Origin of the sequence: uncultured Maricaulis sp. (assembly GCF_963975345.1) — a bacterium.
GTDB lineage: Bacteria > Pseudomonadota > Alphaproteobacteria > Caulobacterales > Maricaulaceae > Maricaulis.
In genome coordinates this window covers 1-224,437 of sequence record NZ_CAXBGE010000003.1, presented here as the reverse complement: position 1 = coordinate 224,437, position 224,437 = coordinate 1, and the positions used below count along the sequence as shown (strand labels likewise).

213 protein-coding genes, 3 tRNA genes and 1 riboswitch (1 of these 217 cut by a window edge) are annotated in these 224,437 nt (G+C 61.3%); of the genes, 103 read left to right on the top strand and 113 right to left on the bottom strand.

The window, feature by feature from the left end; genetic code table 11:
• Nucleotides 1-124, top strand: partial view of a hypothetical protein gene (locus AAC029_RS04340; protein ID WP_339744340.1) — the end only. It extends 356 nt beyond the left edge of the window; 124 of the gene's 480 nt are visible here — the last part of the coding sequence; its start codon lies off the left edge, out of view; the stop codon is at nucleotides 122-124.
• A 655-nt stretch (nucleotides 125-779) separates the two neighbouring features.
• Here AAC029_RS04340 and AAC029_RS04335 read toward each other — a convergent pair.
• Both AAC029_RS04335 and AAC029_RS04330 read right to left on the bottom strand, forming a co-directional pair.
• A complete protein-coding gene (locus AAC029_RS04335; protein ID WP_339744338.1) occupies nucleotides 780-1,916 on the bottom strand; it encodes a kelch repeat-containing protein in 1,137 nt (378 codons plus the stop codon).
• Between the two features lie 74 nt (nucleotides 1,917-1,990).
• Nucleotides 1,991-2,749, bottom strand: coding sequence for a creatininase family protein (locus AAC029_RS04330; RefSeq protein WP_339744336.1), 759 nt, complete (start codon nucleotides 2,747-2,749; stop codon nucleotides 1,991-1,993).
• A 140-nt stretch (nucleotides 2,750-2,889) separates the two neighbouring features.
• Here AAC029_RS04330 and AAC029_RS04325 point away from each other — a divergent pair, with 140 nt between their 5' ends.
• Nucleotides 2,890-3,102 carry a hypothetical protein gene (locus tag AAC029_RS04325; protein WP_339744334.1) on the top strand — a complete coding sequence of 71 codons (213 nt, stop codon included), beginning with the start codon at nucleotides 2,890-2,892 and terminating at the stop codon, nucleotides 3,100-3,102.
• Between the two features lie 23 nt (nucleotides 3,103-3,125).
• Nucleotides 3,126-3,935, top strand: coding sequence for a hypothetical protein (locus AAC029_RS04320; protein WP_339744332.1), 810 nt, complete (start codon nucleotides 3,126-3,128; stop codon nucleotides 3,933-3,935).
• Here the strand turns inward: AAC029_RS04320 and AAC029_RS04315 are convergent.
• The 5 genes from AAC029_RS04315 to AAC029_RS04295 form a co-directional block, all read right to left on the bottom strand.
• The gene (locus tag AAC029_RS04315; RefSeq protein WP_339744330.1) at nucleotides 3,911-4,783 is read right to left on the bottom strand and encodes a GNAT family N-acetyltransferase; all 873 of its coding nucleotides are present in this window, start codon (nucleotides 4,781-4,783) and stop codon (nucleotides 3,911-3,913) included. The two genes, AAC029_RS04320 and AAC029_RS04315, sit on opposite strands and share 25 nt — an antisense overlap.
• On the bottom strand, nucleotides 4,780-5,967 hold the full coding sequence (gene rlmN / locus AAC029_RS04310; protein WP_339744328.1) for a 23S rRNA (adenine(2503)-C(2))-methyltransferase RlmN: 1,188 nt from the start codon (nucleotides 5,965-5,967) through the stop codon (nucleotides 4,780-4,782). Before rlmN ends, AAC029_RS04315 begins: the two co-directional genes overlap by 4 nt.
• A gap of 90 nt (nucleotides 5,968-6,057) precedes the next feature.
• Nucleotides 6,058-6,567: a hypothetical protein gene (locus AAC029_RS04305; protein ID WP_339744326.1), complete on the bottom strand. Its 510-nt coding sequence runs from the start codon at nucleotides 6,565-6,567 to the stop codon at nucleotides 6,058-6,060.
• Between the two features lie 162 nt (nucleotides 6,568-6,729).
• Nucleotides 6,730-7,356: a hypothetical protein gene (locus tag AAC029_RS04300; protein ID WP_339744324.1), complete on the bottom strand. Its 627-nt coding sequence runs from the start codon at nucleotides 7,354-7,356 to the stop codon at nucleotides 6,730-6,732.
• A 49-nt stretch (nucleotides 7,357-7,405) separates the two neighbouring features.
• The gene (locus AAC029_RS04295; protein WP_339744322.1) at nucleotides 7,406-8,269 is read right to left on the bottom strand and encodes an isoaspartyl peptidase/L-asparaginase; all 864 of its coding nucleotides are present in this window, start codon (nucleotides 8,267-8,269) and stop codon (nucleotides 7,406-7,408) included.
• A gap of 176 nt (nucleotides 8,270-8,445) precedes the next feature.
• On the opposite strand from AAC029_RS04295, the gene AAC029_RS04290 reads away from it, so the two are divergent.
• From AAC029_RS04290 to AAC029_RS04280, 3 genes are all read left to right on the top strand, one after another.
• Entirely contained in the window at nucleotides 8,446-9,228 is a 783-nt protein-coding gene (locus AAC029_RS04290) for an SDR family NAD(P)-dependent oxidoreductase (RefSeq protein WP_339744320.1), read from the top strand.
• 167 nt (nucleotides 9,229-9,395) lie between these two features.
• Complete coding sequence (locus tag AAC029_RS04285) at nucleotides 9,396-11,642, top strand: TonB-dependent receptor (RefSeq protein WP_339744318.1); 2,247 nt, start codon at nucleotides 9,396-9,398, stop codon at nucleotides 11,640-11,642.
• 152 nt (nucleotides 11,643-11,794) lie between these two features.
• Nucleotides 11,795-12,169 (top strand): hypothetical protein, encoded by a 375-nt coding sequence (locus AAC029_RS04280; protein ID WP_339744317.1) that lies wholly within the window; start codon nucleotides 11,795-11,797, stop codon nucleotides 12,167-12,169.
• A gap of 1,049 nt (nucleotides 12,170-13,218) precedes the next feature.
• Here the strand turns inward: AAC029_RS04280 and AAC029_RS04275 are convergent.
• The 5 genes from AAC029_RS04275 to AAC029_RS04255 all read right to left on the bottom strand — a co-directional run bounded on the left by AAC029_RS04275 (nucleotide 13,219) and on the right by AAC029_RS04255 (nucleotide 21,214).
• Nucleotides 13,219-15,909: a glycosyltransferase gene (locus AAC029_RS04275; RefSeq protein WP_339744315.1), complete on the bottom strand. Its 2,691-nt coding sequence runs from the start codon at nucleotides 15,907-15,909 to the stop codon at nucleotides 13,219-13,221.
• Nucleotides 15,906-16,772 (bottom strand): hypothetical protein, encoded by an 867-nt coding sequence (locus AAC029_RS04270; protein WP_339744313.1) that lies wholly within the window; start codon nucleotides 16,770-16,772, stop codon nucleotides 15,906-15,908. Before AAC029_RS04270 ends, AAC029_RS04275 begins: the two co-directional genes overlap by 4 nt.
• Nucleotides 16,773-16,889: 117 nt before the next feature.
• On the bottom strand, nucleotides 16,890-17,918 hold the full coding sequence (locus AAC029_RS04265) for a glycosyltransferase family 2 protein (RefSeq protein WP_339744584.1): 1,029 nt from the start codon (nucleotides 17,916-17,918) through the stop codon (nucleotides 16,890-16,892).
• A 5-nt stretch (nucleotides 17,919-17,923) separates the two neighbouring features.
• Nucleotides 17,924-19,666 carry a hypothetical protein gene (locus AAC029_RS04260; RefSeq protein WP_339744311.1) on the bottom strand — a complete coding sequence of 581 codons (1,743 nt, stop codon included), beginning with the start codon at nucleotides 19,664-19,666 and terminating at the stop codon, nucleotides 17,924-17,926.
• A gap of 9 nt (nucleotides 19,667-19,675) precedes the next feature.
• A complete protein-coding gene (locus tag AAC029_RS04255; RefSeq protein ID WP_339744309.1) occupies nucleotides 19,676-21,214 on the bottom strand; it encodes a hypothetical protein in 1,539 nt (512 codons plus the stop codon).
• 173 nt (nucleotides 21,215-21,387) lie between these two features.
• Here AAC029_RS04255 and AAC029_RS04250 point away from each other — a divergent pair, with 173 nt between their 5' ends.
• The 8 genes from AAC029_RS04250 (at nucleotide 21,388) to AAC029_RS04215 (ending at nucleotide 28,922) form a co-directional block, all read left to right on the top strand.
• Nucleotides 21,388-22,320, top strand: a complete 933-nt coding sequence (locus tag AAC029_RS04250) for an NAD-dependent epimerase/dehydratase family protein (RefSeq protein ID WP_339744307.1) — start codon at nucleotides 21,388-21,390, stop codon at nucleotides 22,318-22,320.
• 13 nt (nucleotides 22,321-22,333) lie between these two features.
• Nucleotides 22,334-23,659 (top strand): NAD(P)/FAD-dependent oxidoreductase, encoded by a 1,326-nt coding sequence (locus AAC029_RS04245; protein WP_339744305.1) that lies wholly within the window; start codon nucleotides 22,334-22,336, stop codon nucleotides 23,657-23,659.
• Nucleotides 23,656-24,081: a GtrA family protein gene (locus AAC029_RS04240; RefSeq protein ID WP_339744303.1), complete on the top strand. Its 426-nt coding sequence runs from the start codon at nucleotides 23,656-23,658 to the stop codon at nucleotides 24,079-24,081. The genes AAC029_RS04245 and AAC029_RS04240 overlap by 4 nt, the downstream gene beginning before the upstream one ends.
• On the top strand, nucleotides 24,081-25,508 hold the full coding sequence (locus AAC029_RS04235; RefSeq protein ID WP_339744301.1) for a UbiA family prenyltransferase: 1,428 nt from the start codon (nucleotides 24,081-24,083) through the stop codon (nucleotides 25,506-25,508). The genes AAC029_RS04240 and AAC029_RS04235 overlap by 1 nt, the downstream gene beginning before the upstream one ends.
• A gap of 13 nt (nucleotides 25,509-25,521) precedes the next feature.
• Nucleotides 25,522-26,847 (top strand): FAD-binding oxidoreductase, encoded by a 1,326-nt coding sequence (locus tag AAC029_RS04230; protein ID WP_339744299.1) that lies wholly within the window; start codon nucleotides 25,522-25,524, stop codon nucleotides 26,845-26,847.
• The gene (locus tag AAC029_RS04225) at nucleotides 26,844-27,614 is read left to right on the top strand and encodes an SDR family NAD(P)-dependent oxidoreductase (protein ID WP_339744297.1); all 771 of its coding nucleotides are present in this window, start codon (nucleotides 26,844-26,846) and stop codon (nucleotides 27,612-27,614) included. Before AAC029_RS04230 ends, AAC029_RS04225 begins: the two co-directional genes overlap by 4 nt.
• A 28-nt stretch (nucleotides 27,615-27,642) precedes the next feature.
• The gene (locus tag AAC029_RS04220; RefSeq protein ID WP_339744295.1) at nucleotides 27,643-28,353 is read left to right on the top strand and encodes a VTT domain-containing protein; all 711 of its coding nucleotides are present in this window, start codon (nucleotides 27,643-27,645) and stop codon (nucleotides 28,351-28,353) included.
• Nucleotides 28,354-28,526: 173 nt separating this feature from the next.
• Nucleotides 28,527-28,922, top strand: coding sequence for a DDE-type integrase/transposase/recombinase (locus tag AAC029_RS04215; protein ID WP_339744293.1), 396 nt, complete (start codon nucleotides 28,527-28,529; stop codon nucleotides 28,920-28,922).
• Between the two features lie 146 nt (nucleotides 28,923-29,068).
• Here AAC029_RS04215 and AAC029_RS04210 read toward each other — a convergent pair whose 3' ends face one another.
• From AAC029_RS04210 to dapF, 4 genes are all read right to left on the bottom strand, one after another.
• The gene (locus AAC029_RS04210; RefSeq protein ID WP_339744291.1) at nucleotides 29,069-29,596 is read right to left on the bottom strand and encodes a hypothetical protein; all 528 of its coding nucleotides are present in this window, start codon (nucleotides 29,594-29,596) and stop codon (nucleotides 29,069-29,071) included.
• Nucleotides 29,597-29,728: 132 nt separating this feature from the next.
• A complete protein-coding gene (locus AAC029_RS04205; protein WP_339744289.1) occupies nucleotides 29,729-30,004 on the bottom strand; it encodes a Usg family protein in 276 nt (91 codons plus the stop codon).
• A 98-nt stretch (nucleotides 30,005-30,102) separates the two neighbouring features.
• Nucleotides 30,103-31,425: a tetratricopeptide repeat protein gene (locus tag AAC029_RS04200; RefSeq protein ID WP_339744287.1), complete on the bottom strand. Its 1,323-nt coding sequence runs from the start codon at nucleotides 31,423-31,425 to the stop codon at nucleotides 30,103-30,105.
• 100 nt (nucleotides 31,426-31,525) lie between these two features.
• Nucleotides 31,526-32,329 (bottom strand): diaminopimelate epimerase, encoded by an 804-nt coding sequence (dapF, locus tag AAC029_RS04195; RefSeq protein WP_339744285.1) that lies wholly within the window; start codon nucleotides 32,327-32,329, stop codon nucleotides 31,526-31,528.
• Between the two features lie 101 nt (nucleotides 32,330-32,430).
• On the opposite strand from dapF, the gene AAC029_RS04190 reads away from it, so the two are divergent.
• Nucleotides 32,431-34,644 (top strand): prolyl oligopeptidase family serine peptidase, encoded by a 2,214-nt coding sequence (locus AAC029_RS04190; RefSeq protein ID WP_339744283.1) that lies wholly within the window; start codon nucleotides 32,431-32,433, stop codon nucleotides 34,642-34,644.
• A 72-nt stretch (nucleotides 34,645-34,716) separates the two neighbouring features.
• Here AAC029_RS04190 and AAC029_RS04185 read toward each other — a convergent pair whose 3' ends face one another.
• The 3 genes from AAC029_RS04185 to AAC029_RS04175 form a co-directional block, all read right to left on the bottom strand.
• Nucleotides 34,717-35,247, bottom strand: a complete 531-nt coding sequence (locus AAC029_RS04185) for a DUF1254 domain-containing protein (protein ID WP_339744281.1) — start codon at nucleotides 35,245-35,247, stop codon at nucleotides 34,717-34,719.
• A complete protein-coding gene (locus tag AAC029_RS04180; RefSeq protein WP_339744279.1) occupies nucleotides 35,244-35,831 on the bottom strand; it encodes a DUF1214 domain-containing protein in 588 nt (195 codons plus the stop codon). Before AAC029_RS04180 ends, AAC029_RS04185 begins: the two co-directional genes overlap by 4 nt.
• Before the next feature lie 68 nt (nucleotides 35,832-35,899).
• The gene (locus AAC029_RS04175) at nucleotides 35,900-37,597 is read right to left on the bottom strand and encodes a hypothetical protein (RefSeq protein WP_339744277.1); all 1,698 of its coding nucleotides are present in this window, start codon (nucleotides 37,595-37,597) and stop codon (nucleotides 35,900-35,902) included.
• 166 nt (nucleotides 37,598-37,763) lie between these two features.
• Here AAC029_RS04175 and AAC029_RS04170 point away from each other — a divergent pair, with 166 nt between their 5' ends.
• The 4 genes from AAC029_RS04170 to AAC029_RS04155 all read left to right on the top strand — a co-directional run bounded on the left by AAC029_RS04170 (nucleotide 37,764) and on the right by AAC029_RS04155 (nucleotide 40,854).
• Entirely contained in the window at nucleotides 37,764-38,474 is a 711-nt protein-coding gene (locus AAC029_RS04170) for a response regulator transcription factor (protein ID WP_339744275.1), read from the top strand.
• A gap of 10 nt (nucleotides 38,475-38,484) precedes the next feature.
• Nucleotides 38,485-40,107 (top strand): stimulus-sensing domain-containing protein, encoded by a 1,623-nt coding sequence (locus AAC029_RS04165; RefSeq protein WP_339744273.1) that lies wholly within the window; start codon nucleotides 38,485-38,487, stop codon nucleotides 40,105-40,107.
• A gap of 67 nt (nucleotides 40,108-40,174) precedes the next feature.
• On the top strand, nucleotides 40,175-40,582 hold the full coding sequence (locus tag AAC029_RS04160; RefSeq protein ID WP_339744271.1) for a PTS sugar transporter subunit IIA: 408 nt from the start codon (nucleotides 40,175-40,177) through the stop codon (nucleotides 40,580-40,582).
• Nucleotides 40,579-40,854, top strand: coding sequence for an HPr family phosphocarrier protein (locus AAC029_RS04155; protein WP_339744269.1), 276 nt, complete (start codon nucleotides 40,579-40,581; stop codon nucleotides 40,852-40,854). The genes AAC029_RS04160 and AAC029_RS04155 overlap by 4 nt, the downstream gene beginning before the upstream one ends.
• 34 nt (nucleotides 40,855-40,888) lie before the next feature.
• Here AAC029_RS04155 and AAC029_RS04150 read toward each other — a convergent pair whose 3' ends face one another.
• A complete protein-coding gene (locus AAC029_RS04150; RefSeq protein ID WP_339744267.1) occupies nucleotides 40,889-42,613 on the bottom strand; it encodes a hypothetical protein in 1,725 nt (574 codons plus the stop codon).
• A gap of 225 nt (nucleotides 42,614-42,838) precedes the next feature.
• Between AAC029_RS04150 and AAC029_RS04145 the strand changes: the two genes are divergently transcribed.
• Both AAC029_RS04145 and AAC029_RS04140 read left to right on the top strand, forming a co-directional pair.
• Nucleotides 42,839-43,288 (top strand): energy transducer TonB, encoded by a 450-nt coding sequence (locus AAC029_RS04145; protein ID WP_339744265.1) that lies wholly within the window; start codon nucleotides 42,839-42,841, stop codon nucleotides 43,286-43,288.
• 201 nt (nucleotides 43,289-43,489) lie between these two features.
• Nucleotides 43,490-45,988: an ATP-binding protein gene (locus AAC029_RS04140; protein WP_339744263.1), complete on the top strand. Its 2,499-nt coding sequence runs from the start codon at nucleotides 43,490-43,492 to the stop codon at nucleotides 45,986-45,988.
• A gap of 15 nt (nucleotides 45,989-46,003) precedes the next feature.
• On the opposite strand, the gene AAC029_RS04135 is transcribed toward AAC029_RS04140, so the two are convergent.
• Complete coding sequence (locus AAC029_RS04135; RefSeq protein ID WP_339744261.1) at nucleotides 46,004-46,324, bottom strand: 2Fe-2S iron-sulfur cluster-binding protein; 321 nt, start codon at nucleotides 46,322-46,324, stop codon at nucleotides 46,004-46,006.
• A 103-nt stretch (nucleotides 46,325-46,427) separates the two neighbouring features.
• Here AAC029_RS04135 and tsaE point away from each other — a divergent pair, with 103 nt between their 5' ends.
• The 6 genes from tsaE to trxA all read left to right on the top strand — a co-directional run bounded on the left by tsaE (nucleotide 46,428) and on the right by trxA (nucleotide 55,722).
• Complete coding sequence (tsaE, locus tag AAC029_RS04130) at nucleotides 46,428-46,895, top strand: tRNA (adenosine(37)-N6)-threonylcarbamoyltransferase complex ATPase subunit type 1 TsaE (protein ID WP_339744259.1); 468 nt, start codon at nucleotides 46,428-46,430, stop codon at nucleotides 46,893-46,895.
• Nucleotides 46,885-47,982 carry a phosphotransferase gene (locus AAC029_RS04125; protein WP_339744257.1) on the top strand — a complete coding sequence of 366 codons (1,098 nt, stop codon included), beginning with the start codon at nucleotides 46,885-46,887 and terminating at the stop codon, nucleotides 47,980-47,982. The genes tsaE and AAC029_RS04125 overlap by 11 nt, the downstream gene beginning before the upstream one ends.
• Nucleotides 47,979-48,692: a nucleotidyltransferase family protein gene (locus AAC029_RS04120; protein ID WP_339744255.1), complete on the top strand. Its 714-nt coding sequence runs from the start codon at nucleotides 47,979-47,981 to the stop codon at nucleotides 48,690-48,692. The genes AAC029_RS04125 and AAC029_RS04120 overlap by 4 nt, the downstream gene beginning before the upstream one ends.
• Nucleotides 48,689-51,763, top strand: coding sequence for a double-strand break repair protein AddB (addB, locus tag AAC029_RS04115; RefSeq protein WP_339744253.1), 3,075 nt, complete (start codon nucleotides 48,689-48,691; stop codon nucleotides 51,761-51,763). The genes AAC029_RS04120 and addB overlap by 4 nt, the downstream gene beginning before the upstream one ends.
• Entirely contained in the window at nucleotides 51,760-55,314 is a 3,555-nt protein-coding gene (gene addA / locus AAC029_RS04110) for a double-strand break repair helicase AddA (protein WP_339744251.1), read from the top strand. The genes addB and addA overlap by 4 nt, the downstream gene beginning before the upstream one ends.
• Nucleotides 55,315-55,395: 81 nt before the next feature.
• A complete protein-coding gene (trxA, locus tag AAC029_RS04105) occupies nucleotides 55,396-55,722 on the top strand; it encodes a thioredoxin TrxA (RefSeq protein WP_339744249.1) in 327 nt (108 codons plus the stop codon).
• A gap of 82 nt (nucleotides 55,723-55,804) precedes the next feature.
• On the opposite strand, the gene AAC029_RS04100 is transcribed toward trxA, so the two are convergent.
• The 9 genes from AAC029_RS04100 to AAC029_RS04060 all read right to left on the bottom strand — a co-directional run bounded on the left by AAC029_RS04100 (nucleotide 55,805) and on the right by AAC029_RS04060 (nucleotide 63,504).
• Entirely contained in the window at nucleotides 55,805-56,818 is a 1,014-nt protein-coding gene (locus tag AAC029_RS04100) for a S41 family peptidase (protein ID WP_339744247.1), read from the bottom strand.
• Nucleotides 56,819-56,913: 95 nt separating this feature from the next.
• Entirely contained in the window at nucleotides 56,914-58,236 is a 1,323-nt protein-coding gene (locus AAC029_RS04095; RefSeq protein WP_339744245.1) for a folylpolyglutamate synthase/dihydrofolate synthase family protein, read from the bottom strand.
• On the bottom strand, nucleotides 58,211-59,146 hold the full coding sequence (gene accD / locus AAC029_RS04090) for an acetyl-CoA carboxylase, carboxyltransferase subunit beta (RefSeq protein ID WP_339744243.1): 936 nt from the start codon (nucleotides 59,144-59,146) through the stop codon (nucleotides 58,211-58,213). Before accD ends, AAC029_RS04095 begins: the two co-directional genes overlap by 26 nt.
• 31 nt (nucleotides 59,147-59,177) lie before the next feature.
• A complete protein-coding gene (gene trpA / locus AAC029_RS04085; protein WP_339744241.1) occupies nucleotides 59,178-59,966 on the bottom strand; it encodes a tryptophan synthase subunit alpha in 789 nt (262 codons plus the stop codon).
• 54 nt (nucleotides 59,967-60,020) lie between these two features.
• A complete protein-coding gene (locus tag AAC029_RS04080) occupies nucleotides 60,021-60,320 on the bottom strand; it encodes a BrnA antitoxin family protein (RefSeq protein WP_339744239.1) in 300 nt (99 codons plus the stop codon).
• Nucleotides 60,295-60,576 carry a BrnT family toxin gene (locus tag AAC029_RS04075; protein WP_339744237.1) on the bottom strand — a complete coding sequence of 94 codons (282 nt, stop codon included), beginning with the start codon at nucleotides 60,574-60,576 and terminating at the stop codon, nucleotides 60,295-60,297. The genes AAC029_RS04080 and AAC029_RS04075 overlap by 26 nt, the downstream gene beginning before the upstream one ends.
• 84 nt (nucleotides 60,577-60,660) lie before the next feature.
• Complete coding sequence (gene trpB / locus AAC029_RS04070; protein ID WP_339744235.1) at nucleotides 60,661-61,893, bottom strand: tryptophan synthase subunit beta; 1,233 nt, start codon at nucleotides 61,891-61,893, stop codon at nucleotides 60,661-60,663.
• Nucleotides 61,894-61,909: 16 nt separating this feature from the next.
• Nucleotides 61,910-62,554, bottom strand: a complete 645-nt coding sequence (locus AAC029_RS04065; RefSeq protein WP_339744233.1) for a phosphoribosylanthranilate isomerase — start codon at nucleotides 62,552-62,554, stop codon at nucleotides 61,910-61,912.
• Nucleotides 62,551-63,504: a LysR substrate-binding domain-containing protein gene (locus AAC029_RS04060; RefSeq protein WP_339744231.1), complete on the bottom strand. Its 954-nt coding sequence runs from the start codon at nucleotides 63,502-63,504 to the stop codon at nucleotides 62,551-62,553. The genes AAC029_RS04065 and AAC029_RS04060 overlap by 4 nt, the downstream gene beginning before the upstream one ends.
• A gap of 40 nt (nucleotides 63,505-63,544) precedes the next feature.
• On the opposite strand from AAC029_RS04060, the gene AAC029_RS04055 reads away from it, so the two are divergent.
• Nucleotides 63,545-63,748, top strand: a complete 204-nt coding sequence (locus AAC029_RS04055) for a hypothetical protein (protein ID WP_339744229.1) — start codon at nucleotides 63,545-63,547, stop codon at nucleotides 63,746-63,748.
• Between the two features lie 219 nt (nucleotides 63,749-63,967).
• Here the strand turns inward: AAC029_RS04055 and AAC029_RS04050 are convergent, their stop codons facing one another.
• The 5 genes from AAC029_RS04050 to aroA all read right to left on the bottom strand — a co-directional run bounded on the left by AAC029_RS04050 (nucleotide 63,968) and on the right by aroA (nucleotide 70,194).
• Nucleotides 63,968-65,329: a hypothetical protein gene (locus tag AAC029_RS04050; protein WP_339744227.1), complete on the bottom strand. Its 1,362-nt coding sequence runs from the start codon at nucleotides 65,327-65,329 to the stop codon at nucleotides 63,968-63,970.
• A 585-nt stretch (nucleotides 65,330-65,914) separates the two neighbouring features.
• The gene (locus AAC029_RS04045) at nucleotides 65,915-66,202 is read right to left on the bottom strand and encodes an integration host factor subunit beta (RefSeq protein WP_339744225.1); all 288 of its coding nucleotides are present in this window, start codon (nucleotides 66,200-66,202) and stop codon (nucleotides 65,915-65,917) included.
• A 135-nt stretch (nucleotides 66,203-66,337) separates the two neighbouring features.
• Nucleotides 66,338-68,041: a 30S ribosomal protein S1 gene (rpsA, locus tag AAC029_RS04040; RefSeq protein ID WP_339744223.1), complete on the bottom strand. Its 1,704-nt coding sequence runs from the start codon at nucleotides 68,039-68,041 to the stop codon at nucleotides 66,338-66,340.
• 184 nt (nucleotides 68,042-68,225) lie between these two features.
• Entirely contained in the window at nucleotides 68,226-68,852 is a 627-nt protein-coding gene (gene cmk / locus AAC029_RS04035) for a (d)CMP kinase (protein WP_339744221.1), read from the bottom strand.
• A gap of 1 nt (nucleotide 68,853) precedes the next feature.
• Nucleotides 68,854-70,194, bottom strand: a complete 1,341-nt coding sequence (gene aroA / locus AAC029_RS04030; protein ID WP_339744219.1) for a 3-phosphoshikimate 1-carboxyvinyltransferase — start codon at nucleotides 70,192-70,194, stop codon at nucleotides 68,854-68,856.
• A 111-nt stretch (nucleotides 70,195-70,305) separates the two neighbouring features.
• Here aroA and AAC029_RS04025 point away from each other — a divergent pair, with 111 nt between their 5' ends.
• A complete protein-coding gene (locus AAC029_RS04025; protein WP_339744217.1) occupies nucleotides 70,306-70,746 on the top strand; it encodes a TIGR02300 family protein in 441 nt (146 codons plus the stop codon).
• A gap of 110 nt (nucleotides 70,747-70,856) precedes the next feature.
• A tRNA-Ala gene (locus AAC029_RS04020) sits at nucleotides 70,857-70,932 on the top strand.
• A 166-nt stretch (nucleotides 70,933-71,098) separates the two neighbouring features.
• Here AAC029_RS04020 and AAC029_RS04015 read toward each other — a convergent pair.
• The 13 genes from AAC029_RS04015 to AAC029_RS03955 all read right to left on the bottom strand — a co-directional run bounded on the left by AAC029_RS04015 (nucleotide 71,099) and on the right by AAC029_RS03955 (nucleotide 85,388).
• Nucleotides 71,099-71,719 carry a hypothetical protein gene (locus AAC029_RS04015; protein WP_339744214.1) on the bottom strand — a complete coding sequence of 207 codons (621 nt, stop codon included), beginning with the start codon at nucleotides 71,717-71,719 and terminating at the stop codon, nucleotides 71,099-71,101.
• Between the two features lie 104 nt (nucleotides 71,720-71,823).
• Nucleotides 71,824-72,288 carry a PTS IIA-like nitrogen regulatory protein PtsN gene (gene ptsN / locus AAC029_RS04010; RefSeq protein WP_339744212.1) on the bottom strand — a complete coding sequence of 155 codons (465 nt, stop codon included), beginning with the start codon at nucleotides 72,286-72,288 and terminating at the stop codon, nucleotides 71,824-71,826.
• A 39-nt stretch (nucleotides 72,289-72,327) separates the two neighbouring features.
• Nucleotides 72,328-72,936 carry a ribosome-associated translation inhibitor RaiA gene (gene raiA / locus AAC029_RS04005; protein WP_339744210.1) on the bottom strand — a complete coding sequence of 203 codons (609 nt, stop codon included), beginning with the start codon at nucleotides 72,934-72,936 and terminating at the stop codon, nucleotides 72,328-72,330.
• 181 nt (nucleotides 72,937-73,117) lie between these two features.
• Nucleotides 73,118-74,635 (bottom strand): RNA polymerase factor sigma-54, encoded by a 1,518-nt coding sequence (gene rpoN, locus AAC029_RS04000; protein WP_339744208.1) that lies wholly within the window; start codon nucleotides 74,633-74,635, stop codon nucleotides 73,118-73,120.
• 36 nt (nucleotides 74,636-74,671) lie between these two features.
• Nucleotides 74,672-75,433, bottom strand: a complete 762-nt coding sequence (lptB, locus tag AAC029_RS03995) for an LPS export ABC transporter ATP-binding protein (protein ID WP_339744206.1) — start codon at nucleotides 75,431-75,433, stop codon at nucleotides 74,672-74,674.
• 25 nt (nucleotides 75,434-75,458) lie between these two features.
• Nucleotides 75,459-75,998 (bottom strand): LptA/OstA family protein, encoded by a 540-nt coding sequence (locus AAC029_RS03990; RefSeq protein WP_339744204.1) that lies wholly within the window; start codon nucleotides 75,996-75,998, stop codon nucleotides 75,459-75,461.
• Entirely contained in the window at nucleotides 75,995-76,690 is a 696-nt protein-coding gene (gene lptC, locus AAC029_RS03985; protein ID WP_339744202.1) for an LPS export ABC transporter periplasmic protein LptC, read from the bottom strand. Before lptC ends, AAC029_RS03990 begins: the two co-directional genes overlap by 4 nt.
• An 87-nt stretch (nucleotides 76,691-76,777) precedes the next feature.
• A complete protein-coding gene (locus tag AAC029_RS03980) occupies nucleotides 76,778-77,392 on the bottom strand; it encodes a ribonuclease D (RefSeq protein WP_339744200.1) in 615 nt (204 codons plus the stop codon).
• 54 nt (nucleotides 77,393-77,446) lie between these two features.
• A complete protein-coding gene (locus AAC029_RS03975; protein ID WP_339744198.1) occupies nucleotides 77,447-78,706 on the bottom strand; it encodes a hypothetical protein in 1,260 nt (419 codons plus the stop codon).
• Nucleotides 78,707-78,791: 85 nt separating this feature from the next.
• A complete protein-coding gene (locus AAC029_RS03970) occupies nucleotides 78,792-79,346 on the bottom strand; it encodes a GNAT family N-acetyltransferase (protein ID WP_339744196.1) in 555 nt (184 codons plus the stop codon).
• Between the two features lie 471 nt (nucleotides 79,347-79,817).
• Nucleotides 79,818-82,958: a CusA/CzcA family heavy metal efflux RND transporter gene (locus tag AAC029_RS03965; protein WP_339744194.1), complete on the bottom strand. Its 3,141-nt coding sequence runs from the start codon at nucleotides 82,956-82,958 to the stop codon at nucleotides 79,818-79,820.
• Nucleotides 82,942-84,195, bottom strand: coding sequence for an efflux RND transporter periplasmic adaptor subunit (locus tag AAC029_RS03960; RefSeq protein WP_339744192.1), 1,254 nt, complete (start codon nucleotides 84,193-84,195; stop codon nucleotides 82,942-82,944). Before AAC029_RS03960 ends, AAC029_RS03965 begins: the two co-directional genes overlap by 17 nt.
• Nucleotides 84,192-85,388, bottom strand: coding sequence for a TolC family protein (locus AAC029_RS03955; protein ID WP_339744190.1), 1,197 nt, complete (start codon nucleotides 85,386-85,388; stop codon nucleotides 84,192-84,194). The genes AAC029_RS03960 and AAC029_RS03955 overlap by 4 nt, the downstream gene beginning before the upstream one ends.
• 233 nt (nucleotides 85,389-85,621) lie before the next feature.
• Between AAC029_RS03955 and AAC029_RS03950 the strand changes: the two genes are divergently transcribed.
• Nucleotides 85,622-85,948, top strand: a complete 327-nt coding sequence (locus AAC029_RS03950; RefSeq protein WP_339744188.1) for a hypothetical protein — start codon at nucleotides 85,622-85,624, stop codon at nucleotides 85,946-85,948.
• On the opposite strand, the gene AAC029_RS03945 is transcribed toward AAC029_RS03950, so the two are convergent.
• The 11 genes from AAC029_RS03945 to AAC029_RS03895 form a co-directional block, all read right to left on the bottom strand.
• Nucleotides 85,931-87,037 carry a tyrosine-type recombinase/integrase gene (locus tag AAC029_RS03945; protein WP_339744186.1) on the bottom strand — a complete coding sequence of 369 codons (1,107 nt, stop codon included), beginning with the start codon at nucleotides 87,035-87,037 and terminating at the stop codon, nucleotides 85,931-85,933. The two genes, AAC029_RS03950 and AAC029_RS03945, sit on opposite strands and share 18 nt — an antisense overlap.
• Nucleotides 87,038-87,517: 480 nt before the next feature.
• Nucleotides 87,518-87,724 (bottom strand): AlpA family phage regulatory protein, encoded by a 207-nt coding sequence (locus AAC029_RS03940; RefSeq protein WP_091769941.1) that lies wholly within the window; start codon nucleotides 87,722-87,724, stop codon nucleotides 87,518-87,520.
• A 101-nt stretch (nucleotides 87,725-87,825) separates the two neighbouring features.
• Nucleotides 87,826-88,734, bottom strand: coding sequence for a hypothetical protein (locus AAC029_RS03935; protein ID WP_339744182.1), 909 nt, complete (start codon nucleotides 88,732-88,734; stop codon nucleotides 87,826-87,828).
• Nucleotides 88,735-88,739: 5 nt separating this feature from the next.
• Nucleotides 88,740-89,954, bottom strand: a complete 1,215-nt coding sequence (locus tag AAC029_RS03930) for an integrase arm-type DNA-binding domain-containing protein (protein ID WP_339744180.1) — start codon at nucleotides 89,952-89,954, stop codon at nucleotides 88,740-88,742.
• A gap of 317 nt (nucleotides 89,955-90,271) precedes the next feature.
• Nucleotides 90,272-93,277 carry a type I restriction endonuclease gene (locus tag AAC029_RS03925; protein WP_339744178.1) on the bottom strand — a complete coding sequence of 1,002 codons (3,006 nt, stop codon included), beginning with the start codon at nucleotides 93,275-93,277 and terminating at the stop codon, nucleotides 90,272-90,274.
• A complete protein-coding gene (locus tag AAC029_RS03920; RefSeq protein WP_339744176.1) occupies nucleotides 93,267-93,677 on the bottom strand; it encodes a DUF4160 domain-containing protein in 411 nt (136 codons plus the stop codon). The genes AAC029_RS03925 and AAC029_RS03920 overlap by 11 nt, the downstream gene beginning before the upstream one ends.
• Nucleotides 93,677-94,717, bottom strand: a complete 1,041-nt coding sequence (locus AAC029_RS03915; RefSeq protein WP_339744174.1) for a restriction endonuclease — start codon at nucleotides 94,715-94,717, stop codon at nucleotides 93,677-93,679. Before AAC029_RS03915 ends, AAC029_RS03920 begins: the two co-directional genes overlap by 1 nt.
• The gene (locus AAC029_RS03910) at nucleotides 94,714-95,247 is read right to left on the bottom strand and encodes a hypothetical protein (RefSeq protein WP_339744172.1); all 534 of its coding nucleotides are present in this window, start codon (nucleotides 95,245-95,247) and stop codon (nucleotides 94,714-94,716) included. Before AAC029_RS03910 ends, AAC029_RS03915 begins: the two co-directional genes overlap by 4 nt.
• Nucleotides 95,244-96,590, bottom strand: a complete 1,347-nt coding sequence (locus AAC029_RS03905; RefSeq protein WP_339744170.1) for a hypothetical protein — start codon at nucleotides 96,588-96,590, stop codon at nucleotides 95,244-95,246. Before AAC029_RS03905 ends, AAC029_RS03910 begins: the two co-directional genes overlap by 4 nt.
• Nucleotides 96,587-98,602, bottom strand: a complete 2,016-nt coding sequence (locus AAC029_RS03900; RefSeq protein ID WP_339744169.1) for a class I SAM-dependent DNA methyltransferase — start codon at nucleotides 98,600-98,602, stop codon at nucleotides 96,587-96,589. Before AAC029_RS03900 ends, AAC029_RS03905 begins: the two co-directional genes overlap by 4 nt.
• Nucleotides 98,603-98,905: 303 nt before the next feature.
• Nucleotides 98,906-99,148 (bottom strand): hypothetical protein, encoded by a 243-nt coding sequence (locus AAC029_RS03895; protein WP_339744167.1) that lies wholly within the window; start codon nucleotides 99,146-99,148, stop codon nucleotides 98,906-98,908.
• 209 nt (nucleotides 99,149-99,357) lie between these two features.
• On the opposite strand from AAC029_RS03895, the gene AAC029_RS03890 reads away from it, so the two are divergent.
• Complete coding sequence (locus AAC029_RS03890; RefSeq protein WP_339744165.1) at nucleotides 99,358-99,912, top strand: recombinase family protein; 555 nt, start codon at nucleotides 99,358-99,360, stop codon at nucleotides 99,910-99,912.
• 140 nt (nucleotides 99,913-100,052) lie between these two features.
• On the opposite strand, the gene AAC029_RS03885 is transcribed toward AAC029_RS03890, so the two are convergent.
• The 3 genes from AAC029_RS03885 to AAC029_RS03875 form a co-directional block, all read right to left on the bottom strand.
• Entirely contained in the window at nucleotides 100,053-101,354 is a 1,302-nt protein-coding gene (locus tag AAC029_RS03885) for a hypothetical protein (RefSeq protein WP_339744163.1), read from the bottom strand.
• A gap of 667 nt (nucleotides 101,355-102,021) precedes the next feature.
• Nucleotides 102,022-103,440 carry a DUF6538 domain-containing protein gene (locus AAC029_RS03880; protein WP_339744161.1) on the bottom strand — a complete coding sequence of 473 codons (1,419 nt, stop codon included), beginning with the start codon at nucleotides 103,438-103,440 and terminating at the stop codon, nucleotides 102,022-102,024.
• Between the two features lie 88 nt (nucleotides 103,441-103,528).
• Nucleotides 103,529-103,615 (bottom strand) — tRNA-Leu (locus tag AAC029_RS03875).
• A gap of 177 nt (nucleotides 103,616-103,792) precedes the next feature.
• On the opposite strand from AAC029_RS03875, the gene AAC029_RS03870 reads away from it, so the two are divergent.
• On the top strand, nucleotides 103,793-104,758 hold the full coding sequence (locus AAC029_RS03870) for a complex I NDUFA9 subunit family protein (RefSeq protein WP_339744159.1): 966 nt from the start codon (nucleotides 103,793-103,795) through the stop codon (nucleotides 104,756-104,758).
• 407 nt (nucleotides 104,759-105,165) lie between these two features.
• Nucleotides 105,166-109,821 carry a hypothetical protein gene (locus AAC029_RS03865; protein ID WP_339744157.1) on the top strand — a complete coding sequence of 1,552 codons (4,656 nt, stop codon included), beginning with the start codon at nucleotides 105,166-105,168 and terminating at the stop codon, nucleotides 109,819-109,821.
• Between the two features lie 224 nt (nucleotides 109,822-110,045).
• Here AAC029_RS03865 and AAC029_RS03860 read toward each other — a convergent pair whose 3' ends face one another.
• Nucleotides 110,046-110,936, bottom strand: a complete 891-nt coding sequence (locus AAC029_RS03860; protein ID WP_339744155.1) for an undecaprenyl-diphosphate phosphatase — start codon at nucleotides 110,934-110,936, stop codon at nucleotides 110,046-110,048.
• Between the two features lie 84 nt (nucleotides 110,937-111,020).
• Between AAC029_RS03860 and AAC029_RS03855 the strand changes: the two genes are divergently transcribed.
• The 4 genes from AAC029_RS03855 to AAC029_RS03840 all read left to right on the top strand — a co-directional run bounded on the left by AAC029_RS03855 (nucleotide 111,021) and on the right by AAC029_RS03840 (nucleotide 114,926).
• The gene (locus AAC029_RS03855; protein WP_339744153.1) at nucleotides 111,021-111,998 is read left to right on the top strand and encodes a cation diffusion facilitator family transporter; all 978 of its coding nucleotides are present in this window, start codon (nucleotides 111,021-111,023) and stop codon (nucleotides 111,996-111,998) included.
• A 31-nt stretch (nucleotides 111,999-112,029) separates the two neighbouring features.
• Nucleotides 112,030-112,707: a glutathione S-transferase family protein gene (locus tag AAC029_RS03850; protein ID WP_339744151.1), complete on the top strand. Its 678-nt coding sequence runs from the start codon at nucleotides 112,030-112,032 to the stop codon at nucleotides 112,705-112,707.
• An 11-nt stretch (nucleotides 112,708-112,718) separates the two neighbouring features.
• Entirely contained in the window at nucleotides 112,719-113,843 is a 1,125-nt protein-coding gene (gene queG / locus AAC029_RS03845; RefSeq protein ID WP_339744149.1) for a tRNA epoxyqueuosine(34) reductase QueG, read from the top strand.
• 111 nt (nucleotides 113,844-113,954) lie between these two features.
• The gene (locus AAC029_RS03840) at nucleotides 113,955-114,926 is read left to right on the top strand and encodes a diguanylate cyclase (RefSeq protein ID WP_339744146.1); all 972 of its coding nucleotides are present in this window, start codon (nucleotides 113,955-113,957) and stop codon (nucleotides 114,924-114,926) included.
• Here the strand turns inward: AAC029_RS03840 and AAC029_RS03835 are convergent.
• Both AAC029_RS03835 and AAC029_RS03830 read right to left on the bottom strand, forming a co-directional pair.
• Complete coding sequence (locus AAC029_RS03835; protein ID WP_339744144.1) at nucleotides 114,923-115,588, bottom strand: tetratricopeptide repeat protein; 666 nt, start codon at nucleotides 115,586-115,588, stop codon at nucleotides 114,923-114,925. The genes AAC029_RS03840 and AAC029_RS03835 overlap by 4 nt on opposite strands.
• A gap of 36 nt (nucleotides 115,589-115,624) precedes the next feature.
• Nucleotides 115,625-116,119 carry a GNAT family N-acetyltransferase gene (locus AAC029_RS03830; protein WP_339744142.1) on the bottom strand — a complete coding sequence of 165 codons (495 nt, stop codon included), beginning with the start codon at nucleotides 116,117-116,119 and terminating at the stop codon, nucleotides 115,625-115,627.
• Between the two features lie 198 nt (nucleotides 116,120-116,317).
• Between AAC029_RS03830 and AAC029_RS03825 the strand changes: the two genes are divergently transcribed.
• From AAC029_RS03825 to AAC029_RS03770, 12 genes are all read left to right on the top strand, one after another.
• The gene (locus AAC029_RS03825; protein WP_339744140.1) at nucleotides 116,318-117,463 is read left to right on the top strand and encodes a glycosyltransferase family 4 protein; all 1,146 of its coding nucleotides are present in this window, start codon (nucleotides 116,318-116,320) and stop codon (nucleotides 117,461-117,463) included.
• On the top strand, nucleotides 117,460-118,443 hold the full coding sequence (locus AAC029_RS03820; RefSeq protein ID WP_339744138.1) for a glycosyltransferase family 9 protein: 984 nt from the start codon (nucleotides 117,460-117,462) through the stop codon (nucleotides 118,441-118,443). The genes AAC029_RS03825 and AAC029_RS03820 overlap by 4 nt, the downstream gene beginning before the upstream one ends.
• Before the next feature lie 206 nt (nucleotides 118,444-118,649).
• Nucleotides 118,650-119,138 carry a translation initiation factor IF-3 gene (infC, locus tag AAC029_RS03815; protein ID WP_339744136.1) on the top strand — a complete coding sequence of 163 codons (489 nt, stop codon included), beginning with the start codon at nucleotides 118,650-118,652 and terminating at the stop codon, nucleotides 119,136-119,138.
• Between the two features lie 173 nt (nucleotides 119,139-119,311).
• Nucleotides 119,312-119,776 carry a peptidase S1 gene (locus AAC029_RS03810; protein WP_339744134.1) on the top strand — a complete coding sequence of 155 codons (465 nt, stop codon included), beginning with the start codon at nucleotides 119,312-119,314 and terminating at the stop codon, nucleotides 119,774-119,776.
• 22 nt (nucleotides 119,777-119,798) lie between these two features.
• Nucleotides 119,799-121,550, top strand: a complete 1,752-nt coding sequence (locus AAC029_RS03805) for a hypothetical protein (RefSeq protein ID WP_339744132.1) — start codon at nucleotides 119,799-119,801, stop codon at nucleotides 121,548-121,550.
• 153 nt (nucleotides 121,551-121,703) lie between these two features.
• Nucleotides 121,704-122,159, top strand: a complete 456-nt coding sequence (locus AAC029_RS03800) for a MerC domain-containing protein (protein WP_339744130.1) — start codon at nucleotides 121,704-121,706, stop codon at nucleotides 122,157-122,159.
• Between the two features lie 145 nt (nucleotides 122,160-122,304).
• Nucleotides 122,305-122,505 carry a 50S ribosomal protein L35 gene (rpmI, locus tag AAC029_RS03795; protein WP_091769909.1) on the top strand — a complete coding sequence of 67 codons (201 nt, stop codon included), beginning with the start codon at nucleotides 122,305-122,307 and terminating at the stop codon, nucleotides 122,503-122,505.
• A gap of 27 nt (nucleotides 122,506-122,532) precedes the next feature.
• Complete coding sequence (rplT, locus tag AAC029_RS03790) at nucleotides 122,533-122,889, top strand: 50S ribosomal protein L20 (protein WP_339744128.1); 357 nt, start codon at nucleotides 122,533-122,535, stop codon at nucleotides 122,887-122,889.
• A 144-nt stretch (nucleotides 122,890-123,033) separates the two neighbouring features.
• The gene (pheS, locus tag AAC029_RS03785) at nucleotides 123,034-124,116 is read left to right on the top strand and encodes a phenylalanine--tRNA ligase subunit alpha (RefSeq protein WP_339744126.1); all 1,083 of its coding nucleotides are present in this window, start codon (nucleotides 123,034-123,036) and stop codon (nucleotides 124,114-124,116) included.
• The gene (locus AAC029_RS03780; RefSeq protein ID WP_339744124.1) at nucleotides 124,116-124,745 is read left to right on the top strand and encodes a hypothetical protein; all 630 of its coding nucleotides are present in this window, start codon (nucleotides 124,116-124,118) and stop codon (nucleotides 124,743-124,745) included. Before pheS ends, AAC029_RS03780 begins: the two co-directional genes overlap by 1 nt.
• Nucleotides 124,742-127,141 (top strand): phenylalanine--tRNA ligase subunit beta, encoded by a 2,400-nt coding sequence (pheT, locus tag AAC029_RS03775; protein WP_339744121.1) that lies wholly within the window; start codon nucleotides 124,742-124,744, stop codon nucleotides 127,139-127,141. The genes AAC029_RS03780 and pheT overlap by 4 nt, the downstream gene beginning before the upstream one ends.
• Nucleotides 127,141-127,755 carry a nucleotidyltransferase family protein gene (locus AAC029_RS03770; RefSeq protein WP_339744119.1) on the top strand — a complete coding sequence of 205 codons (615 nt, stop codon included), beginning with the start codon at nucleotides 127,141-127,143 and terminating at the stop codon, nucleotides 127,753-127,755. Before pheT ends, AAC029_RS03770 begins: the two co-directional genes overlap by 1 nt.
• On the opposite strand, the gene AAC029_RS03765 is transcribed toward AAC029_RS03770, so the two are convergent.
• Entirely contained in the window at nucleotides 127,752-128,384 is a 633-nt protein-coding gene (locus AAC029_RS03765; protein ID WP_339744116.1) for a cation transporter, read from the bottom strand. The genes AAC029_RS03770 and AAC029_RS03765 overlap by 4 nt on opposite strands.
• 69 nt (nucleotides 128,385-128,453) lie before the next feature.
• On the opposite strand from AAC029_RS03765, the gene AAC029_RS03760 reads away from it, so the two are divergent.
• Complete coding sequence (locus AAC029_RS03760) at nucleotides 128,454-128,885, top strand: helix-turn-helix domain-containing protein (RefSeq protein ID WP_339744114.1); 432 nt, start codon at nucleotides 128,454-128,456, stop codon at nucleotides 128,883-128,885.
• Between the two features lie 100 nt (nucleotides 128,886-128,985).
• On the opposite strand, the gene AAC029_RS03755 is transcribed toward AAC029_RS03760, so the two are convergent.
• Nucleotides 128,986-130,317 carry a hypothetical protein gene (locus AAC029_RS03755; protein WP_339744112.1) on the bottom strand — a complete coding sequence of 444 codons (1,332 nt, stop codon included), beginning with the start codon at nucleotides 130,315-130,317 and terminating at the stop codon, nucleotides 128,986-128,988.
• Nucleotides 130,318-130,478: 161 nt separating this feature from the next.
• On the opposite strand from AAC029_RS03755, the gene AAC029_RS03750 reads away from it, so the two are divergent.
• Nucleotides 130,479-130,988 (top strand): nuclear transport factor 2 family protein, encoded by a 510-nt coding sequence (locus AAC029_RS03750; protein ID WP_339744109.1) that lies wholly within the window; start codon nucleotides 130,479-130,481, stop codon nucleotides 130,986-130,988.
• Nucleotides 130,989-130,991: 3 nt separating this feature from the next.
• Here the strand turns inward: AAC029_RS03750 and AAC029_RS03745 are convergent, their stop codons facing one another.
• Nucleotides 130,992-131,510, bottom strand: a complete 519-nt coding sequence (locus AAC029_RS03745) for an N-acetyltransferase (RefSeq protein ID WP_339744106.1) — start codon at nucleotides 131,508-131,510, stop codon at nucleotides 130,992-130,994.
• Nucleotides 131,510-132,100, bottom strand: a complete 591-nt coding sequence (locus tag AAC029_RS03740; RefSeq protein WP_339744103.1) for a DUF1134 domain-containing protein — start codon at nucleotides 132,098-132,100, stop codon at nucleotides 131,510-131,512. Before AAC029_RS03740 ends, AAC029_RS03745 begins: the two co-directional genes overlap by 1 nt.
• Nucleotides 132,101-132,501: 401 nt before the next feature.
• On the opposite strand from AAC029_RS03740, the gene AAC029_RS03735 reads away from it, so the two are divergent.
• The 7 genes from AAC029_RS03735 to AAC029_RS03705 all read left to right on the top strand — a co-directional run bounded on the left by AAC029_RS03735 (nucleotide 132,502) and on the right by AAC029_RS03705 (nucleotide 140,233).
• Complete coding sequence (locus tag AAC029_RS03735; protein WP_339744101.1) at nucleotides 132,502-134,670, top strand: M3 family metallopeptidase; 2,169 nt, start codon at nucleotides 132,502-132,504, stop codon at nucleotides 134,668-134,670.
• A 133-nt stretch (nucleotides 134,671-134,803) separates the two neighbouring features.
• On the top strand, nucleotides 134,804-135,424 hold the full coding sequence (gene thiE / locus AAC029_RS03730) for a thiamine phosphate synthase (RefSeq protein WP_339744098.1): 621 nt from the start codon (nucleotides 134,804-134,806) through the stop codon (nucleotides 135,422-135,424).
• A gap of 82 nt (nucleotides 135,425-135,506) precedes the next feature.
• A complete protein-coding gene (locus tag AAC029_RS03725; RefSeq protein ID WP_339744096.1) occupies nucleotides 135,507-136,670 on the top strand; it encodes a tetratricopeptide repeat protein in 1,164 nt (387 codons plus the stop codon).
• A gap of 102 nt (nucleotides 136,671-136,772) precedes the next feature.
• Nucleotides 136,773-137,339 carry an elongation factor P gene (gene efp / locus AAC029_RS03720; RefSeq protein ID WP_339744093.1) on the top strand — a complete coding sequence of 189 codons (567 nt, stop codon included), beginning with the start codon at nucleotides 136,773-136,775 and terminating at the stop codon, nucleotides 137,337-137,339.
• A gap of 4 nt (nucleotides 137,340-137,343) precedes the next feature.
• Nucleotides 137,344-138,138: an inositol monophosphatase family protein gene (locus AAC029_RS03715; protein WP_339744091.1), complete on the top strand. Its 795-nt coding sequence runs from the start codon at nucleotides 137,344-137,346 to the stop codon at nucleotides 138,136-138,138.
• 97 nt (nucleotides 138,139-138,235) lie between these two features.
• Nucleotides 138,236-139,240 (top strand): hypothetical protein, encoded by a 1,005-nt coding sequence (locus tag AAC029_RS03710; RefSeq protein WP_339744089.1) that lies wholly within the window; start codon nucleotides 138,236-138,238, stop codon nucleotides 139,238-139,240.
• 3 nt (nucleotides 139,241-139,243) lie between these two features.
• On the top strand, nucleotides 139,244-140,233 hold the full coding sequence (locus AAC029_RS03705) for a peptidoglycan-binding protein (protein WP_339744087.1): 990 nt from the start codon (nucleotides 139,244-139,246) through the stop codon (nucleotides 140,231-140,233).
• A gap of 44 nt (nucleotides 140,234-140,277) precedes the next feature.
• On the opposite strand, the gene AAC029_RS03700 is transcribed toward AAC029_RS03705, so the two are convergent.
• Nucleotides 140,278-140,481: a type II toxin-antitoxin system CcdA family antitoxin gene (locus tag AAC029_RS03700; protein ID WP_339744085.1), complete on the bottom strand. Its 204-nt coding sequence runs from the start codon at nucleotides 140,479-140,481 to the stop codon at nucleotides 140,278-140,280.
• A 213-nt stretch (nucleotides 140,482-140,694) separates the two neighbouring features.
• Between AAC029_RS03700 and rpmE the strand changes: the two genes are divergently transcribed.
• Complete coding sequence (rpmE, locus tag AAC029_RS03695; RefSeq protein ID WP_339744082.1) at nucleotides 140,695-140,913, top strand: 50S ribosomal protein L31; 219 nt, start codon at nucleotides 140,695-140,697, stop codon at nucleotides 140,911-140,913.
• A 135-nt stretch (nucleotides 140,914-141,048) separates the two neighbouring features.
• On the opposite strand, the gene AAC029_RS03690 is transcribed toward rpmE, so the two are convergent.
• Nucleotides 141,049-141,576 (bottom strand): DUF1465 family protein, encoded by a 528-nt coding sequence (locus tag AAC029_RS03690; RefSeq protein WP_339744079.1) that lies wholly within the window; start codon nucleotides 141,574-141,576, stop codon nucleotides 141,049-141,051.
• Between the two features lie 79 nt (nucleotides 141,577-141,655).
• Nucleotides 141,656-141,853: a DUF1192 domain-containing protein gene (locus AAC029_RS03685; protein ID WP_339744077.1), complete on the bottom strand. Its 198-nt coding sequence runs from the start codon at nucleotides 141,851-141,853 to the stop codon at nucleotides 141,656-141,658.
• Nucleotides 141,854-141,933: 80 nt separating this feature from the next.
• Between AAC029_RS03685 and AAC029_RS03680 the strand changes: the two genes are divergently transcribed.
• The 3 genes from AAC029_RS03680 to AAC029_RS03670 all read left to right on the top strand — a co-directional run bounded on the left by AAC029_RS03680 (nucleotide 141,934) and on the right by AAC029_RS03670 (nucleotide 145,316).
• Nucleotides 141,934-142,920: an NAD(P)H-quinone oxidoreductase gene (locus tag AAC029_RS03680; protein WP_339744075.1), complete on the top strand. Its 987-nt coding sequence runs from the start codon at nucleotides 141,934-141,936 to the stop codon at nucleotides 142,918-142,920.
• Nucleotides 142,921-143,071: 151 nt separating this feature from the next.
• Nucleotides 143,072-143,758 (top strand): cell cycle transcriptional regulator TrcR, encoded by a 687-nt coding sequence (locus AAC029_RS03675; protein ID WP_339744071.1) that lies wholly within the window; start codon nucleotides 143,072-143,074, stop codon nucleotides 143,756-143,758.
• A gap of 124 nt (nucleotides 143,759-143,882) precedes the next feature.
• Nucleotides 143,883-145,316, top strand: coding sequence for a hypothetical protein (locus AAC029_RS03670; RefSeq protein ID WP_339744069.1), 1,434 nt, complete (start codon nucleotides 143,883-143,885; stop codon nucleotides 145,314-145,316).
• A 76-nt stretch (nucleotides 145,317-145,392) separates the two neighbouring features.
• On the opposite strand, the gene AAC029_RS03665 is transcribed toward AAC029_RS03670, so the two are convergent.
• The 3 genes from AAC029_RS03665 to AAC029_RS03655 form a co-directional block, all read right to left on the bottom strand.
• Complete coding sequence (locus AAC029_RS03665) at nucleotides 145,393-146,199, bottom strand: SDR family NAD(P)-dependent oxidoreductase (RefSeq protein ID WP_339744067.1); 807 nt, start codon at nucleotides 146,197-146,199, stop codon at nucleotides 145,393-145,395.
• A gap of 109 nt (nucleotides 146,200-146,308) precedes the next feature.
• Complete coding sequence (locus AAC029_RS03660) at nucleotides 146,309-147,163, bottom strand: tetratricopeptide repeat protein (RefSeq protein WP_339744065.1); 855 nt, start codon at nucleotides 147,161-147,163, stop codon at nucleotides 146,309-146,311.
• An 86-nt stretch (nucleotides 147,164-147,249) separates the two neighbouring features.
• Complete coding sequence (locus AAC029_RS03655; RefSeq protein WP_339744062.1) at nucleotides 147,250-147,438, bottom strand: DUF465 domain-containing protein; 189 nt, start codon at nucleotides 147,436-147,438, stop codon at nucleotides 147,250-147,252.
• An 87-nt stretch (nucleotides 147,439-147,525) separates the two neighbouring features.
• Between AAC029_RS03655 and AAC029_RS03650 the strand changes: the two genes are divergently transcribed.
• Both AAC029_RS03650 and AAC029_RS03645 read left to right on the top strand, forming a co-directional pair.
• The gene (locus AAC029_RS03650; RefSeq protein WP_339744060.1) at nucleotides 147,526-148,113 is read left to right on the top strand and encodes a UbiX family flavin prenyltransferase; all 588 of its coding nucleotides are present in this window, start codon (nucleotides 147,526-147,528) and stop codon (nucleotides 148,111-148,113) included.
• Nucleotides 148,114-148,322: 209 nt separating this feature from the next.
• Nucleotides 148,323-148,484 (top strand): DUF465 domain-containing protein, encoded by a 162-nt coding sequence (locus AAC029_RS03645; RefSeq protein WP_339744057.1) that lies wholly within the window; start codon nucleotides 148,323-148,325, stop codon nucleotides 148,482-148,484.
• 36 nt (nucleotides 148,485-148,520) lie between these two features.
• Here AAC029_RS03645 and AAC029_RS03640 read toward each other — a convergent pair whose 3' ends face one another.
• A complete protein-coding gene (locus tag AAC029_RS03640) occupies nucleotides 148,521-149,267 on the bottom strand; it encodes a GGDEF domain-containing protein (RefSeq protein ID WP_339744054.1) in 747 nt (248 codons plus the stop codon).
• A 230-nt stretch (nucleotides 149,268-149,497) separates the two neighbouring features.
• Here AAC029_RS03640 and purE point away from each other — a divergent pair, with 230 nt between their 5' ends.
• From purE to AAC029_RS03625, 3 genes are read left to right on the top strand one after another with little or no spacing between them, the layout of a single operon-like run.
• Nucleotides 149,498-149,956: a 5-(carboxyamino)imidazole ribonucleotide mutase gene (gene purE / locus AAC029_RS03635; protein ID WP_339744581.1), complete on the top strand. Its 459-nt coding sequence runs from the start codon at nucleotides 149,498-149,500 to the stop codon at nucleotides 149,954-149,956.
• Between the two features lie 7 nt (nucleotides 149,957-149,963).
• Nucleotides 149,964-151,049 carry a 5-(carboxyamino)imidazole ribonucleotide synthase gene (locus tag AAC029_RS03630; RefSeq protein ID WP_339744051.1) on the top strand — a complete coding sequence of 362 codons (1,086 nt, stop codon included), beginning with the start codon at nucleotides 149,964-149,966 and terminating at the stop codon, nucleotides 151,047-151,049.
• Between the two features lie 56 nt (nucleotides 151,050-151,105).
• The gene (locus AAC029_RS03625; RefSeq protein ID WP_339744049.1) at nucleotides 151,106-151,894 is read left to right on the top strand and encodes a metallophosphoesterase; all 789 of its coding nucleotides are present in this window, start codon (nucleotides 151,106-151,108) and stop codon (nucleotides 151,892-151,894) included.
• Nucleotides 151,895-151,908: 14 nt separating this feature from the next.
• Here AAC029_RS03625 and AAC029_RS03620 read toward each other — a convergent pair whose 3' ends face one another.
• Complete coding sequence (locus tag AAC029_RS03620; protein ID WP_339744047.1) at nucleotides 151,909-152,586, bottom strand: COQ9 family protein; 678 nt, start codon at nucleotides 152,584-152,586, stop codon at nucleotides 151,909-151,911.
• Between the two features lie 152 nt (nucleotides 152,587-152,738).
• Between AAC029_RS03620 and rpsU the strand changes: the two genes are divergently transcribed.
• On the top strand, nucleotides 152,739-152,975 hold the full coding sequence (gene rpsU / locus AAC029_RS03615) for a 30S ribosomal protein S21 (protein WP_091768260.1): 237 nt from the start codon (nucleotides 152,739-152,741) through the stop codon (nucleotides 152,973-152,975).
• A 90-nt stretch (nucleotides 152,976-153,065) separates the two neighbouring features.
• Here rpsU and AAC029_RS03610 read toward each other — a convergent pair whose 3' ends face one another.
• Nucleotides 153,066-154,394, bottom strand: coding sequence for an ABC transporter permease (locus AAC029_RS03610; RefSeq protein ID WP_339744044.1), 1,329 nt, complete (start codon nucleotides 154,392-154,394; stop codon nucleotides 153,066-153,068).
• The gene (locus tag AAC029_RS03605; RefSeq protein ID WP_339744042.1) at nucleotides 154,394-155,353 is read right to left on the bottom strand and encodes an ATP-binding cassette domain-containing protein; all 960 of its coding nucleotides are present in this window, start codon (nucleotides 155,351-155,353) and stop codon (nucleotides 154,394-154,396) included. Before AAC029_RS03605 ends, AAC029_RS03610 begins: the two co-directional genes overlap by 1 nt.
• Nucleotides 155,354-155,540: 187 nt before the next feature.
• Between AAC029_RS03605 and AAC029_RS03600 the strand changes: the two genes are divergently transcribed.
• Complete coding sequence (locus tag AAC029_RS03600; RefSeq protein ID WP_339744040.1) at nucleotides 155,541-155,861, top strand: TraR/DksA family transcriptional regulator; 321 nt, start codon at nucleotides 155,541-155,543, stop codon at nucleotides 155,859-155,861.
• 112 nt (nucleotides 155,862-155,973) lie between these two features.
• Nucleotides 155,974-156,708 (top strand): 2OG-Fe(II) oxygenase family protein, encoded by a 735-nt coding sequence (locus AAC029_RS03595; RefSeq protein ID WP_339744038.1) that lies wholly within the window; start codon nucleotides 155,974-155,976, stop codon nucleotides 156,706-156,708.
• A gap of 6 nt (nucleotides 156,709-156,714) precedes the next feature.
• Here AAC029_RS03595 and AAC029_RS03590 read toward each other — a convergent pair whose 3' ends face one another.
• The 7 genes from AAC029_RS03590 to AAC029_RS03560 all read right to left on the bottom strand — a co-directional run bounded on the left by AAC029_RS03590 (nucleotide 156,715) and on the right by AAC029_RS03560 (nucleotide 161,431).
• Nucleotides 156,715-157,335 (bottom strand): class I SAM-dependent methyltransferase, encoded by a 621-nt coding sequence (locus AAC029_RS03590; protein ID WP_339744035.1) that lies wholly within the window; start codon nucleotides 157,333-157,335, stop codon nucleotides 156,715-156,717.
• Between the two features lie 9 nt (nucleotides 157,336-157,344).
• On the bottom strand, nucleotides 157,345-157,632 hold the full coding sequence (locus AAC029_RS03585; RefSeq protein WP_339744033.1) for a hypothetical protein: 288 nt from the start codon (nucleotides 157,630-157,632) through the stop codon (nucleotides 157,345-157,347).
• Between the two features lie 41 nt (nucleotides 157,633-157,673).
• Nucleotides 157,674-158,111 (bottom strand): DUF3995 domain-containing protein, encoded by a 438-nt coding sequence (locus tag AAC029_RS03580; RefSeq protein ID WP_339744031.1) that lies wholly within the window; start codon nucleotides 158,109-158,111, stop codon nucleotides 157,674-157,676.
• A gap of 37 nt (nucleotides 158,112-158,148) precedes the next feature.
• Entirely contained in the window at nucleotides 158,149-159,555 is a 1,407-nt protein-coding gene (locus AAC029_RS03575; protein WP_339744029.1) for an NAD(P)(+) transhydrogenase (Re/Si-specific) subunit beta, read from the bottom strand.
• Nucleotides 159,556-159,559: 4 nt separating this feature from the next.
• Nucleotides 159,560-159,877 (bottom strand): NAD(P) transhydrogenase subunit alpha, encoded by a 318-nt coding sequence (locus AAC029_RS03570; RefSeq protein ID WP_339744027.1) that lies wholly within the window; start codon nucleotides 159,875-159,877, stop codon nucleotides 159,560-159,562.
• Between the two features lie 4 nt (nucleotides 159,878-159,881).
• Nucleotides 159,882-161,015, bottom strand: a complete 1,134-nt coding sequence (locus tag AAC029_RS03565; protein WP_339744025.1) for a Re/Si-specific NAD(P)(+) transhydrogenase subunit alpha — start codon at nucleotides 161,013-161,015, stop codon at nucleotides 159,882-159,884.
• A gap of 110 nt (nucleotides 161,016-161,125) precedes the next feature.
• Nucleotides 161,126-161,431, bottom strand: coding sequence for an aa3-type cytochrome c oxidase subunit IV (locus AAC029_RS03560; RefSeq protein ID WP_339744022.1), 306 nt, complete (start codon nucleotides 161,429-161,431; stop codon nucleotides 161,126-161,128).
• Nucleotides 161,432-161,675: 244 nt separating this feature from the next.
• Between AAC029_RS03560 and AAC029_RS03555 the strand changes: the two genes are divergently transcribed.
• Complete coding sequence (locus tag AAC029_RS03555; protein WP_339744020.1) at nucleotides 161,676-161,924, top strand: hypothetical protein; 249 nt, start codon at nucleotides 161,676-161,678, stop codon at nucleotides 161,922-161,924.
• Nucleotides 161,925-161,981: 57 nt separating this feature from the next.
• Here AAC029_RS03555 and AAC029_RS03550 read toward each other — a convergent pair whose 3' ends face one another.
• Nucleotides 161,982-162,929, bottom strand: a complete 948-nt coding sequence (locus AAC029_RS03550; protein WP_339744018.1) for an alpha/beta hydrolase — start codon at nucleotides 162,927-162,929, stop codon at nucleotides 161,982-161,984.
• Nucleotides 162,930-162,966: 37 nt separating this feature from the next.
• Complete coding sequence (locus AAC029_RS03545) at nucleotides 162,967-163,800, bottom strand: type II CAAX endopeptidase family protein (RefSeq protein ID WP_339744017.1); 834 nt, start codon at nucleotides 163,798-163,800, stop codon at nucleotides 162,967-162,969.
• A gap of 183 nt (nucleotides 163,801-163,983) precedes the next feature.
• On the opposite strand from AAC029_RS03545, the gene AAC029_RS03540 reads away from it, so the two are divergent.
• A complete protein-coding gene (locus AAC029_RS03540) occupies nucleotides 163,984-165,438 on the top strand; it encodes a sigma-54 dependent transcriptional regulator (RefSeq protein WP_339744014.1) in 1,455 nt (484 codons plus the stop codon).
• Between the two features lie 94 nt (nucleotides 165,439-165,532).
• Here the strand turns inward: AAC029_RS03540 and AAC029_RS03535 are convergent, their stop codons facing one another.
• The 8 genes from AAC029_RS03535 to AAC029_RS03500 form a co-directional block, all read right to left on the bottom strand.
• Nucleotides 165,533-165,991, bottom strand: a complete 459-nt coding sequence (locus tag AAC029_RS03535) for an ASCH domain-containing protein (protein WP_339744012.1) — start codon at nucleotides 165,989-165,991, stop codon at nucleotides 165,533-165,535.
• A 167-nt stretch (nucleotides 165,992-166,158) separates the two neighbouring features.
• Entirely contained in the window at nucleotides 166,159-166,632 is a 474-nt protein-coding gene (locus AAC029_RS03530) for a hypothetical protein (protein WP_339744010.1), read from the bottom strand.
• A 99-nt stretch (nucleotides 166,633-166,731) separates the two neighbouring features.
• A complete protein-coding gene (locus AAC029_RS03525; RefSeq protein ID WP_339744008.1) occupies nucleotides 166,732-167,196 on the bottom strand; it encodes a hypothetical protein in 465 nt (154 codons plus the stop codon).
• 29 nt (nucleotides 167,197-167,225) lie between these two features.
• A complete protein-coding gene (locus AAC029_RS03520) occupies nucleotides 167,226-167,510 on the bottom strand; it encodes a DUF2312 domain-containing protein (RefSeq protein WP_339744005.1) in 285 nt (94 codons plus the stop codon).
• A 93-nt stretch (nucleotides 167,511-167,603) separates the two neighbouring features.
• Complete coding sequence (locus AAC029_RS03515; RefSeq protein ID WP_339744004.1) at nucleotides 167,604-168,548, bottom strand: alpha/beta hydrolase; 945 nt, start codon at nucleotides 168,546-168,548, stop codon at nucleotides 167,604-167,606.
• A gap of 2 nt (nucleotides 168,549-168,550) precedes the next feature.
• A complete protein-coding gene (locus tag AAC029_RS03510) occupies nucleotides 168,551-169,135 on the bottom strand; it encodes a hypothetical protein (protein WP_339744002.1) in 585 nt (194 codons plus the stop codon).
• Nucleotides 169,136-169,226: 91 nt separating this feature from the next.
• Complete coding sequence (locus tag AAC029_RS03505; RefSeq protein ID WP_339743999.1) at nucleotides 169,227-169,625, bottom strand: MAPEG family protein; 399 nt, start codon at nucleotides 169,623-169,625, stop codon at nucleotides 169,227-169,229.
• A gap of 106 nt (nucleotides 169,626-169,731) precedes the next feature.
• Nucleotides 169,732-170,682 carry an aldo/keto reductase gene (locus AAC029_RS03500; RefSeq protein WP_339743996.1) on the bottom strand — a complete coding sequence of 317 codons (951 nt, stop codon included), beginning with the start codon at nucleotides 170,680-170,682 and terminating at the stop codon, nucleotides 169,732-169,734.
• A 210-nt stretch (nucleotides 170,683-170,892) separates the two neighbouring features.
• Between AAC029_RS03500 and AAC029_RS03495 the strand changes: the two genes are divergently transcribed.
• A complete protein-coding gene (locus tag AAC029_RS03495; protein WP_339743994.1) occupies nucleotides 170,893-171,996 on the top strand; it encodes a Fic family protein in 1,104 nt (367 codons plus the stop codon).
• Nucleotides 171,997-172,031: 35 nt separating this feature from the next.
• Here AAC029_RS03495 and AAC029_RS03490 read toward each other — a convergent pair whose 3' ends face one another.
• The 4 genes from AAC029_RS03490 to ykgO form a co-directional block, all read right to left on the bottom strand.
• Nucleotides 172,032-173,111 (bottom strand): acyl-CoA dehydrogenase, encoded by a 1,080-nt coding sequence (locus AAC029_RS03490; protein ID WP_339743992.1) that lies wholly within the window; start codon nucleotides 173,109-173,111, stop codon nucleotides 172,032-172,034.
• A 3-nt stretch (nucleotides 173,112-173,114) separates the two neighbouring features.
• Nucleotides 173,115-174,302, bottom strand: a complete 1,188-nt coding sequence (locus AAC029_RS03485; protein WP_339743989.1) for an acyl-CoA dehydrogenase family protein — start codon at nucleotides 174,300-174,302, stop codon at nucleotides 173,115-173,117.
• 155 nt (nucleotides 174,303-174,457) lie between these two features.
• Nucleotides 174,458-175,063, bottom strand: coding sequence for an HAD family phosphatase (locus AAC029_RS03480; protein ID WP_339743987.1), 606 nt, complete (start codon nucleotides 175,061-175,063; stop codon nucleotides 174,458-174,460).
• 13 nt (nucleotides 175,064-175,076) lie between these two features.
• Nucleotides 175,077-175,202: a type B 50S ribosomal protein L36 gene (gene ykgO, locus AAC029_RS03475; protein WP_091768343.1), complete on the bottom strand. Its 126-nt coding sequence runs from the start codon at nucleotides 175,200-175,202 to the stop codon at nucleotides 175,077-175,079.
• A 226-nt stretch (nucleotides 175,203-175,428) separates the two neighbouring features.
• Between ykgO and AAC029_RS03470 the strand changes: the two genes are divergently transcribed.
• The 6 genes from AAC029_RS03470 (at nucleotide 175,429) to AAC029_RS03445 (ending at nucleotide 179,862) form a co-directional block, all read left to right on the top strand.
• A complete protein-coding gene (locus tag AAC029_RS03470) occupies nucleotides 175,429-175,677 on the top strand; it encodes a hypothetical protein (protein ID WP_339743985.1) in 249 nt (82 codons plus the stop codon).
• A 279-nt stretch (nucleotides 175,678-175,956) separates the two neighbouring features.
• The gene (locus tag AAC029_RS03465; protein WP_339743983.1) at nucleotides 175,957-176,652 is read left to right on the top strand and encodes a DUF1194 domain-containing protein; all 696 of its coding nucleotides are present in this window, start codon (nucleotides 175,957-175,959) and stop codon (nucleotides 176,650-176,652) included.
• Nucleotides 176,649-177,422: a DUF1194 domain-containing protein gene (locus tag AAC029_RS03460; RefSeq protein WP_339743981.1), complete on the top strand. Its 774-nt coding sequence runs from the start codon at nucleotides 176,649-176,651 to the stop codon at nucleotides 177,420-177,422. Before AAC029_RS03465 ends, AAC029_RS03460 begins: the two co-directional genes overlap by 4 nt.
• Before the next feature lie 23 nt (nucleotides 177,423-177,445).
• The gene (locus tag AAC029_RS03455) at nucleotides 177,446-178,639 is read left to right on the top strand and encodes a lytic murein transglycosylase (protein ID WP_339743979.1); all 1,194 of its coding nucleotides are present in this window, start codon (nucleotides 177,446-177,448) and stop codon (nucleotides 178,637-178,639) included.
• 353 nt (nucleotides 178,640-178,992) lie between these two features.
• On the top strand, nucleotides 178,993-179,220 hold the full coding sequence (locus AAC029_RS03450; RefSeq protein WP_339743977.1) for a hypothetical protein: 228 nt from the start codon (nucleotides 178,993-178,995) through the stop codon (nucleotides 179,218-179,220).
• Between the two features lie 39 nt (nucleotides 179,221-179,259).
• Nucleotides 179,260-179,862 carry a hypothetical protein gene (locus AAC029_RS03445; RefSeq protein ID WP_339743975.1) on the top strand — a complete coding sequence of 201 codons (603 nt, stop codon included), beginning with the start codon at nucleotides 179,260-179,262 and terminating at the stop codon, nucleotides 179,860-179,862.
• A gap of 144 nt (nucleotides 179,863-180,006) precedes the next feature.
• Here the strand turns inward: AAC029_RS03445 and AAC029_RS03440 are convergent, their stop codons facing one another.
• Nucleotides 180,007-181,281, bottom strand: a complete 1,275-nt coding sequence (locus AAC029_RS03440) for an MFS transporter (protein WP_339743973.1) — start codon at nucleotides 181,279-181,281, stop codon at nucleotides 180,007-180,009.
• 188 nt (nucleotides 181,282-181,469) lie between these two features.
• On the opposite strand from AAC029_RS03440, the gene motA reads away from it, so the two are divergent.
• Nucleotides 181,470-182,342: a flagellar motor stator protein MotA gene (gene motA, locus AAC029_RS03435; protein WP_339743971.1), complete on the top strand. Its 873-nt coding sequence runs from the start codon at nucleotides 181,470-181,472 to the stop codon at nucleotides 182,340-182,342.
• Between the two features lie 681 nt (nucleotides 182,343-183,023).
• On the opposite strand, the gene AAC029_RS03430 is transcribed toward motA, so the two are convergent.
• Nucleotides 183,024-184,199 (bottom strand): ATP-binding protein, encoded by a 1,176-nt coding sequence (locus tag AAC029_RS03430; protein ID WP_339743969.1) that lies wholly within the window; start codon nucleotides 184,197-184,199, stop codon nucleotides 183,024-183,026.
• Between the two features lie 171 nt (nucleotides 184,200-184,370).
• Between AAC029_RS03430 and AAC029_RS03425 the strand changes: the two genes are divergently transcribed.
• Both AAC029_RS03425 and mnmD read left to right on the top strand, forming a co-directional pair.
• Nucleotides 184,371-184,940 (top strand): alpha/beta hydrolase, encoded by a 570-nt coding sequence (locus tag AAC029_RS03425; RefSeq protein ID WP_339743967.1) that lies wholly within the window; start codon nucleotides 184,371-184,373, stop codon nucleotides 184,938-184,940.
• A complete protein-coding gene (gene mnmD, locus AAC029_RS03420; RefSeq protein ID WP_339743965.1) occupies nucleotides 184,937-186,787 on the top strand; it encodes a tRNA (5-methylaminomethyl-2-thiouridine)(34)-methyltransferase MnmD in 1,851 nt (616 codons plus the stop codon). The genes AAC029_RS03425 and mnmD overlap by 4 nt, the downstream gene beginning before the upstream one ends.
• Here the strand turns inward: mnmD and AAC029_RS03415 are convergent.
• Complete coding sequence (locus AAC029_RS03415; protein WP_339743963.1) at nucleotides 186,784-187,023, bottom strand: hypothetical protein; 240 nt, start codon at nucleotides 187,021-187,023, stop codon at nucleotides 186,784-186,786. The two genes, mnmD and AAC029_RS03415, sit on opposite strands and share 4 nt — an antisense overlap.
• Nucleotides 187,024-187,163: 140 nt before the next feature.
• Here AAC029_RS03415 and AAC029_RS03410 point away from each other — a divergent pair, with 140 nt between their 5' ends.
• From AAC029_RS03410 to AAC029_RS03390, 5 genes are all read left to right on the top strand, one after another.
• On the top strand, nucleotides 187,164-188,057 hold the full coding sequence (locus AAC029_RS03410) for a WecB/TagA/CpsF family glycosyltransferase (protein WP_339743961.1): 894 nt from the start codon (nucleotides 187,164-187,166) through the stop codon (nucleotides 188,055-188,057).
• A 36-nt stretch (nucleotides 188,058-188,093) separates the two neighbouring features.
• Nucleotides 188,094-188,289, top strand: a riboswitch (cobalamin riboswitch).
• A 106-nt stretch (nucleotides 188,290-188,395) separates the two neighbouring features.
• Complete coding sequence (locus AAC029_RS03405; RefSeq protein WP_339743959.1) at nucleotides 188,396-190,291, top strand: TonB-dependent receptor; 1,896 nt, start codon at nucleotides 188,396-188,398, stop codon at nucleotides 190,289-190,291.
• Complete coding sequence (locus tag AAC029_RS03400; RefSeq protein ID WP_339743957.1) at nucleotides 190,227-191,102, top strand: ABC transporter substrate-binding protein; 876 nt, start codon at nucleotides 190,227-190,229, stop codon at nucleotides 191,100-191,102. The genes AAC029_RS03405 and AAC029_RS03400 overlap by 65 nt, the downstream gene beginning before the upstream one ends.
• A complete protein-coding gene (locus AAC029_RS03395) occupies nucleotides 191,099-192,088 on the top strand; it encodes an iron ABC transporter permease (RefSeq protein ID WP_339743955.1) in 990 nt (329 codons plus the stop codon). The genes AAC029_RS03400 and AAC029_RS03395 overlap by 4 nt, the downstream gene beginning before the upstream one ends.
• A complete protein-coding gene (locus AAC029_RS03390; RefSeq protein WP_339743953.1) occupies nucleotides 192,088-192,846 on the top strand; it encodes an ABC transporter ATP-binding protein in 759 nt (252 codons plus the stop codon). Before AAC029_RS03395 ends, AAC029_RS03390 begins: the two co-directional genes overlap by 1 nt.
• Here the strand turns inward: AAC029_RS03390 and AAC029_RS03385 are convergent.
• The 3 genes from AAC029_RS03385 to AAC029_RS03375 form a co-directional block, all read right to left on the bottom strand.
• Nucleotides 192,843-193,925 (bottom strand): Mrp/NBP35 family ATP-binding protein, encoded by a 1,083-nt coding sequence (locus AAC029_RS03385; protein ID WP_339743951.1) that lies wholly within the window; start codon nucleotides 193,923-193,925, stop codon nucleotides 192,843-192,845. The two genes, AAC029_RS03390 and AAC029_RS03385, sit on opposite strands and share 4 nt — an antisense overlap.
• 77 nt (nucleotides 193,926-194,002) lie before the next feature.
• The gene (locus tag AAC029_RS03380) at nucleotides 194,003-194,836 is read right to left on the bottom strand and encodes a Stf0 family sulfotransferase (protein ID WP_339743949.1); all 834 of its coding nucleotides are present in this window, start codon (nucleotides 194,834-194,836) and stop codon (nucleotides 194,003-194,005) included.
• Between the two features lie 115 nt (nucleotides 194,837-194,951).
• Nucleotides 194,952-195,026: transfer RNA gene (locus tag AAC029_RS03375), tRNA-Val, on the bottom strand.
• A gap of 296 nt (nucleotides 195,027-195,322) precedes the next feature.
• Between AAC029_RS03375 and AAC029_RS03370 the strand changes: the two genes are divergently transcribed.
• Entirely contained in the window at nucleotides 195,323-198,442 is a 3,120-nt protein-coding gene (locus AAC029_RS03370; RefSeq protein WP_339743947.1) for a TonB-dependent receptor, read from the top strand.
• A 135-nt stretch (nucleotides 198,443-198,577) separates the two neighbouring features.
• Here the strand turns inward: AAC029_RS03370 and AAC029_RS03365 are convergent, their stop codons facing one another.
• Nucleotides 198,578-198,943, bottom strand: a complete 366-nt coding sequence (locus AAC029_RS03365) for a response regulator (RefSeq protein WP_143024064.1) — start codon at nucleotides 198,941-198,943, stop codon at nucleotides 198,578-198,580.
• A gap of 118 nt (nucleotides 198,944-199,061) precedes the next feature.
• Here AAC029_RS03365 and AAC029_RS03360 point away from each other — a divergent pair, with 118 nt between their 5' ends.
• The 3 genes from AAC029_RS03360 to hisN all read left to right on the top strand — a co-directional run bounded on the left by AAC029_RS03360 (nucleotide 199,062) and on the right by hisN (nucleotide 201,327).
• Nucleotides 199,062-199,958, top strand: a complete 897-nt coding sequence (locus AAC029_RS03360; protein WP_339743944.1) for an N-formylglutamate amidohydrolase — start codon at nucleotides 199,062-199,064, stop codon at nucleotides 199,956-199,958.
• A 120-nt stretch (nucleotides 199,959-200,078) separates the two neighbouring features.
• Entirely contained in the window at nucleotides 200,079-200,468 is a 390-nt protein-coding gene (locus AAC029_RS03355; RefSeq protein WP_339743942.1) for a helix-turn-helix transcriptional regulator, read from the top strand.
• Nucleotides 200,469-200,529: 61 nt separating this feature from the next.
• Nucleotides 200,530-201,327 carry a histidinol-phosphatase gene (gene hisN, locus AAC029_RS03350; protein ID WP_339743940.1) on the top strand — a complete coding sequence of 266 codons (798 nt, stop codon included), beginning with the start codon at nucleotides 200,530-200,532 and terminating at the stop codon, nucleotides 201,325-201,327.
• A 57-nt stretch (nucleotides 201,328-201,384) separates the two neighbouring features.
• Here the strand turns inward: hisN and AAC029_RS03345 are convergent, their stop codons facing one another.
• Both AAC029_RS03345 and AAC029_RS03340 read right to left on the bottom strand, forming a co-directional pair.
• Nucleotides 201,385-202,056 (bottom strand): hypothetical protein, encoded by a 672-nt coding sequence (locus AAC029_RS03345; protein WP_339743938.1) that lies wholly within the window; start codon nucleotides 202,054-202,056, stop codon nucleotides 201,385-201,387.
• Nucleotides 202,053-202,892 (bottom strand): methyltransferase, encoded by an 840-nt coding sequence (locus tag AAC029_RS03340; RefSeq protein ID WP_339743936.1) that lies wholly within the window; start codon nucleotides 202,890-202,892, stop codon nucleotides 202,053-202,055. The genes AAC029_RS03345 and AAC029_RS03340 overlap by 4 nt, the downstream gene beginning before the upstream one ends.
• A 341-nt stretch (nucleotides 202,893-203,233) precedes the next feature.
• On the opposite strand from AAC029_RS03340, the gene AAC029_RS03335 reads away from it, so the two are divergent.
• Complete coding sequence (locus tag AAC029_RS03335; protein WP_339743934.1) at nucleotides 203,234-203,710, top strand: Hsp20 family protein; 477 nt, start codon at nucleotides 203,234-203,236, stop codon at nucleotides 203,708-203,710.
• Between the two features lie 75 nt (nucleotides 203,711-203,785).
• On the opposite strand, the gene AAC029_RS03330 is transcribed toward AAC029_RS03335, so the two are convergent.
• From AAC029_RS03330 to gpmA, 3 genes are read right to left on the bottom strand one after another with little or no spacing between them, the layout of a single operon-like run.
• Entirely contained in the window at nucleotides 203,786-205,087 is a 1,302-nt protein-coding gene (locus AAC029_RS03330) for a pentapeptide repeat-containing protein (RefSeq protein WP_339743932.1), read from the bottom strand.
• Between the two features lie 55 nt (nucleotides 205,088-205,142).
• Nucleotides 205,143-205,796 carry a bifunctional diaminohydroxyphosphoribosylaminopyrimidine deaminase/5-amino-6-(5-phosphoribosylamino)uracil reductase RibD gene (gene ribD, locus AAC029_RS03325; RefSeq protein ID WP_339743930.1) on the bottom strand — a complete coding sequence of 218 codons (654 nt, stop codon included), beginning with the start codon at nucleotides 205,794-205,796 and terminating at the stop codon, nucleotides 205,143-205,145.
• A gap of 3 nt (nucleotides 205,797-205,799) precedes the next feature.
• Entirely contained in the window at nucleotides 205,800-206,525 is a 726-nt protein-coding gene (gene gpmA / locus AAC029_RS03320; protein ID WP_339743928.1) for a 2,3-diphosphoglycerate-dependent phosphoglycerate mutase, read from the bottom strand.
• A gap of 343 nt (nucleotides 206,526-206,868) precedes the next feature.
• Between gpmA and AAC029_RS03315 the strand changes: the two genes are divergently transcribed.
• The 6 genes from AAC029_RS03315 (at nucleotide 206,869) to AAC029_RS03290 (ending at nucleotide 217,806) form a co-directional block, all read left to right on the top strand.
• Nucleotides 206,869-207,837, top strand: a complete 969-nt coding sequence (locus AAC029_RS03315; protein WP_339743926.1) for a KpsF/GutQ family sugar-phosphate isomerase — start codon at nucleotides 206,869-206,871, stop codon at nucleotides 207,835-207,837.
• Nucleotides 207,838-207,999: 162 nt separating this feature from the next.
• The gene (locus tag AAC029_RS03310; RefSeq protein WP_339743925.1) at nucleotides 208,000-209,694 is read left to right on the top strand and encodes an ATP-binding cassette domain-containing protein; all 1,695 of its coding nucleotides are present in this window, start codon (nucleotides 208,000-208,002) and stop codon (nucleotides 209,692-209,694) included.
• A complete protein-coding gene (locus AAC029_RS03305) occupies nucleotides 209,691-211,001 on the top strand; it encodes an HlyD family type I secretion periplasmic adaptor subunit (protein WP_339743923.1) in 1,311 nt (436 codons plus the stop codon). Before AAC029_RS03310 ends, AAC029_RS03305 begins: the two co-directional genes overlap by 4 nt.
• A 4-nt stretch (nucleotides 211,002-211,005) precedes the next feature.
• Nucleotides 211,006-212,346 carry a TolC family protein gene (locus AAC029_RS03300; protein ID WP_339743921.1) on the top strand — a complete coding sequence of 447 codons (1,341 nt, stop codon included), beginning with the start codon at nucleotides 211,006-211,008 and terminating at the stop codon, nucleotides 212,344-212,346.
• A 254-nt stretch (nucleotides 212,347-212,600) separates the two neighbouring features.
• Nucleotides 212,601-216,233 carry a M10 family metallopeptidase C-terminal domain-containing protein gene (locus AAC029_RS03295; protein ID WP_339743919.1) on the top strand — a complete coding sequence of 1,211 codons (3,633 nt, stop codon included), beginning with the start codon at nucleotides 212,601-212,603 and terminating at the stop codon, nucleotides 216,231-216,233.
• A gap of 598 nt (nucleotides 216,234-216,831) precedes the next feature.
• Complete coding sequence (locus AAC029_RS03290; protein ID WP_339743917.1) at nucleotides 216,832-217,806, top strand: NAD-dependent epimerase/dehydratase family protein; 975 nt, start codon at nucleotides 216,832-216,834, stop codon at nucleotides 217,804-217,806.
• Here AAC029_RS03290 and galU read toward each other — a convergent pair.
• Nucleotides 217,803-218,690: a UTP--glucose-1-phosphate uridylyltransferase GalU gene (galU, locus tag AAC029_RS03285; RefSeq protein WP_339743915.1), complete on the bottom strand. Its 888-nt coding sequence runs from the start codon at nucleotides 218,688-218,690 to the stop codon at nucleotides 217,803-217,805. The genes AAC029_RS03290 and galU overlap by 4 nt on opposite strands.
• Before the next feature lie 135 nt (nucleotides 218,691-218,825).
• On the opposite strand from galU, the gene glmM reads away from it, so the two are divergent.
• The 4 genes from glmM to AAC029_RS03265 all read left to right on the top strand — a co-directional run bounded on the left by glmM (nucleotide 218,826) and on the right by AAC029_RS03265 (nucleotide 224,381).
• A complete protein-coding gene (glmM, locus tag AAC029_RS03280) occupies nucleotides 218,826-220,172 on the top strand; it encodes a phosphoglucosamine mutase (protein ID WP_339743913.1) in 1,347 nt (448 codons plus the stop codon).
• The gene (locus tag AAC029_RS03275) at nucleotides 220,172-221,245 is read left to right on the top strand and encodes an acyltransferase (protein WP_339743911.1); all 1,074 of its coding nucleotides are present in this window, start codon (nucleotides 220,172-220,174) and stop codon (nucleotides 221,243-221,245) included. Before glmM ends, AAC029_RS03275 begins: the two co-directional genes overlap by 1 nt.
• A 173-nt stretch (nucleotides 221,246-221,418) precedes the next feature.
• Nucleotides 221,419-222,729 (top strand): UDP-glucose/GDP-mannose dehydrogenase family protein, encoded by a 1,311-nt coding sequence (locus AAC029_RS03270; protein WP_339743909.1) that lies wholly within the window; start codon nucleotides 221,419-221,421, stop codon nucleotides 222,727-222,729.
• Between the two features lie 131 nt (nucleotides 222,730-222,860).
• Entirely contained in the window at nucleotides 222,861-224,381 is a 1,521-nt protein-coding gene (locus tag AAC029_RS03265) for a phosphomannomutase/phosphoglucomutase (protein WP_339743907.1), read from the top strand.
• Nucleotides 224,382-224,437 lie beyond the last annotated feature (56 nt).

Here is a 224,437-nt window from a genome sequence, read left to right as displayed (position 1 = left end):
AACCATGCGCTTCGTCGAGGCGCAGTTGCGTGCCAGAGGCGTGAATTTGGATCAACTTGCCGGTTGGGGGACTTCAGAGCCGGCATCCCGCAGTTCGGAAGCATACTTTCACGTTTATTGGTGAGCTGCCGCAAAGACCGGAGCACACGCGCTTGCGGCGAGGTGACGGCAAGAATTCCCGCACGTCCCGGGCTGGGGCCTTATCCAATAACCCAAAATCTCCCATTCCCCCGGCCTTGTGCCGGGGCCTGCCGGGGGGAATCCAGCCCGGCTCCCAACCGGTGGCAGGCCCCGGAATTCGCTGCGCTCCTCCGGGGGAAGTGAGTGCCCCGTTTTGTTGAGATGGGTAAGGCCCGGGCAGCCACACTCTGCCCTCAAACCCATGCCGAGATCCGGCCAGACTGGAATTGTCTAGTCAAGGGCGCGCAGCGCCGCTTCGCGGTCATGACCCTTGACTAGACAATTCCAGTCTGGCGCCTTGCTTGGCAAGAGTTTCAGGGATGCCCCTGCCCGGCGCTTGCGGGGCAGTCTCGAGATAACGTTCGCGATTTCAATCGAGTGATTCAGTGAAATCATGAGCTTTGTGCCACTTCGATTGCGGTTTCCACGCTGAGACAGCGTCGCTTCACCACTGTCTCGGCTGCACACAAGCTGGGGTCGGGTTGATGATCGAACGCGCGAGAGCCAGGTCAGGAACCCTGACGATCCGGTCACTGACCGTTTCACCAAGTCGGGACACGCACCTGCTTCCTTGAAGCAGGTGCATGTCCCGTCCGATTTTATCGAAATCCGCAGCCGCCGTGACGGATCCTGAAAATATCCAGGTCGGCGTGGGTCCAGCGAATAACGGCATCACTCACGGACTGATCCGCTGTCATACCACCGAGTATGAATTCTCCTGCGGTACCACGAACGTCCATGATTCCGAGTCTTCCGACCGATGCCGGGCCCGTCTCCCAATGAAGGGTTACCTCGCTGGGTACACACGGATCAACGAGGTCAGGGAATGCCAGAACGCGATCCCCTCTGGGGGCAACCGGCGCACCGTCATAGCCAATGCCGTCGTAATTATATGCGTTTCCGGATCCGGCCAGGAGAATTGCACCGTTAGTGAAGAGCGGTTCCCGAACCACCATAACTCCACGGTAAAAGGGGCCGCCCGGGACAGGGTCGGCGGCGTGCCAGATGATGTCGGATGGGTCATCGCTGACAAATCCCACCCAACAGGCATCCGTCGCCTCGAAACTGCGCCGCCCGCCGGCCTCGACCGGCGGGATCACCGCCGTGCCGCCGCAAACCAGAATCTGCCCCGTCGCCCCCATCGCTCCCGCATGACCAAACACCGGCGCGCCGGGAAATGGCGTCGCCTGGAACCAGCGGTCGTCTTCCACATCATAGACCTGGACCAGATCGGTATTGTCCGTGTCGTGCCAGCCGCTGACCAGATAGATGTAGCGATCCTCGAACGGCAGGGCGATGGTGTCGTCGACGGGGACGGGCATGTCGGTGATGCGGGTGTAGGTTTCGGTGGCGGGATCGAAGCGCCAGACCTCCGGCGTTGAGGCCTCACTGCCGTCCTCGGCAACGGTATAGCCGCCGAAAATATAGATCTGGCCGTCCACGCTGACGGCGACCGAGGCGAGGCGGCCAATGCCGTCGGGCAGGCCGGCGATTTCGCGGCAGGTTCGGGCGTCGAGATCGCAGGCATAGGCGTCAGCGGTGACATCGCGCCAGGTCTTGCCGGCATGCAGGCCAGCGAAGGAATAGGCCATCAGGTGACCATCCAGCTCGACGCCGGCGACGGCGTTATTGGTGACCGGCTCGGGCAAGTGGGCCCAAGCCTCCGGCTGGTCGTCCTGGACGCAGGCCGCGCAGGTCAGCAAGGCGATCAGGAATGGCAGATATCGCATCGTCATGGCTCCAACCCGTGCTTGGCACCAAACTAGGCTGAATTGAATTTCAGCGCACCCCCTCTGCCCGGTGCGGTTTATCAGGCAGAAGTCAGCGGAAATTGGCGGTCGAAGAAGTCCGAGACATCCGCGATCAGCGCCTGTTTGGCGACCGCGACGATCTGGGCGCCCTTCTCCGGCGTCGCCTGAGAGGGGTCAGAGCCGATGCGGCCATCGGGGAATTTGGCGCGGTAGTCGGCGGCATCGGTGAAGCCACCGGAGGGGGCGATTTTCGGGCTCATTTCGACCGATTTGATCGCCTGCGGCAGGGCATATTGCGTTACCGAGACTTCCGAGGCGGTTGCGTGTGAACCTTCGCCAACCGGGAAGAGGGAGCGGCAGGTGTTCATCACGCCGGGCAATTCCCACCAGTTTCGCTGCATCAGCTTTGCCGGGCAGGGCTCGGCATCGAGCGACCATTGGGCGTAGAATTCGGCGAAGGCGGCGCTGATCGTGGTGATATTGCCGCCATGGCCATTGAAGAAATAGATCCGCTTGAAGCCGTGGCGCAGCAGGCTTTCGGTCCAGTCATTGATGACCGCGATCATGGTCGAGGGGCGCAGCGTCATCGAGCCGGCAAAGCCGAGATGGTGCTGGGCGATGCCGACATTGAAGGTCGGGCCAACGAGAAAACCGGCTTCGGCGCCAGCCTCGGTGGCGATCACTTCCGGGCAGATCGCATCGGTGCCGACCAGGCCATTGGGGCCGTGTTGTTCAGTTGAACCGATCGGAATCACGATGCCTTTGCAGCGCTTCAGATAGGTTTCGACTTCAGGCCAGGTGGCGTGGTGGAGCAGCATGGCGAGCCCTTCGCGGCAGAATTGGTTTGCCGAGATAAACGGCCCCGGCGGCGAAGTGCAAGTGTTTGGCAGCAGCGCGGCGGGATCAATCCTCGCGGCGGCTTTCCGCGCGGTAGATGAGAGCGGCGCCGAGCGCCATAATGGCCGCGATTGCGAGCATGAATTGCATGATTCAATCTCCCCCGGTCACCGAAGACATCAGTCTCCGGACCCGCGCCCTTGATGCCAGAAAAAACCTTCCCAAGCGTAAAGGCTTGAATCATTTGGGCCGCGATTCGACTCACGGTGAATTGATTGGATTCTGGCGCTGCGTCAGCGATCATCAAACCAACAGGGCCTTGGCCCTGTCGTGAAGAACATTCCCGGGGGAAATTTGATGCGCCTTCTATTCTGCCTGTCTGCCGCCGCCCTTGCGCTGGCCGCCTGTTCGCCTGCGGCCGAGACGCCGGCTGCCCCTGCTGCCGAAACTGCGCCAGCCCCCGAGGCCATGGCGCCGCAAGCTGATCCGATGCCGGCGGTAATCGAAGCGGCCTTGGCCGATGCTTCGCGCCCCGAGGAAGATCGCCTGCTCGACGTCAATCGCCACCCGGCCGAAGTGCTCGCTTTTGCCGAGATCGAGCATGGCTGGCGCGTTGCCGATATCGCACCGGGCGGTGGCTATTACGCCCGTGTGCTCTCGACGGCCGTTGGTGAGGAAGGGCATGTCTACGCCTTCAATCCGAGCTGGATCGCCGAAAGCTTTCCCGACAGCAATGCCGCACTGGGTGCGCTGGCCGAGTCGCGCAGCAATATGACCCGCGTCGTCGATACGATTGAAAATTTCGACGCCGCGATTGACGAGCCGCTTGATGCCGCTTTCCTGGTGCTGTTCTATCACGACACCGGCTATGACGGCACCGACCGGGTGGCGATGAACCAGGCGATTTTCGATGCGCTGCGGCCTGGCGGCGTGTTCATCGTGATTGATCACCAGGCGCCAGCCGGCTCCGGCCTGACCTTCGTCAATGACACTCACCGGATCGATTCCCAGCTGGTGCGCGACGAGGTGATGGCGGCCGGCTTCGTGCTCGACGGCGAAAGCGACATGCTCGCCAATCCCGAAGACGACCGCACCCGCAGTGTCTTCGCTGAGGGCCTGCGCCGGCATACCGACCGCTTCGTCTACCGCTTCCGCAAACCGGCCTGATCGGCGGCGGTCATATCGGTCTGTAGCCGTCCGAAAATCAGACTGTCACGCACGCCGATATGGGTTTCCCAAGCAGCGCGCAAATGGCCTTCAAGCTTGAAACCGAGCGCTTCGAGCAGGCGGATCGAGGCGGCATTGTCCGGATCGGTATCGGCATAGATGCGGCGCAATTCGCGGGTCTGGAAACCGTGCTCAACGACAGCGACAGCCGCCTCACGGGCATAGCCTTGGCCCTGGCCGTCGGGACGGAACATATAGCCGAACTCGGCGCAATTATTCTTGCGGTCCATCAGCACCAGCCAGCCGAGCGGTTCGTCCGGAGCGGATTTGAGCACCGATACGAAGCTCTCGACACCATCGCCGCGAATATTCCAGCTGAGATAGTCGCGGACCTGATCCAGGCTCTGCATCGGTCCGCGCGACCAGTATTCCATCGTCTCAGGATCGGACAGCGCTGGCAGGAAAGCCTCGCAATCCTCAAACGCCATTGGCCGCAAAAACAGGCGCTCCGTGCTCAGCAGGACCGGCTCGAGGCGCGGGGTTGGCGGCGTCAGGGCATCATCGGTGAGGGTGAGGCGGATTTCGTCGAAACGCTCTTCGATACAGGCCTGCATGGTCTTGAAACAGTCCTGCGAGAACCAGTCTTGATTTGCAAAGCAGGCCTTGCGCACCTCTTCCGATGGCCACAGCGCATAGGACCAGAACAGACCGTCCTCGCCTTCGTGCAGGCGGGCACCATAGGATGTGCAGCGCTGATGGATCAGGCGTGTGCCCTCGGCCCAGGCGGCGCGGAACTCGGTCTCACGGCCGGGTTTCAGGCGCCAGCGGTAGAGGATGGCGGCGGTCATTGCCCGGCGACGGCTTCCGCTTCCAGCCGCTGTTTTTTCAACACGCTCGCCTTCACCTTCTTGCTTTCCGAGCGCAATTGGCCGCAGGCGGCGAAGATGTCGCGGCCGCGCGGGGTGCGGATCGGGGAGGCATAGCCGGCCTTGTTGACCAGATCGGCGAAGGCGACAATTTTCGGCCAGTCCGAGCACTCATAGGGGCTGTTGGGCCAGGGATTGAAGGGGATGAGGTTGATCTTGGCCGGCACGCCCTTGAGCAGTTTCACCAGCGCGCGCGCCTCGGCGAGACTGTCATTGACGCCCTTCAGCATCACGTATTCGAACGTCACGCGGCGCGAATTATTCAGCCCCGGATAGGCGCGGATCGCGTCCATCAGCATTTTGAGCGGGTATTTCCTGTTCAGCGGCACCAGCTCGTCGCGCAGGGCGTCATTGGTGGCATGCAGTGAGATCGCCAGCATCGCATTGGTGCGCGTGCCGAGCTCGGAGATTTTCGGGACAACGCCGGAGGTCGAGACGGTGATGCGGCGACGACCGATCGCCATGCCTTCCGGGTCGGAGATGACATCGATCGAATCGGAAACATGGTCGAGATTATACAAAGGCTCGCCCATGCCCATGAAGACGATATTGGTGACCTTGCGGTCGGCATTCGAGCTCGGCCATTCGGCCAAGTCATCGCGCGCAATCATCACTTGGGCGACAATCTCGGCGGCGGTCAGATTGCGCACCAGGGCCTGGGTGCCGGTATGGCAGAAGGTGCAGCTGAGCGTGCAGCCTACCTGGCTCGAGACGCACAGGGCACCGGAGCGGGCGACGTCGGGAATGAAGACGGTTTCGCATTCGACGCCGGGCGCCAGCTCGATCAGATATTTGCGGGTGCCATCGGTCGAGACCTGGCGCTCGAGAATGCGCGGACGGTCGAGCACGTAATGCGCGGCGAAGATCGCGCGCGTTTCCTTGTCGATATTCGTCATCTCGTCGAAGGAGGTGCTGCCGTAATGATAGATCCAGCCAAACAGCTGGTTGGCGCGCATCTTCGCTTTGCGCTCTTCAACGCCGCAGGCCAGCGCAGCCTCGCGCAACTCGGCCCGCCCCATACCCGCCAGAGACGGCAAGGCGCGCGGCGGCGTATCGGCATCGATGCGGGGTGCATTGGCACCCGCGATGTTCAGCGCATGGCTCATGATCGTAGACGGACCGTTCAGAAGTTCAGAAGCCGCGCGCAATATCACAAAAGCGCGGCCCGGCCTAATCGCGTTCTGGCCTGCCGTGCTTTAGTCGCACAGGGTCGAGACGCGCTGCAGCGCTGCCGTGACACCGCTGAGCGAGAACTCATAGGCGGTGGCAATGCCATCGCTTGTCGTGCCGGTGACACGCATGGTCGAGCCACGTCGCATTTCCCGGATCAGTGACGGCTCGTCGCTCAGATTGTCGAGAAAGCCTTCCTGCCCGTCGACAAACAGGTCGAAGCGGCTGGAGCCGAGGCGGATTTGCGGTGGGCTGATGGGGCGCAGATCATAGCCAACCAGAAGGCTGGGCTGTTCGGAGACCGAGCCCGACTGCCAGGACGAGACCAGGAAATAGACATTGCCATGGGCATAGGCGAGCGGCGTTGAATCGCGCGGCCGGCTCAGCGTGTAGCAGACCAGCCCGTCATCGCTTGAACGGGTGAAGACCCGCCAATCGCCATACTCGCCGCGAAACTCGGGTTCGCCCTGCGCCATCGCCGGAGCGCCGAGGCCAAACATCATAACGAGGGCAGTCAGACAAAGTCGGATCGTCACGGGGAACACCTCACGAGGCAAAGGGCAACACTATACGCACCCAGATGGCGGTATGATGGCGAGGTTAAGCCGACGCTAAGATTGGCCAGATGACCGAAAATTTATCGTGCGGATCGCGCGTTGAACATGCCATGAGTCGCGAAGAAAACTGGGCGATTGAAATCACGCCTGAGATGGCTCTTCTGGCGGGGTTGTTGGGCGGCGCACTCGAGACTTCGCTGAATCCAACCGACGTTCTAGTTGTTCAGGAAGCGATTCTAGCTGCTCTGCGCGGAGATCGGACAAGAAGACCTTGAGGTCTCTGGTGAGGGTGCTGAGTTTTGTGATAAATTCCACAATCTCTTGGGCGGTGCGCTTTAAGGGCTCGTAATCGCGGCTGTCTTGTCCCTTGAACGTTTCTTTGAACCAGTAGGGACGGAATACGATTTCGGTCGTTATCGTCCCGCTGTTGTTGTTCTTGCTTTCTCGCATAACCTCGCCGTGGGCCAGTTCGTTTCGCTTTTTGGATTCGCGGATCGCCCTGTTGTAGAGGTTTGTCCACCGGGCCTGCAGATGTGGCATCGTTTTCATGGTGTGTCTCATTGCGGCGTTGGTCATATCCAGTTTGCCTTTGAATGAGACTACCTCCCAAAAAGCCCGTGCTGCGGCACCACTTCCGATCCCTGTTGGGTCGACAGCTTGGACAAAAGCATCTTGGATCAATATTTCGACTTTGCCCCATACTGTGGTGGCCATGCCCACGACCATGTGCATGTCAGTTTCTGTCGCATTATTAGGTTTTTTAGCCATGACGGACCCAACCAACAAAGACGAGCGCACCGAAGGAGAATCGGCCTGATTAATGAATATCCACCGTTATCGTCCCGTCGGCATGGACAACGGCGCGCTTCATGCCCGGCGAATTGAAGGGCTGGGCGATATTGCCGTGCCGGTCGACGGCGATCAGCCCGCCCTCACCGCCAAGCGATCCGACATCCGCGATTGCGGCCTGGCAGGCGGTTTCCAGATCAACGCCGCCATAGGCCATCCGCGCCGCAACATCCTTGGCCGTCGCGGTGCGCAGGAAATACTCGCCCTGGCCGGTGCAGGAGATTGCCACCTCGCTGTCAGCCCAGGTGCCCGAGCCGATCACCGGACAATCGCCGATCCGGCCTTCCATCTTGTTCAACGTGCCACCGGTCGAAGTCGCCGCGACCAGATGCCCGGCGCGGTCGAGGGCGACACAGCCGACGGTTCCGGTCGCCATCGCCCGGTCATCGGGCGCCGCGGCGGGGGTGTAATAATCATTGACGCTGTCGACGCGTTCCAGATTTTGTTGCATCGCAAAGGCGTCGGCACCGCGCCCCGCGAGCATGACATGCGGCGTCGTCTCCATCACCGCGCGCGCGGCGAGCACCGGGCTGACGAAACCGGTCAGCGCCGCGATCGAGCCGGCCTTGCGGTCATGGCCGGTCATGATCGCGGCATCGAGTTCATAGCGACCGGCCTTGTTCGGCGAAGCGCCCTTGCCGGCGACATACAGGCCGGAGGCCTCAAGCTGACGCACAATCTCGGTGACGGTGTCGAGCGCGGTCTCGCCCGAGGCCAGCATGGCTTTGCCGAGTTCGGCGAGCTTGCGCATGTGGACGATCTGATCGGGATAGCCGTGATCAGCGAGCACGCCGGCTCCGCCATGGAGAAGAAGGGCATAGGCACCGGTCATGTCAGGTTTCTCCAGGCGAGATTGTGAGGTCAATGCCAGCTCTAACATTGGCCGGGGCGGCAGAGAAGGCGGCAATGCGGCAAGCCGCCCCGCTTGCAGAGGCAGCGGGTTTTCGTTACGCCCCTGAGCAGAGATTTCGATTGGCGATGTGCCAATCCACGCAAGGGAATGAACCGATGAAAATTGACGCTTCCATTGCCGCCATTGTCACGGGCGGCGCTTCCGGGCTTGGCGAAGGCTCGGCCCGCCGTCTTGCCGCCGACGGTGCCAAGGTTGCCATTTTCGACATGAATGCCGATCGCGGCGAAATGATCGCGCAGGAAATCGGCGGCGTCTTCTGTCAGGTCAATGTCGCCGACGAAACCAGTGTCGATGCCGGTTTCGCCAAGGCGCGCGCGGCCCATGGCCAGGAACGTGTTTTCGTCAATTGCGCCGGGATTGGTTGGGCCGAGAAGACGGCGCGCCGCTCCTCCTCGACCGGTGAGATCGCCGCGCACGGATTTGCCGCCTTCACCAAAGTGATCTCAATCAATCTGATCGGCTCCTTCATCTGTGCTGCCAAATCGGCGGCCGGCATGATGTCGCTTGATCCCAAGGGCGGGTCGGGCCGCGGCGTGATCGTCAATACCGCTTCGGTCGCTGCCCAGGACGGTCAGATCGGCCAGGTTGCCTATGCCGCCTCCAAGGGCGGGATTTACGGCATGACCCTGCCGATGGCACGCGACCTGGCGCGCGAAGGCATTCGCGTCAACACGATCCTGCCAGGCTTTTTCGAGACGCCGATCTATCAGCAAATGCCGCCGGAAGTGAAAGTCTCCCTCGCCTCCCACCTGCAATTCCCGCAGCGCTTTGGCACGCCGGCCGAATACGCCGATCTCGTCGCCTTCATGGTCACCAGCGATTACATCAATGCCGAATGCGTCCGCCTCGATGCCGGCGCGCGCATGCCGCCAAAATAGCCGTCTCGGCAGCATGAGACGAAGAAGGCCGGGTTTCGATCCGGCCTTTTTTGTGCGCGTGATCCGCTGAGAATAAAACTGCAACTCATTTGCATTATTACTGGACGGCCCCTGCAATTTCCCGTACCTGCGGATCAGTCGCAATTGCAAAGCATTCAGGGGTCCCCATGCGTATCGCACTTCTATCGGCCACAGCCTTGGCCGCCTTCTCCATGCCGGCCTGGGCCCAGCCCGATGTTTCGGGCAGCGCCCAAATCGAGGTGATCTCGGTCATCGGCCTGACCGGTGACCCCAATTCGATACCCGGGTCGGCAGACCTGCTCAACGCTGAAGACCTCGCCGTCCACGATTATGCCGATATCACGCGGCTGTTGCGGACTGTCGCCGGGGTCAATTTCCAGGAAGAAGATGGCTATGGCCTGCGCCCGAATATCGGAATGCGCGGCACCGGGCTCGACCGCTCCGAGAAAATCACCCTGATGGAGGACGGCGTTCTGATCGCGCCGGCGCCCTATGCCGCGCCTTCGGCCTATTACTTCCCGCACACAGGCCGCATGGCCGGTATCGAAGTGATCAAGGGCGCAGCGGGCGTTCGCTATGGCCCACGCACCCAGGGCGGCTCGCTCAACCTGTTTTCGACCCCGGTTCCCGAGACATTTTCCGGTGAGCTCGACCTGTGGGCCGGCGATGAAGGTATTCGTCGCGGTCATGGCTTTGCCGGTGGCATGACGCAGCTGGACAATGGTGTCCGGATTGGCGGCCTGATCGAGGCCTATCTCGACAGCGCCGACGGGTTCAAGACGATTGACGGCTTCGAGGGGGCCTCGACCGGCTATGAAATCGAAGACTATGTCGGCAAGCTGCGACTGGAATTCTCCACCGCTGGCATCGACCATATGTTCGAGCTGAAGGGCCAGGTCTCCGACGAGGTCTCCGACGAGACCTATCTCGGCCTGACCGACGCAGATTTCGCCGCCGACCCGTTCCGGCGCTATGCCGGCAGCCAGCTTGACCAGATGAATGCCGACCATAGCGAGCTGTCGCTGCGCTATAGCGGCGAGTTTTCCAATGGACTGGTTTTGTCGGCGGTCGCGTATTCAACGCGCTTCAGCCGCGACTGGTTCAAGCTGGACAGTATTGATCCCGACGGTGCCGGTGCGGCCAGCCCGGTTTCGATCTCATCCCTGCTTGAGGACCCGGTTACCTACGCCGACGCGTTTGATGTTGTGCTCGGCGGCGTCGGCTTCGTTTCTGCCGATGATGCCTTACGGGTCAAACACAATAACCGAGATTATTCGGCCGAGGGCATCCAGCTCGAACTGGCCGGCGATCTGACGCTGGGCCGCACCGACAATGCCTGGCGCGTCGGCATGCGCGTGCATCGCGACGACATGGACCGTTATCAGTGGGTTGAGCGCTTCCGGATTGATGACGGCGTGATGGTCCAAACGCGCGTCGATGCACCCGGCTCCGATTCCAACCGGATCGACAGCGCCGAGGCCACCGCGCTGTTCATCCAGGACGAGATCAGTTTCGGCAATTGGATGCTGACGCCCGGCCTGCGCTACGAGCATGTTGAGCTACGGCGTGAGGATTTCGGCAAGGTCGACCCTGACCGGACCGGCGCCGCTCTGACAGTGCGCACCAATACCGTTGAAGCCCTGATTCCCGGATTGGGCGTGCGCTATGATGTCAACGACAGCCTCTCGCTTTTCGGCGGCGTCCATCGCGGCTTTGCGCCACCGGCGCCCGGCTCGACCAGCCAGGAGCCTGAAGATGCCCGCAATTGGGAGCTTGGCGCCCGCTATGGCCAGCCGCATTGGAGCGTCGAGGCGGTGGGTTTCTTCAATCAGTATGAAAACCTGATCGGCAGCTGCACCAATTCCACCGGTGGAGGCTGTACGATTGGCGACCAGTTTGACGGCGGTCAGGTTGATGTCCGCGGTTTGGAATTGACCGCTGACGCCGATCTCGGAGCGATGTTGGGTTGGTCCGTCTCGGTTCCGCTGCGCGGCGCCTATACGTGGACGCAAGCCGAATTCCAGACCGGGTTCAATTCCGGCTATGAGCCTTGGGGCGTCGTCGAAGCGGGCGATCTGGTGCCCTATATTCCTGAACAACAGGGCTTTGTTGCTATCGGACTCGAAGCCGGACGCTATGGCGGCGAGGTCGCGATGTCCTGGGTCGAAGAAGTACGCACTGTCGCTGGCCAAGGCGCGATTGCGCCAGCTCAACGCGTCGAAGGGCACACCGTCGCCGATCTGTCAGCTTGGTATGAAATGCGTGAACAGGTTCGTCTTCGCCTTTCGGTTCGTAATCTCACCGATGAGGTCTATGCCGTCGCACGGCAGCCCGCCGGCCTGCGGCCGGGGGCGCCTCGTGCAGTTCTGCTCGGCGTTTCGATGCAGTTCTGACGTTCCGGCAGCCATCCCGTTTTCTATCGGTGCAAGCGGATCTCGGTCACAGAAATCGTGAAACAGGAAGAGCTGCGACCGTCAAAGCCCGATGCTTCAGCACCCGGCATCATTTCATGCTAGATTTCCGTCAAACAAGGGGGAAGCCTGCCATGATCTACAGAGTCTTCATCGCCACCACTGTGCTGGCCGTTAGCTTTTTTGCTATTTCCAGCGTCGCCGAAGCGCAGCGCCGGACTGCGCAACCGGTTCAGGATCGGCCGCTGTCGCTCTGCCGTGACGCCGAAGCCGGGGAGCGTTGCCGCACACGCACTGGCGAAGTGCGGATCCGGCGTGGTCAGCGCACCGGCGCCGGCATTGAGGCCCCGCAGACCAATAATCTGGGTGGCGGCGATCCTGGTTGGGAAGTGCACGATCAGCGCACCGGGGCTGGCATTGAAGATGGGCAGATCAATAATCTGGGCGGCGGAGATCCCGGTTGGGAGGTTCACGGTGACAAAGCCCCTGAGCCGGAGGCGATGGATTGAGAATAGTGCGCCACTAGCGACGAGGCCTCGGGCCCGGACATTTCCGGACTGCTTCCCGAACAGTATTCCAGTCCTGCCCCTTGTGGCTTCTGATATCGCCTCGACCGGAATCCGGCACCCGCCCGATTGCCATCGCAGAGAATTCCCATTGGAAACAGAGCAATAAAAAATCTCTGGCTCTTTGCCTTAACGCGCCCAAGGCCCGAAGTGCCGGTTTCCACTCCCGTGACAAACGCCTTAGCTGTGAGCATTCATAAGTTTGTTCATTCCGGCTGAAGTTTTAAGACTGGTTGTTGCGACATAATCAGCGACAAGGACCGACCCAATGAAAGTTCTCATCGAGGTCGGACGGAGTGAACACAATCTAAAAAGATCGGGGTCGCGTAACATAAACTGCGGTGGGAAATTAAATCCATCCCGGATAGAAATGCACTGCAATATTGAGAACATTGGATGGAATCCGCGGTGTCAAAAGCTGAGTTCTGGCGCGGTGTTGAAGGCTCAACGATAGGGGGCTCATTCAAACTCAACGTGATCGAGCGCTTCAATTATCAGGTGTGAGCTGGTCGCTATCGGAGGCTCCATGCGAAAGCTGGAGCGGCATCAAGAACCGCGCAACGCTGTTCGAACCGGCGCTACTCTTTATAGTCAGCGTACTCTTTACCTTTTTCGTTTTTTCCAGACCCCCGGTATGTCCCACGGGCGGTGTCGATCCGTCGCGGATGTATCCGCTGCTCAATGGATTCCGTTCTGGGTGGAACTTCGCCTACGACGCGAGATCCACGCGTGGCCCGCCAACGTTTTTGTATATGGGGATGTTCGACGACAATGTTCATCCATCGAGTCTAGAGTTCCATTGTTTGCAGGCGACGATTGTTACCGTCAGCATATATTTTCTGCCGACGCGTTACCTGACGGGCGGCCTCTTCCCCTCCGAGCCACTGGGATGCGCCCACAGCAGGGGTAAGGCCATGCAGGCATCGTTCAGCGACTCGATAGCTGGTCTTCACAACCAAAAAACATAGCCAAGCCGACAGCACTGGGAGAAATCAGTCGTGGATTTCTCCAGGCTCCCGCAAACGGAAATCCTCCCACAACAGCGTCAAATTAGGCGAATAGAAGCGATCCGCTCTGCTGTCCGTCGCCCAACGTTTGAGCATGTATTCTACTTCCTTCTGGAAGCGCATTTTCTTTTCCGGCGAGTCTTCATCACCCCGACTTACCGACTCATGATGGTAGAGCTCCGCGCGCGGCGTCCAGACATTCCGGTATCCGGCTTCGTCTACTTTCAGACAGAAGTCGACGTCGTTGAAGGCAATCCGCAAATCGGCCTCGTTGAGGCCACCCACCTCTTGATAGACAGACTTCCGGACAACCAGGCAGGCCGCCGTCACGGCCGTCACATCATGCACCAACTGAAGGCGAGCGAAATACCCTTGCGCTCCGCGCGGGAGATATTTGTGCGAATGACCGGCGACTCCCCCAATCCCCACAACCACGCCGGCATGTTGAATCGTATCGTTGGGATAGTAGAGCATCGCGCCGACGCAGCCGACATCTTCCCGTGCAGCGAGGACAACCATATTCCAAAGCCAGTCGGCATTGATCACTTCGATATCATTATTGATCAAGCCGACGATATCGCCCTTCGCGTGCGTGACCCCAAAATTGTTGATCGAGGAGAAATTGAATTCGTCATCATATTTCAAAACCCGGACACGCGGGTCTTCGGTGAGCTCGTCAAATAGAATAAGGGTTTCCATCTCGCGCGACTGATTGTCGATGATGATGATCTCATAGTCGGGGTAGGCCGTTTTTTCGATAATGGAGTTAACGCACACTCGCACCAGACCGGCCCGGTCCCGTGTGGGAATGACCAACGATACCTTCGGCGCCGGATGCGGCAACGCCCAGCTCACCTGGTAATATGGATACCCGGGTGTCCGTCCGACCACCACGGCCTGACCTGTTCGCTCAAAGTGGTCATGCAGAGCTCGCTTGCCCGCCTCCCAAGCGTAGGATTTTTCGGCCACATCAACCGCTGTCGAACCGGCAACCGCGCGCCAATGGTAGAGAATTTTCGGGATATGAACGATTTTCTCGGGCTCGACCATTTCGATGATACGCAAATTGAGGTCGAAATCCTGGCTGCCCTCATAGCCTAGTTGCCAGCCGCCAGCCTCGCGAACATTTTCGGCTTTGTGGACAGTGAGGTGATTGAAGTAATTTTGCCCGTACAGTAAAAATTGCGAATATTCGGGCTTGAAGTAGGGACCGTAACGCGCACCGGTGTGGTCCAGCTTGTCTTCATCGGAATAGATCAGTTCCGCATCGGGGTGCTCGACGAGGGTCAAGGCAATTTCCGCCAAAGCGTGCGGGCGAAGCTCATCATCATGGTCGAGCAGAGCCATCCACTCCCCTTCGACCAAAGCGAAGGCCGTGTTTGTGGCGGCTGAAATATTGCCGTTTATCTTGCGCGTTTCAAACTTGATACGCGAGTCTCTCTTCCTCCAATAGTCGAGACGGGCGGTGAGCGCCCTGTCTCCAGAGGCGTCATCCGCAATGCACAATTCCCAATTCGTGTAGAGCTGCGCGCGAACTGACTCGATGGCCTTGTCCAGCAGATCGAGTGGCGTTTTGTAGACTGGCATCACCACTGAGATAAGCGGCTTGCACTTGAGCGTATTCAGGCGGTCAATATACCCGGCGTCGTCGCGCGCCGGATCATAGTCGAAAGCCTCCACCCAATCTAGGTACCCAACAGCTTCGCGAGCTAGGTGCTCCAACCCCTCTTCCGGAAACAGGGGCATCGGCCAGTGGCCTCCCTTGAGAGGCATGCAGGTGAGATGATGGAGGACTTGACGGTTTCGGCGTTCAGCCTGGATAATCCGCGCCACAGAAGGTCTGAACACTTCATGGATCGGCGCCGCGCACCTGGACATGCTGAGGCGTTGGAAATTTCCAGTTTCACCCAAACGGCACACAGGGTCAAAACGCAGCCTGTGTACAGGTTGGCCTATGCGTACATATCCTATGAACTGTCCCAAGCGGCGGGGCACTAGAATCGCTGATTCGTGTTCGAAATAATCTCCGTCGTGATCAAAATATATCCGCGGGCGCGCATCCAAGGCGACCGCCATTTGCGCCTCAACCCTCCACCAGCCAGTATTGAGCGGCTCTTCGAGATCGATATGGAGCTGTGGATCCGCCGTATGGGCGAGGAAGAAGCCATTGGGCGCGAAATCGACGCCCTGGACCGAACTGATGTGCGCAGCCACGCGAGCGTCGAGCTGTGATTGTAATGCACCCAAGCCGCCGACATCACCCGTCTCTGCTTCAAACAGCAGGCGTTCACCGGAATGCTTCTGCTGGAACGCTGGCTCGATCCAACAGTTCAGATCCCGCGCTGCGAAGGGTCCGTCGTGGACCTTGAAATCCAGCACTTTAAGGCCGCGCGGCAGGCTAAGCCGCACGCCATTACACTGAGCGGCGGCCCCGTCGATCCGCCAGCGCAGGACAGGTTGGCGCCCACTCTGAAAATCCAAAATGACGGTTGGCTCCAGGACCCGGTCGCATCCCGGCGCATCGATGAACAAAACGATGTCGACATCGTCTTTTCGCAATGCAGACCGAGCCCATGGCGGCAGATGGACACGGACAATTGGCGCGTCTGCAAACACACGTCCCCGCCGCCAGGCCAGTGAGCCATTCAGCAAAACGCAACGCGGTCTCTCGTTCACCCGCCCGCTCCAGATTCCGTCTTGCCGGCCTTCGGAGCGAGACGACGGGACTGCTCGACATCGTCGAGCAGCTGGGTCGCCAGGCCCTGTTGATGGCCGTATTTGAGATAGTGCTGCAAAGGCGAAATGCCGTCCTTGATCAGACTAGCATGCTTCCTAGCGTACCAATTGGCGTCAAACTTATACGATGGCTGGTAGCCAAGCGGCACCCCGTAGAGCTGATAATGGGCAAGCGGATTGCGTCCGCTGCCTGCCACTTCAGGATAGGCAGCAAGGTACCAGCTGGTCGAGAATACCGAATTCGGATTGCGTCCATCCTGTGCGCCATGACGTAAGAAGTGCTCAAGCGGCCCACCCTTATAGCTCGCGGCATCGGGATATGCCGACACATACCACTCGCTGTCGAACAGCCCGCTGAGGAGAATAGTGGCTCGGTCTTCCTCGAACCGGGCCGCAGCATGGCGACGTTCATTGATCCAGCGCCCCAAGCGCAGGGTGATTGTCGCGTAACCCGCATCAAGCACCCGGGAGACCCATTGCCCGGGCCTAGGCAATCGCCTACCGAGAAAACGAGCAATACCCCCATACCGGTAAACCGTGGTGCCACGCACAAGCATCAGGGCTCGCGCATATTCCCCGCGCTCGCGCTCGGCACGTTCCCATTTCGGCAGGATATCCCGCAACGCCAGGTCCTGGAGTGTTACGAGTTCGCGGGCTTCGCGAAGCGCGACCTGCGGCGACTTTTTGACGACGCGAGCGGACTTGGTGGGCGCGCGGGCGGGAGTACCGTGTGCTGGCACACGCGATTTTTTCGCGCCAGCCTTTTGACCGGCGCGATTCCCTGATTCGGCTGCTGTACCCATGCTCACCCTGACCTCCGAATTGTGCCGACAGCATGCCGCCGATACGCTCACACTATTTCAAACTTCGTTGGGTGTTCCAAGCCCGGAATTCTCTTTAGGCGCAATCAATTGCGGTCATCAGTTTCGATGCGTTCCCACCCGCGTGCCGTCATGGTTGAGCAGTGCGGCCCTGCGGGTGATAAGACGTGGCGTCCAGGCCATCGCCCTCAGGATTTGCATGAGCCCGACACGGCGCCCGGCCCGCACCGCCTTGCGTGAGGCCCAGACCTGTTTTCGCCCAGCCCAAGCGGCTGCATAAGCGCGCTTAACGGTCGCCGCATATTCAGCAGTTGGCGACTTCTGCAGAATCCGCAGGTTGAGGGCAATATGCATTGGCAAAAGCAACCAAAGCAGAGGCCCGGGTGTGTTCTTGACGAAAACCCAGACCCGATTGCGGTGCCCATGGAAAACGGTGAAATCGGAATGCCGGCCAGTGGTTCCAGAGCCAGCATGATAGACAACGGCATCGCGCACTTGGACGCAGATGTGCCCAGCAAGGCGTATCCGGAAGCCCAAATCAACATCTTCGCAATAACAAAAGAAATTTTCGTCGAATCCACCCAGGCTCAAAAACATATCGCGCCGATAAAGCGCGGCCGCAGCGCAGGGTGCAAACGTTTCGCCTTCTGGAGGGTTTTCCGAAAGCGGGCGACCTTCGAGCGCTCGCCAAGCGACCCCGGCCGCGTGCCACACATCCCCGGCGCCGTCGAGCACGTCCACCTCATCCAGTCTCAACTGGGTCGATCCAAAGGCCACGGCCTCCGGCCAGCGCTCGACTGCGGCAAGCAGCTCCTCCAACCAGTCAGTTGCAACGCGCGTATCCGCATTCAGCGTCACAATATATGGCGTCGAAACATCGCGTGCGACCAGATTGTTCGCGGCGGCAAAGCCGAGATTCTCCCCGGCATCGTGTATCCGGAAGCGGTCGTCTGGCAGCGCAAGCGACGCAATGGATCCATCGGACGACGCATTGTCGACGACGACCACTTCGAAGTCTGCACAAGTCTGTACGGCAACCGCATCCAGGCAGGGTTGGATAAATGCGCCGGCATTATAGGCGACAATTATGATCGTGACTGGCGGCGAGGCCGCCGCATGGGGATGCATTTGTATCATGGGGTGACAAAATGCTCTGTCGGAGGCAGGGCGCAAAGCCCCCCGTGGACTCCGACCGCATACGCCTGCATCTGCTGCCCACTGGCAACCCAGCCATGCGCAACCCAGCCGGTGGTCAACGCGTCCACGCCTGGGACCGCAGCCATGACATCCGGTCGTGATACAACGGTCCGACCGAGCCCGACCACTTTGCGTTGCGAATCCGTAAGGATCAGCCAGCGCGCGGGAGCCCGATCAATCCACGCCCAACCGCTCGCTCTTATGGCAAACTCAACCGGGCCACTACCGGCACCATCGCGTTGGCCGGGAAGTCTTTCCTGGCTATCAAACGAACCCAAGCACAGGTCATCCGCCATGATCGGTCCCAATGCGTCGATGGACTGCCCCAACCAGTCCATTTGCGGCCGGCGGAACACGCCGAGCCGAAGTCGCCGCATGTGATCGCCCTGCGCGAGAATGTGTTCGGGCACCGGATACACAGCCATCAGACGTTCATAATCCGGAACCCCGGTCATCACTGCTGTCTCAGCGTTACGCATCCGATCATGCTGGGCCCGCGCCAGATCCAGCCCGTGCCCGGCTTCCGTCGCGAGCAGACCCGTGATCGCCATGGCTGTTCCAATCGTGAGGCCGGACTGGTAGGCGGACAGCCGAGCCGACGCCTTATCGGTCCGGCAGGTCAACCCCAACAGAAACAGCGCGGCCCAAAACAACAACACGGGCGTGGCGTAACGTGATGCCAAGGCCTGTGGCGCCCCGAACTCCCATCGACCGAGCGCAGTCATGATCGCTGTCAGGCCGATAAAAACCACAACGCCTGCGAATACGTATACGATCGGCTGCGGCCGACGGCGATAGGTCAGGGTCAACAGGGCGATACTGCAAACAGCACCAAAGGCACCGACCAGCTTCGCCGCCTGAACCGGGTCGGCCAGCAGCGGAACGAGTTCCGTTGCGACACTCCGCGATAACGCGAAGCCTATGGGCCCACCGAGATACACCAGCGCATAATAGACAACCTCGATCGGGTGCCGCAGGCCGTCCGACGGGTTAGAGTGCCCGGCCGGCGAGTGGTAGCCGTAAAAATAAAGCGCAATCACGGCGAGCCCAGCCGCAGCGGTCAAGCCGACCCGGAGTCGGGACTGACCCGCGAAATAGGCCACCAATGCGGCCGAAGGCAAAGCGACAAGGCCGGCAGACAGACTGGCTGCCGACGCCAGGCCGAGAGCGATGACCACGCCGTGTCCAAGAAGCGTATGCGGCGCCGCCACCGCCTGCCAGATGCACATGACCCCAAAGAAGTAGACAAGAACAAACTGGACCTGAAAACCCCAGTAGAAATTCTCCATCTGGTAGGGCGAGACAATCAAAGCCCCCACCAACCCGCCCGCCAAGACGAGATCCCAGAGCGGAAGTCCGGCCCGCATGGCGACCCAGACCAAGCCTCCCCATAGTGCCAACTGAGTGCCGAACACAACAATCAACAAAAACGCGTTGCGACCACCGAACAACGTATTATCGAGCATGAAAAAGAGCCGCGGCAGGGGTATTCGGTGCTCATTATGCTGCGCGAAAAGCCTGCTCCAAATCTCGCCATTGCCGACAAAGTCCCACTGGTCCCAGAAGGGAAGCGGAGAGTATCCGATTAGCGCTCCCTTTAGGCTGAGCAGCCCGCTAACCAGAGCAAGCAGGATCGCGGCAGCAAGCAAGACCGCACGGGAAACACTGAGGGACGGCATGAACAATCCTTAGGCAAGAAAACCGAACAGGAGAATAGCTCCCGCCGCTTGAACGACCAGGGCCACGACCGGGATCGATCTGTGCAAGCGCCCGCTCGCGACAACAAACCCGACCAGAATGGCGATTTGGGGCCACAGACTTCCTTGATGCACGATAGTCGATCCAGGGGCAAACATCGCAACAGTCCACACCAATAGCGAACCCCAGACCGCCAGCGTTAAAACTCTCGTCGAAGCGTGAAGCAAAAGCAGAGGGGAAAGCCACAATATCCAACTCAGCATCCCCAGGCTCGGTGCCCAATGAAAAAATTGCAGGGCGCGAATTTCTCCGGCCGCCCGGTGCCGCTCCTCTGCATCCGGCGCAAAAGCCGCTTGGCCCGCGAGATCAACTAGCCGAGAATTTGGACCGATGATCGTCTCAAGGTTGCTCTTTCTACCCTGGTACCAATCCCAGACTGAAACCTCGTTGAAGCTGACAGCAAGCACCTCCGGCAGGCTCCGCTCATCCGGCGCGATGGCGCCGGCCAAGTGCCATTTGACCAGCCGGTCGCCCGGAGGGTCCGCAAAATGCTGGTAGGCCATCCAGGGCAGATAAACCAAGGTGGCAGCGGCGACTCCGGAGATGAGAAAGCCAGCCCGCGGAAACCGGTGAAGGACCAGGGCAAGACCGGCGAAGGCCGCTATAACGAAAGCTGAGCCACCATGCGCCCCAAGAGCCAGTGCCGCCGCAACCCCTGCAAGGGCGCCTGATTTCCAGGATAAGCGATAAATCGCAAAACGCGGGCTCAACAGAATTGCCGCCGTCGCGCAGAGCAGAGCCGCCGGTAACATCTTCGGCCACACATAGATCGAATTGATCAACGCGAATGGGGCAAACATCACTGTCGCTGCGGCGACAGTCGAGATTGTGCGATCGCCGCCGAGGGCCCGTGCCAGCAGATAACTCCCAGGCACAACCAGTACCTGCAATGCTGTTGCCGTTGATTGATAAACGAGCTCCCCGTCAACTGGTAGCCGGAAAATGAGGAACAACCCCGTCTGCAGTGGCGGCCGGTCGGAGCTTAGCCAGTCACCGATCATTGGAGAGGGAATGTTACCCTGCCGCAGGTGTTCGGCGAAGTACAAAGGGATTGCGTTATCGAGGGGCAGATTGTGGCTCCACCGCGACGCCGCAGTCACGAGTGGTTCCGACAAATCGCTTCCGGCGAACGCCCACAGCATGAGCACAGTGACAACCGGGATGATGCCGACAATGGCCATCAGGTTGTGCCAGACGGCCCTGCGCAATAATCCGACGCGCCATTGGCGGAACAGCATCCATGCCCCCCCGATCAGAACGATGACCCTGAAGACATCGCCGAGCACAGGATTGGCCCAATAAACAAAGAAACCAACCCAGCCAACCAAGGCGAATACGACGAGGCCGATGGCAGTGCTGGTGGAATCATCCCAACCGCGATCCAGAGCCCACGTTGCAGGAACAAGTACCCCGAGCGCGATTACGGTCGCTTGGGCAAACGACAGGGCAAACAAAACCAATAAATCCATGAATCCCCCGTGCCGCGCGGCCCAATACTCGGTCCGGGCCGATCACGCACCGCGGACGTAATACAAGCTTAAAGCGTTCTTGTGCCGACAGCGCAAGCCATAGCACAAGCGACTTATAGGATTGCGTCCAGATCGCGCATTTGCTTTAAGCGGGGTGTGAAGGTGGGGGTGTCATGTCGAAGCGTGTATTTATAACCGGCGCAGCGGGCCTGGTCGGTCAAAATCTGATCCCCATGCTCAAAGCCAAATCCAATCTGACGATCGTGGCTGCGGACAAGCACCCGGCCAACACCGCAACTTTGCGCCGCCTCCATCCGGAGATCGAGGTTATCGAATGCGATCTGTCTGTACCCGGTCCATGGCAAGCCAGATTGGCTGAATGCGATGCTGCGATATTTCTGCACGCGCAAATCGGTGGCCTGGATCAGCGAGAATTCACAGCCAACAATATTACGGCGACCGAGCTTTGCCTTTCCGCGATGAAAGATGGCGAGACCGAATATCTTGTCCATATCAGCTCGTCGGTCGTGAATTCCCAAGCCGTGGATTTCTACACCGAGTCCAAAAAGGCCCAGGAAGCCATAGTGGTGAAGGCTGATATCCGACAAGTCATCCTGAGGCCGACCCTGATGTTTGGTTGGTTCGACCGTAAGCACTTGGGCTGGTTGCGTCGCTTCATGGACAGGAACCCGGTTTTCCCCATCCCCGGATCGGGTCGCTACCGACGCCAGCCGCTGTATGCAGGCGACTTTTCGTCAATCATCTCCGCCTGTCTCGATCAGAAAATAACGGGCACCTACAACATCTCGGGCCGCCAGACTATCGACTACATCGACATGATCCGCGCGATCAAGCGCACGGTATCGGCGCGCACGCGGATCGTCACCTTGCCATACAGCCTGTTCTGGCTAATGCTGAAGACTTACGCTCTCTTCAACTCGAATCCACCGTTCACGACGAGTCAACTCAAAGCGCTCGCCACCCCCGATCTTTTCGAAGTCATCGACTGGCCCGACATTTTCGGGGTCGAAGAAACGCCGTTTGTTGCCGCGTTGGACCTCACCTTCAATCATCCCGAATACGCAAAAATTTCTCTCGAGTTCTGATCCGGACCCTGCCATGGCCAAACCTCCTGAAAAACTCGTCGTTATCGGCGCTGGCCCCATGGGATTGGCCACCGCCTATCACGCCCTCAAACGCGGCTATGCCGTCGAAGTGATTGAAGCAGATGACCGCCCCGGCGGCATGGCGGCGCACTTCGATTTCGACGGCCTGTCGATCGAGCGGTTTTACCATTTCTGCTGCCTGTCCGACGTCGACACACTCGAATTGCTCGACGAATTGGGCATGCCTGATGCCATGAAATGGGTTTCGACAAAGATGGGCTATTATCTGGATGGCCGTCTGATCCGCTGGGGGGACCCTGTATCCCTGCTCATGGCGCCGGGCATCGATCTGATTACGAAAATTCGATACGGGTTACAGATGTTCGTATCGACCAAGCGGTCTGACTGGGAACGCCTGGACAAAATCAGCGCCAAAGACTGGTTCATCGGCTGGTCGGGCGAGAAGGCCTATGACCGCCTCTGGCGCCGGTTGCTGGAGCTCAAATTCTACGAGCTGTCCGACGAAGTGTCGGCGGCGTGGATTTGGCAACGCATCAAACGGTTGGGCAATTCACGTAAATCATTATTTGAGGAACGTCTCGGCTATATCGAGGGCGGAACGGAAACTCTCATGAACGCGCTCGCGGCGGCGATCGAGGCTGGTGGCGGCACTATCCACTATAACGTCCGCGCGGAACACGTGTTGATCGAGGGCGATGCCGTTCGAGGCGTAGAGCTCGCTGATGGGCGTGTGTTTGAGGCCCCAAATGTCATTTCTACGGTCCCCATGCCCTACGTGCCCGGGCTGCTAAGTCAGTGCGACCCGGCCATGCGCGCGCCCTATGAGAAGCTCAAAAACATCGGCGTGGTCTGCGTGCTGCACAAGTTACGGCGCGCGGTCACCGACAATTTTTGGGTCAATGTGTCTGACCCCGACATGCAGATCCCGGGATTCGTCGAGTTTTCGAATCTCCGGCCAACTGGCGATGATCATGTCGTCTATGTGCCCTATTACATGCCCCAGACGAATGCGAAATTCGGCCGTCCGGATGAAGAGTTTATTCAAGAGAGTTTCGCCTATTTGCGCACCGTGAATCCGCAACTCAAGGACTCTGACCGGGTGGCCTCCTTCGTGGCTCGACTGCGTTATGCCCAACCCGTATGCGAAACGGGATTTGCTGACCTAATTCCTGATTTCATTACACCAATTGCCGGTTTGCAGATCGCCGACACGTGTTTCTACTACCCGGAAGATCGGGGCGTTTCAGAAAGTGCCCGGTTCGCCAAAATTATGGTGAACAGCATGGAGAAGGCCCGGCAGGGTCAGGGCACGGTATGAGCCGCGAATTTGTCACATTCGTCGTTGCCGGCGGCGTCGCCGCAGCCGTTAACTGGTTGTCACGCATTGCGCTATCCAGCGTTATGACGCTGGAGCTTTCCGTTGTCATCGCCTATCTGATCGGCATGGTCACGGCGTATGCCCTGAACCGGCTATTTGTGTTTGCGGCGAGTGGCCGAACGGTTTCTGACGAATCCGTCCGGTTTACGTTGGTCAATATCGTCGCGTTGGCCCAGGTCTGGTTGGTGACGATCGGCTTGGTGCGGTTCATTTTACCCGCCATAGGCTGGGACTGGCACGCCGCTTCGATCGCACATGCAGTTGGCGTCGCATCACCCATTCTGACCAGTTATCTTGGGCACCGCCACTTCACCTTCTCAAAAAAGGCCGACGCGGCCGCAAATGGCCAAGAAGAGCCCTGATGACCCAGCACCTGCCCCTCATCGTTGATCTCGACGAAACGCTGCTACTCACCGACACCCTGGCCGAGGGACTGGTCGGGTTGGTCTTGCATCGACCAACCGCTCTGCCAGGCGCCGTCGCAAGTCTGATTCGTGGCGGTCGGCCCGCACTGAAGCGTTTTGTCAGCGCCAAGGCGGACCTTGATCTGGAGGGCCTGCCCGTCCGCGAGGACCTTCTCAGCTACCTCAAAAGCGAGAAAGCCACCGGCCGAACCATCGTTTTGGTGACTGCAGCCGACCAGTCCGTTGCCGATGCGGTGGCCGCTCATTTTGATCTGTTCGATGCCGCCCACGGGTCTTCAGGGTCGACCAACCTCAAGGGCGATGAGAAGCGGGCTTACATCCGGCAACTCTTCCCGGACGGCTATGTCTACGCCGGCGACAGCCGCGCCGACCTTAAAGTCTGGCGCGATGCCGACGGCATCATATTTGCTGGCCCCTCGGCCCATACCCGCAAGGTCGCGGACGGGCTCGGCAAGCCAGTGGAGGCCGATTTTCCCAATTCGGGTGGAGGGCTGAAATCCTGGCGGAAGGCGCTGCGCCTGCACCAATGGGCCAAAAACCTTCTGCTCTTCGCCCCCCTGGGCTTGAGTGGGCGCTTTCTCGAGCCCGAAGCCATCCTGCTTGCAGTCGCCGGATTTCTTCTGCTTGGCGTGGTCGCGTCCGGAACCTACCTTCTCAATGATTTATTGGATCTCTCCGCTGACCGGCGCCACAAGACCAAGCGTTCACGACCGCTGGCTTCGGGCGAACTATCTGTCGTGCATGGATTGCTCGCGGCCCCGTTCCTGATTCTCACTGGGCTGGTGGTCGGGTGGCTGATAGCGCCGTGGCTCGCGGTTGGCCTGGCCTGCTATTTGGTGATCACCATCGCCTACTCGTTCGGACTCAAGCGCGTGCCGATGCTCGACGTCTTTGTCTTGGCAACGTTGTTCACGACACGCATCGCAATCGGTGCCTTGGCTATCGGTGCTCACGTGTCGGAATGGCTAATGACATTCTCGATGTTGTTCTTTTTCTCAATGTCTCTGGCCAAACGACACGTCGAGGTCGTCGAAGCTCCAGCAGGCCTAAGGATTCGCGGACGCGGCTATTTTCCGGAAGACGCCCCTCTCACGCTCTCGCTCGGCCTTTCGAGTGCGGCATCAGCGGTCGTCATCATGATCCTCTATCTGGCAGAGGATGCCTTTCCATCAGGGATATACAGTCAACCGGCAGCCCTCTGGGCTGCGCCACCGCTCATCGCACTCTGGATGATGCGCATTTGGTTACTGGCGCATCGCGGTCAGCTCGACGATGATCCAGTGGCGTTTGCGGTGAAAGACCGGTGGAGCTTGCTGCTCGGCGCGGCATTGTTGACGGCCTTCGTCATCGCCACCCTGGCTTGACACCATGATTCACATGTCTCGCACAAACGCCATCCGTTCCTGGGGTCGGGTTGTAAGGGCCGACCACGTGCTGGCCCGGCCGCATAGCTTGGGGGATGTCGGCGCGGCGTTCGATGCGGCCAAAGCCCGCGACCTGACCATCTTGGGGCATGGCCTCGGCCGATCCTACGGGGACAGCAATCTCAACCCCGACAATATCCTTCTTGCAACCACGGCGCTGAACCGCTTCATCAGCTTCGACCGCGAAACGGGCGTCCTGCGAGCCGAGGCGGGCGTGAGCCTCGACGAGGTCCTTCGCGTCGCGGTTCCGGCTGGATATTTCATCCACACCACACCTGGCACGCGCTACGTGACGCTCGCCGGGGCAATCGCCAATGATGTCCACGGCAAAAATCATCACAGCGCCGGCTCGTTCGGTGAGAATGTGCGGGCATTCGGGCTGGTTCGATCCGATGGCGCGGAATGCGCGGTCGATCCGGAAACGGCACCCGAACAATTTGCGGCCACGATCGGCGGGCTCGGGCTGACTGGATTGATTACGTGGGTTGAGATCCAGCTCGTACCGATTGCCGCCGCCTATATCGATCAAACCCTTATTCCGTTCAGTCATGTGGATGGGTTTTTCGACATCGCCTCAACTGCCGCTGACACGTTCGAGCATACGGTTGCCTGGATCGATTGTACCGCGCGCGGGGCCCAGCTGGGACGCGGCGTATTCTCCGCCGGCAAATGGGCTGCGACCGGCGATCTGATTGCGCATCAGAACGGCGGCCCGACGCTTCCGGTCGATCTGCCAGGTCAAGCTCTCAACCCGCTGACTTTGAAAGCGTTCAACACGCTTTATCGCTGGCGCCAAACCAGCAAACCTGCTGTAAGCCGCAGCCATTATTCAAGTTTCTTTTACCCTCTGGATTCGATTGGTAACTGGAACCGGGCCTACGGCTCCAAGGGCTTCTTTCAATACCAGTGCGTCGTTCCCCACAGCACAGCCCGCGATGCAATTCCGGCTCTGCTTGAGCGCATCGCACGCGCCAATGAAGGCTCCATGTTGGCGGTCCTCAAATCTTTCGGCGACAAACCAGGTCGCGGCCTGCTGTCCTTCCCGATGCCGGGCGCGACGCTAGCGTTGGACTTCCGTAATCGGGGCGCCGCAACGCTGGCGCTCATGGCCGATCTGGATACAATTGTGTGCGATGCTGGGGGCCGTCTCTACCCGGCCAAGGACGGGCGCATTTCCGCGTCTGTATTCCAAGCCGGCTACCCGGATTGGCAGGCGCTGGAAAGCCTGCGAGATCCCCTCATTTCCTCTTCCTTCTGGCGACGGGTTACAAACTCATGACAGCGACGATATCCAGCAAGCACTTCGTAATCCTTGGCGCGGGCTCGGCGAGCGCCATCGCGACTGCCCGGCGGCTGGCGACAGACGGGCACGCCTTGACGCTCCTCGCGCGGCGAGCAGATGTGCTTGCGGAGTCCGCTGCGGACCTGAAGGTCCGTGGTGCGCGGCAGGTGCACGTTATTGCCACCGATCTTGCCGACAATGTCGATCAGAAAGCCATTCTGCTTGATGCGCAGGCCGCCTGCGGCGTCATCGACGGTGTGCTGGTCTTCTATGGCGTCCTGGGTGACCAGGCACGCGCAGAAATCGACCTTTCCCATGCCCGCGAAATCATTGACGTGAACTTCACGAGCGCGGCCTTGTGGGTACTTGCAGCGGCGGAACACCTCGAAACCCACCCAAAACCTGACCAGGTACTTTTGACGATTAGCTCGGTCGCCGGCGACCGGGGCCGGCGCTCCAACTATGTTTATGGCGCGGCCAAGGGCGGGTTATCCGTTCTGGTCCAGGGTCTCGCCCATAAATGGGCCAACAAGACTGGCGCACCCCGCGCGGTCAACATGAAGCTCGGCTTCGTCGACACGCCAATGACCGCCGATATCGAGAAAGGTGGTCCGCTATGGGCGCAGCCGGACGACATCGCACAAGCCGTCTGCAGGGCCATTCAATCAGGTGGCCCGGTCCAATATGCGCCCTGGTTCTGGCGCTGGATCATGCTGGCCATCCGCGCCACGCCGGCATTCATCTTCAACAAGGTCAACCTATAATCCGATGGGGGTGTCGCGGAAGCACCGGATGAGTTTCAGCGATAGCCGTAGTTTCTGGCGACCCGCCTTTGTCATTGCCTTGCTCGTGGTCGTGCTTGCGGGGTCAGTCATTGCGAAGGCGCCTCTGGAAGACTGGGTCGTGCGCTTTCTCACGGTCGACGAAGCCAGCCTCACGCTCGTGCTTTTGGTGGCTCTCTACTTCCTGGTGTCCCAATTGATCATCGTGCCGCTCGGCACTGTGTCCCTGATGCTGGCCGGCGCCTTTGTCGGCTGGTGGAGCGGTTTGATCTACTTCGCCGCAATGTTGGTGGCCGGCGCCGTCCTTTTCGGGTTTGCACGGGCTCATCCGCGGCGGGCACGGCGCTTTGTCTGGCGGTTTGTCAGTGGCGCGGCGCGGCGCGCGGCCACCCGCCTCTTGCGCCACATCCAGAACGACACGCTCACGGCGACCGCCGCCCTCCGACTGTTTCCAGTTATGCCCTCGGCAGGCTGTACGCTGTTGGTCGGAGCCTGTGGTGGCGATTTTCGTGGATTCATGGTCGGAACCGGACTGACCGGCTGGATCCGCCCACTGGCATTTGCGATTTTGGGCGCACAACTGGGCCAACTCGTAGCGAACCCGGCAAGCGCCTCGACCTCGGTTCCACTGATAGCGTTGGTTGCCGCCGGGTCGCTCGGACTTGTCGGGATCATCTACCTGATCTGGCTCAGGCGCGCTCCGCGCCTCGAGCCGCGATGAACGAGCTAGCTGTGCACTTTCATAAGCTTGCTCATTCGGGTTGAAGCCTTGAGACGGGTTGTTGCGAGACAATCAGCGACAGGGAAAGACCCGGGTGAACAACCATAGAAATGCCAGAACGATGCCGTTTTCGCGAGCCCTGATTGTCGAGCGTCGACAGTCGGGCCAGAGCGTTGAGACGATTGGCGCCGCTTTCGGTATATCGGTGCGCACGGTCTACAAATGGATTTCGCGTCACCGGACAGCGCAAGGGCAATCGCTGTGCCGGCCCTGGCTGGAAATGCGTCTACACCGCCATCGACGATGCCACCCGTCTGACCTATGTCGAGGTTCTGTCGGACGACGAGGGTGCGAACACCATCGGCTTCATGGTCCGGGCGCTGCGCTGGTTCAAGGCACGGGGCATCACCGTCGAGCACATCATGACCGATAATGGCAGCGCCGACGTCTCGCGCCCGTTCGCCCAGGCTCTGCGCAGCCTCAAGATCGGCCATATCCGCACCCGGCCTTACACGCCGAGAACCAACAGCAAGGCCGAACGCTTCATCCAAACCCTGCTGCGCGAATAGGCCAACGCTATTGCCTATCGCTCATCGCGCAGCCGAAATCTCGACCTCGATTGATACAATACCGCCAGACCGCACCAGGCTCTCGCCAAGCAATCGCTAGCCAAAAGGCTCAACGACCTGCTGAGCAACGTCTTGAGAAACGACAGCTAGCTGGCACCCGGTCTCATAATTTGCGGCCCGAGATTGGACATCACGTCGCGGGCGTCGAATGCATTGGCATCGTCGGGCTTTGTGCCGTGGCCGAGCAGGATTTCGGCGCTCGCTTCATAGCGGCTGATTTCGCGGTAATTGGTGTCATTCCAGAACGGGTCACCGCCGCCATACCAGCCCCAGCGCGGGTGATAATAGCTGTAATACAGCCCAAAACCCGGTCGGAAAAACGGGTCCGGACCCGAGCCGATGACCCGGGAGTCGACATCCGTCGCCCGCTGCACGACGAGGAAATGATCAAAGCCCTGCTCAAGCGTCAGCTCGGCGGCACGGTAGAGAAAATAGGTCTCCACGGTCTCGCGGTCGGTCAGGGAATTGCCGTTGAAGGAGACCCGGAACCGGTTCGCCTCGATCTGGCTCTCCTGGAAACCCCATTGGGAGCCCTCGGCAGCTTGGTAGGGTGTCGGCGTGGCGCAGGCGGCGAGCAGCGTCATGCCCGCGAGGATTGGAAGGATGCGTTTCATCTGCGTCTCCCTGGTCAATGTCCGGCTCGGGACGGCGGAAGTATGCGCCGTCCAGTCAGGATTTAAAGGGTCGCATGAAAATTATGGAGAGGCCAGCGGTCTGGTGACCCGCTGCCGCAGCTTGTGCCCAGACTAGTTCAGCCGCAATTCGAGATCGACCTTGCGCCAATGTGCCGGGCTGATAACGCCCAGATGGACTACGCGCACCGTGTGGATCACCGCCTCGATCTCCTGCCGCCAGAAATCGAGAAACCGGATCAGACGTGGATATTTCGGCGCCATGTCCTGGGTCTGCCAGACAAAGCTCTGAAGCAGGCTGGGATGGTCTGGCATGTAGTAGAGCACTTCCGCGGTTGTCAGCCGCATCCCCGTCATCTGGGCAGCAAAATCCCGATCGATCTCCGGCATGGCCATCTCCCTGGGCTGGCGCCCAATCCGATCAGGAATGCGGCGCGCGATAATCTCCAGAATAGCGATGAGCGATGAATCTTTCCTGAGCGCCGCGTTTACGGAAGGTCCATCTCCAGGATGACAGTCGCGGGACGAGGTTGGTCAGGCGCAGATCCGTCTTCGGGGAAGAGTGGCCAGGCGGCGTTGGCGACCAGCCAGCCCCGGCCGTCGGCGAGATCGATCAGGGTCGGTTCGGTATCGCCGGCCATGTCCGGATGTCCGCGCAGAACCACATCGACATTCTCGACGGCGCGGCCGGTTTCATCCAGGTCGATCGCCATTACCTGATGCGGCGTGACGCCATTGCGCACGGCGATCAGGCGGCCGTCGCGCGTGTTGAGAAAACCGTCAATTCCGATCAGGCTCTCATCGCCGGGCCGCACTTGCGACACGGAGTGATCGCCCAGATCAATGCGCCAGATTCCCATCGCATAATCGGCGGCGTAGAGAGCGCCATGCGCCAGTGCCAGACCTTGCAGGCTGACGAAACGTGGGTCCTCGACCAGTAATTCCAGCTGGCCGGAAACCGAATTGAGCACATAGATGCGCGGCGCGGCGCCGTCGGAGACGTAGACCGTGCCATCGCGCACGACGAAATCTCCAAGCCGCACGGCTTCGTCAATCTGGTAGCGCCGATAAAGATCGCCCGTCGTCAAATCGAATGCGAACAGGGCGGTACCGGTTTCCTCGCCCTCGGTGAGCGGTGTTTGTGGCACGACGCCAGACGTGGCCCAGACCATGCGCGTGCGGTCATCGACGGCGATACCAAACACCGACCACAGTCCGGACGCGCGGTCAGCGAAGACAATCGGCTCGTTGGGGGCGAATGGCTCAAGCATCAGAATTTCGCGATTGGCGACTGAGGACAGGAAAATCCGGTCGGTCTCGATATCGACGGCGACGCCCTCGATCAGGGCATCGGGCCGGTCGATCACAGCAGCGCGTTCGGCATGGCCGGCTGGCGCCAGATTGGCGGCGAAGCGCAGATTGATCGCAGCGAGCCGGTCGGCATCAGCCTCACCAAGGGTTTCGGCAGTTTCGCTTGTGTCATAGCTGAGCCCGGCATCGGCCATGCGCTCGAGAACATCGAAGACGTCACCGGTCCGATCGGCGGACATGGCGATGCGAAACAGACCGCCCAGAATGGCTGGATGGCCGGGTTTGAGGTCGAGCGCGGCTTCCAGCATCCGCCGGGCGGCCTCAAAGTCTCCGGCCCGCATGGCGGTGTTGGCGCCGCCAAACAATTCCATGGCAATGCTTTGTGGCGTCGGCTCGGCGTCGACGCCCGCCTCTTGGCCGAACGCCGGCAGGGCGAGCAGGGCGGCAAGCCCCGTCGCGGTGAGGAATTTTCGCAGGGTGAAGTGGTTGCGCATCGACATGGCCCCATTCGTGATCCTGGCCCGTGTCAGGAATGGGGCCTGAAGGTGATGTTATTGAGTTTTGCCGCCATGCAAAGTTACAACCGCTGCAGGGGGGGCGCTAGAGGTCCAGCTCGATTTCGCCTTCATCCTCAACCGGGCCGGTGAGGATGACGTGGCCGTCCGTTTCGCGCCATTCGACCTGCAATTCGCCGCCATCTGCCATGATGGAAGCGCTCCGCTCGGCGAGACCGCGCCGGTGAGCTGCGACCAGCGCCGCGCAGGCGCCGGTGCCACAGGCCGGTGTCAGCCCGGCGCCACGTTCCCAGACGCGCAGCCGGATATGGGTCGGGTCATAGATCTGAGCGAAGCCGGCATTGACGTGTTCGGGGAAGGTCGGATCGAATTCAACTTCGCGGCCCAGTTTCTCAATCGGCAGGTTTTCGACATCGCGGACGAAAAATACGGCGTGTGGATTGCCCATGCTGACAGCGCCGGGATTCTCGATCCGGACACCATCGATCTCGGCCCTGAAATCCAGACTGACCGTATCCATCGGCCGCGAGAGTGGAATCTCGTGCCAGTCCAGTTTTGGTGCGCCCATATCGACGCTGACTTGTCCGCCATGACGCCGGCTGGCCAGCAGAATGCCCGCCGCCGTGTCGATCGCCACCGTGTTGCGGCCTGTCTCTTCCATCATCTGCCAAGCTGCGGCACGGGTGCCATTGCCGCAGGCGCCAACCTCCTGGCCGTCGCAATTCCAGATCCGCATGAAGGCATCCGCCCGGTCGGATGCTTCGAGCACAAGCAATTGATCGAAGGGCCAGCGCCGGGCCCAGTCACGGATCCCGTTCGCCGGAATCGCCGTCGGGGCTGGCTTGTCACGCGCATCGGCAAGGATAAAGGCGTTGCCGGCACCGTTCATCAATCGGGCTCTCATCCTGATGCGATAGCGCTGACTGCGCTTTACGTCCAGCACCAGTCCGGGCTTAACTGTGGTCTGAACCGGCTGAAGGGGATTCGACGATGCGTTATATGGCGAACAAATGGATGGCGACGGCGGGGGCCTTGCTGCTTGCGGCATGCACCCAGCCGGCAGCGAATAATGGAGACAGCGTGACACCTGACAACAGCGCCGCCACATCAGGTCGGCAGATCGTCCAGATCGACCCGAATAATGATCCCCGGGCCTGGCTTGAAGAGGTTGAGGGCGAAGACGCGCTCGCCTGGGTCGAGGGACAAAACGAACGCACCTTCGATCGGCTGCAGGGCGATGCGCGCTATCAGGGCATGTTCGACCGGGCGCTGGCGATTTATCAGAGTGAGGACCGGATTCCGGGTGGCGCTTTCTATGGCGGCTTCGTGTGGAATTTCTGGCAGGACGCGACCAATACGCACGGCCTGTGGCGCCGCACGACGATGGACAGCTATCTCACCGACACACCGGAATGGGATGTCGTGCTCGATCTCGACGCGCTGTCGGAATCCGAAGGCAAGAATTGGGTCTGGCGCGGCGCCAATTGCCTCGCCCCGGCCTATGATCAATGCATGATCACCCTGTCCGACGGTGGCTCAGATGCCGCCGTACGCCGGGAATTCTCGGTCTCGGATCGGGCCTTCGTTGAGGGCGGGTTTGAAACGCCCCAAGCCAAGGGCGGCGTCAGCTGGGTCGATGCCGACACGCTTCTGGTCGGCCTTGCGACGAGCGAAGCCGACACCACCGAGTCAGGTTATCCATCGGTCGCTTATCGCTGGCAGCGCGGCACGGCGCTGGCAGACGCGACCGAAGTGGTGCGCGGTGATCGCGAGGATGTCGGCCTGTTTACCTTCCGCGTCGAGGATTTCGACGACGCGGTCTATATGATGGCCTCCCAAGCCGTCACTTTCTACGACACAAATTGGTGGTATCTGCCGGCCGACGCCGCGCCGGTACAAATGCCGCTGCCGGCGAAATCCTCGATCCAGGACATTTTTCACGGCCAGCTGATCTTCACCATTGAAGAGGACTGGACGCCGGTCGAAGGCGGAACCAGCTTCGCCCAAGGCTCGCTCCTGTCGTTTGACATGGCAGCCTTTGCCGCGAGCGGGCAATTGCCCGAGGTTCACACTGTCTATGTTCCGCGCGAGCGCCAGTCGCTCGGTGGCATGGGCTCGACGCGCACGGCCTTCCTGGTCGAGATCGATGAAAATGTCGTCGGTGGACTGGAGGCTTTCCACTTCAATGACGGGGTCTGGTCTTCCGAGACCATCCCGGTTCCGGCCAATATGACGATCGGTCTGGGCAGCACGCAACGCCACGAAGACATCGCCTTCATGACGGCGGAAGGCTTTTTGACCCCCGACACCCTGTCGGTGGTCAATTCGGCCGAATTGACGGTCGAGCCGATCAAATCGGTTCCGGCGCGCTTCAATGCTGATGGCCTGGTGGTCGAGCAGCGTGAAACCGCATCGACCGATGGCACCATGATCCCGTATTTCGTGGTCCGCCGCGCCGACACGGTGATGGACGGCACCACGCCGACCCTGCTCTACGCCTATGGCGGTTTCCAGGTTTCGATCCGGCCCAGCTATTCGGGCAGCCGTGGCCAGCTATGGCTGGAAAATGGCGGCGCCTATGTCGTCGCCAATATTCGTGGCGGCGGTGAATTCGGCCCGGCTTGGCACCAGGCGGGTCTGAAAATGCACCGGCAGATCATCTATGATGATTTGATAGCGGTCGCTGAAAACCTGATTGATACCGGTTTGACCAGCCCGCGCCATCTCGGCGTTTATGGCGGGTCGAATGGCGGCCTGCTGACCGGTGTGATGTACACCCAGCGCCCGGATCTGTGGAATGCCGTCGTTTCCGCCGTGCCCCTGCTCGACATGCTGCGCTACAATGTGCTGCTGGCGGGCAATTCCTGGATGGGCGAATATGGCGATCCGGACGATCCGGATGAAGGCGCGTTCCTGCGTTCGATTTCGCCGTATCACAATGTCGATGCCAATGGCGATTATCCGGAAATCTACCTCTATACCTCGACCAAGGATGACCGGGTCCACCCGGGCCATGCACGCAAGATGGCGCATTTGCTCGAAGAGCTTGGCCATCCTTATCTGTATTATGAGAACACCGCTGGCGGCCATGCCGCTGCCGCCAATCTCGAGGAGTACGCCCGGCGCGACGCCCTGCTCTACACCTTCCTGACGCAAAAGCTGATGGATCCCGATGAGCCGGCGGCGGAGACTGCGCCGGAATAGACGCTTCCACCGCATTGAATGGAAAACCCCGGAGCCTGGCGCCGGGGTTTTTTCATGTCTGGAGGCTGCAGGTCAGCGCGTCTGTGCGTCGCACCGGAAACTGCGGCGCTCCGCATCGGCGCGCGGAAGCATTGATGGATCTTCGACAATCCGTCGATACAGAACGAGACCGGCTTCGGTTGGGCTTTCGGCGGTGATCGTACCGTCCGGGGCCGCTTCGGCGTCGGGCCGGTCGAGCCAGATTGCGGGCGCGCGGCCAAGATCGCGGTCATTCAGGGTGAAGATGTTATTGGTGCGGCTGTCATACACGCTGATCGAGGCATAGCTGCCGCTTCGCGGCCAGCGCGCCTGGATCAGCAGCGGTCCTTGCGACAGGTCAAACGGGCAAATTGAATACAAAATGTCCGGGCTCGGCCGGACGACATTGCGGCTGGCTTCGGTGATCGGCGGCGCGTGCATGGCTGCGTTGGTGACGGCACCGCTACTTTCCATCTTCTCCATCGCCCGCGACATGATGAAGCCAGGTGTCCAGTTCAGCGTCAGCCAGAAGCCGAGCAGGCCGGCGAGCAAAGCCGCGGCGATCGGTAGGGCGCGGCGCATCATGCTTCACCCCTACAGGACAGACGCTCGATCAGCGGCAAGGCCGCCGAAGCCGGGCTGGCGCTGATCGACGCATCCGGCTGGTAGAGCCGAAGCGTCAGCGCGAAGCGGCCGGCATTGTGTGAGCTCATCCAGTAGGTGGGCGTTCCGGGCTGCGACGCGGCGATGGTCACCGTCATCGGGTCTTCGGCACTGGCTGCGGCGTGTTCGGCGGTGATCGAATGGGCATTATCGCCATTGACCGCCAGAAAATCATCGTCGGCATAGAGGGTCAGGCTCCACCAGCGCGCATCCGGTTCGCGCTCGAAGCTGACCTGGTAGATACATTCCTCGCGCAGGCGTTCGCCGTTCTCGTCGCTGGTCGCGTTGAAATAGATGGCTTCCGAACGGTTGAGCGCTAGTAAACCACGCCGGGCGATGGCGGCGCGCACGACGGCGCTGGCTGAGGGGTCACCGATCAGAAGATTGGTTTTCCAGGGCCCCGCTTGCGTGCCGCCGATCTCAAGCGGACCGAACACCAGCAGCAAGGCCAAGGCCGCGCCACATGCCAGTCCCGCCAATGCCGCCAATCCGGTTTTGATCCACATGCAAAAAGCCTAGACGTGGCGCTGTGGCTTGGAAAGGTTCGCGGCGGTCGTCAGACCGCGGAGCGGTCTCATGCAGCGTTAGCGCGCGGCGCCATCTGGATCAGCATGGCCTGGATCTGTTGCAGCTTGGCCTTGCCGTCATCGGTCTTGGCCTCGCTCATGCCGCCTGCGGATTTGAGATGGCGCACGGCGCGCGCCTGGGCATCGGAGCAGCACTGGCCAACTGGCAAGGCGCCGGCCGTCGCCAAGCGCAGCAATCCGGTCGCCTTGTCGAGGGCGGGACGTTCGCCCGCCTCGACCGCGTTGAGGATTTTGCTCTCATCGATAACTTTCATGCCGAGCGCGTCGATCGCGCTCGCCAATTCAGCTTTTTCCCGGGCAGGGTATTGCCCCTTCAGCACCCGGCGCTGATGTGCGGTCAATGAAGCGAGCCGTTCGAGCGGCTTGTTCGGCCCGCGCAAATACCAGGAGAGGGCATTTTGTGAGCCCAGCATGCCATGGGCATAGCCAGCGAGCTTTTGCTTGTTGGCCTCGCCGACAATGTTTTCCTCCAACGCCAGCAAGAGCTCGAGTTCCTCGTCCGGATCGCGGGCGCTTTTGAGCAATTCGTCGATCGTTTCCGGATGCAACAGACGAGCGGAGCGCGCCGCAAACGCCTTGATCAGAGCATCGGTCGGCAACAGGGAGTTCGGGCTCATCACCAGCTTTTGTGCCAATTCCCGCGCCAAGCGGACTTCCTCGAACAGGCTGGTCGGACGCAGGCGTTTGGGTCGTTGCAATTCAGTCAGAAGGCTTTGAGCGATGACGGTGCGGCAGGCATCCATTTCGCCGGTGCTGATCTGGCGCGTCAGCCGTTTGCAGATGCTCGGCGCGTAGTTGATCGCGTCTGCAGTGTCGTCGCCATCGAACAGACAAGTCAGCCGTTCCAGCGTTTCGCCGAGATCACGGCAAGGTCCCAGCAGGGCCTGCATGCCGGCGTCGAAGCTGATGACTTCGGCGGCATAGCTGTCGATTTCGGCGATCGCGAATACTCGCGTCTCGCCTTCGAGCTTTAATGTGTCCGCCATTTCCATCAAGGCATCGAGCTTGTCGCTGTATCTCTTGGCCGATTTCAGACGATTCGCCATCGCGGCGCGCAATTGATAGGCGCGCCTGTCGCTGGCATGGATTTCGGTGACAATGTCATGGAAAGGCTTGGAATCGGGGTAGTTTGGAAGGCGCTCGGCGCGCGCATCCTGGTAGATCCGTGTCAGGGCTTGTTGAATCAGCTCGTTCAGCTGCTTGACGAAACCGTGGACATTCGCGTCGCTATCCTTGGCGCTGGCGATTGCGACTTTTTGCACCGCATGCTGGAGATCGGTGCCGGAGGCTTCGAGCGTCTCGACCAGATCAGGCCGGTGCAACAATTCCATCGGCAGCACCTGCAGCCGCTCGAACCAGGCGGTCAGAACGCGCCGGATGGTGTCTCGGGCATGGGGTTTGGACAAATCGTCCGGTGCCAGGCATGGCAGGCTTGCGGTGCCTGTCTTCTCCTCCTCGCCGGCGAATTTCTCTTCACCAAGCTCGCAAATGGGCACCGAGCGGAACGTGCGCGCTTCCTCATCATAGCGCTCCTTGGTGACCCGGACCGAGCCAATCTTGTTGTTGGCGTAGAGTTCGTGCGCGAGTCGGATGGCGATTTCCCGATCATCACGCGCTTCGTACAAGGTCCAGGCGGCCTTGCGGTTCTTCTTCAAGAAGACTTCGTAATGGATTTCGCTGGTCATTCTCAGCCTCGTGAAATTGCAACCAGATTGGCGCAATAGGCTTAAAAGCATATGAACTCGCCGCATTCTGGCGGTTCATGCTTGGCGTGTGGGCCATGCCGCGTCTATTCTCCAAGTCGAAAGTAATATTCGGCACCCGGTTGGCGGTGCAATGGGTGGAGATGGCATGGCTACTATTGCGCTCGTCGATGACGATGAGAACATCATCACCTCGGTTTCGATTTTTCTCGAGGGCGAGGGATATAATGTCCGGACCTATAATGACGGCGCCTCCGCGCTGGCCGCATTGACCGACGATCCACCGGATCTCGGCATCTTTGATATCAAGATGCCGCGCATGGACGGTTTGGAGCTATTGCGTCGCCTGCGACAGTCCTCAAACCTTCCCGTCATCTTCCTGACTTCGAAAGATGACGAGTTTGACGAAGCGCTCGGGCTCAATCTCGGGGCCGATGATTATATCGCCAAACCTTTCTCCCAGCGCCTGCTGGGCGAACGGGTCAAAGCGGTTTTGCGCCGCGCCAGACTGTCTTCGGAACCGTTGACGCTGACCGGCGGCGAGCCCGGCGACGCCAAACCGCTGGACCGGGGCAAGCTGTTGCTGGATTCCAATCGCCATGCCTGTTCCTGGGTTGGCGAGCCTGTCCGCCTGACCGTGACGGAATTTCTGATCCTGCAGGCGCTGGCGACGCGGCCCGGCTATGTGAAGAGCCGCGACAATCTGATGGACGCTGCCTACGACGATCAGGTTTATGTCGACGACCGGACGATCGACAGCCATATCAAGCGGATCCGCAAGAAGTTCCGGGAAGTGGACCAGGAGTTCGATTCCATCGAAACCCTCTACGGCGTGGGTTACCGGTACAAGGAAGATTGACGTAACGGATATGCGCGAGACCGTCCGGCGAGTACGCGCGTTTCTTCGTGGCTTGACGCCACGAGCCTCGTCGCGTTTGGCGCAATGGATCCTGATGGCCAATTTCGTGGCCTTGGGTGTGCTGGTCCTTGGCATGTTGGCGCTGACCGAAACCCGCCAGGGTTTGGTCAACGCCAAGCTCGATTCCCTGCGTAGCCAGGGTGAGCTGATCGCCAATGTGCTGGCCGAGGGCGCGTCGGTCGGGAGCCCGGCCCCGGCGCTGCGTAATTCCGATGCCCGCGCTCTGTTGCGTCAACTCTATGTGCCAGCCGAAGCCCGGGTTCTTGTGTTCGACAAGGGCGGCGCCATGGTTGCCGACAGCCATCTGCTCGCAGATGTGTTCGAGACCACCGTGCTACCACCCGCTGGGGCGGACCCGGATGGCGCCGCCGAAACCGCGCGGAGCCTGCCGCTTCGCTTGCTCGACGGTTTTGCCAATATATTGCGTTCGCCCGAGGAGCGCTTGGCCCTGAACCGTGACTTGCAGGATGAGGTTCGCCAAGCCATTGCCGGCGAGATCATTGCCGGCGTCCGGCGCGAATCCGATGGCCGCCGGGTGGTGTCGGTCTCGATTCCGATCCAGCCTGTCCGCGCGATCATCGGCGTTGTCACCATCGAGTCCTATGATCTCGACCGGCTGATTGATGCAGACCGGCAGGCCCTGCTGCCCTTCATGCTGATTGCCGCGCTCGTGACAGCGATGTCGTCATTGGCGCTAACCGTGTTTATCGCGCGTCCGATCCGCCGCCTGGCAAGAGCGGCACACGAAGCCCGCCGCGCCGGCGGCCGGCGCGTGAAAATGCCCGATCTGCGGGCCCGCAAGGATGAAATTGGCGAGCTGGGCGTGGCGCTCTCGGAAATGACGGACGCCCTGTACGATCGGCTGGATGCGATTGAGAGCTTCGCCGCTGATGTCGCGCACGAGCTGAAAAACCCGCTGACCTCGATCCGCTCAGCGGCTGAAACCCTGCCCAAAGCCAAGGATGATGTTCGTCGTGATCGATTGCTGGCCGTTATCACCGCCGACGTCACCCGGCTCGACCGGCTGATCACCGACATATCCCGCGCCTCACGGGTCGATGCCGAGCTGGCGCGGGAGGATGTCTCCCCGTTTGATCTCGGCGGCCTGCTGCAGAGCTTGGCCGAAACCTATAATGACACACCGGCCAACAGCACTCCGGTGATCTTTGAAAGCCAGGTCCGCAACAGCCATGTCTTGGGCCGCGAAGGGCCGCTGGGGCAGGTTTTCCGCAACTTGATTGATAATGCGATCACCTTCAGCCCCGTGGGAGGCAAGGTGTATGTAACCGCCATGCGGGGGCAGCGCGAACCGCACACGACCCTGCTCATCACCGTCGATGATGATGGCCCCGGAATTCCGGCGGACAATCTGGAAGCGGTGTTTGACCGATTCTATACCGAGCGCCCGGCTGGCGCTGCCTTCGGCACCCATTCCGGCCTCGGCCTGGCGATTTCACGCCAGATCGCAAAGGCCCATGGCGGGCGCATCACGGCGAGCAACAGGCTTGATGCAACAGGGGCCTGCCTTGGCGCACGCTTCACTGTTGAACTGCCCGCGGCGCCGGCTCACTGACAATCCTGCTGCGTATGTTGCAAAAAGACGCTTTCCTGACGAGCCAAGCCGCGATTAGATGGTCGACATGATAGGAGTTGTCGTCGTCAGTCATGGCCGCTTGGCCGATGAATTCGTGGCCGCCACAGAACATGTGGTTGGGCCAATGGATGCGTTTCTGGCTGTTTGCATTGGACCCGACGACGATATGGAGAAGCGCCGCGGCGATATCCGGCAGGCGATTGCCGATGCAGATCGCGGCGAAGGTGTCCTCATCCTGACCGACATGTTTGGCGGCACACCGTCCAATCTGGCGATTTCCCTGCTCGAAGCCGGCAAGGTGGAAGTCATCGCTGGCGTCAATCTGCCCATGCTGATCAAGTTGGCGGAGGCACGCTCGCGCGCCGATCTCGACAGTCTGGCCCGCATGGGCGAGGACGCCGGCAAGCGTTATATTGCCATCGCTTCCAATGTGCTTGAAGGCTCAAGCAAGTGAGTCTGGCCCAGCGCCGCGTGACGATCTGCAATAATCGGGGCTTGCACGCCCGCGCCGCCGCGAAATTTGTTGAGCTGGCGCAAGGCTATGACGCCGTGATCCACGTCTCGCGTGATGGCGAGACCGTGAATGCGGATTCGATCATGGAATTATTGATGCTGGCGGCGGGCAAAGGCTCGGAAATCGGCATCGAAGCCTCAGGCCAGCAAGCCGCCGAGGTCGCCGATGCGCTGGCAGACCTCGTTGAGGCTGGGTTTCACGAAGACGACTGAAGCCCAGGCGCGGGAGCGAAGGCTAGGCGACCACCTATTCCGCTCGCTCTTGATCCAATTCGATCTCCGGTGCCCCCGGGGCAAAGTCGCCGGACGCCTTCGCCACCATAGGATCGCTATCATCGCCGATCAGCGGATCGTCGATTTCGGCTGACGGGGCGGGCACGGCAGAGTCGGTGACGTCGTCATCTCCTGTGAGGACAGTTTCATCGACTTCGAGCGTCGGTGCGACCATGGCTCCTGCTGTCCCGTCCTCCTCCGTAGAGACCGGCAGCGGTGTGGCAATCAGAGTTTCAGTAACGAGCTGCTCATCGGCAGGTTGACCGTCCTCGGCAACCGGCTCCGGCGCTGCACCGACCGGCGGGGCGGGGCTCTCGGCAGCCATGACTTCGAGAGTTGCCGGCATGGGCGGCGGCGCCGCTACGGCCATGGTGCGCTCGTCATCGAGTGCCGTCGCTGAGTTTCCAGACGGGCCTGTCCGCTCGACATTGCTCAGTGCTGCGGCTGCAGCTACCGCTTCCAAGCTTGGCAGATCGTCATCATCGGTCTCCGCTTGGCCCACTTGTGGCCCTGCCGGGATAGACCTCTCGTCCGCTGGCTCAGCCTCATCCGCAGTCTCGGCGGCAACTTCACCATTGGAGCCGGATTCAGCAGGCTCGGCTGGTGAGGTCTCGTCCCCGACGGCCTCTGCTGCAGCCTCTGAATCATCACCGTCGGCGGCGATTTCCCCATTGGGGGCACTCTCGGCCGGATTGTCGGTGGTTGCTGGTGTGTCGTCGGTAGAGGCGGCGTCCTGCGCAACTCCCGAATCGTCACCTTCGGCGACGGCAGATGCGGCCTCGATGGCCGTCGCCGCGGCTGCGGCAGCGAGCGGTTCGGGGGCGATTGTCCCGGTCCGGACGGGTTCGGATGTCCTGACACCTTCCTCTGGCGGATGACGCAGAACATATTCTGCAAGCCGTTCGATACGGGCATTGAACCGGCCGCCATCGCGAACCCGGTTGATGAAACCACCAATCACGAACAGGAGGACAGCGCCGCCAATCATGGCCAGACTGACAACCGGATTGCCCAGGATCGCACCAGCGAAGACGCACAACAAAGCCAGCGCCGGCACATAGACCAGACGCCAAGAGCGGGCGAAGAAGGCGATCAAGGCCATCCCGGTGACCGCGAACACCAAGCCCCACTCGGTGAGTTGTTCCATCGGAACGAAGCCGAGTGCGGCAATGCCGTCAAACAGTCCCGGCGAGAGCGCCGTTTCCAGACGCCAATTCGCGAGTTCGGGTAAGGGCGCACCCAGTTGGGCATAAATATCAAAGGCTGGCAGGCCCGACATCATCGCGCCATTCAACTCGGTGAGAAAGCTGTGCAGGCTGGGCCAGGCGACCGCGATGGCGACCAGCGCCAGCGCGAGCACGGACAGCCACCAATTCAAGGTCCGTGTGACCCCGGAACGCGCCAGTATCGAGGTCGCGTCCGGCGCGGCACGCATCCACAAGGCACGGGAATGATTGATGATCGCGACCGGGCGTGAGCGCCGGTTGGGCCCTGACTGGACACGTAGAACTGTTGCGCTATCGCCCTTTGCGAGCGCGCTGGTGCGCTCGAGCAAGCGGACATCATGATCGACGCCATCGCCGTCCGTGATCCGGCCGGAGCCGGCGTCGGAAGTGGAGACTTCTCCGGAGACTGTGAAGAAGTCGATTCGACGCGATCCGAAGGACTGACCGGCATGGGCGGTTGGCAACAGGGACATAACTCGACGCACCTCGTAAAACGCTTGGCGGACAGGGCTTGTGCCAATCCGGACCATTTGGCGGTATCTCTCGGGGAAGCTTACAAGTTCGGGGCCGCAATTAGAACCTCTGTTATGATGAAGTTTGTTACAGGCTCGGCTCGCAACACGGCATGATCCTGGTCGCGACCTTTGCCGCTGCGTGGGATGATTGCTTCGGTCCGGCGGCGCATTAGCCTGTCGCGCATGACACGCGTTATCCTCGCCCTCGCTTGCCTCTCACTGACTGCTTGCTCATCGCTACCCGACCGTTGGGTGCCTGATGCGCTATCGGACGCACGGGGCCCGTTCAGACCGGTCAGCGATTACCCGACTCCACCCAATGTCGATCTGATGATTGGACCAGAAGATTGCCGTGGATCGACACTGGCAGCGCTAGAGGCACCGGACCCGACCTATCCGGGCGCTGCCTGGTCCCATGGCCGCCAGGGCTGGGTCGTGGTCCGCTTTAATGTGGATGCCGATGGCCGTGTCGACCGCGCCCGTGTCGCCCGCGCCGTCCCGGACGGCCCCTTCAACCGCGCCGCTCTGCGCGCGGTTTCAGACTGGCGCTTTCGCCCGCTCGACGGCGTCGATGTGCTGGAGAACTGTGTTGTGATGTTCGAGTTCCGGGCCGGCGAAGTGCAGATCCGTTAGGCATCAAACGGCGTGCCCGCACTGGATTATCCCCGGCTAATACGATTTTCTGCACCGATATTTCTCGCGCTTTTCCGGGTATTAGATAAGTTATTAAGAGATTTGCGGCTGCAGGCATCGCCCGCGAGTCCCGGCATGGTTATCATGGTGATTCGTGCGGGCCTTGAAATTTGGGGAGAGGCCGGCCGCAGGGCGAGATTGATGACCGGACAGACCTTCCAGATCGTGACCCTGATCGTCACACTCGGTGCCGTTGCTTTTGCGTTCGCGACCGGTATGTGGGCCTACCGGCTGACAGCCGGTGCCCGTGCCGCCCAGACCCTCTGGCGCCGGCGCACCTCAGACCTGGAAGACAAAATTTCTCGTGCCGACAGCGTGTTCGGGGCCCATCCGGGCCTGGTTCTGGTCTGGGACGAGCCGCCTTTCGACGAATCCGACACCGGTTGGGGCCACCCACGAATTTTCGGCTCCCCTGTCGCGCTGGCGTCCCTGCTGCGCTTTGCCGAAGCGAGCGACGGACCGGATCCGGCCAGCACGCTGATGGAAGGCTTGGCCGATTACGAAGCGCGTTCAGCCGGCGGTGGTGAGACGACCTTGCGCCTTCGCTTCCAGGATCTGATGCAGCAGGGCAGCCCCTTCTCATTGACCATTCTCGGCCCTGGTGGCCGTTTCCTGGAAGTCGATGGCCGCGCGGCCGGGACCCAGTTGGTGGTCTGGCTGTCGGATTCGACGATCCGTGGTCTTGAGGAATCCGGCGCCCGCGGACGCGTCGAAGAAGCGCAACGCTTGGTGAACAAGGACCCGCTGGCTTTTCTCGACATGCTGGGCCGCGCGCCCTTCCCGGCCTGGCGCATGAATGCGACCGGCCGCTTGGAATGGGCCAACCAGGCCTATGTCAAGGCCGTCGAGGCCGACCAGATCGACGATGTGCTGCTCAAGCAAACCACGCTCGATGCCGGCATGGCCGAACAGGCGGCCAAGGCAACGGCCAAGTCCGATGTCGTGGCCGATACCCGCGTGATCGTTATCGCAGGCCGCCGCCGGGCGATGCAGTTTCTGGTCTTCCCGGTTTCCGGCGGCGCCGCCGGTTTTGCCGTCGATGTCACCGAGGGCGAGGAAGCAAAATCGGCCCTGTCGCGCTTCCGCCGCGCCCATGACGAAACCCTCAACCACATGGCCGAGGCCGTGGTGGTGTTCGACCATTCCAAGCGCACCTCCTTCCACAACACCGCTTTTTCGAAATTGTTCAAACTCGACGAGGCCTGGCTCAATGACCGTCCGGGTCACGGCCCCCTGCTCGACCGCATGCGTGAAAAGCGTCTGCTGCCGGAACAGGCCGATTTCGCGGCCTGGAAGGCCACCGAGCTGGCGCGCTACGAATCGGCACCAGGCGACGAAACGCCAGACGAATTATGGCCGATGCCCGATGGACGCACGCTGCGCGTTGCGCGCCAGCGTCACCCGCTTGGCGGCCTGATGCTGATCTTCGAAGACAAGACCGACGAGCTGGCCCTGCGCGCCCGTTACAACACGCTGATCAATGTCCAGCGCGCCACGCTCGACAAGCTGCACGAGGCCGTCGCAGTGTTTGGCGCCAATGGCCGGCTGCAGCTCAATAATAACGCCTTCGAGCAATTATGGGGGTTCGACGCCGAGGAACTCGACGGACAACCGGATTTCGAGACCGTCGCGGAAACCTGTGCCGTGTTGTATGCCGACGACCGGGTCTGGAATGATATTCGCGGCCGTGTCACCGATCCAAGCCCGCAGGCGCGCAAACAGGTCACCGGCGAAATGCACCGTTCCGATGAGCGCGTCCTGACCTATCTCACACGGCCCCTGCCTGATGGCGCGACGCTGATCTGCTGGGATGATGTCACCGATAGCCGCCGCATCGAAGAAGCTTTGCGTGAGCGCGCTGAGGCGCTGGAAACCTCCGAGCGGATCAAGACCGAATTCGTCGAGCATGTGAGCTATCAATTGCGCACGCCGCTGACGACGATTGGCGGCTATGCCGACCTGCTCGCCCAAGGCTTTGCCGGCGAGCTGACCGACCGCCAGAAAGAGCCGATGGCGGCGATCCAGTCTGCCTCCTCGCATCTGGCCAAGCTGATCGATGATATCCTCGATATTGCCGCGATCGATGCCGGCCAGCTCGAACTCGATCTGGGTGATGTCAATCTCGAGGATGTGGTCCGCGAGGCGGCCGAACTGGTTGCAGCCCGCGCCGACCATCATTCGATCAAGCTCGACACGCGTATCGAAGGCGATCTCGGCCTGTTGCGGGCCGACCGCAATCGGCTGAAACAGGTCGCGATGAATCTGTTGTCCAATGCCCTGCGTCATGTGCAGCCGGGCGGCAGCATCACGATTGGTGCCCGCCGTGACGGCGATCAGCTCACCTTGTGGGTCAATGATGATGGCGAAGGCATCGCACCGGAAAAGCAGGCCAGCGTGTTCGACCGCTTTGCCCGCGGCGAGCGCGGCGGTGCCGGTCTCGGCCTGGCTCTGGTGAAGGATATCGCCCTGCTGCATGGCGGCTGGGTCGAGCTGAAATCAGAACGTGGCGAAGGCACACTCGTCGCCTGCCATCTCCCCGCCGAAGCGCGCAGCGTCGGGACGCCCAAGGAACTCGACCTCAAAGGCGTGCTGGTCGAGGACATGCTGGCCAATGACGCACGGATCGCTTCGGAAAGCTGACCGGTTTCGCCGGCCTTAGCCCTGGTGTTTCGGCATCCGGACGATCAGCCCGTCGAGCGCGTCGGTAACTTTGATCTGGCAGGACAGGCGCGAGGTTTCCGTCACGCCGTCAGCAAAATCGAGCATCGAGTCTTCCATCGCTTCGCGCGAGCCGGTCTTCTCGAACCAAGCGTCATCGACAAACACATGGCAGGTCGCGCAGGCGCAAGCGCCGCCACAATCGGCATCAATGCCGGGGACCATATTGCGGACCGCACCCTCCATCACCGACAGGCCATTGGCGACCTCGATGCTGTGTTCGGTTCCGTTATGTTCGATATAGGTAATCTTGGCCATGCGACGCTCCGGTTCTGCGGTTTGGAAATGAACAGCGTTCACAGCGATGTCAAGTTCAGCTTCACTGCTTGCGGTCGCGGGCGCGCTTCGTTAAGCGCGTTGCATGACTCAATCACGCAGCCTTTCCTTGACGGGCCTCGCTGACACGGCAGCCTTCGGCCACAGTCTGGCGATGGTCCTGAAAGCGCGCGACGTGGTGTTTCTGGTCGGCGATCTCGGCGCCGGCAAGACGACGCTGGCGCGGCAGATCATCGCCGATCTGTGCGGCATCGATGATGCCCCCAGCCCGACCTACACTCTGGTTCAGCTCTATGAGACCAATGCCGGCGTGCCGCTCTGGCATGTCGACCTTTACCGGATCGAGGCTGCCGACGAGCTTGAGGAGCTGGGACTGGACGATGCTTTTGATGAGGCGATCACGCTGATTGAATGGCCGGAACGGTTGGGCGCTGCGTTGCCCGCTGACCGGCTGGAAATTTCCATAGCCATGTCCGGCGCAGGCGTGGACACTGTCCGCAAGGCTCGGGTCACAGGGTTTGGAAATTGGAAGGATCGTCTTGATGAGTTCTGATCGCGACCAGGCGCGCTTTGCCTTTCTCGAACGGGCCGGATGGGGCGGCGTTGATCCTGTCGCTTTGCCGGGCGACGCCTCCACCCGCCAGTATTTCCGGCTCGCGCGCGGCGATGAGCGCGCCATGTTGATGGACGCACCGGCCCGCGCCGAAGCGCCGTGTTGCCCGCCGGACGCCACCGAGGAACAGCGCTCGACGCTCGGTTATAATGCGCAGGCGCGGCTGGCCGGATCGAACCTCGTCGCCTTTGCCGGCCTTGCGCAAGCTCTGGCCGAGCGCGGGTTTTCCGCCCCGCGCATTCTGGCCAGCGATGCCGATCAGGGTTTTTTGCTGCTCGAAGACCTTGGCGATGCGCTCTATGCCCGGCTCTTGCCGGGCCAGATGCATGAGGGCCGGCTCTATACCCAGGCCGTCGATGCGTTGGCGGCGATCTACCGCTGCTCGTTTTCAGACCGCGTCACACTGGATGGTCAGGAATGGCCGCTTCTGCCCTATGATGCCGTCGCACTGACGGCGGAGGCAGACCTCTTCCTCGACTGGTTTATCGGCCGCTATGCCGGCGTGACGATTGATGCGGTCGCCCGGGCCGAGTGGACCGAGATCTGGACGCGCGCCTTCCAGCGACTGGAAAACTGTGCGCCGGGTCTGGTGCTGCGCGATTTCCACGCTGAAAACCTGATTCATCTGCCCGAGCGTGAGGGGCATGGCTGTGTCGGCCTGCTCGATTTCCAGGACGCGGTGATCGGGCATCCGGCCTATGATCTCGTCTCGCTGATCGAGGATGCGCGCCGCAGTGTCGACCATAATCTGGCGATCCCGCTGAAGGCCCGTTTCATCGAGAAGGCCGGGATTGAGGATGCCGCCGGATTTGACGCTGCCTATGCGGTGCTCGGTGCCCAACGGAATGCGAAAATTCTCGGCATATTTGTTCGTCTCGCCGTGCGAGACGGCAAGCAACGCTATCTCGACCTGCTCCCGCGTGTGGCGCGCCACTACGTCACCAATCTGCAGCACCCCGCTTTGATGCCGCTTTTGATGTGGACCAAGGCGCATGCTCCGGCCGTCTTCGCGGAAGCGCACAAATGACCCGCATCGTGACCGGCATGGCGCTCGCCGCCGGGCTGGGCACACGGATGCGTCCCCTGACCAATGACCGGCCCAAGGCGCTGGTCGAGGTCGGCGGCAAGGTTTTGCTCGACTGGGCCCTCGACCGGTTCGGGGCGGCCGGGGTGGAGCGTACCATCATCAATGTGCATCATTTCGCCGACGCGATGGAGGCGCATATCGGCGCTCATCCGCGTGCGGCAAGCCTCACAGTGTCTGATGAGCGCGACTGTGTGCTGGAGACCGGCGGCGGCGTTGTGAAGGCTCTGCCCCTGCTCGGTGAGGACCCGGTTTTCATCTCCAATATCGACGCGATCTGGGTCGATGGCCCCGAGCCGGAACTGGAGCGGATGCGCACCGCTTGGGATCCGGAGCGGATGGATGTTCTCCTCTTGCTCGCCCCGATGCAGGCGACGCTCGGCTTCCATGGGGCTGGCGATTTCTTCCTTGGTGATGATGGCCGTGTTGCCTGGCGCGGTGAGGCGGAGCGCGCGCCCTTTGCCTATGCAGGCGTTCAGATCATGAAGCCCTCCATCATGGCGGGCCGGGCGGCGACCCGCTTCTCCATGACCGAGGTCTGGCGCGATCTGGTTCCGCGCGGCCGGGTGTTTGGCCTGCCGATGCAGAGCTTCTGGATGCATGTCGGTGATCCGGCGGCGGTGGCGGCGGCCGAGGCGCGTCTGACCGGATGAGCGAGAGCCTGTTCGATACGCCGGCCCCACGCCTCTTCACCCTGCCACCCCAGGCCGACTTTCTGCGATCCATCGCCCGCCGCCTGCGGCTTGAATTCAACGTCGAGGCTCATCCCGATGCGCTGACCCGTGTCCTGATCCTGACCCCGACCCGCCGTGCCGCCAAGGCACTCGGTGACGCCTTCGCCGAAGAGGCGGGCAATGGCGTTGCCCTGCTGCCGATGATCCGGCCGCTCGGCGATATCGATGTCGATGATCCGCCGTTTGAGCCGGGCGAGCTGGCCGGGATTGCGCCGCCAGCCGTCTCCAGTTCGCGCCGCCGGTTTGAGCTGGCGCGCCTGATTCTCGCCAAGGAAGCGGTGCTGGGGCGAGAGATCGGCATTGGCGGCGCGCTCGCCCTGGCCGAACCACTCGGCGCCCTGCTCGACGATCTGGCGACCGAGGATGTGAAGGATTTTTCGGTTCTCGATGAGGCACTGCAGGAGCATTTGCCAGCCGACCGCCGCGAGGCGGTGGAGTTTCTCAATATCGTCGGCGAGATCTGGCCGCAGCGTTTGGCCGAGCTCGGCCTGGTCGATAGCGCTGCACGGCGTTCGATTGTGCTTGGAGCCTTGGTCGAGCGCTGGCAGACACAGCCGCCATCGCACCCGGTTCTGGTCGTCGGTTCGACCGGCTCGATCCCGGCAGCGCGCGATGTGATGCGCTGTGTCGCGCAATTGCCGCAGGGCGCCGTTGTCCTGCCGGGCTTCGATTGGGATGCCGATGACAAGGCGTGGGAGCATATCGATGATTCCCACCCGCAGTGGGCGATGAAGGCTTTCGTCAGTGATTTCGGCATGCATCGCAAGCATGTCGGGCAATGGCTGGGCTCGGCGGAGGAGGCGCCGGCGCGGGCCCGGCGTCGCGTCATCGCCGAATCCCTGCGCCCCGCCAAGGCAACCGATGACTGGCTCGACCGCGTCGAGCAGCTCAAGCTGCAATATGGCGATGACTATTTCGCCCGTGGCCTCGACCGCCTCTCCCTGATAGAGGCGCCTGACCTGCTGGCCGAGGCCCGTATCTGCGCCCTCTTGCTGCGCGAGACCCTCGATACACCGGACAAGACCGCCATTCTCGTGACGCCGGATCGCGGTCTGGCGCGGCGCGTTGCTGCCGAGATGGACCGCTTTGGCGTCCGGCTCGATGATTCCGGCGGCGCGTCGCTGGCGGAAACCCATGCCGGGGCCTTCCTGCTGCGTCTGCTCGATGTCGCCGAAGATGCCGGCAGTGTCGTGGCGCTGTCGGCGCTGTGGGGCTCGCCGCTGTTTGCCGCTGGGCTGGAGCGCGGGCTGGTGCATGGCGTGCTCGGGAAATTCGAGGCCGAGGCGCTGCGTGGTGTCCGGCCCGGGCGCGACCTGGCATCGGTACGCGCGCGGCTGGACGGCAAATATGTCAAGCTGTTCGATGATGACCGCACCGCCATCGAGGCGATCCTGACGCAGATGGAGGCGGCTATGGCGCCGCTGGGCGCTGACGAGTTGCTCCCGGCTTCCGTCTGGGCCGAACGTCATGCCCGCGCCGCCGAAGCGCTGGCCTCGAGCGCGGATCGCGACGGGGCTGTACGGCTCTGGTCGGGCGAGGGCGGCGAGGCGGCGGCTGGCGTGTTGCGCGAATTGCTCGGCGAGACCGAAAGCCTGCCGCCGATGCGCCTGTTTGATTATGCCGGTGCCTTTCGGGAACTGGTGCGGGCGCGCCGCGTGCCGCCGCGTCTGGGCGTGCATCCACGTCTGCAAGTGCTCGGTCCGCTCGAGGCGCGCCTGATCCATGCCGACCGGATTGTGCTGGCAGGCCTCAATGAAGGCGTCTGGCCAGCGGGGCTCGGGGTTGATCCCTGGCTCTCGGCGGGCATGCGCGAAGCCTTGAAACTGGGCGCGCCGGAACGCCGCCATGGTCTGGCAGCGCATGATTTCGCCCAGCTGGCCTGCGGCGGCGAGGTCTTTCTGACCCGCGCCACCAAGGCCGATGGTGCTCCAACCGTCGCCTCACGCTGGGTCTGGCGGCTGAAAACGCTGGTTGAGGGCGCGATGGGGCGCGAGGCGGCGGATATCGCTTTGAAGCCGTCCGAGCCCTATGCCGCCATCGCCCGCGATCTCAACGCCCCCGGTCTCGGCCCAAAACCGGCGCCAAAGCCCGAGCCGCGGCCCCGTGTCAGCGCCCGGCCCCGCCGGCTGTCGATCACCGAAATCCGCACCTGGGTGCGTGACCCCTATTCCATCTATGCCCGCCGCATTCTCGGCATTGACCGGCTCGACCCGGCCGACATGCCGATCGGCGGTCGCGAGCGCGGCACAGCCTTGCACGACGCGCTGGAAGAAGCCTTCACGGACTGGCTGGAGGTCTTGCCGGAAGACGCCGAAGCGCAATTGGTCGCGGTGTCGCGGCGGCACCTCGTCAAGGCCGGCTTCGCGCCCGAGGAGCTGGTGGTCGAACTGCCACGCTTTGCCCGCGCCGCGCGCTGGCTGATCGCCTGGGAGCGCGCCCGCCGCGCTGAAGGCATCACCATCGCCAAGCTGGAAATCAGAGGCGAGTTGACGCTCGACGTGCCGGGCGGCGACTGGGTGCTCAATGGCCGCTCCGACCGCTTCGATCGCCATCGCGATGGCCGCATCGACGTGATCGATTACAAAACTGGCGGCGCGGCAACGGCGAAGGAAGTGGCGGCTGGTTTCGACCCGCAATTGCCGCTCACTGCTGCGATGGCGCGCAAGCCTGGCGCGTTCAAGGATTTCACCGGCGATCCGGCCGGGCTGTATTATGTGCGCCTGCCGGGCAATGCCATCGGCGGCGAAGAGACGCGGATCGACGAGGCAGGGCCCAAAAAGTCCCCGACGCCGAGCGCCGCCGAGATGGCCGATCAGGCGATTGCCGATTTGCGCGAATGGATCACTCGTTTCGATAACGAAACGGAACCCTATCTCTCCCAGCCGCGTGCAAAATACGTCAATGACTACAGCGATTACGACCATCTCGCCCGGCGCGGCGAATGGGCCAGTGCGCCCGGTGGCAGCGAAGAGGGGGGCGGCGAGACATGAGCGAGCCCGGCTTCGATCCCGCCATCATCAAGAGCGCCACCCTCGAGCAGGACCGCGCCGCCGATCCGGCCGCCAGCGTCTTCGTCGAGGCCAATGCCGGCTCCGGCAAGACCCGCGTTCTGGTCAACCGGGTGATCAATATCCTGCTCGACGAAACGCCGCCGGACCGGATCCTGTGCGTCACCTATACCAAGGCGGCCGCGGCGGAGATGAAGCAACGCCTGTTCGACCGGCTCGGTCACTGGTCGGTGATGCCCGACGACAAGCTGCGCGATGCGCTCACAGAGCTGGGACGCGACCAGCTTGACCCGGCCTCGCTCGCATCGGCGCGCAAGCTGTTCGCGATGGCGCTGGAAACGCCGGGCGGGCTGAAGATCCAGACGATCCACGCTTTCTGCGAAAACCTGCTGCGCCGATTCCCGCTCGAGGCTGGCGCGCCGCCGGGTTTCAAGACGCTCGATGAGAGCGAGGCAGCGAAAGTGGTCGAGCACGCGCGGCGGCGTACGCTGCAGGGTCTGGACCGCGACACGGTTGATATCCTGCTACAGGCCGGCGGACCCGACGCGCTGGGCAATATCCTGCGCTGGACCCGCTTCAATCGCCACAAGCTGCGCGATGCGCTCGAACAGGCCGGTGATGCGGATGCGCTCACCGGTCAGATGTATGCGCTGTTCGATCTGGCGTCCGGCACGACGTCGGCAGAACTGAAAGCGCAGGCGTGGGCCGCTGCACCGCATGCCCATCTCGCCGAAGCGGTGATCGTCTTGCGCAATTACGGCACGACCAACGATCACAAGATGGCGGTCATATTGGGTGCGGCGCTGAAGGCAGCCTCGCCCGACTTGGCCTTCGACACCTGCCTGCCTGCCTACTTCACCGCCAAGGGTGAGCGCAAACAGGCGAAATCGCTCGTTACCCAGACTTGTGCCAAGGCTGCGACGAGCTTGCCCGGTCTGCTCGAATCTGAAGCCGAGCGTCTGGAACTGGCCCGCGACCGCGTCCGTGCCGCCCAGGTCGCCGAAGCGAGCGCGGCAGCCTTGCGGGTCGCGACCCTGTTTCTCGAAGCCTATGAGGCCGAGATGCTGCGCCGGCGGGCACTCGATTTTGACGATCTGATCGTGCTGTCGGGGCATTTGTTGAGTGAGGCCAACCCGTTTTCCGGCTGGGTCGGCTACAAGCTCGATGGCCGGCTGGCGCATGCGCTCGTTGACGAGGCCCAGGACACGGCGCCCCGGCAATGGGACATGATCGCTTCGCTGACAGCGGAATTCTTTGCCGGCAAGGGCGCCAATGAAGACGCGCGCACCCTGTTCATCGTCGGCGATGAGAAGCAGTCGATCTACTCCTTCCAGGGCGCTGAACCGGCGCGCTTTATCGCCGAGGGTGATGCGCTGGGCGAGCGCAGCGATGCGGCGGGCCTGAAATTCGCCCGGCCCGGGCTGGATGTCAGCTTCCGCTCGGCGCCGGAGATTTTGCACGCCGTCGACCAGGCTTTCGCACCAATTGCGGCGACCGCGCCGGAAACCAAATTTCTCAATACCAATCCGGCCCGCCCCTTTGCTTTCTACCATAATCACAAGGCAGCCCGCGCCGGCACGCCGGGCTGTGTCGAGTTCTGGCCGGCCGTGCCGAAGCCGGAAACGGTCGAGGAAAACTCGATCTTCGATCCGGTTGATGCGCCCGGACGCGGCTCGGCCCGCGATATCCTGGCCCAGACCATCGCTGCGGAAATTCGCGCCATGCTCGATCGCGGTGATGCCGTCTGGCAGGAGATGCCGGGCCGCCGCTTCGAACAGCGGCCGGTGCAGCCCAAGGACATCGCCATCCTGGTCTGGCGCCGCACGGGCGGCTTCTTCGAGGAAGTGATCCGCCAGCTCAAACTGGCACGCGTGCCCGTCGCCGGCGCTGACCGCATGGTGCTGCGCGAACAGACCGTGGTGAAGGATTTGCTGGCGTTGGGGCGGCTGGCGATCACACCGGGTGATGATCTCGCGCTGGCTGAATTGCTCAAATCACCCTTCTTCGACCCGGTCGCCAGCACGGTGCCGCCGATTGATGATGCGGCCCTGTTTGATCTTGCCGAGAGCCGCCGCAACACCAATCGCGGCGCGCTGTGGAATGCGCTCTTCACCTCGAGCGATCCGCGCTTTGCCGAGGCCAAGACGGCGCTGACCGACTGGCGCAACAAGGCCGACAGCATAGGGCTGTATGATGTCTATTGCGGCTTCCTCAATGGCCGCAGCGCGACCGGCGAGAGCCGCTGGGCGCGCTTGCTGGCGCGACTGGGCGAAGAGGCGCGCGATCCGGCTGAGGTCTTCCTCGGGCGGGCACTGGAGCATGAGCGCGAGCATGGCGGCGCGATGGCGAGCTTCATCGCGGCGCTGCAAGGCGAAGAGACCCAGCTCAAGCGCGAGATGAGTACCGACCGTGACGAGGTCCAGGTGATGACTGTTCACGCCTCCAAGGGGCTGGAGCGGCCGGTAATCATCCTGCCGGACACGACGCGCTCACCGTCCACCGGCAAGGGCGAACCGATTTTCAGCCATCCCGAGGCCGGCCTGATCTGGTCGCAGCGCAAGGCCGAGGACCCGCCCGTGGTCGCGCAGCTGCGCGAGCTGGCGGCGGCCAAGGTGCAGGCCGAGCATGGCCGCCTGCTCTATGTCGCCCTGACCCGGGCACGCGACCGGTTGATCGTTTGCGGTTGGCGCCAAGGCAATGGTCAAGGCGGCTCGGTGGCGAAGGATAGCTGGTACACCCAATTGGCGGCGCAATGGACCGGCGAAGACTGGGCCGAATTTGACACCCCGCTCTCGGCGCGCGTCGAGGGGATTGGTGACGGCGTGCGCCTGGGCGAGGCACCAGCCGCGATGGGCGCGTATGATCGCGATGCGCAGCCCGCCGCCGCGATACCGGGCTGGGCGATTGAACCGGCGCTTGCCGAAGCGGGCGCTTTGCGCGCCATCGCGCCGTCACGCCTGCTGGATGATGAGGGCGGGTCCGAGGCGGTGATTTCTCCCCTGCTTGATCCGGGCGGCCAGCGCTTCCGGCGCGGCGAGGTGATTCACAAATTGCTTGAGACCCTGCCCGATCTCGATCCGGCCCGCCGCCGTGAGGCCGCGACCCGCTTTGTTGCGGCACAGCCCGATCTCGATCCTGCGATGCAGTCGGTCATAATCGAGGAAACCCTGGGCATTCTCGATCATCCGGCCTTTGCCGCCCTGTTCGGACCGGGCAGCCGGGCCGAGGTGGCGCTGACCGGCACCGCGCCGGGATTGCCACCGGGCACCAAGGTGCGCGGCCAGGTCGACCGGCTGGTGGTGACCGATCACGAAGTTCTGATCATCGACTACAAGACCAACCGCCCGCCACCGATTGATGTCAGCGGCGTTGCGCGGGTCTATCTCGGCCAAATGGCAGCCTACCGGGCCCTGCTGCGCAGTCTGCATCCCGGCAAGACGGTGCGTTGCGCGCTGTTATGGACGGATGCGGCACGGCTGATGGAGCTCCCCCCAGAGTTGATGGACGGCCTCCTGTCAGGTGCAAACGCTTGACGATTGCCCCGGCGCTGCTTACCTCCGCCTCATCCAATGAGTTCACAATAGTCGAACTCGTCCCGAACAAAGGAGTAGCCCATGGCGACGAAAGCGGTCAGCGATGATTCCTTCGAGTCTGATGTCCTCAATGCGGATCGTCCCGTTCTTGTCGATTTCTGGGCCGAATGGTGTGGCCCGTGCAAACAGATTGCACCCGCACTTGAAGAATTGGCCGAGGAAATGGCCGGCGAACTCACCATTGCCAAGGTGAATATCGACGATCATCCGATGACGCCGGGCAAATACGGCGTTCGCGGCATCCCGACCCTGATGATTTTCAAGGGCGGCCAGGTCGCTTCCACCAAGATCGGTGCGATGGCCAAGGGCAAGATCACCGAATGGGTTCGCGAGACACTTTCCGCGTAATCCAGATACGGCTGACAATATGAGAAGCGGGCCGCCCTTTCGGACGGCCCGCTTTTTTGTGCGCGGATTTTGTGGCGGATGCTTACTGGCGCGCCAGCTCGAGGGCGGTGTCCATCGCCTCGGCAGCATTGGCATCCACGTCCGGAATCACGCCATGGCCTTCGATCCGGCCATTCGCGAGTGAATAAAAGTCGGCGATCGGCAGGTAGAGCTGAAACCCGCCCGGCATGTCATAAACCCTCTGGGACAGCATCTGCCCGGCAGAGCGATGCCCGATCAAGGTTGCGCGGCCTGAGGCCTGCAGCGCATCGGCGGCGATCTCCGCCGCACTCGCTGTGCGTTCGCTGATCAGGACATAGACGGGACCCGCATAATGCACGTCGTCCGGATTGAGGCGGGCCAGGGTGAGGTCATTGGCCTGGGCTGAATCCCAGAAATCACGGATCGACCAGCCGGTCCATGGCTCAAGGCCCACGATATCCTGCGGCCCGGGCGCGCGATCCATGTGGGCGTTCCAGCCCTGCGAAACGAAGACCCCGATATCCAGCGGGGCATCGAGCACATGTTCCACAAGCGGTTTGAAGGCAAACATGCCACCGCGATTCGCACGCAGGTCGATGATCAGAGCCGCGGTGTCGCGAGCCGAGATATCATCATAGGCCGCATCGATCTGCTCGATCGTATCAATTCCCATCATCGTATTCACGGTGAGCACGGCGATATCGCCATCCCAACTCAATGCGGCTCCCTGACCGACGCGCAGCTGGTCGACCCAGTCTGTGATGGCCTCGGCATTGCGATCTTCGTGCCGCAGATCGACGTGCGAGAACGGGCCGGTTTCCCAGATGGCCTCGAAACCGTCTTTGAACGCCTCATCGTTCGTGGCCGTCTCAGCCAGATCCCGCACGGCGCTTTCGACAGCGGCGTAGGCCGGGGTGTCCAGCTCGGCGGGATTGTAGTGGTGGGCGTGCATGGTTGTGTCGATGGCGTCGGCCAGGGCGACATAGTCAGTGATCACAGGGGCCGTCTGTCCGAACGCTGGCGTGGCGAGTGCGAGGACCATGAGGGAGGCGGCAAAAAGTGGTGTGTGGGGCATCAGAAATCCTGTCCGGGCTGTCAAAGCGATAGACTTGGGATGCCTCTGGCTCGGAAATCGGATGCGGCCGGACTGCTAATGCCGGTGTGAACTGATCAGCCCGGCGTCTGGTGCGGCGCCGCGCCGCCCAGCGCCAGCGCTTCGCCGGCGAGATAGAGCGAGCCACCGATCAGGATGCGCGGTGCGGGCACTTCCTTGGCGGCATTCTTCATCGCCTGCAGCAGGCTGGTGGCAACTTCCGCCTTCAGGCCCACCGCATTGGAGCAGGCCGCGACATGTTCGGCCGGCTGCGAGCCGCCGCGCCCGGATTTGAACTCGACCGCGATCAGGCGGCGCGCCAGTCCGGCGAATTGGGAACACCAGCCCTCGACATCCTTGTGCGGCGAGAAGCCGGCGATGATCACCAGCGGGCGGTCTTCGCGCTCGTCCATGTCGGCGAAGGCGTGTGAGAGGACGGCAGCGGCGGCGGGATTATGGCCGCCATCAAGCCAGAGCTCGGCATTGTGGGCCTTTGCGATCTCGCCGAGCGGGCCGCGTGTGATGTTCTGCAGCCGGGCCGGCCAAGAGGTGTGGGCGATGCCGTCGGCGACACATTTTTCCGGCCATTGCAGCACGGCGGCGCAGGCGGCGGCGGCACCGGCATTCTCGACCTGGTGCGGCCCGATCAGGCTCGGGCGGGGCAGATCCCAGACGCGGCTCTCGTCTTCATACGTCAGGCGGCCATGCTGCTGATAGGCGCGAAAATCTTGGCCCCAGAGATAGGTCAGCGCGCCGACACGGCGGGCCTCCTTGAGCAGGGCTTCCTCGGCTTCCGGATCCTGACGCCCGATGATGGTCGGAACGCCGAATTTGCAAATCCCGGCCTTCTCGCGCGCGATCATGCCGATCTCGGCGCCGAGATATTCCTGATGGTCCAGGCTGATGGCGGTGATGACGCACAGGATCGGCTTGGCGATCACATTGGTGGCGTCGAACCGGCCGCCCAGTCCAACCTCGAGAATCAGCAGATCGGCCGGGTGCTCGCTGAACAGCAGGAAGGCCGCCGCTGTGGTGATCTCAAAGAAGGTGACCGGTTCGCCGAAATTGGCCGCTTCGCAACGCGCGAAGGCTTCGATCAGCGCCTGATCGCCGACCGGCTGGCTGTCGATCTGGATGCGTTCGTTGAAATCGACCAGATGCGGCGAGGTATAGACATGAACTTTTTTGCCGTTGGCGCGCGCCATCTGGGCCAGGTAGGCGCAGGTCGAGCCTTTGCCATTGGTGCCAGCGACATGGATCGTCGGCGGCAGCTGGTCCTGGGGGTTTCCGAGCGCCGCAAGCAGGCGCTGAAGGCGTCCCAGCGACAGGTCGATCGTCTTGGGGTGCAGCCGCGCGAGCCGCGTCAGCGCATCGTCAACGTCCTGGCGTCGGGCGCTCATGCGATCCTCCGTCCGCCGCCACATGATCGGGCGAGGGCGGTGCCAGCCGGGCCGGTGTCGAGCCGCTGGGCCGCTTCATCAAAACGCGCAGCATGCGCGCCAGGGTGGCCGGGATTTCGTGGCGGTGGACGACCTGGTCGATCATGCCTTTTTCCAGCAGGTATTCGGCGCGCTGGAAGCCTTCGGGAAGTTTCTCGCGGATGGTCTGCTCGATCACACGCGGGCCGGCAAAGCCGATCAGGGCGCCGGGTTCGGCAATCTGGACATCGCCGAGCATGGCATAGGAGGCGGTGACGCCGCCCGTGGTCGGATCGGTCAATACGACGACATAGGGCAGGCTCGCCTCGCGCAGCATCTCGACGGCAATCGTGGTGCGCGGCATTTGCATCAGCGAGAGGGCGCCTTCCTGCATGCGGGCACCGCCCGCTGCGGTGAAGACGATCAGCGGCGCGCGTTTGGCGATCGCGGTCTCGGCCGCCTTGATGAAGCTCTCGCCGGCCGCCATGCCGAGCGAGCCGCCCATGAAGGCGAAATTCTGTACCAGAACAACGGATTCGACGCCGCCAATACGGCCAACGGCAATCGCCATCGCATCGTCGCGCCCGGTCTTCTTGCGCGCCGCAGCGATCTTGGAGACGTAGGTTTTCTCGTCGCGGAATTTGAGTGGATCCTTGGGCACTTCCGGCGTGCTCAATTCCTCGAACGCATCATCAAAGGTGAACTGGAAGCGCCAGGCCGGTCCGATCCGCATGTGATGGCCGGCAGGCGTCACGAATTGGCCAGCCTCCAGATCCTTCTGGAACACCATCTCGCCCGAGATGGGACATTTGACCCAGAGATTATCGGGCGTCTCCCGCTTGGAGAAAATTTTCGACATCCCCGGAGGGGTGATCTTGGAGAGCCAGTTCATTTCCGAATCCCGATCCCTCATTGCCCAAATCTCATCGCTTCACGCCGTGTGTGGCGGCCGACAAGGTTTTCACCAATTTTACCGCGCCCGCAACACCGCCATCATGCATCGCATCTACAATCGCCGAACCCACGACCACCGCATCGGCGCATTGGGCGATAGCCTTGGCCTGTTCCGGCGTGCGAACACCGAAGCCGACCACGACCGGCAAGCCGCTCGCCGCCTTGACGCGCGCCACCGCATTGCCAACATCGGTGACCGCACCGGAGCCGGTCCCCGTCACGCCCGTCGTCGAGACGTAATAGACGAAGCCCGACGTGTTTTCGACCACTGTTGCCAGCCGCTTGTCGTCCGTCGTCGGGGTGGCGAGGCGGATCATCGAGATGCCGAGCTTGGCCAAATGCGGCCGCAAGACGCTGTCTTCCTCGGGCGGCAGGTCGACACAGATTAGCCCGTCAACACCGGCCTTGGCGGCCGCCTTGGCGAATTTCTCCCAGCCCAGGGAATGGATCGGATTGGCATAGCCCATCAGCACGATCGGGGTGGTCTTGTTCTGTTTGCGAAATTCGCGCACTTGTTCGAGTGTGCCGTTCAGCGTCATGCCAGCATCAAGTGAGCGCAGCGCCGCCGCCTGGATCGAGGCGCCATCGGCCATCGGATCGGTGAAGGGCATGCCCAGCTCGATTACATCGGCGCCGGCATCAGGGAGCGCCGCCAGCAGGCCGGCGCTGTCGCCATCGCCGGCCATGATATAGGCGACGAAACCGGGGCGGCCCCAGGCTTCCAGCTCGGAGAAACGGGTGGTCAGGCGGTTCTTCATGTCAGACGTCTGCTCCTGCGGGCGTTGGCCGATACCCTCTCATATCCTGAAAACTCACGCCTCACCCTTCTTCATCGCATCGACATAGGCGCGCAGGGCGGCGTTCATCCGTGTCTGGTAGCCTTTACCGCTTTCCTTGAAGAAGGCGATGATGTCCTCGTCAAGCCGCAAGGTGAGCTGCTTCTTGGACGGAGGTGTCCAGAGCACAGCCTTGGCGAACCAGGCCTCATCGAGTTCGGGGATGTCGGAATAATCGATATCCTCATCGGGCATGGCCGCGATCTCACGGATGCGGGCGCGTTGGGCATCAGTCAGTGGCGGCAGGTCCTCAAGTTTCACGCGCTTCAAAGCCATGGGATATCTCCCTTTCACGCCGGCTCGCCGGTCGGGCCGAGATCAGCCTTGTCCGACCCTCACGGTCCGTGTGCACGACGGCAACGACCAACAAGTCCTCGATCCGGCCGATCGTCAGGCTCCGGGCCTCTGTGCCAACACTTCGGGCGGGCAAGGTGAGGCACTGGCCGCTGAAGGCGCGCACGGCCAGCTCAAAGCCGAAGCCATGCTTGCGCCGGTTTGCGTCATCCTTCGCCGGATCCCAATCGAATTCCATGGATTGTAGCTACAGCTGTAGTCTCCATCAAGCATTTCCTTTTGTCAGAATACGATTGTGAGAACAAGCTACAATCAAAAGTTGCTATAGCTCAACCCCCAGCATCTCCGCCACCTGCGGCACGTCCTTGTCGCCGCGGCCGCACATATTCATCAGGATCATGCCCTTGGGGCCCAGCTCCTTGGCCAGATCGCGGACGCGGGCCAGGGCGTGGGCCGGTTCCAGCGCCGGGATGATGCCTTCGAGTTTGGAGCAGATCTGGAACATTTCCAGCGCTTCGACGTCCGTGGCCGAGAGGTATTCGGCGCGTTTCATGTCGTGCAGGAAGGCGTGCTCCGGGCCGATGCCGGGATAGTCCAGCCCGGCGGAGATTGAGTGGGCGTCGATGATCTGACCGTCATCATCTTGCAGGAGATAGGTGCGGTTGCCGTGCAAAATGCCGGGGCGTCCGCCCTTGAGGCTGGCGGCGTGCTTGTCGGTGTCCAGACCGAGGCCGGCGGCCTCGACGCCAATCAGGCGGACATCCTCATCATCGATGAAGGGATGAAACAGCCCCATCGCATTGGAGCCGCCACCGATACAGGCGACGCAGGCATCGGGCAGCCGTCCGGTGCGCTCGAGGATCTGGGCGCGGGCCTCGCGGCCGATGATCGACTGGAAATCGCGCACCATGGCCGGATAAGGGTGCGGGCCGGCGACGGTGCCAATGACGTAGAAAGTGTCATGCACATTGGTGACCCAGTCGCGCAGGGCTTCATTCATCGCATCCTTCAGCGTGCCAGTGCCGGATTTGACGGGCACAACTTCGGCGCCGAGCAATTTCATGCGGAACACATTGGGCGATTGCCTCGCGACATCGGTGGCGCCCATGAAAACCGTGCAGGGCAGGCCGAAACGGGCCGCGACCGTGGCTGTCGCGACGCCATGCTGGCCTGCACCAGTCTCGGCGATGATGCGGGTCTTGCCCATGCGCAAGGCAAGCAGCACTTGGCCGAGGCAATTATTGATCTTGTGGCTGCCGGTATGATTGAGCTCATCCCGCTTGAGCCAGACCTGGGCACCGCCAAAGGCTTCGGTCAGCCGTGCGGCATGATAGAGCGGGCTCGGCTTGCCGACATAATCGCGCAGGAATTCATCCATCGTTGCGATGAATTCGGGATCGACCTTGGCCGCTTCGTAAGCCGTTTCCAGTTCGAGGATGAGCGGCATCAGCGTCTCGGCGACATAGCGGCCACCGAAATCGCCGAAACGGCCGTTCTTGTCCGGCCAGGCCGAGAGCGAATTGGGTCGGGTGTCGACGGGCGCAGTCTCGCTCATGGCGCTCTCCTTCAGATCAGACCGGGCGCTGGGCTGCCAGCGCATCGGCAAAGGCTTGTATCCGTGCCGCATCCTTGACGCCGGGCGCCGATTCAATGCCCGAGGACACGTCGACCGCCTTGGCACCGCTGGCTGCGACAGCGGCGGCGACATTGCTGGCATCAAGCCCGCCGGACAAGAGCCAGGGCACAGAAAGCTCCAGATTTTTCAGCAGGGCATAATCATAGCCCTCACCCCAGCCGCCGGGCCGGTCGGCGCCTTTGGGTGCTTTGGCGTCAAACAGCAGCATGTCGGCGATGCGGTCATAGACGCGCACAGCATCGAGATCGGAGGCCGTCGCGACGGGGATCGACTTGATGATGCCGCGGCGCGCATAGGCCCGTGCCTGCACCACACGCTGCGGGCTTTCCGACCCGTGCAGCTGGATCCAGTCGGGCTGCATCGCATCGCGGATTTGAGCCAGCAGATCGTCATCAGGATCAACCATCACCGCCACAGTCTGCGTCCCCTTGGCCAGATGCGCCAATTCACCGGCCAAGCTGGGCGAGACGTGGCGCGGGCTGGCGGGGAAAATCACATAGCCGGTCCAGCGCGCGCCAGCCGCTTTGGCGGCGGCAACATCACGCCCGGTCTTCAGGCCACAGAATTTGATCTCGGTCATGACGATGGAGTTAGCGCCTCGCCGCCTTGAGGGAAAGCGGGTTGTGGGCGGTTGAGGCAGAAGGCCATCGGCTGGAACAGCATCCATTGCACAAAAGCCGCGATCTTGGCCTCCTTGGCGCGAGCCTTGTCGAACACCAGCCAGTGGCCCTCGCCATGGCCGGTCTCGTGGGCGAAGGGTTGAATCAGACTGCCGGCGGCAATCTGTTCGGCGAAATAGAGCGGCGAGACCATGACGGCGGCATCGCCAGCGGCAATCGCGGCAGCGACCTCCATGGTTTGGGTCTCCAGCTCCAGATGCGGGCGTTCCGGCAGACGAGACGCGTCGCCACCCGCTCCGGAAAGCCAGTCGCGCCACCAACTCATCGGTCCGATCAGGCGAAGACGCAGCAGATCGCCTGGCGTGGTGAAGGGGCCATACCGTTTGGCAGTGCGAGCCGGCACGAGCGCCGTCGCCGTGTCAGAGAACAGCCGGCGCGCTTCCAGCCCGGGCCAGTTTCCCGTGCCGAGACGGATGCCGATATCCGCATCCCCGGCCCGGATATCGACCAGCTCCGGACGGCTGTCGATCCGCACGGCGAGTGCCGGATTATCCACTTGGAAGGAGCCGATGCGCGGCACCAGCCAGTTGGAGCAAAAAGTCGGCAGGGCAGTGATCGTCAACACCGAGTCGCGGGCCTCGCGGACATCGCGGAATGTCCGCTCCAGCAGACGGAAAGCCTCCGACGTGCCGCGCGCCAATTGGGCACCGCGGGGCGTCAATTCGACATGGCGCGGCTTGCGCTCGAACACGGCAAAGCCGAGCCGGTCCTCCAACTGCTTGATCTGATAGCTGACGGCGGCCTGGGTCATCCCCAGCGCATCGCCGGTGCGGGTGAAATTGCCCAATCGGGCCGCGGTCTCGAAGACCCGGATGGCATTGATCGGCGGCAGACGGGAGACGTTACCCATAAAGACCACTTATGGCAGACCATTGAATACCCGTTGGTCAATGGCGCATTTCTCCCGCTATAGCAAGGTCACACTGATGATGGAGGGCGAGATGACGCTCTATGAATTGATACATGAAACCCAACCCACCCGGCCGCTGGACGCCAAGGCTCTGCGCTGGAAAATCGCTGGTGGCTGGATTGGCTGGTTCGAGCGCCTGCTCGCAGAGCTCGGCGACAATGCCGATTACCACCGCAAGGTTTAGGCGTTCACCCGAATACCCGGCGATGCCCGATGCCGATGTGCATTGGCCGGGTATGCGGTGCGATCCGGGGATGGGGATGTCCCGTTGCCGGAGGGCTCATCTCCCCCCTGTCCAATTGCGGTCAGGGCTTGAGCCTGCGAACCGTCAGTGACTGCGTTGTCACTGACGGTTCGCCCGCCGCGTTGGTGCGTCCGAGTGGTGTCCTATCGACACCCAGTCCTATAGCTCGTCATGGCCGACGACGACGAAGGCGTTTTCGTACCCCGCATATTGGCTGTTCGAGGAAATGATGAATTTGACGATGTCGAACCAGCCATAGACATCGGTATTGTATTGCTCGAACTGGTAATCGAACAGCGTCCAGCCGAATTTTGACGGGCGCGCCGGGGCGGAGTTCTGGCCGAAAAATCCGATCAGATCGCCCATGACATAGACCCCGATGACGCCATACCAGGTCGCGCTGGCGAAATTCAGCACAACGTCATAATTGGGCGCCTGGGTGAATGCGGCCGTTACGAGATTGAGTTTGTAGCTGGTGGCGCCGAATGTCGGCAGACCGTTATATTGATCCTGAACGTAGATGGAGTAGTTCCGATTGGAGTTATGGTAGGCGACACTGCCAGGCGTACTGTCCTGCCAAGCCATCGGAGCGCCGAGCTGGATGTCGTTATTGATCCGGTTGAGCAGCACGATCTTTGAGCGGACGGCGCCCAGCGTCTGCATATTTGAGGATGATGTCACAGGATAGTTGGCGAGCAACGCCTTGAGGGCGTTGAAAACGGCCGTCGGATCGTTGTTATTGCCGTTCCAGTCATCAATCTTCAGCGACATGATGACGAATTCCGAGGCATTGGCACCAAGGAAGGCCTTGCACTCGTCCAATAGTGACGGAAAGGACTGATATTCATTGACGCCCGAGCCGCTCCCGAGGTCCCCATGGCAGGTCATGAAAGTGTAGTCGCCTCCCGATTTCATAACCTTCAGACGGACATCGAGGAGACGGACGCCTCCTGTGAGCTGGTCCGTGATCGAAAACCGGTGACAGGCATAGGGCGTGTGGATCGTCGTGTTGATCGCGGCAGAATCATGGGTTCCGGGCAGATTGATTTGGCCAATTGGAAGCGAGTCTGGCAGAGCCGCGAGCCAATTCGATTCACCGACGCTGGCTGGATGCAAATCGACGATGGCGTAGCGCATGAACACTTGGGAAAAGCCACCCGACAGCGTCATGACAATCTCATTATCGCCGGCTCTCAGCATGGACGCCGGAACGGACCAGACCATGTCGTAGAAGCTCGTAATATGAGGGTCGAAGCCACTGACAAGAAGTGTGTCGTTGACTGTGATGTTGATCGGGCAGTTGGTGGTGCCGTTCACAAGGGAGCTGCACAATTGGAAGATCAGATTGACCCCCTGCTGCTGATCCAGCCGAAGGTTAAATTTGAAATACCCACCGACCGTTGCGATCGTCCAACAGGTATAGGGCGGGTTGAATCCACAGCCGACATATTGCGGCAATGAATAATTGGCCGTCGCCGCCGGGTCTGGGGTGGTAAAATTGATCGTTTGTTTCATATCCACGGGAAGTCTCCTCACTCCGCTCCCCAAAGGGAAGATCGGTGCCTGAGCAGCTATGGCTGAGATGCAACAGGCAGCCCCGACCCCAAGCGGATCTGACCCTGAAGCAGGCTCGTGCACGGGCTGTCCTGGTCTGTAGGGCACCCTCTCATGCCACGCTCTCTGAAGGAGAGCATATCGAGAACCCTTTAGGTTGTCTATATCCATCAAGTTCCCTTAGCGTGCATTGTGGGTGTCACATATGCACCAGATCAGCGCTGTTGCTAAAGGGATGTGCGGTTGGGGATGTCCGTGACAGGCATTATGGCGGGACCGGTATATCCACAGGCCCAGTGGAAAACATTCCCGAGTGCCGCCCGTCTCATCGCGGTCCGAACACGGTGCGGAAGATCAGACTCCAGCGCGGTGGCTTGCCAAGACGGCCATACACAAGACGGCCACACAACAGAGCGCACGCCCAGCCAAGCTGATTACCGCAATTCGTTCAGGGAAAGCGGGCAAGAGCCAGCGGCCAATGCACGGCATCAATCGGGCTTGTCAGGTAGCAAGCTGAGCACGTCACCCTCAAGATAAGACGCACATCAGTTTCTAACTCCGCGAAGCGTCGACGCGCTCGCGCAATTCCTTGCCGGTCTTGAAGAAGGGTACGTGCTTTTCCTTGACGGCAACACTGTCGCCGGTGCGCGGATTGCGACCGACGCGGGCCGGACGGTGACGCACCGAAAAAGCGCCAAAGCCGCGAAGCTCAACGCGTTCGCCGCGAGCCAGGGCCTCGGTAATATCATCGAGAATGGTATTGACGACCCGTTCGACATCCCGGTGGTAGAGATGGGGATTGGCTTCGGCAAGTTTGTCGATCAACTCGGATTTGATCATGCGACATCTCCACGCCTGAAAGATCAAACTTGACGCTTGCACGCGCCCGCGTCAATGCGCCAGATTCAAAAAAAAGCGGCCAGAGCTAGAAGCCCTGGCCGCAATTTCTACGCAACCCCTAAGGGTTTGGCTGATTTACTCGCCTTTATCGGCATCCTTCTCGCGCATCGCTGCACCGAGAATGTCACCGAGCGAAGCGCCGGCATCGGATGAACCGTATTGCTGGACCGCATCGCGCTCATCGGCGATTTCAAGCGCCTTGACCGAAAGCGAGACACGGCGCGAGGCCTTGTCGATATTGGTGATGCGGGCATCAACCTTGTCGCCAACCGCAAAACGTTCCGGACGCTGCTCGGCACGATCGCGCGACAGGTCGGACTTGCGGATGAAGGCTTTGACGCCGGCATCGTCGCCGAAGGTAACCTCGATACCGCCCGAGGTGATTTCAGTGACCGTACAGGTCACGGTGTCACCGCGATTGGCACCGGTGGAATCCATCGGATCGCCAGCCAGTTGCTTGATGCCGAGGGAGACGCGTTCCTTGTCGATATCGACATCGAGAACTTTCGCATCGACCATGTCGCCCTTCTTGAAGGCTTCGATGGCTTGCTCGCCTGATTGATCCCACGAGATGTCGGACAGGTGAACCATGCCGTCGATTTCGCCTTCCAGGCCAACGAACAGACCGAATTCGGTGATGTTCTTGACTTCGCCCTGGATCTGCGAGCCCGAAGGATAATTCTCGGCAAACACTTCCCAAGGATTACGCTGGGTCTGTTTGACACCCAGCGAGATGCGGCGCTTGTCGGCGTCGACATCGAGAACCATGACTTCGACTTCCTGGGAGGTCGAGAGGATCTTGCCTGGGTGGATATTCTTCTTGGTCCAGCTCATTTCGGACACGTGGACCAGGCCTTCAACGCCTTCCTCGAGTTCAACGAAGGCACCGTATTCGGCGATATTGGTCACGCGGCCCTTGAAGGTGGCGCCGACCGGGTATTTGGCGGCAACGCCTTCCCATGGATCGGACATCAGCTGCTTCATGCCGAGCGAGATACGCTGGGTCTCTTTGTTGATCTTGATGATCTGAACTTTGACGTTCTGACCGACTTCAACGACTTCGGATGGATGACCAACGCGGCTCCACGACATATCGGTGACGTGCAGCAGGCCGTCAATACCGCCGAGATCGACGAATGCGCCGTAATCGGTGATGTTCTTGACGATACCGTCACGGGCTTCGCCCTCGGCCAGCTGGCCGACGAGTTCAGCACGCTGTTCGGCACGTGATTCTTCAAGCACGGCACGACGCGAAACGACGATATTGCCGCGCGGACGGTCCATTTTGAGAACGGCGAAAGGCTGTTCCTGGTTCATCAACGGGCCGACATCGCGCACGGGGCGGATATCGACTTGCGAACCTGGCAGGAAGGCGCTGGCGCCGCCCAGATCGACCGTGAAACCACCCTTGACGCGGCCGACGATGGCACCGTTGACAGGTTCTTTCTTTTCGAAGGACTGCTCGAGGCGATCCCAGCTTTCTTCGCGGCGAGCTTTGTCGCGCGACAGCATGGCTTCACCGAGGGCGTTTTCAATGCGCTCGAGGAAGACTTCGACTTCATCGCCCACTTTGGGGGCTTTGGAACCAGGACCGGTAAATTCGCGGACCGGAATACGGCCTTCGGTCTTGAGACCTACGTCGACAACGACGGCATCATTTTCAACTGCAGTGACAATGCCTTTGATGACTTGGCCTTCGGCAAGGTCGCGGCCGGCCAGGCTCGCTTCGAGCATGGCGGCAAAATCGTCGGTCGTCGGGGTAAGGGTTTCGGTAGACATGTAAGAGGTTGCTCCAGAATGCGATGCGAGCCGCAAAATGCGGGATAAGTCGCATCGCTGGGCCAGTTTGGCCCGGCAAGGGGTTTTTCCATGGGCACCCACCTCAAGGCCCGCAGCGATGGTAAAATCGCGCGCAATTTGAAGTCGGTAAGCCCGGTTTGATGACCGTCAAAGCCCTTGTGGATCACGCGTTCTGAGCGTTTTCCACAATGCGTATGGCCGCAGCGATCGCCGCGTCTATACTCAAGGACGAGGTATCAAGCAAGGTTGCGTCGTCGGCAGGGCGCAGGGGGGCGTCGGCCCGGCCGGTATCGCGACTATCGCGTTCGCGGGTCTGGTCGAGCACGGTTTGATAGCTGATCGGATCGCCCTGCGCCGTCAATTCGCGCCAACGCCGGTCGGCGCGGGTCTCGGCATTGGCGGTGACGTAGAGCTTCACGTCGGCATCGGGACAGATCACCGTGCCGATATCGCGGCCGTCGAGAATGGCGCCGCCAGGCCGCAGGGCAAATTCACGCTGCAAGTCGTAGAGCGCTGCACGCACGGCCGGCAGCGCGGCGACACGCGAGGCCATGGCGCCGGCCTCTGCGGTGCGGATGCGGTCCTCATCGATCGCGGTGATATCCAACGCGCGGGCCGCGCCCGCTGCTGCCCCAGCATCGGCCGGGTCAATCTTCGCGTCGATCACGGCGATGGCTGTCGCGCGGTAGAGCGCGCCGGTGTCGAGATGCGGCAGGCCGAAATGGCGTGCCAGCGCCTTGGCAATCGTGCCCTTGCCCGAGGCGAGCGGACCATCAACGGCGATCATCATGTCAGGCGGGCTCCAGTGTCGCGCCAAGCGCTCTCATATCGTCGGCAAAACCGGGATAGCTGGTCGCGATCATTGATGCATCGTCGATGGTCACCGGCTGCTGCGCCGCAAGCCCCAGCACCAGCGCGCTCATCGCCAAGCGGTGATCATGATGGGTCGCGACCGTCCCGCCGCCGCGCACCATGCCCGCGCCTTTGCCATAAACGGTCAGACTGTCTTCGCCCGCCTCGACACTGACGCCATTGCGGCTCAGCAGATCCGCGGTGCCGGCGAGCCGGTCGCTCTCCTTGGCCTTCAGCTCGGCCAGCCCGGCCATGCTGGTCGTTCCGCTGGCAAAAGCGGCCGCGACGCCGAGGACGGGATATTCGTCAATCATCGACGGCGCACGGCTAGCCGGCACATCGACGCCATGCAGCTGGGAATAGCGGGCGATGATATCCATCGTCCGTTCACCAGCCATTATTGGGCCTGGGGTAATCTCGAGATCGGCCCCCATCTCCTTGAGCGTTTCGATCAGGCCGGTGCGCGAGGGATTATCCATTACGCCGGTGATATGGACTTCCGAGCCGGGCAGGATGAGCGCCGCGACAAGGGCGAAGCTGATCGAGGACGGATCGCCCGGCACGGTGACGTCCTGCGCTTTCAGGCTTTGCTGACCGGGAAGCCGGATCTGCACGCCGTCATCGCCCTGCGTGACCTCCAGCTTGACGCCGAACGCCCGTAGCATCGTCTCGGTATGATCGCGCGTCGCATGACGCTCGGTGATGATGGTTTCGCCGCTTGCGCCGAGACCGGCCAACAACAGGGCCGACTTGACCTGGGCAGAAGCAATCGGAGGCGTGTAGGCGATGCCATGCAAGTCTGACGGCTCAAGCGTGACAGGCAGGCGGCCCTCGGTGCTGGAGAGGCGCGCGCCCATCGCTTCGAGCGGATCGGTGACGCGGCGCATCGGACGCGATGACAGGCTGGTATCCCCCGTAAACACGGCGCCAGCACCGCTGCCGGCGATGGCACCCATCATCAGGCGGACACCGGTGCCGGAATTGCCGAAATCGAGTGGCTCGCCCGGTGTCGCGAATCGTCCGCCCGTACCGGTCACGCGCCAACGGCCTGGGCCGAGCCGCTCGACCCGGGCTCCGAGCGCTGCAACTGCCTTGGCAGTGTTCAACACATCCCCGCTCTCGAGCAGACCTTCGATTTGACTTGCGCCTTGGGCCAGTGCTGCAAAGATCAAGGCGCGGTGTGAAATCGACTTGTCGGCAGGGGCGGCGAGCGTGCCGCGCAGCGGTCCACACGGGCGTGCCGAAAACGGGCCTTGCAATTGGGTGGCAAGCTGGGTCATCAACGAAAATTCAACGATTGAAGTGAGAAGACGGGGATGAGGTTTTGACAGAGCGTGATGATCGTGGCAACGGGTCGCGCCGAAAAACAAAACCGGTTGTGAAGGGATGTCATGGCCAAACTTGAACTGGGCTCCAAGCGCACTTGTCCCAAGTGCGCAGCCAAATTTTACGATCTGGGCCGACGCCCGGCGCGGTGTCCGAAGTGCGAGCACGAGTTCGACCCCGAACTGGTACGCGCGCCTTTGAAAACGGCTGCGCCCTTGCCCGATGATGATGACGAGTTGCCGGTCAAGGCCAAGCCCGTCGAGGCCGACGGATTCGAAGACGAAGTCGACGACACGCCAGAGGTTGGCGACGCCGGCGATGACATCGTGGTCGATGATGAGGATGACGACGATGAGGGCTCGGGCCTCAGCGACGATATTCCTGATGGTTTTGAGGAAGATGACGGCGAAGAGACGGTCGACGAGGACGATAATACGGTCCTGCTCGACGACGATGAAGACGATGATTTCGCCGAATTCACCAAGGGTGAAGACGAGGACCTTTGACCGCGCCAACGCGATGCTGCACAAGGTGCTGCGTTGAGGCTTGATCCGCGTGAAAAGCGGGACTAGTTTCCGCGCCTCTCGCCGCACCCCATCGCGGCGCAAGGATAGTGGGGGCCATAGCTCAGTTGGGAGAGCGCTTGCATGGCATGCAAGAGGTCGTCGGTTCGATTCCGTCTGGCTCCACCATTCTTCGCTCGCTGCGCGAGCTGCGGCCAGGCAGGCCCAACACTCATTCGAGCGAAGAATGTCCCGCCGTAGCCTTGGCGAAGGCGGACTGCACCGCCGGTTTTCCAGCTCTCACGACACCTCGCAGCGAAAAAAAGGCCCGCCGGATCACTGGCGGGTCTTTTTATTATGATTGCGGTCCTTCCGGGTCCGGTGGCAGGTCGCCCTCATCGCGCAGCCGGCGGCGCTGCTCCTCCAAGCTTTGTGGGTATTCGCCGACATCGCCATATTCAAGGAAGCCATCATAGCGCCTGTGCGTGCCGGCGAGCCGCTCGGCGTGCTTGATCGGGCACCAGTATTGTTCGGTCCGGGAGGCGATTTCGTGGACATAGGCGATCACGCCATTGGCGTAGGCGCAATAGAAGCAGTTCACCTTCTGGATCAGATTGAGATAGGGCAGCCTGTGGCGGTCGAACACGACATAGGCGCGCCGCTTGACCTGGTCGACGCCATACACCCGGAAACACACCGCCTGATACAGGCTCGCCACCACATCGAGGGCGAAGACCGGGATCGCGACGGCATAGATGAAGGGGGCTGTCAGGATCGTCAGCACGCCGCTATCGATCAGATAGTGGCGCAACCCGACCTTCAGTGCTGCCTGCCGTTCACGCGCCTCCCGGGTGATGAACAGGCGGCCCTGCTCGAGCTTGTAGCCATAACTGCGCCGCCGTTCGGCCAGCTGGATTTCCAGCTCGCCTTCCAGCGTCCGGACCTTCTCGAGCAGCTCATTGATCTGGGTTCTCATGTTTTGGCTCCTGCAGCGGGGGCTCTCCCCGCGTCCACCGTACACGAAATCCGCAGCTGCAGGGGCCGGCGTCAGGTCGTCGATGTCGGACGGGCAGGCTCCGCTCAGGCGGCGTCGGTGGCGGGCTCTCCGGCCAGGACAGCGTAGATGGCGGCGGCATCCGGTGCCGCACGCAAGCGGCGGCGCACATCGTCGCGTCGCAGCATGCGCGAGACCCGGGCCAGCGCTTTGAGGTGTTCGGCGCTGGCATCTTCTGGCGCCAGCAGCAGGAAAATCAGGTCGGTCGGTTGGCCATCGATCGATTCGAAATCAATCGGCGTGCGCAAGCGCATGAAGAAACCGGTGACTTCCTTGATCCCCGGCAAACGGGCATGCGGGATCGCGACGCCTTGGCCGACACCGGTCGAGCCAAGGCGTTCACGCTGCAGCACAGCTTCAAAAATCGTACGTGCGTTCAGACCCGTCGCGTTCGCGGCCGTCTCCGACATGGCCTGCAGGGCCTGTTTTCGACTGGATGCACCGAAATCGACGGTCGCGCCGCCGCTTGGGATCAAATCTTCTAATGCCATGTCAAAACAACTCTATTTTCGGCCTGAATTCCAAGCGTGTCAGGCCGGCGCTACGCGGGAGGGGTCAAGCCAACCGATATGGCCATCTGGACGCCGGTAGACAATGTTCAGCCCGCCATTAGCGGCATTTCGGAACATCAGGAAGGGCGAATCAGCAGCGTCGAGTTCCAGCGAAGCCATGCCAACCGTGAGCGTACGTACTTCGCCGGGGTGTTCGGCGATGACGATCGGCTCGGGGACATCGGACTGGCTTTCCTCGACTTGATCCTCGTCTTCTTCGGAATAGGTGTCGCGCATGCCCTTGAGCACGAAGATCGGCAGCGATTCGGCTGGAAGTTCCGACCGCTGGCCCTGGCGATGATTTTTGAGTTTGCGCTTGTAGCGGCGAAGCCGCTTTTCCAGCTTGATGACGGTTCCGTCGGCTGCCTTGTAGGCGTCATCGGCGCTGTCATGGGCCTGCAACATCATGCCCGAGGGCAGGTGCAGGGAGCAGTCGATGCGGAAGCCGTCACCTTCGCGCGCGATTGAGACATAGGCTTCGCCCGGACGGCTGAAATATTTCGAAACGCCGTCCTCGACCCGGTCGAGGATCTTGGCTCTCAGGCTATCGCTGACATCGATACCCTTGTTTGCGATTTGAATGTGCATGCGCTCCTTCCCGCTGGCCATACACCAGCTTGTGAGGCGTCAAAAACTGTTCCACCTCCCCCCGGATTGCGGGCGGACCCTAGGCGGGGGCTGTGGCGAGAGTCAATCGTATGCGATGGTTGCTTTCCAACCACATGGGGCGTGACAGAAGTATCACCTTCATGCGCTGACCGTCCCGTCTCTAGCTGGCACGTTTCAACATGCGGCGGCGCTGGACCGATGAGGGGATATTAAGCGCTTCACGGTATTTGGCCACAGTCCGGCGGGCGATTTCAATCCCCTCACCACGCAATAGTTCGACAAGCTTGTCGTCGGACAGCACATCGTCGGCGGTTTCCTGTTGGATCAGGAGCTTGATTTTGTGCCTGACAGCCTCTGCCGAGTGGGATTCGCCGCCGCCGGCCGAAGGGATGGAAGACGTGAAAAAATATTTCAATTCGAACATGCCGCGTGGCGTCGAGACGTATTTGTTAGAGGTCACCCGGCTGACGGTCGATTCGTGCATGCCAATGGCGTCGGCGACAGTTTTCAGATTCAACGGTCGCAGATAGGCCACACCATGCACGAGGAAGAGATCCTGCTGCCGCACGATTTCGCTCGAAACTTTCAGGATGGTGCGGGCGCGCTGATCGAGGCTTTTGACCAGCCAGCTGGCATTCTGGCTGCACTCGGTGATGAAGCTGCGCTCAGAATCATTGCGGGCTGCGGCGTTGATTTCATTGTAGTAGCGATTGTTGACCAGGACGCGCGGCAAGGTCTCGGTATTGAGCTCCACATGCCAGCCGCCATCGGGCGCTTGGCGGATATAGACGTCGGGCTCGACGGCTCGGGTCGATTCGATGCCGAAGGCGAGGCCCGGTTTGGGCGTCAGGGCCTTGATTTCATCGATCATGTCGTCGAGGTCTTCGCCATCGACGCCGCACAGGGCTTTTAGCGTGCCGTAATCATGCTTGGCCAAGCGTTCGAGATTGTCGAGCAGCGTCGCCATCGCCGGGTCGAGCCGGTCTTTTTCCTTCAATTGCAGCGCCAGGCACTCGGCCAGATCACGCGCCATGACGCCGGCGGGCTCAAATGTCTGAGTGAGGGCCAGCACGGCTTCGATCCGGGCCCGCTCCAGGCCCAGGCGCTCGGCGATCTCATCGAGATCGGCACGCAGATAGCCGTCCTCATCGCCCAGATCGATCAGATGGCCACCGATCAGGCGGTCGATCGGATCGGAGGTCGCGGTCGATAATTGTTCGTGCAGGTGTTCGGCCAGTGAGACATCGCGCGTGGAGTTGGCGATGGCATCGTATTCTTCGCCATTGAACGATCCGCCGGCGCTGCCGGTCGAGGACCAGGTGCTGGCGCCCATCCCAACCGAATCGCCGGCCTGCGCGGTTTCAACGCCCGACAGGTCGGATTTGGAATCCTCGCCATGCAGCATGTCAGAATCGGCATCGATCGCATCGGCGGCATCGCCGTTCGCGGCTGTGAATTCCAGCTCGCGCGGCTCGTTATCACTTTCCTGACGCGTTGATTCGGTGCTTTCGCCGCGGTCGTCGCGTTCAAGCAGGGGGTTCTGTTCAAGTTCGTGCTCGACGAACTCGGCCAGCTCGATATTCGAGAGCTGCAACAGTTTGATGGCTTGTTGTAGCTGGGGCGTCATCACCAGGGATTGACCCTGGCGCATCTCCAGCTTTTGCATCAGTCCGGCCATGAACGCCTCTGCGTGGTGGTTTACCGCAGAAGTTAATCAGGCAAAGCTTTCCCCGAGATAAACGCGGCGGACATCGGGATCGGCACGGATCTCTCCGGGCGAGCCTTCAAACAGCACTTCGCCCTCATGGATAATGGTCGCGCGGTCTGTAATCTCAAGGGTTTCCCGGACATTATGGTCGGTGATGAGAATGCCGATGCCCCGGTTTTTCAAAAACCGGATCAGGTCGCGAATATCGGCAATCGCCAACGGATCGATGCCGGCGAAGGGCTCGTCGAGCAGCATGAATGAGGGCCGTGTCGCCAGGGCCCGGGCGATCTCGACGCGGCGGCGCTCGCCGCCCGACAGCGAGGGTGCCGGCGCGTCGGCCAAGTGGGAAATCCGCAATTCCTCGAGCAATTGATCAACCAGCTCGTGGCGCTGCTTGCGGTTTTTCTCGACCACTTCGGCGACGGCGAGGATATTCTCGCGCACACTCATGCCCTGGAAGATGGATTTTTCCTGCGGCAGATATCCGATGCCGAGGCGCGCGCGCTGATACATCGGCAGCCGCGTGATATCTTCGCCATCGAGCAGGATACGGCCGTAATCGACCTCGACCAGGCCGGTGATCATGTAGAAACAGGTAGTCTTGCCAGCGCCATTCGGGCCAAGCAGGCCCGCCACTTCGCCGCGCTGCAGTGAGAGCGAGACGCCCTTGACGACAGATCGCTTGCGATAGGTCTTGCCGATCGCCTCAACCACCAGTCCCGTGCCAATGGCGGACGGGGCCGCTGCGAGGGTGTCGGTTATTGCCATGGTCAAATTACTCTCAATCGGAAGTCTAGCGGCCGCCGGCGCCGCCGCCATTGTCGGTGGGCGGGGTTTCGGAACCGCGTGGATAGATCACGGCCCGGACGGGCGTGCTATTGCCTTCCTCACCGAAGTTGGAATTGCCGGAGGTCAGGTTGGACACGAAGCGGGTCGTGGTAATGACGTTCTCGCCCTGTGTGATGACGACATCACCCGTCAGTGTTATCGTGTCGGAGCCCATTTCATAGACACCGCGATCGCCAGTGGCGTTCTGGAGCGGCGAGAAATAACGCACCTGACCGGTGGCAATGACACGTTCGATATCGCCTCGACCGCCATTCGCGGGCTGGGTCCAGACCAGTTCAACCCGGTCGGCCATGATGCGGCGATCACCTTGGGTGATATCAACATTTCCGCTCAGGATGGTGCGGCCCTCACTGTCGAGGTTTTCGATCCGCTCGGCGATGGTGTCGAGCGGTTGCGACGGATCACCGATCTGGGCGCTGGCTGTCGAAATCGGCGCCAACAGAAGGCAGGACAGGGCAGTCAGTGTGGCAAGCAGGCGGATCATTGATCCTCTCCATCGCTGGGGGCGGTTCGGTCTTGTACAATACGCGCGTGCACATTGCCTTCAAAAATAACGCGATTGCCGCCCTCATGAATTTCATAGCGGTCCGCGGAGATCGTTCCGACCGGTCCTGAGCCGGTCACAGGCGATTCGCCGGAGACGCGTTCCTCACGCAAAAAGATGCGAGCATGCTGGGAGGAGAAGCTGTAACCATTGTCGGTATTCAGGTTCACATCCGAAAAGAGGTCGAGAATTCGGGTCGCCGGGTCAAACGTCCCGGTCTGCGCCAGAACCTCGGATGCGTTGGTTCCGGTATTGAGGAAATCATAGTCCAGGCGTGGACGTTCCAGCTCGGTCAGCCCGCTGGAATCGTCGCGTCGGCGAACCGCGACGTCGGCGGTCAGCGCGTAGGGGGTGAGATGCTCGTCCCGGCCGGTAATGCGTGGATTGACCATGCGCACATCGGTGCTGACGGCCTCGGAAGGCGCTGGCGCCCCGCCGGCGGCGCCGAGGAAGAGCTGTACCGCCAGTAGCGCAATGATCGCGGCAATTGCGGTCAGGAAGATGAAGCGCAACAGGCGCACGAAAGCCGTCCGGCGGCGGGCAGCGCTGAGCGTCAAGGCGCGTCGCGGTTCCCATCTGCCATGCATTGTGGGCTGAAGCAGCTCCAGACCGGGGGTGGCACTCGTACTCATCGGCAGATTATCATCTCGCAATCGGCAGGCACAGCGATGCCGCGCAACAAAGACCAGCCTTTGCCGACCTTTTCAAGGCACCCCCGCTCAGGCGTGGGCGAAAATATCGGTGTCTGGCCAGCCGGCCAGGTCGAGTTTGGCGCGGGTTGGCAGAAAATCGAAACAGGCTTTCGCCAACTCCATCCGGCCTTCGCGTTCGAGCATCACGGTCAACCGCTCGCGCAATTGATGCAGGTGGAGCACGTCGGAGGCGGCATAGTCCAGCTGCGCTTTCGACAATTCGTCGGCGCCCCAATCCGAGCTTTGCTGCTGCTTGTTCATGTCGATGCCGATCAGCTCGCGCGTCACATCCTTCAGCCCGTGGCGGTCTGTATAGGTGCGGCACAGTTTCGAGGCGATTTTGGTGCAGAAGACTGGGGCCAGTGTGACGCCGAGGCTGCGCTCAACCATCGCGACATCGAAGCGGGCGAAGTGGAGGATTTTCTCGACGCCCGGATTGGCCAGCATGGCTTTCAGATTGGGGCAGTCATAATCGGCGCGGTTCAGCTGCACGACATGGGCATCGCCATCGCCGGAGGAGAGTTGCACGACGCAAAGCGGATCGCGTGTCAGCGACAGGCCCAGGGTCTCGGTGTCGATGGCCACCAGCGGGCCCAGATCGATATCGGCGGGCAAATCGCCGCGGTGGTAATGTACGGTCATCGGTCAATCCTGTTTTTCGGCCTGAAACTGTGGCCACACTCTCTGGCACGCGTCCTAACGCCCGGCGCGGCCGGGCGCAATGCGGCTGATCTTGTCTTCAAGGCTGCGCCGGTCATCGCGATTGAGGAATTGCGGCGTCTCGACCTCGGCTTGCGGGCCGGCAGCCTCAAGGGCATCGAAGAGTTCGGTTGCGGTTTGGCCATCGGCCGTTGCCAGCCAGTCTTGGCGGCGCGCCCGGATGGCATCGGCGCTGGTAGCCAGATTGTCCGGCTCAAGCCGAAGGCCTGATACGCCGTCTAGCTGGCCATCTTCGCCGCGCATCGTGTCGAGCATGGCTTGGCCGATATGCGGCAGATAATGCGAGGGTTCGTAGAAATTGACGTGAGCGATTGTCTGTTCAGGACCAGGCGCCGGCAGGGTCGCGAACTCACGAAAGCCGGAGAAATCCCACAACTGGGCGGCGCCGCCTTCGATACAGGCATTGTCGGTCGTCGCGGCCGCATGGCGGTCGAAAACTTGAGTCAGCGCTTGGCGCATCTGGAAATAGGTCTCGCTGCGGCCTGAGCGGAACATCGCTTCCTCGCGCCAGGCATGTAGCGGGTGAATGAAGCCGATTACCTGGATGCCGTTGGTCGTCAACGCGTCGAGTGCGTGTTCGAACAGGGCGACGCGGTCAGGGTCGAAATTATAGCCCAGATAGAAGCCGTAGATTCCGCGCACACCGCTTTCATAGCGCTCGCGCTGGGCCCCGGCCGGATAGGTGTCGGCCCAGGGCACGCGCGGCGAACCGCCGCCGAGATTGTCGGCCATCAGCTGCAGCGAGGCGGCGAATGTGTTGGGCGACAGCCCGACCCGGGTCAGCGAGAGCCAGCGATTGCCATCATTCAGCGCCGACAGCCAATAGGTCGCCTTGGCCTTGGAATGGGTGCCGAATTCGTCGAGATCGAGCCCGATCACGACGCAGCGCAATTGCGGGTTTCGTGCCGCCAGCACCATCGCTTGGGTCAGCTCGAAGATGTTGGTGCCGCGCATGCCGGCATTATAGATACCGCCCGGCCAGCCGGTGGGATCGTGCGCGAATCCGTCGACGGTTCGTGAGGAGCCGAGCAGGATTGAGGCGTCACCGCCGCGTGCCAGACGCTCGGCGACATGCACCCGGCCGCCATCCTCGAACAGCCGCGTATCGCGCGCCGTCAGGCCGGGAATGTCGGGTGCGCCGGTGACATCGAACGGATCGATCAGGGCGTTGAAGGCAGAAAAGCCCAGCAGCCCGGCGAACAGGGCAATCAGCAATGTTCTGGCGTAGTGCTTCATGCGGTCAGCCCCCAATTGCCGCGACGCTAGCGGCGCTCACCCGCCACCGCAAGGCGAGGCTGCACGCGGGCGGAGCGGCACCTCCTCACAGCTTGCTCGTGTTGCGGGGCCGATAGAAGACGGTCAATTCCTTGCCCGCGAGTGTGCCGGTGTGGCGGGGGCGATAGCCGAGCTTGCCAGCGAGATGGATCGAGGCGGTGTTGACGGGGTCGATGATGCAGCAGGTTTCCGGCCGGTCGAGCCGGGTATCGGCCCAGTCGAGCACGGCTCGCATCGCCTCGCTGGCCAAGCCGCGTCCATGCACCGCCGGGTCCAGGGCCCAGCCGCTCTCGGGCACCTCGCCCAGGGGCGGTGAGAGTTCGCGCTTCAGGTCCGCCAGTCCAGCCTCGCCGAGAAAGCGGCCATCGCTGCGGTCGGTGATCGCCCAATAGCCATAGCCCAACATCGCCCACATCCCGGCATAGCGCAGCAGGCGTTGCCAGACCTCGTTTTCGCTTGATGCGCGGCCGCCAATAAAGCGGATCACGCCAGGATCGGTCCATAGCGCCAGGCTGCCGGCAAAATCATGCCGGGTATGGCCGCGCAGAACGAGGCGTTCGGTGACCAGGGTCGGGATTGTCATGGCTTGGGGCAAGGACATGCCGGCTTCACCGCAAGGACGCGACGCGGGATCTGCGTCTCGCTCGCGAGCTAAACCCGGTGCTGGCCGTAGCGCAACTCGTCTCAGCGGGGAGCCTGCCGGTTTCGCGTCCGGCCTACACAAAACCCACCCGACCCGATCCAGGGCAGGCGATGGTGATCAGTCATGCAGGAGGTCCAATGGTGCCCGGAGAGGCGTCGACTTAGTCATATAGTCATTTGATTTAGCGGAGTAAAATATTTCAGCAAATTGGATATACCAACAAAAAGACCAACAATCTGTGCTGTCTAGGGAACATCTGTCAGCGCCCTTCGAAGGGGGCGGTCTCTCGTCCCAGCTATTGTAGCCGCTGACCGATTTGACGGCCACTGCCCGTATGGCACCAACGGCAGATTCGGTGGGGTTTGACAGGCCGCGGTCTTTGCGGGAGCTGCGAACGGTTACTCCCACAAAGACCTGACGTGCCATTGGCTAGGCTGGCGACCGATCCGGACCAGAACCCTGGCTATGCGGTGCGAACCACTTGTAGACCGCTGGCAGCACCAACAAGGTCAGCACTGTCGATGTCACCAAGCCGCCGATCACCACGGCAGCGAGGGGCCGTTGCACCTCTGAACCAATCCCGGACGCGAACATGAGTGGCATGAGCCCGAGGCCTGTCGTGGTCGCGGTCATCAGCACCGGTTGAACGCGGCGCACGGCGGCCTCGACCGAGAAGACATCAATGTCCAGTCGCTCCTTGGCGAGGCGGTCCAGGAATGAGACCAGAACCATGCCATTGCCGAGGGCGATGCCGAACAGGGCGATGAACCCGACCGTCGCCGGCACCGACAGATTCTGACCGGTCAGCCAGAGAGCTGCGATGCCGCCGACCAAGGCCAATGGCACGTTCGCCATGATCAGAAGCGCACTTTTCAACCGGCCAAAGCTGAACAGCAACAACAGGAAGACTACCCCGAGTGTGATCGGGATCACAACCGCGAACCGGGCGTTCGCTTGTTGTTGAAGCTCGAACTGTCCGCCCCACTCGATGAAGTATCCTGGCGGAAGCTCGATATTGGCAGCCACGGCTCGTTGGCCGTCTTCAACGAAGGACCCGATATCACGTTCACGCACATTGGTTTGCGTGGTGATGTAACGCTGGCCGTTCTCACGGGTGATCTGACGCGGCCCTTCGATCCGTTCGACTAACGCGACCCGGCTGAGCGGAATTGTCACATCGCCAGGGCCATTGAGAACGATCCGGCTGATCCGCTCTGCGCTCAATCGGTCTTCTTCGCGATATCGCACGATGATGTCGAAACGCCGCACGCCTTCAAACACCTGACCGGCTTGAGAGCCACCAATCGCTGTTCGCACAACGGCGAGCACATCCTCGACGTTCAGGCCAAATCGGCTGATTGCGTCGCGGTCTACCGAAATCCGCAACTGCGGGGCGCCGGTGACCTGGTCGGTTTGGACGTCAGCCGCGCCGGGGACATCGCGGATCACATTCGCAATCTGTGCCGCATACTGCTCCAGGACAGCCATATCCTCACCGAACAATTTGATCGCGAGGTCTGCCTTCGTGCCCGTCAACAACTCATCGGTTGCCGCAGCAATCGGTTGCGTGAAATTGAACCGGGCAGCAGGGAATGACTCAAAACTCTCACTCATCATCGCGAGCAATTCATCCTGGGATCGTGCCGAAACCCATTGGTCGCGAGGCGCCAGCGCCACGAAGGCTTCAGCGCTATTGACGGGGTCGGCATGAGCACCAACCTCGCCGCGGCCAATTCGGGTGACAATTCGCTCTACCTCCGGAAAGCTGGAGAGCAATTGTCGTTCGAACCGCGTGACCGTTTCTCGTGCCTCCGGCAACGAGATCGACGGCGCCATGGTGAGTCGAACCAGCAGGTCGCCCTCATTCATTCGCGGCGTAAACTCTGATCCCAATCGAGGGAAGATCGCCCCGCCCACGAGTAGCATGACACCCGCCAGCGTGAGCGCAGCCCATCGCTTGTGAACGAAAAACCGGATCAGTGGCGCAAAATAGCGGTCGTAGAAGTCAGGCCCGCCCGAACTCGCCGAGCTACGGCCCAATTTGAGCCCGGCCATCGAGGCAGCCGGGGCCAGCAGAACCGCAAAAACCAGCGAGCCCGCCATCGCGAAGACCACAGCGAAAGCCAGCGGCCTGAAGGTTTTTCCTTCCACGCCTTGCAGCGTCAAAATTGGCACAAACACGATCACGACGATCAGGATTGCAAAGATAAGCGGCTGAAGAACTTCAGCACACGCCTTGGCGATGAGTGTTCGTTTGTCGGCCTTGTCATCCGTTGAACTCAAGATACGGTTGACGTTTTCCACGATGACAACGGCACCATCCACCATCATCCCGATGGCGATTGCGATTCCACCCAGCGACATCAGGTTGGCAGAGACACCGAAGGCCTGCATGGCTAGAAGTGCAAAACCGACAGAGAATGGGATGGAAGCCACGACGATGAGACTTGGTCGCCATCCCCGCAGGAAGAAGAACAAGATCGCCGCGACGAGCAGTGCGCCTTGCCACAGCGCCGTGGTCACAGTCCCAACCGCAGCCTCGACGAGTTCCGACTGGTCGTAGTAGGGAACGGCCGTGACGCCGGGCGGCAGCGATTCATTGATACGCTCCAGCCGTTCATGCACGCTCGCGATCACCTCATTGGTGTTTGCCCCGAGTAGTTTGAGCACGAGCCCGGCGACCACTTCGCCTTGCCCGTTCATCGTTGCCATGCCCTGCCGGGGAGCTCCACCAAGTTCAATGGATGCGATGTCCCTCACGCGGACCGGAACGCCATCTTCAACCTTGACGATGATCTCGGACAAATCATGAATGCCCTGTGCCAGGCCCACCGCCCGGACAGTGTATTGCTCGCCATTCTCGACGAGGAATTGGGCGCCGGCATTGGCATTATTGTTCTCAACGGCAGTGACGATCTCTTCAATCGCAAGACCATATCTCAGCAGGGCCTCTGGCCTGACGTTGATCTGGTATTGCTGCTCGAAGCCGCCAAGGGACAAAACTTCGGTCACACCGCGTACGGTCTGAAGGTTGAGCTTGATTTGCCAGTCTTGCAGGGTTCTTAGCTGTATCCCGTCAAGCGTCTCATCGTCGGTTTCCAGGAAGTAGAAGAGAATTTGACCGAGCCCGGTCGTAATCGGGCCCATGCCTGGATCGCCGAAGCCTTGCGGTATCTCTTCACGCGCTTGTTGCAGGCGTTCTCCTACCAGCTGGCGCGCCCAGTAGATATCGGCCCCGTCTTCAAAATAGATATTGACCACCGACAGTCCGAAATTCGAGGTCGAGCGAACTTCGCGTAGACGAGGCAGGCCGTTCATTGATGTTTCGATGGGAAAGGTGACGTATCGCTCGACCTCTTCAGGCGCGAGGCCCTCGGTTTCGGTAAACACTTGAACAAGCGTCGGCGTCACATCGGGAAAGGCATCGACGGGCATCGACCGAAAGGTAATGATGCCGCCGATCAGGACGAGTGCAAATGCAAGCGCCGCAAGAAGCCGTCCGCCCGCAATGCGATGCAGGAGGGTCGTCAAGCCGCTGACAGGTTGGGTTTCTTTAGTGTGCGTGTCCATCGTCGAACTCCCCTTTCTGCAATTCTGCTTTCAACGAAAATGTTCCTGTGATGGCGATCAGTTCGCCGCGCGAAACACCCGACAGAATTTCCGCAAACTGTTCGGAGCGGCGGCCAAGCTGAACGCTTCTGACCTCAAAGCCGTCATCACTGCGGACGAAAACCACGGATTCGCCGTCTATGGTCTGCAGGGCCGAAACCGGCACCCGGACCACCGCAACAGCATCCGAAGCCGCTGCGAGCACAGTCACGAACATGCCCGGGCGAAGCCGGTCGCCGGGGTTGTCGATTACGACGCGGGCTCTGCCGGTTCGCGTTCGCTCGCCGATTTGTGGGCTCACGAAATCGATGGTGGATTCAATCGGGGCCACGCCATCACCTGGATCAATCGAAACCGCAGCACCGGCCCGTAAACGTCCTAAATCCCCACCGTAGATGGCTGCATCAACCCAGACCGAGCTGGTATTCGCGATGATGAAAGCAGGCGGTTGGCCGCCTTCTTCCAGCACTTCGCCAAGCACGGCATGCCGCTCAATGATGGTCCCGGCGATGGGCGCCGCCAGTTCGTATCGAGTCAGCGACAGGTTTGTCGTGGCGTTGACCCGGGGAAGAGTGCTCGCGTCTACCCCAAGGGCATCAAGCTGCTGGCCAGCGCTTCTGACAACGATTCGCGCCTCCTCCAGCGCTTGCCGGGCGTTGAGAAAATCCTGCTCTGCGGAGATTTGCCGTTCCCACAATCGCTCCTCACGTTGATAGGAGCTTTCCGCGAGTTCCAATCTTGCCCGTGCGGACAGGAATGCGGCTTTTGCGTCAGCGAGCGGTCGACTGTTCAGAATCGCGAGAATGTCGCCGGCTTCGACCCGGTCGCCCTCTGCAACACTGACGCTTTGAACCACACCGGAAACCCGGGGCGACACGTGGGCCAGATGGTTTTGGTCGAACCCGACTTCACCAGGCAGTTCCAAAACGCCATCGACGGCACCAGTTGTGACCGCTTCAACCGTAATGCCCAGGGCACTGAATTGATCTTCGCCGAGATGGACCTCAGGGTTTGCGCCACGGCCGCCCGGCTCCTCATGGCTGTCTTCAAGGTTGCCCTCATGTTGGGCGCCATCAGTGTCTGAGTGTGGCGCGGCACCGATTGAGTGCTGATCTCTGTCTTGATTGCCCGGTGAGCACGCGGCCAAAGCAAGCATGCTGACCGTTACCGCTAGAAGATTGGTTTTGAACAGTGTCATTGTGCTGCCTCCGTGGAGTTTGGCGCGGCCAATTGGTTGAGTTGCGGCGTTCCGGCGAGAGCATCCAGTTCGATGGCGGCACTCGCGAGTTCGGCGCGTGCGGAAATCAGATTGATGCGTGCGTCAAAATAGGATCGCTGGATATCGAGTAAATTGAGCACATCAAGCGCCCCTTCCCGGTAGGCAAATTGAGCGCCGTCCAGGGCTGTTTGGGTGGCGGGCAGGATGTTCTCGTCGAGCAGGGAGAATGTGGTTCGTGCCCGTTCCAGTCGCCCCGCTGCAGCGGCGAACCGGGCCATCAGCGTGCGGCGAGCAGCGTCTTCGTCAAAACGGGCACCGTTCTCACGCGATGCCGCCGCGGCAATGCCGCCCTGATTGCGATTGAGCACCGGGATCGGCATTTCCACCGTCGCGATGAAGGCAGATTCGTCAGTCCCACCATAACGACGCCAGCCAGCGCCAATGGTTAGATCGGGAATGGCTTCCGCCCGTTCTCGTCGAATTTCCTGGCTTCGAGCGAGGGTCACCGCCCGCAGGCCTACAAGCTCCGGATTATTGGAAATCCAGTCGGCCGGCGCTGCCGTGCGATAATTGATCACATCGAGCGATTGCAATGGCGATCCAAGAGCGACGTCGACCTCGTCGCCAGACCAGATCGCGTAGAGACGGTTGCGAGCCTGCCGTTGGGCGGTCTCTGCGTCCTGGGCGGCAATTGTCGCCAGGCCAACGAGTATTTCCGCCCTGCTGCGCTCGATTGGTGATGCCCGCCCGGCCTCGACACGGGCAAGAATCGCGCTTGAAGAATTATTGGCGAGTTCCAGTAATTCCTGGCGAACAGCCAAGGTTTCTGATGCGGCGAACGTCGCAATATAGGCCTGTGCGGTGCTGGCCAGAAGGTCACTACGCGTTTGAGCAAGATTGGCTCGGGCCGCTTGAGCCCAGGCCGTGGCAACGTCGCGGGCACGCGCCCGGTCTCCGCCTACGGGGATTGTCTGTCTGACCGAAAGCGTCGTGTCGGCATCACCGATGGCCCTTCGATCACCGCCGAAATCTTCGAAGTCCGCACCAACTGTCGGATTGTCCCACAGGCCGGCCTGTCGGGATTCGGCTTCAATCGCACTGAGTTCGGCGTTCGCGGCCTCGATTGTCGGGTTGTTGTCCAACGCGAGCTGCAGTGCTTGAGATAGGTTCATATGCGTTGCTGTAGCGTCCTGCGCTCCAGCAGATTCTATGGAGATCGCGGCCAGCATAATCGCAGCCACGGCGCTCCGACCCAGCCAAATTGGCCAGGCGTCACTGATTGGATTCATGAAATTGGATTCCGATTGTTGGTTTCAGTTGGACGGGTTGTTCAGACTGAAATTCAAATCGGCGGCTGGTAGGGCGGTTCGGTCGCGGATGGGGGGGCACGGTCAGAATAGGCCGGATGGGCACCCAAGTGACGTTCGACTGGAGGCGTAATCGCTCCAAGGCGAAGATCAACGGCATGGTGGCAGGCGCCGCAGGCATGGAGGGCATGCTGACCATGGTCGGATTGCGGCTCATCGTCCCTGTCGAGGGAAACGATTTCATGGTGGTCCAGATTTGGCGTCGCGGCCACACCAGCTTCACTCGCGAATGCCACGAGAAAGAGTGCCGCTATGATTGCCCGAAGATAGACCATATCCGCAGTTACAATGTCCCGTGTTGCGATACAAGCGCTGCGCCGGTTATGACGAAAATGACATATGGGGTGTCACTCGTGGCAGCTTAGTCGCGCGAGTGCGTCGCGAAGCGACCGGGCTAGGTCGGCGTCCGACGACGCAGCGCTCTTGGAGTCAGGCCTGCCAAGCTGCCTCAATATCTCCGCCTGCCGATGACTCGACACACTTCCATAGCTGGTGAACGTGGTCAGTACGTGCTCATGGCCGAGATTCTGGCTCCAGGCCTTGAAAGCCTCGGGCGTGGTGCAGATCGTTTCGCCGAGCCGGGCCAGTGTCTTGCGGAATGAGTGCGGGTTGAAGTAGGGCAGGCCAGCCGCTTCGAAGGTCGTCTTGAAGATGCGGCGAATCGGGTCGGCATTTGACCAGGCCTTGTGGTCGAGGCCGAGGGCGGCGAAGCGCTTGTTCGCGTCCTGGCCAACTTTTGTCGCGGGAAACAGGGGATCGTCGGCACCGAACAGGCAGTCGGTCCTCAGGTGCTCGATCCACTCGACGACAATCGCTTCGATTTCAGGCCCTACCGGGAAAAACCATGAGGGGAAGGTCTTGCGGTTTTTGGTGCGCACGGTGCGGGCGTCCTGAAACACCTTGCGGCCTTCAAGATCGATATCGCGGATCGCGAGCGAAGCAATGGCATCATCGCGCGCGCCGGTCAGGATGGCAAAGGCGATCAGCGCCCGGTCGCGCTTTTGCAGCGTGGTCTCGTGCGGCATTTGCGCAAGCACGTGCTTGATCTGCGCCAGGTCGGGCGCGGGCCTTTCCCGCTTCGCCGTCGCGATCCGGCTGTCATTGGCGGAGGGGTTGAAGTAATCGCTGTCGGCATAGCGGATTTTCGACTTGTAACCCGGCTCACCAGCCAGCCAGTTGAAGAAGGCCTTCACCGCCATCAGCCGGGAATGGATCGTCGCCCTGGCCAGCGGCTTGTCTGTCTTCTCGTGTTTGGCGTCGTCAAGTTCGCGCTTGAAGCGCCGCGCCTGTTCGATGTGGAAGGCGGCAAAATCCTTATGTCCGGTCGACGCCTCGAACAGCGAGAGGGCGGCGGCAGCCTGGTCGACGCTGCTCGATGCCATGCGCTTGGCTTCCTCCAGATAGGCGAAGTAGCGGTGCTTGGTGCGTTCGTTCTTGGCATGGTGCTTAGGCATGGGTTTCTGGCTCCTGGGGATTGTGTGCATTTGAACAGGGTGGGTGGCTCTTGCTTATGTGTCCGTCCGCCTGCACGGCGCCGACCGTCAAAATCCGCCGTATGCGCTCCAGACCATCCGCCGAGACGCGCTTGTTCATGGTCGCCGAGCACTCGCTGCACAGGCCGGTGATCATGCCGCCGCCGCTCTGTTGAAGCCGGACCTCCACCTCGTCGAATGCGGGCCGTCTCGGTGTGCGGCAGGCCAGGCAAAAGCACTCCTCCAGCCGGCATGTCTGTTTCGCGGGAATACGGGCCTTGAGGAAGGCGATCAGCGCCTCGCCGAGGAATCAGGGCAGGCTTTTGTTCCGTGAGGGCTGGAAGGCCGGTCTTGATCCACCGGCGCACGGTGGCCTTGCAGATGCCCAGCGCCCTGGAGGCTTCGTCGACCGTGTAATTCCGATGCCGCCGCACCGACCTCCAGCTTGCCTTGCGCGCCATCTCAGCAAGGCCCGTTTTCAATCAGCGCGCGGATATCCTCGATGCGCCAGACCGTGATCCGGGAGCCGAGCTTGAGCGGTTTGGGAAAGCGGCCATCCTTGATCCCTGCCCACCAGGTGGATTTGCTGACCGGGATCGGCCCGTGCGGGGCGATGATCGAGCGAAGGCGAAGAAAGCCGGTCGCCGGGAGTGCGGGTTTGTCGTCCATTGCGTCACCTCGTGTTGCCAAGTACGAGGTGGATTTAGGAAGGTTTACAGTGCAGTAGGCCGAATTCGGTTTCGGCTAAACCGAATTCGGTTTCGACGGTTTCAGTCGGGTAGCAGTTCGCGGGCTTCCGCCAGGTATTTCCGGATGGTGTCCTCGTCGAGCGATAGTCCAACAAGCCTCAAATCGCTGGCGATTTCGCTCGCGGTCCCAGTCCGGCTGGCCTTTGGGTTGTGTCCATATCCTTTGACTGCCATACCGATCACGAGTTTGAGCAAGCTGGTGCGAGCCAGTTCACCAAGTGGCTTGGCCACCGAGTCGGTCGGCGTCGGCGATGCCCCTGTTTCAAGTTGACTGATTCTCGCCTCAAGCCGTGAGACCAGTTCGGTTTGCTGATCGTACAAGGTTTTCCAGTCCGCGACTTGGACCCCCTGAAGCTGGATCGCCGCCGCGAGGCCCTCCGGAATGGACAGCCGGTTCCGTCCAGCCCACGCCAAGAAGAATCCCGGCAAGTTCCGATGCGCCAGCTGATTCATGGCTACAGCACGCGTTGCAAGGTCATGCAGATCAAGAAACTGCCGTGCGGTCTTCGATATCGACGCGTAGGGCTTTACCGTCTGCAGACCGACCTTTCGCGGGTGACGTGCAACCATGAGCGCGCAGGCTTCTTCCACGGTCCAAAAAGCGGCCTTAGAATAAAAATCGTACGCTGCCGCATCCGCCACATGTTGGTTCAGTGGCAGCGCCGCCTCGCGTTTGGCCTCTTCCTCGACCAGCCTTGTTTTCCACCTTGCGTCCAAGTCCGCGTCTGAAAGCGAAACCAATTCGTCATGGCACACGCGGGCAGCGATGACTTCCTCGCTAGCCAAATCTTGCTCCGGCGCTGTGAGAAAGAGGCCCTCAGGTCGAAACTTGGCGATACCGGCGATGCAAAAATCCGGGAACTTGGCGCCGAAGATCACCCATTGACGGTGTATGCGTGTCTGTTCTGGTGTCCAATCGGGTTGCGCCACTCTGATCACCTCGCGGTAGAATCATCATCTAGAGCGTGCAACCTTAATCGCTCCACCTCAGTTGCCCACCACTCTGTCATACGCTCGCGCTCGTCCCAATATGCGGCGCGATGGTAGGCGCGCCGCACCTCTTCAGACCCGACATGTCCAAGTTCGGCCTCGACGGCGTCGGGATGCCATTTCCCACTTTCATTGAGCAGGCTGGACGCGGTCGCGCGAAAGCCGTGCGAGGTGGCTTCGTGATTTTTGAATCCCAGCCGCCGGAGCGCGCCGTTCATAGTGTTCTCGCTCATCGGGCGTATCAGGGAACTGACAGACGCGAATACGAGCTTTTGCGATTGGGTCATTTCCCGGACATTGCGCAGGATTGCCACCGCCGCCTTCGATATAGGCTTTCGGTGTTCGCGCCGCATCTTTGTGCGTTCTGCCGGGATGATCCAGATGCCAGCATCTAGATCGAACTCTGCCCATTCCGCGTGCCGCAATTCGCCGGGCCTCGGATAGAGAAGCGCCATAACCTGGAGGGCCGCACGGGTTTCCAACGTGCCGTCATACGTCCAGATGGCGCGGAACAGCGCGCCGACCTTGGCCTGATCGGGGATCGCCGCGCGATGGGTGACAATCGGGGCGGTGAGAGCACCCTTGAGGCCCTGGGTCGGATCGTGGGTGGCTCTGGCCGAGGCGATGGCGAAGCGCATCACCTGCCCGATGGTCGAGCGAAGACGGCGCGCGGTTTCGAGGTTTCCGGCAGCCTCGACCTTGCGCAGCGGGATCAGGACATCGCCTGCAGTGATCTCGGTGATCGGGCGGTCGCCGAGGTCGACATTGGCAAGATCGACCATCCAGCGGATTTTCTTCATCGTCGCTTTCGCGCGGCCTTCCTTTTCGACCTTCACCACGTATTCTGCGGCGATGGCCTTGAAGGTGTCTTGCCGGATGGCCTTGATCGCCCGCTTGGCGGCCTTGGCGTGGGCCGATGGGTCGACGCCCTCGGCGAGCCGGGCCTTGGCCTCATCCCGTCTTTGCCGCGCCAATGCGAGAGAAACAGCGGGATATGCCCCCAGCGCGAGTGTTTTCTGCTTTCCGTCAAAGCGATAGGCGAGGCGCCAGAGCTTGCCGCCGCTAGGGGATAGCAACAGGTGAAGGCCGCCGCCATCGCTGCGCTTGTAGGCGCTCGCGGCGGGTTTGAAGGCCTTGATCTGGATATCTGTGATGGCCATTCGCCAGCCTTGCGTCTAAACGCACTCGAATTGAAAGTACCAACAAAAGTACCAACAATTCGGCTGGATGCCAACAATCTTCGTCGGACGACCCCGGACAGGTCATTAGCGGATTCGCCAGTAAATCAACGGGTTTCCGGCAAAAGCCGGATTTCACAGGACGACAAAAATCGGAGTAATGGTGCCCAGGAGAAGAGTAGGGGGAAATTCTACCGCCCTTCAAACTGGTGTTATTTCAATGTGTTAGTCTGACCTTCAAATTTGGTACATGGCGCGTTGATGATCTCCATGTACCAAACCGTGGCGCGGTGCTGGCGTCAAGTCCTGGGACTGGCTGAGCCTTGGCCAGGCGCTTCGTGTGCTTGCCTGAGAGCGATCGCAAACAGCCAATCGAAGACCTTCGCGCGGGCCTCGCCGTCTGTGAGGATGATGTTCGACATCTCCTGGTCCCGTTGGAAAGCCTGAATGATCTCTGGGAACACAGCCTTCACAAAGGCGCCACGTGAGACGTCCGGCGGATTGTTGCGGAGGGTCGCCTGCATGGCAGGGCTCTCCATTACCCGCTCAGAAGCCGCAACGAAGCGCAGATAGTCTTCCTGAGTGAAAGTCGTTCCGTGCCGCTCGTTGAACGCGTCGATGATCTCCTGGAGGGTCTTCGCTTCCTTCTCCGTGAAGGGTTTTGCCGCAAACTCGCTGATAGGTTTCAGCTCAGTGGTTTCCCCTGCGGACAAGGATGCTGAACCTTCCGCTTTTCGCTCCACCTTGAAGGCCGCGAGCCGCAGCATATCGTCGGTGATGTCGGGGTCTTCCGGTTGTTCCCGGTCGGGGAGCTTGCGGTCCAGCCAACTTGCGTAGACGTACAGTTTCTCCAGCCAGCTATCCCCGAGCGACATGATTTGGGCGAGGAAGACGTAGAAGCGCTGATAGCTCTTCAGCAGCTGGCGAAACTCCTCCTGGCGGCCCTCGTCGCTTTCAGCACTCCAGCGGCCCACTGCGTTGCTGACAATGGCTTCCAGGCTAGGGCGGTCCGCCGTGGTGACGCCTTCGGGTTTGAAATAGATCTCGGCGAAGCGATCAATCTCGGCCTTATCTATGAAGCCGTAGCCAATGATTTTCTGTTCAAGCTCGTAGATCTGATTGGGGTCAGAACGCTCTTCCAGGGTGGTCGTCTCAAAGAAGGGCTTGAAGGCTTCCTGGATGTCCTCAATGGAGTTCTGGAAATCCAGGACGAATGTGTGCTGCTTGCCAGACTTGGTGCGGTTGAGGCGAGAGAGCGTCTGCACGGCCTGCAAGCCCGCGAGCTTGCGATCCACATACATGGCGCACAGTTTCGGCTGGTCAAAGCCGGTCTGGTACTTCTCCGCCACGATAAGGAGATGGTAGCCAGGGCCGTCAAACTTGTCGGGCAATTCCGTCTCGGAAAAGCCGTTGAGATCCGGTTCGGTTACTTCGCCTCCAGCGCCATCAGGCATTGCGCCTGAGAAGGCAACCAGGACACCCATTTCGGAATAGTTCTTCGAAGCAAGGTAGCGCTCCACCCCCCGGAAATACTTGAGGGCGGCGTCGCGGCTGGCTGTCACGATCATCGCCTTGGCCTCTCCGCCTAGCTCGTACATCACGTGGCGCCGGAAATGCTCGACGATCACCTCGACCTTTTGGTCAATGGCATCGTCGTGGAGGTGGGCGAACTTGGCGACCTTGCGCTGCGCTTTCGAACCTTCAAAGCGAGGGTCATCCTCAATGGTCTTCTCAAGCTGGTAGTAGGCCTTGTAGGTCGAGTAATTTTTGAGGACGTCGAGGATGAAACCTTCCTCGATCGCCTGCCGCATCGAGTACAGATGGAAAGACTGTGGCTTGCCGTCTGGGCTCGCCATGCCGAACCGTTCCAGCGTCACATTGCGAGGGGTCGCGGTGAAGGCGAAGTAAGAGATATTGGGCTGTGGACCACGCTCGTTTTGCTGGGCCAGAATAATGTCTTCCAGCGACCCGCCAGCCTCTTCCGTTTCCTTCGCTGTCAGTGCCTTTGAGACGGCTTCAGCCGCCTTGCCTGACTGAGAGCTGTGGGCCTCATCCATGATCACGGCAAACCGCTTGTGCGCCTGGGCCGAGAGCGCCGCCAGATGATCCGTTCCGAACTTCTGGATCGTTGAGACAATGATCTTTGCCCCCGCCTCAAGGGCTTCCTTGAGTTGACGCGAAGTGCCGTCGATGGCTCGCACCACGCCCGGTGTCTGCTCCAGCTCTCTAACGGTGTTCTGGAGCTGCCGGTCGAGCACCCGGCGGTCGGTCAGGATGATGGCGGTGTCGAACACCGACTCATCGCCTTCTGTATGAAGCTTGATCGCCTGGTGTGCAGTCCAGCCGATCGTGTTCGACTTCCCTGACCCTGCGGAATGCTGGATGAGGTAGTTCTGACCGCACCCATGCGCTCGGGCATGGGCCATGAGCTTGCGCACCGTATCGAGCTGCTGGAAGCGCGGGAAGATCATCACCCCGTCTTCATTGAGGTGGATGAAGCGACCGATAATGTCGAGCAACACCTCCCGCGAAAAGATCGCCTTGCCGCTGGGGAGGTCGCGATAGAGATAGGCGATCCGGAACTCGTCAGATCCATCCTCAAGTCTCACATCAGGGTTTCCAGAGCCGCCATCACGCCCCCGATTGAAAGGCAGGAAGTAGGTCTGTCCGTTGGCGAGGCGCGTTGCCATCGAGACATAATCCTGGTCGAGCGCAAAATGGACGAGAGCACCCCGCTTGAAGGTCAGGAGAGGCTCCCCAGCGGGCGATCGATCCTTCTTGTACTGCTTCTCGGCTGTCTTGTAGTTCGACCCTGTGAGCGTGTTTTTGAACTCGAATGTCGCGACCGGAATGCCGTTCACGTAGAGGACGGTATCGATCCGGTTTCCATTCTTTGTCGAGTATTCGACTTCCTGGATCACCGAAAGGATATTGGCGTCGTAGAGTCTTACCAGGTCGGGATTGATCGAAGAGGCTGGCTGGAAAGCGCAGAGCTGGAACTTGATGTTTGGGACCAGCTTGATCCCTTGTCGGAACACCACCAGCGCCCCGAAGGTCTTGAGGTCCTTGGAAAGCTTGTCAATTACGGTGCGCTGAGCCGAGCCAGGATACTGCGCTTCCAACGCCGTCCAGGCATCTGGCTGGGACGTCTTTAAGAACTCGCACACCAATTCGATGTCGAGCGCGAGAGGCCTGTCGTGGTGCTCAGGACGGCGCTCGCAGTAGCCTTGGTGTTCGGCCAATTGCTGGACGAAATGTTCCTGGACGGCGATCTCGCGATGGAGGGAGGAAGCGCTAGCCCTCATTTTTGTCCTCCTCGGGTGGGCATCGGGCTGGCAGCCTGAGCTTTCCCACCTGGCAATCGGCTGGCCTGGTTCTGTTCCAAGTGTAGTAGAACGTACACAAATTTTCTCGGTGCCATTTCTTGATCGCCTTCATCAACCGGCTGCTTGGCCGGAACCCATCGACCAGCTCGCAATTGTCGATGCGGAATGATGCATTAACTTCTTGATGGAGGATGTGAAAATGCGGTGGCGGGTGTTCGTCGGAGAATATCTCAACTTTGGTCCCCGGGACGAACATCACCATGTGTTTGATAATCGGGTGTTCGGCGAAGTCCTCATCAGCAGCACGATCCAATGCGTTCCGAAGCTCTGAAACTGCGGATCGATCCATCTCACAACGCGCCAGGGGCTGTGCTCCCATCAAGCTTCCTCCGGCACCACTGCCCACATCCGCTGCAGGCGTAGCTTCGCCTTCATTTCGTCCGACAGGTCGTCAAAAACATCGAAGAGCTCATCGAGGACTTCCTCGCGACCCCAGAGACGGATGCGGAAGTAAAGCTCGTTGATGCGGGACCGCACAGTCGACTTGAACCCTGACCAGCAGACGAGAAGCCCCTGATCCGCATGGGCATCCTGAACACTGCCGATAAGGCTCTGTAGGGTCGGTTGATCGCCAACGATGTCGCCGGACTTCACTTGGACAACCAAGCGTGGAGAGTCGAAACCCAAGGCGCCTTTGCCAGCAACGATGTCGATGCCGCGATCTGCACCCGGCAAAGTGACTTCCGTCCGATACCCTTGAGCTTCCAGGATTGCGGCGATCAGGTGGGTGAATTCATGTCCCGCGAAGTTCGCTGAGATGTGTTCCTCGATTTGTTGGCGGGCGATCTCGGCAAGGTCGAGTTGGACGTCTACCTCTGCGTCTTCGCCTTCGGCTGCATCGCCTTTATTCATAGTTGGCATGTGCCGCGCGAGCGACGGACCAGGATCCCGCCGCGACCGAGCCAGTTCGGCGAAACGGTCTGCAGCATTGTTGCGAGAGATGCGGCAGATCGTTTGGGATGCTCCCAAGGAATAGAGAAGGTCCTGCTTCACGGCTTGCCGGGGAAGGTCTGTAACAAGCCAGATCACTTCGCGGCCAGGATGCTTGCCATCGACCATCATGAAGCCGCCCTTCACCCTGCCAATGGCGATCTCACCAGAGGTTTTCAGGGGCAGTACGACGAGATCATTCGGCTCGACCTGATGCTTGAGCTGATTGATCTGGACGGCCCAGTTCTGAATTGTGCCTTGCTTCTGGCTGGGGTAGCACGGCTCCAAATAGGCGAGGATCTCTTCGCGCGATGAGCAAGTTTCCAATTCCCGCGAGAGATCCCAGCCAGTCGCCAGTTTGCCGTCCTGCAGCGCTCGCGGTTCGTTCTCGCCATACTTACCCAAGCGGATCATCCAGACATTGGTCATTTGATCAGCCCCAGTGCCACGAAAGCCGCGCGGGCCTCTGGCTTTAAAGTGAACCCGCTGGTCTTCTTGTCGTAAGTTGTGAGCAGACCGCAGTAGAATGTGGCCGCTTCGCCACTCGGCTGCTTTCGATGTTCTGAGGGCGGCGCTGGCCAGAGATAGGCTTGACGGTCTTTGGCCATCATCCCGAAATGCATCTGCCAGGTGAGGCCTTCCCATCGGAGTGCCGAACTAAGCTGCCCCGCCGTACCTCCAGGGGTCTCTGCGATGACCTTGATGAGGTTCACTTGGGTGTCGGTCGGCGGAACCCGGGTGAAAGCTTCCTTGATTTTCCCGACTTCATCCAGGGAGGACAGGTGGTCATACTCGACGGCTGCGAGGTCCGTTTCGTACTGATCCAGAGCAGCCAGGAAGGCCTCCGCCTGCTCCGATTTCTTCGCGTCTCCGCTCTCTGCCATCTTGCGAGCATTCTCACGCATGGCCGAGCGTTCAGCTGGGGTCTTTTTCGGTAGGCTGTCGATGACCTTTTTCATCCCGCTAGTTCCTCCTGGATCTGGTCAAGGCGGCGATCTGCCTCGCCGTGACGGCTCCAGCGCGTCACATCGATCTGGCCGGTGACAGCCGCCGTGATGAGGGCGGAGCGGTGTTCCTTGAGACGGGCTATGGAAGTGTCTAGCGGGGTTTTCAGATTATCAATCGCGCTCATCCGCGCCCGGAGGTGCCGAACAATTTCTGCTTGGGCCGCCGGTGGGGGCACGACGCCAAAAAGGTGCGCCAGTCTTTCGCTCTTGATTCCCTTGGCGGTTGAGCCCGAGGAATACAGACTTAAAGATCCTTGGAATTCACTGGTCTGCATCATCGCGGCGAGGTAGTCGTTCGAGATCAAATCTGCGCGAGCTTGAAACTTGATAATTCTTTGCGCGAAGGCGACGTCACAACGGTCGACTTGAGCGATCTCGCCCAAGGGAGCCTCGGTCGTCATGAGCACGTCGCCGATTTCGGGCGCACCTCGTTCTTGAAGTTTTGCCCATTCAGCTGCTGATGTGTATTCAGCCGCTCGCTGGTAGTCGATAGCTCCATTTTTGATATTGCGCCCAGTCACTAGAAACACGCCATCATCAAGCTTAACTGGCGTCCTTCCGCGATAATCTACTTTGGAGGAGATCAGGCGTTGGAAGCGACATACCGTCCAATCATGCGGTACGGACCCAAACCAATCCACGCCAGAGGGGACGAGAGCGGTGGCCCCGCCCTCGCGCCCCATCACCACTTGATCAAATACAGCCTGACGCTTCTCCCCCAACAGCGCCACCAGGCGCTGTTTCTTCTCGATTAGCTGGTCGATGCGGGCGGTTTCCCGGTCGAGGAAGGCCGCGATGGCCTTCTGGGTGTTGAGGTCGGGGCGGGTGATCCATTCGTTCGGAAAGTCGGTGAACTTGATAGACTGCCGCACGCCGCCACCCAGCGAGTAATAGTATTTCGCAAGGTCGAGTGCCAGGAGCGCATAGGCCCAGAAACGAGGCTCATCATCGTCTGAAACGTGGAGAGCATCATAGGCCGATGTGATGATGCCTCTCTCGCGCACGAGCCCTTGTCGCAGGCTGCGCTTGTCGTTCTGCAGGTCGGTTAAGCGCATGACGATGTCGCCTCGCTCTACGACTTGATAGGTCTCAAAGCTCTCGGGCAGGAGACCGTCAGCGGTGTTGATGTCCTTGCGCTTTATGCGACCGAAGCTCAGAGAGAGGAGGTTGCGTTCCTGCATGCCAGCATTTTTGTTGCCACGGCGCACCCTCAACGTCTGATGGAGCTTTCCAATCATCCAGCCGTCGGGGCGTGGCGTTCCGTGAACGCGCTCTTGAAGCGTTGTTATGTTCACGCCGCCACCTCCGCCAGCAACGCCGCAATCTCCGCCTCCAGCGTCTTCAACTCGGCATCGATCTCGGCCAGCGGTCTTGGCGGGACGTATTCGTAGAAATAGCGGTTGAAATTGATTTCATAGCCGACCCGGCCCACCTGCTTGTCGCTGGCATCGGTGAAGCCCTCATCGACCCACGCATCGGCGACGAAGGGCGTGACCTCGCGTTCGAGATAGGATTTCCAAGCTTCGCCGAGCGGCACCAGTTCCGTATCGCGCAAATCGCTATCGGGCTCCGGTGTGCCATCCTTGGTGCGGCAGATTTCGGCAGTCTCGTCGCGCTCGGACAAGGCTGTGAGGATCGATTTCTTTGCGGCTGTGGCGAGCTTGATGTTGTGGGCCTTGAGCACCGCGCCGAGCGCTTTCTCGAAAGCCGGGCGCGAGCGCCAAGGTGTGTCCGGCAACTCGTCCAGGGCTGCGAGTAGGGCAGCCTGCTCGGCGTCGGGGAGTTTGGCGAAGGCCTTGTCGTCGCGCAGGGCGCCGAGGTGTTTTGGCGTGACCTGGAAGGCGAGTTTCAGAGGGCGCTCGACCTTGATTTCGCGATATCCGAACTCGGTGCTGTCGAAGACCTTGGAGACCTTTTCATCGGCCTTGTCGAAAGCCTTGTAGAGATTGACGATCGCCTCGCGGGCCTCGTCGGGGATTTCCCGGCGCTTGGAGCCGAGCGATTTGCGCATGGATTTCCAGAAGCCCTCGCCTGAGGCATCGATCAATTGCACCTTGCCGCGGCGCTCCACCGGCTTGCGATTTGAGAGGAGCCAGACATACGTTTGGATGCCGGTATTGTAGAAGAGGTCGGTCGGCAGGGCGATGATCGCCTCGACCCAGTCATTTTCCAGCATCCAGCGTCGGATCTCACTCTCGCCGCCACCGGCACTGCCGGTGAAGAGGGGCGAGCCATTCATGACAATGCCGACGCGCGAGCCGGCCTCGTCATCGCGCATTTTGGAAATCATGTGCTGCAGGAAGAGAAGTTGGCCGTCGGAGACACGCGGTGTGCCGGCACCGAAACGGCCATCATGGCCCATTTCCTTCGCTTCAGCCTCGATCGGTTCGCGATATTTCTTCCAGTCGACGCCATAGGGCGGATTGCAGATCATGTAGTGGAATTTGCGGCCCGGGTGCGCGTCATTGGTGAGCGTATTGCCGAAGGCGATCTGGTCCGGATCATGGCCGGTCACCAGCATGTCGGAGCGGCAGATTGCGAAGGCTTCGGGATTGAGCTCCTGGCCGAAGAGTTCAACGCGGATTTTTGAATTGATGCTGTGGAGGGCTTCCTCGGCGAGTGCCAACATGCCGCCGGTGCCGCAGGCCGGGTCGTATACCTGGCGGATCACGCCCAGCCCGGTGAGCTTGCCCGTATCAGTCTCGACCAGAAGGTCCACGATCAGGCGGATGACTTCGCGCGGCGTGAAATGCTCCCCGGCAGTCTCGTTGGAGATTTCCGAAAAGCGCCGGATCAATTCCTCGAAGAGGTAACCCATCTCGATGTTGGAGACGGTTTTCGGATGAAGATCGATCTCGGTGAAGCGTTCGAACACCTTCCAGAGAAGGCCCGCATCATTGAGGCGCTTGAGCTGGTCGGTCAGCAGGAATTTCTCCAGGAAAACGTCCTGCACATCGGGTGAAAAGCCCATGATGTAGTCGACCAGGTTGGCGTGGAGCTGGCCGGGGTCCTGCTGTTTGAGCTTTGCGAAGGTGAAACGCGAGGTGTTGTAGGCTTTGATGTCACTGCCAACGGCTGCCAGCAAGATCGTCCGTCGCGTCTCGTCATCGATGCCTTCGGGCAGGTTCGCATGGGCCGCCAGGACGGCGTCCTTGGTGGGCTCCAGGATCAGGTCAAGACGGCGCAACACGACGAAGGGCAATACTACCTTGCCGTATTCAAACTGCTTGAAATCCCCCCGCAGCAGCTCGGCGATGGACCAGGCGAAGTTGGCGAGCGACTGCACGTTTGATGGTGTCGGTGTCATGGTTTGGTGTCTCTAAGCCCCGTTGAAGTTGAGTGAACCGCATGCGCTCGCATTGAGCAAGGCGGCGGCACTCAAGAGTTTGAATTTACCCTCGATGCCCGCTTGTGGGGGACCGAATGAGGTGAGCGTAGTCCCGCTGGGGTGACAATAGCTGTCGCGATAAAAACAGATGGGGGCAGCTGGGCTTGTCGGTATTGCTCCCGACGTCAGAAACAAGTCTGTGGGCCGCTAGGCGGTTCGGCGGGATGAAGTCCCTAGCCTCCACTGCTGTTATGGCGTCGGGAGTACATATTCTGCGTTCTACTACACCCCCAATTCCCGGAGATGGGAATCTAAGGCCTCACTGTGGATTGGCTGCTGGCTTGGGTGCATCCCGCCGGACATTGCTGCTGCCTTGGCAGACGCTACGAGGTCTGTCAGGTCTTCAGCGCTCATGCCATTTGCGAGGGCATTGCGCAGCAGGTGGCTGACCAGCGTTTCCAGCGCCGCAATCCTGGCGGCATTTTCGCCAACGCTAACACCTTGCGCTAATTGTCCAATTTTCATGAATGTACCTTTCTGAGGGTGGGAAATCTACCGGCGTCCAATCGCCTAAAGATTGCGATCAATAGTTATGCCCAGATCAGAGAGTCAAACAAGCTTGCCCTAATGACGCCGGGGACCGAGCGTCCGATAAGGCGTCATACAAATCCATATTGACTTTTGACGCTTCAAGCCTCATAGGGTTTAGACCCTAGCAAAGCTTGGAGTGAACCATGATTATTGGATATGCCCGCACCTCTACCGCTGACCAGGAGGCGGGGCTTGCTGCACAGGAACGGGACCTTGCCGCGGTTGGGGCTGAGAAGGTCTTCGCTGAGCAGGCCTCCTCGGTCGCCCGTAGGGACGGCCTAGAGCAGGCGCTGGATTATCTCAGGGAGGGTGACCAGCTCACCGTCACGAAGCTGGACCGCCTGGCCCGGTCAATCCGCGACCTCATGGACATTGTCGAACGGGTCAACGCCAAGGGCGCCAGCTTACGCATCCTGGCGATGGACCTCGATACCGCTTCGGCCACGGGCAAGTTGATGCTGGGCATCCTCGGATCCGTTGCGGAGTTCGAGCGGGAGATCATGCTGGAACGGCAGCGCGAGGGGATCGCTAAGGCGAAGGCGGAGGGCAAGTACAAGGGCCGTGCGCCAACCGCACAACGACAGGCCTCGGAGGTTCTGAGGTTGCTGGGGAGCGGCATGACCGAAGTTGCCGTGGCGGACGCACTCGGCATCAGCCGCTCCAGCGTGCAGCGGATCAAACGCACGCCCGTCGCTTAAGCACCCTACTAATGGATAGGTGGTTGGGGGGGGTATCCTAAGAGGGGCCTTAAGGAACAAGGGTATTCTCAGATACTAGTACCTCCCCTACCACCCCCCACAGGGGGGGGGCATGTCCAAAGGGGGTGACACAGGGACCATTACCCAACGGTCTTACTGACCCTAATGGTCTGCCCTGTGATGCTCCGGTAAGCCTCCCGCATGACGGGTAGTGCAAGAAAGGTCTTGGAGGCCGGAACGAGCACTGCGTCGTGGATCGGGAGCCCCGTAATGCCTGCTTCGATGAGGTCGAGCATTATACGTGTCATTATCTCGCTCTCGATGCCCATGATGCGAGCCCCTGCGCCGGTTCCAAGTAGGGGTGCGATGGCCGGATGCTGACGTGCGACTAGGTCTGCGGCGGACTTCCCCGACAGATGAGCGGGAAAGTGTTCACGCGTTCCCTTCACAAGGCTCCGCCGTTCACGCTCATCCCATAGCAGAGCATTGAAGAAGGCCTTGCGTGTTTTGCGGGGCACGGTCTCCAATCCTGGGATGTCGTAGAGATCGCCCTTTGGGGCCGCTCCGCCAACCAGTGCGTACGCGATGTGAGGGTGAAGCTGTTCAAAATCGAGTTCGACAACTCGCTCGCCATCGATCCGGAGGTGTGCGAACCGATCCGTCTTTGACATCGGGACCCAAAAGCCGCCACCGAAACGCCCGCCATGGTCGAAGCCTTCATCAATGAAACTCCGTACGAGGCGGCGATGGCCGACGTCGACTGTGTCGGCACACTCCGGCGTCACCGAGATGTCAGCCTGCAAAAGCGCGTGATTGATCCGGGTAACCTCCTCGCGGAGTGAATGCGTCTGCGGTGTGTCGACATAGTCGATGATGGAACGCTTCTGGCGGCGTTTCACAGACTTGAGGATGATGACCTCGCCCACCGGCGCTTGGTGGAATGCCGCCGCTTGGAAGTCCGGTTCCCTGAGGTGAGCCAGGAGGACCGGCCCTGCGGTGATGGTTGAACTGTTCCGCTGCTCAGCAGTCGAGGGGGGTGCGATGACCTGTACGATCCAACCAGCCTCGTGAAGTTCATCCAGACGCTGGGGAAAGGCTCCAGTCTCGCCTTCTTGGCGGTACCGGTCGCGTCGCTCCAGATGGACCTTTGAGCGGCTCACGTGGATAGGCGTAGAGTCGCTCCTGAGGGCCGCCTGAGTGGCGTTCGCGACGATGGCGGACACTGCGGCCTCAAATGCACTCTCGTGTCTCTGCTGGCGTCTACGCGCCTTCTTGGAGCGCCTTCTAATGGCATTGGCGTCGGTCATCGCTAGGGCAACCAGCTGGTGCGCTGGCGGGTTGCTCGGACGAAGCGTCCAGTCGAACGGGATGTCGGAGCGCTTCGGCTGGTCTTGGGCGGTTTCATGTAGTGGGAAGTCGTCTGCGCAGTCGAATGCGAGCATGTGGTCTCCTCAAAAAGAAGACGCCCGCCGTCAAAGGACAGCAGGCGCCGTGGTGGCTTGTTTTCGGCATGGTCGGGTTTCTGTTTAGGGGACGCCTAATTGCGGCAAAACGAGGTGCGGCATGCAGATTAGGCCCGGTTTGGGTAGAAAGAGGTGTTGTGCGGGGGTCACCAACGTGCAGGCTAAGCGGCGTTGCCCCAAAAGGCTCTCCCAGATGGTTGAAGGGGTGTGCTAGGGGGACACCTAGAGTTCGCTGCGCAGTGCTCGGGAGGGGGCCGGCTCAGCGTTTAGAGCGGTTGAGGTTAGGGCCATCATCCCAACTTGCGGAATCAGCGCCTTCTGATTTAGCTTTAACGCAGCTAGACGGAGGAGAGCTATGGCACCGGCAATGTGGCAGATTTTGATCACACTTGTGCTGATCGTGGTATTGTACGTCGTTCCAATGTGGAAGATCGCACGCAAGGCGGGCTACGCGGGCTCGTTGAGCTTGCTCATGCTAGTGCCGGGCCTGAACATCGTCCTGCTTTGGTTGTTCGCCCTCGCTGATTGGCCAATAGGTCAGAACAGGGACCGCCCCGCGCGATGATCCTCGCTGGGGCATTGGGGGAAAATGCGGTCGGCGCTGTGTTGAGAGACCCCTCTGATATTCTGGTCAAAATTTTGGCACTCACGGCAGCTCGTCCGGCAGATATTCCGTCTCGTCGACATCGCCGAGGTGGGGAATGGAGCGTTCCAACGCATCCTTCAGTACACCCAGCGGCCGTTTCGCAGCGCCATATCCAGCCCCGACGTTCTTTCTGGAGTGCCCCATGATCGCGTCCTGAGTCTCTTCCGGCACCTCAGCAAGCCGCATCGCTTCTTTCATTGAATGCCGGAAGGAGTAGGCCACCAGCCTATCCGGTGCATGCGGGACGCCTGCCGCTCGTATCGCCTTGTTCAAGGTTTGCGAGAGGCGCTCCGTGTCCCGATACAGCTGGGGGAAGAGGTGTTGGTCGGAAGCGGTGCTCAAGGCTTCACGCGCGGCTGTGATGGCAGGGCCGATCAGCGGTACAACGCGCTCCGCCATCGCCGTCTTGAGCCTTCGGTCTGCGGTCCATCGGACCCTTATCGCCGGAACTTCCTGGTCCAAATAGACCTCGGATTTGCTCAAGCCGCCGATTTCCATTGGGCGACACCCCGTGTACTTCAGCAGCGTCAGAATATGGCGCGTGTTGGGGTCGGTGTCTTGGCGGCGAACATAGGCGTCCAGCAGGCTGAAATGTCTGCGATGGAACGGAACGCGGGGCTTCGGTGGTGCGGCGGTTGCGGGAATGTCCTGCTCCGCAAACGGATTGTCGGCTTTGAGGTCATAGTTTTTTCGCAAGTAGTTGAAGATGGCCTTTAGCGTCGTCAGGCGCCTGCGAACGGTCCCTGCGGATTGGCCGCGGTCGGTTACTAGGCTTCGGAGCCACCTGTTGACCATCGGGCGTGAGATGCTGGCCAGCTCCACGTCGCCGACCATCTCAATGAATTGATTTGTCGCTTGGACGGTCGCCTTGTCTTGGCGCCCGTCGTACCGCTCTGAGAGGTAGAGGTCGCGTGCCTGCGACACCGTCAACTCAGGCTCCACGGGCTTGCCAGCTACCAGCACGGCCAGCCGGGCTTTCTGCACGGGCGTTAGTTGCTTGGGGTGTCCCTTCTCGTCCCAGCCGGACTGTCGACCGGCCTCCTCAATGATGCGCTCGATGTTGAGGTCTCGTTGGCTGTCCAGCTCGTCCTCGCCGCGGTCAGTCCAAACGGTTTCTCTGATTGCACCAGGTTGTCCATCAAGAAGCTGAAAGCGGCCTGCCCACTCAGCCGCTCGCTTCGCGAGAACAGCAGGACTGCAATCATGAGCCAACTCGCGTCGCAATGTTGCGATCTGCTCATCGGTCTCACGCCACAAGCGATTTGCTTCGACGTGCGCTCGCAATGTCTGGTCTGGCCCTAGCCCAAGGGTCTTTTTCCACTCACGCTGGCCGACAATCTCAATGAGGTCCGGCGGCACTGCGCGGCGGAAGTGATAGGTGTTATTGCGGAGCTGTAGCCCGGGCACAATTATTCTCACGGCTGGTTCCTATGTACCAAGCCATGTACCAAATTATGCGACTAACACAATGCTCTATAAGGGATTTCAGCTGGTTAGGACTGAATATTGGTGCCCAGGAGAAGACTCGAACTTCCACTTCCTTTCGGAAACTAGCACCTGAAGCTAGCGCGTCTACCAATTCCGCCACCTGGGCAGGTGTGGAAGCGGGTAGGTAAAGAAGGCCTGCTCGCCTGTCAACGCCGGGCGCTCAGCGCAACGCATACGGCGGCGCTTCGGCGTGGCGGCGGGCCCACAGGCGCATTGTCTCATGGACAGATCGTGTGATTTTTGGTCTACCCGGAACCGACCGGATTAGCGCGGGGATGAAACCATGCTTCGAGACGAAATCATCACAGTATTCGGCGGCTCAGGCTTTGTTGGCCGCCATGTGGTTCGGGCCCTGTCGCGGGCGGGTTATCGGGTTCGCGTGGCAACGCGGCGGCCGCATCTGGCGCAGGATTTGCGCGTTGCCGGTGTCGTCGGACAAGTCCAGCTGGTGCAGGCCAATGTGCGCGTTGCGTCCTCGGTCGAGCGGGCCGTTGAAGGCGCCAGCGGCGTCGTCAACCTGGTCGGCGTGCTGAACGAAGACGGCCGCCAGACGTTCACGCGCCTGCATGCCTTGGGCGCCAAGACCATCGCCACAGCGGCGGCCAAGGCCGGCATCACCACGATGATCCAGATGTCGGCCATCGGTGCCGACGCCAACAGTGCCTCGCGTTATGCACGCTCGAAGGCCGAAGGCGAAGCGCATGTGAAGGCGGCGCTGCCCAGCGCGACGATTCTGCGGCCTTCGATCATTTTCGGGGTCGGCGACGGCTTCTTCAATCGCTTCGCTTCGATGGCGCAATTCCTGCCAATCCTGCCGCTGTTTGGCGGTGGCAAGACGCGCTTCCAGCCGGTCTATGCCGGCGATGTCGCCGATGCCGTGCTCGCCGCGCTGACCAGCGAGGCCGCCCGCGGCCAGACCTATGAGCTGGGCGGACCGGGTGTGTACACGTTTGAAGAGCTGATGCGCTTCGTCGTCACCGAGCTCGACCGGCCGCGCTTCCTGATGCCGCTGCCCTTCGCCCTGGCGACCCCGATGGCGATGCTGTTCGAAATGGCGGCGATCCTGCCCTTCGTCGAGCCGGTCATCACGCGTGACCAGCTGACCCAGCTGCGCCAGGACAATGTCGTCAGCGAGGCCGCCAAAACCCTGGCCGATCTCGGCCTGACCGGCGAAACCGTCGAAGCCATCGTCCCCGATTACCTGATCCCGTACCGGCGGCACGGGCAGTTTCACGAGCGGGCGGTCTAGAAAAAGAGGGACATGTATAATTAACGCGCAGTCTGTCCGGCGTGCCAACAAAGCGCTGTCGTGCGAGCGCGTTAATTATACATGTCCCTTTTTTTCTCCTACTACGACTACTACTATAGCTGCCTCCCTGGAGCGGACACGGCGTTGCGCCCGGCTTGGGGCCGGATGCGCGGTGGTTATTCACGGGTTCAAAGAGCCTGGTGAGTATCGCATGGCGTTGGCGGGGCGGGGATAAGGGGGGGTCCCGCGTCCGGCCGCTTGGCGGACGCGATTGGCGTGGCATGATTACATTTCTCAGCTCGCGCCATATTTGCGAAAGTTTTCTGTTGAAACGACAGACTTAGGCCTTGGCTGCTCTTGGGACCCTTGAAACCCTAGGTGTGCCAAGGCCCAATGCGAGAGACCCGATGAGCAATCCATCAATAGATTTCCGCTCGATCCGATCACACCACGGGAGTCAACACACGGCTTTCGAAGAATTGTGCTGTCAGCTCTTCCGCATGGAGTTCGAGTCGGCCGGGTATATTTATACACGGAAGGGCGCAGGAGCTGACGCGGGTGTAGAGGCATATGCTGACAAGCCAGGCAATGGCCGAATTGGCATTCAAGCGAAGTACGTCTTTGAGTGGGGCGATGGCCTTAGAAAACAGTTGAATGAGTCTATCGATGCCGCGCTACAAAAAAACCTGCGCTTGGAAACATATCACGTCTGCATTCCATTCAATCTTCCGGCAGGCGTGCAAAAAGGGAAAACTAGCGCCCGCAATAAGTGGGAGAACTGGGCGGCTCGTTGGATAGAAAAGGCGGCGGACCATGGGCGTGCCCTAACGATTGAACTTTGGGATGAGTCGGCGCTTCTGGAACGCTTAATGCGTGCTGCCCCCGCTTACTCAGGCCGATTAGCATATTGGTTTGATGTCAGTTTTTTTGGAATGGAGTGGTTTCACGATAGGTTTCGCGTGGCTAGGACGGCTTTGGGAAGCCGATACACTCCCGCGACCAACGTTGATCTAGACCTCAAGGGCAACTTTGAAATTTTTACGCGCAGCTTTGACTTTCACGGACTATCGGCAGTTTGGAAGCGAGAACTGGCGGGAGATCTTCGATCAGTATTGGGCGCGTTTGCCGGTTCTACGTCGCCCTCTGAAGGGGTGCAGGATCTATCCAAAGCCGTTCTTGAACTTTCCGCGACCTTCGAGTCCGATCCTACACCAACAGACGAGCTTCCTGTAGGAAGCTGGCTCAAGCTGATTGCGAAAACGCACGACTCGGTGCGGTACGTTTTCCTTGAAGCTTCTTCGTTGTCCTCTGTCCGCCCTGATCATGGTGGATATAGCGATAGGGATGCTGCGTACCGCGTTCTTGGAGCGCTGGATGACACTTTGTCCCAAATCCGAGATGAACTGGGTACGGCAAAATGGACGCTGGCAAATCATCGATTTTGCGCCCTTCTTGGAGAGGCCGGGGTAGGAAAGTCTCACTTGCTCGCTGATGTTGTCAGCGATCAGATTTCTCAGAAGCGCCCCGCTCTGATTCTCCTTGGGCAGCAGTTCGAGCTCGGTGATCCCTGGGCTCAGGTCGCTCAGCAACTGGGCCTTACACATGAGCGTTCGGTGCTGCTCGGCGCGTTGGATGCTGCAGGTGAGGCGTGCTCTGCACGCACCTTGATCTGCATTGATGCGATCAATGAAAGGAATGGCATTGATATTTGGCCGCAACACCTCGGGAGCTTCTTCGCAGAGGCTGAGCCTTACAAGCACCTTTGTATCGTGCTCTCTTGCCGATCGACCTTCGCTAACCGCCTCATTCCTCCCAGCTTCGGTGCCGAGCAGCTTGGTAGGGTGTACCATGTGGGGTTCGGGGGCACGGGAGGTCGGGCCGCAAGGGCGTACTTAGCGACGAGGGGGATTACGCTACCTGGCGCGCCTACGCTGACTGAGGAGTTCGATAACCCACTTTTCTTGCGCACTTGCTGCGACTTTCTCGATGCATCGGGCAAGTCCGAGCTGCCTAGGGGCATGACTGGCGTCAGCGAGACATTTCGCTTTTATCATCAGGCAGCAATCGCGGCCATAAACAGTCGGCTGCGCCTTAACCCCAAACTCAAGATCGTTGAGCAGGCATTTGGTGCATTTGTCAGCGAAGTGCGGCGCAATCGTTCCCAATTTTTAGCCTACACGAGCGCCCACGAAATTCTTGACCACTATCTTCCATCATCCGGAGATATCGAGGGAGGCTTGCTCACAAACTTGATCAACGAGGGCGTCCTATCTGAAGAGATTCAGGCGGGCGCCGATCCGACCGACGAGCCTATCGAGCAAGACGTCGTACGCTTCACCTTTGAGAGGTTCGGCGACTACATGATCGCGGAGGCCATGCTCGATGAGTACGCTGATCGGGAATCAGCCACAAACGCGTTCAGCCCCGGCGGTAAGCTCCACGAGTTTGTATGCGGTGAGAAAGCATATCGGAATGCCGGCGTGATCGAGGCTCTTGCAGTCCTTCTTCCGGAGCGTTGGCAAGTGGAGTTGCCCGATGCCGTGCAGGTGGAGGGCGACAATCTCTGGGACGTGAACGAGGCGTTTTTAACGAGCCTCAAATGGCGCCAGCAGGTATTCTACTCAAAACGTTCAGACGAGCTCGCTGCGGCGCTGCTTCCAGCAGACCGCTTTCTCGATCTGCGGGTATCGATCAGCACAGAGCCCGATAACGAGTTCAATGCGAACCATCTGGACACTCGGCTTCGCGCATTTTCGATGCCTGAACGGGACACAATTTGGTCAGCATACTTGCTAAGCTGCGAGGAAGGAGAAAGTGGACCCTATTCGCTGATTGAATGGGCATGGGAAAATGGCTTTGAAGCTATAGAGCCCAACAGGGCCAGACTTTGTGCTGTGACTCTCACATGGTTCCTAACAACGTCGAACCGCCACCTTCGAGATCGAGCCACAAAAGCACTTGCGACGATATTGGCGCCGCGCCTGAGATTGGCCGCGGATCTATTGAGATCCTTTTCAGTTGTTGATGACCCGTACGTCTGCGACCGCCTGTTGGCTGCTGCTTACGGCGCGGCGCTGCAGAACTTGGATCCAACGAACCTCTCCAATTTATCGCATGCCGCTTATGAAAACTTTTTCTCCACAGGCAAAACCACCTGCAACGAATCCATTAGAGACAGCGCGCGCAGCATTGTCTTGTACGCGCAAACCACGGGGCACTTAGCATCTGACATCGACCCTCTGAATACGATTCCGCCACACGCTGGTGCCGAACCTATTGAGTACGTACCCGATAGCGTCATCGATACGTACCGTGAGGAATACGGCCCCGGTCATTTCCACAGCGATGAAATAGTCGGCTCTGCAGTGAACGACGGAGACTTCGCGCGCTACGTCATTGATGGAATTGCTGATGATTGGGCAATATCCCGCATTGACGCGAAGGAGCCTCAAACTCCGAGCGCGCTCTTCGAAGAATGGGCGGATCGTTTTCAAGCTACGGCTTCGCCAGCCGCTTTGAAGGCGTACGAAGCTCTTCTCAAGGTCGCTAAAAAATATGCCGACAACAGGCCGTTTCCGCAGACCGACGAAGAGGCCGAAATCGATAAAGCGTCCGCCGAGTTCCGAGACACCATCTCCAGCGACCAATGGGAGGAATTTCGCACCCGGGCCCAGCCCTTCATCCTGGGAGAAATGTTCTCGAAGCGTGAAAGGGTTCAAAATCCGGCGCAGTTCGACCCTTCACTTGCACGACGCTGGATCTGCAAGCGTGCTCATGACCTCGGCTGGACCCAAGAGAGGTTTGGCGAAATCGATCGCGCCCTAGGAGCTCATGACCGCAACGAGCATCGGCGTGAAAGGATCGGGAAGAAATATCAATGGATTGCTCTTCACGAGTTTGTGGGACGGGTCAGCGATACGCAGTTCTATCTAGGATCGGGGTACTCGAGCGAACCAGGAGATGAGCAGTACGAAAGTGCGTTGCAGACGCGCGTTCGGGAACTCGACCCCTCGCTGCTCATGGCGAAATCCAATCGCGAACGAGGGCGACAGACGGAAGCAAAAAAGTACTGGTGGTCCCCCATCGGGCGGCCCTTGCGATCGGCGTCACCGGAAGAGCGTTTGAATTGGCTGCTTTCAGACCGTGACTTGTACAACGACGCCTCGATGATTGCAGTCCAATCACTGGAGGCTGATACGCCCTGGCTGGTACTTCATGGATCGCGAGGCTTTCGAGGCGAGGGCGAATTTAATGGAGAGGTTTCATGGCAACGCGACGTTTGGTGCCGTATCGATTGCGTCGCCGTGAAGCGGAACGATAAGGCACGTTTAGTCAAATCAATTCGGGGAAAACGCCTTACCGATCCTTATTCGATTCCTAGATTGGATTTTAGCGGAGATTACTACCTTGGAGAGTTTCCCTGGCACCCCCGCTTAGCGGGAAACGATGATTGGGTTGCCCCCAACCGGTGGCTTGCGGTAGGCGCCCCGGTGCGGCCTTTGGTTGCCAGATACCTCTGCGAACGCGGAAATTTCGACTATTCCTTGGACGATACCGTGAGTCTTGAAATGCCTGCGCCTTGGCTCGCGAACATCCTGGGACTGAAATTGTTAAGTGGGAAGCAACCGTCGTATGTGGATAAGTGCGGTCAGAAGCGGTTTTTCGACCCCTCAGTTCTAGAGCCCGGCCCGAGTGCGGCTGTGGTGGATCGAACCGCATTCTTAGGCGCGTTATCATCTGTCGATTGTGAACCGGTTTGGATTATCTCTGGTGAGAAGAGCGTGCACGGCTCATCTACGCATTCCAACGCCTGGGGGGGCGCAAGATACCACACTGGCGTCTACACAATCGATGCGGGAAAGCTGGAAGGTTGCATGACCACTTTCGTTCAAGCGCCGTCGCGGAGTCAGTTTGCCGAATTTTCTGAGGGCGAAAACTTGGAGGATTGGTTCGAGAAAATCCGCGAAGCGGAAGCCGCGCAACCAGATAACCCGCCGAAGAATGAGTCGTTCGACGACATCGAACCCATCCCTATTTCTTGGGTATTCGACGGCGATGATTGAGCTCTTGGTGCTAGCTTAGGCGCGAGTTCATGCCCCACCGTGGCGAATTGTATTTTTATTTCAATTATTTGTCATCCCCGCCGGATGGCCCGACTTGATCGGGCCGCAGAGCGGGGACCCAGACCCTCGAGCGTCTGGGTCCCTGATCTCCGCCCGGATCGCTTCGCATCCGGGCATCTGTCAGGGATGACAAGGATTGGGTGATTTGGGAGTGGAGTTTCCCCCTACATCGCCAACCAGACCAGCAGCCCAACCCCCAACGCCACGCGATAAATCACAAACGGCAGGAAGCCGATCCGGTCGACCAGGCGCATCAGGACGGCGATTGCGGCGAGGGCGGAGATGAAGGAGAGGCCGGCGACGATCAGGCCGTCATGGAGGTGGGCGCCGGCATCGGCCTCGCCCATCAGTTCGATGATGGAGAGAACGGCGAAGGCGGCGATCACCGGGATCGACATCAGCATCGAGAAGCGGGCGCTTTCGCTGCGGGTCAGGCCGAGGGCGCGCGCGGCGGTCATGGTGGTGCCGGAGCGGGAGGCGCCGGGGATCAGGGCGAGCGCTTGGGCGAGGCCGATCAGGGCGGCGTCCCTGAAGGTCATGGTTTCGATGGATTTGACGCTGGGGCCATAACGGTCAGCCAGCCAGAGCGGCAGGGCGAAGACCAGGGTCGAGATCGCGATCACCAGCGGCGAGCGCAGCGCATCGACCAGGTTGAGGGCAAACAGGGCGCCGCCGAAAATCATCACCGGCGGCAGCGAGGCGGCGACCAGCAAAGCGAGGCGTCCGCCGGGCGTGATGCGGCCGGTCAGAAGGGCGAATTTGCCGATCACGACATCGCGGATATCGCGCCAGAAATAGACCAGCACCGCCAGCAGAGTGCCGCCATGCGCCATGACATCGATCAGCGGGCCCTGATCGGCTTCGCCCAGCAGGGTCGGCGTCAGGATCAGGTGTGCCGAGGAGCTGATCGGCAGGAATTCGGTGATACCCTGGACCAGGGCGAGCACAATGAGATGGAGCAGGGTCATGGCAACCAGGGGTTTGGACGGTGGCGCATCCTGTTTCAGTTTTCCCGGCTTTGCCAGTGGATTGTCAGCTGGCGGGCGGGCACGCATTGGTCAGGCGTGTGCCTGTGGGCCCGCGCTGCATTGACGCGTCTCGCCAGTGCGCCATAAAGCTTGCTCAAGAGGTTTTATTTCATGCCCCACGATCTTCCACACGATGCCGGCGGCCCTGGCCGCCTCGCCCCGGCCGAGGCGCGCCGCGTCACCGGCGTGGCGACGGCGGCTTCGGTTGCGGTCGCTGTGGTGCTGGTCGTGGCCAAGGCGGTGGTCTGGTATCTTTCCGGCTCGGTCGCGCTGCTGGCGTCGCTGGCCGATAGCGCGCTCGATTTGACGGCCTCGCTGACCGTGTTGTTTGCGGTGCGCTATGCCGCCGAACCGGCTGATCGCGAACACCGTTACGGACATGGCAAGGCGGAGGCCTTTGCCGGCGTGATGCAGGCGATTTTCGTCGCGGCGTCGGCGGCGCTGCTGCTGCGCGAAGGCATTCAACACGTGTTCGAACCGGTCGTTATCCGGGCCAGTGGCTGGGCCCTGGCGGTGATGGTGTTGTCGATCGTGTTGACGATTGGCCTGGTGATCATCCAGACGCGCGCCGTCGAACAGACCGGATCGATCGCGGTTGAGGGTGATAGGGCGCATTATTTCTCCGACCTTGGCGCCAATCTGGCGGTGATGATCGGCATTGCCGGTTCGGTTTATCTCGGCTGGCTCTGGCTGGATGCGGCCGTCGCGCTCGGCGTTGCCGTCTGGCTCGGCATCACTGCTTGGGGCGTCGCCAGGCGCGCGCTCGACCAGTTGATGGACCGCGAATTGCCTGATGAGGAGCGCGAGCGTATCCGTCATCTGGCGCGCGGCGAGGATCCGCGCATCATCGATGTACATCAGTTGCGCACGCGCGCCTCCGGGCCGCTGGTGCATATCCAGTTTCATCTCGGCCTGCCGCCCGATATCAGCCTGCGCGAGGCGCATGAGATCGAGGTCGACTGCGAGCGGCGTCTGATGGCGGTTTATCCGGCGGCCGACATCATCATCCACGCCGACCCGCACGGCGCCGCCGAGCCGCACGGGACGGCCTTCTTCCGCGCCGACGGCTCACAAAGCCATGAACATTAGTCTTTCAGCGAAACCGGATTAGTCTGACGCCATGCGCGTACTCCATTTCTGGCCCCTCGATCCCTTCTCGCGTCAGGTCCGTGTGGCCCTCGACGAGAAATCCCTGAAGCACCAGCTTCAGCTCGAGACGCCGTGGGAGCATGCCGACGATCTGCTCTCGCTCAATCCGGCCGGCACGACGCCGGTGCTGGTCGATGAGTCCGGGGGCGGCCGGCGGGTGATTATCGAAACCCGCGCCATCCTCGAATATCTCGAAGAAACTTCGCCCAGCCCCTGTCTCCTGCCCGGCGGTCCGGCTGACCGGGCCGAAGCGCGCCGCTTGATGGACTGGTTTGATCGCAAGTTTGATGGCGAGGTGAACGCCTATCTGCTGCACGAGAAACTGGAAAAGCGCGTCCAGGGCCTCGGCTCGCCCGACCCCGCCGCGATCCGTCAGGGCAGAGAGCATTTGCGCTGGCATCTCGACCATATGGCCTGGCTGCTGGAGAGCCGCGATGGTCTGGCCGGTCCGCGCTACACGCTGGCCGATATCGCCGCGGCGGCGCATCTGTCCTGCGTCGATTATCTCGGCGACGTGCCTTGGGACGAGTTTGAACCGGTCAAGCAATGGTATTTGCGGGTCAAATGCCGCCCGGCCTTTCGCGGCCTGCTCACCGACAAGCTGCCCGGAACCCAGCCGTCAGAGCATTATGCGGATCTGGATTTCTAGGGGAAAGGCCGATGGATTCTCAAGCGGTCAAAGCCTTCGCCGTCGCGTCCGGCTTTACCGAAGCGCGCATTTGCCGGGCCGATGAGGCTTGGGAGGCGGGCGAGCGGCTGGCGGAGTTTGTCGCTGGTGGCCAGCACGGCTCGATGGTCTGGATGGAAGACACGCTGGCGCGGCGCCAGCACCCGACTGGAATGTGGCCGGATGCGAAGTCGGCCGTCGTGGTAGCGCTCAATTACGGCCCCAATACTGATCCCCTGGCAGCGCTGGAGCGCAAGTCTGAAGGTGTGATCTCGGTCTATGCGCAAAACGCCGATTACCACGACCTGATGAAGAAGCGGCTCAAGCATATGGCACGCGAATTCGTCGCCAAGACCGGGGCCGAGGTGAAGGTTTTCGTCGATACCGCGCCGCTGATGGAAAAACCGCTCGCGGCCAAGGCGGGGATGGGTTGGCAGGGCAAGCACACCAATCTGGTCAGCCGCGAGCATGGCTCCTGGTTGTTTCTCGGCGTGATGCTGACGGCGGCCGAGCTCGAGCCGGACGCGGCGGAAACCGATCATTGTGGCTCGTGCACCGCCTGCCTCGATATCTGCCCGACCCAGGCTTTCCCTCAGCCCTACAAGCTCGATGCGCGGCGTTGCATTTCCTATCTGACGATTGAGCACAAGGGCCCAATCCCGCTGGAATTTCGCGCCGCGATGGGCAATCGCATCTATGGCTGCGATGATTGTCTCGCCATTTGTCCGTGGAATAAATTCGCCGCCGTCGCATCCGACATGGCCTTCCATCCGCGGCCCGAGCTGAAGGGCCCCTTGCTGAGTGAACTGGCCGCGCTCGACGATACAGAGTTCCGCGCCGTCTTCACCGCTTCGCCTGTCAAGCGAATCGGGCGCGGGCGTTTCGGGCGAAACGTGATGATTGCGGTCGGCAATTCAGACGATCAGAGCCTGCTGCCCGCCGTTCTGGACCGGCTCGAGGATGAGGACGCCATGGTGCGCGGCGCTGCTGTTTGGGCACTGTCGCGCCTGGCACCGCAACTCGCTCGCGAGCGCGCCAAAGCCCGTCCGGGCACCGACACCGATCCGGAGGTCGAAGCCGAATGGCAGGCAATTGCGAGAATTGACACGCGGGGTTGAGAGCCTGTTATCTTTTCGCCGCTATATCAGGCTCAGCTTTGGCGGAAGCCGGGCCGGACCAAGCTGGGGAGGGCGGTCGATGATGGTAACCATGTTGGGGAAATGGGCGCTATGAGTGAGCCGGATGCGATGGACGATACGCAGACCTACGGCGACCAGATTTCCGTGATGATTTGCGAGAGCAGCCAGGTGCAGCTGCGCATCCTGACACAGACAGTCGAGGACGCCGGTTATCGGGTGCAAACTGCCCATAGCGCTGAAGAAGTCCTCGAGCTGATGAAGCTGATGCCGACCGATATTCTCCTCACCGGGATAGAAGTCGGGGCCGTGACCGGGCTGGAAGTCTGTTGGGCGTTGAAAGCCAACCCCGAGACCGAATCCATCCACACCATCGTCATTACCGCATCGGGCCAGGAGCGCCGCCTCGAGGAATCGCTCGATGCCGGCGCCGATGATTTCATCCGCAAGCCGGTCAATATGACAGAATTGCGCGCCCGTCTGCGCGCCGCATCGCGCGTTGTGCGGATGCAGAAACAATTCCGCCAACTCGCCGAGACCGATGCCCTGACTGGCGCGGCCAATCGCCGGGCCTTCATGCATTGTCTGGAAATGGAAACCGAACAGGCGCGCCGCCATGGCAGCGCCGTCTCGGTGGTTATGATCGATCTCGATCATTTCAAGCTGGTCAATGACACCTATGGCCACGCCATCGGCGACCGGGTCCTGATCGAGACCGTCAAGGCGGTGCAGAAATGCCTGCGCGACCGTGACTTGCTGGGTCGACTGGGCGGCGAGGAATTTGCCGTCGTCTTGCACGATACGCCGATTGAGCAGGCCGCGATTGCCGCCGAGCGCATCCGCGCCGCGATCGAAGCGATGAAAATCCAGAACGATCTCGGCGAGGCTGTGCCGATCACGACCAGTCTCGGGGTTTCAGCTGCGGCGTCGGACGCTGGTCTCGATACGCCGGAAAGCCTGTTGCTCGCCGCCGATGAGGCGCTGTACGAGGCCAAGCATTCCGGCCGCAATCGCGTCGTCCTGGCAGCCGTTGATCAGCCGGACAGCCGCCGCGCTACCGGCTAGTTTGGCTGGGCTGCGAGGCGGCGCGCCTCGTTGATGCGGCCACGAAGCACCAGGATATCGATATTGTCAGGTTCGATCTCGCGGGCCGCTTCCATATCTTGCCAAGCGGCGTCGAGGGCACCGGTTTCAAGCCGGGCCAAGGCGCGCAGACGCCAGCCACCAGCCAAGGTCGGTGCCTGTTCGATGCTGGCGGTCGCTGCGCTTTCCGCTTCGTCCCATAATCCCAGTGCCAGCTTTGTCTCCGCTTGGCCCAACAGGGCGCTTGCGTCATTGGGCGACAGGTCGAGCGCGGCGGTGAAGGCCCGCTGGGCATCGTCGGTCCGCTCGATGGTCAGCCAAGCGTCGCCGGCTTCGACCAGCATCGAGACGCGGATGGCCTCGTCGCGGACGCCAGCGTCGGCACTGGCCTGATCTTCCAGCATCGCGGCACCATTGACGGCATCGCCCAGCGCGATCAGGGCGCGGGCCTCGCAATGGGCGGCCGGCCAGCCGCCGCCTTCCATCCGCCAAGCCAGGGCGTCTTCGAATGCCGCCTCGCGGTCGGCATTGATGCGCTCCAGACAGGAGAGATAGCGATCGGTTTCAACCTCGACGGCGGAGCTTTGGGCCGAGGCGGCAGATCCCGCGAGGGTGATGAGGCAGGCGCAAAACAATAAACGCATCGGAACATCCCGTAACGGCGGTGGATTGGCGGCAGATTAGTCAGCGGGCGTCATGGGGTCCACCGCCGGTTCAGCGGTGGGCACAGCCTGCTGGTAGATGTCGGGGCGGGCCACTTCCATCGCGCGTTCCGGTGACTTCAAGGCGCGATACCCGAACTTGGCATAGAGTGGTTGGGCATCGGCCGTCATCAGCATCAGGCGCCGGCAGGCCATAATCTCCGGCAGGCTGTGCAGACAGTCGACCAGCCATTTCCCAAGGCCGCGACCGCGATGGGCCGGATCGATGATGACGTCGGCGAGATAGGCGAAGGTCGCCCGGTCGGTGATGAAGCGCGCCATGCCGACAAAGCGGCCATCGGGGGCGAGCAGGCAAAAAGTCCAAGCATTGGCCGCCGCCTTGATCACGGTCGCCAGCGGGATGCCGGGCGACCAGTAGGAGACGCTCAGGAGGCGGTGGGCTGCGGTTGGATCGAAGGCGTCGCTGCGATCAGTGAGCCGGTAGCCATTCCGCTCGAAATCATGTGCCTGCATGCCTGACACTCCGACCACTGGTGTTGGCGGGAGCGGTAGCATGGCGGCGCCAGGCGTCCACTCAAGATTTCCATCATTGTGTGACGCGCCCGACCGTGAGCGGGACCCGCCGCGCTGCGGATTCGTTTGTCACGGGCTCATGCTTGTGAAAAAACCCGCCCTGTCCTTGATCCGCAAATCCGGTAGCCTAGCCACGCGATGATTCTTCTTCAGCTTATTCCCCAACTTGAGGCGGGCGGTGCCGAACGCACGACGCTGGAAGTCGCCCAGGCGGTGGTTGCCGCTGGCGGACGCGCCCTGGTGGTCAGCGAAGGCGGACGGATGGAGGCCGAACTGGCGGCGCTCGGCGGCGAACTTGTGCGGCTCCCGGTTGCCAGCAAGAATCCCTGGACCGTGTGGCGCAATGCCGGGCGCATCGCGCGGATCGTTCGCAGCGAAGGCGTCGACATCATTCATGCCCGCTCGCGCGCCCCGGCCTGGAGCGGCAAATGGGCCGCCGCCCGGACGGATGCGCATTTTATCACCACCTATCACGGCACCTATAATGGCAAGACCGGGCTGAAACGCTGGTATAATGCGGTGATGGCACGCGGCGAACGGGTGATCGCCAATTCAAACTTCATCGCCGACCATATCCGCACCCACCACCCCTTCGCGGCGGATCGCATCCGGGTGATCCCGCGCGGCGTCGACCTGGACAGCTTTGATCCACAAGCGGTTGCGCCGGACCGCGTCGCCGGCCTGGCCGCCGCTTGGGGTGTGGAGTGGCCTTCATCGCGGCTGATCGCGCTGTTTCCAGCGCGGCTGACCGGTTGGAAGGGCCAACGCGAAACGCTGATCGCACTGGGCCAGCTCAAGGCGGAAGGTCTGACAATGCCGCTGACCCTGTTGGCCGGCGATGCCCAGGGGCGTGATGCCTATCGCGGCGAACTTGAAAGCCTGATCGCCCAATACGGACTTGAGGACGATGTCCGGATCGTCGGGCATTGCACGGACATGCCGGCGGCTTTTGCCATGGCCGACATCGCCTTGACGCCCTCGGTCGAGCCGGAAGCCTTCGGGCGCACGGCTGCAGAGGCTGGAGCCATGCACAGGCCGGTGATCGCGGCCGATCATGGCGGTGCGCGTGAGGTCGTCTTGCCGGGTGAGACTGGCTGGCGGGTTGAACCGGGAAATCCGGCCGCATTGGCGGCGGCAATTCGCGAGGCGGTTTCGATGTCAGCCGAGCGCCGCGCCGCGATCGGCGAGCGCGCCGCGCACTTCATCCGGACACAGTTCTCGACACGCGCGCTGCAAGCTGCGACTTTGCGGGTTTATGATGAGGTCTTAAACTCGCAGCCATGATCGAACCGGAACGCGATACCGTCTATGTCCTGCATTGGGGGGATTTGACTTCGACCGTGCGCATGCTCGCCTCGGCGAAAACGCTGCGGCAGGTGCACAGGCGCGACCGGATCGTGTTGCTGACGACACCGGATTACGAATCCTTCCTCAAGCACAGCCCGTTTTTCAACGCGATCGAGATTGACGCCAAGCCCGAGGGCCGGCCGCAATCCATCGCCCGCGACAAGCGATTGAAGGCTGCGCACCCGTCGCGCGTCTATGACTTGGTTGGCGATAGCGGATCAAAAAAGCTCAAAGGCCTGTTCCGGTTTGCCAAGTGTGACTGGCTGGAAATTCTGCCGGGCCGCAAATCGGATGCGCACCCGGTTGACCAGGTCGCAGGCCTGCTCAACGCTGCGACCGGCATCGGGCCGACGCATTACCCGCTCGGCGGCGCACCGGCGCCCGATGCCAGCTGGGTCGATTTCCTCGCCCGCAAGTCGCGCATGCTTGACCCGGAATATTTCGGCCTGAACGGGCCCTTCGCCCTGCTCGCTCCCGCTGGCGAGGACGTCAAGCCGGCCCTGCGCTGGCCCAAGGAAAAATGGGCAAGCCTGGCGCATGAATTGCTGCAGGCCGGCATTACGCCGGCTCTGGTCGGTGGGCCGGATACGCGCGAGATCGGCCGCTATGTCTCGCATGTTGCGCCAGGTTCGCGCGATATCACCGGCAAGGCGAAGCTGCCACAGCTGGCCGGACTGGCGCGCCGGACCCGCTTCGTTTTCGGCGAGGATACGCCGTTATTGCACCTGCTGGTCGCCGCTGGAGCGCCGGCGCTGGCGCTCTATGCAGGTGTTGAGGACCCGGCCGCCAATGCACCGCGCGGCGAGGCACCGGTTATTCTGATGCACGCGCCGGTGCTGGCGCAGGTTGCGCCGTCCGAAGCGATTTCCGCGATGCGCTTTGCTGGCGGGTTTACTGACCGCACAGCTGCGGCGTGAACCGCGTGCGGCGCTTGCTTAATGTGATCATTTCACCATAGTGCGCGGCTCTCCGGCAGGGTGGTGGGTCAATTGAGCCAATTTGGACTTGATCCAGCTGCGCCGGCGAAGGATTACTAAGTATATCGCTTGCAGGCCATAAGGGAGAAGCGGCCATAGCCCGTAGACCACAATCTGCGCAACCGCCGAAAAAAGACGGACCGCGTATGAATTTAGACATCCGCGTACCGCGGGTGCTTCTTATCGACGAACATGGAGAGAAGCAGGGGATTGTGCCGACCGAGGCCGCTCTTGAGGCGGCCGCACAGGCCGGACTCGACCTTGTGGAAGTCTCCCCCAACGCCGATCCGCCCGTTTGCAAAATCATCGATTATGGCAAGCTGAAATACCAGGAACAGAAGAAAAAAGCCGAAGCTCGCAAGAAGCAGAAAACGGTCGAGATCAAAGAGATCAAGATGCGGCCGAACATCGATGTGCACGATTACCTGGTTAAGACCAAGGCGATGCACCGCTTCTTCGAAGAAGGCGACAAGGTCAAGATAACCCTGCGATTCAGGGGCCGTGAAATGGCTCACCAGGATCGCGGCATGGATATCATGCGCCGCGTCAAGGAAGACTTCGCCGAGACCGCCAAGGTCGAGTTCGAGCCCAAGCTCGAAGGCCGGCTGATGGTCATGGTCATGGCGCCGCGCTAGCCGCGCCGACCTCACACCCCGAATTGTGTCTGAACGCTGCCGCTTTGAAGGCGGTGGCGTTCAGTCGCGGTTCAGCCCCATTGTTTTCAGATGCTCTCGTCTGCAAAGCATGCTCAAATGTGAGCGATTGACCGGCATCAGTGTCGGCCGGTCAAGGGGCTTCGGGGGATTGAATGATCAGACTGTCCATTCTTGCCATCACGCTGATTGCCGGCTGCGGTGCCGCTCAGGCCCAGGACACGTCTGCGCTGCCCAGCGGCGGCGAGGCCTCGCTTTCGGCCGGCTTTACACCTGACCCTTTCACGGCACGTCTGCAATCGGGCGGCCCGATCGATGTCAGCCAGACGCGCGGGTTGGACTGCAAGGGCTTTATCGCCAGCGCACCCGATTTTGATCTTTACTACAATGCGGGTGCCTTGCCTCTGATCGTTTCGGTTGGTGCGCTGGTCGATGCGACCTTGGTCGTACATGCACCCGATGGCAGCTGGCATTGCGATGATGATAGCGGTGGCGGTCTCAATCCGTCGATCCGCTTCGTCGATCCACAATCGGGCGTCTACGACATCTGGATTGGCACTTATGCCGATGCCGCCCGCGAAGAGGCGACCCTCTCGATCTCAGAACTTTCAAGCGAATAAATCACACCAGGGGAGACTGATCATGATCTATAAATGGGCAACTGGCGCCGCGGCACTCTTATTGCTCGCGGCCTCCGCACAGGCACAGGATGTCAACGCCGCGCCGGCTTATGGCTCGGTGACTTTGTCGGCCGGTTTTGCGCAGGACCCGACTTCGGTCGGCATTCAGGCCGGCGGCGCGATCTATGGCGGCAATGTTGACGACGCCTGTTATGGCTACATCTCCTTCCAACCCTCCTACAATCTGCAATACAATGCTGGCGCCTTGCCGCTCTATATCTCGGCAGCTTCGGATGCCGATACGACCCTGATGGTTCATGCGCCCGACGGTAGTTGGCACTGCAATGACGACGCCGATGGCCTGGGCCTCAGCCCGGGCGTTACGTTTGATGCGCCGCAATCGGGGCTCTACAATATCTGGGTCGGTACGCTGCAGTCGGGCAATGGCTATGAGCCCACCATGCTGCACATTTCCGAACTGGGTTTCTCCAGCGAAAATGCTTACTCGCGGGCACCCAATGGCGCCCTGCAACCCAATTCCACAACGCTGAGCCTGCGCGCTGGCTTCCGCGACGATCCACGCCGCGTCGCGGTTCGCGCCGGCGGTGATCTCGACGGCAGCCGCGGCACTGGCGATTCCTGCTGGGGCCAGATTTCCGAAGCCCCCGATGTGTGGCTGAACTATTCCGCCAATGACGAGCACGACCTTTATCTGTCGATGGAGGCCGAGCGCGACACGACCCTGCTCGTCAGGGGCCCGGACGGCGACTGGTATTGCGATGACGACAGTGCCGAGGACCTCAATCCGGGCATCCGGGTCAGGGACCCGGCCGCTGGCCGTTATGCCATCTGGGCCGGCCGCTTCTCCGAAGGCGCCCCGATCGACGCGACGCTATTTGTGTCCGAACAGGGCTTTCGCGGCCATGTCGACGTGCCGGCTGTGCTCGATTTCAGCCTGCCATCCAATTACGGCACGGTCGCACTGCAAGCGGGCTTCATTCCCGATCCGTATAATGTTTCGCTGCAGGCTGGCGGCGATGTCGATGCCTATGAGGCGGCGGGCCAAAATTGCCGTGGCTACGCCACCACAGCACCTGATTTCAACCTCACCTATACGGCCGGCAGCCTCGACCTTTATCTGTCCGCCACGTCGGACGGCGACACGACGCTGATCGTCAATGCGCCGGACGGCAGCTGGCATTGCGATGATGACGGGGCCGGCAATCTCAATCCGGGCATTCGTTTCGACGAACCCGCTTCGGGCCGCTACGACATCTGGGTCGCCACCTATAGCCAGGGCGAGCCGCAAGACGCCGTATTGCACATTTCCGAACTGGTTTTCGGCGATGAGTTTCAGTCCGGTGAGACGCTCGACTACACACTCGACGCCAATTACGGCGCGGCCTCGCTGACCAGTGGTTTCTCGCCGGATCCGCTTGTTGTTGAACTCGTGGCGGGAGGCCCGCTGGCTGCGGAATCGGCGGCCGATTCCATGTGTCGCGGTTACGTCACCGCCGCGCCGGACTATGAATTGACCTTCACGCCCGGTGAGCTCGATCTCTTCATCTCCGTCATCGCGGATGCGGACACCACGCTTGTCATCAATGATCCGAATGGCAATTGGATCTGCAATGATGACAATAACGGCTTCAATCCGGGGCTGCGCTTCGAGCAGCCGATGGCTGGGACCTATGACATCTGGGTCGGCACCTATCGTGAAGGCGATGGCGCGATGGCCCGGTTGGAAATCTCCGAGCTCGGCTTTGCCAACTGATCGCAGCAACGCGTAGGCAGGCAGACAAGCGGGCGGCTCCCACAAGGGGTCGCCCGCTTTTTTTGCGCGCCCAGCTGCGCAACCGACAGGCGAGGGCTTCCATCGCGGTGGATGTTATACTATATCACTCCCAACCCGAGAGATGAGACGCCGATGCGCTGGCTGCCCAATATCAATCTTGAAAACGGCACGCTCGACCTGACGGGCGTCAGCCTGTCGGCGGTCTGCGTCGCGCATTGCCTGTTCTTCCCGGTCGCCCTCGCGGCAGCGCCGATGCTGACGCCCGGCCTCGCCGAGGCGCTCGGCGCCAGTCATGCTTGGCATTTCGGCCTGTTGGCGATCGCCGCACCGGTCTCGCTATTGGCGCTGGGCTGGAGCGTGCGGTCGAGCCATGCGCGCTGGCCGGTCCTCGCTCTGGGCCTGTTGGGTCTGAGCCTGATGCTGGTCGGTGCTCTGCATCTGTCCACCCAGCTGGTAGAAACCATCATCACACTGAGCGGCGTCAGCTTGCTGGCTGCGGCCCATCTGATCAATTGGCGCGCCCAGGCCCGTTCGGGCCATAACCATGCAACCGAATGCGGCCTGTGTGAGCATGAGCACGCGGCCTGATTCAGACTCCCTCGCGCTGTTGCAATCCCCCGCCAGACGCGTATAAACCCCGCTCTCTTATCACCAGTCTACCGGGCCAAATCGACATGCCCGCTGACTGTTCACACCCTCGGGCTGGTTCGCCGGTCCTGCAAAGGAGATGGAAATGTCGAAGATGAAGACCAAGAGCGGCGCCAAAAAGCGTTTCAAGCTCACTGCCACGGGCAAGATCAAAGCCGGTCAGACCGGCAAGCGTCACGGCATGATCAAGCGTACCCCCAAGCAGATCCGCGACAAGCGGGGACAGGTTGTCCTGTCCGCTCAGGATACGAAGATCATCAAAAAATATCTCCCGTACGGCCTTTAAGCCCCCGGCATTGAGTAGGAACACACCATGTCACGAGTGACATCCGGCCCGGCTACGGCCATCCGCCACAAAAAAGTTATCAAAAAAGCGAAGGGCTATTATGGCCGTCGCAAGAACACCTTCCGCGCTGCCGTCCAGGCTGTGGAGAAGGCCGGCCAGTACGCGTATCGCGACCGCCGTGCCAAGAAGCGCACTTTCCGCGCCCTCTGGATCCAGCGCATCAACGCTGCGGCACGCCTGAACGGCATGACGTATTCGACGATGATGAACGGCCTGATCAAGGCCGGTATCGAAGTCGACCGCAAAGTCCTGTCCGACATCGCCATCCATGAGCCAGACGCCTTCAAGGCCCTGGTTGATCAAGCGCAAGCCGCGCTGGCCTAGGCCTGTCATACGACTTCAGGAAAAGGCTCGCCGGCGCACCGCCCGCGGGCCTTTTTCGTTTTTGGGCCTGACGCAGCGGATTTGTGCTGTCGACACCCGAAAATTCAAACGCTAAACCCGACCACGACTGGCAAGGGCGAAGACATGACCGATACTGCTGCACTGGAAACCCTCGAGCAGGATGTGCTCGCGCAAATCACCGACGCGACCGATGAGGCCGGCCTCGATGGCGTGCGCGTGGGTGCGTTGGGCAAGAAGGGGTCGGTCTCGTTGATGATGCGCTCGCTGGGCTCGATGAGCCCGGAGGAGCGTCAGGTGATGGGCCCGGCGCTGAACGGTCTCAAGGACCGGCTCGGCGCGGCGATCGATGCCCGCAAGGCGATGCTCGAAGCGGCAGCGCTTGATGCGGCCCTGGCCTCTGAGACCATCGATGTCACCCTGCCGGTGCGGCCCGAGCCGAAGGGGTCGATCCACCCGATTACCCAGGTGATGGAAGAGCTCGCAGTGATCTTCGCCGATATGGGCTTTGCCGTCGCCGAAGGCTCGGACGTGGAGGATGATTTCCACAATTTCACGGCGCTCAATTTCCCCGAGGGCCATCCGGCGCGCGATACCCAGGACACCTTCTTCATGAAGCCGGATGCCGAGGGGCTGCGCAAGGTTTTGCGCACCCATACCTCGCCGGTCCAGATCCGCACCATGATGAGCCAGACGCCGCCGATCCGCATCATCGCGCCGGGCCGGGTCTATCGCTGTGACTGGGACCAGACACACACGCCGATGTTCCACCAGGTTGAAGGCCTGGTGATCGACAAGGAAACCCATATGGGCCACCTCAAAGGCGTGCTGCAGGACTTCCTCGCCGCTTTTTTCGAGACCGATGAAGTCGTCACGCGTTTCCGTCCCCACCATTTCCCCTTCACCGAGCCTTCGGCGGAAATGGATGTGCGCTATGAGCGCGTCGGCCAAGCGGTCAAGGTGGGATCCGGCGACCAATGGATGGAGATTTTGGGCTGCGGCATGGTGCATCCGAATGTGATCCGCAATTGCGGCCTCGATCCGGACGAATACCAGGGCTTCGCCTTCGGCATGGGCGTTGATCGCCTCGCCATGCTTAAATACGGCGCGCCGGATCTGCGCGACTTCTTCAATTCCGACCAGCGCTGGCTTGGCCATTATGGCTTCTCGCCGCTGCTGCAGGCGAATATGGCGACCGGTCTGAGCTGATGTGGCGCTGGTTCACCCATAACCATCAGACCCTGACCGGGATCGGCGCCATGCTGGTTGGCATCGCGGCGCTGTTTGTCGCCTGGGATCAGGGCCGGGTGATGCGGGCACAGCAACATGGTGCAGTCTATCCCGTGCTGCAGGTGGATGGTTTTGTCTCGACCATGCCGAACGAAGCCAGTCTCGGTATCACCATCGCCAATAATGGCGTCGGACCGGCGTTGATCCGCCGCGTTTCGCTCTATCGCGATGGCGAGTTGCAGCCGGGGCTCGATTCCTATCGCGCCCAGCTGCCCGAGGGCTATAACCTGTCCTGGGCCGGGCTGACCGGCCGCGCTCTTGCGCCCAATGAAAGCGTGACGCCGATCCAGATCCGATGGGCCCGCACAGACATCACCCAGTCCGAGCTGTACGAGGCGGCGACCAGCTGGGACGCTTGGGAAGTGCGCGTTTGCTATTGCTCGGTGTTTGATCGCTGCTGGGAGACGACGCCGGCTGGCGGTGCGCTGGCCCGACGCGTGCACCAATGCGAAGTGGGCGCCGAAGACGCGTTTGAACAATTGGGCGCCGCCACCCCGACCCCGATATCACCTGAGACGGCCACGCTTCGGCCGGAGGATGCGCAATGAAATTCCCGCTTTCCTGGCTGAAATATCACCTCGAGACGTCCGCCTCCCTCGAGGAGATTGCCGAGGCCATGACCATGGCCGGTCTCGAGATCGAAGAGATCGACAATCCGGCCGAGAAGTTCGGCGCCTTTACGGTCGCCTATGTCCAGGAGGCTGTCGCTCACCCGGATGCCGACAAGCTGCGCGTCTGCACCGTCGAAACCGTTGACGGTATCAAGCAGATCGTCTGCGGCGCGCCCAATGCCCGAACCGGCATGCGCGCCGTCTACGCGCCGCTCGGCGCCTATATCCCCGGCCTCGATTTCTCGCTCGACAAGAAGCCGCGCAAGATCCGCGGCGTCGAAAGCTCGGGCATGATGTGTTCGGCCAAGGAGCTGGAACTCGGCGAGGATCATGACGGCATTATCGATCTTGAAGGCGACTGGGCTGTCGGCACGCCGGCCGTGGTGGCGCTGGGCCAGGACGATGTCGTGATCGATTTCGAGGTTACGCCCAACCGGCCCGACTGGCTCGGTGTGCGCGGTATTGCGCGCGATCTGGCGGCGACCGGTATCGGCACGCTCAAGGATGTCCCGATCACGAAAACGCCGGGCACATTTCCCTGCCCGGTCAAGGTTGAGCTCGACTGGCCGGAAGCCTGTCCGGTCTTCGTCGGGCGTGTGATCCGCGGCGTCAAGAATGTCGCTTCGCCGGCTTGGCTGCAAAAGGCGCTCAAATCAATCGGCCTGCGCCCGATCAATGCGCTCGCCGACATCACCAATCTGATCTCCTATGATCGCTGCCGGCCGCTGCACGTTTATGATCTGGCCAAGTTGACCGGCACCGTTCATGCGCGACGCGGCGCTGGCGATAGCGATGCCTTCGAAGCGCTCGACAAGAAAACCTACAGCCCGAGCGAAACCATGTGCGTCATCGCTGACGAGGCGCAATGCCTCGGTTTTGGCGGCGTGATGGGCGGGATTGCGTCCGGCTGCACCGACGCGACCACGGACGTTTTCATCGAGAGCGCCTGGTTTGATCCGCTGATCACCCGCGCGACCGCCAAGGCGACCGGCATCGATAGCGATGCCAAATACCGCTTCGAGCGCGGCGTCGATCCGCAATCGGTCGTCGACGGGATTGAATACGCGACACGCCTGATCCTGAAAATCTGCGGCGGCGAGGCCTCGGAAATCACGACTGCCGGCAAGATCCCCGCCGCGCCCGCCGATATCGAATTCCCGATCAGTGAAGTCAAACGCCTCACCGGGCTCGACCTGCCACGCGCCGAGATCCTGCGTATCCTCACCACACTCGGCTTCACCGCCAAGGGCGATGGCGATGTGCTGACGGTTGGTGTCCCGAGCTGGCGGATGGATTGCAGCCTGAAAGCCGATCTGGTCGAGGAAATCGCGCGCATTCACGGCTTCGACAAGCTGATCGCCACCTCGCTGTCGCGCCCCTCGGTGCGACGGCAGGCGCCGGCGACGGTGATGCAATTGCGCGCCCGCCATGCCCGCCGGGCGCTCGCCGCTCGCGGTTATCAGGAAGCGGTGAGCTGGTCCTTCTGCGAGAGATCGCAGGCGGCGCTGTTTGGTGGCCATGGCATCGGCCTGGCGCTGGAAAACCCGATCTCATCCGAGCTCGACGTGATGCGCCCGACGGCGCTGATCCATTTGCTGACGGCACTGCAGTCCAATGCCGATCGCGGCCTGGGCGATGCGCGCCTGTTCGAGGTCGGTCCGGTCTATCTCACCGATGCGCCGGACGGCCAATTGCTGGTCGCCACCGGTGTGCGCCGCATCGCGTCCGGCCGTCACTGGACGGGCGCACGGCTTCCCGATGTGTTCGACGTCAAGGCCGACGCCATGGCCGCGCTTGAAGCCGCTGGCGCGCCAGCCGCGTCTCTCCAGGTCGCCGCCGAGGCGCGCGATTGGTGGCATCCGGGCCGCTCCGGCGTTTTGCGTCAGGGGCCGAAGAATGTGATGGCCGAGTTTGGCGAGATCCATCCGCGCGTGCTCAAGGCGCTGGGGATTGATGGCCGCGTGCTGGCATTCGAGATTGTGCTCGACGCGATCCCGCAGCCGCGCAAGGCTTCCGGCCTCAAGGCCCGGGCCCAGCTCGACCGCGCCGATCTGACACCGGTCAAGCGCGACTTCGCCTTCCTGGTCGACAAGTCCGTCGCCGCCGACAGCCTGATCCGCGCCGCCAAGGGCGCCGACAAGGCCTTGATCAGCGATGTCACCGTGTTTGACGTCTATGACGGCAAGGGTGTGCCCGAGGGGCAGACCTCGCTCGCCATTGAAGTGGTGTTGCAGCCACGCGACAAGACCCTCACGGATGAGGATATCGACGCCGTCGCCGCCAAGGTGATCGCCAAGGTCACCGGCGCCACTGGCGGCGCGTTGCGGGGCTGATGATGGATCCGCGCCGTCTCGCCGATGCGCCCTCTGCCAGGCAGACGGCTTTCCTGGTCGAGGCGGTTGCGGCCAACACGGTCGTGATGACGGTGCTGGAGCGGGCCGCGGCGATGGCACTGCCCGATCACGGCCTGATGGCGGGGGCCGTCTATCAGGCGGTCTGGAATGCGCTGACCGGGCGCGATCCGGCCTATGGCGTCAATGATTATGATCTGGGGTATTTTGACGCCACCGATCTGGGCGAGGCAGCCGAGGATATCGTGATCCGGGCCGGCGCGGCCGTGTTCGCCGACGTCGATGCCATCGTCGAAATCCGCAATCAGGCCCGCGTCCATCTCTGGTTTGGTGCCAAGCATGGCGTTACGCGCGCGCCGCTGACCAGCACCTCCGATGCTGTGGCGAATTTCGCCTCCCACACCCATGCCGTCGCCGTCCGGCTGGACGCCGCAGGCGCGATGGAAGTGCTCGCACCCTTCGGGCTGGCCGAGCTATTCTCGCTGCAGGTTCGCCCGGTCACGGCACTCGCCGACCCGTCTGGCTGGAACGCCAAATGCCTTCGTCAGCAGGCGCTATGGCCGGAAGTCTGCTTTGAGAGCGTTGCCATCGCCTAATGGTGATGGGCCTTGGCCCCTGTCGTCGCGATCTCCGACCGCGCCTGGACCAGAATCTGGAAGGCCGAGGTCAGGAAGAGGCCGGCCATCCCGACGGCGACGATGATGTCGGGCCAATGGCTATGGGTTATCCAGACCACACCGGCGGAGATGAAGACGGCGATATTGCCGACCGCATCATTGCGCGAGCACAGCCAGACCGAACGCACATTGGCGTCGCCATCGCGCCAACGCATCAGGATCAGTACGCTGATGACATTGGCGGCCAGCGCCAGCAGGGCGATCCCGCCCATCAATTCGGCCACCGGCTGAGCGACGAAAATCGCGCGATAAAAGGCCAGCGCAAGGATGGCTGCGCCCATCACGAACAGGCTGCCAGCCTTGGCCAGGGCGGCGTTGGCGCGCCAGCGCGGCGGCTTGCCGATCACCCAGAGCGACAGGCCATAGGTTGCGGCATCGGCGAAGAAATCGAGTGCATCGGCCTTCAGCGCTTGGGACTGGGCGGCGGCACCCGCCAGCATTTCGACGATGAACATGCCGGCATTGATGATGATCACCGCGATCAGCGCGCGCTTGAAGCCGGGGCTCATTCCGTCGAATTGCTTGGTTTCACAGCAGCTTGCCGACATGATTTTGATTCCTTGCCAATACGTTCGGGCACAGCCTAATCTCTCTAGTCGCTAGAGGTTCAAGCGCTAATGTCAGATTTGTCGATCGGAAAGTTGTCGCGGGCGAGCGGGGTCAAGGTCCCAACCATTCGCTATTACGAAACTATCGGCCTGCTGGCCGCCCCGCCCCGCTCCGAAGGCGGGCAGCGGCGCTATGACAAGGCCGATGTCGAACGCCTGCGTTTCATCCGCCATGGCCGGGCGCTTGGCTTTGGTCTTGATGATTTGCGGGCGCTGCAGGATCTCTCCGACCGGCCTAACCAGTCCTGCGAGCGCGCCGACGCCATCGCCAGCCGTCAGCTGGCCGAAGTCGAGCGCCGGATCGCCGGGCTGGAAGCGGTTCGCGTCGAGCTGGCGCGCATGCTCGATCACTGCGCCCATGGCGAAGTCGATCAGTGCCGCGTCATCGAGACCCTGTCAGACCATGCCCTGTGTGAGAGCGATCATCCGAAGATCAGCTAGAGCATTTTCATTGAATTCAAAGTCAATAAAAATGCTCTAGTTCTTTGTTTCATCGCATTTTCGAACCGCAAAACCGGTTCCCACTTTTGCTGAAAATGCTCTAGATCCCGCCGCTGATCCGGTTTTTCCAATAGCCGACATCCTCGGCATATTTGCCAACGATCGAGCCGAGTACATGCTCGAGCTGCAGGCTGTCGAAGCCGATCCACTCGTCCTGGTCGATCTCGTCAATGCTGGCCATGGAGCGGCGCAGGAAGCCGGCATAAATGCTCACCAGAACCACAAACAGGATCAGGAAAATCACGCCGAGATCGGCGAGCTTGGCGCCAGCATCAAAGCCGGTCCACTGGCCCAGTCCGAGATTGAGCATCGCCAGAACGACAGTGAAGAGCAGCGGCACGAAGACCAGATAATAGCCGGAATTTCGCAACATCTGGAACATGATATTGCGCACAAAGCTCTCGATGAAAAAGATCCGCTGCGCGATCCACAGCACATTCGTGTGCCACATGCGCGCCGAATGGGCGAACTTCGCCGGGTCCTGCTCCTGCCCTACCGTCACCGATTTCGCCTGGCCTTCCGCGGTGCGGAAATGGTCGTTGAGCCGCGCCAGGTAACGCGTCATGAAATTGGATAATTCCCGGAAATTATTGCGCTGATACGGCACGTATTCCATGAAGTAGATGATCCACATCGCGAAGGCACCGCCCAGCGTCGACAGCGCCGCAAACGCGGCCTGGCCCATATCCCGGGCGCTCATCGTCAAGGGGCCAAGGCTGATAGGGCCGGGCAGGTCGATCAGGGTGCCGTCATTATAGAGCAGGTTGATAATCAGCACGGTGGCAATGATGGTTGAGAAGACGACGGTCAGTTTGCGGACATTGGAATTGATTGTCTTGCGCATCGCGTTGAGCAAATAGAGGCATTCCCGGTCGGCCGGGAAATACTCGGCGATCACCGCGCCCTCCTCGTCTTCGTACAGATTTTCCGGATTAGCCGAGATCTTGACGCGGCCATTGAGGAATTCGGCACCCTGACGGTAATAATCCTCCGCCACCTCATGGGTCAGCTCGCCCGGCGTGCGGATATAGCCGCCTTCGACACCGGTCCAGTGGAACAGGAATCCATTCTGCTTCAGGTGCTTTTTTTCATGGTCGAAATCCTCACCCAGCGCGGTTTCCGTCTCGGTTCGTGCCCGTGCGGCGCGTGACAGAGCGGCCCAAGCACTTGGGCCCATATGGGCCGGCCGCACCGAGCCGGGGCCGGCGCGGGTGATGGCCTTGATCCCCAGCAGTTTGCCCAGTGGCCTGAAGATCGGCGCCGTGATCCGTCCGAGCAATTGCAATGGAATCTGGCGCGCCAGGACGAGGACGAAGAGCAGGCCGATCCCGACCAGCAGGATCAAGCCGCTGACTGTATTGGCTTCGTTCATCTGAGCCTCCCTGTGTCCGGTCCGGACCGAATTGAAACACCACAGTATCGCGCAACAATCTGCGGCGGTAGTGCGGGATAGCGGCACGCGGAGTCCCGCTTGCGATCAGCCGCGGTCAGGCCCTCTATGGTCCGCATTGTTACGGGAAATGGGAGTTTTTGATGTCGGTTCTAAAAGCTGGACTCTGCTTGATATTGCTCTCGACAGCCCCGGTTTGGGCCGAAGATGCGGCAGATACTTCGCTCGATGCGCGCTTTGCCCAGCTCGACCGGCAGGTGTTCGAGCTGGGCTATAATGGCTGCGATCTCGAATTGATGGCGACGCTGACCAGCGAGGATTTCGAATTCTACCATGATGTCGGCGGCATCACGCTGGGCCGCGCGGCTTTCATCGACAGCCTCGACCGCAATATCTGCGGCCCGGACTATCACGTGACGCGGACCCTGGTTGACGGCTCGCTGGTGCTGCACCCGCTTTACGATAATGGCGTGCTGTATGGCGCGGTGCAGACCGGCGAACATCTGTTCAGCATCGTGCGTCCCGGCGAGGCGCCGCAGCTGACCGGCCGCGCTGGTTTTACGACGCTGTGGCGGCTGGAGGGCGATGCCTGGCGGATGTCGCGCGTTCTCAGCTATGATCATCAGCCCATCGAGGCGGAGGCAGCCGAATAGGCCTCAAACGATATCGAAGGCGGGGTGATATTCGATCCGGGTGCCCCGCGGCAGGTGCGGCGCGTCATTCAGGGCCAGAACCTGGAAGGCATTGCCGGTCTTGTCTTCCGGATCGCCGGCCCAGTGCAGATCGAGCGAGGGTGCCGGTTCAAAGCCGAAACGGCCATAAAAGTCCGGATCGCCGAGCACGATGCAATAGGTTGGGCCCAGCGTGCGAATGAAATCGAGGCCGGCCTCGATCAATGCCGCGCCAATGCCTCGATTTTGATAATCGGGCAGGACGGCAACCGGTCCGAGGCCGAGGCCCGGAATCTCGCGCCCATCGTCCAGCTTGGCTTGGGTCGGGGAGAACATGGTGACACCGACGATCTTGTCGTCCAACTCGGCCACCAGCTCGAGCGTATCGGCATCGGCCGCGCGCAAAGCCACTGCCAGACGCGCTTCGCCCGGTTCGGGAAAAGCGGTCTGCAGCAGGGTATCGATGCCGGTATGATCTTCTGGCTCGCAGGGGCGTATCTTCACTAGAAGGGTAACCAGGCGCGGCGACGGGTATAGGCGAGATAGCCCACATTGGCACCGGCGCGCAGGCCAACACCGGAGCGGATCGGCGCCAGGGTGATGTCGTCGGCGCGCTGATAGTTCACGCCCATGCCGGCGACGAGATAAGCCGTGCCCTCGACGCCGGGAAAGCGCTGGAAGAGTTGAGCCGTGTCATTGAGATTATAAACCAGCACGAAGACCCGGCTGGCATTGCCGCCCGCGTCCCAGCCCACCGACGGGCCGCGCCAATAGACTTTTTCGCGCGGACCGCTCTTCATGGTGAGATAGCCCTCGCCATAGCGAAGCCCGAAGCCGATGGCGCCGGAAACTTCCTCGCCGGCGATATAGCCGACAGGGCGTCCGAGATCGGAGAACACCCGTTCCAGCATGCTGGCGGCGGCTTCAGCGGTGACGCCAAAAAAGTCCGTCACGGCATCGGTCAACTCGTCCTGGGAATAGGTGTCGACAGGATCGGAATATTCGCTCGGCTGCCCGTATTGCGGGTCCTGCGCGAAGGCGGGACCGACGAGGAAAACGGACAGGGCGGCGATGGTGGCGGCAAGGATGCGCATGGAAACCTCCGGTCGCTAAAAACAGAGCCCAGCTTATCACCGGGGATTACGGCGACAGCGCGGCGAAATGGTTAGCGTCTGGTTAATGGGTCGAATTTCCCAAGCTTGTAGGGGTCGCTCGTAACGCGGTGCTCGGGCATGCTAGCCTGCCGCTCCGGGGAGCCGAAAATGACAACAGCACATTCCCACGACGTTATCATCATCGGTGCCGGTCTGTCCGGCCTGCGCGCAGCGACACCGGGCCGCTGCAACTCAACTTGTTGGGCGCCTTGATCAGACGACCCGACCCAGCGCCAACCGGATTATGCGTCACCCGCCGGGAAGATGGTGAATTCTTAATTTTCCAGCCATGCCCGGAACGGCTAGGTTCACGCCAACACTTTCACCCGAAGGGAAATATCATGCGTCATCTGATGATGATCACTGTCAGCGCTGCGGCCATGTTCGCTGCCGGCTGCACGCCGGCCACCGACACGGCGGCGACCAACACCACCACAACGACCGAGACCACGGAGACCGTCATGTCCGACAACGAGCTGCTCGCGGAATGGACCGGTCCTTATGGCGGCACACCTGATTTTGAACACGCCAGCCTCGACGACCTCGCCGCGGCGATCCGCGAAGGCATGGCGATGAACCTGGCCGAGATCGACGCCATCACCGCCAATCCGGAACCGGCCAATTTCGAGAACACGATCATCGCGATGGAACGCTCCGGCGAGCCGCTCGGCCGTGTCTTCACCTTTTGGGGCATCTGGTCGTCGAATAATTCGACCGAGGAATTCCGTGATATCCGCAATGAATTGACGCCGGAACTGTCGGCTTTCAATTCCCAAGTCACCCAGAATGCAGCCCTGTTCGCCCGTATCCGCGCCGTCTATGAAGGCGATGAAATGGCGAGCCTGCGTCCCGATCAGCAGCGTCTGGTCTGGCTGACCTATAACAGCTTCGCCCGCAACGGTGCGACGCTGACCGGTCCCGCCGCCGAGCGTTATGCCGCGATCAGCCAGGAATTGGCCCAGCTCTACAATACCTTCAGCAATAATCTGCTGCATGATGAAGACACCTACGTCACCTATATCAGTGCCGACCAGCTGTCCGGCCTGCCGGAAAGCCTTGTCCAAGCGGCGGCGAATGCGGCGACGGATCGCGGGCATGAAGGCGAGTACGCCATCACCAATACCCGCTCCTCGATGGATCCATTCCTGACCTTCTCTGACGAGCGTGACCTGCGCGAGTCGGTGTGGCGGACCTATTACAGCCGCGGCAATAATGGCGACGAGTTCGACAATAACCAGCCCATTCTCGACATCCTGCGTCTGCGCGATGAGCGCGTTGAGCTGCTGGGATACGACAATTACGCCGAATGGCGCCTGGAAGACCGCATGGCCCAGACCCCGCAGCGGGCGATGGATCTGATGGAAGGTGTCTGGACCGCTGCCGTCGCGCGCATCCATGAAGAAGTCGCCGACATGCAGGCCTTGGCCGATAGCGAAGGCGCCGACATCACGATCGAGCCCTGGGATTATCGCTATTACGCCGAAAAAGTCCGTGCCGCTCGCTATGACCTCGATTCGGACGAAGTGAAGCAATATCTCCAGCTCGACAATCTGCGGCAGGCGATGTTCTACGTCGCCGGCGAATTGTTCGGCTTCGATTTCCGCGAGCTGCCGGCCGGTGAAGTCACCGTCTGGAACCCGGCCATGCGGGTCTTCGAAGTGACCGACCGGACCAGCGGCGAGAATGTCGGCCTGTGGTATCTCGACCCCTATGCCCGCCCAGGCAAGCAGTCGGGCGCTTGGGCGAATTCGCTGCGCGGCCACACCACCATTGATGGCGAAACCAATGTGCTGGCGACGAATAATTCCAATTTCGTGGAGCCTTCGCCGGGCCAGCCGGTTCTCGTCTCCTGGGATGATGCGACGACCTTCTTCCACGAATTCGGCCATGCGCTGCATGCGCTGTCTTCGAATGTCGATTATCCGACGCTGAATGGCGGCGTGCGCGACTTCACAGAATTCCAGTCGCAATTGCTCGAGCGCTGGTTGCTGACCCCGGAAGTGGTCAATAATTATCTCGTCAATACCGCCGGCGAGCCGATGCCGCAGGAATTGATCGCCCGCATCCGCGCGGCGAATAATTTCAACCAGGGCTTCTCGACCGGCGAATATCTCGCCTCGGCGCTGATGGACATGGTCTATCACACCACCGATCCAGCCGCGATCGGCGACGTCCAGACCTTCGAGCAAACCACGCTCGACAATCTTGGCATGCCGGACGAGATCGTGATGCGTCACCGCTCGACCCAGTTTGGTCATATCTTCGAGGGTGAAGGCTATGCGGCCGGGTATTACGGCTATATGTGGGCCGATGTCCTCACCGCTGATGCCGCCGAAGCCTTTGAAGAGGCTGGCAGCTATTACGATCCTGAAACCGCCCACCGCCTGGTCGAGACCCTGTTTGCCCCGCGCAACTCGGTCGACCCGGCCGAAGCCTACCGCGCCTTCCGCGGCCGCGACGCCGACGTCCAGGCCCTGATGCGCGACCGCGGCTTCCCCGTCACCGAATAGCGGCTACGGGACAAGTGAAAGCAACGGCCGGCGGGGTGACCCGCCGGCCGTTTGCCGCGCGGAGACTTTGGTGTGCGCGGGCAGAGCGACGGGCCCACTAGCCACCCGGCGCAAAATCGGTCAAAACGCGGCCATGACAACCCAGCTCTATCTCATCACTCCGCCGCGCATTGACGCGTCATTCGCCGAGACCTTGGCCGAGGCGCTGTCGAGCGGCGAAGTCGCTGCGCTGCAGATCCGGCTCAAGGATCATGCGCCCGACGAAATCCGCCAGCTGGCACCGCCGCTGATCGCGATCGCACAAGCGCACGGCGTTGCGGCGATCCTCAATGATGATGCCGAACTGGCCGCCGAACTGGGTTGCGATGGTGTGCATCTCGGGCAGGGCGATGGCGGGGTCAAGCAGGCCCGCGCCCTGCTTGGCAAGGAAAGCACCATCGGTGTGACCTGCCATGACAGCCGCCATCTGGCGATGCTGGCCGGCGAGGCGGGCGCCGATTATGTCGCTTTCGGTGCCTTCTTCCCGACCACGACCAAAGCGGTCACGCATCAGGCCGATATCGATTTGCTCAAATGGTGGGTCGAAGTATTTGAGCTGCCTTGCGTCGCCATTGGTGGCATCAATCTCGACAATGCCGCGCCCTTGATCGCGGCACGGGCCGATTTCATCGCTGTTTCCTCGGCGGTCTGGCAGTATCCGGAAGGGGCAGCCGCTGCCGTGATCGGCTTCAACGCCTTGTGCGCGGCGCGCTGAGCGCACGCAGCCCAAGTTACAAATACCTCAGTTTCCGACTCGTGGTCTTGACCTTGCCGCAATCGCATTGCTGTTAGGCGGCATGAAAATAATCTCTGCCCTCTGCCTGGGCCTCGCGCTCGCCGCGCCTGCCCTGGCGCAGTTTGACATCGAAACCCCTGCCGCCGCTGCCGCTGAGCCGCAGGAGGCCTTCCCCGCCGAACTGATGCTGCTGCCGCAAGACGTACAGGACGCAGCGATTGCCGGCATGGACGCCACAGAGGCCGAAGTTCCGACGACACTCAATCCCGCTGATGCGGCCTATTACCGAGCCCAGATCGCCTATATCGGCCAGGACTGGGAGTTGGCGCGGCGCTATGCCGAGACCGCTGCAGCGGGCGGCAATGCCGAAGCGGCCATGCTGGCCGGCATCATCGCCCGTGACGGGCTGACCGGCGATCCCGATTTTGCCGCCGCGACGCAATGGTTCCGCCGTGCCGCCGTCGAGGAAGCACCCATGGCGCTTTACCAGCTTGGCCTGCTGGCGCGGTTGGGCGATGCCTCGCTCGGCCTTGGATCGCCGCGCAGCTGGTTTGAACGCGCCGCGCGGGGCGGGCATGTCAATGCCATGGTCGCCTATGCGCTTGAGCTGAAGAATTCCCCCGTGCCACAGGATGCTCTGTCGGCCCGCGAATGGGCTGATCGCGCCGCGCAGCAGGGCTCGCCGGAAGGCATGTATCAGCTGGCGCAAATGCTCGATGCCGGTATTGGTGGCGCCGCCGATTCTGCCGGCGCCCGCACTTGGTATGAACGCGCCGCCAGCAATCGCCATGCCGAGGGGGCGTTTCAGGCAGCGATGATGTGGGCCAATGGCGAGGGCGGTGACCAGGACGACGCCACGGCGCTGCGCTGGATGCGGATTTCCGCCGAGAGCGGCTATGCGCCCGCCGAAGGCCAATATGGCTTGATGCTGTATCAGGGCCGCGGCGGCGATCCCGACCATGAAGCGGCAGCCTATTGGTTTGAGCAGGGCGCACGCGGCGGTGATGCAGAAAGCCAGTTTCTCTATGCCTACGCCCTGGCGCGCGGTGACGGGGTGACGACGGATCTGGAAACCGCCTATGGCTGGACGCTGATGGGCGCGGTCGATGCGCTGGGTGCGCCCGTGGGTGACCCGGATCGCGACCGGTTGCAGGCAGGACTGGAGCGGGCCTTGCCGCTCGATGTACAGCAACGCATCCAGGCCCAGGTCGCCGCGCTGCGCTAGTGCAGGAGTGCCGCGCCGCTTGCCGATATCCGTGCACGCTGATAGGAGAGCGCCACTCTGCGGCCAAAGGGTCGTGCGCAAGGTTTCCCAATAGGTGACGGCATGAAAATCAACGGCAATGAAATCCGCCCCGGCTATGTGCTGCAGCACCAGGACACGCTCTGGGTTGCGGTGAAGACTGACCACGTCAAGCCAGGCAAGGGCGGGGCCTTTGCCCAGGTCGAGATGAAGAACCTGCTCGACGGCCGCAAACTCAATGAACGCTTTCGCGCCGCCGACAAGGTCGAGCGCGTCCGTCTTGAGCAGCGCGACCAGACTTTCCTGTTCGATAGCGGCGAGACGCTGACCTTCATGGATGCGGAAAGCTTTGAGCAGATCGAATTGCGCAAGGAGTTCGTCGGCGAGGAACGCACTGCGTATCTGCAGGACGGGATGAATGTCGTGGTCGAGTTCCACGAAGAGCGCCCGATCAGCATTACGCTCCCGCAGTTCGTGACGCTGGAAATCACCGATACCGAGCCGGTCCAGAAGGGGCAAACTGCTGCCAACTCCTTCAAGCCGGCGACGCTGGAGAACGGCATCCGCATCGTGGTCCCGCCTTTCGTTGGTGCCGGCGAGCGCGTCGTGGTCAATACCGAAGATGGTTCTTACGTGAAACGGGCGGATTGATCCTGTGGGCACGCTTTCTCCCCTTCTGACAGTGATGGTCGATGTTGCCGGCCGGGCCGGCCGCAAGCTGAATCGCGATTTTCGCGATGTCGAACACCTGCAATATTCCAAGAAGGGGCCGGCCGATTTTGTCTCCATGGCCGATCACAAGTCCGAAGAGATCATCTATGACCGCCTGATGACGGCGCGGCCGGGCTATGGCTTCCTGATGGAAGAGCGCGGCATTGTTGAGGGCTCGGACAAATCGCACCGCTGGATCGTCGATCCGCTCGACGGCACCACAAATTATCTGCACGGCATGCCGCATTTCGCCGTCTCAATCGCGCTGGAGCGCGAGGGCGAACTGGTCGCGGGCGTGATCTATAACCCGGCGACCGACGAGATGTTTCACGCCGAAAAAGGTCGTGGCGCTTGGCTTGCCGACCGCCGCTTGCGCGTCGCTGGTCGCACCCAGCTCGATGAGGCCGTTTTCGCCACCGGCATGCCCTTCGTCGGCAAGACCGGCCATGCGAGCTTCCTCAAGGAATTGCACCAGGTCATGCCGCGCAGTGCCGGCATCCGCCGCATGGGCGCCGCCTCGCTCGATCTGGCTTGGGTCGCTGCCGGCCGGTTCGACGGTTTCTGGGAACGCGATCTGAAGCCTTGGGATATCGCCGCCGGCATCTTGCTGGTGCGCGAAGCGGGCGGTTATATTGCCGAGATTGATGGCGGCAAGGACGTGCTTTCAACCGGCAGTATCGCAGCGGGCAATGAAAGCATACTGGCGCAATTGCTGGAGCGGCTGAAAGCCGCCGCCTGACGCAAGCCCGGCCTGGCGGACAGAAAATCGCCAGTTCACCTTTGACCTCGCCACCAAATCGTCCCAATGCCTTGGGATGAGTGACGCAGCGAGTGATATGAGGGAAGCTATGCCGGTACAGCATGATGAGCGGATGATCGCGGTTCAGCCGGAAGTCCGCTTCACGGGTCCCTGGCGCTATATCGTCTGGATGGCTGTCTTCACGGCCGTTGTCGCGGCGCTGGCCCTCTTCCTCCACGTCCAGCTGATCGAAGCCTTTGAGGCCAATCCCGCCATTAATGGCGTGATCCTGGCGGTGTTGGTGATCGGCGTCGTCTACACCTTCGCGCAAGCGCTGGGGATCGGCCCTGCTGCCAATTGGCTGAAACGGTTCCGCTCGGCCGAGGCCGGCATCACCCTGCCGCCCCCGCCAGCCCTGATCGCGCCGATGGCCTCGATGATCGGCGAAACCGATGGCCGTGTCCGTCTCTCGGCAGGTTCCGTGCGTACGGTGCTGGATTCGGTTGGCGCTCGGATGTCGGAGGCAGGTGCGTTCACTCGCTATTTCGGACGCCTGCTGATTTTCCTCGGCCTGCTCGGGACCTTTTGGGGTCTGCTCGCCGTGGTCTCAGATGTCGGTGCCGCTGTGCGCGCCGTGACCGAAAGCTCCAGCGGTGGTGAAGCCGATGTGATGCGGCTGATGGCGGCGATCCAGGATCCGATCGAGGGCATGGGCACCGCCTTTGCATCCTCGCTGTTCGGTCTGGCGGGTTCGCTAGTGATTGGCTTTCTCGATCTGCAGGCCAGTCGGGCGCAGAACCGTTTCTATAATGAGATCGAGGAATGGCTCTCCTCCATCTCGCGTCTCTCGGCTGCCGGACCGGCAACCAGCGGCGATGGCGAGTCTTCAACGGCCTATGTTGGCGCCCTGCTGGAGCAGACCGCCGAGACGCTGGACCGTCTCTCCCACACGTTGGAACGTCATACGCGCCAGCTCGACATCACCATGCAACGCTTCGCCGAAGATGCCCGCGAAGGGCAGCAGGAAGCGGCACGGGCCTTACGTGACGAAATCCGCGTTTTGATCCGAACCCTCGAAGCCCGGGACCGGGGGAGCGAATAGGTCATGGCGGGGCCGCGCTTTTCCCACTTCTACGAAGCCGAAAATGGCGATCACTGGCCCGGCTTTGTCGACGCCTTGGCGACCTTGCTGCTCGTCATCGTCTTCCTGCTCTCGATCTTCGTCGCCGGGCAGTTCGCGCTGTCGCGTGCCCTGACCGGTCGTGACCAGCAATTGGCCGACCTCAATGCGCAACTTTCCCAGCTCGCCACCGAGCTCGATCTGGCCCACGACGAAAATGCCGCGCTGGAAGTGCGCATCACCGGCCTGGTTGATGAACGCGATGCGTTGAACGGGGCGCTGGCGATGGCCTATGGCCAAGCCGAATCGATGAGTGCCGAGCTCGATGCCGAACGTGAAATGTCCTCCGAATCGATGCGGGCCCTGGCGCTGCTGAACCAGCAGATGCAGGTCTTGCGTGACCAGATCGCGACCCTCAATGCGGCGCTCGATGCGTCCGAGGTCCGCGCTCATGATGCCGAGGTGCAGGTCGTCAATCTTGGCGAACGTCTCAATGCTGCCCTGGCCGAACGCGCCGCCGAATTGGCGGTCTATCGCTCTGACTTCTTTGGCCGGTTGGTCTCAATTCTCGGCAATCGCACCGGCGTGCGCGTTGTCGGCGACCGCTTCGTGTTCGAGACCGATGTGTTGTTCCCGTCAGGCTCGGCGGCGCTGTCGAATGAGGGGCGTGAAAGCCTGCGTCCGATCGCGGCGGCGATCATCCAACTGACAACGGAAATCCCATCCGACCTGCAATGGGTGATCCGGATTGACGGCCACACCGATGCGGTGCCGATACGCACCACCTATCCCTCCAACTGGCACCTTTCGGCAGCGCGGGCGATCTCTGTCGTGCAATGGATGGAGCAATTGGGCGTGCCCTCGGAACGGCTTGTCGCCGCCGGCTTTGGCGAGTTCCATCCGCTCGTGCCTGGTCACACCGCCGAGGATAATGCCCGCAATCGCCGCATCGAGCTGAAACTGACTTCGCGCTAGCGTAGCGGGGAAAGGCGAGCGTCAAAATCCCTGAAGCAGACGGCTCACGCCTCTTCCTGTGCCCACCATGGGGTGGGGAGCGACATGCCTTCCCGCTCGATCCGGTCATTATGGGCCCTGATGGCATCGGCATTGTCGTCGAGCCAGCGTCGTGATTTTTCGGCCTTCAGGGCGTCGGCTTGTGATGTGACATCCTCGCGGATAGCCGGGTCTCTGCGTTTGCGGTGAGCGGGTGTTTCGAATTTCATCGGACGGGTCTCCTGCGATGTGCGCAAAATTATGCGCGTCGGACAGACGCATGTCGAGAATCGCTGATCGATGCGGGCGCTGTGCCAACAGGCCGACTCATTCGCTCGCTTGCCTCGCGTCGCGTCTTCAGGTATCAGCCGCGCTCCTGAGAGATATCAGCTGTGTGCGTCACGCGAGTTGGCGTGGCACAGCGAGAGAAGAAAGCCGGACCGATGAAACAAGATATCCATCCCGATTATCACGTCATCAACGTCGTGATGACCAATGGGACGACCTTCCAGACCAAATCCACCTATGGCAAGGAAGGCGACACGATCAATCTCGACATCGATCCGACATCGCACCCGGCCTGGACCGGCGGCAATCAACACCTGCTCGACCGCGCTGGCCGCGTCTCGCGCTTCAAGGACAAGTTCAAAGGCTTCGCTTGAGGCTTTACGAACTGACCTGATTGAAAAGGGCGCGATCCTCACCGGATCGCGCCCTTTCTCTATTCCGCAATGTCGAGAATGCAAAAAGGCCTCCCGAAGCGATCCGGGAGGCCTTTTTGTGGGATGGCAGTGCGATCAGCCCTGGCTGAAGGCGCCGCGCAGTCTTTCCATATGGTCGGCGACCGGATTGCTCTCTGCGTCCGGCATGCCGTCGGCATAGAGATTGTCGTCGGTCCGCTTGAGGCGGGCATAGAGCGAGCGTGAGCGTTCGACCAGATTAAGCAGGATGGGCGGCGGCGTGTCGCCTTCAGGCCAAACCTGTTCGGTCGGGCGGTCGCTGCCGAGACGGTATTTGCCGTCGGTCGCGTCTTCAGCCGACATTTCGCCTTCGGCGACGGCGCGCTGGGCGAGCAACCAGGAGGCGGCCTGCATCAGGCGTGTCGTCAGCTTCATGCTTTCCGTCGCATAGGCGAGGGCGCCGGCCCGATTGAGGGACTTGGCATCGTCGCGGCCGGTGCCGTCGAGATAGCTCGCGGTTTCCTCCACCAGGTCCATGCCCTCGCGGAACAGTTTGCCGAACATCTCGGATTTCGAGAAATCCATCGCTCGCGCTGCCGGGGCGGAACCGGCGGGGAAAAGGGTAGGGGTCTGGCTATTGGTCATCATCCGTCCAGTCGTCCGTCTATCATCAGCTTCAGGCGATTCGTAGCAAAGCTCGGGCCAGAATGGGCCAATTGATTGATTAAATCTTGAACACGGCGTCTGCGGCACTCAGCCCGGCGCGCTTTTTCTCAGTGATGGCGTCGATCCGTTGGATTTCCGTCTCAAGCAGATCGCGCCGTTCGGCCAGATCGGACAGCGACAGCGCGCTGAGATCGGCGCCGGGGATAATCGCCTCGGGCTTGAGGCTACTTGCGGCGGGTTCTTCGTCATGGAACATGGTGGTCTCCCTCGCAGTCGGCATCGCAGTGTGGCCTTGCGGCCTGGCGCTGAGCATAACCGTTAGTCTGGAAAAATCACATGCCCGGCACGAAAACAAATCGCATCGTAACCGCCAACCCGCCCGGTGGGCCTGACGCCTTGCAGGTCGAGACGCGCGCCCTGCTACAGCCCGGACCCGGTGAAATCCTGATCCGTGCGGCCGCTTGCGGCGTCAACCGACCCGATCAGATAGAGCGCATGGGCTTCTACCCGGCGCCGCAAGGCGCGCCCGAAGGGTTGGGCCTGGAAGCGTCGGGCCATGTCGAGGCGCTGGGTGAGGGTGTTGCGGGATTTGCCGTCGGTGATGCGGTCTGCGCCCTGGTCGCGGGCGGCGGCTATTCCGATTATGTGATCGCGCCGGCCGGCTCGGTGCTGCCCCTGCCGGCCGGCCTCGATCTGGTCGAAGCTGCGGGATTACCGGAAACGGTTTTCACCGTCTGGGCGAATGTGTTCGAGATTGGCGCATTGTTGCAAGGCGAAACAATCTTGATCCATGGCGGATCGAGCGGGATCGGCACAACGGCGATCCAGATGGCGAAAGCCGCCGGCGCACGGGTTTTCACCACCGCCGGCAGTGACGAGAAATGTGCGCTTTGCGAGCGGCTCGGTGCAGATCGCGCGATCAATTACCGCGACCAGGATTTCGAAGCCGTGGTCACGCAAGCCGGCGGTGCCGATCTCGTGCTCGACATGGTCGGCGGCAGCTATGTGCAGAAAAACATCAATCTGGCCCGCTCCGGTGGACGCCTCGTTTCAATCGCCTTTTTGCAGGGTAGCCGGGTCGATCTGGATTTGATGCGGGTCATGCTCAAGCGCCTGACTTTGACCGGTTCAACCCTGCGCGCACGGCCCAATGCCGAGAAGGCCCGGCTTGCTGCGGCCTTGCGCCAGACCGTCTGGCCATGGATAGAAGCTGGTCAATTGCGGCCCGTGATCGATACACGTTTTGCGCTCGCCGATGTGCAGGCGGCACACGAACGGCTCGATTCGGGCGCCCATTCGGGGAAGATTCTGCTGATCCCCTGAGGTTCGGGAGTGATAGCCACTTTGCAGACCCGCCCCGCTGCGATATAGAGGCGGCAAATCGCTTGGCTGGACTGATGCTCAGACCGCTAGCGTCGGAAGCCCAAGCCCGGCACCGCGTCGGGCTTTTTTTATTTCTCCGAAGGAGCAAGACATGACCGAGATCCTGATGCCGAAAGCCACGGCGGTCTGGCTCGTTGACAACACCTCGCTGACCTTTGACCAGATTGCGGACTTTTGCGGCCTGCACCCCCTGGAAGTCAAAGGCATTGCCGATGGCGATGTTGCCGTTGGCGTGCGCGGTGCCGATCCGATTTCGAACGGGCAATTGACGCGCGAGGAAATCGCCAAGGCCGAAGGCAAGTCAACATTCCGGATGACGCCGGTGCAGCCGAAATATTCCGATCTGCACCAGCCGGCCAAACGTCGCGGTCCGCGCTATACGCCGCTGTCGCGCCGTCAGAACCGGCCCGATGCCATCGCTTGGCTGGTCCGCAACCACCCGGAATTGTCCGATCCGCAAATCTCGAAACTGGTCGGCACGACCAAGACGACGATTGCTGCGGTGCGTGATCGCACCCACTGGAATTCCGGCAGCATCAAGCCGACCGACCCGGTATCGCTCGGCCTGTGCAGCCAGATTGATCTCGACGAGCAGGTCAAGAAGGCCTCATCGCGCCGCCGCAAGATCGAGGAAGAAAACCCGGAACTGCTGGCCGATACGCTGAAGCCACGCGATCAGCTTGTCGCCGAGCCGGAGGAATTCCGGGCCAGCGAAGTCAATCTCGAGACCCTGTTCGGCAGCCCGTCGAAAAAGGGTAATGACGAAACAGACGAATAGGCAGAACTGGGGCCAGAACTTCTCGGGGGCGGGCACTCCAACTTGTACCAGTTCTGGTCCCTCTCTCGCTCAACTATGAAATACCGTTTCATCGCGTATCAACAAACGCGCGGGTAGGGGAACTATGAGCATCGCAAGCGAAAAGTTGAATCCTACCGGCACAGTCTTGGCATTTGTTGCGATTCTCATCCTCGCGCTCTGGCTGCGACTTCCAACGGATGAGGGACATCTATTCAACATAGACGAAGTGATTCCAGTTGAAGTATCAAAAGCCATGATCGAGCATGGGAATTTGAATCCCAATTGGGCTCTAGCAAATCTCCCAGACTATTTCAGGTATGATCAATATAATTTCTACTTTTACATGATTATTGGACATTTATCCCAGCTAATGGGCGACATATTTGATATATCTGATCTTACCAGCCTTCGTTTTCTCAATATTATCTGCAGTTTACTTACGATCACGCTGATCGGGCTCGCGCTCCGGAATTTTGGATTACCCCGGCGATATGTCGCGATCACCGGCGTCGTGCTCTGCTTCGCGCCGACCTTGGTGTTTGACGCAGCCATCGCCCGTCCGGAAAGCTTGACCTACTTCGTGGTTGCGCTTGGCGTATATGTTGTATCAACGCGGCTCAACCAAGGACTAATGACTATTGCGTTAGCTGCGATTATTGCGATGGGTGTGGCAATTAAGGTCACCATGGCCGTCCTGATCTTCCCATTGCTGATTTTGTTTCTTTTCTTTCGCGATGAAGACGCGAGGTCGACCGTTAAGACGGCTGCTCTTTTCGGTGTCGCATTTTTGGTCACGCTGTTTGTGATCGCGCCCTACGCATTTATCAATTATGAGACGACGATCCACGGTTTTCTTGCCTTGAGGGAGCAATACAATGGTCTGCACCCCCCCCACTCGTTGCTTGAGACTCACGTGTTGTCCTACACGTTCTGGATCCTGAGATTCTTCCTGGAACTCTACGGATTTTGGTTCTTGTTTGCGACGGTCGGCTTCGCCATTGCGTCCCCGGCCAGAAGGGTAATAATCGCGGCGCTGCTTATTCCATTTTTCATTCTTCTAATATACTTCGGCACAAAGACAGTGTTTTTTGAGCGCAATTTTGCTCACACCATCCCATTGGTGTTGATTGCTGGTATTGTCGGGCTGCAAACTATTTCTGAGCGTTTCCTGAAGGGCAAGATGGGCGTTGCGATTGCGGCCATTGCTCTAATTCCGGGCGTCTACTGGTCATTACAGATTGCAGAGAGCGTGTATGACACAACCAAACCTCTGGAACAGTTTGAGGCGCAACAGGGTTTGACGGCATTTTTGCGCATTGGAGACCCTTCAGTCATGAATGTCGCACCGCCGCCAGCTTGCGGCCAAATTTCGTTTCGCGATTACAATGATGCATTCTCAAGACGCTACCGGGCGCAGCTCCAGATCAGCGGCTACCGAGAGGTCAATCGATTCACGAGCAGATTCGCGCCGCTCGCTGGGAGCACCCTTCAGACCTATCTGGAGAGCAACTCCCTTTATTTTCAGAAGAACTGTTAGGGCTGACCTCACCCATCGGTAGCGTGGCATGAGGTTGCCAGCGTGCGCTGTATGCCTCGCACCTGCGGCGCGTGGGTCAGTTTGGCTTTACGGTGTAATTGAGTGCCATCCGGCCGCCATCGGCATAGATGGTGGTGCCAGTGATATAGCTGGAATCCTTCGAGGCGAGGAATGACGCCACCGACGCGATCTCGTCCGGATCGCCGATCCGGCCCATCGGCGTACGTGACAACATCTTGTCCATCGCGGCCTTGTCGTCATTCACCGATTTGAGCACATCGGTATTGATGCTGCCCGGCCCGATCGCATTGACGCGAATGCCGTATTTGGCCAACGACAGGGCCATGGATTTGGTCAGCTGGTTGAGCGCGCCTTTGCTGGTGCAATAGGCGAGCTGATCGGGGATCGCCATGATCCCGTTGACCGAAGACATATTAATGATGGCATAGCGGCGGCGGGCATCATCGGGGCGTTCGCCGCTCTCCTCGATCTGATCGACCATCTGTTTGGCGCATTCGCGGGCGACCAGGAAAGCGCCGCGCAGATTGACGTTGATGACGCGGTCGAAATCGGCTTCGGACAATTCGAGAATATCGCCGCGTGCGACCACGCCCGCATTATTGACGAGCACGTCGAGCCGGTCGAAGGCCGAGCGCGTTTCCGCCAGAAGATTGCTGACCGAGAGCCTGTCCGAGACGTCGCAGGGCACAAACAGTGCCTTGCCGCGATCACCGCCCAACTCGCTGGCTAGCGCCGTGCCGGCAGTGGCGTCGATATCGGCAATGACGACATTGCAGCCGTCTTCGCTGAGACGGCGGGCGCAAGCCTTGCCGATCCCGTTTGCACCGCCGGTGATGATTGCAACCCGATCGCCAGAAGCCATAAAATCAGACCTTCCTGTCAAACCGGCGCTTCAAGCGCCGTCCAATTGTCTCAACTGGCACAGGCTGAGGCGTTAGGCAACGCAGCCGCCAGACCAGGTCAGCGCGGTATCAGGGGTGACGGGTCCGCTCGAAATCGGCGGTAATTTGGGGGTCGTCCGGGGAAAGCTGGTGCGCCCGCTGATAAAGCGGCAAGGCCTCATCGAGACGTCCGACAGCTTCCAGCGCGGTCGCTTGCGAGTGAATGATGGCCCCGGTGTCGGGTTCGATCGCAGCCGCTTCTTCGCACAGCGGCAGCGCCGTGTCCGCGCGCCCGTCCTGGATCAGGGTCCAGCACAGCATGTTCAGCGAGGACCCGTTTTCCGGCTCCATCTCAACAGCGCGGCGGGCGTCGGCGACGGCAGCGCCGGTCATGCCGGCGTCAAGCAGGGCGCTCGAGCGATTGAGCCATGCACCCATCCAGTCTGGTTCCAGCCGTACAATGGCGTCGTAGGACACCACGGCATCGGCCGGGCGTTCCATTTGCTGGTAGGCAAAACCCATATTGAGATAGGTCAGAACGTCATCAGGCATTTCGCCCGCAGCGTGCTGCAAATCGCTCAGTGCCCCGTCCAACTGCCCGAGCTGGAGCCGGGCGATGCCGCGATTGCGCCACAGCGTCGGATCGGCAATTTCGGCATGCTGCGTGTCGGCGATGGCGAAGGCCATGTTGAAGGCCGAGAGGGCCTCGGGATAATGCTCGCCGGCCAGATAGGCGCTGGCGAGCGCTGCATAGGTGTGGACTTCGGCTTCCGGCGTTTGTTCGTTTTCGCTCAGACATTGCTCCAGTAGCCCGGCGGCGGTTTCGCCATCACCCGCATCAAGCGCGGCATAGCCACTCGCGCAGGCATCGTCAGGATCAGGGGCGGCAGCCATGGCCGGCCAGGCGAGGCAGAGGGAAAAGACGGTGGCGGTCAGGATGCGCATTCAGATCTCCGTTTCCCCCGCAGGCCAAGTTTTCAGCACTCTACAACGCAAAAGGGGCGGCCCGAAAGCCGCCCCCCTGAAATTCATCACCCCACGAAGCTTCTAAGCTCGTTGGTTCGTAGGGCTTCTATCTGTTCCTTCAGTCGAAGTTTCTCCTTCTTCATCCGCGCGACCTCAAGCGAATCCGCCGACGGGTGTTTGAAAACCTCATCGATTTTGGCGTCCAGACGCATATGACGGGCGTCGAGCTCACGAATGCGGGCTGCGATTGGCATGGATTAAACTCCTCTGGTGAAGTGGATGAATGGATTGAAGCACGTTCCGGCGCTATGTCTACTCACGAAACGTTTCGGGGTTACGTGATGATGAAAACAGACCGCCTGATTGTTGGGGTCTCGGGGGCCTCCGGGATCATCTACGGCATCCGCGCGCTGGAGGCCCTGAAGGCGCTGGGGATTGAAAGTCACATGGTGGCCTCAAAAGCCGCCGAGATGACGCTGCGCTACGAGACGTCGCTGTCGATCGCCGAATTCCGTGCTGGCGCTGACCATGTTTACAAAATGCCCGATGTCGGTGCGGCGATTGCCTCGGGCTCGTTCAAGACGCGCGGCATGCTGATCGCGCCCTGCTCGGTGCGGACCATGTCTGAGATCGCCTCGGGCGTGACCTCCAGTCTTTTGACCCGCGCGGCTGACGTCGTGCTCAAAGAGCGGCGGCGCCTTGTGTTGATGGTGCGCGAGACGCCGTTTCACCTCGGACACCTGCGCACGATGGCTACACTGACCGAAATGGGCGCTGTAATTTGCCCGCCACTGCCGGCCTTTTATGCCCACCCGGTCACGATTGATGACCTGGTCGACCAGTCTGTCGGGCGGGCGCTGGACCTGTTCGGGCTCGACTGGGCCTCAACCCGGCGCTGGGGCGAGGACCTCGAAGGCGGGCGTCGCTGATAGACCGCAGGCAATGCGTCGAATTCAGAGACTCGGAGATTCCATTGGCGGACAAATGGGACTATCATCAGCGCTTCGGCGCGACGGGTGCCGACGGACGCTTCCAGTCTCCGCAGGATCCGCACGGCCAACTTGGCCAGAAATGAGACCGTACTGAAATGGACGGAGAGTTCTTGGATCAACAGGAGCTTCGGTCGCGCATTCTCAGCATGCGTAACGAGCACGAGGCCCTGAATAATGAGGTCGACGCCTTGGCCGAAAACGGCGTCGTCGACCAGCTCAAGCTGGCGCGTCTGAAAAAGGAAAAGCTGCGGATCAAAGACAGTCTCGCAGCCCTCAACGACCAGCTGACGCCCGATATTATTGCCTGATTGGAATTGACGTTCGCGGCGCTCTTGGCGCCGGCGTCAGGCTTCCTTGCGCGCAGCCGCTTCGAGCTGGCGCTTCTGGTCCTGTTTGCGCGCATACATGACCGCATCGGCCTCGGCCATCGCCTCATCAGCATTGCGGCCCGCTTCGAGCGGATAGGCACCCCAGGCGACGCCGACATGCATTTCCCGGCCGCCATGCGTGAAGGGCACGTTTTCCAGCATATCGACCAGCTCGCGCGCCTTGACCTCGGCTCCCGCCGGGCCGGTCAGGGTCAGCACGACGCCGAATTCATCCCCGCCCAGACGGCCGACCGCGTCGGTCTCGCGCACATGCGCCGTCAATTGCGCAGCGACATGATGCAGCGCCGCGTCACCGGCCGCGTGGCCATAGGTGTCGTTGATTTCCTTGAACCCGTTCAGGTCGAGATAGACCAGTGCCGAGGGCGCATTGTGCCGTTCGGCCAGCGCCAGAGCGCGGCTGACTTCACGCAGGAAGGCGCGCCGGTTCAGCACCGGCAGCAGCACATCATGATCGGCGAGCGATTCCAGTTCGCGTACCCGGCCGCGCAGGCGTTCGGTGTCTTTGCGCAGCTGATCGACCTCGCCCATCAGCGACAGCAGGGCGCGTTGGACATTGGGCGTCAGCTCGGTTTCAGGCACACCCATGATCGAGGCGACATCTTGCGGCGCGTCGACCGCGCTCGCCGAGCCAGAGCTCTTGGCGGCACCGGTCTTGCCGGTACGCGTGACGTCTCGCGTCGTATTCGTGGGTCCGATACGCATGGAAGGGCCGTCCTGGGCGATTCTGTTCAGCCTCAGGCTCGCCAAGTGTGGTTAAGAAACCCTCAAAAACGAAAAGAAAGCCGGTGTTTCCGCTGGCCATCTTGACCTGTGGCTGCTGAAAGCTATGGTCCCGCGCTTCCTTTTGACACGCAGGAAGCGTCATGAGCGGCTTTTCTCCAGTTTCCCCCGACCACCAGACACCCGATTCCCAAGCGGATGTGCTGATCATCATGGGCTCGCGGTCCGATTGGCCGACGATGCAGAAATCCGCCGAGATTCTGGAGGCATTGCACGTCCGCTATGAGGCGCGCGTTGTGTCGGCACACCGCACTCCCGACCGCATGGTCGAATTTGCCAAAACAGCGCGCGACCGGGGCGTCAAGGTGATCATCGCCGGGGCGGGCGGCGCTGCCCACTTGCCGGGCATGGTCGCTTCGATGACGACGCTGCCTGTGCTCGGTGTGCCGATCAAATCCAAGGCGTTGAACGGGCAGGACAGCCTGCTTTCCATCGTCCAAATGCCCGCCGGGGTTCCGGTCGGCACCTTGGCGATCGGTGAAGCGGGCGCGACGAATGCCGGTCTGCTGGCGGCCTCGATCCTGTCGCTGTCCGACCCGGCTATCGCTCTCGCCCTGTCGGCCTGGCGCCAGGCCCAGACTGACAGCGTTGCGGAATCGGTTGAGGATTGAGCGGACGATGAGCACAGGACCGCTCGCGCCGGGCTCGGTGATCGGCATTCTCGGCGGCGGTCAGCTGGGCCGGATGCTGGCGATGGCCGGTGCCAAGCTCGGCTTTGATATCCATATTTTCGATGCCGACCCGGATTGTCCCGCAGCCCGGGTCGCGGCACGCTCTTGGGCAGCGCCCTGGAGTGATGACGGCGCCGTCGAGGCGTTCGCGGCCCGTTGCGATGCGATCACCTATGAATTCGAGAACATTCCCGTCCACACGGTTTCGGTGGCCGCGGCTGCCTCATGCCTGCGGCCCGGCGCGCGTTCGCTCGAACTGACCCAGGACCGCATTACCGAGAAGCGTTTCATCAATAGCGTCGGCGTTGCCACCGTTCCCTTCGCGCCGGTCGATGGGCTGGCCGATCTGCCGGCCGCAATCGCGCTGACCGGCCTGCCCGCCCTGCTCAAGACCCGCCGCTTCGGCTATGACGGCAAGGGCCAGGCCTGGATCCGCACACCAGACGATGCCGCTGGGGCCTGGGAGACCATCGGCGAACAGCCCGCTATCCTTGAGGGCGCAGCCGGTTTCGTGCGCGAATTATCCGTTGTCGCGGCCCGTTCGATCGATGGCAGCGTGAAGGCCTGGCCGCTGGCGGAAAACATTCATCAGGACGGTATTCTGAGACAGAGCACGGCACCGGCGCCGGGCGTCGATGCGGCCCTGCAGGCCCGGGCGCTCGAGATCGCGACGGCGCTCGGCGATGGGATGGACCATGTCGGCGTGTTTGCGGTTGAATTGTTCGACCTCGGCGGCGGCAGGCTGCTGGTCAATGAGATCGCGCCGCGCGTCCACAATACCGGCCACTGGACGATGGATGCCTGTGGCTGCGACCAGTTCGAACAGCATATCCGCGCCGTCGCCGGTTGGCCGCTCGGCGATCCAACCCCGCACTCCGCCGCCGTGATGACCAATCTGATTGGTCATGATGTCGATGACTGGAAGGCGCTCGCCTCGGACCCGCAGGTCCGGCTGCATCTCTATGGCAAGCGCAAGGCACGCAAGGGCCGCAAGATGGGCCATGTGAACCGTCTGGCACCACTGCGCGGCTAGCCGGACAGGCTCCCGGGCCTTGTGGTTGCTTGCCGACCACCTTACCTAGAGCTTAGATGCTGCCCCGCAACACCCTCCATTTTGACCGCCGCCATGATTGTGGCCCGTTCGACATTGTCGGCGATGTACATGGCTGTGCCGGCGAGTTGGAAATTCTGCTGGGCAAGCTGGGCTACCGGGTCGAGCGCGACGGGCCCGAGGGGTTTCGCACTTACGAGGTCTCGCATCCGCTGGGCCGGCGCGTGATCTTTCTCGGCGATCTGGTTGATCGCGGGCCGCGCTCACCCGACGTGCTGCGCCTGGTGATGTCGATGGTCGAGGCCGACCGTGCGCTGTGCGTCAGCGGCAATCATGACGACAAGCTTCGCCGCTGGCTGCTCGGTCGTGACGTCAAGATCAGCCATGGGCTCGGCGATACGATCGCCCAGTTCGAAACCCAGGGACACGGGTTTCGCGACACTGTGCATGATTTTCTCGACCAGTTGGCGCATCACCATGTCCTCGACAATGGCGGGTTGATCGTCGCCCATGCAGGCTTGGTCGAGGAGATGCACTACCAGAGCGGCGGCAAGGCGCGCGGTTTTGCGCTCTATGGCGCCACGACGGGCGAGCATGACGAATACGGCCTGCCAATCCGCCTGGACTGGGCACTCGATTATGCCGGCGACGCGCATGTGGTTTACGGCCATATGGCGGTGACCGAGGCGGTTTGGGTCAATCGCACCATCTGTATCGATACAGGATGTGTGTTTGGTGGCCAGCTGACCGCCCTGCGCTGGCCGGAACGTCAATTGGTCGAGGTTGCGGCGCTGGACACCCATTACGCGTCTCTACGGCCGCGCTAGGGGCTTGAGGCGATCTAGCTGCGCGGGCCGGGCCCGTAGCGCAGCTTGCCGAGCAGGCCGCCAATGTCGGGTAGATCGGCGGTGAGTTTGAGAATCTGGCCCTTGGTCTTCTCGAAATCCATCACATTCTGGATCCGACGATCGAGAAATTCGCGCGCTTGTGTTTTGTCGGCGCTGTCCTCGTTGAGCCAGCTCGACAATGTGGTGGCGAAGACGCCGGAGAGAATCGCCCGCTTGGAATAGAAATTCGCATCGGTCGACGTATCGCCAATGGCGCGCCAGATCGTGTCGGCCGTCGCCCAGAGCAGTTGCGGTCCTTGCGTCGCTGCATCAGGCAAAAGCAGTCGCGCCCGGGCCCGGCGGGCGGCTTCTTCATGCGGGGCGATTAATTCGAGGCGGCACAGCACGCCGAAGGTGACGCGTTCGCGGATCTTCATCTTGGCCAGTTCGGCCTTGACGATGTTGCGTCCCGCCTCGCGATCAAGTTGACGCGACCAGAAGGCGATCAGGTCGAGATCCCCGCCAGGACAGGCGTTTCGGGCATCTCCTGGCGACAAACCGGTGTCGTCGCAGGCCTTTTTGAAGGTCGAAGCGGACCAGCCGTCAAACGCTGCATGGGCCAGTGCGGCCTCCAGCAACTGCGTGCGGACGGTCTCGGAGTGAGTGCGGGGGGCGGTTTGAGCGTCGATCATGTGCCATATGTACCGGACTGGGCTCGCGGCGTCACCCGGTTCGAGTGCGCTGACAGAGTAGACTCAGCTTCGCGGCTCTGGTATCAGCCGCGCCTCTGGCAAACTAGCGACGTGGGGGTGGCCCTCGCGTCCAGCAAAATGGAGAGAGAGCCATCGTTCAGATCGTTGTGCGCGATAATAATGTGGAGCAAGCGCTCCGCGCGCTGAAGAAAAAAATGCAACGGGAGGGTACCTTCCGTGAAATGAAACGTCGGAATCATTACGAGAAGCCCTCGGAGAAGAAGGCTCGCCAGAAGGCTGAAGCCATTCGCCGTGCGCGCAAGCTCGCCCGCAAGCGCGCCCAGCGTGAAGGCCTTGTCGCCGTCCGTGGTGGCACCGTTCGTCGCTAGGGTTCGCCAGAGCCTGTAGAATTACCGAAAACGCCGCGCCCCTCAGGGACGCGGCGTTTTCTTTCGTTCCAAGTCGGAGCCTTGCCCGCGTCAGCCCGGCTTGCGCTTGCCGCCAAGGCGGAACCAGCCTTTCACCGTGTCCTGATTGGCCTGGTTGAGCGCGCCCATGCGAAACATCACGCCCGCACCCCAGATCACGCCAGCCGCCGTGGCGACCATCACCAGTGTCGTGCCGATGATATCGAACAGGGCTGGATCCTGGGGCAAGCGCGCCAGCATGATGAAGGGCGTCCAAAGCGGCACCCAGCTGGCAATCACGATGATCGGCGAGTCGGGGGAATCGGCCGCCACCATCACCAGGAAGAGCGGCACCATCATGATCAGCATCATCGGGCTCATCAGGGTCTGGGCATCCTGCAGGGTTTCGCACAGGGATCCGATGGCGAGGAAAATCGCCCCATACATCAGATAGCCGATGATGAAATAGCCGATGGCGGGGAAGATCAGGCCCGGATCGAGCACCGCCGCCATGATCTCGCCCAGTGGCAGACCCGCCGCGAACGGTAGTTGTTGCAGCCCAAGCCCGACCGTCGCCGCCAATCCGCCCCAGACCAGCAGCAGGGTGGTCGATACCAGGGCGACGCCCAATAGTTTGCCGGTCAGGATCTCATGATGGCGTGAGGAGGCGAGCATCATTTCGAGCACTTTATTGCCCTTCTCCTCGATCATCGCCGTCAGCAACATGTTCACCACCGAGAAGATCACAATCCACAGCCCGAAAGCGACACCAATCGCGACAATGATCGGCAGGCGCTCGGCACTCGTGACTTCGGCGGTGTCGACGCTGCGTTCGGGATTGAGCTCGCGCACGGTGGGCGCCAATGCCCCTGCCTCTGCGACAAGCTCAGGCGAGACACCGTTTTCGATCAACCGGTTGAGCTGCATGTATTCGCTCAGGGTGCGGCGGATATCGGCGCGCAATTCGCCATCGGTCAGATTGGTGCTCCAGTATTCGATCTCGACACCACCTGTTGCGTCCTGGCGCAGGTAGATCGCAGCAAAAAGCGGCTGCGGCCCGTCATCAGTCTCGACCTTTTGTTCGCCAAGCAGGAAGGGGCGCAGGGCCTCGATGTCGGTCGCTGGCGGGTGGACGCGGATATATTTGTCAGCGGAGGCGGGCGCATCCGAGGCGGCTGCGTCGGTTGCCGTCTCGGCTTGGGCAGTGATGGCAGCCTCCAGCGCACCGCCGGACTCGTCGATCACGGCGTAATAGCGGACCGGCTGGGAATTCTCGATCAGGATCGGCAAACCGAACCCCAATGCCATGAACATCGGCATCGAGGCGAGCGAGAGCCAGAAGCCCCAAGTGGCGACATAGGAGAGGTATTCGCGGCGGGCGATGAGATAGATAGCGCGCATCAGACGGCCTCCCCTTCAAGCTTTTCGTTGGAAAACTGGCCACTGGTTTCAACCAGGTGGACGAAGGCGTCGTGCAGATGGGCGCGTGCCGGCTCGAAGCGGAGCAGCTTGATATTGCCGTCGACGCAAGCCTTCAGCACATCCTGAGCTTCGACACCGCGGCCCAGATTGATCATCCAGTGATGGGCACCGTCGGCGTTGGCGCGGGATTCCGCGATTTCCCCAAGTGGCGCGAAGACCGGTGTCAAATCAGTCTCCGAGACTGTTTCCAGCACGACGCGGCGCGGCACATGGCCCAGCGCCTCTTCGACCGTACCGTCAAACACTTTGCGGCCCCTTGCCACCAGAACGATCTGGTCACACAGGCGTTCGGCATGTTCCATCACATGGGTGGAGAACAGGATCGTCGCCCCGGCTTCGGCGCGGGCCCGCACGATCCGTTCCAGGGCTTTCTGGTTGACCGGGTCGAGGCCGGAAAACGGTTCGTCGAGAATGATGAATTCCGGATCATGGATCAGGGTCGCGATGATCTGGATCTTCTGCGCCATGCCCTTGGAGAGGGTTTTCACCTTGCTCTCGGCGACATCGCCAAGGCCGAATTCATCCAGCATGGCCAGGCCGCGGCGCCGCGCCTCAATCGGCGCAACGCCCTTCAGGCGTGCGAAGAAGATGATGACGTCGATCACCTTCATCTTGCGATAGAGGCCGCGTTCCTCGGGTAGAAAGCCGACCCGTTCCAGGGCGCTGGCCCGTGGCCGGCCGCCAAACAGGCTGACCTGGCCGGAATCGGGGGTGAGTATGCCGAGTGCCATGCGCAGGCTGGTCGATTTGCCGGCACCATTGGGGCCGAGAAAGCCGGTGATTTTGCCGCGCCGGACGTCGAAGCTCAGATCGCTGACGGCGGCTTTGCCGTTGAATGTTTTCGAGACGCCCGCGAGCGACAATATGATTTCGGACATGGGACCCCCAAGAGTGAGCGTAGAGTTTAGGCAGGCTGGTCGCGCCAAGCTACCGGTATTGAGCAGGTGGCTATCCCCCCATTGCCTGGAAGACTGCCGGAAAACCGCGCCCGGCCTGCCGTAAGGCGCTATGTTGCCCGTATTGCGCTCCCGCCCGCCCGGCGATGATGACGATAAGTGAGATCTTATGGCGCAAGACCCGCGTGCATGCCTTTTGGCCCTGAAAGCCGAACTGGTTGCCCTGTCGCAGGCTTCGATCGGTGATCGTGAGCCGGTCGAACTCGATCAACAATCCATCGGCCGCCTGTCTCGGCTGGACTCGATGCAGGTCCAGGCGATGGCGCGGGCTTCCGATGTCCGCCGCAACCAGGAAATCCGACGGATCGACGCGGCCCTGAAACGGGTCGATGAGGATGAGTATGGCTGGTGCGTCGAATGCGGCGAGGCGATTGCGCCCAAGCGGCTGGAAATCGATCCGGCAGCGGCCCGCTGTGCCGACTGCGCCTGACAATCTGTCGCGGCATGGCTGCGGCCCGGCTGGTTGCCAGTGTGATTGACGATGTGCAAACTTGGGCCTTGGCGGACGCTCTGGTTCGGCTTGGCTGCGTAGACATTTGTTGATGAAACTTTCCCGCTCACTTGATCTGGACGTGGCCCGCGCGGCCTTGCGGGCCGATGGCCGTGGCCGCCTGGTCGGGCTGTTGGACAGCGGTGCCTTGCGGCAGCTGACCGCCGCCATCGGCGATGTCTCCAAATGGCTACTGGTGACGCGGCTGGCGGAAAAGCACCTCAATCTCGACGCCGCCGCGATGCGCGATCTGCCACCGGTCCAGCGCGCTGAATTTGATGCGCGGGTGGCCGAGGCGGCGCGTGCCGGCTTTCAATATCTCTACGAGACCTATCCGCTTTACGACAAGGCCCATGCCGGCATCCTCGAGACCGAGGCGCCCGTGCTCGCCAAATTATTTGCCTTCCTCAATAGCGAACCCTTCCTGGACACGATGCGCGACGTGCTTGATGCGCCGCAGATCACCTTCGCTGACGGGCAATTGACCTGTTATCGCGGCGGCCATTTCCTGACCCGCCATGATGATGGCGTCGCCGGCAAGAACCGCGTCGCCGCCTTCGTGCTCGGTCTGACCTCTGGCTGGCAGGGCGATTGGGGCGGGCAGCTGCAGTTTTATGATCCGGACGGCAATGTTGAAGCCGCTTTTGTGCCGCGTATGAACTCGCTGGCCCTGTTCAAAGTCCCGCAGCCGCATGCTGTCTCTATGGTGGCCAATTACGTCACCACGCCGCGTCTGGCGATCACCGGTTGGCTGCGCTCGGGCGAGGATCCGGGCATCGATATGTAGCCGCGATCAGGCTTTGACGGCGATGCCGGCATAATTGAACGACGCGAATTTTGGGCTTTTCGGCAGATAGATCGCTTCGAGCTGCTCGATCCCGAAGCCGGCCGCCTGCATCATGGTGTCGGGATGGCGAGTGAGGTGACAGCCTCCGGCGATGGGTTTCCAGACCGGCTCGATCCGCCTTTGCCATTTCGCGACATCGGCGTCCGGTGCGCCGCCATGTTCTGAGAACAAGAGTTTGCCGCCCGGCTTGAGCACGCGGTGCATCTGTGCAAGCGCTGCCATCGCGTCGGGGATGGTGCACAGCGTATAGGTCAACACCACGGTATCGACCGAGGCATCTTCGAGCGGAATCTCCTCGCCGGGTAGATCGATCAGCTCGACAGTCACCGGGCAGGCAGCGATCGCGTCGGCCGCCTTGCGCCGCATGCCCTCGGAAGGTTCCAGCGCGTAGAGATGGGAGACTTTGGCCGGATCGTAGAAGGACAGGTTCGGCCCGGCACCGAAGCCGACCTCCAACACCCGGCCGCTGGCGAGCGGCACGATCTGCGAGCGCTTCTTCATGATTTGCGGTTGGCCGCAGGCGAAGCCGATCAAATGCGGCAGGACGTGTTCGTGGTAAAAGCTCATGCGCCAAGTCTAGGGCAGGCCGGGGAAACTCTCCACGTATTTGATTTTGATGTCCGGGAAGCTGTCGACGAACTGGATCGTGAAATCGGGAAAGCTCGTCACATAACTCCATTCGCCGCAATGATCGGGGAAGCTGGTGACCTGTTTGACCTTGAGGTCGGGGAAGCTGCTGACGATCTGAACCCGGATATCAGGAAAACTCTCCACGATTTGCACCTCGCCATGCAGCGGAATGCCGTTCCAGGTGCAGTCATCGGCGACGGGGCCGAGCGAGGCGAGGATAATTTCCGCGAACATGGGGTCAGTTTGTGGCGGCAGGGATGAATACAGTTTGAACGTCAGGTCTCGGCGGGTGCGAGGGCAAGCCAGGCGCAGGCGAGCCCGAGGACCAGGACCAACGGCGAGAAATAGATCGCGTTCAAGGTCGCAAACGGTTCGCTGGCGCGGCTGAACGGGCCGGGCATGTAGGCATAGATGCCGCGCGCCAGCATCACCAGCGCGATTACGGCCAGCGGGATGCGCGAGAAAATCAGGCTGTCAAAGCCGAGCACGCCCCGGCCAAAGCCAAAACAGGCGGCTGCGAAGATCAGGGCTGCGACTGCGAACGTCGTCGCGCTGGCCGGCATGGTCGGCGAATGGCTGATCCCGATGACGGTTTTGACGAGATCGGCTTCGCTCGCTGTCGGCCACAGACCGCCAGCGCCCCAATAGGCGTGCAGTCCGGCGATGAGGCTCAGCACAATGAAGACGAACCATCCGGCAAGCGCGGTGAGCATCAGCAATTCACTCCAGCGCGAACGACCCTGTGCTCGATCAGCCCATCGCCTTGTTGATCTCTTCCGTCATTTTCTTGGCGTCGCCGAGAAGCATCATCGTATTGTCGCGGAAGAAGAGCGGGTTCTCGACGCCGGCATAGCCGGAGGCGAGCGAGCGTTTGACGAAGAAGACGGTCTTGGCCTTCCACACCTGCAGCACCGGCATGCCATAGATCGGCGATGACGGATCGTCCTCGGCGGCCGGATTGGTGACGTCATTGGCGCCGATCACGAAGGCGACGTCGGCATTGGAAAAGGCCGAATTGATATCCTCCAGTTCGAACACCTCGTCATAGGGCACTTGGGCTTCGGCGAGCAGGACATTCATATGCCCCGGCATCCGCCCGGCGACCGGATGGATCGCGTAGGAGACATCGACGCCCTCATGTTTGAGGATATCGGCCATCTCCTTCAGCGCGTGCTGGGCCTGGGCAACGGCCATGCCATAGCCGGGCACGATGATGACCTTGCCGGCATTCTTGAGCACGAAAGCTGCGTCTTCGGCCGAGCCCTGCTTGGCATTGCCTTGCGGGCCGGCGACAGCAGCAGCGCCGCCATCATCGCCGAATCCGCCGAGTATGACCGAGATGAAGGAGCGATTCATCCCCTTGCACATGATGTAGGACAGGATCGCACCGGAGGAGCCGACCAGGGCGCCGGTGACCAGCAGGGCCGTGTTCTCCAGGGTGAAGCCGAGTGCGGCGGCAGCCCAGCCGGAATAGGAATTGAGCATCGAGACGACGACCGGCATATCGGCGCCGCCAATCGGAATGATCAGGGTGACGCCGATAATGAAGGCGGCCAAGGCGATCAGCCAGAAAGCCATCTTGGCCTCACCGCCTGAGGCCATCAGGAAGGCGATCATTACGGCGATGAAAAGGCCGAGCGCGATATTGATCGCATGGCGCATCGGCAGAAGGATCGGCGCGCCCGACATATTGCCGTTGAGCTTGGCAAAGGCGATCACCGAACCGGAGAAGGTGATGGCGCCGATCGCCGTGCCGATTGAGAGTTCAAACAGCGACAGCTTGTGCAAATGCCCGGTGACCGGATCGGCGATCCCGAAAGCTTCTGGCGCAAACAGGGCTGCGGCCGCTACCAGCACGGCGGCCATGCCGACGAGCGAGTGGAAGGCGGCGACAAGCTGCGGCATCGAGGTCATCGAGATGCGTCGCGCGATCACGGCACCGATGCCACCGCCAACCATCACGCCGCCGACGATCAGGGCGATCGAGGCACCGTCGAGTTGGGCGGCGAGAAGTGAGGTGACAATGGCAATCGCCATCCCGGCCATGCCGAAGACATTGCCCTGGCGGGCGGTTTCCGGGCTCGACAGACCGCGCAAGGCGAGGATGAAGAGGATGCCGGAGGTGAGATAGAGGAGGGCTGCAATATTCGCCGACATGGGCCTAGCGCTCCTTTTTCTTGTACATCGCCAGCATCCGCTGGGTGACAAGGAATCCACCGAAAATATTGACGCTCGCGAGCACGATGGCGAGCGTGCCGAGACCGCGCGAGAAGCCGGCCCCGCCGCTGCCATCATCGGTCACGCCGGTCGCAGTGGCAGCCAGCAGGGCACCAACGATAATCACCGAGGAGATCGCATTGGTGACGGCCATCAACGGCGTGTGCAGGGCGGGTGTCACCGACCAGACGACGTAATAGCCAATGAAAATCGCGAGAATGAAGATCGCGAGGCGAAAGATGACGGGATCAACGGCTTCCATCGGATCAGGCCTCCTGTTTCACGAGTGTGGGGTGCACAACTGCGCCATCGCGCGTCAGGGCCATGCCCTGGATGATTTCATCGTCCCAATGCGGGGCGCGTCCGCCATCTTCACCAACCAGAAGCGGCAGGAGATTGGCGAGGTTCTTGGCGTAGAGGGCCGAGCTGTCGGCGGCGAGACGACCGGGCAGGTTGGAGAAGCCGGCGATCATCACGCCCTGATGCGTGACGATCTCGTCGGCCTTGGTCAGTTCGCAATTGCCGCCATTGGGCGCGGCCAGATCGATGATCACCGAGCCGGGCTTCATCGCTTCAACCATGGCTTTGGTGATGAGCACCGGAGCGGGACGGCCCGGGATCAGCGCTGTGGTGACGACGATGTCCTGCTTGGCGATATGGCCGGCGACCAGTTCGGCCTGTTTGGCTTGGTATTCCGGCGACATCTGCTTGGCATAGCCGCCAGCGGTCTCGGCCTGTTTGAATTCCTCATCCTCGACGGCGACGAATTTGGCGCCAAGCGAGGCGACCTGTTCCTTCGAGGCCGGGCGGACATCTGTTGCGGAAACGACAGCGCCGAGCCGGCGCGCCGTGGCGATCGCCTGCAGACCGGCAACACCGGCGCCCATAATGAACGCCTTGGCCGGAGCAACGGTGCCCGCAGCGGTCATCATCATCGGGAAGGCGCGGCCATAGATGTGGGCCGCTTCGATAATGGCGCGATAGCCGGCCAGATTGGACTGGCTGGAGAGCGCATCCATCGCTTGGGCCCGGCTGATGCGCGGTACAAATTCCATCGCCAGTGCATCGATCCCGGCCTTGGCCAGTGCCTTGGCGCGCTCTTGCGCGCCATAGGGGTCGAGATGCGCCACCAACAGCATGCCCTTGGGCAGTTTGGCCAGCGTGGCATCATCAGGCATCTGGACCGAGAAGAGCGCGTCAGCGCCCTTCAGCACTGCGGCCAGCGTGCCGATTTCGGCACCGGCGGCCGCATAGGCCTCATCGGTCACCGATGCGGTGAGGCCGGCGCCTTTTTCAACCGCGAGCTGATGGCCGGCCGCGACGAATTTCTTGATCGTGTCGGGGGTTGCAGCGACGCGGGTTTCGCCCGCATGGCGTTCTTTCAGAATAGCAATTCTCATATCGTTCCGCCGCTCGAAGTTGCAGGCGGATACGATGCGCGAATTCGCCGGTCAGGGGAAGGCCCGCCGGAAAAATTCCTGTCATGGATGTCTGAAAGTCCGGTGCTGGCTCAGCCGGCCAGGAAGACGCTGAACAATTGTGCCAAGCCGCCGCAGATCAGGCCGAAGACCAGCATGCCGGCTACGGTGACATTCCACGCGGTTTTCATCGAGGTCACCAGGCCGAGCACGTAGCCGAGCACGGCGACGCCGATCAGCGATGTCATCCAGTCGGCACCGGCGGCAAAGACCAGTGTCAGATAGAAAACAATGAGGCCCAGCAACATGGAGCTCCACAGGGTGATTTTGACGAAGCCACTGAATGTATGTTCCTGGCCCGTGATATTCATTTCGCCGCGCGTGTAGTCAGCTGCCATGAGGACTGCCCCTGTTCGAGTCACTGATATTGATCTGCCGATAACACGCGCCGGAGCGTAGGCCAAGATGCCCCGCTGACGCAGTGCAGGCACTGCGGGGATCTCTGGGCCGCAGCTCTGGGTCGGCCCACGGCGATCGGAACCGGATTGTTGCGGCAGTGCCACGCTGCGGGTTTTTCCCGACCGGGCGGTTGTGGCGCGGGATGGGTTTCAATATGGGTTGCGGCGGAATGGGGGAAATTCGATGCGCATACCGTTCGCGATCTGGTCCGGTGTTCTCGCCCTGCTCGTCTATGCAGGCTTGGCCGGCATGGAATATCTCAATTTCGGCGCGCTAGACCCGATTTGGCCAACCGCGCGCCTGATTGGCGGTATCTGGCTGGGCGCTGTCATACTGGTCGCGATCCTCAGCGCCCTGCGCCGTTCGATGATCGTGCGCAATCCGGGCATGCCGGACGATGTCGCCCGCGAAATCCGGCAACACGAAGACTGAATTTTGGGACTGATTTCTGCGATTGAAGTCTGCTTTGCAGCGGCGTTCTGTCGCGGCTCAGCCCCAACCTGGACCGGTCAGCACTTCTAGCGCGACAGCTACGGCGATCGGCTGGTCGAGAATCAGATGGTGCTGCGCATCCGGGATCGAGACCATCGTCGTGTCAGCGCCGAAGGTTTCGCGCATGAAACCCCAGATCTCATCCGTCACAAGAACTGAATCGGCACCGCGAAACAGGGCGATGCGGCATTTCAGCCCGGCCGCGATTTCAGCCGGTGATTTGCGGTCATAGCTCAGCTTGCTCCACAGATGCGGATCGAATTTCCAGGTCCAGCCGTCACTGCCATCCGGCCGGATTGTCGGCTTCAGCGACTGGCGGGCGATATGGTCCATCAGGAAAGCATTGGCGCAGTCCTGCTCCGGCAGGAGACGGAAGCGCTCAAGGGCGGCTTCGAACGTCGCATAGACGCCGCCGCCCCGGCTGGGTGGTGAGGATTGGCGCTGTTCGCTGGGTGGCCGAACCGGGCTGTCGAGCACAGCGATGCCAGCCAGTTCGGCTCCGAATTCAGCTGCCGTTGCCAGCGCGACAAAGCCGCCGAAGGAATGGCCGATCATGAAGGGTGCGCCCGCCGCAAACGCACCGCCCGCGCGCCCGGCGGTCATTGCTTCCAGGGCGTAGGTGTCCATCCGGTAAGCATCGCGGTGATCGCTATCGCCCATGCCCGACAAATCGAGCGCGACGACGCGCCGTGTCTCGGCCAGGAAGGGACCGATGGAGTCCCACCAATCCTTGTGCGCGACGCCGCCATGCACGAGCACCAGACCCGGCATGCCGGTCTGGCCCCAGGCTTTCCAGTGGATCGTCGCGCCGTCGACGATCACGCTGCCGGTCTCGAAGGGCACAGATAGCGCGCGCTGGAACCAGGCTGGCGCCGGGGGTTTGGCGCCTTTGAACTGGATCAGCGGTGCTGGTGGGCGCGCGGGTCTCGGAGTGGTCTTTGTCATGCAGCAGCGCTAGCGCCGATGCTGCGCTGCGTCAATCTCACCCCGACTGCATTCCGGTGAGGAAGGGTACGGCGAATATCGCCCATGCATTATTGGCCATATGGCCCAACACCGATGCCGCGACCCGCCCCGTCGCGAGCCGGGCTGCACCGAGTGCAAATCCGAGCAGGGCGGTCGATGTCATCACCATCAGGCCCTGTCCGGTATGGATCAGGCCAAAGGCGAGGCCTGAGATCAGCACCGCAAACAGACCCGGCACTCCGCGGGCAACCAGCATGGGCAGCATCCAGCCGCGGAACAGGATCTCCTCGACAATCGGCGCCGCGACCAGTGTCAAAAGGACAATCGACCACAGGGCCGCTCCGCTCTGGACGAAATTGTCGACATTGGACACGTCTTTCAGATCGGCACCGCCGGCCAGTGTCAGGTTCGGATCAACCATCGCGAACTGGTGAAACCAGACCGTCAGCGGGCTTCCGACCATCAACATGGCACCCAGGATGAGCAGGCCGATCACCAGCTCGGACCAGCGTTTGGGGATCACCGAGAAGGCGGCGCGGTGAGCGGCATAAATGCCGAAGTGATGCCACATCAGCATGGCGAGCACGCCATAGGCCACCGTCGATCCGGCGAATTGGGTGGTTTCGAGCGAGATGCCCAGCGTCTTGCCGTCGATCAACGCCCAAGCACCGCCGGACAGGAATTGGAAGGTGATCGCAAGACCGAATAACAGGATCGGCCAGACGAGGATTCCCGGCAGGGCGTGGATCATCTGCAGGCGTTGATGCTCTTGCAATCCGAAAAATCCATCATTCGGCGGGAAGGCCCAGCGCACCGGGCGGGGACCGAAAGGGGTAGTCGTATCAGCCATGATCGTCTCTCGCGGGTCGGGGCGAGCCCTTTCCAATTCCTTATGCTTAACCGGTCCTTGCCGCCTCTTAAACGTGAAATTTAGAAGAGTGTCCCATAACGGTCCGCATAGACGCCCTGTCGGAAACGGCAGCGAGGTCAAAAGACCCGGCGAAAACAATGCGACCGAAAAGGCGTGGGTGTGATGGTGAAATCAGTTCTGATCGTTGATGACGATCCGACGCAACGCCGCCTTCTTCAGGCGGTGATCGAAAAGCAGGGCTACCGCGTAGAGACCGCAGAAAGCGGCGATGCGGCCCTGGATCGTGTGGCCTCCTCGCCAGTCGATGTGATGCTGCTCGATCTGATCATGCCGGGGATGGACGGCATGGAGACGCTGGACGCGGTCAAGAAGCGGCTGCCGGATCTGCCGGTGATCGTATTGACCGCAAGCGGCGGTATCGAAACGGTTGTCTCGGCGATGCGGGCCGGTGCGGTGGACTTCTTCGTCAAGCCGGCCAGTCCGGAACGTATCGCGGTGTCGATCCGCAATGCGCTGAAGGTCCAGACTCTCAGCGGCGAAGTGCAGCGTCTGACCCGCAAGGCCGCCAATATGTCGGGCTTTGCCGACATGATTGCCTCCGCCGCTTCGATGCAGCAGGTGGTCCGGCTCGGCGAACGGGCCGCCCAATCAGACATTCCGATCCTGGTCACCGGCGATTCCGGCGTTGGCAAGGAATTGGTCGCCCAGTCGATCATGGCCGCATCCAAGCGCGCCGGCGGCGCCTTCGTCGCAGTCAATTGCGGCGCCATCCCGGAAAACCTTGTTGAATCCACCCTGTTCGGTCACGAAAAGGGCTCCTTCACGGGCGCGGTCGGCAAGCATATGGGCAAATTCCAGGAGGCCGATGGTGGCACTCTTTTCCTGGATGAAGTCGGTGAGCTGCCGCTCGACATGCAGGTCAAACTGCTGCGCGCACTGCAGGAAGGCGAGGTTGACCCGGTCGGCTCCAAACGCCCCGTCAAGGTCAATACCCGCATCATTTCGGCGACCAATCGCGATTTGACCGAGCTTGTTGCTGCCGGTGCCTTCCGCGAAGACCTGTTCTATCGTTTGAATGTCTTCCCGATCGAAGTGCCATCCTTGCGGTCACGCCGCGAAGATGTTCCGGCTCTGGTGCGCCATTTCATCGGCCGCTTCAACGCCCAGGAAGGCAAGTCCATCGTCGATGCGGCGCCGGAAACCCACGCCCTTCTGAGTTCATTCGACTGGCCGGGCAATGTGCGCCAGCTGGAAAACGCGGTCTTCCGCGCTGTCATTCTCGCCGATAGCGATTATCTGACGCCAGCCGATTTCCCGCAAATCTCCGGTCTGACCCCCGATATCCAGAGCCGTGCAGCTGTTGCAGGCGATATCTCGCCGGCGGCTGTCGAGCTGATGACGGGCGGCGGCGAACCTGCCCCGGTCGAGATCATGGATGCTGGCGGCAATCTGCGTTCGCTCGAAGATATCGAGCGTGACCTGATCGAGTTCGCGATCGAGACCTATGCCGGACGGATGAGCGAAGTCGCCCGCCGCCTCGGCGTCGGCCGCTCGACCTTGTATCGCAAGGTCCGCGAATACGATCTCGATGTCGAGGGCGTCCGCGCCGCCGGCTGATCGTCCAGACACACTTCCCAGCCACGGGATGTCTGCCGCGTGTTGTGCGGCGGGTTATGAAGCGGGCCGGTTCCTTCTGGTAGCCGGCCCGTTTCTATTCAGACCAGACCAGAACGAAGCGATGAAGCAGGGCGTCGAGGTCTTCGGAGAAGGTGAAACCTTCGCGGTTGGCTTCGCGCTGCCAGAACTCGAGATGCGCCGCCCGCCACCATTCAAGACTGAGGTCTCCCTCGCCTTCATCGCGCGCGAAATCCGCCTCGACCGCCCTGACAGGGCGCAGCTCGACGGACGCGGTTCGGATCACACACCGGGGCTGGTCATCGCCATCGAGGATCACGCAGAGCGCGCCGGCAACCGGTAGCGGGGCCAGGCCCGGGCCGTACCAGCGGGCCAGTGCGCAGGTCGCACGCTTGCGGCCGGACAGGACGAGATCGAGCAATTCATTCGACATGGCCGCGCTGTCACCAAACCTGAAAATGTCGGCTGGCTCCGCGGTTTCAATGTCCATTGCGGATCGAAAACGGTCCCAGAATTTCTGTTCTTGCGGCGTCATTCCCGGCTCCGGTCCGATCGGAGGCTGTGCATAGCGCGCATGATCACGACAAGCCAGATTGCGCCGGGATGCGCTCACAAAATAACGGACCGGTTCCAATTGGAGCCGGTCCGCTGTCCGTGTCGTCGCGTCGGGGGGAGGGCGCGCGGCAGGGAGATGGGGTAAAATCAGGGGTGAGTGTTGACCAGTTGCAATTCCGGCGGCGGTGGTGGCGCCCGCATCGCTTCACGTTCCTGCCAAGCCACATAGACCGGGATCAGGGCCGCTTCACGGCTGAAGGAGATTTTCAGCTGCCGCAGCAGGGCTTGCAGCGAATCCCGCAGGCCCGTTGCATTGTCGCTGCCGGTTTCAAGACCAAGCTCGACATGGGTTCGAAGCACATCGATCCGACCCATCAGGCCGAGCAATTGCTCGTCGAGATGCAAGACATAGTCGCGCGATAGGGGGTCGGCGGAAAGCGGTGCGTAAATCTGGTCGGCCTTGATCTCGCTGAGCCGGTCCAGCCGCTCCATCGCCTGGTGGAAAGCTGCCGCGCCGCGCACGGTCGACAAGCCATTTTCCATCGCGCTCTCGAGACTGTGAAGGACGTCCTCCTGCAGGGTTTCGAACTGGGACGTCGGGTCAAACATCGTATCAAACATCGCTCTGATCTCCTTGGATCGAAGGGCGATGATACGCGTTTGCCGCAGCCGGGCGCGTTGAGATTGGCAACAGATTTAACGCCGCGATAACACCATGCCTCAAAGGCGAGTCTTACCGCCCTCAATCACGCGGGGCGTGAATCCACCGGCCGGGCGAGGCTGGGCAGGCTTGGTGGCAGGGTGATCTGCGGCGGGTGGCTCGGCCGGCGGGGCCGGATCGAAATCCTCGTGGATCTCGCGCGAGCGCGGGCCCGGGCCCGGCGTTTTGCGTTTGAAGCCTGTTCCCTGCGACATCGGCTTGCGCGCCTTGCCGGCAGCTTTCTTCTCGATTTCACGCAGTTTCAGGGCTTGCCGCGCCGAGAGGGCTTCTTCGGTATCGCCCTTGCCGGGATCATTGAAGGCCGAGCCATAAGTTTCGAGCCGCTCTTCCAGCGAGCCGAGAAACTCGCCTTCCCATTCCGACAGCGAAGCCTCCGGCGAGCCGGCCTGCTCGGCGGTGCGCTTGGCGCGCTCCAGCCGGCGCAGCGCCTTGCGGGTCTTCTTCTCGTCGATCTTTCGGGGCACGCTTTCCTCCGTAAGGGGAGGCCGGCAGTCTAACTCTCGACGGCACCGAGATACAATTCCAGAAGTGCTTCCATCTCCTGGCGCTCCTGCCGGTCGATCTTGCGCAGGGAGATCACCTTGCGCATCACCTTGGGATCGAAGCCCATGGATTTGACCTCGGCATAGACTTCCTTGATGTCGGCGGCGACATTGGCCTTGTCTTCTTCAAGCCGTTCAATCCGCGCGACAAAAGCCTTCAGATGATCGCGCGCGACCCCTCCCATGGCGTCGGATTCGTCAATCGGGCCTGTTGGGGCGGTGTCGGTGAAAGCCATCTCGGTAACCTTTGCTGCGGCGGAGCGCGACCCTAGTCTGGCCAGGTCTTCGCCTCAAGCCGGTCGGCCAGTGATTTCCACCGGATTCATCAGCTATCCGGCCTGCTCCCGCACCGCGAAAACCGCTTCCAGCACGGCTTGGGGATGATGGTGGTGCAGATTGTGGCCGGCACCGGAAATCAGCCGCAGCTCGGCATTGAGCATCCGCGCCGAGACTTGGCCGGAATGGCGATGGGTCCACACGACCGTGTCGGCCTTTCCGGCCAGAAACACTGTCGGCAGAGCAACATCCTGATAACGGCCTTCCTGCAGCTCCAGATGCGTATTGACCTGCATCATGTCGCGCGCATTGGCGACCCAATTGCCCGGTCGCAGGATCAACGGCAGGTGCGACGCTGCGACATAGCCTTCCGGCACCGCTTCCGGAAGGAAAGCCGAGTGCGCGCCGGCTGTGAGCTGACCATGACCGGCGAGCGGAATGATCACACGCGTCATCAAGGGGCCGATCAGCGGCCAACCACTGGCGGCGTTGAACCAGGCCGCCTCGCCGATCCAGGCCGACAGCGCCGGCGCGATCAGCACCAGACCGGTGACGCGTTCAGGATGATCAATGGCGAGCCGCATCGCGATCGCCCCGCCCCAGGAATGTCCGATCACGACAGCTCCGGAAATCTCCAGCTGGTCGAGGAATTTGACGATTAGTGCCGCTTCGTCGGCGGGCGACCAGCGTTTCGATTTCGGCCGCTCGCTCCAGCCAAGGCCGGGACGGTCAAGCCAGATCACATTCTCACCAGCGAAAGCCTCGCCGAGCGCCAGGCGCGGCTCCTCAAGATTGGAGGCGGCGCCATGCAACACCAATATGGCGGGCCGGGACGGATCACCGCTCCGGCGAAAATGCAGGCGGGTGCCGTCGATTTCGACAAATTCGCCCGCTGGCGGATGCGCCTTGGCAATGCGTTGCGAGACCAGCCAACCGCCGAGCGCGCCGAGGAGCAGCCCCGCGAGGGCAATCAGCGCGATGAGGCCCGCTGCCGTCACCGCTATAGCGCGCGGCCAGCGCGGGCCGCATCGATGCGGGCCTTGGCGTCGACCGCGGGGGCATAGGTGGGGTAGATATCCAGCGCCTCTTCATAGGCATCGAGCGCGGCATTGATGGCTTGGGCATTTTCCAGCACCCGCCCGAGTGTGACATAGGCGTCGAAGCGGCGCGGCTCCAGCGTCAGGGCGGTGTTGAGTGTCTGGAAGGCGTAGGTCCAGTCTTCCAGCTGGGCCGCGACACGGCCGGCGGCGAGCCAGCCTTCGGCGAAGTCCGGCGCCAGTTCGGTGACATGGTCATACATGCGCGCCGCGATTTCGTTATCGCCGGCGGCTTCGGCAGCATGGCCGCGATCCATCAGCAGCGAAATCGTATCGCTGCCGGAATGGGCCCACAGGGCCAGGATTTCGTCGACCAGTGGCCGCGCCTGCGCCTCGTCCGCCGTCGCCAGGGCATCAAGCCGTGCCGTCAGCCGTTCTTGCGGCGTTTGAAACTCGACCTGTGGCGCGATCTGCAGCGGTTCGGCAAGCGGCGGCGCATTCTGAGCGGCGGCGAAGGTCAGCAGGGCGGAGGCGAGCAGGATCATCATGGTCGCAAGGATAGCCCCTCCGGCGCTGACGTCCAGAGGGCGGCGCGGTTTGTCGGGGACACACTATAGTGTGTCCCCATCCTCGCCGGTTTCACGCGGTAAACAGGCTCCAGACGATCAGGCCGGTCGCGCCCAGAAACATCAGCAAAATAGCCAGGATGCCAATCATGAAGCCAAGCTCGCGCTTGGCTGGATCAGCCATATAGGCCTGCGAATACAGCACACGCCCGACGATCCAGACGACAGCGCCGATCCCGGCATAGAGATCACCGGCGACGGCAGCGAAAACCCACAGCACGGGCAGGAAAATGACGATTTGTTCGACGGTGTTGAGGTGGACGCGATTGGCGCGCTCGAACTCATCCGAGCCGGACATGGCCGGCGCCTTGACGCCAGTCTTGCCACGCATCTGGCCGGTGCGGACTGCGAACAGCTGCGTCAACAGAACGGCAGCGAGCGTGCCGAGCATGGTGAAGGGGAAGGCTGCCATGAAGGGGTTCTTTCATTGGGCCGAGGATCGGCGTGGAATATCGCCAAGATGTAACTGTGGAACGCGGTACGGGGAAGATGTATTGCGTGACTCGTTTCGTCTCGCCCTAAACCTTTGCCGCGTCCAGCCGTGCCAGCTGCTCCGCGCCGAGTTCCAGCGTCAGCGCGCCCAGCAATTCGTCGAGCTGCTTGATGCTGGTGGCGCTGGCGATCGGGGCGATGATACCGGGCTGGGCCGCGATCCAGGCGAGAGAGATTTGTGACAGGCTGGCGCCGGTCTCTGCCGCGATGGTATCCATCACGCCGAGCAGTGCCATGTGTGGCGGCGTGAAATAGGCGGTCATCCGGTCGCCGCGCGAGCTTTTGCCGAGATCGGCCTGCGAGCGGTATTTGCCGGTCAGAAAGCCCGAAGCGAGCCCGAAATAGCTTAAGACGCCGATATTCTTCTTGATGCACAAATCGCGCAGCGCGCCGGCAAAGCGGTGGCGTCGGATCAGATTGAATTCCGGCTGCAGCACTGAATAGGCGGCCCAACCGCGCGCCGCACTCATCTCCAGCGATTGGCCCAACCGTTCGGCCGAGAAGTTGGACGCTCCGAGCGCCTTCACCTTGCCGGCATCAACCAGCTCGGAAAACGCGTGCAACACCTCGTCCATCGGCGTGTCGGGATCGTCCTGGTGCGCGTAATAGAGGTCGATATGATCCGTCTGCAGCCGGTTGAGGGAGGCCTCGACATGGCGCGCAATCAGTTCCGGATCGAGCGGTTTGGGCCCGTCGATCGGCAGCATGCCGACCTTGGTCGCAATCAACACATCATCGCGCCGGCCCCGCCGCTTGAGCCAGTCCCCGATCACCGTCTCGGATTCGCCGCCGACATGGCCCGGAACCCAGGCCGAATAGACATCAGCGGTGTCGATCATCGTCCCGCCGCCCGCGATGAAGCGGTCGAGCACGTCGAAGGCCTGCGGCGACTGCAGCGTCCAGCCAAATACATTGCCGCCGAACACGAGGGCCGGCGTCATCAGGCGGCTGGAGCCGAGAGGGCGAAGCTGGGTCATGGCGGGTGTCCTGTACGGCTTGGGGGATAGGGACATGTACCTCTGGTACGTGTCCCGGGGAAGACTCCACGTCTCCTGTGGGACGCGTCCCCATGGTACACCCCGCCCCGCTTTGCGGCGAATGCCGATCCTATTCACCGCACAATATGCGGCGAATAGTCTTGCTCATGCGGCGATTAACTGGCATATTCACCGCATAAGGTGCGGCGAATGGCGGAATATATCCATGACTTGGCCGACTGGCCCTGCTTCACATGGAGCGAGGCTGCTGTGGCTGACAAGTTGGCGGCGGTGCGCCACCGGCAGGGGCGGTTGTTTGGCCGTATGGGCGCGTTGGGGTTTGCGCTGCGCGGTCAGGCCCAGCTGGCAACGCTCACCGAAGATGTCCTCAAATCCAGCGAAATCGAGGGTGAAATACTCGACCGGGCACAGGTTCGCTCATCGGTGGCGCGGCGGCTGGGGCTGGATATCGCCGGTTTGGTTCCCGCTGACCGCAATGTCGATGGTGTCGTCGAGATGATGCTGGATGCGACCGGCAATTACGGAGCAGAGCTGACGTCCGAGCGCCTGTTTGCCTGGCAGGCCTCGCTGTTTCCCGCAGGTCGCAGCGGTATGAGCCGCATCGTGACCGGTGCCTGGCGCGGCCCGGCTTCCGGACCGATGCAGGTCGTTTCCGGCGCAGTGGGGCATGAGACCGTGCATTTCGAAGCGCCTGACGCTGATCGCCTGCCCGGCGAAATGCGCCGCTTTCTCGCATGGTTCAACAGTGGCCCGACGCTGGACCCGGTGCTCAAGGCGGCACTCGCGCATCTATGGTTCGTGACCGTTCACCCGTTCGAGGATGGCAATGGCCGCATCGCCCGCGCCCTCGCCGACATGCAACTGGCGCGTTCGGAAGGCAGCGCCCAGCGTTTCTACAGCCTCTCTGCGCAAATCCGCCACGAGCGCAGCGATTACTACGCCATGCTCGAGCGGACCCAAAGGGGCGATCTCGACATCACCGCTTGGCTGATGTGGTTTCTGGAAGTGCTCGACCGCGCCTTCGACGGTGCCGAGACGATACTGGCGCACGTCCTGACCCGGGCGCGGGTCTGGGAAAAGCTCGCCGGCCAGCCGCTGAACGAACGCCAAAGCAAGGCGATCAATCGCCTGCTCGACGGTTTCGAAGGCAAGATGACGACATCGAAATGGGCTGCTTTGACCAAGACGTCCCCGGATACGGCGCTGCGCGATATCCAGGATCTGGTGGCGCGTGGCGTGCTGGTGAAGCTGGCCGGGGGCGGGCGCAGCACGGGGTATGGGCTGGCGGGGTGAGGGGGCACGCACCCCCGGCGCATACCCCCAGCCCTTTAAGCCGCCATCAACTCCATCACCCGCCGCAGCTGATCTTCCGTATCGCCCATCTGGGCGTCGAGCATGGTCAGGCGTTTGGCGTAGTGGGAGCCGGCATATTCCCAGGTCATGCCGATGCCGCCATGCATCTGGATGGCTTCCTCGGCGACGAGCTTGCCGGCGCGGCCGATCAGGTTTTTGGCTTTGGCCACGGCGAGGGCGCGGCCCGACGTGTCGAGGGCGCCGGCGGCGTGGATGGTGATGGAACGCGCCTGTTCGATCTCGATCGAGAGATCGACGAGGCGGTGCTGCAGGGCTTGGAAGGTCGCAATCGGACGGCCGAATTGCTGGCGCTGCATCAGATAGTCCTTGGTCATCTCCTTGAGCACATCCATCGCGCCGACGGCCTCGGCGCAGAGCGCCAGGCGGCCGGCATCGAGGGCGGCTTCGATGGCGTCGGCGGCGTCTTCGGACAGGCATTTGGCGGGCGTATTGTCGAGCCCGACTTCTGCGGCACCGCCACCATCAATCATCGCATAGGCGTGAATATCGGCGGCTGAGGCCTCGATCTCGAACAGGCCGACCTTGCCGGCCGGGGTGCGGGCGACGACGAGCAGGGTGTCGGCGGCGTGGGCACCGTAGACCAGGCTCTTGCGGCCGTTCAGCGTCCAGCTCTCGCCGGACTTGGTCGCGGCAGTGGCGACCTCGCTGGTGTCGGTGAAGGCGTCTGCCTCGAACACGGCCAGAGCGGTGCGGGCGGTGCCGGCGATGATGGCATCGACCTTGTTCTGCTGGCCGAGGCCGGCATAGAGGCGCAGGCTCATCAGATTGCCCAGCATCGGTTCAGGGCACAAAGCGCGGCCGAATTCCTCGAAGACCACTGTGATATCGAAGCCCTCGCCGCCGAATCCGCCCTGTTCCTCGGAGACGAGGGCGCCAAGAATGCCGAGCTCGGCCAGCTCGCCCCATTTTTTGGCGTCGTGGAAGGGCGCGTCATAAGCAACCTTGATGCGGTGTTCGACCGGATACTGGTCGGCGAGATAGCGGCGCAGGCTGTCGGAGATCATGCGCCGGTCGTCGGTTTGATTGAAATTCATGGCTCAGGCTCCGAACAGGTCTTTGGCGATGATATTGCGCTGGATCTCGTTGGACCCACCGAAAATCGAAAGCTTGCGATTATTGAAATAGCTCGCGGCGCTGGCGGCCGCTTCCGGTGGCGCGACGGCGAGATTGCCGGCCAGCGCGTCCAGCGGGAAGGGTGCGGCGGCCGGTCCAAGGGCGCGGCGGGCAAGATCGTCGAGATTTTGCCGGATCACCGTGCCCTTGATTTTGAGCATCGAGGCGATGGTGTTGGAGGCGGCCCCGCCGGAGGCATCGACGAGTACGCGAAGATTGGTCATCCGCAGCGCTTCCAGATCAATCTCGGCCTGGGCGATGCGCGCCGCGAACAGCGGATCTTCGATCAGGGGTTTGCCGCGGCGTTTCAGCTTGCGAGCCAGGGCTTTCAGCTCGGCCAGGGCTTGAGTCGAACTGCCGACGCCGGCAATGCCGGTGCGCTCATGGGTGAGGAGGAATTTGGCGATGGTCCAGCCTTCATTCTCGACCCCGACCAGATTGGAGACCGGCACGCGGACATCGGAGAAGAAGACCTCATTCACTTCATACCCGCCCTCGATCAGCTTGATCGGACGCACTTCAATGCCGGGCGTCTTGATATCCACCAGCACGAAGGAAATCCCCTCCTGGCGCTTGCCCTCGGTCGAGGTGCGCACGAGGCAGAAAATCTTGTCGGCGTACTGGCCCAGCGTGGTCCAGGTCTTCTGACCATTGATGATGTAATCATCGCCCTCGCGAATGGCTCGGGTTTTGAGACTGGCGAGATCGGAACCGGCGCCCGGCTCGGAATAGCCCTGGCACCACCAATCACTGCCGTCGAGAATGCGCGGCAATATGTCGGCCTTTTGCTTGTCGGTGCCGAACTTGATCAGGACCGGGCCGAGCATGCCCAGACCGAAGGGGACGATGCGCGGCGTATTGGCCATGGCGCATTCCTCGTCGAAGATATGGCGCTGCACCGCATTCCAGCCCGGGCCGCCATATTCCTTTGGCCAGGTTACGGCGAGCCAGTTGCGGCTCTGCAGCGTCGCGTGCCAGGCTTCCATGTCGGCCTTGCCGAGCTCCTCGCCATTGCGAACCTTGGTCGCGAGCTCTTCCGACAGATTATCCTTGAGAAAGCTGCGGACTTCGGCGCGGAAGGCCTCTTCCTCGGGCGTGAAGTTGAGATCCATGACGTGCTCCTCGATTTCGACCAATGGGCGGGGCCGGTCTGATGCCAGCCTGCGGCGGTTTCGTGTTTTCGGTATGCATTTAAAGCCAAGCGGGGCGGCGTGGATAGAGGCTTGCTGATTCTAACGGTCTGGAATGTCGCCCGACGCCGTTCGGGCTAGAGCAGGCCTCGCGCTGCGAGGTCGGCGCGAAGCTTGGTTTCGCCGGTAAACAGCTCGGCATCGAAGCCGAATTCGCGCGCGGCGATCACATTCGCCTCGCGATCATCGAAGAAGATCACATCGGCCGGGTCGTGGGGCAGGCGCGCAGCTGTGATTTCGTAGATGCGCCGGTCCGGCTTCACCACCCCCTCATGGGCCGACACGATGGTATCACGCATATGGCGCATCGCCGGATAGAGCCGGTTGACGGGCTCGACCCATTCGGCCGGCAGATTGGTGAGGGCGTATTGCGGCACGCCAGCGGTGGCGAGCGCTTCGATCACTTCGGCAGTGCCGGGGACCGAGCCATTGAGCATTTCGGGAAAACGGCTTTCCCAGGCGCGAATCGCCGCTTCATGCTCGGGAAATTGCGCGATCAGAGCGCGGCGGTTCTCCGCCATCGGCACGCCGCGATCGTGCGCGGTGTGCCATTCCATTGTGCAAACACGGCCCAGGAAGTCCTGGACCGCGTCTTCATCTGTGAACATCTTGCGATAAAGATAGGCGGGCGACCAGTCCAGCAGGACCTTGCCCAGATCCCACAGGACGGCCTTGCGAGCCATCGACTGTGAAAGCCTAGCCGGCACGGGCTTTGAAGCGCGGGTCGGTCTTGTTGATCACATAGACACGGCCGCCACGTTTCACGACCTTGCAATCACGGTGACGATTTTTCAGCGACTTGAGAGAGCTACGGACTTTCATGGCAAGGCCTTCGTGTTGACACGCATTAATTAAGGAGGGCGCGAAGTAGCCGAGGCCTGCCGGAGTGTCAACGGTGACGTGCGGTTCCAGCGGCCTGAGGACTGGAAAGGTGGCGATTGCGGCAGGTGCGATGCCGCAGGTGCGAAAAAATATTACACTTGGTTAAGAAAACAGCATTCGCGGTCCGTAAAACCTGCTATGTGTGCGCGGTCACAAGGAGAATGACATGCGTTTTGAACTGATGATCGCGGCTTCGGCCGCAGCACTGATGCTCACTGCCTGTTCCGATGGTGCGGATGAGCATGCCGATGGCGATATGGAGTCGGCCGCAGAGCATATGGGTGCCGCCATGGAAGACGCGGCCGACGCGACTGGCGAAGCCATGCATGATGCAGCTCATGCTGCTGAAGATGCGATGACGCCACCAGCTGACGCGCCAGCCGAGCCCGAGCCTGCTGCGACCGATCCTCAATAGACTGGATCGCACCGACTAGGCATTCACCTCATACCCGGTCGTGAAACATCACCCCGGGTATGAGGTTGCTGGTTCGCGCGTTAACGCCTGTTCGTCGCTGGGCGCCATAAAAGCCTGTCTGTCGGGCAAAATTCCCCCTTACAACATCGTCAGTTGCTCTTGGCATGTCCGCCCCATAGTTTCGCGGCCATGAGATATCTGGGTAATTGCGTTGCGGCCGCGCTCGCGGCCGTTTGTGTGTGTGGGTCTGCGGCATGGGCTGCGGCGCAGGATGATCGCATGGACGTCGATGTCGAGCTCGTGCTCGCCGTCGATATTTCCTATTCCGTCGACGAGGAAGAGGCGCACCGCCAACGCGAAGGCTATGTCGCCGCGCTGGCGCACCAGGACGTGATCCGCTCGATCCAGGGCGGCCCGCTGGGGCGCATCGCCGTCACCTATGTTGAATGGGCCGATACCGGTTTTCAGCGCGCTGCCGCCGACTGGACCGTGATCGCCAGCGAAGAAGACGCCCTGAACTTTGCCGCCCGTGTCGCTGCTGCCCCGTTTGAGCGCGGCCATTACACCGCGATTGGCTCGGCGATTGCCGATGGGGTGCGCCGGATCGACGAGAATGATTACACCGCACCGCGTTTGATCATCGATATTTCCGGCGACGGGCCGCAAAACCAGGGCCTGCCCTTGGAAAGCGCCCATGCGCTGGCTGACCAGTCCAATGTCGTCGTCAATGGCTTGCCGGTGATCTCCGAGAATTCCGGGCGCTGGGTTCGGCCCGTTGAAGTCCATCTCGAAGATTATTTCCGCAATAATGTCATCACCGGGCCGGGCGCATTCGTGGTTCCGGCGCGGACGGAGGACGAATTCCGCGTCGCGATCCTGCGCAAGCTGGTGCTTGAGATCGCCGGCGCGATGCCGTCGCGGTCCGAACTCGATCCCGCCAATCCGGCGCTTGAGGGTTTGGGGCGCGCGCCGTGAAGCCGGTTCTGGCGCTGGCGACGCTGCTCTTCGTTCCGCTGCTGATCGGTGGCAGCGAAGCGCCGCCTGATTACCTCGCACGGCCCGTCGAATACACCGCCGACGGTCTCGAATATGTCGATCTCGAACTCGTGCTCGCGGTCGATGTCTCCTCCTCGATCGATGAGGTCGAGGCGCGACGCCAGCGTGAGGGCCATGTCGCGGCTCTGGCCGATCCTGAAGTGATCTCGGCGATCCAGGGCGGCGGCTATGGCCGCATCGCGGTGATGTATCTGGAATGGGCAGATGGCGATTTTCAGCGTGTCGTCGCGCCCTGGACCGTGATCGCCACCGAAGGCGATGCGCGCATTTTCGCCGCCAGCCTGGCGACCGCGCCCTTTATCTCCGGCCGCCGCACGGCCATCGGTGCTGCGATCGAAACCTCAATCACGCTGATCGAGGACAATCGCTTTGAGGGTATTCGCCAGGTGATCGATCTGTCTGGAGATGGGCCGCAGAATTCCGGCTCCTCCCTGTCGCAGGCACGCACGCGCGCCGAGACAGCGCTGATCACCGTCAATGGCCTGCCGATCCAGTCCGAGCGGCAAAGTCCGTTTCGGCCCTCGGTCAACATCGATGTCGCGGATTACTTTGAAAAACAGGTGATTGCCGGGCCCGGCGCCTTCATTTCGCCCACAAATGAGCATGAGGATTTCGTGGACGCGCTGAAGCGCAAACTTATAATCGAAATCGCCGGGCTCGATCCGGCGCAATTCCTCAGGAGGGGATAATCCGCGCGCTCGTCATTGGCCTTTTGGCTCTCATTCTCGCCCCGTCCGCCCACGCCCAACCCGAGGGCGAGACGTTCGACACCTGGCTGGCCGGCTTCCACCCCCGCCTGAGCGAGGCTGGCGCAAGCCCGGAAACCGTCGCGTCGATGCTCGACGGGCTGACCCCGGCGATGCAGATCATTGAGCGCGATGGCAGCCAGCCTGAATTCGTGCGCCCGATCTGGTCCTATCTCGACATCGCCGCCTCCGATCTGCGCATTGCCAATGGCCGGAGCGCGTATGAGGCCAATCGTGCCATCGTTGATGCGGTCGCGGCGCAATATGGCGTGCGCGCAGAAACCCTGGTCGCGATCTGGGGGCTGGAAAGCTCCTACGGCCAGATCCCCGGCAATAATGACGTCATCCAGGCCCTCGCCACCCTGGCCTGGGAAGGCCGCCGCCGCGGCTGGGCCGAAGATCAGCTGATCGCCGCCGCGCACATGATCGATAATGGCTATGCCACCCGCGACCAGCTCACCGGCTCCTGGGCCGGCGCGATGGGCCAGATGCAATTCATCCCGACCACCTATCTGGAACGCGCCGTCGATTTCGATGGCGATGGCCGCCGCAATATCTGGACGAATAATGGCGATGCGCTCGCCTCCGCCGCCAATCTGCTCGCCCGCGCCGGCTGGCAGACCGGTGCGCCGACGGTGGTCGAGGTCTCCGTGCCGGATAATTTCGATGTCAGCCGCTGGAATCCCGACCAGAACCGCCTCGTGAGTGAATGGGCCCTGCGCGGCATCACGCCAGCCGATGGCCATCCCTGGAGCGCCGATGGCCTGATGCTCACCGCGCGTCTGGAACTGCCCGCCGGCATCGCCGGGCCGGGCTTTCTCACCTTCCCGAATTTCCGCGTCATCAAGCGCTATAACAACTCCACCGCCTACGCGCTGGGCGTCGCCCACCTCGCTGACCGTATCGCTGGCGCCGTGCCCTTCATCGGTCCCTGGCCGGTCGACGACGTCCCCCTGACCCGCACCCAGACCCGCGATATGCAGGCGGCGATGAATGCCCTCGGCCATGATTCAGGCACGCCAGACGGCCTCGCCGGACCGCGCACCCGCGATGCCCTGCGCGCCTTCCAGCGCGCCCATGGCCATGCCGCTGACGGTTATGCCGGGCGGGCGATGTATGATGCGGTGATGGCGGCGAGCGTGGCGGTGCCGGGGGAGTAGGGGTGGGCTCGTGTGGTGTTAGGTCGTGCGGTTTGTGTTGCAGCTAAAGCGTTCTCCTTGGAGCACAATCTGATCGTGCATCCATCGAACTGTGGCTTCAAGGACGCACGAATTGAGAATGCGAGTTTGAGTGCGCGAATTGGGTTGATACCCAGCTTCCAATGTATGTTCCTGATATAGTGTTATAATTGACATCGTATGCGGCCCTGCGAAAGTTATCCCCGTTAGGATAGCATTATGTTAGGATTGCAATTACATAATGGCCGGTCATAGAAGAGAGCGTGGTGATCGCCTTAATTTGGTGCGGTTTCCATGTGGTAGTACAGCGGCCTTGGAATTTAGAGGAGGGCGACATGAATGATAAGTTGAACCACCTGCTCTTCGAGAGCAGCGGAAGAGAGCTTCGGAACATCAAGTTTTCTCGTGGAACTGGTGCTGAGGTTTCAAAGGAAGAGTTTCGTGGCGTTGTCGCTAAGATTATTTTCGAAATCGAGAACGGCATAGCTGAAACGTTACCAGAGTTTGGTGACAAAAACCGAAAAACGGTTGATGTTAAAGAAGTTATCGCAAGGCTGAATTAGGCTTTGCGATAACTTCCAAATCGCATATGAATGCACGCTATGCGATTAATTGAACATTTCAGCGTTTATCAAAAGCTGCCCATCAAAATTGATGATATAGCATCCTTCCTTATTGAGGCCGGGTATGTGGAGGGTGTGGAATTCCACCCCACCGCAGAGGACGGAACCGTGCTCGCTGGGATGTTATATCATGTACGCTATAAGCCGCCATACGTAAGCGGTGACGGGTACTCTACCGCCCACATCGTATATCATACAGGTCTGCCGGAACCTGTTCAGCGCATGATCTGTGCTAAGGAGCTGCTGCATATAGCGGATAGCGATGAAATGGTGGTGCGAATCCAGGAAGACGTAAACCGCCTGACCACAGAAATGGTAATCCCGCCGGCGGCAATCTCGGACATGAATTCATTGGGAATAAAGACTATATCTGATCATGCCGGTATGCTTCGTGCGGCTGCATTGTTATTCCCGATCGAAGCTAGAGATTCCCTCAAGCCATTTTACGATAAGGCGATGAGTGCTGCTGAGATCGCGGGCATCGTCGACCTTCCATTTGCGTGGGTCGATTTCATCATGTCCGACGCCTGGCCGGGAATTTATGAGCAACTAATCTCGACAGGTACAAAGTTTTGCAAGTAGCATGATTTAGTGAACTATACGCATTCTCAAACACTTGCATGACGTTCCAACACTTTCAAACATTACACAAAGCGGTGGGGTTTCCTTGCTTGAATCCATCGGGCGGTGCTCTCCGGTGAATTAGTCCGTGCGATGATTCTGCCCCTAGGGCTCCGTCTTCACCGTCACCGGCGCTGTGACGCGCGCAATGCCCGGATGCCACCAGGCCAGGGCCAGCGCCATGATGCTCAGCACGGCGGCGGCGACATAGGGGCTGTGATGGCCGAGCTGGTTATACATCAACAGGCCACCGACCGGACCGATGATGAAGCCGAGGCCGGCAGTGGCGGTGGTCAGACCGGCGGCGCGGCCCTGTTCTTCCGGGGTGACGGCAATCGAGGCGCCGCCGACGAAGCCGGAACGGGCCAGACCGAAGGCGAAACTGGTCATCAGATAGGCGAAGACAATGCCGGCATAATTTGGCGCGATCAGCATCACGCCGCTGCCGAGCGCGGTGATCAGCCCGCCCAGTGACATCAATACGCGCGGGCTGGCTTTCAGCGCCGGGATCACGATCAGCTGCGCCACGATCAGCGCCCCGGCGCCGGCGGCGAGCGCGATGGCTGACATTTGCAGGCCCTGGCTCTCATCGAGACCAAGTGTGTCCATCACGAAGAAGGACAGGGTCGCCAGGCTGAGCGATTGGGTGATCCAGATCACGGCGCCATACATCATGAAAGGCGCGATGCGCGGATCGGCGGCGAAACCGAACTGCTTCAGCGGATTGAGCGGGCGTTGCTGCACGCGCGGCGGCGTCTGTTCCGGCAGGAATTTCCAGATTGCCAGCGCAGCGGTCGCGACCGTGGCCGAGATCAGCACCATGAACACCGGAACCCCGACGATATCGACAAAGGCCGCCGCCAGCGTCGGCCCGATCACCGCGCCAAGGCCGAAGGCGGCTGTCAGGCCGGCCAGCGCTTCGGTGCGTTCTTCCGGGCTGGTGCGGTCGGCGACATAGGCTTGGGCGGCCGGATTGGTGGCCGAGCCGAGCGAGCCGAACAGGGCGCGCGCCAAAGCCATCGCAAAGATCGCCGCCAGCGGCGGAACCCAGCCGGATTCGCCAGCCCAAGCCGCGCCGCCAAACATCAGGGTTGAGAAGGCAAAGGCACAAAGGCCAAATATGATCAGCGGCTTGCGGCCACGCCGATCCGACAGTGCGCCCCAGATCGGTGTCATCGTCATGAACAGCGTCGCCGAGACCGTATAGATCGCCCCGACCCAATATTCCGGCACCGTCAATTGCCGCGCCAGCGGCGGCAGGATGGCGAACAGCATGTTATTGCCGATCCCCGTCGCCATCAGACACAGGAAGAGCAGGCGAAAGGCGGAGCTGCGCTGTTTCGGACCTGACGGATTGGACGGGTCGTAGAGCGGGGTCATGGGGAGAGGGGGCGTCGGGAGCGGGGTCATCAGGCGCGAAGCTTTATGAGCTTCGCACCTCTTGGCAAGCGGGCTGTCCTGTAAACATCCTGATAACGTCAATTCAACCGGACATTAAGCTTAACGCGTCATAGTGCCCTCAAATCGAACGGCATCAATGTCGCGATGTTGAACAGGTGGACGGGTTCATGTTTCAGATTATCGGCATAGTGGTCGTGTTCGCGACCGTGTTCGGCGGTTACGCGCTGGCCGGCGGCCATTTCGACGTCATCATGCACGCATTGCCGCACGAGATGATCGTGATCGGCGGCTCCGCGATTGGCGCTTTCCTGATCGGGAACAAGCCGAAAGTCGTGATGAAGACAGCCGGCGATCTCGGCAAGATTTTTACCGGGCCCAAATGGAAGGGTTCGGACTATGCCGACCTGCTCTCCCTGCTCTTCCTGCTGACCAAGATGATGAAGACCAAGGGCGTTATCGCGCTCGAATCTCACATCGAAAACCCCAAAGAGAGCTCGATCTTCACCCGCTATCCGCGGATCATGAAAGACCACTTCGCGACCGATTTCATCTGCGACACGCTGCGCATGATGACGATGAATCTCGAAGACCCGCACCAGGTCGAAGATCACATGGAAAAACAGCTGGAAAAGCACCATCACGAGGCTGCCGGACCGGCCCATGCGCTGCAATCCATGGCCGATGCCCTGCCGGCCCTCGGCATCGTCGCCGCCGTGCTCGGCGTCATCAAGACGATGGGTTCCATCGACAGCCCGCCGTCCATTCTCGGCGCCATGATCGGCGGCGCGCTGGTCGGGACTTTCATGGGCGTCTTTCTCGCCTATGGCTTCGTCGGCCCCTTCTCCAGCTATATGCAGGCGGTCTATGACGAGGAACACCAGTTCTACAAAATCATCCAGGACGTCCTCGTCGCCCACCTCCACGGCAATGCCGCCCAGATCTCCGTCGAGATCGGCCGCGGTGGCATCCCGTCCAAAATGCAGCCGTCCTTCCTGGAACTGGAAAAAACCCTCGACGAAATCCCGGCCGAAGTCGGCTAAGGCTTCACTCGAAACGGATCAAATGCAGGCGCGCGGCTCTCAGGGCTGCGCGCTTTTTGCGTTTGGGGGGGTGGGCGCTGCGACCGGCGGGCGTCGCGTTCGTCATCCTCACCAGCTCCGCCCCGGACTGCGTCCGGCGCACCTCTTCCATCAAGGAAGAGGTGGGTGATTATCGATGCCGATCAGCTTGCCTCCCTCCTCTTCCTTGATGGAAGGCGACGGAGCTGGTGACGGCCTCGCGATTCCGATTGGCGGCTGGTGCTTCAATCCGGTGAGGGAGAAGCGACTCGCCCGCAGGATTCCGGCAACAAGGCCCGTCCTCTCTTCCGAATTACCGTCGTGGCGGCAGCCGCAACGCGGCGCGCAACCGGGTCTCGGTAGCGCCGAGCCGCGCGGCTGCGGTAGCCAGATCGGGCGTCCATCGCGCGGATCTCCCAGCACCTGCCTCAGAGCATGAGGCGAAACCGGCTTGGGTAGGATGCTGCGGTGCGATGGAGAGCGCCGCATTGGCGATTTCTTCCACAGAGAGACGCAGCGTTCGGTTCTCTCGCTCGGGTGGAGGCAGAGCACAACCGCGCAGTGCTTCAAACCGCGCTTGGAATTCCTCGAACGAGGGATAGTGCATGTCGCTCTTGCCGCACAGGCGACGCAAGACGGTTTCGAGCGACCGGGCGAACAGCTCTACTGGCCCGCCGCGGCACTGAGTTCGCGCATCAACTCGCTCAAGCCTATGGCTTCGACCCCTTCGGCGAGCGGATAGCGCTCCGTACCGCTATAGACGTAGAAACTCCTCGTCGGACGGAGATCCTCAACGGCATTGCGGAAGCCGCGAGAGAGCTTCGGTGATGCTGTGCGCTTGATCTCGACAGCCCACAACTGCTTGCCGCGTTCGATCACCAGATCAATCTCGGCGCCGGCCGATGTGCGGTAGAAGCCGACCTGGTGCGAGGCGAGGCGGCCGGCGGCGATGAGGTTTTCGATGACGAAGCCCTCCCAGCTGCCGCCAATAACGGGGTGACCGAGCAAGGCCTCATGCGTGTCCAGCCCGAGCAGCGCGTGGCAGATGCCGCTGTCGCGCACGTAGATTTTCGGTGATTTGACGAGGCGTTTTTTGGTGTTGGCATACCAAGGCGTGAGGCGGCGCACGAGCAGCAGATCGATCATCAGATCACGATAATTGGCGACCGTCTTGCTATCGACCCCGAGCGCGCGCGCGAGATCGGCTGCGTTGAAGAGGCCGCCCTGTTGATGGGCCAGCATCGTCCAGAAGCGACGCAGCATGTCGGCCGGGACGCGCGGTCCCAGCTGGGGAATATCACGCTCCAGATAGGTAGAGATGAAGTCATTGCGCCATTGAAGGCTGGCACGGTCGGATTTGGCGAGCAGGCTTCTCGGAAAGCCACCGCGCGCCCATAGTGTCGCCTCGTCCACGGTGTCATCGAGCTCACTCGCCAGGATCGGCGTCAGCTCCCTGTAGGCGACACGGCCGGCAAGCGATTCTGAGGACTGGTTCATCAGTTCCATGGATGCAGAGCCGAGCAGCAGGTAGCGCCCTGTGTCCTTGCCATCACGGCGCGCCTGGTCAATCAGGCCGCGAAGGGTCTGGAAGAGTTCGGGCAGACGGTGAACTTCGTCGAGGATCACCAGCTTGTCGAGATGGCCCATGAGGTAGAGCTCCGGATCTGCCAGCTTGGCGAGATCGGAGTGGCGTTCGAGGTCAAGATAGATGGCATCGCGGGCTTCGAGCAGATCATGGGCTAGCGTCGTTTTGCCGACCTGGCGCGGGCCGAGGAGCACCACTGCCGGATTCTCTTCAAGCGCCTCGTTGATTTCGGCTTGTAGTTCGCGGTTCAACATCCTTGCAATTATGGAGTTGAATTCCACAATTGCAAGGTTGATCTTGGGCGCATTGTGTGGGTGCGAACAAGAAGCTGCGAACGCGTCGACCGCTTTCCTCTCACACTCATGTCTCGCCGTCTGTGCACCCGAGGGCTGTCCCCGCGCGCTCTGCGGCGCTAGAACACCCCCATGAAAATCAGCGAAACCGATCTGCTTATCGTGCCCGGACTGGGCAATGCCTCGCCCGATGACTGGCAGGGGCGCTGGCTGGCGCGGATGCCGACGGCGCGGCGGGTTGAGCAGGCTGATTGGCGCAAGCCACGGCGCGAGGCCTGGGTTGCAGCGCTGGTTGCGGCGGTCGCCGAGGCGGAGAAGCCGGTGGTGTTGGTCGCGCATTCGGTTGGCATTCTGACACTGGCCCATGCGGCGCATCTGCTCGATAAAAGCAAGGTGGCGGGCGCTTTCATGGTCGGTGTTTCTGATTGGGAACGGCCGGAAATGGCGGAGAAATTTGGCGATCATGGCTTCGATCCGGTGCCGCATCAGCCGTTCGGCTTTCCCGCCGTCTTGCTGGCCAGTTCCGATGATCCGACCTGCGATGTCGAGCGCGCCGAAGTCTGGGCCGCCGCTTGGGGTGCGCGCTTTGTCGTCGTAGGCGATATGGGCCATTTCAATGCTGCCAGCGGTCATGGCCCTTGGCCGGAGGGCATGCTGGCCTTCGCCAAATTCATCGCGGCGCTGACACCGCCCGCCGCATGAGCGCGGACGGGCTGTATTGCCAGCCGCCGCAGCTCGACTGGTCGCAGCCGAGCGGGCCGCGCGCGCCGGATTATGGCGACATCTATTTTTCTGCCGAAGACGGTTTGGAAGAGACGCGCGCCGTGTTTCTGCAAGGCTGTGATCTGCCGCACGACTGGCAGGGCAAGCCCAATTATGTCGTCGGCGAGCTGGGTTTCGGGACCGGGCTGAATGCGCTGGCGCTATGGGATTTATGGCGCCGCGAGGGGCCGGCGACGGGCTGGCTGCACTTCGTCAGCATCGAGAAACACCCGCTGCGGCGCGAGGATGCCGCCCGTGCTTTCTCCGCCTGGCCTTCGCTCGCGGGGCTGAGCGCGCAATTGCTGGCGCAGTGGCCTTCGGCGCTAAAGGGCGCTCACCGGTTGGTCTTTCCCGACGACCGTTTCACCATCACCCTGTTCCAGGACGAGGCCGAATTGGCGCTGGCCCAGATCGAGGCGCAGGTGGATGCCTGGTTCCTCGACGGCTTTGCGCCGGATCGTAACGAGGCGATGTGGTCGCAAACCGTGTTCGACCGGATCGGCCGCCTGTCACGCGCAGGCACCCGGGTCGCGACCTTCACCGTCGCCGGTGCCGTGCGGCGCGGATTGCAGCAGGCGGGATTTTCGGTCGAAAAGCGTCCCGGTTTCGGCCGCAAGCGGCAGCGTCTCGAAGCGATCTATGCCGGCGCCGTAACACCGCCTGAGATCTCGCCGGTTGAGCGCACACAGCCTTGCGCCGGCCGGGTCGCGATCATCGGGGCCGGGATTGCCGGCGCCAGCCTGGCACTCGCCTTCCGCCGCCGGGGCCGCGAAGTGGTGGTCGTCGACGCCGTCGGTCCGGCCGCCGGCGCGTCGGGCGCTCCGGTCGGTCTGTTGACCCCGCGCTTGGAACGCACTGACCGGCCGCATGTCCGCGCTACTCTGGCCGCGTTCGAATTCGCGCGGCGCACCTATCTCGGGCTCGATGGCTTCTACCCCGAAGGCGTACTGCGCCTGCCCCGCGATGCCGAGGACCGCGACCGCCTCGCCCTGATCGCCAGCCGGATGGACGGCGATCATGTCTGGGATGGTGAGGGCCTGTGGCAGCCCCAGGCCGCCCGGTTTGAGCCGCGCCGGCTGGTGACTCAATTGCTCGCCGACACACCGCTGATCATCGCGCAGATCAACCGCGTCGAAGAGGGCGAGACCGGGGTGCGCTTGTTCGACGCTGATGGCGGTGTGGTGCTCGAGGCTGATCTGGTCATCCATGCCAGCGGCTGGGGCGCCAATGCGGTGTTCGATGCACTCGACGCCAATGCCGGTCAGCTCGCCGTGATCGAAGGCGCGCCGCCGCAGCGCGCGGTGGTCTGGGGCGGTTATGCCTGCGCCGCGCCGGGCGGCGGGGTGATGTTGGGCACGACCCATGTCCGCGGCGAAGAGGCCGGTCCGATCGAAGCGGCGATCACCGGTTTGCGCGCCGATCTCGCTTTGCATCGACCGCAGATCGCGGCCGGGCTCGGGATGGAGGTGTTGCAGAGTTGGGCGGGCATCAGAGCGGTCACGAGCGATCAGCTACCGGTTAGTGGGCCGGTGGCGGGCAGTGAGTTTACGGCACGGTGGCAACAGTATTCCACCGGTCGTCTGCCCCGCATCAAACCGGGACCGCCCGGACCGTGCCGGCAGTTCATCCTGTCCGGTTTTGGCTCACGCGGTTTTGCCCACGCGCCGCTTTTGGCCGAAGCCTTGGCGGGCGATCTGAGCGGCGAACCGGGGGCGCTGGAGCGTGCCGGGCGGGAGTGTCTGCAATCGACGCGGTTTGCGTGGCGCCGGCTAAAGCGCAGTCATTAAAGGCCTATTTTCAACGTCTCCTGGCCGCTGGCGCCATAGCGCAGCTCGACCACCGGGCACTCTGTGCTGAAACAGCCAATGTCGAAATCGAGATCGAGCGCATTGTCCCGATCATAGGTGATCGCGACCGGCCCGACCGCCAGCGCGACTGGAACACCCGCTGCCATCGGAACGGCGAGCGGCAGGCTGGCCAGCGCAGCCAGGGCGACGCCGATCAGGATTGGTTTGACGATCATCTTGAGTATCCCGCTTCTATCCTCAGGATAAGGATGCCGCCCAGACGCCGATTGGATGCAGGCCACTGCCATTTCCCGGCCCGGGATTTGCAGAATTTCTCCCAGAGACTTCGCTTGTGGCGCGAAACGGGACGAAATCGATGAACCAACTGGCTGATATCACCCAATTCCAGGACCGCCGCTCCGGTTCGCGCCATGTCTGGTTCCTCAACTCTGCGTTCGACCGCATTGGCCTTGATGTCGCGCTGAAGCGGATCAGCGAGCGCGCATCAGACAAAGCCTTTGCTTTTGTAGTGACGCCAAATGTTGATCATCTGGTGCGGCTGGAATCCGATACCGTGCTGGCCACGCTCTACGCGCAGGCTTGGCTGACTGTGTGCGACAGCCGTGTGCTGGAGTTGATCGGTCGCTTCTCTGGTGAGCGCATCGATGTGACGCCAGGCTCAGACCTGACCGCGCTCCTGCTGGAAAATGTGATCGACCCATCCGAGACCGTCACGATCATTGGCGCCTCGAAAGACGTGGTTGATGCGGTGACGGCGCGTTATGGCCTGACCGATGTGCGTTGGCACGAACCGCCCATGGGACTGCGCCATAATCGCGAGGCGCTGGATGATTGCGCCCGCTTTGTCGCGGAGAATCCGGCCCGTTTCATTTTCATGTGTGTCGGTTCGCCGCAACAGGAAATGGTGGCCGAGGCCTGCCTCGACCGTGGCGATTGCACGGGTCTGGGTCTGTGCGTCGGGGCCTCGCTTGACTTCCTTGGCGGCAAGATTGAGCGCGCGCCCGGCTGGATGCAGCGCTCGCGGTTGGAATGGCTGCACCGTCTCGCTTCCGAGCCGCGCCGGATGTGGCGTCGCTATCTGGTTGACGGACCGAAGGTGTTTCTGTTGTGGCTGCGCTGGCGCAAGACGCAGCGCGAATTGCGCTCGCTGGAACAGGCCCTGTCCGATCCGGCAAAGGCGCGAGAGCGGGCTTTACATCAACGAATTCGCGCGCTTGAAGGCCTGTTGCAGGCACCGAAGCCTGAATAACATCTCCGCCGGATTGTGTTTGGCAAAGCGTACGCCTAATCTTCCTCGCGTGATGGTTCCCTCACGGGATAAATCGAGAAGCCGGTACGGTGGCAACACCCAGTCCGGCGCTGTACCCGCAGCCGTAGGCGGTGAGCGGCGATGCAAAATGCCACTGGGGTGAAATCCGGGAAGGCGCATCGTTCGTGACGACCCGCAAGCCGGAAGACCTGCCATCACCGTCGTCTGTCCGCTCGTGCGGTGGTACACGAGACTGACGCGGTATATCCGTTTTCTGACGACTCCTGCAATCTGTGCCGGCGTCGTTGTGCGCCGGCTCCAAAGCTTTGGAGACGTGCATGCCCGGAAAATTTTACTCCCGAATATTGTGTTCGACCGCCTTGTTGGTCGCCCCGGCCGCCGCGCTGGCGCAAGAGAGTCCGGCGGAGGATGTTGTCTATGTGACCGCCGCTCGGATCCCGCTCGCCGCTGACGATGCAACCGTCAGCATTTCCGCGCTCGATAGCGCCATGATTGAAGCTCGAGGTGCGGTATTTGTCGCCGATATCCTGCGCGCTATCCCCGGTCTTGCCGTGTCGCGATCCGGCACGGCAGGCGCCCTGACCCAGATCCGGTCGCGCGGATCGGAGGCCAATCATGTCCTGGTCCTGATTGATGGAATCGAGGCCGCGAACCCGTTTACCGGCGAAGCCGATTTCGCTCATTTCGCCTTTGACGATCTGGGCTCGATCGAAGTCGCGCGCGGCGAGCAATCGGCCCTGTGGGGCGCCGATGCGATTGGCGGCGTCATCTCCTTGCGATCAGCCATGCCAGAGCAAGGCCGCGAGGCCACGCTACGGGCTGAAGCCGGGTCGTTCGGGACGACACGCCTGAGCGGGCGGCTCGGCAGGGGTTTCGAACACGGCTATCTCGCTGCGGGCGTTGCTGCCTTCGAGACTGACGGGATTGATGTTTCCGGCCTCGGCGGTGAGCGCGATGGCTATTCCAACCGATCGGCCAATTTCCTCGCCGGCCGAGACTGGGATGGCATCAAGCTCGCCACCGCACTGCGCTGGGTCGGCTATCAGACTGCCTCCGATGCCGACAGGGACTATGACGGACGGCTCGACAATACCGATGACCGGCGCACCGGCGATCAGATCCTGGCTCGTGTCGGGCTCACGATTGATCAACATCTGGGTGAAATCGCCGTCAGCCATGAGCTCGCCGTGCAGCTGACCGATGATGTTTCGCGCAGTTTCGAGGGCGATGCCCGCAGCGCCTTGTCTGAGGGACAGCGGACGCAAGGGCATTATCAGGTGACGGGTTTCTGGTCGCAGGGTGAGATCGAGCACCGCCTGACCGGGCTGGTGGAATACGAACAGGACCGGACCAGCAATGACGCCGGACCGGGCTCGCCGGCCAATCAGGCCCATGACCTCGCCAGCACCGCTTTCGCCCTCGATTACGGACTCAGTCGCGGCCCTCTCGATCTCACCGCGTCGGCGCGGCATGAGAGCAACCAAGATTTCGAGGACGCGCTGACTTGGCGGGCGGGAATGGCCTGGGCCTTCGACAGTATTGGCGGCCGGCTGCGGCTGGGTGGCGGCGAAGGGGTGAAGAATCCCGGCGTGTTCGAACTGTTCGGCTATTTCCCGGCCTATTTCATTGGCAATCCGGGCCTGAAGCCGGAGCGTTCACGTGGCTGGGAGCTGGCTTGGGAACAGGGCTTTGCCGATGGGCGCGGCCATGCCTCCGTGGTGTGGTTCCAGTCGCAATTGACCGATGAAATCTACACCGACTTCGCCGTTTTCCCCGCGACGGCAAGGAATGCCACCAGCCGGTCGGACCGGTCCGGCCTGGAGCTGGAGGCTGGCTGGGATGTAAGTGATGCCGTTGCCGTGTTCGGCTCGGCGACATTGATGGACAGTGAGCAGGACGGGGCAGCCGAGATCCGCCGCCCGCAACGGCTCGCTTCACTGACACTGGATTGGCATCCGGTTGAGGCCGCGTGGTCGGCCTCGCTGACTGTCGACCATACCGGCGAACAGCTGGATACCGATTTCGGGACATTCCAGACGGTGACGCTGGATGCCTATACGCTTGTTGGCAGCCAGTTGCGTTGGCAGGCCCGTGAGGGTGTCGAGCTCTATCTGCGTGGGGAAAACCTGCTCGATGAGGACTATCAGGATGTGTTTGGATATCACACGCCCGGCCGTGGCCTTTATCTCGGCCTGCGTCTTCGCCATGGCTAGCGCCACTCTGGCGCCGGCGCAGCAAACGGCCCCGCCGCAGGGCGGGGTCGTGTCGGCCTCGCTGTGCGGCGATGCCTATCTCTTTGCGCTTGAGTCGGCCTCGAATATCGCGGCGGTCTCGTGGCAGGTCGATCAGCCGGTCTCGGCGGCACCGGATTGGGCGCGGCATTTGCCGCGCGCTTGGCCGGATGCCGAGCGCCTGTTCGCGCTTGATCCCGGCCTCGTTGTGTTTGGCGCGGGCGAAGGCGGGCGTGCGAGCGCGATGCTGGAGCGCAGCGGGTACCAGACTTTCGAACTGGCGTGGGTTGAGGGTTTCGACGGTGTACGCGCCAATCTTCTGGCGCTGGGACTGGCGTTGGGGCGTGACGCCGCTGCCATCGACGCCGTGCGGGAACTGAATGACCGGCAGGCAGAGCTGCGACTGCGCTCCGAGCGGCGCGGCGTCGTGCCGAGCGTCGCCTATCTCAGCGCCTCGGGCGGTTCGGCTGGTGTCGGCACCTATGTCGATGCGGCCATCACGGCGGCTGGCGGGCGCAATAGTGTTGCACAAAGCGGTGTTATCGGTTGGGGCCGTTCGGATCCGGAGCTGGCTTTGACCCTGCAGGCAGACATCATCCTGACCAGCTATTTCAGCGACGGTTTTGCCGGCACGCTCAGCCGCGCGACACGCCATGCCGCCTACCGCCGCCTGCTCGACAGTGCCGACCGCGTCGATATTGCCAGCGCCGACTGGCCGTGCGCCGGGCCGCGCCTGATCGATGCGGCCGAAGCGATTGCCGACGCGCTGGATGAATGGGCGCAGCGCTCATGAAGACCCTGCACCTGAATCTCCTGCTCGCCGCTGGTGTTCTCGCCAGCCTTACCGCTTCGCTCTTCCTCGGCGATGCGCGTTTGACCATCTCCAGCCTCGGCGATGCCTTGGCCGGGGCGGAGGATTTACCGGCGCTGCTGATGCGCGAACTGCGCTTGCCGCGCGCGCTGCTGGGGTTGGTGGTGGGCGCTGGTCTGGGCGGATCGGGCGCGGTATTGCAGGGCTTCTTCCGTAACCCCTTGGCCGATCCCGGCGTGATCGGCGTTTCGGCCAGTGCCGGGCTGGGCGCGGTGGCGGCGATGTATTTTGGCGTTGCGGCGCTGGGCGTGCTGATCCTGCCGCTGGCGGCGGTCGCCGCCGCCGGGCTCGGCGTCGCCAGCCTGCTTCTGCTCGCGGGCCCGCGTGCGAGTGCAACGACGCTGATTCTCGCCGGCGTGGCGATTGGTTCGATTGCCACGGCACTTACGGCCCTGCTGATGAATCTCGCGCCCAATCCCTGGGCTCTGGCCGAGATCGCCTATTGGCTGATGGGGTCCCTGCAGGATGCCAGCTGGACCGAACTGCGCTTTGCGGCACCGATTGTATTGGCCGGCCTGGCCCTGCTGGCACTGACCCCGCGCGCGCTGGATGCACTGAGCTTGGGTGAGGAAAGTGCACGCAGCCTCGGGATTGATCTGGCGCGTCTGCGACTGATCGTCGTCGGTGGCACGGCTTTGGCGGTCGGGGGCGGCGTCGCAGTGGCGGGCGCAATCGGCTTTGTTGGCTTGGTGGTACCGCATTTATTGCGGCCGCTGGTCGGGCATCGTCCCGGCGCTCTGATCCTTCCGTCCATTCTGGGTGGTGCGATCCTGATCGAGCTGGCGGATCTGGCGACGCGGCTGGCCTCCGGGCCGGGCATGCCACTCTATCTCGGAGTTCTGACGGCACTGATCGGCGCACCTTTCTTCTTGTGGCTGGTGCGGTCTCTGCCGGGGAGGGCGATCTGATGCGGCTGCAGCTATCGTCCGTCGAATTCGGCTATCATGGTCGGGCGGCCCTGTCCGAGATTGGTTTCGAGGCGGCAGGCGGCGAACTGATCGCCCTGGTCGGACCGAATGGCGCCGGCAAGTCGAGCCTGCTCAGACTATGCGCCGGCCTGCTGGAGCCGGGCAATGGCCAGGTCGCGCTGGACGGTGTCGCACTGCATGCTCTGCCTGCGCAAGAACGGGCGCGGCGGATCGCCTATATGCCGCCAGACGGGGCCTCGGCCTGGCCGATGCCGGTGCGGCGGATCGTGGCGCTGGGGCGAGTGCCGCATCTCAAACCGCTGCGGCGGTTGACGGCTGAGGATGAGGCGGCGATCGATCTGGCACTGGGCAAGGCAGGCATTGCTGGTCTGGCCGAGCGCCCCTTCGACCAGCTCTCATCCGGTGAACGCGCGCGCGTCCTGTTGGCTCGGGCACTGGCGACCCAGGCCGATCTTATCCTGCTCGACGAGCCAACGGCGGCGCTCGATCCGCGACACCAGCTCGGTGTGATGGAAATTCTGCGGGCCGAGGCCGGGCGAGGCGCTCTGGTAATCGTCGCGGCGCACGCGCTCGATCTGGTCGCGCGTTATGCCGACCGAGCGATATTGATGCAGGACGGCCGCATCATTGCCGATGCCCCGCCAGGGTTGAGCCTGTCGCAAGCCCGTATCGCTGAAGTGTTCGGTGTTGTGGCGCCGGGCGGGATCGCACCGACGCCGCTGCGTCTGGCCGATTAGCCGAAGATGATTTTGGGTGCCGGTTTGGAGGCCTGATCTGCCGCTTCCAGTGCCGCCTTGGCCGCCTTGAGGAAGGCGCGGGCGACGGGGCTGTCGCCGAGCGCTGCCGGATGGCCTTCGTCTGAGGACGTGCGCAATTGCGGGTGAAGCGGGATTTCACCGAGGAAGGCGACGCCGAGACGTTCCGCCTCATCCTTCGCGCCGCCATGGCCGAAAATATCGCTATTCTCGCCGCAATGCGGGCAGATGAAGCTGCTCATATTCTCGATAATGCCAAGAATGGGGATGTGGGTCTGTTCGAACATGCCGATCGCCTTGCGGGCATCGTCGAGCGCCAGATCTTGCGGCGTCGAGACAATCACGGCGCCGTCAACCGGCAAATCCTGGGCGATCGCCAATTGCGCATCGCCTGTGCCCGGGGGCATGTCGAGGATCAGAACGTCGAGTTCGCCCCAATCGGTATCGGTCATGAATTGCCGGATCGCGCCCTGCACCATCGGTCCGCGCCAAACGACGGGCGCACCCGGCTTGATGACGAAGCCGATCGAAACCAGTTTGACGCCATGCGCGGTGATCGGCTGCACGCCGGAATCGGTCTTGCGCAGGCCGGGGGCATCGTTGATTCCAAACAAGCGAGGGCAGGACGGGCCATAAATATCGGCATCCAGCAGCCCGACCTTCATGCCGTCGCGCGCCAGGGCGACAGCGAGATTGGCGGCGACGGTCGATTTGCCGACTCCGCCCTTGCCCGAAGCGACAGCGATGATGCGGCGCGCAGGCTTCTTGACCGCTTTGGTAGCGGGCTTTGGCGGGCGGGCATGGGCATGTTTTTGGGACGGTTCGCGGTGGGCGGTCATCACGATGCGGGCGCGATTGATTCCCTTAATCGCCGTTGCGGCCTTCTCGATCAACGGGCGCAGTGTGTCGAAATCAGCATCGCCAACAACGGGTGGTGTCAGGACAATCGTGGCCGTGTCTCCGGCGACACTGGCTGAGTCGACGCGGCCAGCATCGATAATGTTGCGGCCGGACTGGCGTTCGGTGACGCCGGTGAGGGCTTTGCGCAGGCGTTCGTCCATCGGGTTCTCCACGGTCTGCCGCAGAGATAGGCTTTTGTTGCCAGGTCTTAAAGCCTGATCGCTGATGTTGGCATCGATCAGGTCATTGAAAGCGAGATATGGACCCTGGGGCGATGCAGTTTCAGCGCTTCGAGATAGTCGGCATCCTCTTCGCGGTAGCGCGCTTCCCATTCATCGCGCCGACTGTGGCCCAGATCCTCGATACTGGCCTGGGGTGGCATCAGAGGCGTTTCGGGCAGGCCCAGCACATTGGCAAATCGTCGTAAGATTCGTTCCGGGCGCTCGATGAGGTCTTCATAATAGATTCGGTCCGGCTCGATATGGCGCGAGCTGAATTCGCGTTCCCACATCAATTCCTGGTCGTGCAGCACTTTGATCTGCTGGCGGATGGCTTGGGTGTCGTACATCACGGCCTCGCGCACCGTACGCGCATCATCATTCATCTGAAAAGAATGGAGCACGCCCGATTGATGCGCGACATGCATCGACAGGCCTTGCCGTACGATATTGCGCCGGCGCAAATAGAAATACTTCACTGAGCCGTCGAGGACATCATCGATCTTGGCGAGCTTTCTGGCGGCAATCACTTGCGCGATCGCGACCTCGACGCCGCTGACGCCGTTGGGTGACGCATGTTTGGCCAGGACGCGACGCAGATAGGTGGCGACATCATTGGCCGCCAGATCGTCAATCTCAGTCTGCATCCGTGCTGCCGATAACCACTCATCGGGGAAACCGAAAGCCTTTGTGTCGCGGAGTGTGTAGGCCAGATAGGTGCTGCCGGATCTCGGGATCAGGCAGATGGCATAACGGATCTTGGGCGTGCCCGCATCGAGCGCTGCCAGACGCTCAATGGAGTCGGCAGAGGGCTCCCGGATCGCGGTGAAAAGCTCTTCGATATTGCGCAGCATCTCATAACTCCAAAACGCGGTTTCAATACCAGATCGTCCAGCGGAAGGGTGAGAGCGTATTCAGCATGCGCGCAGCTGTCTGCGGGGAGGCTCGATTTCGTCGCTGTGGAACGGATGGTGGGCGATACTGGGATTGAACCAGTGACCCCTTCGATGTCAACGAAGTGCTCTCCCGCTGAGCTAATCGCCCATCCGTTCAGGGAGCGCAGTTTCTAGCGTCCACTGCTTGGAGAGGCAAGGTGCAAATAACGGCAGGCTCCATCCTGATTGCAGTTTGGCCCACAATGGACGGTCCATGCCCCGAAAAGAGGCGCCGGTGCGTCCACAAGCCGATGAATTCGTGTCGCGATACATATGGTTTTTTTGCAACAATTGCGGCGGAAATGTGTTGCAGGAGGGGCCGGAGCTTGTCGGATGGCGGCACATCTCGTCTTATGCGGTATCGGTCGGGGAAATCCGATCAGGTATGTAAGCCCAAGAGGGGGCATGCCGAGCATATCTAGAAACACCAAGAGGGGTAAGATCGTGAACACTATTTTGGATCGTGAACGCTTATTGCGTTCCACCATTCTCGCCGGGTTTGCGGCGGTCGGGCTGAGCGTTTCGCCTGCGCTTGCGCAAGCTCAAACTCAGACAACCAACCAGCAAGCTCAAACCACCAATCAGGAAGACGAGTCCGACTCAACGGAAGAAACGATCGTTGTTACCGGCTCGCGGATCAATCGCAGCTCGTTCACTTCGGTTTCGCCGCTGCAAGTTATCAACGCGGCTGAAATCCGCGATGCGGGCCTGATCGATACGGCGCAAATCCTGCAGACATCGTCTGTTGCGCAGGGCGTCCAGCTCGACAACACCATTGGCGGTGCTTTCGTCACCGACGCCGGACCTGGCGCCAATACGATCACGCTGCGCGGTCTGAACCCTGACCAAACTCTGCTGCTGATCAATGGTCGCCGCGTTGGGCCGTCTGGCGTTGAAGGTGCTCCGGCACTGGTCAACATCGACATCATCCCGACCGACGTCATTCAGCGCATCGATATCCTGCTCGACGGCGCGTCCTCGGTTTACGGCTCTGATGCTGTGGCCGGCGTTGTGAACGTCATCCTTCGCGACAATTTCGAAGGCTTCCAGGTCGGTACGTTCATCACCTCTCCAGAACAAGACGGTGGTGGTTCGCACCGCTGGTCGGTCATGATGGGTGATTCCTCGGAGAACGGCAGCTTCATGTTCGCCGCCGAGTATCAGCATCAGGACGCTCTGAAAGTTAACCAGCGCGACTGGAACTACGATCCAACCGATGGCTTGTATTGCTCACGCGATCTGGAAATCGCTGCGGATGGCTCGCTGCTGTCCGAGTGCGAAGGCTCGATCATCAATCGTGTTCGCCTGTTCACATATTATGTCGACGGCAATCCCGATCTCGCTTCCTACTACGCCCACCCGGGCCTGTGGCAGCGTGACGTTTACTCGTCGCCAGGCACGACCAACCTTCCCGGCAATCTGCCGACTGGCTGGTCGACCGGTTCGTCCACCGACGAACGTTACCGGTCTTCCTATCTCGACCAGTCCACCGACATCGTACCGGACGCTCAGCGCTATTCGCTGATGTTCACCGGCGACTACACGATGGATCGTTTCCTGGGTCAGGAAAATGTTCGCGCCTTCGTCGAGCTGTTGCACAACAACTCGCAAGCGACGTACAAATCCGGCTATCACGGTCAGATCTTCCCGGACGTTTCTGCATCCAACCCGTTCAACCCGTTCGGCTATGATGCGGTTCCGATTTTTGCTTCGCCAATCGAGCGCAGCAACATCTCGACCGAGATCCAGTACACCCGCTTCATGAGTGGCCTGCAGGGCGATTGGGGCTTTGCTCCGTCCTGGTCGTATGAAGTCTTCGCCGGTTATACCCGTTCGATGGGCTATTCGAGCCGTCCACAGGTCGACGAAAGCCGCCTGCGCGAATCGATCGCCACATCGCGCGTCGATCCGGTAAGCGGCGACATCGTCTGTGGTTTCGACACCACGGATTATGCGCTGTTCGGCTTCCTCGATCCGACGAATTGCGTACCGGTTGATCTGTTCGCAGCCAGCCTGTACCCAAATGACGGCACGAGCTCGCCGCACTTCGCGACCCAGGCAGAGTATGACTTCCTGCGTATCGACCGTACCGCGACAACCACTGTCGATCAGCTGATCTTCGGCGGTTTCACCACTGGCCCATTGTTCAATCTGCCAGCGGGTGAAGTTCAGGGCGTGTTCGGTATGGAATGGCGTCGTGACAGCCTCGACTCCGGCACCGATACCGTTGCCTCTCAGGGCCGCGCTGCCGGTTACTTCGCCGACCGCCGTTCGGTTGGTTCCGCCGAGTTGACGGAATACTACGGTGAGCTGTCCATCCCGCTCATCAATGGCCAGCGCTTCTTTGAGGACGTAACTCTCGAACTGGCAGGCCGCCTGACCGACCATGAATACTATGGTCAGAACAGCACCTACTCGGCGCGCCTCGGTTGGCAGGTCACAGACTTCCTGACCTTCAACGGTACGGTAGGCACCTCCTTCCGTGCACCAAATCTGCGTGAACTCTTCTTGGGCGGCCAGACCGGCTTCTCCAGCGGTTACGCCGATCCATGCGTGGTTCCGTTGGCTGCCAATACTGGCGGCACCTATGTTCCTGCCGATGATAATCGTGATGCCCAAGTGCTCGCAAACTGCGTCACCGAAGGTGTCGACCCGACCTCATTGGGTCTGGGTGGTGTCTCCTCGATCGAATCCTTCCGGGCCGGTAACCCGGGCCTCGATCCTGAAACATCGGATGCTTACAGCCTCGGCTTCGTCTTCGAGCAGCCATTCACGGATGTCTTCGATGCGTCTATTCGCGTCAGCTATTATAGCGTTGAAGTGAATAATTCGATCGCCATCCCTTCGACGGCATTCTCGTTGGCCCAGTGCTATAATTCGGCAAGCTTCCCGAACGACCCGTTCTGTGCTCGCCGTCAGCGTAGCACTGATACCGGTACGCTTCTGTTCGTCGACAACACGCCGTTCAACGTTGCGGCCCAAACCACAACCGGTTGGGACTTCAACTCGCGGTTCAATATGGACCTCGACTTCTTCGGTGGCTTTAACCTGGATGTGAACTCTACGCTCACACGCTCGGAAGAAGTTCTGTACCAGACGACTGCGGCATCCGATCTCAACAACTTTGTTGGTGATTGGGGAACTCCGGAATATCGCGGTTCGATCAACACCCGCATCACCCGTGGTGATTGGGGCATGTTGTGGCGCGCTCGTTACCTCGGCGAGCAAGCATCGATCAGCAATGTCGTCGGTGTGAACTACGGTGAGCGCATCCAAGCGACCTCCGAGCTCGGTGGTGTTCCCATCACGAGTGCGGATGCCGTCTGGTACCAGGATCTCTCGGTCTCGCTTGACCGTGACACCTGGTCGATCTCGGCCGGCGTGAACAACGTGTTCGATGAGCCGCCTGCTATCATCGACCAGAACGCGTCGGGTGCCACGCTTGGTACGGGTAACGAACAGCTCGGTTCTGGATATGATATCCTCGGCCGTCGCCTCTTCGTGAACGTTCGCAAGCGCTGGTAGTCCTAGACCAGACTTGAAATGAGTTGGGGCCCGTTCGAAAGAGCGGGCCCTTTCTTTTTGACATACAAAAAAGCGCCGCCCGGTGGGGCAGCGCTCTTCATGATCCGACGTCTGGTTGGGTCAGCCCTTGTGGCCTCAGGCCGCCATCACCCGTGCCACTTCATCGACCAACTCGCGCAGATGGAAAGGCTTGGACAGCACTTTCGCATTGGTTGGCGCGCCGGAGCCCGGATTGAGCGCTACGGCCGCGAAGCCGGTGATAAACATGATCTTGAGGGCTGGATCGACCTCAGCCGCGCGTCGCGCCAGCTCAATGCCATCGACGCCAGGCATCACGATATCGGTCAGCAGCAGATCAAACTGCGCCGCCTTTTCGCCAATGGCATCAAGGCCTTCCTCACCATCGGAACAGACCGTGACGTCGTGGCCAGCGCGTTTCAGCGCCTTGGCCAGGAAGTCGCGCATCGAGTCATCGTCTTCTGCCAGAAGAATCTTGCACATGGTTGGGTCCCACCCTTGCGAAAACAAACTTTGACGGCACCATACAGACCTAAGGTAAAAACCCGCTGAACGCGCTGCATCGCTTGACCGGCGATCTGCAGCCGACCAATCTGATCAGATGACAGCCACAATCCCGACCATGACCGATTCGCATTCCAAGACGGATGGAAAAAATATCGGCAGCGTCGTCAGGGTGGTTCGCCCGGATCGAGGCGACGCCCGCCCGATCGTCCTCTCATCACCGCATTCCGGACGCGATTACCTGCCGCAATTATGCGCCGAGACCCGGCTTCCTGTCGAGAAGCTGCGCCGTTCAGAGGACGCTTATGTCGATCTGTTGATCGAGGGCGCACCGGCGAGTGGCGCCAGTCTGGTCTGCGCCCTGTTTCCGCGCGTCTTTGTCGATGTGAACCGCGCGGCCGGCGAACTCGATGCGGGCATGTACCGCGACCGCGTGCTCGGCTGCGCCGAACCGCCCTCGCGCCGTGTCGCCTGTGGCCTCGGCGTCATCCCGCGTGTCGGATCCGATGGACAGTCGCTGTATGCTCGCCGAATGAACTTCGCAAATGCTCAAGGGCGCCTCTCGACCTTCTATGAGCCCTATCACCAAAGTCTCGCTGCGGTGATCGACGAAATCCGGGTCCGGTTCGGCTTCGCGATCGTGCTCGATATGCATTCCATGCCTGAACACAGCGCGCCGGGTGTCGACTTTGTCCTGGGTGATCGCTTCGGCCAGTCCAGTGATCATCGCATCACGGCGGCGCTCGAGACTGGCTTGCGCGAGCAGGGTTTCGTTACAGTTCGGAACACTCCCTATGCCGGCGGGCACACCACCGAGCATTATGGAAAGCCCGATTTGGGTGTGCACGTGGTCCAGCTCGAGATCAACCGCGCGCTATATCTGCACGAGTCACCGGTCTCAATGAAACCGGAGTTCGAGGCCTTTCATGGCAAATTACAACAATTTATCAAACACTTCTCCCAAATGAACTGGGAGTGGCTCAGGCCGTCATAATCATGCCCATATGAGGCGAGCATGATGGGCTCGCTTCGCGCGGCACGCGCTTTGCTCTCGTCTCAGGTGAGCGTCCCACTGCGGCGCACTTCAACAGGCGAAGAATGGGCGGCAAGTATTATGACCAATGATATCGATCTTCATGTTGGCAAGCGCCTACGGCGCCGGCGTCGGCTTTTGGGTTTAACCCAGCAACAGCTGGCCGAATCCGTCGGCATCCGGTTTCAGCAAATCCAAAAATATGAATGTGGCGCCAACCGCGTCAGCGCGAGCCGTCTGTTTGAGCTTGCTGAATCGCTCGATGTGCCCGTGCAGTATTTCTATGAGGGTCTGTCGAGCCGCGACGAGGTCGCCGGTGAAGGTCATCTGGCTGCCGATGTGTTATCGCAGAAAGAAACGGTCGATCTGATCCGCGCCTATTACCGGCTCGGTGAGCGTCCGCGAAAGCGCCTTCTCGAGCTGGCCAAGTCCCTCGAGCCGGAAGAGGCAGCGAACGACGCCGCGGCCTGAAAGCTGCCCCGCCTTCCCTCCTGACTGGTGCGGGTGACGTCTCCATGCTAGGCGCATCCGCATGTCCGACTTCGATCCCCGCGCCGATCTTGTTATCGCCAATCAGATGGCTGATGCGGCGCGCGCAGCGATCAAACCCTATTTTCGGCAAAGCCTGACCGTCGAGAACAAGCTCGCACGTGGCTTTGACCCGGTGACCGTCGCCGACCGGGCCTCCGAGACTGCGATGCGGGCCGTGCTCGACGCTTTGGCGCCCGATGACGGCATCCTTGGGGAAGAGTTTCCAGAACGCATTTCAAAAAACGGCCGCCAATGGGTGCTCGATCCAATCGATGGCACGCGCGCCTTCATCGCCGGTCTGCCGAGCTGGACCGTCCTAATCGCCCTATCCCACAACGGACGCCCCCGCCTGGGGCTGATCGACCAGCCCCATATCGGTGAGCGCTTCACAGGCTGGAATGATGGCGCGAGCTATCGGCAGGGCGACCAAATTCAACAACTGCAAACCCGTAAAACGGTCGGGCTGGCCGATGCAATTCTCGCCACCACCGATGCTTTCCTGTTTCGCAATGCCGAACGGGACGCTTTTGACGCCCTGCGCCAGGCCGTTCGATTGTGCCGCTATGGTTATGACGGCTATGCCTACGCCATGCTGGCACAGGGCGGGATTGATCTGGTGGTTGAAAGCGGATTGCAGCCCTATGACGTGCAGGCGCTGATGCCGATCATACGCGGTGCCGGCGGCGTGATCACCAATTGGACGGGCGGCGATTGCAGCGGCGGCGGCCAGGTGATTGCCGCAGCCCATCCGGATCTTCATGCCGAGGCGCTCGGTTGGCTCAAAGCCGCGGCCCACTAGAGCTTTGGCTGTGCCAACTGGCGCGTGTTCGCCAGCTGTGAATGCGGTGAGGTGGGTCTAGGAATCCAGCAGAATCCGCATCGGCGCGCGTCCGAACACCAGCCGCTCGACATCGCGCATATCACGATCATTCGGCCGGTAGGTGGCGCGATCCTCCTGGACGACCAGCGGCGTCCGGCTACCATCCGTGCGGATGGCCCAGGCGTCGGGTGCTGTGCCGTCAAAGACAAAGATCAGGGTTTTGAACGCGGGCGCAAAAAGTGAGGCGACACCGCCGGTGCGCCGCATCGCCTGATTGGCTTGTTCCAGCGCCAACAATGTGTCGAGCCGGTCAATCTCGCTGCCGCTCCCCAGACTAGCCTGGAAGCTCATGCTGACCGACATCCCGCCTTGCGGTTGATTGACCCACAGCATGGGCGCCGCCTGCAGCGTCTCAGCATCCGGCGGATTGAGGACTTGTCCGTCCGGCGCCAGCTCGAGCACGGTTTCACCGGTCGCGTCCACGTACCAGAGACGGATATCCTCAGCCGTGACACCGCGATTGGAGCCGATGACATAGGCCAGTGTGAAGTGGCTGCGGTCGTCGGCCGGCAGGTCAAGGTAATCCTGCCAATGCGGAAACAGGCGCGGCAGTGGGCCAACTTCGCGTTCGCCCGACTGCGCACCCGCGCCGACCGCCATCACACCTGCGGCGAACGCCGCCAGACAAAGGGTGGCGAGCCGGTTCACTCGGCGGCTTCCGCCGGGCTCGCCTCAGGCTTTCTGAACAGCAGGGTCATGCGATCACTCTCACCAATCCCGTCATAATGGGCCCGGTCGAAATCGGCCGCCATCTCCGCACCGTTTGCCGTTGATCGCCGAACCGGGGGCAGGGTCCAGACCCCGAATGGGTGATCGGCTGTATCGGCTTCATTGGCATTGATCTCCGAGGTGGCGACCAGTTCGAAACCGGCCTCCTCGGCCAATGCGATGACATAGGCCTGCTGGACATAGCCTGAGCTGGCTTGGGGGTCTTGCTCGCGCGTTGAGGGCAAGCGGTGATCCACGACGCCGAGGACGCCGCCTGGGCGCAGCGCTGCGTAAAAATCGTCGAAGGCCTTTTCCGCATAACCGAACATCATCCAGTTGTGGACATTGCGGAAGGTCAGCACCGCATCGGCCGTCCCTGGTTCGACCAGAGCACCGCTATGCTGCCCAAAATCGACAATTCTGACATTGCCGAAGATGGCGTGATCGGCGACGTGAGCCTCAAATTCAGTGCGCGAACTGCGACGGCTGGCATTGTCGGAACTCAAGGCGAAGTGAGCCGCAACATATTGGCCGCCATTGCCGGCAATCCAGGGCGCCAGGATGTCAGAATACCAGCCGCTGCCGGGCCAGATCTCGATGATGGTGCCGCTCGGGTCAATCCCGAAGAAATCAAGCGTTTCTGCGGGATGTCGCGCGGCATCGCGTTCGGCTTCCGCGCCGCGCCATTCGCCAGCCAGGGCATCGGCGAGGTCCGCGCGGCCGGGTGTGACGACCGTTGCTTCAGCGGCCTGCGCCTCGGTGGCTTCATCCGGCATCTCAGCGGCAGGTTCCGCTTGCGGCGCCGGCGGCGTAGCTGAATCGCTACAGGCCACGAGGAGTAAGGCAAAACCCGTAAGGGCTCCAAAGCGAAAGGTCTGATTCATCGTGTCTCTCCGTCAGCGCGAAGGACAGTCCTAGAGAAGGCGCGCCGGCAAGGCAATCGCTCACGGTGGTGGCAGGGCTTGCGACACCCATTTTCAGTCCCCATCTGAGGGGTGCGAGCCGCCATAACGGGGCTCGCGACCCGGTTGCGGCCTGATGGCGCAATCGCGGTCGGCTCAATGCAGGCAAACGGTTTGCCGGCAGGCCTTGTCGCTCTAAATGAGGATAAGTTCAAATGAGAACAGTTGATTTTACACCGCTCTACCGCTCGATCGTCGGCTTTGATCGTCTGGCAGACATGATGGACTCGGCGACCAAGATCGAGTCCCAAGGCTATCCGCCTTTCAATATCCAGCACGTCGACGAGAATGAGTATCTGATTGAACTCGCCGTCGCCGGGTTTGGCGAAGATGACCTCACCGTTGAAGTCCAGGAAAACATCCTGACGATCGCCGGTAAGATCGCGGCGAAGGACGACAGCGCTTCCCGACGCTTCCTGCACCGCGGCATTGCCGAGCGCGCCTTCGAACGTCGCTTCCACCTGGCTGATCATGTTGAGGTGGCCGATGCCGATTTGCTCAACGGGCTGCTGACCGTTCATCTCGTGCGCGAGATTCCCGAAGCGGCCAAGCCGCGCAAGATCGAGATTTCCGGTGCTTCCGGGAAACCGAAGGCGCGGCTGATCGAGCCCCGCAGGACCAAGGCGGCCTGACGCCGCCTACACACGACGAAATTGATATCCCTCGAATTTGGGCGGCGAACTTCGGTTCGTCGCCCTTTTTTTCGATCAGGCAGCGTGAATGTCGACCGCACCGTCAATCGCTTCTGCATGCTCGAGAAAGTCGTGATCGAGCGTTGCGCCGGTGAAGCAGGAGCCGCTGAACCGCGCCTTGCGGACATTGGCCCCGTCCAGGCGCGAATAGGAGAAGTCGGCACCGGTTGCCTTGGCCTGCCGCATGTCGACGCCCCGGAAATCGGCGTAGCGCGCCTTGCTGCCCGCGAGTGAGGCCGGCAGCACGCGGTCTCCCTCAAGAACGAGCGGGCCGAATTGGCAATCGCGCAGATCGGCATTGCACAGATTGGCACCGGTCAGATCTGCCCCGCGCAGATCGGCGCCGCGCAAGCAGACCATGCGCAAATCGGCGCGTTCGAGCCGAGCGCCCTGCAATTGTGCCCCTTCAAGGTCAAGGCCATACAAGGTCGAGCCACGGGCGTGGAAAGCGGTCAGGGTTTTGCCGGCAAGCGAGTGCAGCCCTCGCAAATCCATGCCATCGAACAATGAGGGCTTGCCCTCGCGGCCATCGGTTTCGCACCATTTCACATGTGAGGCGATCTGGTCGGCGACCGGATTGTCGAGATTGTTGGCGTCGATGCCGACGGGTTCGCTGGTCAGCGCGCCGTCGGTTTTCATGCCTTCGGTCTTGGCCATCACGGTCTTGACGCCAATCATCACGCTATTGGTAAAGTCGACGCCAGTCAGATCCGCGCCTGACAGGTCGGCACCTTCCAGATTGGCGCCCTGGAACGAGGAACCGCGCAAATTGGCACGGATCATCCGGGCTCCGAGCAGCACGGCGTCAGTAAAGTCGGCGGTCTGGGCCGTCATTCCGGCCATTTTCGAGCGCGACAGGTTGGCGCCGCTGAAATTCGCTTTGCCGGCGTCGCTTTGCTGGGTTGTGTGGGTCAGGATTGTCAAACCCTTTTCCTTGTCGACCTGGGCAATCGCGCCTTCGCGCAGATCGGCCTCGGTCATGTCGGCGCCAGTGAGATTGGCACCTCGCATGATGGCGCCCCGCAGATCGGCCCGCCGCAGACAGGCGCCCTCAAGTGAAGCGCGGCGCAAATCGGCGGCAAAGAAAATCGCGCTGTTGAGGGTGGCGCCGGACAGGTTGGTCCCGCGCAGAACCGCGCCGCTGAAATCGGCATCGGACAGGTCGCGGTTGGAGAGATCTAGGTCTTCGAGAATTGAATAGGCGAAGCTGGCGCGTGCACCACCGGCCCGGCCCGACCATAGCCGCTCGTGCCGGTCGCAAATCGCATCGGCTTGTGCCTGGTCGAGTTTGACATACTCGATTTTCTGGCCGGCCATGACGTGTTCAATCCTGTTGGTGTTAAGCCCGATCTGCCAGCCTAGCCAAGGAGTGTTAACGCACGGTGTGAGGCGGGTCTGCCGGCCCCGTCACCAGGCCGGCTTCGATCAGCCGGGCCGCGAGCGGACTATCGGGCGCGACGCATACCCGGTTCAAGCCTGCATCGCCGAGCCCATCGAGCGCTTCGGTGAGCGAGGCTGTGGCGGCGAGTGTCAGGACGGCGTCATAGTGGGCGGGGTTTGTGTCGAGATAGAGTTTGGGCCGTCCGGTTCGAACTCTATGAAAGAAACCATCGTAGAGCGGTCCGGCCTCAGCGCGCCGCAAGCCGGTCTCGACCTGAACTCCGGCTTCGCGCAGCAGGGCGATGCCGCGACCGGCCACTTTCGGATGCTCGTCGACACAGGCGATGAAGACTGAACCAATCCCCGCCTCGATCAGCGTCAAGGCACAGGGCGGTGTCTGGCCGTGAAAGGCACAGGGCTCGAGCGTGACATAGGCGCGGCTGCCCCGCGCGAGCTCCCCGGCCTGGGTGAGCGCTTGTGGTTCGGCATGGGGGCGGCCGTGATCGGCCGTGGCGGCGCATCCGATGATCTGGCCACCGCGGACCAGCACGCAGCCGACAGTGGGATTGGGAGCCGTGCGCCCGAGTTGCGACTTGGCCAGAGCCAGCGCCGTATCCATGAAGCGGTGGTCGGCCGACGTAAACATGGCTCAGGGCAGTGGTGGCAGAGGCCGGGCGCGTTCAGGGTCGAGGTATCGCGCGGCAATGGGTTTGAGCGCGTCATCGGAAAGATCGATCAAAAGCGGGTTGCCCGTCGGGACCTCGACATCAATAATGTCCTGGTCACTGACCTCGAACAGAAATTTGATCAGCGCGCGCAGGCTGTTGCCGTGCGCGGCGAGGATGATGCTTTCGCCCGCTGCGAGGCGTGGTGCGACCATGCCTTCCCAAGCTGGTTCGACGCGCTCGAGCGTCATTTTGAGTGATTCCGAGGACGGCAGGAGCGCGACCGGCACGGCGCTGTAGCGCTCGTCCTTGCAGGGGTGATCTGGATCATCTTCAGCCAGCGGCGGCGGCGGGATATCGAAGGAGCGGCGCCAGATTTTGACTTGGGCATCGCCATGCTTGGCGCGGGTCTCATCCTTGTCGAGACCGGCCAGTGCCCCGTAGTGCCGTTCATTGAGCCGCCAGGTCTTCTCGACCGGGATCCAGGCGCGCCCGAGTCCGTCGAGGCAGAAATTCATCGTCCGGATCGCGCGGGTCAATACCGAGGTATAGGCCCGATCCGGCTTGAACCCGGCCGCCGCGAGCAAAGCCCCTGATCGGCGGGCTTGGGCTTCGCCCTCCTCTGTCAGATCGACATCAACCCATCCGGTGAACCGGTTTTCCCGGTTCCACTCGCTCTGGCCGTGGCGGATGAGGGCGAGTTGCGGCATGGCGAATCTCCTTGTGGGTGACGGTCGCCCAGCGATAGCCCGGCCCGTTGTCCTGGGCAAGGATTGGTCGCTGTCACGTCGCTGGCGGGCGTCGATTTCGATACTCCCGTGAGGCGAGTTGTGCTATAAGCATTCGCGTATGCGAAGAGGGTAGGGTGTGCAGGGAGCCGATTTACGGTGCCAGCGCATCCGGCCCATCGGCGATAACCGGTTTGGCCTGCGCGCCCCCCCTGCGGAGCTCCGGACCCAATATCGCCCGACCAACCGCGCACGTCTCTTTCCGGGACGTGCGCGGTTCTGTTATGGAGGCGGGCAATATGCGTTCGCCATTCAGGAAGCTGGCATGACAGATTTCGACCCCGTCGCATCCGCACGACGCGTGATTGCCCTCGAACGCGACGGCCTCGACGCCTTGGCCAATTCAGTCGATGAGGCGTTCGCAAACACGGTTGAACGTCTCGGCAAAATTCACGGTCGCCTGATCTGTTCGGGTGTCGGCAAATCGGGGCATGTCGCGCGCAAGATTGCGGCGACACTCGCATCGACTGGCACGCTTGCCTATTATATTCATCCGACCGAAGCGAGCCATGGCGATCTCGGCATGATCACCCCGGACGATGCGGTGCTTGCGCTGTCGAAATCCGGTGAGACCCGCGAATTGGGCGATCTGATCGCCTATTGCCGCCGCTTCGCTGTCCCGCTGATTGGCATGACGACCCAGGCAGACAGTACGTTGGCGCGGGCTGCCGATCACCGATTGATCCTGCCCGACGCGCCGGAGGCCTGCGGTGAAACCCGCGCGCCGACTACGTCGACGACCCTGATGATGGCGCTTGGCGACGCGCTGGCGGTTGCCCTGCTCGAACGGCGTGGTTTCACGGCGGCAGATTTCAAGACGTTTCATCCCGGTGGGGCTCTGGGCGCTGCCTTGGCAACGGCCGCAGACATCATGCATGCGGGCGAGGCAATGCCGCTCATCGCGGGTTCGGCGCCAATGAGCGATGTACTGATCGAAATGACCGTGAAGAGCTTTGGTTGCGCCGGAATTCTCGACGATGACGGCCGGCTCGCTGGCATCATCACCGATGGTGACCTGCGGCGTCATATGGGCGATGGCCTGATCGACAAACCTGCACACGCGATCATGACCCCTAACCCGAAGACCGGCTTTCCCGGCATGCTCGCTGCCGATGCCATGCGCGAAATGACAGCCGGTAAAGCCAAGATCATTCAGCTCTTCATCGTCGATCCCGAACAGCGGCCGCAGGGGATATTACACCTGCATGATTTGTTGCGGGCTGGCCTCAAATAGGCAGGCAGTGGTTGCGGACGTTCGCAGGACTGGTGCATTTGCTTCAGCTTGCGGTATCATCGCTGCCGTTAACCCGCTAGAGCCTGTTTTGTGTGGCGTATCTCTGCTGCGACAACGCGAACGGCGGCGGGAGTCCGGTCTTTGACCGCGCGGGGAGAAGGCATGACGCAGCCGCTATCGCTCCAGGTGAGAACCCGGCTGAAACCCTATGCCGCCGCCCTGGCTGGCTTCAGCCTGGCGTCGAATCTGCTTCTGCTCGTCTCGCCCTTCTACATGCTGCAGGTCTATGACCGCATCCTGAGTTCCGGTTCCACCGATACCTTGATCTGGCTGACCGCTCTCGCCGTCATGTTGCTGTCGGTCTATGGCGCGTCCGAAGCTGCCCGGCGGCGGATTTGCGCGCTGGCCGGTGTCGAAATCGAGAATTTCCTTGTCCCGAAAATCTTCGCCAAATTCGAAGCTGGCACGGGCGGAAAACCGGCCCTGTCACAGGACTTGGCCCTCGCAGGGCGTGTTCAGGGGGTGTTTCAGGCGGGAAGCGTGTTGCCGTTCGCTGACTTGCCCTTTGCACCGATCTTCCTGATTGCGCTGTTTCTGGTTCATCCGTTTCTGGGTGTGTTGGGCTTGGTCGGCGCCGCGATCGTGTTCGGCGTTGCGGTAATGGCAGAATTGACCACCCGCGACGCGAGCAAATATTCTCAAACCGCGATGAACGGCGCTACCGAAATGGCGGCTGGCTTGGAACGACAACATTCGGCCATGGTCGCGATGGGTCTGGTGCGTCCGGCTTTCTCCAAGTGGCAGGCGGCGAAACTGGCCGGCCAGACCTTTGCGTTGGAGGCCAGCAAGGCCGATGGGAAGTTCACCGCAATTTCCCGTTCGGCACGGCAGGTGTTGCAGATTTTTGTTCTTGGAGGCGGGGCCGCATTGGCCCTGACCCACGATATTTCGCCGGGTTCGATTGTCGCCTCCTCGATCCTGTTGGCCAGGGCGCTTGGCCCGATCGACCAGATCGTCGGCGGGTGGCGCAGCAGCATTCTGGCTTGGCGCGCCTGGGCCCAACTGCAAGCCCGCCTCGAGGATATCGACGAGCAAGCCGTGTTTACCCCCTTGCCGCGCCCTGCGGCGAATTTGGTGCTTGAACGGCTTTCGGTGGTGGTCCCGGGCGCTCGGGAGCCGCTGATACACCCGTTCAGTTTCTCCGCCAAAGGCGGCCAGCTGATTGCTTTGGCTGGGGGAAATGGCGCCGGCAAGACAACCCTGTTGCAAACGCTGTCCGGTGCCTGGTTGCCAGGCTCGGGCGCGGCGCGTCTCGGGGGCTGCAACCTGCACGAATGGCGCAGCGCCGACCGGGGTCGCTATGTCGGCTACGTGCCGCAGGATGTCGAATTATTGCCGGCCACGATCGCTGAAAATATCGGCCGGCTCGGTGCAACCACTCCCGAAGCGGTGTTCCATGCGGCCAAGACCGCCGGGGCCCATGAGATGATTGTGACCCTGCCTGACGGGTACGACACCCGGATTGGCCCTGGTGGTGCCCATTTGTCGGCGGGGCAGCGCCAGATGATCGGGCTTGCCCGGGCGCTGTTTGGCAATCCGGTTCTGCTCCTGCTTGACGAGCCGACCGCCAATCTGGATGCCGCTGCCGCGCCGCAGTTGATCAAGGCGCTGGTTGAAGCGGCAGAGCGCGGCGCGGTCGTGATTGTTTCCAGTCATGACCGGCGACTGATCGAGCGTGCCACGACCGTGATGTTGGTGCGCAATGGATCCATCCTTGCGGCGACGGCAGAACAATATCTCAAACTCGCAACCGGCCCGGGTGCGGCGAATGCTGGCGGACAGGGGGCCGTGGGATGACCGAGGCCATCACCGCTGTCGGTCCGATGTCGGATCCTTTCGTTCGACGGTCGGCTTTGATCTGCATGCTTGGATTGGGCGGATTCCTGGTTTGGGCGGGCTTTGTCCCGCTGGCGGAAGGGGTGCCCGCCTCCGGCCAGGTTGTGGTCGAAAACAGTCGCCAGGTCGTGCAGCACCTTGAAGGCGGCATTATTCACGAACTTCTGGTACGTGACGGTGATCATGTTGAGGCAGGGCAGCCTTTGCTGACGCTGCAGGAGACGGCATCGCTGTCGGTACGCGATGAAATCATGCAGGATATCGCGTCTCTGACCGGTTCGTTGCAAAGACTTCTGGCGTTACGGGATGGTCAGGACGAACCCGATTTTTCCGCTTTGGACGATATGCCGCTTGGCGATGATCAGCGCACCGAAGTGTTGGAGCGCCAGCGCGACCTCTTCCGTCAGCAGCGGCAGGCCTACCAAGCCGATATTGCGGTTTTGACCGCGAGGCGTGACGGCGCCCGGTCGTCGCGGGAGTTGCACGCCCAACAAGTGACGTTGACACGGCGGGTGTTTGTCGCCGCCCAGGACCAGTTGGTCTCGTTGCGTGCACGCGTGGATCGGCAAATGGCGCGGTTGGATGAGTTGCGGGCGATGGAACGTGACGTCGCCTCGCTGGAGGCTGAGATCAGCCGGCTGCAAACAGACACTCAAGCGGCGGCCAATCTGGAACGGGACCTGGAGGGGCAAATCGCTCAGGCCGAAGCCACATTCGCCCGGCAGGTTTCTACCGACCAATTGGACGTTCGCACACAATTGCAGCAGGCGGAGGAACGGCTCAATTCCGCCCAGGATATTTTGAATCGGTCAGTGATCGTTGCGCCCGTTGCCGGTGAAATTCTCAATCTGCGCTTTTCCACGCGGGGCGGTGTGGTTCGTCCAGGAGAGGCTATTCTCGAAATCGTGCCGGAAGCCGGTGAAATCACGGCCTCCGTTCGCATCCGCCCCAATGAACGCGCTGCAGTCTATCAAGGGCAGGCGGTTCGCACACGGGTGACCGCGTTCAAGAGCTGGATGACGCCTGAACTTGATGGCGCAGTCGTGAGCGTCAGTGCAGACCTCAAAACGGATCAGGTTACCGGCGCACCCTATTATGAGGTCCGGGTGATGATCCCCGACTCGGAACTGGTCAAGTTGGGTGATCGGGCAATTATTCCGGGCATGCCGATAGAAGTGTTTATCTATTCTGGCAGGAGCCGGACGACGCTTGATTACCTGTTCGAACCGATTGGCGAATCCCTGTTCCGCGGCGCGCGGTCTGGATGAAAAGATGACGATATCCATGCTCAAATCGCTATATCGGGCCGGCCTCACTTTGGGTTTGGTCGCGCTCTGCGCACCGGCTGGCGCGCAAAGCGCCACTGACCAGTGCCTGGGATTTGCTGAAGGACTGGCACTGGCCGCCGCGCGCGCACCGGAAGTCGATGGGGCCCGGGCCCGCGAGGCAGAAGCGCGGGCCGATTTGCGCGAAGCGGGGTCCCTGCGTCGTCCGCAAGTCTCAACCTTTGGCCGTTCCGGTGTTGGGGATACCGGTTTGACCAGCAGTCAGATCGACAATCAGGTTGGGGTGCGTCTCTCACAACGAGTGTTTGATTTTGGCGATAGTCGGCTCGCGCGCGAAGCCGCGCAGGGCAACCTTGATCAGCGCGGCTTTGACGTTCGGGACCAGCAGAGTCAGGCGGCCTATGCCGTGGCCGACGCCTATCTGACACAGTTGGAAGCGGAGGCCATGATCGATGTCATTGCCCACCGCCGCGAATATTTCGAGCGGCAGCAAACGGCCGTCGAGGGCCTGTTGCGGCTTGGTGGTGCGACGCGGGCCGACAGCGCCCAGATTGCGGCCCAACTCGCTTCGGCCGAGGCTGAAATGCTTGAGCTTGATTTTACCGAGGAGCGCGCCGCCACCCGGTTGCGGGAGTACACGGGACGGTCCTCAGCGCCTTGCGGGCCGGCGCAAGTGCGCGCGGTGCTCGACACCCAGCTCGCGGACCTGACCTCAGTGGATGATGTCATAGCCTCCGCACTGTCGACTCATCCGCAGATTGGATCACAACGCAGCGCGATCCGGAGCCTGGAGGCGCAACGTGAGCGGCAGCGGCGCTCGCGTCTGCCGGTGGTCGAGGTGGTGGGCATTGTTTCCTACGTTTATGCCGATGCCACGCAAGACTGGGATGTCCGGGACCGTGTCGGGGTCGATGTGTCGGTGCCGCTCTATTCTGGCTCAGCGCTCGGTGCGCGCAATGACCGGGCCGAGGCGCGTCTGTCGCAGGAAGAGAGCGTTCTGCACACCTTGCAACGGAATTTGGGTGAAGAAGCGGAGATCGCGTTCCGACGCTCGATTTCCCTGCAAGCACAATTGCACAGGCGCCAAGCCGTGGCCGATAGCCAGCTCAATTATTTCGACGCGATCGCTGGCGAATTCGAGTTTGGGCTGGGAACGCTTCCGGTTTTGATCGATGCGCGCCTCGCCTACGAACAAGCCGCGCTGGACGTGGTCACAGCTCAATTTTCTCTACTGCGTCAACAATTGAATTTGATGCGGCTGACGGCGCGGATGCCAAGCCTTGCCAGCGCGCAGCGTGAGGCTGACGAGCCGGAGCATGCGCCGTAGCAATCGTGCGCGCGCATGCCGACCGGTTGTGGGGTAAATAGTCCGGATTCCACCCTGCTGGAGTAGCTTTTTGTGGACGTGGACCGATTCCTCGCGCTAGCGTGTCAATTCTGGGAAAGCGGAGTTGTGCGGCATCATCCGCCAAGCCGAGCATCAATTTTATCACAGCAGGGGTTCCGTCGCGCTAGCCACTTCCTCGCGACGTCTGTCACATGTGAATGACCAGCCCGAATTGTGGGCAAGAGGAGAATGCCATGACCGATGAGAGCTGGGCTGGATCGAATTTCGGTTGCGGAGAACCACTGCGCACCGATGGCGCGCTTGCACAACGAGTGACGCCGCAGGACGTGAAACCGCGGGTGGAACGTGGACGTTTTGGCCTCACCGCCGTCGCTCTGGCCGCCGGAGGGGTGGCCTTCCTGGCTTCTGGCGCCGATGCGCAAGACGCATCCAAGGTGCCCGAAGGATATGAGGCTGCATCGGATGTCTCAAATGTGGCCAGCATCCACGTCCAGGCGGATGGATCAGTCGAGCTCGTGATGGCCGACGGACAATCGATCATTATCGCGGCTGCCGATGTGGTGGTTGAAGACGGTATTGTCTATCTATCCACGGCTTCGGTTGATGCGGCTATTGACGCGGCCGTTGTCGCGCCTGCGGGCGGTGGGGGGGCCGGAATCGGCGTTCTCGGCGCGGTCGCAGCGGGTGGCGGGCTTGCCGCGGCTGCCGGTGGCGGCGGGGGTGGAGGGGCCAGTGCGACTCCAACGCCAACGCCTGTGCCGAACGTCAATCCTCCGGTCTTCACTTCGAGCACATCGGCTACGGTTGACGAGAACTCCACCGGCACCGCTTACACGGCGACCGCAACTGACGCCGATGGCAATTCAATTTCCTACTCGATTGTTGGCGGCAGTGATGCCGCCGACTTTTCGATTAATGCTTCGACGGGCGCGCTAACCTTCGTTGGCTCACCAGACTTTGAAAACCCGAACGATTCCAATGCAGATAATGCATATGAGGTGATCATTCGAGCTTCTGACGGCACCAATACGACCGATCAAACGGTGACGATCTCTGTCAATGACATCGACGAAGCGCCGGTCTTCTCATCGGCCGCCTCGGTCAGCGTCGCTGAGAATCAGACGTCTGCCTACGTCGCCGTGGCGGCCGATGCCGAAGGCGCTGCGGTGAGCTATACGCTGTCCGGTGCCGACGCCGCATTGTTCTCGATTGATGCCAGCAGCGGGGTGGTCACTTTCATCGCCGCGCCCGATCATGAAAATCCAGCTGATGCTGGCGGTGACAATGTCTACGATATTGTTGTGCGAGCGTCGGATGGCACAAATACCACCGACCAGGCCGTTGCGATCACGGTCACCGATCAGAATGACAATGCGCCCGTTTTTACTTCGGCCACAACGGTTTCGGTGCCGGAAAATCAGACGTCTGCCTACGACGCAGATGCAACCGATGCGGACGCCAGCTCGATTCTTTCCTATTCAATTTCCGGCACCGACTCGAGTTTGTTCAGTATCGATTCGAGCACCGGAGTTGTGACCTTTCTGTCCGCCCCCAATTTCGAGGCGCCGACGGATTCGGGTGGTAACGGCGTCTATGATTTTGTGGTCACGGCGTCGGACGGTTCTCACACCACCGATCAGACGGTCGCCGTCACGGTCACGGACATCACCGAGAACGGCGATCTCCCAGCCGACGTGACAACCACGGCCACACTGGCACTTGGCGGCACCTACTCCAACCAGCTCGAAGTTGTCGGGGATCGCGACTGGATCGCGGTTGAACTGGTGGCGGGACAACGCTACGCGATCTCGCTCAATGGGAGTGGTGCTGATCCGCTGAGCGACCCGCTTGTTCGACTTTACGACGCGGCCGGCAATCTGATCGGCGAGAATGATGATGGCGGGGCGGGCCTGAATTCGCTTCTGAGCTACACCGTCCCCACGACGGGTACTTATTATGTCGAGGCCGCTGCTTGGGATGACACCGTCGCCGGTAGCTATACGGTTGGGCTGGAGACGGCAGCCCCGTTGGAAGCATATAGCACTGATCAAATCGCCGAATTCCTGCGTTCTGGCTACTGGACGGGGAATGGGGGCGCAGCGCGGCATTGGAACGTAACTGATGGCGGAACGATCACTGTTAATCTTGTCGATCTGACGGCGGATGGCCAAACGCTCGCGAGAGCGGCGCTAGGCTTGTGGTCGGATTTGACGGGAATCAATTTTTCCGAAGTCAGTGTCGGTGGCCAAATGGTGTTCGACGACGACGAGGAAGGTGCCTTCGCGACGACGAGCACCAGCGGCGGTTTCGTGGTATCGGCTGCGGTCAATGTTTCGACCGATTGGATCGACACCTACGGAACCAATCTCAACAGCTATTCCTATCAGACCTATATCCACGAAATCGGGCACGCGCTCGGCTTGGGTCATGCGGGTCCTTATAATGGAAGCGCAGTCTATGCAGTCGATGCCGCTTATTTGAACGATTCCTGGCAGGCATCGGTCATGTCCTATTTCAGCCAGACCGAGAACACCTACATCAATGCCTCATTTGCTTATGTGGTGTCCCCGCAGATCGCCGATGTCCTGGCAATTCAGAATATCTATGGCCTTGCAGCGAACATCCGGGCCGGTGATACGGTCTATGGGTTCAACTCCACCGCTGGAAATGCCATCTACGACGCGACATCGTTCACGACGGTCACCAGCTATACGATTGTCGATACCGGCGGTATCGACACAATGGACTATTCGGGTTCCGCCGCGAACCAAACACTCGATCTGCGGGCCGAGTCCCACTCCAGCCTGCAAGGCGGCCGCGGTAATGTCAGCATTGCGCGTGGGACTGTGATCGAGAACGCGATTGGGGGGACAGGCAACGACACCTTGATCGGCAACTCGGCGAACAATCACCTGACCGGCAATGACGGCAATGACCGCTTTTTCGCCAGCGGAGGCACGAATGTCTATGACGGTGGTGCCGGCAGCGACACGGTTGTGTTTTCAGGTCTGCAGACTGATTACATCATCTCCACCAATGGTTCGGGCCATACAGTTGTCACTGATATGCGGATCGGAGCGCCGGACGGTGTGACGGAACTGATCAGTATTGAAACGATTGAATACGGCACGTCGGCGCCATCATTGATGGCGACACCTTCGCCGAAGAACCTACCGGACAACATCAGTCAGGATCGACTGACCAGTACCGATTGGGCTGCGATGGGCGTAGATGACAATGGCAATTTCCGGGGCGTGGATTCAGACTTTTACTGGGGGGCAGACAGTCTGCAACTCTCCGGCGAGGGAGGGGCTGCCCCCGGCATGCGGCCGCTTGATCTCGCTGAACTGGGCCAGACCATCCAGGTGGTCGGATTGGTGGTCGACGGTGAAAAGTCCGACACAACGCCTTCAGTCATGGATGCGTTGGGCAATTTGGATGCGCTTGCGGGCGCGCAGTTCGTCGATACCCTTGATGTGGCGGAGAAGCCGGGAGCGCATGTTGATGTCATGCCCGATCTCAGCCCTGAAGATCTTGCCCAGGTACAGTTGATCGACAGCCAGGCCGGAAATATTGGTCGTCTATTGACTGACGCCGCCAACACAGACCTGACGACGGACGGATCGGGCGATGAAGGCGGGGCGTGGATGTTCAGCACTCCGGAAGATTTCCGGCTGCCAGATGTGAGCTGGGGTGTGGACGGCCTGCTCGTATTGAGCGAGTGGGGCGATGCACCTTATCCTGGGGAAGCTCAAGAGGTGACGGCGAACGGAGTCGAGGCCATACCTACGGGTCTGGATGCGATTCAATTTGATGATCCAAGCGCCCACCTCCCACCCGTGGAGTTGATTGAAGGTTGGGCGTGACCCAAATTTGGGCGGAACCCGGGCATGAGGGGTTCGTTTCACCCACCCATACCGACCCGCTCCATCACGCAATTCCCTTTCGGAAGCCGCATGGCCGTCCGATTGAAACAGTGTGTGAGTTCCGCGTGCTGGGCGACTTATTCCGAAGGTTTCGTCAACAACCCGCTGAAAAATTTCATGAATTCTACTTTATAAAACCGGGTGAGGGTATAGGCCGCAACCATGACCCCATAGGCCAGGAAACTAACAAAAATTCCGAGCAGGCCCCACGTCACTGCTCTGTACAAGACTTCTGCCATCCCCCCAACTCCACACCTAACTTACTCTGAACCAAACGCTACACTATGGTGCTGATTTGGCAAGCTTCGGTTGTGTGCGAGGCGCAAGAAGTCGCTCAACATCTGTGTTGCGCAAGTCGAGTGAATGCAGGGGGCGTGATTCGCGATATTCATTCGGGCGCGGCGCACGTCGCGTTGGCCCAACCGACAATTCTTGCGACAATGTAAGTTGTTGCATGAATGTGCGAACGGTCACACTTGCCTCTGTTATACGCTTCGTGCAGGACACGCGCGGAGCGCGCCTGAGAATGGGAAAATGAATGACAATTCTGGTGACAGGTGCGGCGGGCTTCGTCGGTTTTCATGCGATCAATGCCTTGCTCGACCGCGGCGAGACCGTCGTCGGAATTGACAACCTGAATTCCTATTATGACCCGGCACTGAAGCGGGCCCGGCTCGACTTGCTGAAAGCACGCCAGGGCTTCAGTTTCGAGAAAATGGAATTGGCTGACGACAAGGCCGTCATGGCCTTGGTCGAACGGGTCAGACCAGACCGGATATTGCATCTCGGTGCCCAGGCTGGCGTGCGCTATTCGATCGACCAGCCTTTCGCCTATGCCAATTCCAACTTGCACGGTCATCTTTCAGTGCTCGAGGCGGCGCGGCATCTCGGCGATGATCTCAAACATCTGGTCTACGCTTCGTCCAGCTCGGTCTATGGCGAGCGTTCCGCGGTGCCCTTCCGCGAAGATGATGTCACGATGCAGCCGGCCTCACTCTATGCGGCCACCAAGTTGGCAGACGAGATGATGAGCGCGGCTTACGCCAGCCTCTACGGCGTTGCAGCGACAGGATTGCGCTTCTTCACCGTCTACGGACCCTGGGGGCGCCCTGACATGGCTTATTGGCTGTTCAGCGAGGCGATGTATGCGGGCAAGCCGATCAAGGTCTTTAACGCTGGTGAGATGGAGCGGGACTTCACCTATATCGACGATGTCGTTGCACCGCTCCTGCGTGTCCTCGACGACAACCCGGCGCGCGGTCATCACGACGTATTCAATATTGGCGGCGCCTCGCCGGTCAGGTTGATGGACATGATCGCGGCGCTCGAACGCGCGCTCGGCATGACGGCCGAAAAAATAATGCTGCCGATGCAGGCCGGCGATGTGACGCGCACCTATGCCGATGTCTCCAAGCTGGAGCGCGTCTATGGCTACAAGCCGGGCGTGCGGCTCGAGGAAGGCCTCGGCCGCTTTGCCGACTGGTACCGCGAATGGCGCAAACGCGAAGACTAGGAGGCTGAGCTTTCGGTCTTGAGCACGGTTTCGGCGACCTGGCGCGCCGCGGCGCCCAGCTCGGTGTCATGGAGCGCAAACGACAGCGTCGCGCGCAAATAGCCCAGCTTGTCGCCGCAATCATAGGAGCGGCCCTCATATTCCACGGCGTGGAAATCCTGGTGCTGCATCAGCCGCGCCATTGCGTCTGTGAGCTGGATTTCGCCGCCGGCGCCGGCCGCCTGGTCCTCAAGATATTTGAAAATCGTGCCCTGCAGGATATAGCGCCCGGTGATGGCCAGGTTTGACGGTGCCTCATCGAGCGCTGGCTTTTCGACCATGCCACGCATCCGGATCCGGTTACCGTCGCGCTCAATCGGGTCAATGACACCGTATTTATTGACGTTTTCCGGCGCGACCTGTTCGACGGCGATGATATTGCCGCCGGTTTCTTCATACGCTTGAACCATTTGCGCCAGGCAGCTCGGCTGCGCGCGTACCAGCACGTCGGGAAGAAGAATGGCGAACGGGTCGTCGCCGATAATGTCGCGGGCGCACCAGATAGCGTGGCCGAGGCCGAGCGGTGCCTGCTGGCGCACGAAGCTCATCGAGCCCGGTGTGGCGCGGGTCCGACTGAGAACGTCGAGTATGTCCGTCTTGCCCTTGTCCTTCAGGGTAGCCTCAAGCTCATAGGCGCGGTCAAAATAGTCTTCTATCGCGCCTTTATTACGCCCGGTGACAAAGACGAAATGCTCGATTCCGGCGGCGATGGCTTCATCGACTACATACTGGATCGCAGGTCGATCGAAGACGGGCAGCATTTCCTTGGGAATGGATTTGGTGGCGGGGAGGACCCGCGTTCCCAGGCCCGCAACGGGCAGGACGGCTTTGCGAACTCGTCTCATGGTAGACAACTCCCATCGTCTTTATCGTTGGCGCACGCCTATCGGATCGTGTCGCTGCCGTCCAGCTTATGCATTCACTTCGCGTAAGGGCTGTCGTCCTATATGTTTTGCCTGAACCAGTATTTGGATGCGCGCATGGGCAAGAAATATTTCGGCACGGATGGCGTCCGCGGCCTGACCAATTCCTTCCCGATGACGGCGGAGACAGCGTTGCGGCTTGGCATGGCTGCAGGGCGGCATTTTGTCCGCCACACGGGCCGGCATTCTGTGGTGATCGGCAAGGATACGCGGCTGTCCGGTTATATGATCGAATCTGCGCTTGTCGCCGGCTTCACGTCGGTGGGGATGGATGTATTCCAGTTTGGTCCCTTGCCGACTCCTGCCGTCGCGTTGATGACGCGTTCACTCCGCGCCGATCTGGGGGTGATGATCACGGCGTCACATAATCCCTACCACGATAACGGGATCAAATTATTCGGTCCCGAGGGCAAGAAGCTCGATGACGACACCGAGCTGCAGATCGAGGCATTGATGGATGGCGGCCTCACCGAGGAATTGGCGCCGCCGGGCGACCTTGGCCGCGCCAAACGGATCGACGACGCCCAGGCGCGCTATGTCGAGATCGTCAAATCGACTTTCCCGCGCAATCTGAATCTGTCCAGTCTTCGTTTGGTGATCGACTGCGCCAATGGTGCTGCTTACAAAGTTGCCCCGACGGCGTTGTGGGAACTCGGTGCCGATGTGATCCCGATCGGGATCGAGCCGAATGGTTTCAACGTCAATGAGGATTGCGGTTCGACCGCGCCAGCGCGTCTGGCCAGGGAAGTGGTAAAATATCGCGCCGATCTCGGCATTGCGCTGGACGGCGATGGTGACCGCTTGATCCTGTGCGACGAGAAGGGCCGCGTCATCGATGGCGACCAGATCCTCGCCATGCTGGCGCGCCATTGGCACAAGACCGGTGAGCTAACGAAACCGGCCATCGTGGCGACGGTGATGTCGAATCTCGGCCTGGAGCGTTTCCTTGAGGGCGAGGGCATCGCGCTGGAACGGACCCAGGTTGGTGACCGCTATGTCACTGAGCGCATGAATGCGACTGGAATCAATCTCGGCGGCGAAGCCTCTGGCCATATCGTGATGCCGGACTTCGCACCGACCGGCGATGGTCTGATCGCGGCATTGCAGGTGTTGCGGGTGCTGGTCGATTCAAACCAGCCGGCCAGTTCCGTCTTTCGTGTCTTCAAGCCGGCGCCGCAATTGCTGGAAAATGTCCGCGTCAAAAAAGGGCCGGTGCTGCTCACTCATGCCGATGTCCGCGCGGCGATTGCCGAGGCCGAGCAACGGATGGGCACGAATGGACGCCTGCTGGTGCGCGCGTCCGGCACCGAGCCGGTAATCCGGGTCATGGCTGAAGGTGAGATGAAGCTGATCCGCAGCGTCGTCGATGATGTGCGATCTGCCATAGAGCGGGCCGCCGCCTAATGGTGGTCACCACCAAACCGGTTCGGGACAAGATCGTCGAGCTGCAATACCTCCGGGCGGTGGCCGTGTTGCTCGTGGTTATCGGCCATATCCATCAGACTGAGGGCCGATTTTTCGGCGATGAACTTTTCGGCGGGTTTGCCTATTTCGGTTTCAGCGGCGTCGACGTCTTTTTTGTCATATCCGGATTCATTATCCATCACATCTACGGCAAGATGTCCGGCTTCCGGCCTCGCTTCTTCATTTCCCGACTGAACCGGATCTTCCCCCTTTACTGGATCTACACGGCGATCGCTGTCGTGGGTCTGTTGCTCGTCAACGGCGCCGGGCCAGACACTGCGTTGGGGCAGAAGAACTGGCTGGCTACGGCAACACTGTACCCCGTTGGATATCCGCCCATCCTGCCAGTTGGCTGGACGCTGACGCATGAACTTTATTTCTATATCGCTTACGCAATCTATCTCGCGCTGCCGACACGCGCGCGGCCTTGGGCCGTGCTCGGCTGGGCCGGACTGACATTGGGCGGAGTTTTTGGCCTTGCTGATGGACGGCCTCCGCTGGTTGGCCTTTTGATCAGCCCGTTCAATCTGCTGTTTTTAGCCGGTGCGTTGATTGCACAATTCTCAGATCGGCTGCTGGCCCTGCGGCGCACAGCACTGGCGGTGACTATTGCTGGGGCCACGCTGGGTCTTATCTGGACCGGTAACTATGGGCTTGATGGCCTGTCGGATCCGGCCATTCGTGTCCCGGTATTTGCGCCCTTCGCGATCGGCACCGTCTGGGCCGTATTGGCTTGGCGGCCGCGACTGCCGGTGCTGGCAGCACGGATCGGCGACTGGTCCTATGCCTGTTATCTGGGCCACATCCTGGTGCTGGAAGCGCTGGCCCGGGTCCTGGCGCCCACTCTCTCCGGGTCCGTATTCGCCAGCCCGGTCTATTACACGCTTGGCATGCTTGGCGCGCTCACTTTGGCTTGGCTTAGCCATCGACTGGTCGAACGGCCATTGTTGCGGTTGGGCAAGATGGTGATCGCTGCGTCTATGCCGAAACCGCGCCCCGTTGTGGACGCTTAGTGTCAGTGAATCGGGTTGGGGAAGGCTGAGCCGACGTCGATAGTCGAGGGTCGATCTTTTCGAACCCTAAGTCTGGATTGTGGTCTGGCAACTATTGCCCTAGCGGCAATCTCCCCTTGCACGCGCTGCCTGCCTCGGCGATACCGGTCCTATTCACAGCAGGAGAAGTCGACATGCGCGTTGCGATGATCGGTACGGGATATGTGGGCCTGGTTTCCGGCGCCTGTTTTGCCGATTTTGGCCATGAGGTCATCTGCGTCGACAAGAATGCCGAAAAGGTTGAGACGCTCAATTCCGGTGGCATCCCGATATATGAGCCGGGCCTCGACCTTCTGGTTCAACGCAATGTCCGTGAAGGTCGGTTGAGCTTCACGCATGATCTTACCGAGGCGGTGCGTGAAGCCGATGCGGTGTTCATCGCGGTTGGCACGCCGAGCCGTCGCGGCGACGGTTTTGCCGATCTCAGCTATGTCTACGCCGCCGCGCGCGAGATCGCTGAAGTGATGAATGGCTATACCGTGATTGTGACCAAATCGACCGTGCCGGTTGGTACCGGCGATGAGGTTGAACGTATTATTCGTGAAACCCGCCCGGACGCTGATTTCGCTGTTGTCTCCAATCCGGAATTCTTGCGCGAAGGCGCGGCGATCGACGATTTCAAACACCCTGACCGTGTCGTCGTCGGCACCGATGATGAACGTGCGCGTACCGTGATGCACGATATCTACCGGCCGCTCTTCCTCAACGAGACTCCGATTGTCTTCACCTCGCGGCGGACCTCGGAATTGATCAAATATGCTGCCAACGCATTTCTGGCTATGAAGATCACATTCATCAACGAGATGGCGGATTTATGCGAGGCGCTTGGCGCCAATGTGCAGGAAGTGGCTCGCGGGGTCGGGCTCGACAATCGTATTGGCGGCAAATTTCTGCACGCCGGACCGGGTTATGGCGGTTCCTGCTTTCCCAAAGACACCTTGGCCCTGACCCGCACCGCTCAGGAGGCCGGCGCTCCGCTGCGGCTGATCGAGACCGTGGTCGACGTCAATGATGTCCGCAAGCGCGCCATGGCAGACAAGATCATCAAGGCCTGCGGTGGCGATGTCTCAGGCAAAACGATCGCCATTCTCGGCCTGACCTTCAAGCCGAACACAGACGATATGCGCGAGGCTCCCAGCCTCGAAATCGTCCCGGCCCTGCAAAAAGCGGGCGCCAAGGTGAAAGCCTTCGATCCGGCCGGCACACTGGAAGCAGAGAAGCTGCTCTCAAATGTCAAATTCGTCTCCGGCCCATATTTCTGCGCTGAGAATGCTGACGCACTGGCCATCATCACTGAATGGAACGAGTTCCGTGCCCTCGATCTGGATCGCCTCAAAGCCGTGATGCGTACGCCGAACATCATCGATCTGCGCAATATCTATTCACCGGACGAGATGGCGGCAGCCGGCTTCAATTATACCAGCGTTGGTCGTCCCCAGGGTTGATGCCACACGCCTTTCGGGATGTACGATTCGGAATGTCCTGGATTGGCGCGACCATTATTCCGGGTCGCAAAGCTTGCATGGTTGCGACCATGCAATAGGACTATTCCAAACGATTCACATGGATGCACAGCATGACTCAAATTCCAAAAGCGAACCTGCAGCCGAACACATCGGCATTCGAAAACGAGCCCCTGATCAAACCGACCGGCTTTCGGGAATACGATGCGCGCTGGTGGTTTGGCCATCCGGCCTCAGATGTGGCTCCTGACCTCAACCTCTACGGAGTGCAAGCGCTGGGGCTCGGCCTGGGCACGTTGATTCACGAGCTCGGCGTCGCACCGAAAATCGCGGTCGGGCATGATTTCCGAAGTTACTCCTTGAGTGTAAAACAGGCACTGGAAGTTGGTTTGATGGACGCCGGAATCGAAGTCCATGATATCGGTCTGGCCCTGTCGCCGACCGCCTATTTCGCACAATTTGACCTCGATCTGCCCTGCGTCGCGATGGTGACAGCGAGCCATAACTCCAATGGCTGGACCGGCGTCAAAATGGGGGCCGAGCGACCTCTGACATTCGGGCCGGTCGAGATGTCCCGCCTTAAGGAAATCGTCCTTGGCGGCCAGGGCATATCGCGCGCCGGTGGCGGCTATGTCCGCCAGACGGCGGTCGCCGAACGTTATCTTGCTGATGTATCTCACGGAGTGAAAATTTCCCGACCGCTAAAAGTCGTCGCCGCTTGCGGCAATGGCACGGCTGGTGCCTTCGCGCCGCAGGCCTTGCGGGCGATGGGTGTTGAGGTTGTCGAACTGGACTGCGAGCTGGATCACAGTTTTCCGCGCTATAACCCAAACCCGGAAGACATGAAAATGCTGCACGCGATCCGCGATGCGGTGCTTGAGCACAAGGCCGATGTCGGTCTCGGGTTTGACGGCGATGGTGACCGTTGCGGCGTTGTTGATAATGAGGGCGAGGAAATCTTCGCCGACAAAATCGGCCTGATGCTGGCGCGCGATCTGGCACCACTCTTCCCCAATTCGACATTCGTTGTCGACGTCAAGTCGACCGGCCTGTTCGCGATCGACCCTGTGCTGGCAAAACATGGCTGCAAGACGGATTACTACAAAACCGGACATTCCTATATCAAGCGTCGCTCAAAGGAGTTGGGTGCGCTCGCCGGGTTCGAAAAGTCTGGACACTTCTTCCTGCAGCCACCGATCGGCCGCGGCTATGATGATGGTCTTGTTGCTGCGCGGGCCATCCTCGAAATGCTGGACCGCAATCCACTCAAGAGCATGGCCGATCTGCGCCGCGCGCTGCCGGTCAGCTTCGGAGCCCCGACCATGTCGCCGGCCTGTGGGGATGAAGTAAAGTATGGCGTTGTTGAGCAGATCGTCGCGCAATTTGAAGCGTTGCAGGCGGAAAATAAGGAAATTGCTGGCCGCCGGATTGCCGACATTAACACGGTTAATGGAGTCCGCTTTACCCTCGAAGGCGGTGCTTGGGGCTTGGTGCGCGCCAGTTCAAACACCCCTAATCTGGTGGTCGTGGTGGAAAGTCCAGACTCATCGGACGATGTGGTCGCCGTGTTTCGGGCGATCGAGGGTGTGCTGGCGGACTATCCGGAAGTCGGTGAGTTCGACCAGAAGCTCTAGTTGTGCACTTTCATAAGCTTGCTCATTCGGGTTGAAGCCTTGAGACGGGTTGTTGC

Excerpts from the sequence above, each read along its gene's own strand:
- AAC029_RS03580 (WP_339744031.1), bottom strand. The coding sequence starts at position 158,111 with ATGCTCACCGCGCTTGCCGGATGGTTCGTCTTCATTGTGCTGAGCCTC.
- AAC029_RS03655 (WP_339744062.1), bottom strand. The coding sequence starts at position 147,438 with ATGCCAATCGCAGCCCGCATTCGTGAGCTCGACGCCCGTCATATGCGT.
- AAC029_RS04295 (WP_339744322.1), bottom strand. The coding sequence starts at position 8,269 with ATGACCGGTGCCTATGCCCTTCTTCTCCATGGCGGAGCCGGCGTGCTC.
- AAC029_RS03360 (WP_339743944.1), top strand. The coding sequence starts at position 199,062 with ATGACAGCCACAATCCCGACCATGACCGATTCGCATTCCAAGACGGAT.
- AAC029_RS03480 (WP_339743987.1), bottom strand. The coding sequence starts at position 175,063 with ATGGCTCGCAAGGCCGTCCTGTGGGATCTGGGCAAGGTCCTGCTGGAC.
- AAC029_RS03850 (WP_339744151.1), top strand. The coding sequence starts at position 112,030 with ATGCGCGTACTCCATTTCTGGCCCCTCGATCCCTTCTCGCGTCAGGTC.
- AAC029_RS04240 (WP_339744303.1), top strand. The coding sequence starts at position 23,656 with ATGAGCCGCGAATTTGTCACATTCGTCGTTGCCGGCGGCGTCGCCGCA.
- AAC029_RS03920 (WP_339744176.1), bottom strand. The coding sequence starts at position 93,677 with ATGGGAGCACAGCCCCTGGCGCGTTGTGAGATGGATCGATCCGCAGTT.
- rpmI (WP_091769909.1), top strand. The coding sequence starts at position 122,305 with ATGTCGAAGATGAAGACCAAGAGCGGCGCCAAAAAGCGTTTCAAGCTC.
- AAC029_RS04135 (WP_339744261.1), bottom strand. The coding sequence starts at position 46,324 with ATGGCCAAGATTACCTATATCGAACATAACGGAACCGAACACAGCATC.
- AAC029_RS03765 (WP_339744116.1), bottom strand. The coding sequence starts at position 128,384 with ATGTCGGCAAGCTGCTGTGAAACCAAGCAATTCGACGGAATGAGCCCC.
- AAC029_RS03630 (WP_339744051.1), top strand. The coding sequence starts at position 149,964 with ATGAGCACAGGACCGCTCGCGCCGGGCTCGGTGATCGGCATTCTCGGC.
- AAC029_RS04065 (WP_339744233.1), bottom strand. The coding sequence starts at position 62,554 with ATGACCGAGATCAAATTCTGTGGCCTGAAGACCGGGCGTGATGTTGCC.
- AAC029_RS03970 (WP_339744196.1), bottom strand. The coding sequence starts at position 79,346 with ATGTCCTTGCCCCAAGCCATGACAATCCCGACCCTGGTCACCGAACGC.
- AAC029_RS03450 (WP_339743977.1), top strand. The coding sequence starts at position 178,993 with ATGAATGATAAGTTGAACCACCTGCTCTTCGAGAGCAGCGGAAGAGAG.
- ykgO (WP_091768343.1), bottom strand. The coding sequence starts at position 175,202 with ATGAAAGTCCGTAGCTCTCTCAAGTCGCTGAAAAATCGTCACCGTGAT.
- AAC029_RS04200 (WP_339744287.1), bottom strand. The coding sequence starts at position 31,425 with ATGTCGATGCGCAACCACTTCACCCTGCGAAAATTCCTCACCGCGACG.
- AAC029_RS03295 (WP_339743919.1), top strand. The coding sequence starts at position 212,601 with ATGACCGATGAGAGCTGGGCTGGATCGAATTTCGGTTGCGGAGAACCA.
- AAC029_RS03300 (WP_339743921.1), top strand. The coding sequence starts at position 211,006 with ATGACGATATCCATGCTCAAATCGCTATATCGGGCCGGCCTCACTTTG.
- AAC029_RS03950 (WP_339744188.1), top strand. The coding sequence starts at position 85,622 with ATGGGCACCCAAGTGACGTTCGACTGGAGGCGTAATCGCTCCAAGGCG.
- AAC029_RS03400 (WP_339743957.1), top strand. The coding sequence starts at position 190,227 with ATGTGTTTGGATATCACACGCCCGGCCGTGGCCTTTATCTCGGCCTGC.
- AAC029_RS03940 (WP_091769941.1), bottom strand. The coding sequence starts at position 87,724 with ATGGACGACAAACCCGCACTCCCGGCGACCGGCTTTCTTCGCCTTCGC.
- AAC029_RS04265 (WP_339744584.1), bottom strand. The coding sequence starts at position 17,918 with ATGCATCCCCATGCGGCGGCCTCGCCGCCAGTCACGATCATAATTGTC.
- AAC029_RS03910 (WP_339744172.1), bottom strand. The coding sequence starts at position 95,247 with ATGAAAAAGGTCATCGACAGCCTACCGAAAAAGACCCCAGCTGAACGC.
- AAC029_RS03885 (WP_339744163.1), bottom strand. The coding sequence starts at position 101,354 with ATGCTCGCATTCGACTGCGCAGACGACTTCCCACTACATGAAACCGCC.
- galU (WP_339743915.1), bottom strand. The coding sequence starts at position 218,690 with ATGAGACGAGTTCGCAAAGCCGTCCTGCCCGTTGCGGGCCTGGGAACG.
- AAC029_RS04150 (WP_339744267.1), bottom strand. The coding sequence starts at position 42,613 with ATGTCCCTGTTGCCAACCGCCCATGCCGGTCAGTCCTTCGGATCGCGT.
- hisN (WP_339743940.1), top strand. The coding sequence starts at position 200,530 with ATGTCCGACTTCGATCCCCGCGCCGATCTTGTTATCGCCAATCAGATG.
- AAC029_RS03955 (WP_339744190.1), bottom strand. The coding sequence starts at position 85,388 with ATGAACCTATCTCAAGCACTGCAGCTCGCGTTGGACAACAACCCGACA.
- AAC029_RS03860 (WP_339744155.1), bottom strand. The coding sequence starts at position 110,936 with ATGCGTGCCCGCCCGCCAGCTGACAATCCACTGGCAAAGCCGGGAAAA.
- AAC029_RS03595 (WP_339744038.1), top strand. The coding sequence starts at position 155,974 with ATGAAACTTTCCCGCTCACTTGATCTGGACGTGGCCCGCGCGGCCTTG.
- AAC029_RS03840 (WP_339744146.1), top strand. The coding sequence starts at position 113,955 with ATGAGTGAGCCGGATGCGATGGACGATACGCAGACCTACGGCGACCAG.
- AAC029_RS04325 (WP_339744334.1), top strand. The coding sequence starts at position 2,890 with ATGGCCGCGATTGCGAGCATGAATTGCATGATTCAATCTCCCCCGGTC.
- AAC029_RS03900 (WP_339744169.1), bottom strand. The coding sequence starts at position 98,602 with ATGACACCGACACCATCAAACGTGCAGTCGCTCGCCAACTTCGCCTGG.
- AAC029_RS04220 (WP_339744295.1), top strand. The coding sequence starts at position 27,643 with ATGAGTTTCAGCGATAGCCGTAGTTTCTGGCGACCCGCCTTTGTCATT.
- queG (WP_339744149.1), top strand. The coding sequence starts at position 112,719 with ATGGATTCTCAAGCGGTCAAAGCCTTCGCCGTCGCGTCCGGCTTTACC.
- AAC029_RS04045 (WP_339744225.1), bottom strand. The coding sequence starts at position 66,202 with ATGATCAAATCCGAGTTGATCGACAAACTTGCCGAAGCCAATCCCCAT.
- ptsN (WP_339744212.1), bottom strand. The coding sequence starts at position 72,288 with ATGGCATTAGAAGATTTGATCCCAAGCGGCGGCGCGACCGTCGATTTC.
- rplT (WP_339744128.1), top strand. The coding sequence starts at position 122,533 with ATGTCACGAGTGACATCCGGCCCGGCTACGGCCATCCGCCACAAAAAA.
- AAC029_RS03490 (WP_339743992.1), bottom strand. The coding sequence starts at position 173,111 with ATGAATTTCAATCAAACCGACGACCGGCGCATGATCTCCGACAGCCTG.
- rlmN (WP_339744328.1), bottom strand. The coding sequence starts at position 5,967 with ATGAGCCATGCGCTGAACATCGCGGGTGCCAATGCACCCCGCATCGAT.
- AAC029_RS04270 (WP_339744313.1), bottom strand. The coding sequence starts at position 16,772 with ATGGGTACAGCAGCCGAATCAGGGAATCGCGCCGGTCAAAAGGCTGGC.
- AAC029_RS04180 (WP_339744279.1), bottom strand. The coding sequence starts at position 35,831 with ATGTGGATCAAAACCGGATTGGCGGCATTGGCGGGACTGGCATGTGGC.
- AAC029_RS03750 (WP_339744109.1), top strand. The coding sequence starts at position 130,479 with ATGTCGGTTCTAAAAGCTGGACTCTGCTTGATATTGCTCTCGACAGCC.
- AAC029_RS03990 (WP_339744204.1), bottom strand. The coding sequence starts at position 75,998 with ATGATCCGCCTGCTTGCCACACTGACTGCCCTGTCCTGCCTTCTGTTG.
- AAC029_RS04330 (WP_339744336.1), bottom strand. The coding sequence starts at position 2,749 with ATGCTGCTCCACCACGCCACCTGGCCTGAAGTCGAAACCTATCTGAAG.
- AAC029_RS03430 (WP_339743969.1), bottom strand. The coding sequence starts at position 184,199 with ATGTTGAACCGCGAACTACAAGCCGAAATCAACGAGGCGCTTGAAGAG.
- AAC029_RS03605 (WP_339744042.1), bottom strand. The coding sequence starts at position 155,353 with ATGTCCGAAATCATATTGTCGCTCGCGGGCGTCTCGAAAACATTCAAC.
- AAC029_RS03270 (WP_339743909.1), top strand. The coding sequence starts at position 221,419 with ATGCGCGTTGCGATGATCGGTACGGGATATGTGGGCCTGGTTTCCGGC.
- AAC029_RS04015 (WP_339744214.1), bottom strand. The coding sequence starts at position 71,719 with ATGAGAACCCAGATCAATGAGCTGCTCGAGAAGGTCCGGACGCTGGAA.
- AAC029_RS03545 (WP_339744017.1), bottom strand. The coding sequence starts at position 163,800 with ATGGCTGATACGACTACCCCTTTCGGTCCCCGCCCGGTGCGCTGGGCC.
- AAC029_RS03625 (WP_339744049.1), top strand. The coding sequence starts at position 151,106 with ATGCTGCCCCGCAACACCCTCCATTTTGACCGCCGCCATGATTGTGGC.
- AAC029_RS03275 (WP_339743911.1), top strand. The coding sequence starts at position 220,172 with ATGGTGGTCACCACCAAACCGGTTCGGGACAAGATCGTCGAGCTGCAA.
- AAC029_RS03330 (WP_339743932.1), bottom strand. The coding sequence starts at position 205,087 with ATGGCCGGCCAGAAAATCGAGTATGTCAAACTCGACCAGGCACAAGCC.
- trpB (WP_339744235.1), bottom strand. The coding sequence starts at position 61,893 with ATGAGCGAGACTGCGCCCGTCGACACCCGACCCAATTCGCTCTCGGCC.
- AAC029_RS03440 (WP_339743973.1), bottom strand. The coding sequence starts at position 181,281 with ATGACCCCGCTCTACGACCCGTCCAATCCGTCAGGTCCGAAACAGCGC.
- AAC029_RS03575 (WP_339744029.1), bottom strand. The coding sequence starts at position 159,555 with ATGTCGGCGAATATTGCAGCCCTCCTCTATCTCACCTCCGGCATCCTC.
- AAC029_RS03915 (WP_339744174.1), bottom strand. The coding sequence starts at position 94,717 with ATGACCAATGTCTGGATGATCCGCTTGGGTAAGTATGGCGAGAACGAA.
- AAC029_RS03495 (WP_339743994.1), top strand. The coding sequence starts at position 170,893 with ATGGCGGAATATATCCATGACTTGGCCGACTGGCCCTGCTTCACATGG.
- AAC029_RS03890 (WP_339744165.1), top strand. The coding sequence starts at position 99,358 with ATGATTATTGGATATGCCCGCACCTCTACCGCTGACCAGGAGGCGGGG.
- AAC029_RS03665 (WP_339744067.1), bottom strand. The coding sequence starts at position 146,199 with ATGGCTTCTGGCGATCGGGTTGCAATCATCACCGGCGGTGCAAACGGG.
- AAC029_RS04075 (WP_339744237.1), bottom strand. The coding sequence starts at position 60,576 with ATGGAATTCGATTGGGATCCGGCGAAGGATGACGCAAACCGGCGCAAG.
- accD (WP_339744243.1), bottom strand. The coding sequence starts at position 59,146 with ATGAACTGGCTCTCCAAGATCACCCCTCCGGGGATGTCGAAAATTTTC.
- AAC029_RS03290 (WP_339743917.1), top strand. The coding sequence starts at position 216,832 with ATGACAATTCTGGTGACAGGTGCGGCGGGCTTCGTCGGTTTTCATGCG.
- lptB (WP_339744206.1), bottom strand. The coding sequence starts at position 75,433 with ATGGCAATAACCGACACCCTCGCAGCGGCCCCGTCCGCCATTGGCACG.
- AAC029_RS03600 (WP_339744040.1), top strand. The coding sequence starts at position 155,541 with ATGGCGCAAGACCCGCGTGCATGCCTTTTGGCCCTGAAAGCCGAACTG.
- AAC029_RS03670 (WP_339744069.1), top strand. The coding sequence starts at position 143,883 with ATGAGCATCGCAAGCGAAAAGTTGAATCCTACCGGCACAGTCTTGGCA.
- AAC029_RS03540 (WP_339744014.1), top strand. The coding sequence starts at position 163,984 with ATGGTGAAATCAGTTCTGATCGTTGATGACGATCCGACGCAACGCCGC.
- raiA (WP_339744210.1), bottom strand. The coding sequence starts at position 72,936 with ATGCACATTCAAATCGCAAACAAGGGTATCGATGTCAGCGATAGCCTG.
- AAC029_RS03370 (WP_339743947.1), top strand. The coding sequence starts at position 195,323 with ATGCCGAGCATATCTAGAAACACCAAGAGGGGTAAGATCGTGAACACT.
- AAC029_RS03770 (WP_339744119.1), top strand. The coding sequence starts at position 127,141 with ATGATGGATCCGCGCCGTCTCGCCGATGCGCCCTCTGCCAGGCAGACG.
- AAC029_RS03930 (WP_339744180.1), bottom strand. The coding sequence starts at position 89,954 with ATGGCCATCACAGATATCCAGATCAAGGCCTTCAAACCCGCCGCGAGC.
- motA (WP_339743971.1), top strand. The coding sequence starts at position 181,470 with ATGTTTCAGATTATCGGCATAGTGGTCGTGTTCGCGACCGTGTTCGGC.
- AAC029_RS04225 (WP_339744297.1), top strand. The coding sequence starts at position 26,844 with ATGACAGCGACGATATCCAGCAAGCACTTCGTAATCCTTGGCGCGGGC.
- dapF (WP_339744285.1), bottom strand. The coding sequence starts at position 32,329 with ATGAACGGTGCCGGCAACGCCTTTATCCTTGCCGATGCGCGTGACAAG.
- AAC029_RS03855 (WP_339744153.1), top strand. The coding sequence starts at position 111,021 with ATGCCCCACGATCTTCCACACGATGCCGGCGGCCCTGGCCGCCTCGCC.
- AAC029_RS03865 (WP_339744157.1), top strand. The coding sequence starts at position 105,166 with ATGAGCAATCCATCAATAGATTTCCGCTCGATCCGATCACACCACGGG.
- AAC029_RS04280 (WP_339744317.1), top strand. The coding sequence starts at position 11,795 with ATGATCTACAGAGTCTTCATCGCCACCACTGTGCTGGCCGTTAGCTTT.
- AAC029_RS04060 (WP_339744231.1), bottom strand. The coding sequence starts at position 63,504 with ATGGGTAACGTCTCCCGTCTGCCGCCGATCAATGCCATCCGGGTCTTC.
- AAC029_RS03340 (WP_339743936.1), bottom strand. The coding sequence starts at position 202,892 with ATGCCGGATGAAGCCACCGAGGCGCAGGCCGCTGAAGCAACGGTCGTC.
- rpmE (WP_339744082.1), top strand. The coding sequence starts at position 140,695 with ATGAAACAAGATATCCATCCCGATTATCACGTCATCAACGTCGTGATG.
- AAC029_RS03740 (WP_339744103.1), bottom strand. The coding sequence starts at position 132,100 with ATGCGCATCCTTGCCGCCACCATCGCCGCCCTGTCCGTTTTCCTCGTC.
- rpsA (WP_339744223.1), bottom strand. The coding sequence starts at position 68,041 with ATGTCTACCGAAACCCTTACCCCGACGACCGACGATTTTGCCGCCATG.
- rpoN (WP_339744208.1), bottom strand. The coding sequence starts at position 74,635 with ATGGCCGGACTGATGCAAAAGCTGGAGATGCGCCAGGGTCAATCCCTG.
- AAC029_RS03870 (WP_339744159.1), top strand. The coding sequence starts at position 103,793 with ATGCTTCGAGACGAAATCATCACAGTATTCGGCGGCTCAGGCTTTGTT.
- AAC029_RS03805 (WP_339744132.1), top strand. The coding sequence starts at position 119,799 with ATGATCTATAAATGGGCAACTGGCGCCGCGGCACTCTTATTGCTCGCG.
- AAC029_RS03385 (WP_339743951.1), bottom strand. The coding sequence starts at position 193,925 with ATGGACGAACGCCTGCGCAAAGCCCTCACCGGCGTCACCGAACGCCAG.
- AAC029_RS04080 (WP_339744239.1), bottom strand. The coding sequence starts at position 60,320 with ATGGCTTTGAAGCGCGTGAAACTTGAGGACCTGCCGCCACTGACTGAT.
- AAC029_RS03980 (WP_339744200.1), bottom strand. The coding sequence starts at position 77,392 with ATGACCGTACATTACCACCGCGGCGATTTGCCCGCCGATATCGATCTG.
- AAC029_RS03470 (WP_339743985.1), top strand. The coding sequence starts at position 175,429 with ATGCGTTTTGAACTGATGATCGCGGCTTCGGCCGCAGCACTGATGCTC.
- AAC029_RS03700 (WP_339744085.1), bottom strand. The coding sequence starts at position 140,481 with ATGAAATTCGAAACACCCGCTCACCGCAAACGCAGAGACCCGGCTATC.
- AAC029_RS03960 (WP_339744192.1), bottom strand. The coding sequence starts at position 84,195 with ATGACACTGTTCAAAACCAATCTTCTAGCGGTAACGGTCAGCATGCTT.
- AAC029_RS04315 (WP_339744330.1), bottom strand. The coding sequence starts at position 4,783 with ATGACCGCCGCCATCCTCTACCGCTGGCGCCTGAAACCCGGCCGTGAG.
- trpA (WP_339744241.1), bottom strand. The coding sequence starts at position 59,966 with ATGAAGAACCGCCTGACCACCCGTTTCTCCGAGCTGGAAGCCTGGGGC.
- AAC029_RS04185 (WP_339744281.1), bottom strand. The coding sequence starts at position 35,247 with ATGATGCGCCGCGCCCTACCGATCGCCGCGGCTTTGCTCGCCGGCCTG.
- AAC029_RS03660 (WP_339744065.1), bottom strand. The coding sequence starts at position 147,163 with ATGCGCATCCTGACCGCCACCGTCTTTTCCCTCTGCCTCGCCTGGCCG.
- AAC029_RS03555 (WP_339744020.1), top strand. The coding sequence starts at position 161,676 with ATGCGCATACCGTTCGCGATCTGGTCCGGTGTTCTCGCCCTGCTCGTC.
- thiE (WP_339744098.1), top strand. The coding sequence starts at position 134,804 with ATGACAACCCAGCTCTATCTCATCACTCCGCCGCGCATTGACGCGTCA.
- pheS (WP_339744126.1), top strand. The coding sequence starts at position 123,034 with ATGACCGATACTGCTGCACTGGAAACCCTCGAGCAGGATGTGCTCGCG.
- AAC029_RS03395 (WP_339743955.1), top strand. The coding sequence starts at position 191,099 with ATGAAGACCCTGCACCTGAATCTCCTGCTCGCCGCTGGTGTTCTCGCC.
- AAC029_RS03390 (WP_339743953.1), top strand. The coding sequence starts at position 192,088 with ATGCGGCTGCAGCTATCGTCCGTCGAATTCGGCTATCATGGTCGGGCG.
- AAC029_RS04025 (WP_339744217.1), top strand. The coding sequence starts at position 70,306 with ATGGCCAAACTTGAACTGGGCTCCAAGCGCACTTGTCCCAAGTGCGCA.
- AAC029_RS03650 (WP_339744060.1), top strand. The coding sequence starts at position 147,526 with ATGATGAAAACAGACCGCCTGATTGTTGGGGTCTCGGGGGCCTCCGGG.
- AAC029_RS03445 (WP_339743975.1), top strand. The coding sequence starts at position 179,260 with ATGCGATTAATTGAACATTTCAGCGTTTATCAAAAGCTGCCCATCAAA.
- ribD (WP_339743930.1), bottom strand. The coding sequence starts at position 205,796 with ATGTTTACGTCGGCCGACCACCGCTTCATGGATACGGCGCTGGCTCTG.
- AAC029_RS03965 (WP_339744194.1), bottom strand. The coding sequence starts at position 82,958 with ATGGACACGCACACTAAAGAAACCCAACCTGTCAGCGGCTTGACGACC.
- AAC029_RS04235 (WP_339744301.1), top strand. The coding sequence starts at position 24,081 with ATGACCCAGCACCTGCCCCTCATCGTTGATCTCGACGAAACGCTGCTA.
- AAC029_RS03710 (WP_339744089.1), top strand. The coding sequence starts at position 138,236 with ATGAGGGAAGCTATGCCGGTACAGCATGATGAGCGGATGATCGCGGTT.
- AAC029_RS03415 (WP_339743963.1), bottom strand. The coding sequence starts at position 187,023 with ATGATCGTCAAACCAATCCTGATCGGCGTCGCCCTGGCTGCGCTGGCC.
- AAC029_RS03690 (WP_339744079.1), bottom strand. The coding sequence starts at position 141,576 with ATGACCAATAGCCAGACCCCTACCCTTTTCCCCGCCGGTTCCGCCCCG.
- AAC029_RS03535 (WP_339744012.1), bottom strand. The coding sequence starts at position 165,991 with ATGACGCCGCAAGAACAGAAATTCTGGGACCGTTTTCGATCCGCAATG.
- AAC029_RS03760 (WP_339744114.1), top strand. The coding sequence starts at position 128,454 with ATGTCAGATTTGTCGATCGGAAAGTTGTCGCGGGCGAGCGGGGTCAAG.
- AAC029_RS03500 (WP_339743996.1), bottom strand. The coding sequence starts at position 170,682 with ATGACCCAGCTTCGCCCTCTCGGCTCCAGCCGCCTGATGACGCCGGCC.
- AAC029_RS04230 (WP_339744299.1), top strand. The coding sequence starts at position 25,522 with ATGTCTCGCACAAACGCCATCCGTTCCTGGGGTCGGGTTGTAAGGGCC.
- AAC029_RS03640 (WP_339744054.1), bottom strand. The coding sequence starts at position 149,267 with ATGCGTATCGGACCCACGAATACGACGCGAGACGTCACGCGTACCGGC.
- cmk (WP_339744221.1), bottom strand. The coding sequence starts at position 68,852 with ATGATGATCGCCGTTGATGGTCCGCTCGCCTCGGGCAAGGGCACGATT.
- AAC029_RS03675 (WP_339744071.1), top strand. The coding sequence starts at position 143,072 with ATGACCGAGATCCTGATGCCGAAAGCCACGGCGGTCTGGCTCGTTGAC.
- aroA (WP_339744219.1), bottom strand. The coding sequence starts at position 70,194 with ATGACCCAGCTTGCCACCCAATTGCAAGGCCCGTTTTCGGCACGCCCG.
- AAC029_RS03685 (WP_339744077.1), bottom strand. The coding sequence starts at position 141,853 with ATGTTCCATGACGAAGAACCCGCCGCAAGTAGCCTCAAGCCCGAGGCG.
- AAC029_RS04125 (WP_339744257.1), top strand. The coding sequence starts at position 46,885 with ATGAGTTCTGATCGCGACCAGGCGCGCTTTGCCTTTCTCGAACGGGCC.
- AAC029_RS03590 (WP_339744035.1), bottom strand. The coding sequence starts at position 157,335 with ATGAGCTTTTACCACGAACACGTCCTGCCGCATTTGATCGGCTTCGCC.
- addB (WP_339744253.1), top strand. The coding sequence starts at position 48,689 with ATGAGCGAGAGCCTGTTCGATACGCCGGCCCCACGCCTCTTCACCCTG.
- AAC029_RS03755 (WP_339744112.1), bottom strand. The coding sequence starts at position 130,317 with ATGAACGAAGCCAATACAGTCAGCGGCTTGATCCTGCTGGTCGGGATC.
- AAC029_RS03825 (WP_339744140.1), top strand. The coding sequence starts at position 116,318 with ATGATTCTTCTTCAGCTTATTCCCCAACTTGAGGCGGGCGGTGCCGAA.
- glmM (WP_339743913.1), top strand. The coding sequence starts at position 218,826 with ATGGGCAAGAAATATTTCGGCACGGATGGCGTCCGCGGCCTGACCAAT.
- AAC029_RS03610 (WP_339744044.1), bottom strand. The coding sequence starts at position 154,394 with ATGCGCGCTATCTATCTCATCGCCCGCCGCGAATACCTCTCCTATGTC.
- AAC029_RS03305 (WP_339743923.1), top strand. The coding sequence starts at position 209,691 with ATGACCGAGGCCATCACCGCTGTCGGTCCGATGTCGGATCCTTTCGTT.
- AAC029_RS03645 (WP_339744057.1), top strand. The coding sequence starts at position 148,323 with ATGCGTAACGAGCACGAGGCCCTGAATAATGAGGTCGACGCCTTGGCC.
- AAC029_RS04320 (WP_339744332.1), top strand. The coding sequence starts at position 3,126 with ATGCGCCTTCTATTCTGCCTGTCTGCCGCCGCCCTTGCGCTGGCCGCC.
- AAC029_RS04145 (WP_339744265.1), top strand. The coding sequence starts at position 42,839 with ATGACACGCGTTATCCTCGCCCTCGCTTGCCTCTCACTGACTGCTTGC.
- AAC029_RS04300 (WP_339744324.1), bottom strand. The coding sequence starts at position 7,356 with ATGGCTAAAAAACCTAATAATGCGACAGAAACTGACATGCACATGGTC.
- AAC029_RS04210 (WP_339744291.1), bottom strand. The coding sequence starts at position 29,596 with ATGAAACGCATCCTTCCAATCCTCGCGGGCATGACGCTGCTCGCCGCC.
- tsaE (WP_339744259.1), top strand. The coding sequence starts at position 46,428 with ATGACTCAATCACGCAGCCTTTCCTTGACGGGCCTCGCTGACACGGCA.
- AAC029_RS03820 (WP_339744138.1), top strand. The coding sequence starts at position 117,460 with ATGATCGAACCGGAACGCGATACCGTCTATGTCCTGCATTGGGGGGAT.
- AAC029_RS04205 (WP_339744289.1), bottom strand. The coding sequence starts at position 30,004 with ATGCCGGAGATCGATCGGGATTTTGCTGCCCAGATGACGGGGATGCGG.
- AAC029_RS03505 (WP_339743999.1), bottom strand. The coding sequence starts at position 169,625 with ATGGCAGCCTTCCCCTTCACCATGCTCGGCACGCTCGCTGCCGTTCTG.
- AAC029_RS04140 (WP_339744263.1), top strand. The coding sequence starts at position 43,490 with ATGACCGGACAGACCTTCCAGATCGTGACCCTGATCGTCACACTCGGT.
- infC (WP_339744136.1), top strand. The coding sequence starts at position 118,650 with ATGAATTTAGACATCCGCGTACCGCGGGTGCTTCTTATCGACGAACAT.
- AAC029_RS03975 (WP_339744198.1), bottom strand. The coding sequence starts at position 78,706 with ATGAAGCACTACGCCAGAACATTGCTGATTGCCCTGTTCGCCGGGCTG.
- AAC029_RS03800 (WP_339744130.1), top strand. The coding sequence starts at position 121,704 with ATGCGCTGGCTGCCCAATATCAATCTTGAAAACGGCACGCTCGACCTG.
- AAC029_RS04255 (WP_339744309.1), bottom strand. The coding sequence starts at position 21,214 with ATGGATTTATTGGTTTTGTTTGCCCTGTCGTTTGCCCAAGCGACCGTA.
- AAC029_RS03380 (WP_339743949.1), bottom strand. The coding sequence starts at position 194,836 with ATGCTGCGCAATATCGAAGAGCTTTTCACCGCGATCCGGGAGCCCTCT.
- AAC029_RS03735 (WP_339744101.1), top strand. The coding sequence starts at position 132,502 with ATGCGTCATCTGATGATGATCACTGTCAGCGCTGCGGCCATGTTCGCT.
- efp (WP_339744093.1), top strand. The coding sequence starts at position 136,773 with ATGAAAATCAACGGCAATGAAATCCGCCCCGGCTATGTGCTGCAGCAC.
- AAC029_RS03465 (WP_339743983.1), top strand. The coding sequence starts at position 175,957 with ATGGACGTCGATGTCGAGCTCGTGCTCGCCGTCGATATTTCCTATTCC.
- AAC029_RS03705 (WP_339744087.1), top strand. The coding sequence starts at position 139,244 with ATGGCGGGGCCGCGCTTTTCCCACTTCTACGAAGCCGAAAATGGCGAT.
- AAC029_RS03620 (WP_339744047.1), bottom strand. The coding sequence starts at position 152,586 with ATGATCGACGCTCAAACCGCCCCCCGCACTCACTCCGAGACCGTCCGC.
- lptC (WP_339744202.1), bottom strand. The coding sequence starts at position 76,690 with ATGAGTACGAGTGCCACCCCCGGTCTGGAGCTGCTTCAGCCCACAATG.
- AAC029_RS03725 (WP_339744096.1), top strand. The coding sequence starts at position 135,507 with ATGAAAATAATCTCTGCCCTCTGCCTGGGCCTCGCGCTCGCCGCGCCT.
- AAC029_RS04245 (WP_339744305.1), top strand. The coding sequence starts at position 22,334 with ATGGCCAAACCTCCTGAAAAACTCGTCGTTATCGGCGCTGGCCCCATG.
- AAC029_RS04335 (WP_339744338.1), bottom strand. The coding sequence starts at position 1,916 with ATGACGATGCGATATCTGCCATTCCTGATCGCCTTGCTGACCTGCGCG.
- AAC029_RS03310 (WP_339743925.1), top strand. The coding sequence starts at position 208,000 with ATGACGCAGCCGCTATCGCTCCAGGTGAGAACCCGGCTGAAACCCTAT.
- AAC029_RS03510 (WP_339744002.1), bottom strand. The coding sequence starts at position 169,135 with ATGATGATCCTGCTCGCCTCCGCCCTGCTGACCTTCGCCGCCGCTCAG.
- AAC029_RS03365 (WP_143024064.1), bottom strand. The coding sequence starts at position 198,943 with ATGTGCAAGATTCTTCTGGCAGAAGACGATGACTCGATGCGCGACTTC.
- AAC029_RS03925 (WP_339744178.1), bottom strand. The coding sequence starts at position 93,277 with ATGAGGGCTAGCGCTTCCTCCCTCCATCGCGAGATCGCCGTCCAGGAA.
- purE (WP_339744581.1), top strand. The coding sequence starts at position 149,498 with ATGGGCTCGCGGTCCGATTGGCCGACGATGCAGAAATCCGCCGAGATT.
- AAC029_RS04285 (WP_339744318.1), top strand. The coding sequence starts at position 9,396 with ATGCGTATCGCACTTCTATCGGCCACAGCCTTGGCCGCCTTCTCCATG.
- AAC029_RS03810 (WP_339744134.1), top strand. The coding sequence starts at position 119,312 with ATGATCAGACTGTCCATTCTTGCCATCACGCTGATTGCCGGCTGCGGT.
- AAC029_RS04120 (WP_339744255.1), top strand. The coding sequence starts at position 47,979 with ATGACCCGCATCGTGACCGGCATGGCGCTCGCCGCCGGGCTGGGCACA.
- gpmA (WP_339743928.1), bottom strand. The coding sequence starts at position 206,525 with ATGCCGCAACTCGCCCTCATCCGCCACGGCCAGAGCGAGTGGAACCGG.
- AAC029_RS04175 (WP_339744277.1), bottom strand. The coding sequence starts at position 37,597 with ATGACCAGCGAAATCCATTACGAAGTCTTCTTGAAGAAGAACCGCAAG.
- AAC029_RS03425 (WP_339743967.1), top strand. The coding sequence starts at position 184,371 with ATGAAAATCAGCGAAACCGATCTGCTTATCGTGCCCGGACTGGGCAAT.
- AAC029_RS04055 (WP_339744229.1), top strand. The coding sequence starts at position 63,545 with ATGGCGCATTTCTCCCGCTATAGCAAGGTCACACTGATGATGGAGGGC.
- AAC029_RS03570 (WP_339744027.1), bottom strand. The coding sequence starts at position 159,877 with ATGGAAGCCGTTGATCCCGTCATCTTTCGCCTCGCGATCTTCATTCTC.
- AAC029_RS03565 (WP_339744025.1), bottom strand. The coding sequence starts at position 161,015 with ATGAGAATTGCTATTCTGAAAGAACGCCATGCGGGCGAAACCCGCGTC.
- AAC029_RS03945 (WP_339744186.1), bottom strand. The coding sequence starts at position 87,037 with ATGCCTAAGCACCATGCCAAGAACGAACGCACCAAGCACCGCTACTTC.
- AAC029_RS03560 (WP_339744022.1), bottom strand. The coding sequence starts at position 161,431 with ATGGCAGCTGACTACACGCGCGGCGAAATGAATATCACGGGCCAGGAA.
- AAC029_RS03680 (WP_339744075.1), top strand. The coding sequence starts at position 141,934 with ATGCCCGGCACGAAAACAAATCGCATCGTAACCGCCAACCCGCCCGGT.
- AAC029_RS03530 (WP_339744010.1), bottom strand. The coding sequence starts at position 166,632 with ATGTTTGATACGATGTTTGACCCGACGTCCCAGTTCGAAACCCTGCAG.
- AAC029_RS03405 (WP_339743959.1), top strand. The coding sequence starts at position 188,396 with ATGCCCGGAAAATTTTACTCCCGAATATTGTGTTCGACCGCCTTGTTG.
- AAC029_RS03335 (WP_339743934.1), top strand. The coding sequence starts at position 203,234 with ATGAGAACAGTTGATTTTACACCGCTCTACCGCTCGATCGTCGGCTTT.
- pheT (WP_339744121.1), top strand. The coding sequence starts at position 124,742 with ATGAAATTCCCGCTTTCCTGGCTGAAATATCACCTCGAGACGTCCGCC.
- AAC029_RS04260 (WP_339744311.1), bottom strand. The coding sequence starts at position 19,666 with ATGCCGTCCCTCAGTGTTTCCCGTGCGGTCTTGCTTGCTGCCGCGATC.
- AAC029_RS04095 (WP_339744245.1), bottom strand. The coding sequence starts at position 58,236 with ATGAGCGCCCGACGCCAGGACGTTGACGATGCGCTGACGCGGCTCGCG.
- AAC029_RS04290 (WP_339744320.1), top strand. The coding sequence starts at position 8,446 with ATGAAAATTGACGCTTCCATTGCCGCCATTGTCACGGGCGGCGCTTCC.
- AAC029_RS03550 (WP_339744018.1), bottom strand. The coding sequence starts at position 162,929 with ATGACAAAGACCACTCCGAGACCCGCGCGCCCACCAGCACCGCTGATC.
- AAC029_RS03585 (WP_339744033.1), bottom strand. The coding sequence starts at position 157,632 with ATGTTCGCGGAAATTATCCTCGCCTCGCTCGGCCCCGTCGCCGATGAC.
- AAC029_RS04160 (WP_339744271.1), top strand. The coding sequence starts at position 40,175 with ATGATAGGAGTTGTCGTCGTCAGTCATGGCCGCTTGGCCGATGAATTC.
- AAC029_RS03520 (WP_339744005.1), bottom strand. The coding sequence starts at position 167,510 with ATGGCTTTCACCGACACCGCCCCAACAGGCCCGATTGACGAATCCGAC.
- AAC029_RS04165 (WP_339744273.1), top strand. The coding sequence starts at position 38,485 with ATGCGCGAGACCGTCCGGCGAGTACGCGCGTTTCTTCGTGGCTTGACG.
- addA (WP_339744251.1), top strand. The coding sequence starts at position 51,760 with ATGAGCGAGCCCGGCTTCGATCCCGCCATCATCAAGAGCGCCACCCTC.
- AAC029_RS03895 (WP_339744167.1), bottom strand. The coding sequence starts at position 99,148 with ATGAAAATTGGACAATTAGCGCAAGGTGTTAGCGTTGGCGAAAATGCC.
- AAC029_RS04170 (WP_339744275.1), top strand. The coding sequence starts at position 37,764 with ATGGCTACTATTGCGCTCGTCGATGACGATGAGAACATCATCACCTCG.
- AAC029_RS03265 (WP_339743907.1), top strand. The coding sequence starts at position 222,861 with ATGACTCAAATTCCAAAAGCGAACCTGCAGCCGAACACATCGGCATTC.
- AAC029_RS04190 (WP_339744283.1), top strand. The coding sequence starts at position 32,431 with ATGCGTTATATGGCGAACAAATGGATGGCGACGGCGGGGGCCTTGCTG.
- AAC029_RS03830 (WP_339744142.1), bottom strand. The coding sequence starts at position 116,119 with ATGCAGGCACATGATTTCGAGCGGAATGGCTACCGGCTCACTGATCGC.
- AAC029_RS03315 (WP_339743926.1), top strand. The coding sequence starts at position 206,869 with ATGACAGATTTCGACCCCGTCGCATCCGCACGACGCGTGATTGCCCTC.
- AAC029_RS03355 (WP_339743942.1), top strand. The coding sequence starts at position 200,079 with ATGACCAATGATATCGATCTTCATGTTGGCAAGCGCCTACGGCGCCGG.
- trxA (WP_339744249.1), top strand. The coding sequence starts at position 55,396 with ATGGCGACGAAAGCGGTCAGCGATGATTCCTTCGAGTCTGATGTCCTC.
- mnmD (WP_339743965.1), top strand. The coding sequence starts at position 184,937 with ATGAGCGCGGACGGGCTGTATTGCCAGCCGCCGCAGCTCGACTGGTCG.
- AAC029_RS03410 (WP_339743961.1), top strand. The coding sequence starts at position 187,164 with ATGAACCAACTGGCTGATATCACCCAATTCCAGGACCGCCGCTCCGGT.
- AAC029_RS03780 (WP_339744124.1), top strand. The coding sequence starts at position 124,116 with ATGTGGCGCTGGTTCACCCATAACCATCAGACCCTGACCGGGATCGGC.
- AAC029_RS04250 (WP_339744307.1), top strand. The coding sequence starts at position 21,388 with ATGTCGAAGCGTGTATTTATAACCGGCGCAGCGGGCCTGGTCGGTCAA.
- AAC029_RS04100 (WP_339744247.1), bottom strand. The coding sequence starts at position 56,818 with ATGCCCCACACACCACTTTTTGCCGCCTCCCTCATGGTCCTCGCACTC.
- AAC029_RS03485 (WP_339743989.1), bottom strand. The coding sequence starts at position 174,302 with ATGGATCTCAACTTCACGCCCGAGGAAGAGGCCTTCCGCGCCGAAGTC.
- AAC029_RS03835 (WP_339744144.1), bottom strand. The coding sequence starts at position 115,588 with ATGCGTTTATTGTTTTGCGCCTGCCTCATCACCCTCGCGGGATCTGCC.